Origin of the sequence: Nocardia sp. NPDC101769 (assembly GCF_044766925.1) — a bacterium.
Lineage (GTDB): Bacteria > Actinomycetota > Actinomycetes > Mycobacteriales > Mycobacteriaceae > Nocardia.
The window spans coordinates 1-226,494 of record NZ_JBIWMX010000007.1 but is presented as its reverse complement, the minus strand read 5'-3'; the positions used below and the strand labels follow the sequence as shown (position 1 = coordinate 226,494).

Here is a 226,494-nt window from a genome sequence, read left to right as displayed (position 1 = left end):
TCTTGATGAAGTGGGACTGCCCGATGATGACATTGAGCTCATCGGGATTCTCGATGGGCACCGCTGTCAGTTCCATGGGGCTATCGTCCCTCGTCACGCGGCCGTGGAACAAGATCAGGGAGCTGTCGGGGTGGGAATTCGGGCGAATTCCCACGGTGACAGCTCCCTGATCTTGTCGGGGCTGGGTCAGGGGACCGGGTCGGGTTCGGGGGCTGGGATGGAATTGGCGGCGGGGATCGATTCGGCCGCGGGGGCCTTCTGCTTGCCGAGGATGGAGTGGCGGCGGCTGTAGGTGAAGTAGATGACGATGCCGAGGGCCATCCAGATGACGAAGCGGAGCCAGGTTTCGATGGAGAGGTTCAGCATCAGCCAGAGGCAGGCCAGGGCGGCGAGGATGGGGATGACGGGGACGAGGGGGACTCGGAAGCCGCGCTTCAGGTCGGGGCGGGTGCGGCGGAGGATCGGGACGCCGAGGGAGACCAGGACGAAGGCCACCAGGGTGCCGATATTGACCATTTCCTCGAGGGTGCCGAAGTCGACGAAACCGGCCAGGAGGGCGCACACGACGCCGACGATGACGGTCAGGCGGACGGGGGTGCCGTGCTTGCCGGTGTGGGCGAGGCTGCGGGGGAGCAGGCCGTCGCGGGCCATGGCGAACAGGACGCGGGTCTGGCCGAGGAACATGACCATGACGACCGTGGAGAGGCCCGCGAGCGCGCCGATGGAGATGATGTTCTTCACCCAGGTCGCACCGTGCAGGGCGAAAGCGGTTGCCAGGGTGGCGTTTCCGCTCGCGAGCTCGGTGTAGGGGACCATGCCGGTGAGGATCAGCGAGACGGCGACGTAGAGCACCGTCACGATGGCCAGCGAGCCGAAGATGCCGCGCGGGACATCACGCTGCGGGTTGCGGGTCTCCTCGGCGGTGGTGGCGACCACGTCGAAGCCGACGAAGGCGAAGAACACCAGCGAGGCCGCGGCCAGCAGGCCGTACCAGCCGAAATTCGTTCCGCCGGAACCGGTCAGGAAGGAGAACAGCGACTGGTGCACGCCACCGGCCTGCGCGGAGGGCTGCGCCGGCGGGATGTAGGGGCTGAGGTTGGACGCCTTGAAGTAGGTGGCGCCGACCACCAGCACGAGCGCGATCACGGCCAGTTTGATGGCCACCGCGACGGCCGAGACCCGCGAGGACAGTTTGGTGCCGGTGGCCAGCAGCATGCCGACGACGGCGATGATGACCACCGCGCCCCAGTCGAACGAGATGGATCCGACGTGCGCGACCGGATTCACCAGGCCGCCGAGCACCTCGCCGAGATACTGCGACCACCCCTTGGCGACCACCGAAACGGCAAGGGCGAACTCGAGAATGAGATCCCACCCGATGATCCAGGCGATGATCTCGCCGAAAGTGGCGTACGCGAACGTGTACGCACTGCCCGCCACCGGCACGGTCGAGGCGAATTCGGCGTAGCACAACGCCGTCAGCCCGCAGGCGATGGCCGCGAACACGAAGGCCAGCGAGACCGAGGGTCCCGCCACCGTGCCCGCGGTCCGGGCGGTGAGCGTGAAAATGCCCGCCCCGATGACCACCGCGACACCGAAGATGGTGAGATCCCTCGCCGTCAGATCCTTGCGTAGCTTGGAATCCGGCTCATCGGTATCCCGGATCGACTGCTCGACCGATTTGGTGCGGAACACTCCGCTCGCGAACGCCACTTGTCGTCTCCTCTCTGAAACTACGGTGCGGCGATCAGAGGGCCCGCGGGATGGCGTCCAGACGCCGCTCCGCGAACCTGTTGGCCGCCGCTCCGGTGCCGATTCCCTCGGCCTTGGATTCCGCGATGATGTCGCGGCAGCGGTCGAAGATGCCCCTCACCGCATCTTCGACCTCGGCCGGCGCTGCCTGACGCAGCTCACCGGCCACCTGAATGAGCCCACCGCCATTGGCCACGAAATCCGGGACCCAGGTGATGCCTCGCTCGTTCAGGGCGTATTCCACTGCGGGCGTGGCCAACTGATTGTTGGCGGCACCGCAGACGAGTTTCGCCTCGATGGCCTCGGCGCTGGACGCGGTGAGCGTGCCGCCGAGGGCGCAGGGGGCGTAGACGTCGACCGGAGCGGTGGATACGTTGCTCAACAGTCGAACCGACGGATTGTCCTTCGAAATGCTTTCCAGCGCCGCCTCGTTCACGTCGGTCGCGCAGACCTCCGCGCCGTCGGCGAGCAGCAGCTGGATGAGTTCGCGGCCGACCTTGCCGACGCCCTCGACGCCGACCGTGCGGCCCGCCAGTGTGGGTGCGCCCCACACTGATTCGGCACCGGCCCGCATGGCGTTGAACACGCCCAGCGCGGTGAGCCGGGCGCTGTCACCGGAACCGCCCGCCGCGGTGCTGCGGCCGGTGACATGGCTGGTGTAGCGGCCGATGGCGTCCAGGTCATCGGTGTTGGTGCCCACATCACCCGCGGTGATGTAGCGCCCGCCGAGGGATTCGACGAACCGCGCGTAGGCCGCGAACAGCTCCTCGCTCTTGTCGAGGGCCGGATCGCCGATGATCACGGCCTTGCCGCCGCCCAGGTTCAGACCGGCGGCCGCCGCCTTGTAGGTCATGCCCCACGACAGTCGCAGCACATCGTCCAGCGCCGCCGCCTCCGAGGCGTAGGGGTACATCCGGGTGCCGCCGAGCGCCGGGCCCAGCGTGGTCGAGTGAATCGCGATGATCGCCTTGAGTCCGCTCTTGTCGTCCTCACAGAACACCACCTGCTCGTGGCGTCGAGCGCTCAGCTCGTGCGAGCGGCCGAAAACCCCTGCGTCGGTGTGCATTGCGGTCACAATCGATTCCTTTCGTTGGACGCCGCTTGTGGCGGCTGGGTGGTGGCCGCGTGGTGGGCGGCCGGGTGTCGTGCCCGGATTCCGGGCACAGGTCACCGCGGTACGGCGGCGGGAACGATGCCGCCGTACTGCGTCGGGTTTGGAATTGGGGAGGGTGAGCGCTCCGGTCAGCCGTCGAGGCCGAGCTCGCGGAGGCGGGCGCGGTAGAGCTCGACATTGCCGAGCTTCACATCCTCGTAACCGCGGACCAGGTCGGGCAGGGCCGCCGCTTCGGTGGCGGTGGCGTAGCCGTCGGTGGTGAGCTCGCTCGCGAGGCGGTGGACCATGTCGGTGTAGCGGGACAGCAACTCCCGCTCCACCTTTCGGACGTGGGCGTAGCCGAAGGGGTCGAGCTTGGTGCCGCGCAGGGATTTGCCCTTGGCGAGCAGCTTCAGGGCCACATGGGATTTGGGCGTGAGGCCGATCTTCTTCTTGCGGCCGAGGGCACGGAGCGCCGGGGGATGCAGCTTGTAGGTGAGGTTCTCGCCGCCGGGGACCTGGGCCCGCACCTCGTCGAGGAAGGCCGGGTCGACCAGCAGGCGGGCCACCTCGTACTCGTCCTTGTAGGCGGTGAACTTGTACAGCCCGCGCGCCACGGCCTCGCTGAACTCGGTCCGCTCGGTGACCGCGCGCTCGGCGTTCCAGACAGCCTGGACGGTATCGATGTAGCGGCGGGCGACCTTGGCGTTCTGGTAGTCGACCAGTTCGGCGGCCCGCAGTTCGACCAGTCGCCGGACCTCGCCCTCGAAGCTGGTGCCCGCCAGCAGCTCGGCGGAGGCGATCCGCGGAGTGCGCTGTGCCGCAGCCGAATCGGTGGCCGCCGCGAACGCGACCGGATCCGCGATGGCCACGCGACCCCAGCGGAATGCCGCGATATTCGCCGATACCGCGACCCCGTTGATGGTGATCGCCTCTTCGATCGCCGCGGCGGGCAGCCGCAGGCCGCCGGTCTGGAACGCCGCGCCGACCATCAGGAAGTTGGCGGCGGCGGTGTTCCCGAACAGCTGCTGCGCGGCCGCCAGGGCATCGAAGTCGAACTGCGAATCCGACACCGCCGCAAGCCGATCCAGCAGCGGCGCGGTCTCCGGATAGGTGACCGACTTGTCGTAGACCATGTCACCGGTCGGGGTCTGGCTGGTCGAGGCGACCACGACGGTCGCCGCCGGATTGCCGTACTGCAGGTTCTTGGGATCGGCGGCGGTCAGCAGATCGATGGCCATGATGCAGTCCGCGCTGCCGGGGGTGAGCCGGTTGGACGGCTCCAATTCCGTTGTGGAGAACCGCAGGTGGGACAGCACCGGCCCGGCCTTCTGGCTGAGCCCGATCTGATCCAGGCTCTCGACCGCGTACCCGGCCCGCAGCGCGGCGGTGGCCAGCACCTGGTTCACCGTCACGATGCCGGTGCCGCCGATGCCCGCGATGAGCACGTTCTGCGTGCCCAGCGGAGCCCCGAGTCCCGGATCGGCGACCATGGGCGGCTCGGCCGCCTTCCGCCGCTTCGCAGCTGTCCGCTCGGAACCCTTGCGCCCCTTGGCATCCGGGTTCAACTCCACCGTCACGAACGACGGGCAGTCGCCGTCCAGGCAGCTGTAGTCGGTATTGCAGGAGGTCTGGTCGATGCGCGTCTTGCGCCCGAACTCGGTCTCCACCGGCTGCACCGACAGGCAGTTCGACTTGGTGCCGCAGTCGCCGCAGCCCTCGCACACCGCCTCGTTGATCACCACGCGGGTATTGCGCACCGGCAGCGTGCCGCGCTTGCGCTGGCGGCGGGCGTCGGCGGCGCAGTGCTGGTCGTAGATCAGGACGGTGACGCCCTCGATCTCGCGCAGCATCTTCTGCGCCTCGTCGAGACGATCGCGATGCCAGAGCAGCGTGCCCTTGGCCAGCGCCTTCCTGTTGTGCCGCTTGGGATCGTCGGCGCAGATGACGATCTGCTTGACGCCCTCGACGGTCAGCTTGTGGCTGAGTTTCGCGACCGTCAGCCCGCCCTCCACATCCTGCGCGCCGGTCATGGCGACGACCTCGTTGTAGAGCAGCTTGTAGGTGATGTTCACCCCCGCCGCCACGCACGCCTGGATGGCCAGCTGCCCGGAGTGGAAGAACGTCCCGTCGCCGATGTTCTGGAACAGGTGCGGCACATCGGTGAACGGCGCCTGCCCGATCCACTGGCTGCCCTCACCGCCCATCTGGGTCAGGCCGGTGACCGCGCTGTCGCTGCGCCCGGACAGGGTGACCAGGGTGTGGCAGCCGATGCCGCCACCGCCGATCGAGCCCTCGGGTAGTGCGGTGGAGCGGTTGTGCGGGCAGCCGCTGCAGAAGTACGGGGTGCGCTTGGCGGACAGCACCTCCAGCGAGAGCACGGGCGGCGGAGCCTTCTTCAGCTCGACCCGCTCCTGCAGCACCCGCCGCAGCGGGGCCAGCAGCCGGCCCGCGGTGAGCTCGCCGTCGAACGGCATGAGCGGCAGGCCGTTTCCGTCCAGCTTGCCGAGGATCTGCGGGGCATCGACGGTGCCGTACAGGATTTCGCGGATCTGGGTCTCGATGAACGCGGTCTTGTCCTCGACCACGATCACCTGCTCCAGACCCTGGGCGAACTCGGTGACCCGCTGCGCCCCAACCGGATACGGCATGCCGATGCGCAGCAGGCGAATGCCCGCGCGGTGCATGGCCGCCTCGTCCACACCCAGATCGACCAGTGCCTGACGCACCGCGTCGAAGGTGGTGCCGGTGGCCGCGATGCCGATCCGCGCGTGCGCCGGATCCACCTCGATGACATCGAGATCATTGACCGCCCCGAAGGCGCGCACGGTGGCCCAGCGCGGCCCGTACAGGTCGGCCTCGGCCAGCACGCTGTCCGCCGGCGCCGCCATCGGCCGCTGCCGGTAGGCGAAAGTCTTTCCCTCCCACTGCACTTCGGGTACTGCGATGGGCAGCTCGGCGACCGAGGAATCCACCGTCCACGCACCGTCGGCCACATCCGCCACGATCTTCATGGCCACGATGCAACCCGAGGCCCGCGACAGCGCCACGCCCTGCATGCCCATCGTGATGATCTCGCGGGCATTGCGCGGGAACAGCACCGGCACACCCATGGCCGCCAGCGACCGCTCGCTCACCGCGGGCACGGTCGAGGACTTGGAGGCCGGATCGTCACCCACCAGCAGCAGCACGCCGCCGCGCGGATTCACCCCGTACATGTTGGCGTGCCGGATGGCGTCGGTGGCCCGGTCGACGCCGGGCCCCTTGCCATACCAGACACCGACGACGCCGTCGTGCGTCGCCGTCCCGGCGGGCAGATCCGCCTGGCTACCCCACACCGAGGTGGCCGCGAGCTCCTCGTTGAAGCCCGGTACGAAGGCGATGTCGTGTTCGGACAGCACATTCGGCATGCCCAGCAGCATCTTGTCGACCCCGCCCAGCGGGCTGCCCTGATACCCGGACACGAAGGTCGCGACCCGGTGGCCGGCGCGCATATCGCGGACATGCTGTTCCACCAGCAGGCGGGCGATGGCCTGCACACCGGTGAGAAGGACCGGACCCGCGCCGGACCGGTAGCGGTCGGCGAGGTCGTAGGGCGTAGCCGGTTCGGCCTGTCGTACAGGCGCGCAGGCAACGTCGGTCATGAACAGTCACCACACTCTCCACAGCCCAGATCGTGAGCTGCAAACCAAGGGACCAAAGCGATCGGTGCAGCGAAATCTGCCGTGATGTGTGATCTGTGTCAACAGACGCGCGAAAATTTGATCAGACTGCTCAAAAGTGATCTGGAACACTGTGACGCACGCAGCAGTTTGCTCGAGCATCCACGCGGAAGTCCGCTCGAGCGTCGGCCCCGGCCCGTCTCATGATGCGCCGGGGCCGGTTCGTCATTCGGCGGGCTGGTTCGTCAGATGCTCGACGAGCGGCAGCGACCGGTACTCGACCGGAGTCGCGAGGGCCAGCATGGTTTCGGTGTGCTTCACGCCGGGAATCGCGTGCACGCGCTGGATGATGGACAGCAGATCCGGCTGGGACCGGGCCGCGATCCGCACCAGCAGATCCCCGCGCCCGGTCGTCGCGTGCACCTCGAGCACGTTCGGGAACTCCCGCAATGCCTCGACGATGTCGTTCATCTTGTTCTGGTTCAGCTCGATGCCCAGGAACGCGTGCACCGCGAACCCGATGGCCTGCAGATCCACGTCCGGCGGATACCCCCGCACCGCACCGGACGCCTCGAGCCGCTTCATCCGCGCCTGCACGGTGTTGCGTGCGATCCCCAGCCGCTGTGCCAACTCCAGAATCGGCACCCGTGGATCGGCCGCCAACTCCGCGAGCAGCGCGGAATCGAGGCCGTCGATCTTGATGCTCATGCCGCATTGTCGCACAGCGGCAGGCGGGGGCCGGCAGGCCGGAAACGTCGCTCCGGCCCGCCGGTCATGGCTCAGTTCAGGCCCAGGACCGCGGCATTGCCGTCGTGGTCGCCCGTCGAGGTGGTGGCGTCGGGTGCACCGCGCAGGGAGGTGAGCAGCACGGGGGATACGGGGACGATCAGGTCCACGGTGCGATCGGCCGGGGTGCCCGCGGAGTGCGATCCGCCGACCCGGGTCGGCTCGTTGAACGACAGTTCGCGATGCAGGGACGCGAGATCGAGCAGCTCCAAGCCCGGGCCGGGGCGTTCGGGGGCGGAGTGGTCGATCATGGTGGAGCGGATGATCAGATGATTCGAATCCTGTTGGGGGATGGACAGTTCCAGCAGGCGGGTCTGGCAGGGCCATTCGCACAGGCCGGAGGTGAGTACGTGCCAGAATCCGCCTGCGGCGTCCTCCGGCGGACCGGGACGGTGGCGCGGGGTCACCTCGTTGCGGTGCTCGTGTCCGGCGATCCACAGCACCACATTGCCGAAGCGGTGCAGCAGGGCCTCCAGATCGGCTGCGAGGTAGCGGGTTTCGCCGTCCGGGTCGGGTGTCGTGTTGGTCAGCATGCCCAGCCCGTGGTGGGAGGCGATGATCACGACGCGGTCCCGGTTCCCGGTTCGGACGATCGCGCCGTCCTCGCCGCGATAGGACGAGTGCGCCGCGATCAGCTGACCGACCAGCCAATCCCATTGGCGTGCACCGATACTGCCGGTGACGTGCCCGGCAGGGTGGGTGGAGTCCAGCACGATCATCCGCACGCCGGGGACCGCGTCGTAGCTGTAGTAGGTGGTGCCCTCGGTCAGGTTCTGCTCGGTGAAGCCGTGGCCGCGCGGCTCGGTGGGGCTGTCCAGGTGGGCGCGCACGTATTCGGCCGGGCTGATGACCCGGCGGTCGGCCCGGGCGGCGATGGGTACGGCCGGACCCTGCGACAAGACGGTCGGATCGGGCAGATACCGCCGCATCGGATCGGCGGGCGGCTCGATGCCCAGCGCTGTGGGCGCGCTGTCGCCGGTGACCAGCGCCTGGTACTCCGGGGTGACGGGCGCGCGGCCCTGGACCAGGCAATCGTGATTGCCGAAGCAGGCCAGCCAGGGCACACCCAGGCCGCGGGTGCGGAAGGGGCGGGCGGCGGCCGCCAGCAGGCCCGGGACGTCGGGGAATCCGTGCTCGCGCTTGTAGACGTCTCGGGATTCCGGTTCCGGGTTGTAGAACTCGGCCGAGACGGCGTGCGCGGGGAGCGTTTTGGTCTCGGTCGCACCGAAGTTCGGGTCGAGTACGGTGTCGCCGTCCAGCAGGGCGAACAGGGCCGACAGCTCGTTGGACTGCGCGTTGTCGATATTGTCGCCGGTGGTGACGACGAAATCGATGGTGTCCGTGCCGAGTTCGCGCAACGTGCGAACAGTGGCCTCGAAGGCCTGCAACGCCACCGGTTCCTGCGGGCGGTAGGCCGGGAACATGAACTCCCACCCGGCCCGGCCCGCCAGTCCGTGCAGGAAGGTGAGACGGCCGGGGGAGACCGGGTCGGCGATCTGGAAGTCGGTCAGCTGGACGAATCGCGCCACGGTCGCGCCAGGGTCGAGGGTGGCGCCGGGGGCGAGTTCGGTGCGGGCCGACCGCGGTTCGGCCGGACCGCGGTCCAGCCTCCGATATCGGCCGTCCGTGTCGAGTGCCGCGCCCGGCCGGATCGTGTGATCGGGAAAGGTCACTGGCTCAGCCCACGGATTCCGGTGCGGCCGAACCGGATTGCGTCCGGCCGGAGCCGGAGATCTCCGCCGAGAGCTCTTCCAGCGTGCGCCCCTTGGTCTCCGGGGCCAGGGTGGCCGCGATGGCGAGGCCGATGACGCTCGCGCCCACGAACAGCCACAGCACGTGGTGCAGGCCCCACGACTTGATCAGCGTGGGCAGCCACAGGGTGCCGATGATCGCGCCGATCCGCGACACCGCGGTGCCCAGGCCGTTGGCGGTGGCGCGCACGGCGGTCGGGAAGACCTCGCTCGGATAGACCAGGTTCACGATGCCCGGGCCGGAATTGGCGAACAGCACCGCCGCGCCGAGCAGCACCACCAGGCTGGTCAGTCCCGGGTTCTGCCACAGCGCCAGCACCGTCAGCGCGAGGAACATACCGATGAAGCCGACGATCAGCAGCGGACGACGGCCCACCCGGTCGACCAGGGCGACGCCAGTGAACGCGCCGGCGACGCCGACCAGGGCGATGATCAGCGATCCCGTATAGGTGCCGGTCGTACTGGTGGTGACCTGCTTGAGGATGGTCGGCGTGTACAGCGTGATGCCGTAGTACGACAGCGTGTACATGAACCAGAACCCGCAGCAGAAGAACGTGTAGCGCAGCAGCGGCATGGTCAGCAGCGTGCGCCACGGTGAATCATGCTGCGGTGCAGCGGGTCCGGACAGGGGTGCGGTGGCGTCGCCGAGTCCGGTGAGCACGGCGTTCGCCTCCTCGCCGCGGCCCTGGGCGGCCAGCCAGCGCGGGGATTCCGGGATGCTGCGCCGCATCCACAGCACGATCAGCGCGAACACCGCACCCAGGACCAGCATGACGCGCCACATGGCGTCGCCCAGCGGGAGCAGGGCCAGCGCGAAGGCGTAGGTGGTCGCCGCGCCCACGAACCAGGTGGCGCCGAGGCGGCACATGAGGCTGCCGCGGCGTTGGGCGGGCGCGTATTCCGCGAGCAGCGAGGTGGAGATGGTGTAGTCCGCGCCCAGGGCCAGGCCCAGCAGGAAGCGGCAGGCCAGCAGCTGCCAGGCGTCCTGGGCCAGCGCGGCGACCAGGGCGAAGAAGACGAACCCGATGAGGTTCACCAGGTACATCTTCTTGCGGCCCAGCCGATCGGTGAGGCGGCCGAAGACCAACGCGCCTACGAACATTCCGACGACGGCGGCCGCCGAGAGCGCACCGGCCATGAAGCTGGACAGGTGCCACTGCTTGGTGACGGTCGGCAGCGCGACCGCGATCACCGTGATGTCGAAGCCGTCGAGGAACATTCCGGCGGCCGAGAGCACGGTCACCCTGCGGTGGAAGGTGGTCAACTCGGTGGAGTCGAGGACTGAAAAGGCATCGCCGGACACGATGGTCCTTCCTGGGGAGATCGAAATTCTCAATCGTTTTAGCAAAGGTAGAGGCGTTGAAGCGAGCATCCGCCTCGGACGTTGTCGAGAGTTCAGAGCGCGGTCATCCGAGTTCAGCCTCCGTTCGCTAGTGTTTCTCTCCGTGGTAGCCGGGAGCGAACCGATCACGCAGCGCGATGTGGCGATATCGCTCGGAGTCTCCATTTCGGCGGTCAGCCTGGCACTCGCCGGGCGGCCCGGCGTCAGCGACCAGTTGCGAGAGCGCATTCTCCAACGCGCCACCGAACTCGGCTACCGGCCCAATGCCTCCGCGGTCGCCCTGCGCACCCGGCGCACCCGGGTACTGGGACTGCTCATCCGCAACCTGCGCAACCCGCACTTCCTCGATGTGATCGACGGCTTCGACGAAACCTGTTCCGCCGCGGGCTACGACGTCATGGTCGGCTCCTCGCGCTACGACGCCGGACGGGAGCGCCAGCTGCTCGACGCCTTCCAGCATCGGGCCGTGGACGGGCTGGCCATCGCACCTATCGGCACGAGTCCGCATGCGCGGGAATGGCATTCGGTCACCCGGCGGCCCGTGGTGCTGCTCGACACCGCCGACCGTGAGCGTCCCGGGCTCACCATGAGCGTGCGCTCGGACCAGGAGACCTCGGTCGATCTCGCGGTGCGGCATCTGCTCGGGCTGGGACACCGGCGGCTGGCCATGGTGGTCGCGCCACCGGAGAAGTCCCCGGACCCCGAACGGCTGGAACGCTTCCGGCGGCTCGGCGCCGAACTCGGCTTCACCGCACTCCCGGTGACCACCGAACTCTCCGCCGACGCCGCCCGCGCCGCGGTCACCGCGGCCCTGCGGGCGCACCCGGACGACCGGCCCACCGCGTTCATCACCAACAGCGACTACATCGCCCACACCGCCTACCTGTCCGCCGCCGACTGCGGACTGCGTGTGCCCGAGGATGTTTCGGTCATCGGCCACGACGACCTCCCCACCTCCCACTCCCTGTCCCCGGCCCTCACCACCCTGGCCGTGGACCGCCGCGCCATCGGCTGCCGCGCCGCCACCCTCCTGATCGACGCCCTCCACTCCCGCCCGATCGACCAGCCCAACATCGTCGTCCCGGTCCACCTCGAGGTCCGATCCTCAACCGCCCCGCCACCCCGAACCACCTAGATCGCGCCGCCGGCTCCGGCCATCTACTACGAGGACGACATGCCCGACGGGCAGGAGGCATTCATCGCCGAGACCGGCGGTTCTTCGACGAGCCCATACCCGGCCGTACCGAAGCGCTCGGAGCGCCCGGCGGCGATCTCCGGTTCGGCGAGGCGGGCGTCGACGCGCCGCTCGTGGCGGCATATCAGAAGTAGGGCTGAGCGCAGCCCGGCGAATCCCTTGTGGCAGAACGCGGTACTCGTCGACGGCATGCCGACGATCCGGTACCGGGACCCTGCCGCTAACGCGACTTCCCGGCACCCCGATGATCTAAGGATGAAGCGTGCGCGGCGGGAAGCCATGAAGACCAGGTCACTGGCCATTCTCGCGATGGGCGCCGCCCTCGCGGCGGTGGCCACCGGCTGCGGGACCACCACCTCGACGGCCCCCACCTCCACAGCCCCCGCCTCGGCTCCCGTCACCGCCCAGCAGCCCACCGCCCCGGCGGGCAGCGGCCACGGGCTCTGCCTCGACATCAATTCCGACCTGGCCCGGGCCGCCATCGCACGGCTGTCGCCGCCGCCGGTCGGCGGGTGGAAGGCGGGTCAGGCGGCCGATGATCAGATCTCCGCAGGTTGTGCCGGGGTGCTGTCCTGGATGACGGTGAATTCCGACACCAACCACCCGTACACCCACGTTCTGTTCTTCACCAACGGCACCTACCTGGGGACCGCCACCCCTGACCCGTACATGTACACGATGGTGACCGGCAAGACCCGCACCTCGCTGTCGCTCACCTACCACTGGCTCAACGGCAACGACCCCATGTGCTGCCCCCAGGGCGGACCCAGCGTGGTCACCTTTACCCTCACCGGCACTACTGTGAAGGCCGACGGCCAGCTCCCGCCGCACAATTGAACCTTCCGTCACCCGAGGAGACGTCCGGCGTGCGAGTTGGAATCCTGTCGTTCGCGCTGGTCGTCGCCACCGCGCTGCTGACCGCCGACAGCACGGCCGCGCCGCCGCGTCCGGCCCCGATCGCGGCGGTCGGCGGCCGGCTCACCCCGCCCATGGGCTGGAATTCGTGGAATTCCGGAATTCCGCTGACCGAGCAGAACATCCACGAGGTCATCGACACCATGGTCGGCTCCGGCATGCGCGACGCCGGATACCGCTACGTGAATCTGGATGCCGGATGGGCGGCTTCGAACCGCGACGCCGCCGGGAACCTGCGGGCCGATCCGCGGCGGTTCCCGCACGGCATGGCCGCGCTCGCCGACTACGCGCACGCGCGCGGCATGTATCTGGGCCTCTATTCGAGCCCCTACAACGAGACCTGCGGGCAGACGCCCGGCAATGCCGGGCGCGGGCACGAGACCGCTGATGCGCGGACCTTCGCGGGCTGGGGCGTCGACTTCCTCAAATACGACTGGTGCCGCGCCGACACCGACCTCGCCGAGCAGGTGCCCGCCTTCACCGCCATGCGGGATGCTCTACGCGCCAGCGGGCGCCGGATCGTCTACAGCATCAACCCGAACAGTTCCGGCAACCTGCACGCCGGCGGGGACTACGACTGGTCGACCATCTCGGATATGACCCGCAATACCGCGGATCTGATTCCGCTGTGGCACAACGGGTCGCCCGATCAACACCTGGCCACCCGATCCGGGCGGGGCCTGATCGGCGTCACCGACGAGCTGGGGGCCGCCGAACCGCTGGCCCGCCGAACCCGCCCCGGCTACTGGAACGACCCCGACATGATGGTGGTCGGACTGCCGCTGACCGAATTCATCAGCGCCCACCTGGCGGGCTATCCGGCCGATGTGCTGGCCGGGACGCTGACCACCCGCCAGATTCTGGAACTCGAGACGTCGTTCGATCTGTCGCCCCAGGTGATCGACCGTCTGCGCGATCCGCAGTTCAGCCTCGATCCCGAGGAGCAGCGCGCGCACTTCTCGCTGTGGGCCATGCTCGCGGCGCCGCTGATCGCCGGGAACGATGTGCGCGCGATGTCCGAGCAGACCCGCGCCCTGCTGACCAATGCCGATGTCATTGCCGTGGACCAGGATTCACGGGTGGCGCAGGCGACGCCGCTGCCGGGGGACGGGCGGATTCTGGTCAAGCCGCTCGCCGATGGCGCGGTGGCGGTGGCCGTGTTCAATCCCGGCGATCGGGCGGCGACCATCGAAACAGGGCTGGCCGCAACCGGATTGCGACAGGCGGAGTGTTACTCGGTGCGCAATCTATGGACGCACACCGACGCCACGACCACCGGTGCGCTGAGCGCCGCCGATATTCCGGCGCACGGCGTGGCCATGTTCGAGGTCGGTTCCGGCTGCGCGGCAATTCCGTCCGGAGAGTAGACAGTAGAACTATCGGATAGTTACGCTATCCATTATGGATGCCAGTACCGAACCCGAATCCGCCGCCGAACCCGGCCCCGCCTCGGGAGTCAGCAGGCGACGGCTCCTCACCACCACCGGAGTCGCCGCGACCCTTACCGCGGCGGCGGGAACGGCCGGCGGCATAGCCCTCGTCCAGGGCGGAGCGCCGACTCCCGTGGTAAAGCCTTCCGGCGCACGGCGTTTCGACCGGAAGGTAGTGCTGATCACCGGCGCCACCTCCGGCATCGGCCGCTCGGCCGCCCTGATGTTCGCCGCCGAGGGCGGGCACGTCGGATTCTGTGGCCGCAGAGAACAACTCGGCCGCCAGGTCGAGCAGCAGATTCGGGCGGCGGGCGGGGAAGCCACCTACATCCGGGCCGATGTCCGGGTGGAATCCGATGTGCGCCAGTTCGTGGACGCGGTCGCCGACAAGTACGGCGGGCTCGACGTCTGCTTCAACAATGCGGGCATCACGCTGCAGAAAGCCTTGCACGAGTACAGCTCCGCCGAATGGGACGACGTCGTCGGCACCGACCTGCGTGGCAACTTCCTGGCCTTGAAATACCAGATCCCGCACCTGATCGCCCGTGGCGGCGGGGTCGTGGTCGTCACCTCCTCGTCCAACGCCATCGCCACCACCGAGGGCCGGGCCGCCTACACCGCCGCCAAACGCGGGCTGGTCGGCATGGTCCAAGCGGCGGCCTACGACTACGCGGACAAGAATATTCGCATCAACACCCTCATCCCCGGCACCACCGACACCGAACTGGTCCGGCGCGCGGCAGGCGCGATGAACCTCCCCGACGAGGTATGGAAGACCATGGCCGAGGTCTACGGCAAACAGCACGTCCCCGGCCTGCGTCGGATGGCCACCCCCGACGAGATAGCCGCCTTCGCCCTGGCCCTGGCCTCCGACGACTTCCCGTACATGACCGCCGCTCAGATGGTGATCGACGGCGGCAAAACCGCCTACGCGGGATAACGGTGACTTCGGATCAATGGGTCTGCGTGATGCGGCTGTGGACCTCGGCGGCTACCGCGGTGTCTCCGCGGGGAGTGGGGTGGAAGGGCAAACCGACCAGGTTCACCTTGGGGTCCAGGACGGAGAGGAGCCAGGGGTCGGGGGAGCAGAGGCCGTGGCCGGCGGTGGGGGTCCGGGCGTCGACGAAGTCGATGGAAAGGGCTTGGGCGGCGTCGCGTTCGGCGTCGTCGAGGCGGTTCCAGAATTCGTTGATGGCAGTGGCTCGGGGCTGGACGTAGCGGAAGACGCCCAGGACATCGAGACACCAGGCGGTCGAGTTCGCCGGGGCCAGTTCGGGATAGCCGACCAGCTCGATCTTGGCGTTGGGGGCGTAATACTTCACATAGTCGACGACTTTGCGGATGCGGTCGGCATAGGCCGGTCCGTTGACCGTGTCGAGGTCGGGCCATCGGCCCTGGGACACCGCGTCGGCGTCGCAACCCTGAGAGACGTTGAACGCGCACGTCAATTGGGCGGGGGCATCGGCGGTGGTCGCCGAATCATGCGGCCACTCGTCGTTGGCTCCCAGCTGGATCGCCACCACCTGGGTGCGTGGCCCGAACGCCCCGTTCTTGGCGGCCTTGATCGCCAGCTGCGCCAGGGTGTAGCCATCGCGGCCCGGAACCTGCTGTCCGCTGGATGTCACGGGGCCGCTGTCGATCGACGCGTTGGTGCACGTGGCGTTCTCGAAGTCCGAGGTTCCGGCGACGCCCATGAGCGCGCTCAGCTGGACGGGCCAGGACGTGTCGCGGTGCAGGCATTCGTGTGCCGCGACGTCGTTGTTGCCGTCGCATTTCACCAGGACCCCATCGCACGGCGGGTTCGCGGCGAACGAATCACCCATGACCACAAGCGTTTTGCCCTCGACCGGAGCCGGTTCGTCGGCGGCGGCGGTGCCTATCGAGCCGGCCGCGGCGAGAACGGCGACGGCGGCGGCCAGTCTGAGCGGAAGCACGGCCCCGCCGCTGGTCCTGAAACTGATCAATGCAAATCCTCGATGACGTCGGCACTCTCGCTCAAGAGGCCGGTGGGACAACCATATAGGTCAACTTCGGCCAAGCGACCGACATGGGAACCAGGGGCTCGCGGCAGACGAACACGGTCACGTGGTGATTCTGTCCGGCGATGCCGAGCGGGTTGTCCATCTGCAAAGCCGGTGTGGTGTGGGCGAAATTGGCCAGGAAGGCCCGCAGCTCCGGTCCGTCGTTGTAGCCGACGTACATGACGGTCGTGGCCGAGTCCGGCGGCGGACCCCATTCGGCGAAGCCACGATTGGGGCTGTAGACCGGTGGGATCCATTCGGACCGTCCGTAGTGGTCGAGCGCGCCGGCTTCGTTGTAGGCCTCGGTGACGACGACGGCACCGGCCTGTTCCTCGGCCGGCAGGCCGATCGCCACCTTGTGCACCGCGTCGGCCAGGTCCTCCCAGTTGTCGTTGCCGTAGTGCTGCAGAAAGCCCCAGTAGCCGGTGTCCGGCACGTCGATCCAGCTCTTGGGATAGGGGAGCAGCGCCAAGCCCGCGGTCAGCACCGCCGAGAGGACGGTGAGGCCGGTGAACAACCGCCGCAGCACCAGGGCGCGGGTACCCGCGACGTCCAGGAATCCGGACAGGATCGACGCGCCCGCGCCGAAGATCGCGGGAACGATCCCGGCGACGTAATAGGACCGGCCGTGCCCGACGACGACCAGAACCACCATCAGCAGGGCGGCGATCAGCACGAACCGATACGACCGCAGCTTCGGTTCCCGAGCCAGGCCGTACAGGCCCAGCACGCCCAGCCCGCCGCCGAGGAATCCGGTGACCACCATGATCGCCACGACCGTCCCCAGCTGTCCGCCGTCGCTCCCCGCCGTTTCCTGGGCGATGGCGCTGTTGGTCGCCAGCTGTGGCCAATGGTGGGAGGCCTGCCACAGCAGGGCGGGCGTCATGGCGGCCGCGAAGATCAGCAAACCCACCCACAGTGTGGGACGGCGCAGGATCTCGCGGGGTCCGGCGGCGAGAACGCCGAGGGCCACACAGGCCCCCAGCATCAGCACCAGCCATTTGTCCTGCACGTCGATCGCCGCCACCACACCCGCGAAGATGAGCAAGCGGTCCCGGCGCGTTCGCACCCAGCGGACCAGCAGCCAGATGATCAGCGCCTGGAATGCCACGTCGAACGCGACACTGTCCAGCACGGTGAAGGCGACGACGAACGGTGAGACGGCGTAACCCGCCGCGGCGAGCATCTGATAGCGCGGCCGCGCACCGCATTCGTACGCGACTGCGGCCGCGAGGACGGGCACCATGACGAGCAGCAGCAACCCCGGGATCCGCAGCGCGAGAACCGACCCGGGGGCGATCACGTCGGCCGCCCGCGCGATCAGCGGTATCACCGGTCCGTTGTCGACGTAGTCGACCGCCAGTCGCCGGCCGCACGCGAGGTAGTACAGCTCGTCGCCCGCGAGCTGGAATCGGGCCGCGGAGACGGACCAGACGAGCGTGATCAACCCGGAGACCAGGAGGACGCCCCGCCACGCGAATTCGGGCGGCGCGGAGGTCGATTCGGATTCGAGGGTGTAGGTGAGCGTCATGGGTTCTCCGATGGATGCGCCGCGGGCCGGCGGGGTGAGGCCGTGTCAGTGCGCGACGTGGCTGTAGACGGTGGCGGCCACGGCGGCGTCCCCCCGGGGCGAGGGATGAAAAGGCAGGCCGGCCAGGTTGATCTGCGGATCCAGGAAGCCGTTGAACCACGGATCGGCGGAACACAGTCCGTGCCCGGCGGTCGCCGGCTTCACGTCGACGAAGTCGATCTGGAGCTGCGCGGCCGCGTCGCGTTCGGCGACCTGCAGCCGGTTCCAGTACTCGACCATGGCCCGAGCCCGCGGCTGGACCCAGTGCACGAGCCCGAGGAAGTCGAAGCACCACTCCGCGGCGCCCTCCGGTGCCACCTCGGGATAGCCGACCAGTTCGATCTTGGCGTTGGGCGCGTAGTACTTCACGTACTCGACGACCTTGTGAATGCGGTCGGCGTAGGCCGCGCCGGTGATCGCGTCGAGCGCCGGCCACCGCCCCTCGGCCACCGCGTTCTCGTCGCAGCCCTCGAGCACGTTGAACACGCAGCTGAACACCCGGGTCGCGTCCGCGGTGATCGCGCCGTCCTTCGGCCACGCGTCGTTGAAGCCGAGCTGTATCGCCACCACCTGGGTGCGCGGCCCGAACGACCCGTCCCGCGCGGCTTCGAGCGCCTCCTGCGTCAGGGTGTACCCGTCCCGTCCCGGAACCTTCTCTCCGGTCGACGTCACCGGACCGGTATCGATGGTCGCGCTGGAACACGAGTTGTTCTCGAAGTCTTCCGGGGCGATGCCCATCAGCCCGCTCAGCTGGACCGGCCACGAAGTGGGGCCGTGTAAACAGGCCTGTAAACCGGTGCTGTTCTCGTCCGCGCATTTCACCAGCACCGCATCGCACGGTGGGTTCGCGGTGTATGAGTCACCGAGCACGACGAGCGCGCGGCCCGGTGCGGGGTCGGCGGTGGCGGTGCTCACCGACCCCGCCGCGGCGAGCACGCCGACAGCGGCGCCGAGCCGGAGCAGGAAGGCGGCCCTGCCTGTTGTCCAGGAACTGGTCAATGCAAACAAATCCTCATCGAGCCACGGTCAGCCCGCATAGGGTGTCGACCATGACGCAGGTCACAGCGTCTGACAGATAAAGGAAAATATCGCCTTTTCACTTTCTCGGCAAGCAAGTGATTGGTGGACTGTCGGACTCGCTGGCTGGTTGCTCCGGCTCGCAGGGGTGGGGTGGCACGAAATTTACGCAGCCGACGCCTGATTCGGGTTTCGCGACGCGAATCCGGTGCCCTCCGGTCACGCCGCCGATCCGAAGCTCCCCCGTCAGGCCGACCGCCCGCTGGCCGCTCTGAGCCCCCTGGACGCCATCGGCGTCGGCTTCGCCCAGGCCGGCGCACTGCTGACCGGATTCAGCCGCGCTGGTCTCACCATGGTCGGTGGTCTGTGGCGCGGTCTGGAGAACGAGCACGCCGCCAAATTCGCCTTCTTGCTCGCCACGCCGACGATTCTGGGCGCGGGCCTGGTCGAGCTGCCCGATCTCGCCGAACCGAGGATCGCCGCCATCCGCGGCCCGGTCCTGCTCGGCGCCTTCGTCTCCGGTACCTGCTCGTGGCTGGCGGTGCGCTACTTGGAGCGCTACTTCCGCACCCGCACCCTGCTCCCGTTCGCGGCCTACTGCATCATCGCGGGCACACTGTCGATCATCCGATTCATGTGAGGCGGAACCGAATTCGGCTCGACCTGCGAAGCGGGCCGGGAAAACGCAAAGCGGCCCAGGCGAGAGAATCATCTCTGGCCTGGGCCGATGAGGTCCCCGGCGGCCGGGCAGACGAACCGCGAAATTCCTGCCGCCGGCCAGGAGATCGTTGTTCGGCCGGTTGGTCGAACTCGCCGCGCCGACGGGACGGCGCGCGGTGCCCGCGATACCCTGGCGTCGGATTCCCCCAGTTGGCCGATGGTATCCCCGTAGGGTTAGGACATGACCGCCGTGCATGAGTCACTCATGACGACCGAGGAGTTCGAGGAGCTCGCCCGGGCGGCCGATCGTATTGCGGAGGGTGTGCGACTCGAGTTCATCAATGGACAGCTGGGGGCCAAGGCGATGCCGGATGGGGACCACGCCCGAATCATTCAGTGGCTGATTCGGATCTTCGTGATTACCCGACCGGAATTGTTCCTGACGCCTGAGCAAGGGCTGAGGGTCGAGAGGTACCGCAAGGGCCGTGCCCGGCCGGATGGTGCCCTTGCCGGCGCCGATTCCTTTGTCGGCCAAGGCGAATGGGCTGATCCCGCCCCGGTGTTGATGGTTGTCGAGGTAACTTCCGACGATCAGGACACCGAACGCCGTGATCGGCAGGAGAAACCACGGGCATATGCCGCCACCGGGATACCCGTTTATCTGCTGATCGATCGGGACTCGTGCGAGGTAACTGTCCACAGTGCGCCGAACGACGCTCGCTACCGACACATCCTCACCGTGCCCTTCGGTGCGACAGTCCCATTGCCCACCCCGGTAGGAATCGAGCTGGACACCACCCCGCTCATGGATTGGGTCCGCTGACCCGGAGTCCCTACCCGGGCCGGATATCGGGCCTGGCGGCGGAATAGAGTCCCGACAATCCGATCGTCCCGTGGCGCCTGAGATCACATGCATCGACCGAGTTCGTTTTGCTGGGCAGCCCGAAGGCGGTGGCGGTAGGCGATGAACTCAACAGGTGCACATGGACTTTGGAATGGTTCGCATACGGCAAGCTTTCGGTGATGCCGATTGGCTGCTGACTGTGCGAGAGGCTTACCACCTTCGCAAGGATTTCAGCACGGCAGCCCGCGAGGACCTCGGCGTCACGCAGGCAAGCATCGCGGTTCCAGTGTGGCTGGATGCGTGGACACCGGCGGACCACATGGTTGTGGTCCGCGGAAGAGCGCAGCCACTCCCGCGGACCTAGCTCCATCGTTTTGGGGTGGTGCCACTGGTCAGATGGGTGCGGTCCACAAGCTATCGAGCGGGAGGACCAGGCTGCCTTCCTCGTGCCGGTAGGCGTGCAGGCCGGTGTAGAGGATGATCGAAGTGGTCAGGCGGTCGCCGAGTTTGGTTCGGAGCGCGCGGATGCCGCGGAGGTCTTCGCCGTGGATTCGGGTTCCGGCCTTGAACTCGAAGGCGATCACGCGGCCGTCGTCGGTTTCCACCACGAGGTCGACTTCATCGCCGGTGCCGGTGCGGAAGTGGCCGACCGTGACCGGGGCGTCCCACCAGCTGAGTTGTTTGAGAATCTCTCCGACGCCGAAGGTTTCGGTGAGATGGCCGTATTCGGTGAGGACTGCCGGGTTTGCCGTGGCGATCTTGTCCGGCGTCAATCCGAGGAGCCAGGCCGCGACGCCGGAATCGGCCACGTGCAGCTTCGGCTGGCGGGCGATGCGTGAGCCGAGGGTGGTGCCCCAGGCGGGCAGTCGGTGGACGAGGAAGACGGCCTCGAGCAGGCGGAGGTAGTTCTCGGCGCTGGACTTCTCCATGCCGATGTTCTGCGCTGCTGCGGAGATGTTGAGCACCTGGGCGGTTCGGGCGGCGAGCTGCTCGAGCAGGCGTGGCAGCATCTCTCGTTGGCGAATTCGGCTGAGTTCGATCACATCCCGTTCGAGGACGAGCTCGAGGTAGTTGGCGAACCATCGGTTTCGTGATCGTCCTGGCGGGCGGCGCAGCGCGACCGGCATACCGCCGGAGGTGATTCGGCGTGCGTACTCTTCGCGGCTGGTGTCGGAGGCGAAGCCGCTGAGATCGGGCTGTTCGCCTTCCAGCAGGCTGTGGATCAAACTCTCTGGTGTGCCGTCGATTTCGCCCTGGGACAAGGGCAGGACGTCGAGGATGTCGACTCGGCCGGTCAGCGACTGTCCGGGCTGGGGGAGCGTTGAATAGCGGGTGGAACCTGCGAGTACGTATCGTCCCGGGCGCAGGTCGCGGTTCAGTTCGGCTTTGATCGCATCGAGTAGTTCCGGGACATGCTGGTACTCGTCGATCAGGACCAGATCGTCTCCCGCGACGAATCGCCCCGGGTCGTTGCGGACCGCGGCCCGGGTCGCTGGATCGTCGCAGTCGATGATCTTCCGATTGGTGGCGGCCGCCAGATGTGCCAACAGGGTGCTCTTACCGACGGTGCGAGGTCCATTGAGAACGACGACGGGCTCCTCGGCGACGCGATCCTGAAGCACTCTACAGAGTCGTCGCGGCGCGATCCCTGCGAGCAGGATGTCCATGCCGACATTGTGCACTACAAAGGGTGGTTCCGGGTTATTTTTTTCCGCATTTGCACACTATTTTCTTCCGTGTTTGCATCCCTAAATCTTCCGCATCTACAGGTGGTTCGTCTCCGCACCTGCACCCCAAGGATTCGTAGGTACGACATGATCGGATGGTTGTGACATCGCGCCCGCCACCGCAGCTGGGCCGCAGGACTTTCGTCACAGCTGGATTGGATTGCGGCGCTGGTGGATTCGAGCGGGAAAATGCGGCGAGGCCCCGATCCTTGTGGATCGGGGCCTCGCGTCAGGGTGGCTGACGGGACTCGAACCCGCGACACCCAGGATCACAACCTGGTGCTCTACCAGCTGAACTACAGCCACCATTGCCGGTAACTTCCGGCGCGGTAGAGCTTAACCGGTCCGCGCCGTGAGTACCTAATCGGCTGTTCAGGATGGGTTTGCGGGGGGTTCGGCGGGGGTGGACAATTCGGCGGCCACGGCGGCGATCTCGGCGGTGGAGGGGCCGGGGGCGGGGACGAAGGCGGTGCGGCGGTAGTACTCGAGCTCGCGGATGGATTCCTTGATATCGGCGAGGGCGCGGTGGGCGAGGCCCTTCTCGGGCTGGCCGAAGTAGATGCGGGGGTACCAGCGGCGGGCCAGTTCCTTGATGGAGCTGACGTCGATCATGCGGTAGTGCAGGTGGGCGTCGAGGGCCGGCATGTCGCGGGCGATGAAGCCGCGGTCGGTGGCGATGGAGTTACCGGCCAGTGGGACCGTGCGCGCGGTGGGGACGTACTGCTTGATGTAGTCGAGGATCTGCTGCTCGGCCTCGGCGAGGGAGACGGTGGAGCGGCGGACCTCCTCGGTGAGCCCGGAGCGGGCGTGCATCTCGGTCACCACCGGCGGCATGGCGGCCAGCGCGGCGTCGTCGGCGTGGATCACGATGTCCACGCCCTCGCCGAGGATATTGAGGTCACTGTCGGTCACGAGTGCGGCCACCTCGATCAGCTTGTCGCTGTCGAGCTGTAGGCCGGTCATCTCGCAGTCCATCCACACCACGTACTTGTCCACCCGCCAAACACTAACCCTTCGGCATTGCGCGACCCGGAGGCCCGGCCGCGTCGAGCCCGCTCGGCCGCCCGACCGGGCAGTATCGTTCACACCGGCCCGCGCATCACGAGCGGTCGGCATGTTGGTTGGGCAGTTCCCGAGGGCAGTAGTTCGCAGGGCAGTCGCAGTTGGCAGAGCAGACGGAGGATGCGCGATGACCACCCCGCAGGAGAGGGCAGCGGCGGCACGGAAGGCGGCGGAGGAAGCGGCGCGGATCGCGGCGGAGGCGGCGGCCGCCGCCGAGGCCGCGGAAAAGGAAGCCGCCGATCAGGAGGCGGCGGACAAGGCCGCGGAGACGGCTCCGGGGAGCGACGGCAAAGCGAAAACCGCTGTCGCGGGCGCTGATTCGGCCGCCAAGGACGAGGCCGCCGCGCAGGAGATCGCGGCGGGATATGCCATGGAGGGCCCGGCGCTGGAGCTGGGCGCCGTGATCGTCGGCGACACCGTGCATCCCGATGCGCGGGTGCGGATTCCGATGAAGACCATGAACCGCCACGGCCTGGTCACGGGCGCGACCGGTACCGGTAAGACCAAGACCGTGCAGGGCATCGCCGAACAGCTCTCGGCGGCGGGCGTGCCGGTGGTGCTGGCCGATATCAAGGGCGACCTGTCGGGTCTGGCGCAGCGGGGGCAGGCGAACGACAAACTGCTGGCCCGCGCCCGGGAGACCGGCGATCCGAACTGGAGGCCGCAGGGCTTCCCGTGTGAGTTCGTCTCCCTCGGCACCGGGGGGATCGGGGTGCCGATTCGCGCCACCATCACCTCGTTCGGCCCGATCCTCCTCAGTAAGGCGTTGGGGCTCAACGAAACCCAGGAATCCACCCTCGGGCTGATCTTCCACTGGTCGGACCAGAACGGCTTGGCGCTGCTGGATCTGAAGGATCTGCGCGCGGTCATCCTATACCTCACCAGCCCGGAGGGCAAGGAAGATCTCGAGGGCATCGGCGGCGTCTCCGCGCAGACCGCGGGTGTGATCCTGCGCGCACTGGTGAATCTGGAGGCCGACGGCGGCGACACCTTCTTCGGCGAGCCCGAGCTCGAGCCCGCCGATCTCATGCGCACCGCGGGCGGGCAGGGCGTCATCACCCTGTTCGAGCTGGGCGCGCAGGCCGCGCGGCCGCAGATGTTCTCGACCTTCCTGATGTGGGTGCTGGCCGACCTGTTCCAGACGCTGCCCGAGGTCGGTGATATGGACAAACCCAAGCTGGTGTTCATCTTCGACGAGGCGCACCTGCTGTTCACCGGCGCCTCCAAGGCGTTCCTGAACCAGGTGGAGCAGACGGTGAAGCTGATCCGCTCCAAGGGCGTCGGCGTCTTCTTCTGTACCCAGCTGCCCACCGACATCTCGAATCCGGTGCTCTCCCAGCTGGGTGCGCGCATCCAGCACGCGCTGCGCGCGTTCACGCCGGAAGACCAAGCGGCACTCTCGAAGACGGTACGCACCTATCCCAAGACCGCCACCTACGATCTCGAAAAGGCGCTCACCTCACTCGGTATCGGTGAGGCCGTGGTGACGGTGCTGTCGGAGAAGGGCGCGCCCACCCCGGTCGCCTGGGCGCGCATGCAGCCCCCGCGCTCGCTGATGGACACCATCGGCGACGACGGAATCCGTTCCCGCGCACAGCAGTCCACGCTGTACGGCAAGTACGGGACCACCATCGACGCGGAATCGGCCTACGAGATCCTGACCGCGAAGATTCAGGCGACCGCGCAGCAGCAGGCCGACGAGGCCGCGGCCAAGGGCTCGCGCTCGGCCAGGCCCCCGCAGGAGGATTCGATGGCCGAGAAGATCGTCAACAACCCGGCGTTCAAGAACTTCCTGCGATCGGCGGCCACCGTCGCCGGGCGCGAGATCAGCCGCAGCATCTTCGGCACCCGGAAGCGGTAGCCCGGCTCAGCGCCCGATATCGCGGCTGAGCAGATCGTCGATCGTCTCGCGGCGGATCAGCTCCCGGCACCCGCCGTCGCGGACCGCGACGATCGGCGGGCGGCCGATGCCGTTGTAGGACGAGGCCAGGCTGTGGTGGTACGCCCCGGTGCACGGCATCGCCAGCACCTCGCCGGGCCGCAGGTCGGCGGGCAGGCGGACGTCGCGGGCCAGGATGTCGCCCGCCTCGCAATAGCGTCCGGCGATGGTGGCAGTCATGTGCGGGCCGGTGGGATGCCGGTTGGCGACCACGGCGTCGTAGCGCGCGCCGTAGAGGGCGACCCGCGGGTTGTCGCTCATGCCGCCGTCCACGGTCACGTAGGTGTGGCCGTGCTCGACATGTTTGATCGACAGCACGCGGTACAGCGTGATGCCCGCCCGCGCGACGATGGCGCGGCCGGGTTCGAGGGCGATGCGGGGCCGTGGGAAGCCGAGCCGGGCGCAGGCCGCGTCCAGCGAATCCTCGATGATGTCGGCCAGTTCGGCCAGGTTCATCTCCGCGTCGCCGCTGCGGTAGGCCACCGCGTGCCCGCCGCCGAGGTCCAGGTCGGTCAGGGTGACGCCGAATTCATCGCGGATGCGGGCCATTTCGGCGATCATGCGCCGCACCGCCTCGCCGTAGGGGAAGGTGTTGTAGATCTGCGACCCGATATGGCAGTGCAGTCCGGACAGCGTCAGATTCGGTTGCCGCACAATGCGATCCACCGCCTCCATCACCGCCCGCCCGCCGATGGGGAAACCGAACTTCTGATCGGTGACGCCGGTGCGGACCGCCGGATGCCCGTCGATGTCGATATCGGGGGTGACGCGCAGCAGCACCCGCTGCGGCCGCTCGGCCAGCGCCGAGAGCAGGGTGATCTCGGTGAGCGAGTCGATCACGATGCGCCCGACCCCGCAATTCACGGCCATCTCCAGTTCGGCGAAGGGTTTCCCGTTGCCGTGCAGCACGATCCGCCCCGGATCGGCCCAGCTGGACAGCGCCACCGCCAGTTCCCCGGCCGAGCACACGTCCAGCGACAGCCCCTCGTCGGTGATCCATTCGGCTACCGCGCGGGTGAGCAGCGCCTTGCCCGCATAGATGATCTCGGCGTCGGGGAACCGAGTGCGATAGGCCTGGCAGCGGGTGCGCACCTCACCCTCGTCGAGTACATACGTCGGCGTGCCGTACTGATCGGCGATGTCGGCCAGCGCCACGCCGCCGACGGTGATGCGCCCGTCGGCGTCGTAGTGGGTTTCGCGTGGCCAGACCGCCGGATCGAGGCGGGGAACCATACCCCCGTCACGCAGCGACGGGAAGATCTCGAGCAGCGTCAAGACGTCTCCTGGTGAGAGCTCCCCGCTTTCTCTCATGCGGGGCCGTCACCAGGACTACGCCGATTCCGCGGTCCGGAAATATCCGGCAACGTCCCTTTTACGACAGTCCCGCGGATCTTGACGGTTTGCTGATCAGCTGCCGAGCTTCTTGTAGGCGGCGCCGGCCACCACCGAGGTGATCGAGCGCGGGCCGAACTGCCCGGCCAGGCTCATACCCTTGCTGATCAGGCCCGGGACCACGCGCATCTTGTTACGGGCGAGCGCGTCGATGGTGATCTTGGCCGTGTGGGCGGCGGTGACCCAGATGAACTCCGGGATCTTGTTGCCCATCTCCTCCTGGTCCGGGTTGTCGGTGCGGACCGGGCCGGGAGCCAGCAGGGTGACATTGATGCCGGTGCCCTTGAGCTCACCGCGCAAGGACTCGGAGAAGGTGTTCACGAACGCCTTGCTCGCGGAGTAGGTGGTGTTGTTCGGAATCGGCATATTGCCCGCCGCAGACCCGGTGACGAGGATGCCGCCAGCGCGGCGCTCCAGCATGCCCGGCAGCACGGCCAGCGTGAGATCGTGCACGGCAACGGCATTCAGTTCCATGATGTCGCGCTCGTAGTCCAGGTCCAGCTTGGCCAGCGGGCCGAAGGTGGAGACACCGGCGTTGTTGCACAAGATCGCGATGTCCCGCGCGGCCAGCTCCTTGGCCAGCGGCGCACGCTGATCGCGGTCGGACAGGTCCACCGCGCGCACCTCGGCGGTGATGCCGTACCGCTCGGTCAGCCGCTGTGCCAGCTCGGCCAGCAGGTCGCCACGGCGGGCGACGAGGATCAGCGAGTAGCCCCGCGAGGCAAGTTCTTCGGCGAGGGCGGTGCCGATCCCGGAGGAGGCTCCGGTGACGACGGCACGATTGTCGGCGGTGGGTACAGGCAGGCTCACGGGACCCGAGCCTACCGATGTTCGTGTGGATGGGGCGCTCGGCGTGCGGGTGGAGTGGACGAAAGGAAAACCACCCCACCCGCACGCCCGCGTTCACGCCGTTCAGTGCGTGCCCGGCGGGTCGGGCAGGCGGATCAGGAGGTGCCTGCCGAGATCAGCCGGTGCACTTCGAGATGAGGACGCGGGCCTGCGAGGGATCCGCGCTGCCCAGGCTCACCATCAGCGGGTTCGGGTCCGGGCCGCTGGCCGCGATGGCATTGCGCTCAGCGGTGGCCAGGTTGCTGCCCAGGCCGGTGTACAGGTTGCCGTCGCGGTCCACGAGGGCGGCGCAGCCGTTGTTCCAGCGCAGCTCCACCACACAGTTGGAGTAGCCGCACTGGTCCATCGCGTCGGCGTCGGCGCGGCCCTGGTCGGGCGCGTTGTAGGCGTAGCCGACGGACCACTGGTCGCCCAGGTCGGCGACGGCGAAAGAGCCGTAGTAGTCATAGGCGGCGTGTGCCGTACCCATGCCGGTGCTCATCAGCGCGGCGGCGGAGGCCACCGCACCGGCGGCGGCCTTACGAGACAGATGCATAGAGAATTTCTCCCCCAGGATCGTTGAGGCAAGTGCTCCGCGATCATGGCAGGGTGGTACGACATCTCCGACCATCTGAATCGGTTGGTGTATAGGTCATTTCGATTCGGGCGGGAAATGTCGTCCCGTGACCCGGTCATTTCTGGGGCTTGGGCTCCATGAAGGCAATGCCCCACTTCAGGTGACCGTGCCAGACGCTGGCTATGCGGCCGCCCTGGACGGCGGGTTTGGGGTCACCGATGGGGCCGCCCGCGGCGCGGACGGCGGCGACGGTGGCGTCCAGGTCGGGGGACAGGAAGGCGACGCCGGTCAGGGCGGGCGCGCGGCCGGAGGTCACCGCTTCGATGAACGGTTCGCCGACCCGGTAGAAGGCCATTTCGGGGCCTTCCGGGCCGCGCGGGAAGAAGCGCCGGCGCGGCGGGATGCCCAGGACGGCGGTCAGATCGGTGACGGCGTCGTCCAGATCGGGCACCCAGTAGACGACGTGATCGACGGCGGTCACGCCATTCGGATGTGTGCGCGTGGAATCGGATTCGGGCGCCGCCGATTCCAGATAGGGAATGCCGAGTGAATCGGGGGCGGCATGGGTTTCGTCGAAGCCCCAGGCGGGCTCGCCCAGGGTGCAGGCGATGCGGCCGATCTGAATTCGGCCGCCGCTGATGGTGAAACCCAGTGCCGCCCAGGACTGCTCGTCTCCGGGCAGTCCCAGGCGGGTGAGGTTCGGCATTACAGGGCCGCCGCCAGGCGGGTGCCCTGGTTGATGGCACGCTTGGCGTCGAGTTCGGCGGCCAGGTCGGCGCCGCCGATGAGGTGCACCTTCACGCCCGCGTTCTGCAGCGGCTCGTGCAGGTCGCGCACGGATTCCTGGCCGGCGCACAGGATCACGTTGTCGCATTCGATGATCTGCGGGCGCTGGCGCTTCTCGCCGAAGCTGATGTGCAGGCCGCGGTCGTCGATGCGCTCGTAGTTGACGCCGCCGATCTGCTCGACGCCCTTGGCCTTGACCGCAGCCCGGTGCACCCAGCCGGTGGTCTTGCCCAGTCCCTTGCCGAAGGAGGACGACTTGCGCTGCAGCAGCACGACTTCCCGGGCGGCGGGGGAGGGCTTGGGGGTGGTGACGAAGCCGGGGACGGTGGGATCGTCGGAGACGCCCCACTCTTCCTTCCACTCGTCGAGCTTGAGGCTGGGATGTCCTTCGACGGTGAGGAATTCGCTCACATCGAAGCCGATGCCGCCGGCGCCGATGACCGCCACCTTCTTGCCCACCGGCTTGCCGTCGCGCACCAGCTCGGCGTAGGTGAGCACCTTCGGGTGATCGATGCCCGGGATATTGGGGACGCGCGGCTTCACGCCGGTGGCCAGGATGACCTCGTCGTAGCCGCCTCCGATGAGCTGCTCGGCGGTGGCTCGGGTCTCGAGATGCACACGCACACCGGTGATTTCGAGCTGCCGAGTGTAGTAGCGAAGGGTCTCGTTGAACTCTTCCTTGCCCGGGATCCGGCGGGCGATATCGAACTGCCCGCCGATCTTGTCGTCGGACTCGAACAGATCCACGTGGTGCCCGCGCTGGGCCAGGCTGACCGCGGCCGAGAGTCCGGCCGGGCCCGCGCCCACGACGGCGAACTTCCGGGTCCGGCGGGTCGGCAGCAGCTTCAGCTCGGTCTCGTGCCCGGCGCGCGGATTCAGCAGGCAGGACACGGTTTTGGCCTGGAAGGCATGGTCCAGGCAGGCCTGGTTGCAGGCGATGCAGGTATTGATCTCGTCCGGCCGAGCGTCCTGGGCCTTGCGCGCCCAGTCCGGGTCGGCGAGCAGCGGGCGGGCCAGCGACACCAGGTCGGAGTCGCCGCGGGTGAGGATCTCCTCGGCGGTTTCGGGCATATTGATCCGGTTGGACGCGCACACCGGAATGTTCACGAGGTCCTTGACCTTCGCGGTCCACTCCACGAACGCCGCACGCGGCACCGAGGTGACGATGGTGGGCACCCGGGCCTCGTGCCAGCCGATGTCGGTATTGATGATGGTGGCGCCGGCGGCCTCCACATCCTGTGCGACGGAGGCGATTTCGTCCCAGGTCTGGCCCTTCTCCACGAAGTCGGCCATGGACAGCCGGAAGACGATGATGAAGTCCGGTCCGACCGCCCTGCGCACCCGGCGCACGATCTCGCCCGCGATGCGGCGGCGGTTCTCCGGCGAGCCGCCCCACTTGTCCTTGCGCTTGTTGGTGCGCTCGGCCAGGAACTGGTTGATGAAATAGCCTTCACCACCCATGATTTCGACGCCGTCGTACCCGGCGAACTTGGCCAGGTAGGCGCAGCGCGCGTAGTCGTCGATGGTCTCCTCGACGCCCTTGGACGAGAGCGCGCGGGGCTTGAACGGGTTGATGGGGGCCTTGATGGCGGAGGCGGACACGCTGGTCGGCATGTAGGAGTAGCGGCCCGCGTGCAGGATCTGCAGCGCGATCTTGCCGCCCTCGGCGTGCACCGCCTTGGTGATGGCGCGGTGCCGGTAGGCCTCGGTCTTGTTGGTCAGCTTGGCGCCGAAGGGCAGCAGCCAGCCGGTGCGGTTAGGGGCGTAGCCGCCCGTGATGATCAGTCCGACACCGCCCTTGGCCCGCTCGGCGAAGTAGGCGGCCAGCCGGTTGGTATGCCAGGCCCGATCCTCGAGGCCGGTGTGCATGGAACCCATGACCACGCGATTGCGCAGCGTGGTGAATCCCAGGTCCAGCGGTTCGAACAGGTGCGGGTACGCGCTCATCGCTGAGAGCCTTTCGGTTCGGACGCCTGCGACCGGGCTGAGTCGCGCTTCAGGGCGTCGAGTACTTCCTCGCACCAGTCGACGATTCCTTCCTCGACGCGGATGCCGCCGCGCAGGACGAGGTACTGGTGCAGCTTGGGGCCGGTGAGCTGATCCGGTGCGGGGTAGTCCTTCTTCTCGAAGGTGCGGTACAGGTCGAGCCGATGCACGTGCTGGTCGCGGTGGCGCTGCACCTCGGCGGTGAGCGCGCCGACATCGCTGAGGGAGGCGGCTCGCAGCTTCACGCCGAGTTCGTTGCGCATGGGTTCCAGGTCGGCGGGTTCGGCGATCCAGCGGATCAGTTCGGCCCGGCCGGCGTCGGAGACGGTGTAGACCTTCTTGTCGGGGCGGCCCTCCTGTGGCACGGTCTCCGCGATGACCCAGCCCTGCTGGTCCATGCGCTTGAGCACGCGATAGATCTGCTGGTGGGTAGCGTTCCAGAAGAATCCGATGGACTTGTCGAAACGACGCGCCAGGTCGTATCCCGAGCTGGCGCGTTCGGTCAGCGATACCAGCAGCGCGTGTTCGAGGGCCATGCTGCCAGGGTAACTGAGACGAGACGTACTATGCAATTCAGTGCATAAGGTGCCGGTGTAGTGCCGACGCGAAGACCGACAGCGTCGCCCCCGAGACGCTGAACGTCTCGGGGAAGCTGGTGCAGGACCGGGCCGCCGTCGAAATCCCCGGCGGCATATTGGCTGTCGTGCTCACAGTCCGGCCGCGAATGCCCGCGCCGCCTCGAGATCACCGGCATCCGGCCGGCCCTTGTTGACGCCGCCGATCGCTCGCAGCGGAGCCCAGGTGTCGAACGCGCGAACCGAGAAGGTGTCGACCACGTCGAACCCAGCTCGCCGGACCAGCCGTGACATCGGCCACAATTGTGGCGGAAACCCACTGGTGGCGAACACGAATGCCCTGCCGCGCTCCGCTTTCGGCAGCGACCGCACGAACCCGCGCAGCCGGGGGTGGAACATCTGATTGAAAATCCCCGACCCGAAACCCACCAGGTCGTACTCCGCGAGTGAGCTCACCTCGACCTGCTCGGGCTCCAGGATGGTGGCCTTCAGCACCTCGCCCATGGCCGCGGCCACCCGCCGCGTATTGCCATGCGACACCGAAACGCACACGATCAGGGCCTTCATCACAGCGCTCCTTCGCTACCCGCATCGATCGGACATGCTCGGAGACACCACCCCGGTCTCGACCGTGACATCGAAGTGGTGTGTCGGCCGTCATAGGTCTCGCACTCTCGGACCGGTGTCGTTGTGGCGACGGCCGATTCTGGGGGGATTGTTCCGTCGAGCACTTTGAAACTATGGCATTTCATATATGCCGGGATGTTGATCCGGATCACCGGAAGTCGACGCTTTTTTTCGGTCGAGCGGGCGGGGATGCGTCGTTGTCGGTGGATCCGGGCCGGGGCGATGGTGCGGAGACCGCCGGTCAGGTGCACTGTCGTGTTGCTTCCCGTGCCGGTTGCTCGGCCCGTCGTCGTCGACGCGCGGGACGTCGCTGATCGGGGCGTTGCCGACCGGCTTGCGGGAGTGTGACATGCTGGTAGCGAGCACGGGTTGTTGATGTGATCGCCCGGCTCGCAACAGGGAGAAATAAAAAGGTATGTCGCAAGGCAGTGTGAAGTGGTTTAACGGCGAAAAGGGCTTCGGGTTCATTGCGCAGGACGGCGGCGGTCCCGACGTTTTCGTCCACTACTCCGAGATTGCCGGCTCCGGTTTCAAGACCCTCGACGAGGGCCAGCGGGTCGAGTTCGAGATCGGCCAGGGCCAGAAGGGTCCGCAGGCGCAGAACGTCCGCGCCATCTAGGAGCCGACACAACACCTAACCCGCGCCGACCGGCGCGGGTTTCGTGCTTTTTCGAGGCGTTGCGTTGTTGCTCGCGCGCTTCCGGGGCCGTTCCGGAGACTTGCCGAAGTCAGAAATCTCTGCGGCGCAGGCTTTCCCATCCGGCCCACATCGCGGCGGCCGCCCAGATGCCGGTGACGACGAGGCCGGTCCAGGGGCCGAGGGTCCCCGAGGGGTCGTGGACGAGGGCCTGTCTGCCCGCCCGGTCGAGGAGGAACTGGATGAGGCCGCCGCCGTGGGTGACGTCGCCGAGAGTGAACGACAGCAACAGGACCGCGGGGACGAGAATTCCCATGGCGGCCATGGCGTTTCGGAACACGGTCGCCAGGCCGGCAGCGAACAGGGCGATCAGTGCGAGATAGAGTGCGCAGCCGATGATCGCGCGCCACGCCGCCGGATCATCGGCCCGCACCCGCTGCGCCCCCAGCAGTGGTTGCCCGACGAAGAAACACAGCGCCGCGGTCGGCAGACCGGCCAGGAGTGTGCTCGCGCCGATCACCAGGAGGTTCGCCGAATACACCAGGCCCCGCCGCGGTACCGCCGCGAACCAGATGCGTGCTCCGTTGCTCCTGAACTGTGCTGCCGCGCAGACGGCTCCGACACAGATGGCGGCGAGCTGACCGAAATTGATGCCGTAGAACGAGATCAGCAGCGCATCGAAACCCGGTTTGCCCGCATCGTGCCTGCCGAGACTGACGGTCCCGGTCAGCGAAAATCCCACGGTGGCCGCGAACATCAGTGCGACCAGGCCGCTCAGCACCGGCAGCGATCGGGCCTTGATCCATTCGGAGCGCAGGACTGCTGTGAAAGACATTGTCACATCACCTTTTCCGGTGTCGTCGGGGTCGAAGTGGCGGACGTGAACTCGGCGGCGTCCGCCGTCAGAGCGAGGTACGCCTGCTCCAAAGTCCCCGACTCGTCGGCAAGTTCGAGGACCGGGACACCGGCTCGGACGAGCAGTGGACCGACCGTGCCGACCCGGGCCCCGTCGACATACCAGCGCCCCGAGTCGCCCGCGACCGGATCGAAGCCGGCATCGGTCAGCACGGTGCGCAACGGTTCGGGAGAGTCGGTGCGAATCCGGACCCGCGGCCGGGCATGGCGATCGATGAAGTCGTCGAGGCCGGTGTCGGCGAGGACCCTGCCACGACCCAGCACCACGAGATGGTCTGCGAAGGAAGCGGTTTCGTTCATCAGATGGCTGGAGACGAACACCGTCCGGCCCTCGTCGGCAAGGCTGCGCAGAGTGCTGCGCAGCCAGATGATGCCCTCCGGGTCGAGCCCATTGGACGGCTCGTCGAGCATCAGGACCGGCGGATCGCCCAGCAGCGCGGCGGCGATCCCGAGCCGCTGACGCATGCCCAGCGAGAACGTCTTGATCCGTTTGCCGGCCACCGTCTCGAGACCGACTGCTCCCAGCACGTCGTCCACGCGCCGCCGGGGAATCCCTTCCGCGGCGGCGAGTGCCGACAGGTGCGCGAACGCGGTCCGGCTCGAATGCATGGCGAACGGGTCGAGGAGTGCGCCGATGAGGCGCTGCGGACGGCGCGCGGCGGTGAACGGGCGACCGGCCACTGTCGCACGGCCCGAGGTCGGCCGATCCAGGCCGAGCACGAGCCGCATCGTGGTGGACTTGCCCGCGCCATTGGGACCGAGGAAACCGGTGACCCGGCCCGGCCGCACCGAGCAGGTGACCCGGTCCAGCACCCGCTTCGCGCCGTAGTCCTTGGTCAGCTCGTGAAGGTCGATGGTGGTCATGGACCTCAGCCTGGTTCCGCGTCGGGGCCGTGTCCTCCCGCTGCCGGGTGAATCGTCTCCCCAATTCGGGGGAGCCGTGACACAGGAGGCGGCTGGCACGATGAAGCCATGATCAGTTCGGCGGCGGCACGGTTTTCCGATCCGGTGACGTACTCGCGCGGGCTGCATCTGGCGCTGCCGCTCGCCGTCGCGGCACTGTGGCTGTACATCGACCGCACCCACTGGTACCTGCCCGCGGCGTTCGCGGTACCGGTCGGGCTGATCCCTGCGACACGCTTGGCGGAGGGTCTGCAGGCACAACTGTTTCTGATCCACCGCGAACACGGTGCACCACAACGTTCGATCACGGCCGCCCGTTCGGTGGACCGGTCGGATCGATGGCGGACCGTGTTGTGGCTCGAAGTCCGGCTCGGACTGAGTGCGATCCTGCTGGCAACGTGTGTGCCGGTCGTGCTGCTCACCCGGGACCTGGTGCGCGCGGCGACCGGGAGCCCACCCGCCCACGACGCCATCGTCCGAATCACGCACCCGCACTGGTGGTTCGGGCTGTTGATACCGCTGACCATCGCCCTGCTCGGCATCGTCGTCATTGGCCTGGGTGACCTGGTCACCGCCGCGGCGCGCACGCTGCTGGCGCCGTCCACGGCGCAGCGGCTGCGAGCCCTGGAGGAGAGCGCCGAGCAACTGCTGGAACACAATCGGATCGCGTGCGAACTGCACGATTCGATCGGCCACGCCCTGACCGCCGCGGTCCTGCAGGCCGGAGCCGCACGAGCGACCGGTGACCCCGAGTTCACGGAACGCGCACTGACCGCCATCGAGGACACCGGGCGGGCCGCACTGGAGGATCTGGATCGGGTCCTGCTCGTGCTGCGCGAGCCCCACCGTCCGATTCATGAAAGGCCGACCCTCTCGGACGCCGAGCGTCTGTTCGAGGCAGCCCGGTCCGCAGGTGCGACGGTCGATGCCACCGTAATCGGTCCGCTGCACCGGATTCCGGGTCCGGTCTCACGGGAGGGCTACCGAATCCTGCAGGAGGCCATCACCAATGCCATGCGTCACGCCGGGCGGGTGCCGATCGAGGTTCGGGTCCTGTCCGGGCCGGACCGGCTCGACCTCGATATCGCCAACGAGCTGATCGGCCCGATATCCGCCGGCGCCGGAACCGGGCTCCGCGGCATTCGCGAGCGTGCCGAACTGCTGGGCGGATCGGTGCGGCTCGGCGCCGACGGCGACAGGTGGCAGGTCCGAGTCGAGCTACCGATCCGGATCCGGGGGTGATCGAATGCCGGTGACAGTCCTGCTCGTCGACGACGAACCACTCGCTCGCGCGGGCCTGCGCGCGATCCTCGACGCCCAACCCGACATCGACGTGATCGGCGAGGCCGCCGACGGCGTGGCCGTCGTTTCGCTGTGCAGACAGCTGAACCCCGATGTGATCGCCATGGATGTGCGAATGCCGTTGATGGACGGCATCGAGACCACCCGCGCGATCCTGCGTTCCACCGCGCGGCCACCGAAGATCCTGGTGATCACCACGTACGAGAACGACGATTACGTCTACGCCGCCCTGCGCGCCGGCGCCGACGGGTTTCTCCTCAAACGCGCCCGCCCCGCCGAAATCGCCAACGCGGTACGGACTGTCGCAACCGGCGATTCGCTGCTGTACCCCGCGGCCGTCCGCGCGCTCGCTCACGGGCGCGGGAATCCCCGCGCCCGTGAGCAACTCGTTCGCGCCGGCCTCACCGACCGCGAGGAAACCGTCCTCCTGCTCATGACCCGCGGACTGTCCAACCGGGAAATCGCCGACCAGCTCCACATCGGACCCGAGACCGTCAAGACCCACGTCAGCGGCGTCCTGACCAAACTCGATGCCCGGGACCGCACCCAGGCGGTGATCCTGGCCTACGAATCCGGCTTCGTCGACCGCTGATTCGAATCCCGAGCGGTCGGCGGGTCAGCGAGCGGCCCTGGCCGCGAGCGCCGCGGCGACCAGGATGGCGATGCCCTCGGCGGTGGCGGTGGTGCCGACGGCGTGGGCAGCGGAGAGGGCGGTGGAACCGGCGAGGGTGAGGAACACCGAGCCGAATCCGGCCACGCCGATCACGACGCCGAGCTGGACGCAGGTGACGAGGATGCCGCTGGCGTCGGCGGCGAGGGCGAGGGGAATCTTGCTGGTGGCGCGGGCCATGAGCGGGCTGAAGGCGAGGCCGTAGCCGATGCCCATGAGGCCGAACACGGTCAGTTCGAGCGGGGCGATGTCATGGCCACTGCGCATCTGCAGGCCCATGACGATGGTGGTCAGGGCGGCGATCAGCAGGCCCGTGGGGATCATCGCGCGGTGGAAGCGGGCTGGGATGCGGGTCCAATTCAGGCTCACCAGGCCGAAGGTCACGCCATTGGGGAGGAACAGCAGCCCGGCGTGCAGGGCGCTGTAGCCGAGAGTGGACTGGAGATGGATGGTCAGGACGAAGATCCAGCCGCCGAAGGTGCACATGACCAGGAACAGGGTGGCCGCTGTGAGCACCAGGCCGGGGGCGCGCAGTACGCGGTCGGCGAAGAGCGGTTCCCCGCCGCGGCGGTGCACCCAGCGCTCGACCATCGCGAAGGCGGCGAAGCCGAAAGCGGACGCGCCCACAGTGATTCGGGTCCACAGCGGCCAATCCTGTTCGTGCCCGAGCACCAGTGGCACGACCAGCGCCAGCACCGAGGCGGTCAGGACGGCCAGCCCGGCGAGATCGAGTTTGCGGTCCACGCCGGTGGTGACGGCCGGCAGGATCCGCGGTGCGGCGGCGAGCAGTGCCAGGCCGATCGGCACATTCACCAGAAACACGCCACGCCAGCCGGTTCCGGCGATATCACTGGTCACGATGATGCCGCCGAGGATCTGGCCGACGACCATGCCACCGGAGATGACGGTCGCGTAGGCCGCCAGTGCGCGGGCCCGAGCGGGTCCGGCGAAAACCCGCTGCAGGATGGTCATCACCTGCGGCACCATGGCTGCCGATCCGACGCCCTGCAGGAACCGGAAGACGATGAGCGAGCCGGAATTCCAGGCCAGTCCGCAGGTCAGCGAGGCGAGGGTGAACAGCGCCAGCCCGGTGAGGAACATGGTGCGCTGCCCGAACCGATCACCCAGCCGCGCGCCGGTGACGAGCAGCACCGCGTACGCGATCACGTATCCGGAGACGATGAGCTGCAGCCCGGAACCGGTGGCGTGCAGGGAGGTTCGGATGGCGGGGATGGCGACGTTCACGATCGAGGCGTCCAGCACCGCCATGAACTGGCCGAGCAGGATGACGGTCAGGACTGCGAGGGGACTTCGGACGGCTACCGAGGCGGGAGCCGCCGCGGGTGGAGACTGGGTCAGGCTCTGTGTCATGGGAATCAGCGTGCGCGGCGGCCGAATCGGCTGACAGGAGTCTGTTTATACGGGTACTGGCACCACCTGGATACCCTTAGCGAATACCGTCACCATGGAGTCCTGGTGTCGGCCCCGGGCTTCAGCGGCGTCGAGACGGTCACGGAAGCGGCCGTGCGCAATGGCAATTCGTGGTCGGTGCGCAAGGCCCGGCGCGAGGAGATGTCGACCTTCCTGAAGTCGCGGCGGGCGCGCATCCGCCCGGAGGATGTCGGCCTGCCTGCGGGCGTGCGCCGGCGCACCCCGGGGCTGCGGCGCGAAGAGGTGGCGCAGCCGGCGGGGGTGACATCGTGGTTACGCACTGCTTGAAGCAAAGGTTGCGCGCGGCGTGTCCGTTGCGATTCGGTGGCAGGCCTCGGAGGGGTGCGGTAGTGCATCGGGACAGGTGTTTCGCGTGGCGGCGACCCTCGCAGGCGTAATGGAGTGGTATGTGGTTGTGCGGGGGCTTGTCACCGCCGGTCATCCGTGCCGTCCGATCATCGATGCGGATCCACGGCGTGTGGGTTGTCTGTCCGCTCGGTAAGGATCATCCTGGTTGGATGCATTTGGCGATCATGATTGTCATCGGTATGGCCATCGTGGTGTGCATCGCGATCATGGCCTGGGGTTCCGAATCTCGGCGTCTGCGTCGGGCGCGTGATCGCACTCCGGATTATGCGGACTGGAGTGCGGGACGTGCCGATTCCTCGGGTATGGAGCAATGGGTGCTCTACTCGATGTTGGCCAATCAGAACCACCATCACCATCACCATCACCATCACGACGACCAGCCTGGCGGTTCTGGTGCTGGTTACGGTGGGGTTGGTTACGGTGGGGGCGGCTATGACGGTGGTGGTTATGGCGGGGGCGGGTTCGGTGGTGGCGGTTATGACGGGGGTGGCGTCGGTGGTGGTAGCGGTTGGGTCGATGGCAGCGGTTGGGGTGGTAACGGCAGTAGCGGTTTCCTCGGTGACGGAGGTGGCTCGGCCGACGGTGGTATTTGGGGTGGTGGTACCGGTCCGGGGGGCGGTGGCTTCTGACGTTCACCGCTGGTCGGAATCGTCGTGCTTCCCGAGGCTCCGGAGCTGTATGTGCTAGCTGACGATCGAGCAGCATTGGTCAGGGAGTGATGCGGTGGTGGTTCGGTTCCCCATCCGGGTTCTGCGCCGGGGTGCCCGCCCGGGAGCGGAGCGGTAGGGCCGGTACCGAGCCGGCGCGCCGGGCTGGATCCTGATATCAGGAGCCTGCTTATACCGGTACCGGGGCCACCTGGATACCGATCGCGGTTGCCGCCACCATGGAGGCATGGTGTCAGGAGCAGGATCCCGTGAGGCGGCCGATGTCGTCACCGAGGCAGCGATGCGCAATGGCAATTCGCGGTCGGTGCGCAAGGCCCGGCGCGAGGAGATGTCGACCTTCCTGAAGTCGCGGCGGGCGCGCATCCGCCCGGAGGATGTCGGCCTGCCCGCGGGCGTGCGCCGGCGCACCCCGGGGCTGCGGCGCGAAGAGGTGGCGCAGCTGGCCGGGGTGGGGATCACCTGGTACACCTGGCTCGAGCAGGGGCGCGATATCAATTGCAGTGTGCAGGTGCTGGATGCGATCGCCCGGGCGCTGTGCCTCGACGGCGCCGAGCACGCACACCTTTACCGGCTCGCCGGCGTCCCGACAGTGCCGACGCCGATCGCCGAGGAACCGGTGCCCGAGGAGGTGCAGATCATCCTCGACCACATGCATCCGCTGCCGGCAGCCCTGTTCAGCGCCAAATACGATGTGCTGGCCTGCAATACCGCCTACGTGACGATGTATCCGATGTTCATGAGCGGCTCCCGGAACGTGCTGCGCAAGGTCTTCCTGGCCGACGAGTGCTGCACGCCCTACCCGCCCCACTCGGAGCCGGACCACCTGGCCCGCATGGTCGGCTACCTGCGGGCCGCCTACGCCCGCAACCTCGGCGACCCCGAATGGGTGGAATTCATCGACGACATGGTCTCGGCGAGCCCGCAATTCGCGGAACTCTGGGCGCGCAACGACGTCGCCCTCCCGCTGGGCCGCACCCGCGTCATCCGCAACCTCGCCGTCGGCGAACTCGAGATGTACATGACCAGCATGTCCCTGCCCTCCATCGCCGGCGCATGGATGCAGGTCTGGACGCCGTCCGACCCCGAAGCCTGGGACAAACTCCACGCCCTGCTGTCCATGACGATCGAAGAGCGCCGTCGCCCCTGGTCCGAACACGTCGAGCAGGCCCACGGCCGAACCCTCACGATCGACGACCGCGCCTGGGCGTAGCACGACAGCGCCTGGGCGTGAGCGGTTCTCGCATGTGCGTGACGCGCGGGGTGTGCGGATGTCGCGCGGGACGGGAGTGGGGTCGCCTAGTCTGCGCTGCATGAGCGAGCACTCGGGAGATGTCACCGTGGGTCAGGCGACCGGGCGGGGGACGGTGCTGGCGTGGGGGTTCTGGGACTGGGCGGGCGCGGCGTTCAATGCGGTGATCCTGACCTTCGTGTTCTCGGTGTATCTGACCGACAAGGTGGGCAAGGAGCTGCCGGGCGGGATCTCGTCCAGTGCCTGGCTCGGATGGGCGCTGGGAGCGGCGGGGCTGGTGGTGGCGGTGACCGCGCCGGTGGCCGGGCAGTGGTTCGACGCCACCGCTCGGCGCAAGCTGGCACTGGGAATGCTGACCTCGCTGACTGTGCTGGTGATGGCGGCCATGTTCTTCGTGCACGCCGACTACCACTACCTATGGCTGGGATTGGCCCTGCTGGGCGTCGGTTCGGCGACGTTCGAGCTCTCGCATGTGCCGTACTTCGCCATGCTGCGGCAGGTGTCCACGCGCGCCAATGTCGGGCGGGTGTCCGGGTTCGGCTGGGCCATGGGCTATTTCGGCGGGATCATCCTGCTGCTGATCAGTTACGCCGGCTTCATCGCGGGCAAGAACGACTACCGCGGACTGCTCGGCGTGCCGATCGAGGACGGGCTGAACATCCGCCTGGTGGCGGTGCTGGCGGCGGTCTGGTTCGCCGGATTCGCGGTGCCGCTGTTCCTGTTCGTCCCCGAGGTGCCGCGCACCGCCGCCGATCCCGGTGCGGCGGTGCGGGTCGGGTCCTTCCTGAGTTCGTACCGGGTGCTCTTCCGCGACGTCGGGGAACTGTGGCGCGTCGATCGGCGCACCGTGGCGTTCCTGCTGGCCAGCGCGGTGTTCCGGGACGGCTTGGCCGGGGTGTTCACCTTCGGCGCGATCCTGGCGGTGCGGGTGTACGGCATCGCGGACTCGGACGTGCTGCTGTTCGGTGTCGCCGCGAATGTGGTTGCGGCCCTGGGCGCGCTGGTCGGCGGCCGATTCGACGACCGCACCGGCCCGAAGGCGGTGATCGTCGCCTCGCTGGCGGGCATGATCGTGTGCGGAGCGTTCCTGCTGGTGCTGTCCGGTCCGCTCATGTTCTGGATCTTCGGTTTGGCGCTGACCGTATTCGTCGGCCCCGCACAGGCTTCCGCACGCTCGTTCCTGGCCCGGGTTTCCCCGCCCGGCCGCGAGGGCCAGCTGTTCGGGCTCTATGCCACCACGGGTCGCGCCGTATCCTTCCTGGCCCCAACGCTTTTCGGCTTCTTCGTCTGGGCGTTCGACGCTGAGCGGGCGGGAATCGTTGGCCTGCTACTGGTCCTGATCGTCGGCCTGATGCTCTTGCTGCCCGTGCGCGGAGATGATGTGCGCGGCCGCTGATTTCAGGGACGGCTCAACGCTCTGACGCCCGCCGGGCGCCCATGTCTATGAGGGACGCCACGCGCCCATGCCGAGCGCGATGAGCCGCACCTGCAGGACCGCACGCTCCACGGTCCGCGCGCTCTCCCGGGATTCGGCCATCAGGTAGTCGGCGATCCGGTCGGCGACCGTGGACACGATGAGATCCGCGGCCAGTTCCAGATCGTCGGGCGACCAGGCGTCCAGCGCCCGCACCCGGGACAGATCGACCACCAATTCCCGTTCGATGAGCTGCATTTCGATCGCGATGGCCCCGCGCAACGCGGCCGAGCCGCCGTGGCGTTCGCGAATCAGGAAGCCCCACAGGTCGCGTTTCCCGTCGACCTGGTCGAAGACGAAGCGCACGGTCTGTGCCAGTGTCGCGTTCGGGGTTCGCCGCATTTCCCTTAGCGCCAGGCGCAATTGGCGCACGCCCTCCTCGACCAGTGTGGTGCCGAGTTCGTCGAGCGAGGCGAAGTGCCGGTAGAAGGCGGTGGGCACGATGCCGGCCGAGCGTGCGATCTCACGCAGGGACAGGGCCGCGAAGCCGCGGTCCGCGGCCAGGGCGAGGGTGCCGTCGAGTAGCGCCGCGCGGGTGCGCTCCTTGCGCTCGACTCGGGTAGCTGCCTGCTCGCTCATCTCGATCACCATACATGCGTTCACATTCGTTCCATTCGCAAGATGTCGTGTGGGTCACACGAACTGCCGGTTGAACTGGAGTGGCTTCGCCCGGCACACTATCTCAGTGTACATATGTGCACCGAAATGCATCGGGATCCGGTATGACATCGAGGTCGCACCGGAGGCGCATCGACTGCGAAGAGGCGTCGCTCAGCCCGGCGACGCGACAGGAGGCTCACATGGTCGGACTACTCGACCTGGTGCAGAAGACAATGACCACCCCGCACCCGCTGGATCGCTACCTCGAGCTGGTGCGCCCGACCCTGACCCGGCGCTCGATGCGCGCGAAGATCACCCACGTGCGGCGCAGCGCGGTCGGCTCGGTCACCCTCACCCTCGAGCCCGCCCGGCAGTGGTCCGGGCATGTGGCGGGACAATACGTGCAGATCGGCGTCGTGATCGACGGCGTCCGCCACACCCGCTGCTATTCGCCGGTCAATGCCGAGGGACGCCGCGACCGGCACATCGAACTCACCGTCAAGGCCCACCCGCACGGCCTGGTCTCGAACCACCTGCACGAGAACGCGATTCCCGGCATGGTGGTGGACCTGGAACCCGCCGCCGGGGTGTTCCACCTGCCCGAGCCGCGGCCCGAGCAGATCGTGCTGATCAGCGGCGGCAGCGGCATCACGCCGGTGCTGTCCATGCTGCGCACCCTCGCCAACGAGGGGCACCGCGGCCGCATCCTGTTCCTGCATTACAACCGTTCTCCGGAATGGGTGCCGCATCGCCAGGAACTCGAGGCGATCGCCATGCAGCACAGCAATGTCCGCATCGAATTCCGCTACCCGGAGACGGTTCGTGGCCACGCCAAGTTCGGCCACGACGAGCTGGAATCGCTCGCGCCCTGGTTCCCGACCGCGCAGACCTACCTGTGCGGCCCGCCCGGCCTGATGGCCGCGGTGCGCACTGTCTACGAGGCCGAACAGCTCGGCGATCGGCTGCACAGCGAGGAGTTCACCCTCACCACCGCGGTGGTGGACCCGGCCGACGCCGAGGGCAAGGTGACCTTCTCCGACAGCGGCGTGGTCGCCGAGAACACCGGCGAAAGCCTGCTCGAGCAGGCCGAATCCGCGGGCCTGAACCCGGAGTACGGCTGCCGCATGGGCATCTGCTTCTCCTGCACGGCCGTCAAGCGCAGCGGCTGCACCCGCAATCTGCGCACCGGGGAGCTCGACGGCGACCCGGATCAGCCCATCCAGATCTGCATCAACGCCCCCGTCGGGGACGTCGACCTCGCTCTCTGACTCATTTCTGCCATCTGAACAGGAGGGATCATGGCGATCCTCACCGAAACCACCGAGGGCCCGCTGGTGCTCAGCGTCGACCAGGTCGAGGAGATCGGCCGCGAACTCGACGCGTTGCGCGCCCGCGTCACCGCGGACCTGGGCGACCGGGACCGCGAATACATCTACAAGGTCATCAAGGCCCAGCGCGGCCTGGAGATCGCCGGCCGCGGCCTGCTCTACCTGGGCTTCCTGCCGCCGTTCTGGCTGGCCGGCGTGGCCGCGCTGAGCGCGTCGAAGATTCTCGACAATATGGAGATCGGCCACAACGTCATGCACGGCCAGTGGGACTGGATGCGTGAGCCGACCCTGAATTCCCGTGTCTTCGAATGGGATACGGTCTGCCCGGGCGACCAGTGGCGGCACTCGCACAACTACATGCACCACACCTACACCAACATCCTCGATATGGACCGCGACATCGGTTACGGCATCCTGCGCGTGGACGAGGCGCAGAGCTGGAACGTGCTGCGGCTGGGCAACCCGTTCTACGCCTTCGCGCTGATGGTCGCGTTCGAGTGGGGTGTGATGGGCCACGACCTCGAGGTCGAGAACATCGTCCGGGGAAAGAAGTCCTGGCAGGAGGTCAAGACGCTGGTCAAGGGCCAGTGGCGCAAGGCCAGCAGGCAGGTGCTCAAGGACTACGTGGTCTTCCCGGCGCTGACCGGACCGCTGTTCCTGTCCACGCTGGCGGCAAACTTCACCGCCAATATCGTGCGCAACCTGTGGACGTTCTCGATCATCTTCTGTGGCCACTTCCCGACCGGCGTACAGACGTTCACCCAGGAGGAGTGCGCCGCGGAGACTCAGGGTGAGTGGTACGTGCGCCAGATGCTGGGCTCGGCCAATATCAAGGGCGGCAAGCTCTTCCACATCATGTCCGGCAACCTGTCGCACCAGATCGAGCACCACCTGTTCCCGGATCTGCCGGCCAACCGGTACCCGGAAATCGCCCCCGAGGTGAAGGCGCTGTGCGAAAAGCACGGCCTGCCCTACAACACCGGACGCTTCTCCCGGCAGATCGGCTCGGTGTGGTTGAAGCTGTTCAAGCTGGCGCTGCCGCCGTTCCTGGTCAAGAATTCAGCACAGGCCGGTGTTATCGTGATGCGCCGGGGGCAGGCGAGCGAAGTGGGCGTGTAAATGATTTCTAAATTCGAGAGCAACAAGGATCTGATCCAGGAATTGACGTCGTCGGGAGCACGACACGTCGGCAATATCGCCTCGATCATCACGGGCACCGTCGCCGAGGTGACCCGCGAGATCGGTGACTGGATCACCGACGCCATCGAGATGCGTGAAGCCGCCGCCGCTGCCGCGCAGGACGCGGCCGCGCAGCGCGGCGCGAACCTGACCGACGACCTCGACGACGAAGCCCCGGAACCCGCACCCGCACAGGATGATTCGGCGACGAACCCGGTCCACGGCGAGCGCGTCACGGGCGAGGACGTCATCGACGCCGAAGTCGTCGACCCGCGTTAGCCGGGCCTACCAGGTCGGCAGTCGCCGGCGATGCTGGGCGACCTCCGTGATCAGATCCCGATAGCCGTCGGCGAGCTCGGCGAGCCGGTACCACTGCAGGTGGGCCTCCGTGTCCACCCCGCGGCGGGGCCGGTCCTCGCTGATGCGATGCGCCACCGCGCGTCGCCGCGCGCGCCCGTCGGTCGCTTTCGAAGCCCGCACCGGCTCGGACTCGGCATTGCCCAGAGCCCGTTGTGCGGCAACCCATTTCGCGGCCATCCGGTCGATGACCGCGCCGAGGGTCTCGGTGTGCAACGAGGCCCCGGCGCGGTGCGGAATGTTCACCGCCACCCACTCGTCGATGCGGGCCACCAGCTCGGCCCGGCGCTCGTCGATCCGGTCGACACGGTGGGTGCTGTCGGCGACATCGTCGGGGGTGGCGTCGGCGGCATGCGCCGTGTCCAGGGCGCGATATCGATGCTCATGGCATCGCACCAGTTCGTGGGCTGATTCGAGGACGTCGCGATCGCGACGATCGGAGCTGACCGGTTCCCGGAAGGCGCGCAACAGCGTTGATGGCGATGGGAGCTCCGCCCCGAAACCCGCTCCGGTGTAGTCGATTGCCATGATTCCCACCCTCGGCGTCGCATGTGTGGATGCGCCAGGGCCGAGGGGGTTTCGGGGAGGGGCTCCCCTCGGCTCCGGCGCAGCCCCGCACCCGGAACGCAACAGCCCACCACCAGCGACACGGTGAAGTAACCGGGAAATCCGCGACGATGCGATGAGAAGACTGTCCGATAATGCGGGACATATTCAGGAAAGCGCGATAGTCGGAGGGGCGCAACCATCTGGCGCGTGATCGGCGAAGCTGCCTGAAAATCGTTATACAGCATTACAAGACGGTCACATGGTCGCTGCGGTTGAAGGCCGATCGACGCCTCTGCGGGCGGTGTGTGAGACAGGTTCGAGGGCGGGGCTCGACCGGGGCGAGGCTTCTCGCCGGCGGGTGCGGTTACCGAGGCTTATGAATAGCTATCCGTGCGGCGCGCCGAGGGCGCGGCGCGCCGCAGTCCGTTAGCCTCGATATTCGTGCCCGCCTATGCGTCATCGCCGGAACTGCGATTCGGTTTCATGTTCGCGCTGGAAGACCCCGAGCGAATTGCCGAAGTCGTCCGTAATCTGATTGTTCGCCGGACAGTGTCCGTGTTCCGTCTCGCCCATCTGTCCAGTGGCAACGGACCGCCCGATCGGTTTGTCGTGAACTGGGGTGCGGTGCCACAGGTCTCCGTCACGACCGCCGCGCCGGACCCCGACGAATTACGTTCCAGCGGAACGATGCTGGTCAACGCGTTTCTGGGGGAGGACGGCGAGGTGAGCCTGTATTCGGCGGGCGCGGCGCCGCCGCAGTAGGAACTGGACGGTCCTCTCTCTGTGACGGGTCACACACCCCGTCTTAGCGACCTCTCAGCTACCGGCAAGGTTCGCCTAAGTGTCGCTCGGCAGTGTGGGTCCGGTCGCCGAACGGAAATCCCGGACGGCGGCGTCCACTAGAGAGAGGTTGAAACATGATCCCGGTTATCATCCAGACTGGTTCCGCTGCGCTGAACGGCGTGCTGGACACCGGTAGTGCGGCCCTGGGTGGGCTGCTCAACACCCTGTGGACGGGATCCTTCGGCCGTTAATTCGCATTAGAGCGAAGGGTTTTCGGGCAACCGCCCCGGGTGCGTTCGCATCCGGGGCGATTTTTTTGTCAGACGGCCAGGGCGGGAGCCCGGCGGGCCTGGAGGATCTGCTCGAGCAGGGCCACCAGGACAAGTTTCACCGATTCACGGTCGCGGGCATCGCAATCCATGAGGTGGATGGTGGGGGAGAGGTCCAGCGCCTCGCGGACCTCGTCGAGCGCGAAGCGCGGTCCGGCGTCGAAGCGGTTGACCGCCACCACGAACGGGGTGCCGCGCTGCTCGAAGAAGTCCAGCACCGGGTAGCAGTCCTCGACGCGGCCGGTGTCGACCAGGATGACGCCACCGAGCGCGCCGTCGAGCAGGTCGTCCCAGAGGAATTCGAACCGCTCCTGGCCGGGAGTGCCGAAAAGGTAGAGCACCAGGCTGGAGTCGAGGGTGATGCGGCCGAAGTCGAGAGCCACAGTGGTGGTGGTCTTGCCGGTGGCCAGGCCCGGATCGTCCAGTCCCACCGACACTTCGGTCATGGCAGCTTCGGTGGCGAGCGGCTCGATCTCCGAGATCGCTCCGATGAAAGTGGTCTTGCCGACGCCGAATCCGCCGCTGGTCACGATTTTCACCGAGGAGGCCAGCGGCACGGCGGCGGGGTCAGAGGTTCCGAACAAGGTCCCGGATCCTTTCCAGAGCAGCGGTGGAGAGTTCATCGGTCCGGCCGACCGAGACGTGTCCTTCGGATACCAGATCGCTCACCAGCACCCGCGCCACCCCGATCGGAACCCGCAGGGCCGCACCTATTTCGGCGATCGAGTGCGGGCGCTGGCACAGTCGCACCACCCGCTCCAGCTCGAACCGCAGCGGCGCGGACAGCGCCGCGGGGGTGGCGCGCACCAGGGTTTCGATGCGCAGGCCGTCGACCAATGGCGTGGTCCGCCCCGAGGTCATCATGAACGGTCGCACCACCTGTTCCTCACCGTCGGCCAATCTCGTATCTCGCGTGGGTTTTTCGGACGCGGCGGCGCCGGACCAGCCGCGCGGGCGGCCGGGCGCGATCATGCGCGCGTCCGGCAGCCGATGCGAATCATTCATCGGCTCAAGGACTCCCGCAATTCGGTGATCAGGGCGGGGGTCAGCAGTGCGCCGGCGCGGTCGGCCAGCACGGCCATCTGATAGCCGACCAGGCCCACGTCGGCGCCGTTGTCGGCGATCACGCCGATGCAGCTGCCATTGCTCATGGCCGAGACCAGCAGGAATCCGCGCCCCATCTCGATCATGATCAGTCGCAGTCCGTCGAAATCGTAACTGCGCGAAGCGCTTCGGCCCAGGCTGGTGAGCCCGGACACGATGGCGGCGAGCCGGTCGCCCGCGGTCCGGTCCAGGCCCTGGGACATGGCCATGAGTAGCCCGTCGGAGGACACCGCCACAGCGTCGCGCACCCCGTCGGTGGTGCGCACGAAGTCGGCCAGCAGCCAGTTGAAAGTGTGCGGATCGGTGTCGGTGTAGTGGGTCGTCACCCGGTCTCCTCCTATGCTGTCGATCCGGGCCGGGGCGGTTCGCCGGTCTGCCCGCGCTGATGGCCGGACCGGAATCCGGCAAGCATGCTGCGTATCTCGTCGGGTGAGCGGTCCGCGACCGGCGGTGCGGTCGGCCGCGCGGCCGCCGGTTGGGCGCCGCCCGGTGTGACGCCCGGATTCTCGTGAGTCTTCCTGTTCCGCTTGACGAGACCGTTTCGCGTACGTTGCACCTCCGGGACGGCTCCCGAAACGTCGGTCACCGCGCTCGGTGAGCTCGCCGGAACCGGGCCCGCCGGGGATCCCGCCACCGGCGGCCGAATGGCGAACGAACCCGTGGTCGGCCCGCCGAAGAGACGCTCGGCGGCGGTGGCGTGCGGTGGGGTGTGCGGCGGGGTGGTCAGGGTAGGGGTGGGTAGCGGAACGAGCTTGATCGAGTGCGGGCCCGTGGGTGAGCCGTTGGCGACATCGTTGCGGGCGGGCGTCGCAAGCTGCGGGCGTTCCGTGTCGGCCGAGCCGGCGGTGTGGCCCGAGCTGTGGCGGCCCGGTTTCGGGTCCGGCATGGTGTCGACGACCGTCGGAAGCTGCGCGCCCGCAGCGTGTTTCGAATCCTCGGGCGGGGCGGGAAGTTCCGCGCCGGGGTCGCCGAGCAGATCGCCCGGCAGCAGCAGCCGGGCCACCACGCCACTGGTGGGGGACACCGTGAGCTCGACCTCGATGCCCAGGCGCCGGGCCAGGCGGCCGACCACATAGTGGCCCAGGAAGCGGGTGGGCGCGACGAGGAATTCGGCTTCGCCGCACAGACGGGCATTGGCGGTGGCGAGCTGATCGGGCGGCATGCCGACGCCGTGGTCGACGATGGCGAGCATGTAGCGCGAGCCGAGCCGACGGCCGTAGATCTCCACCTCCAGATCGGGCGGGGAGAAGGACAGCCCGTTCTCGATGAGTTCGGCCAGCATGTGCGCGACCTCGCTGACATGCGCGCCTGCGATGGAGATCTCGTCCACCCGGCGCAGCACCACCCGCCGGTAGTCATCGACCTCGGACAGGCCGGCACGGATGACGTCGGTCAGTGGAATGGGTTTCGACCAGCGGCGCGGGCTGGACTCGCCGACCAGCACCAGCAGGCTCTCGGCGTTGCGCCGCATGCGGGTGGCCAGGTGGTCGAGTTCGAAGAGGTTGGCCAGCGTGCTGGGGTCGAGCTCCTCCCGCTCGAACTCGCTGATCAGCCCGAGCTGGCGGCGCACCAGATTCTGATTGCGCCGCGCCAGGTTGGCCATGGACTCGGTGCTGTTGCGGCGCAGCCGCGCCTGCGCGGAGGCGAGTTCGTAGGCGGTGGTCTGCACCCGGTCCAGTGCCCGGGCCACGGACACGATCTCGGCGCCCGCGCTCTCGTCGGCGCGCACCGGTTCGGGCGGGTCCGGGTTCGCGCCCTCGGAGGTCTGCCAGGCTTCGATGAGCTGCGGCAGTCGTTTACCGGCCACCCGGTCGGCCTCCGCGGACAGCTCGGCCAGCGGCCGCACGATCGCCCGCACGGTGGCGACCACCAGCGCCACCTCGGCGGCGATGGCGAGCAGGGCGGCCAGCACGTAGAGGGACAGGCGCAGGGCGGCGTCGCGGCGCAGTTCGCTTGCCCGGGAGGTGATCTCGCCGCCGATATTGCGCTGGACGGTGCGTTCGCCGTCGATGATGGAGCTCATCTGGCGCCACCAGTCGGCGGGGTTGACCGATTCGGTGATCGGACCGCGCTCGGAGGCGAGGGCGATGGTCTCCGCGTCGCCCGCCCGCGCCGACTCATCGGTTCGCATCGCGGTGTAGAGCTGCGAACGCTGCTCGGGTGTGGCATCGCGTTCGAAGGCCGTCACCGCGGCCTGTTTGGCGGCTCGGATATCGAGGAACTTCACGTACTCGCCCGGTGCGAACGCGCCCGCGGCGAAGACGCCGTTGAGGAAGCCGCGTTCTTGACCGGTGAACTCCTTGACGTCGCCGAGCGCGTAGAGGCTCTGCAGCCCCCGCCACAGCCGGCTGTCGAGAGCGTGATCGAGGCCCGGCCGCGCCTGGTCCAGCGTGCCGATCGCATTGGTATAGAAGGTGAACGAGGCCGACCGGTCGGCGCGCCCGGCGTCCACATCGGCGCGCGTGGCCGTCACTCCCGAGAACTGCTGGAGCGCGGTGCGCACCAGATCGGCCCCCGGCGGCTGCTGGTCCAGGGTGGAGTTGAGTTCCTGCAACGCGCTGTCGGTGGCCAGGCGCTGATTGCCGAGCGCCGTGCGGGACGCGGTGTCGCCGCCGAGCAGTCCATTGGTGAGACCGCGTTCGCGCTGCACCTCATGGACCAGGTCCTGTACCGCCAGTGCGAGATGGACCGCCTGGGCGGTGTCTCCGGTGTCGCGGTAGTCGTTCACCTCGCGAGTGATGACGATCGTCAGCAGCGCCAGCACCAGCGCCACCGACACGATCAGAATGCGGCGCAGGCGAGCCCGGATAGTGCGTGGCCGGATCAATTCCATTGTCGGCGTGAGCTTCACGTTACCCGTTGGCAACAGTTTCGCCGGACGCACTCTCACTCGGTCTCCCGTAAATCAGCTGTCGTGCCGACCCGGGCCGGGCACATGGAGAATAGTCAGCAACGTCGCACACCCGACCTCTTGCCGCAATTCGAAACATGTCGATGTGGTGTGCGGAACTCGCCGTCGCGCGCGCTATTACAAATCTGGTCACAATGTGTGAGAAGCAGATGTGATCTTCGCGTCGCCGGGGAAACATTGGGGTGAACAACGGCTCACCGCTGTTCCGGCGGCTGCCGGAAGGAGGCCGCCGCGCTCGAGAGGAGTGACGGACATGCAGCCCAGTCCCGCTTATCCGGTGCGTGTGCGGGGAGACCTCGACCCGGGGTTGTCCCGCTGGATGTGGATAGTTAAGTGGATACTTGCCATTCCACACGTGATCGTACTGATCGTCCTGAGCATTGCGTATTTGGTGGTCACCATCGTGGCCTTTTTCGCAATCCTTATTACCGGCGCGTATCCGAGGGCGCTCTTCGACTTCAATGTCGGTGTGATGCGGTGGAGTTGGCGCGTGCGTTTCTACGCCTTCTCGCAGCTGGGTACGGACCGCTACCCGCCCTTCAGCCTGCAACCCGATCCGGGCTACCCGGCCGACCTGGAAGTCGACTATCCCGAACAGCTCAGCCGCGGTCTGGTCCTGATCAAATGGTGGCTGCTGGCGATCCCGCAGTATCTGATCGTCGCCGCGTTCATGGGCGGTGGGCGCAACATGATGTCGTTGCTCCCGATCCTGGTGATCATCGCCCTGATCGGGTTGCTCTTCACCGGGGCCTATCTCCCGGGGCTCTACGACTTCGCCATGGGTATCAACCGCTGGTCGCTGCGGGTGCGCGCCTACGCGTCCCTGATGACCGACGCCTACCCGCCGTTCCGGCTCGATCAGGGCGCGAGAGAGCCCGACGCCGCGGCCTCGTAGAGCCGTCGCACCACGTCCTCGATATCGGGTTCCTCGATGGACAGGTCGCGGACCTCGGCGCGCGCCGAGACGGCCGTGAGCAGCTGTGCGGCAGTGGTGATCTCGGCGTCGAAGGCCAGCCGCTGCCGCATGCCCGCGCCCTGACTGTCGAGCAGTTTGGCGCCGGGCAGGTCGGCCAGGTCGGGGGTGGGCTCGGCGAGATCGACGGTGAGCACCCGTTGCGCACCGACGGTCGCGCCGAGCCCGGTCAGCGAGCCGTTGTAGACCAGCCGGCCGTGGTCCACCACCAGCACCCGCTCGCACAGCCGCTCGATATCGCCCATATCGTGGGTGGTGAGCAGCAGGGTGGTGCCGCGCTGGGTGCGCTCGTAGCGCAGGAATTCGCGTAATCGCTGCTTGGAGAGCACATCCAGGCCGATGGTCGGTTCGTCGAGAATGACCAGTTCGGGCGAATGCAGCAGGGCCGCCGCGACTTCCGCGCGCATGCGCTGGCCCAGCGACAGCTGCCGAACCGGGGTATCGAGGGTGCCGCCCATCTCCGGCTGCTCGACGAGCTCGGTGGTGCGGGTGCGCGCCGCCGCCGGGGCGAGCCGGTGGATGGCGGCCAGGATCGAGAACGATTCGCGCAGTGGCAGATCCCACCACAGCTGCGAGCGCTGCCCGAACACCACGCCGATGCGCCCGGCCAGCTCGCGACGCTGCCGCACCGGGTCCAGCCCGCAGGTGCGCAGCCGCCCGGCCGAGGGCACCAGGATGCCGGTGATCATCTTGATGGTGGTGGACTTGCCCGCCCCGTTCGCGCCGATGTAACCGACCGCCGCGCCCGGCTCGACCCGGAAGCTCATGTCGTCCACCGCGGTGAGCACCTCGCGCCGGCGCCGCCAGCGGCCCTCCTTCTTGCTCAGCACGAAAGTCCTTGTCAGCCCCTCGATATCGATGATGGCACCGTTCACCCGCCGCCTCCTTGATAGTGCCTGGTCCCGAGTCTCCACAGGAACAGCGCGGCCGCCCACACCCACGCCGCCGCCACCGGCGCCGCCCACGCCAGCCAGCTCGGCAGCGGGGCGGACCCGGGCAGCCCGAGCAGCGCGATGGCGGGCAGATACGAGGTGAAGGCGACCGGAACCAGAAATCCGAACACGAGCTTCATCGGTGCCGGGAACACCGAGGTGGGTTGCATGGACGCGTACGACCCGCCGTAGGTGAAGGCGTTGGTCAGCTCCGCGCCGTCGATGAGGAAGAACTGCGCCCCGGCCGCGCACACGAAAAGCCCGGCGAAGATCGCGATTCCGGACAGCACCGTGACGGCGAACAGCGCAAGGTGCGCCGGGGTCCACTGGATGTCGTTGCGTGCCAGGCCGAATGACAGCACGGTGACGGCCACCGCGATGCGCGCCACCCGGCGCAGCTGGATATCGCTGGTCATGAGCTGCAGCAGCAGGGGTTGCGGCCGCAGGTAGAAGGCGTCCAGCTTGCCCATCCGGATGTAGGTGGGGAGCGTGTCGGCGTGCCCGACCACCATGTCGGCGATGGCGAAACAGGTGTTGCTCATGCCGAACAGCAGCAGCATGGCGTTCAGGTCCAGACCGCCCAGCCGGGGCACATTGTGGAAGATCACCCACATTTCGGCGAACTCCACCAGCCCGATCAGGAAGGCGCTCACCACATCCGCGGCGAAGGACAGCGGATAGGCGCGTTGCGCGCGCACCCGCGAACCCAGCACGGCGCGGTAGGGCGTCAGCCCAGCGCGGAGAGGTCGAGCGGAGGGACGTGCCTCACCCACCCTGCACCTCCAGTTTTCGGCGCCCGGCCCGCAGCAGCAGCTGCCCGGCGCCCACCAGAACGACCAACCAGAAGCATTGCACGACAACGATTTCCACCGCATCCCAGCCGGCCGCGCGACCGGACAGCACATCGATGGGCCACTGCAGCATGGACGGGAAGGGTGTCGCGTAGGCAATGTCGCGCAACCAGCCCGGAAACAGGTGCACCGGCGCGAACAGCCCGGCCAGGAAGGTGCCCAGGATCATGTGCAGGGCGCGCAGCCCGCGGGTCTCGATGAGCCAGAACCCGGCCAGGCCGACCGCGAACATGGACAGGAACGACAGCGTCATGGCCAGCAGCAGGCTGAGGGCGCCCAGCGCGTACGGTCCCGGCGTGTCCGGGAACGCGAGCCCGAAGGTGAGCACGCCGACGAGAATGCTGGGCATGCCGCGCGGTAGTAGTGAGAACGCCGCCCGGCCCAGATATTCGGCCAGGTGCGCGAATTGGATGTCGATGGGCCGCAGGAAGTCGATGGCGACGTCCCCGGTGCGGATGCGCTCCACGATGTCGGGCAGCATCCAGAAGGCGATGGCTCCCAGCAGTCCCTGCGACAGCCAGATGTAGGCGCCGATGGTCCCGCGGTCGTAGCCGCCGAATCCGCTGTTCACGCGCACGGCCGTCATGAGCACGGCCGCCCGCACGAAGCCGAACACGAGATTGGTGAACAGGCCCGCCAGCATGGCGAGCCGGTAATGCGATTGCCTGCGGAACCCTGCCTTGACCAGCTGCCAGTAGACCCCCACGTCGCCGCGCACAAGAGGTTGACACTACGGGCGCGGTCGTTGTCCTGCAATCGGGTTGCGTGGCCTGCTCGTTCGGGACCGGGTTATGCTGGATGCCGGTTTGTTGCGGTGTGCGTCACGCGCGGAGCATCTGCGTCCGATTCGCCGGAAAAGGGTTTCACGGCTCGGTTCCTGTGATAGAAACATCAGCGTTTCACTTAGTTGCGACGCTAGGACCGCCGATGACCATTGCCGACACGGACGTTTTCGAGGCTCTCGAATCCAATGTGCGTGGTTACTGCCGTTCCTGGCCGACGGTGTTCGACACCGCCAGCGGCGCCTGGCTCACCGACGAGAACGGCAAGGAGTACCTCGACTTCTTCGCCGGCGCGGGCGCGCTCAACTACGGCCACAACAATCCGCTGCTCAAGCAGGCGCTGATCGACTACCTCCTCGGCGACGGCATCACCCACGCCCTGGACATGTCCACCGTCGCCAAGCGCCGGCTGCTCGAGGCCATGCGCGATCTGGTGTTCGTCCCGCGCGGGCTGGACTACAAGGTCCAGTTCCCCGGCCCGACCGGTGCCAATGCCGTCGAGGCCGCACTCAAGCTGGCGCGCAAGGTCACCGGCCGCACCACCGTCCTGAACTTCACCAACGCCTTCCACGGCATGACGCTGGGCGCACTGTCGGTCACCGGCAATGCCGCCAAGCGCGCCGGCGCGGGCGTCCCGCTGGTGCACGCCTCCCCGATGCCCTACGACGGCTACCTCGATGAGCCCGAGGACTTCTCGTGGATGCGCCGCGCCCTCGACGACAGCTCGTCGGGGCTGGACAAGCCCGCCGCGGTCATCGTCGAGACGGTGCAGGGCGAGGGCGGGATCAACGTGGCCCGCGCCGAATGGCTACGGCAGCTGTCCGAATTGTGCTCGGCCCGTGGCATTCTGCTCATTGTCGACGACGTGCAGATGGGCTGCGGCCGCACCGGCCCGTTCTTCTCCTTCGAGGTCGCGGGCATCACCCCCGATATCGTCGCGCTCTCGAAGTCGATCGGCGGCTACGGCCTGCCCATGGCGCTGGTGCTCATGCGCCGGGACCTGGACCAGTGGGCGCCCGGTGAGCACAACGGCACCTTCCGCGGTAACAACGCGGCCTTCGTCACCGCCGAGGTCGCGCTGCGCCACTACTGGTCCGACGACCGCCTGCAGCTCGCCACCCTGGCCAAGGGCGCGCGCGTGCACGAGCACCTGGTCACGCTGACCGAATCCTTCACCGGCATCTCCACCCGCGGCCGCGGCCTGGTGCACGGCCTGGTCTTCGAGGACGCCTCGCAGGCCGAGAAGGTCTGCCAGGTCGCCTTCGAGCACGGCCTGCTGGTCGAAACCTCCGGCGCCAACGACGAAGTCGTGAAGCTGCTCCCACCCCTGACCGTCAGCGATGACGAGATCACCCACGGCCTGGGCATTCTCACCCGCGCCGTGGAGATCGTCCGCGACGGCCACTAGACGTCGGCCACCGCCCACACCGGTGCCGACCCGGTGCCGGGTTCCCAGCTGCGGAGGGAACCCGGCACCACCTATTTCGCCATGTCGTGAAGTGCTGCTGGAACCATGCGAGCAGGGCCGCGTCGTTCCTGGGTGAGTTGCCGGGATACTCGGCTATCGATCCGGTGACCACCACGAACAGACGCAGGTCCTGGTACACCTCGCCCATCCCCGCGCCCGATCAGCCGGTATGGCCCGAATTGGGATCCGACGGTGAGCGGGTGATTCGGACTCCTCATGGTCGTCTTCGGCTCCTCGTCGTGGATTCTTTGTGGCAGCCGGGGCAGGGGCAAGCCCAGAATCACGCGGATTACAACCGGTGACCGGGCGGGGCCGGACCGGCAGGGTCAGCGTGTGGCGGACGAAGGCCCACGGCCGCCACCGTCCCCGTCCCCGTTCGCCCGAGGTGCTGTCGTGTCCGCAATTGCCGTGCAGGCCAGGCCCATTACCGGCCGGCCCCGCCTGCCGAGCGTCTCCGTGCTGGCGCGCTTCGTCGCGCCGGTGCTGCTGGTGGTGGTCTGGCAGATCGCCAGTTCGACCGGTGTGCTGCCCGAGCGGCTGCTCGCCTCCCCGGTGACCGTCGTGCAGACGGCCGTCGACCTGATCAAGGACGGCACGCTCACCAAGGCGGTGTCGGTGTCGCTGCAGCGTGCCGCACTGGGCTTCGTCATCGGCGCGGTGGCCGGCATCGGGCTGGCCCTGCTGGCCGGACTGAGCCGGGCCGGGGAGTACCTGGTCGACCCGCTGATGCAGATGCTGCGGACGCTGCCGTTCTACGGCCTGATCCCGCTGTTCATCCTGTGGTTCGGGATCGGGGAACTGCCCAAGATCGTGCTGGTCGCCTTCGGGGTGGCGATTCCCCTGTACCTCAATACCTTCGCGGGCATCCGCGGCGTGGACGGCAAGCTGGCCGAGCTGGCCCGGGTGCAGCGGCTGAGCCGGGCGGGCCTGATCCGGCACATCGTACTGCCGGGCGCGCTGCCGCAGACGCTGGTCGGCCTGCGTCAGTCGCTGGGCGTGGCCTGGCTGGCGCTCATTGTCGCCGAGCAGGTCAATGCCGATGCGGGTCTGGGCTTCATGATCAACGACGCTCGCGAGTTCCTGCGCACCGACGTCATCGTGGTCGGCCTGCTCGTCTACAGCGTGCTCGGGCTGCTCACCGACGCGCTGGTTCGTTCGATCGAGAGGAGAGCGCTGTCATGGCGACGCGGCTTCCTGGCACCCTGACCGATTCGGTGATCGCGGCGACGCTGGCCGAACTCGAGCAGACGGCGGCGGCCCCGGCCGATTCCGCGGTGGCGCGAATTCGGGGTCTGGTCAAGGACTTCGGCGAACGCCGGGTCCTGCACGGACTGGATCTCGACATCCGCCCCGGCGAGTTCGTGGCCCTGCTCGGGCGCAGCGGCTCCGGCAAATCCACCCTGCTGCGGGCGCTGGCGGGCCTCGACGATGAGACCGGCGGCGAGCTCACCGTATCCGGCGAAGTCGCGGTCGCCTTCCAGGAACCGCGCCTGGTGCCGTGGAAACGCGTGCGCGACAACGTGACTCTCGGCCTGCGCCACGAAAACCGCAGGGCCGCCGCCGCAGCCGCGCTGGCCGAGGTGGGCCTGGCCGAGCGCGGCGCGGCCTGGCCGCTGACCCTCTCCGGCGGTGAGGCGCAGCGGGCCTCGCTGGCCCGCGCCCTGGTCCGCGAGCCGGATCTGCTGCTGCTCGACGAACCCTTCAGCGCCCTGGATGCCCTGACCCGCATCACGATTCACGGCTTGGTGCTGGATCTGTGGGCCCGGCACCGCCCCGGCGTGCTGCTGGTCACCCACGACGTGGACGAGGCGGTGCTGCTCGCCGATCGCGCCCTGGTGCTCCACGGTGGCCGAATCGCCCGCGAGATCCCCATCGAACTGCCGCGCCCGCGCCGGCGCGACCATCCCGAATTCCTGGCCCTGCGTACGGCATTGCTCGCCGAGCTGGGTGTCACCCCGGAAGGAACCACCGAATGAGATCCAAGCGCCTGTTCGCCGCCCTGGTGGCCGTCACGGCCCTGTTCAGTGCGGCGTGCTCGTCCGGCAATGACGACACCAAGGGCGTGAACGCGGACGGATCGGTGGACCTGTCGCAGGTGACCCTGCACATCGGCGATCAGAAAGGTCTTGCGCTGCAAGCCCTGCTGGACGTCTCCGGTGAGGGCAAGGGGCTCCCGTACAAGGTCGAATGGTCCACCTTCACCGCTGGACCGCCGCTGCTCGAGGCCATCAATGCCGGATCCATCGACTTCGGCGGCGTCGGCGACGCCCCGCCGGTGTTCGCGGCGGCGGCCAAGTCGCAGATCAAGATTGTCGGCTCGTACGACTCCGGCGCGGCCGGAAACGGTCTGGTGGTGCCCAAGGATTCGTCGATCAAGGATCCGAAGGACCTGCGCGGCAAGAAGATCGCGGTCACCAAGGGCAGCTCCGCGCACTACCACCTGCTGTCGGTGCTGACCAAGGCCGGGCTCACCTTCTCCGATATCGAGCCGCAGTACCTGCAACCCGCCGACGCGCTCGCCGCGCTGTCCACCGGGCGGGTGGACGCGTGGACGGTCTGGGATCCCTATGTGGCCCAGGCCGAACTGAGCGGCAATCGGGTGCTGGTGGACGGCACCGGCTACGTGAAGCCGGACAGCTTCTTCGTCACCGGCTCGAAGACGTTGCAGAACAAGGCGAATGCGGCCGCGGTGCGGGACCTGCTGGTGCGGATCCAGCGTGCGCACGTGTGGATCACCGGCCATCGCGAGGACTGGGCCAAACAGTCCGCCGCCATCACCGGGGTGCCCTACGACGTCACGCTCCTGGCCGTGAATCGCGCCAACTACCAGGATCATCCGCTCGATGACGCGACGATCGCCGCGGAACAGCAAGTGGCCGACGGTTTCTCCGACGCCAAGCTGATTCCGGGCAAGGTCCGGATCGCCGACTTCATCGACACCCGCTACAACGACCGATTCACCGCTTAGGAGTCCCCGCATGAGCTTGTCGTTCCATTGGTTCCTGCCCACCTCCGGCGACTCCCGCGGGCTGGTCGCCGGCGGGCACGGCACCCCGATGTCGGGTGACCGCCCAGCCTCGCTGCACTACCTGAACCAGATCGCCGCGGCCGCCGAGACCAACGGCTTCGAGGCTGTGCTCACCCCCACCGGTTCCTGGTGCGAGGACGCCTGGCTGACCACCGCCATGCTGGTCGAGACCACCGAGACGCTGAAATTCCTGGTGGCCCTGCGCCCGGGCCTGATGAGCCCCACCCTGGCCGCGCAGATGGCGGGCACCTTCCAGCGGCATTCCGCGGGACGGCTCTTCATCAATGTGGTGACCGGCGGCGAACCGCTGGAGCAGGCGGCCTACGGCGACTTCGCCGACAAGGCGGCCCGGTACGCCCGGACCGGAGAGTTCCTCGACGTGGTGCGGTCGCTGTGGAGCTCGCACGAGCCGGTCACGTTCCGCGGCGAGCACATTCACGTCGAGAACGCCCTGCTCAGCAATCGGCCCGATCCGGTGCCGCCGGTGTTCTTCGGCGGTTCCTCGGCGCCGGCGGGACCCATCGCGGCCCGGTACGCCGACACCTACCTCACCTGGGGTGAACCGGTGCTGGCGATCAGCCGCAAGCTCGACTGGATCCGCGGGCTGGCCGTGGACCACGGCCGCAAGCTCGACTACGGCCTGCGCATCCACGTGATCACCCGCGACAGCGCCGAGGAGGCGTGGACGGTGGCCGACAAGCTGCTGGCCGGGATCGACCCGGCCGATATCGAGCGCGTCCAGAACGCCCTGGCCAAGAGCGAATCCGAGGGGCAGCGCCGGATGTCGGAGCTGCACAACGGCAGCACCGACCGGCTCGAGATCGCCCCGAACCTGTGGGCGGGCGTGGGCTTGGTGCGCGGCGGCGCGGGCACGGCGCTGGTCGGCTCGCACGAGGAGGTGGCCGAACGCCTCATCGAATACTCGAAGGCCGGCATCTCCCACTTCGTGCTCTCCGGTTACCCGCACCTGGAGGAGGCCTACTGGTTCGGTGAGGGCGTCTTGCCGATCCTCGAGCGAAAGGGTCTGTGGCGGCACCCGATCCGCCGCCCGGCTGTGCCCGCCGCGACCCCGTTCGCCAGCGCGTCCAGCAGCTAGACCCGAAGTAGCCGGACCAGGGCCGCCGCACCCCGAGGGTGCGGCGGCCCGGATTGCAGCGGTACCGGGAGGTGCACCAGGAGCTCGGACCCGAGTCCCTGGCGGGCAACCTGCTGCGCATCGTGGACGTCTGGGAATCCGCCGCCGACAGACCCGGGTGACTCATGCCGACCGTGGCTCGGGCGAACAGGCCGGATCGCGGCCTCGATGAACAGGGCTCGGTAGCACCGGAATTCACCCGGTCGTCGTGCGACCGTCGACCGCGTCTGCCACAGTCGACAGGTATGAGCGGTCGGCGGCGTGTTCTGGGACTGTGCGCGGCGGTACTGAGTCTGGGCCTGGTGGCGGGCTGCGGGGGTGCGGACAACGCGACCCCCGCCACCTCGACCGCGGTGCCGCTGGTGTCGACCGGCGATCTGCCGAAGGCGCAACCGGGTGAAGTACACCTGTTCGGGATCAACGACCTGCACGGGAATCTGCAACCGCCGGACGGCGCCAACGGCAAGGTCGGGGCGTACGTCGCCGGGGGAGCGGCGTACCTGGCCGCGCATCTGGCGCGGCTGAAGGCGGCCTATCCGGACAGCGCCATCCTGTCGGCCGGGGACAATATCGGGGCCAGCCCACTCGTTTCCTCGCTGTTCCACGACGAGCCGACCATCGACTTCCTGAACTCGGTGGGTGTCGCGGCCTCGGCGGTCGGCAATCACGAATTCGACCACGGCGTAGCCGAATTGCAGCGCCTCCAGCAGGGCGGATGCGCCGCCGACGGCTGCACGCCGGGCGAGCCGTTCACCGGGGCGAAGTTCCCGTATCTGGCCGCCAATGTCACCGACGGCAACGGCCAGCTCCCGCCTGGGCTGAAGGCGTGGACCATGCTCGAGCTGGGCGGCCACAAGATCGGCGTCATCGGCGTCGTCACCACCGACACCGAGCACATCGTCATGCCCGAGGGCATTCGCGGCTACCGCTTCGGCGACGAGACCGATGCCATCGGCAAGTACGTGCCCGAGATGAAGGCCGCGGGCGCGGAAACCGTGGTGGCGCTGCTGCACGACGGCGGCGCCCAGCAAACCCACGGCGGCCCGGTCGATTTCAACGGCTGCGCCGGCATCTCGCCCGACGTCCAGGCACTGGCCCACCGGACCGATGCCGCGGTGTCGGTGCTGCTCACCGCGCACAGCCATCAGGCCTACAACTGCACGCTGGACGGCAAGGTGGTCACCCAGGCCGCCTCCTTCGGCCGTCTCGTCACCGACGTCACCCTGCGCTTCCACGAAGGCAAGGTCGAGGCGAAGGCCGTCAACCGGGTCGTCACCCGCGAGGTCACGCCCGCGCCCGCCGCCGCCCAGCTGGTGGATTACTTTGCCGGACAGGCGAAACCGCTGGCCGAGCGGGTGATCGGCACGGCCACCGCGCCGGTGCCCGCCGAGCCCGCTCCGGCCGGGGATTCCCCGCTCGGCGACGTCATCGCCGACGCCATGCTCGACGCCATGACCACCGTGCAGGCCGTGGCGGCCTTCATGAATCCGGGCGGGGTGCGCGCGGGGTTGACCGGCGGCGACATCACCTACGAGCAGGCCTACACGGTGCAGCCCTTCGGCAATCAGGTGGTGGCGGTGGCGCTGACCGGACAGCAGATCCTGAATCTGCTGGAGCAGCAATGGGACAACGTGAGCAAGCCCGGCGTACTGTCGGTCGCGGGCATCACCTACACCTACTCCGACGCCGCGCCCAAGGGGCACAAGGTGGTCGACGGCAGCGTCCGGGTGGCCGGGCAGCTGCTGAATCCCGCAGCGGTCTACCGGGTTTCGACCAACAACTTCCTGGCCGCCGGGGGCGACGGCTTCACCGTGTTCCAGCAGAGCCGCGAAACCCTGGTCGGCCCCATCGATCTCGACGCCCTGGAGACCTACCTGCGCGGCCGCGGGGCGGTCACACCGCCCGTGAGCCGCATCGAGAAGCACTAGCGCCGGAACTCCTCGTCGGAACTCCGTGCGGATCTTCCCGGCCGGTGCGGTGTCCAGCGCCGTGGGAGCCATGGCTGCCACGGTCGAAGCCCAAGTCTCTCACCGTCTCAGCGCAGCGAATTCCGGCCAGGGCGGAGTGCTATTGGCCCATCACGTATTTCACGGTCGGCCCGGCGGTCCAGCCGCCGTCCACCGCGAGTTCCGCGCCGGTGACGTAGGAGGACGCGTCCGAGAGCAGGAAGACGATGGCGGAGGCGATCTCATCGGCCTCGCCGACCCGGGCCATCGGGGCATTGGGATAGCCGCCCTCGCCCTGCTGGATGCCGACCGGTGCGGTCATCGGGGTGTAGGTCATGCCCGGGTGCACGGAGTTCACTCGAATCCGGTCGATGCCGTTCTCGATGGCGGCCACCTTGGACATGCCGCGCACCGCCCACTTGGACGCGCCGTAGCTGCCGGTCAGCGCCAGGCCCATGAGCCCGGCGGCGGAGGAGATATTGACGATCGAGCCGCCGCCCGCCTGCTTGAGCGCGGGGATGAAGGTGCGCATACCCAGGAAGACGCCGACCAGATTGATGTCGATGACCTTGCGGAAGTGCTCGACCGATTCATCGGCCAGGAGCTCCCCGGTCGAGATGCCGGCATTGTTCACCAGGCCGTGCACGCTGCCGCCGAAGGCGTCGCAGGCCGCGGCCAGCGCGGTGGCCCAGTCGAGTTCGGAGGTGACATCGAGGTGCTGATAGGCGACCCGCGAGCCCAATTCGGCAGCCAGCGCCTTGCCCTCGTCGTCGAGCACGTCGGCGATCACGACATTCGCCCCGGCCTCGACCGCCTGCCTGGCGGCCGCGGCGCCGATGCCCCGGGCCGCGCCGGTGATGAGAATCGTCTTGCCGCTCAGATCGTGCATGGGAGGCTCCTTCCAGCGGAACCGGCGCGCAGGCGTGGTGACCCGTTCGCCGGCCACACAGTTGGTTTGCTGAATAGTGTCCGATGCGTTCCGAATCGGCTCGGCGGCGCACCCCAATCCATATTGTTGATATGTCAACTACTTTAACCGGGTGGCGGTGCGGGTATTCCCGTAGGGTGCGGGCGTGAACCGCGCGCCCATCGGCACCGTCGACGAACTCATGAGTCTGCTGGCCGGCTGCGCGGACGTCTGGGACATGCCTGACCGCAGTGGCGATCCGGTCGACATCCTCAACCACGACCGGCAGTGCGCGGAGCTCCTGCGCCGGGATTTTCCCGGCGACGAGGAACTCCAGGTGGCCGGGCTGGTGCACGATATCGGGCACGTGCTGGTGCCCGGCGACGACGCGGGACACGGGGTCCACGGCGCGGAGGCGGTCCGGGCCCTGCTCGGCGCGCGGGTCGCGCGGCTGGTCGAACTGCACGTCGTGGCCAAGCGGTATCTGGCGGCCACGGATTCGGTACACGCCGAGGCGCTTTCGCCGTCGAGCCGACGCACCCTGGTCGTGCAGGGCGGACCCATGACGCTCGCGGAGATCACGGCCTTCGAGCGCGATCCCGATTTCGCCGCGGCCCTCGCGCTGCGGCGCGCCGACGACGCGGGCAAGGTGGTCGGCCTGACCGTCCATCCCCTCGAGACCTGGCGGCCGGTGGTCGAGCGGGTGGCCGCCGCCCGCTGACCGCGGGTCGCCGGACCGAGCCGGGCGGCCTGCATAGACTCGCTCCGTGCCGTTGTCCCCACGCGTTCCCGATCTGGCCGCCCTCGATCTGCTCTTGTCGGTGATCGAGCTGGGCAGCCTCGGACGGGCGGCCAAGGCGCACGGCATCAGTCAGCCCTCCGTCAGCTCGCGCATCCGCTATCTCGAGCAGCTGGTGGGCGTGCCGGTGCTGGAGCGGACCACGCTCGGCTCGCGGCCGACGGCGGCGGGCTCGCTCATCGCCGAATGGGCGCGCGACGTGGTGGACGCGGCCGCGCGGCTGGATGCCGGGATCGACAGCCTGCGCGCGCAACGAGATTCGCGGCTGCGGGTGGCGGCCAGCCAGACCGTCGCGGAGTACCTGTTCCCGAAATGGCTGGTGGGCCTGCGCGCGCGGATGCCGGGCACCTCCATCGCCCTGGAATCGGGCAATTCGGCCGAGGTTGCCAAGGCGGTGCTCGAGGGCCGGGCCGGCATCGGGTTCGTGGAGAGCCCGCGCCTGCCGACCGAACTGGAAAGCCATGTGGTCGGCCGTGATCGGCTGGTCGTGGTGGTGGCGCCCGGTCACCCCTGGGCCCGCCGGGCCGAGATCGGCGCGGCCGAGCTGGCGCGCAGCCCGCTCATCTACCGTGAGCCCGGATCGGGCACCCGGAACTCCTTCGAGCGCGCCATGACCGCCGGAATGCCGGGCTGGGAGCCGAATGTCGCGCTGGAACTGTCCTCGACCACGGCCATCAAGACCGCCGTCGCCGACGGCATCGCGCCGGCCGTGCTGAGTTCCCTGGCGGTGGCCACCGAACTGGCCGAGGGCATCCTGATGTCGCCCATGGTGACCGGCCTGGATCTGGAGCGGCAGCTGCGTGCGGTATGGCCGATCGGACAGAAGCCGACCGGTCCGGCGCGTGATTTGTATGCCATTGCGTGCCGCCCACTCTGAGTCGACCGCAGGAGTTTTCGGGGTGTCCACGGGAGTTTCCGCATCATTCCGGGGAGTTTCGTCCGGAGTGTTGACAGAGTGACGCCCATCACCATAGTCTTCCGACGCAGGCCCACCGAATTTCCAAAGTACCGAGCCTGCCTGCACATTTCTCTCGCCAATACAATGGCTTCGCTGAATTCGCAGCTCGAAGACACAAGTGCGCCAACGCCTCCCCGCGGGTGTTATCAAAGGGTTATGGTCACGGCATGGTGCGAACCGCCGCCTCAGCAGCAGACCCGGATGAGCCAGACATTCCGGGCACTGCTTCGCGGCCAAAGCTAGAGGTAGTTCCAGAATCGCCTGACCCCGAAGCGCCACAGCCCCACTCCCTCGGCGCACACGTCCTGAGCGCGGCCGATATCGAGCGACTTCCGTCCTCGGCCCGCCACCGCATCGCAGCCTTCATCCACCTGCAGGTGGCAACCCTGGAGGAGTGGCCCGAGCCGGTCCTGCCCCCCATTCCCGATCTCGACGATCTCTGACGGGATCGCTCCGCCTGCACGGTCGGCGACCATGAATACCGTGTGGCGGTACATCCCGGGTATTCCCCGAACGGGATTTGTCCAAACCTGGCCTCGCCCAGCGAGGTGCTGACCGGGGAATGGTGAGCGCGGTCGGTCCGCTTGTCAAATCCGGGCCGGTCGGTTCCTCGTAATCCCCTGCGCCCCAACCGGGTCCGACCGCGAACCGGCCGGGCTCGTCGATGATGTGCCTGATTTGCGAGGAAGTGGGGCGTGAACACGTGGCTCGGGCCACTCTGTAGCAAACATTAGTGGCCACCCGGCCCGTTATCGCATCCGGCGGTGGCGACGATCAACCGGTAAACCTGCCGAACCGGGGAGCCGATATGCAGTTTCCGATCCGTGTCCTGACCGGGGCCGCCGCCCTGATCGCCCTGTCCACGCTGGGCCCGGCGATCGCCCAGGCGACACCGCCCGACTTCGTCCAGTTCCGTACGCCGTCGGGCAATATCGGCTGCACGGTCTCCGCGACCACTGCGGCCTGCGAGATATCCCAGCACGACTACGCCACCCCGCCCCGCCCGGAGAACTGCCACCTCCAGTACGGCGACCGCCTGGTCCTGGAGAACACCGGCGTCGTCGACTTCCACTGCCACGGCGACCGTCTGGTCGAATCCACCGCGGCGGTCCTCGACTACGGCGCGAACGTCACCGTCGGCGGCCTCACCTGCCTGAGCACCACCGACTACGTCGAATGCGCCGGGGCGGGCCACAGCTTCCGCCTCTCCCGCCAGGCCTACACCATCGACTGACGGGCCCGGAGTCGAATCGGCCTGTCGGGGAATCGGATTCCGTCTGCGACCGGTGGTACCTTCACCTACCCGCCGGATCGCACACCCCGCCGCGACTGCTGCGCGAGATCGCCGACGTGCTGGGCCGGTACCGTGACCGGACGTTGGCGGAGCGGGACGAACGCGACCGTGCCGCAACGGAGTTCGTGCTCCGGATGAGCACGCCGAAGACGGGTTTCGTTGCGGCGGAGGTGGATTCGCTCGGCGCTGCCGAGCCCGGACCGTACCGGATGCTGTGCGCGACGCCTATCGCACCCGCGTCCTGGGTCCGCTGCTCGAAGAGGACGACTCGCACGCGGTCCTGCCGCCCCCGCATCGCCTTCCTCGACCACAACGGCTCCTGGGCCCGCACCGCCAGCCCTGTACCTGCACGTCGATACGGTCCACTACCGGATCGAACGGATCGAACGCATGACCGGGCGCGACCTGTCCCGCCTCGACGATCGCATCCACCTGCGGGCCGCCCTGATGACGGCTGGTGCATGATCGGTCGGTGTCCGAACTCAACAAGCACAATGTTGTCTACTTCGAAAGCCCCACCATGCGAGGGCTCTACGCCGCCCTCGACGAATGGCAGCGGGGCAACAATCATCGGTTCCTGTCGCTCGGCATTCAGCAGGATGGCGGGCTCTTCTGCTGCATTGCCCTGATCAATCCCGCCGAGGTGGTCATCACGAGCGCCGACGGCCACAATCACGCCGCCGTCAATCGATTCGGCCTGCTTTCCGTCACCTCCGACTAGCCGATCGCTTCGATTCGATAGTTCAGTGGTCCAGTAGTTCAGTACCGGTCGTGGCCGGGTGACCGGTCACGACTGGATTCCACGCCGCGCCTGCCACGAACTGACCTGACGCGGACGCCATGCCCCGCGGACCAGAGGGTTGTGCCCGTGCCGCCCGGCGCGCTGCTCCCTTTTGAATTCGCGGAAGTATTCGAAGCGGATCATCAGCAAACCCGTGACGATGAGCACCGTTGTCGCGATCGCGCCCACTATCGCCCAGCCGTGGTAACCGGACCCAGCGGCCGTGAGCGTCATGCCGAGGCATGCGATGCCGAGCAGGCACAGCACCAGAGCTGGGCCTTCGCCCGGATCCTCGATGGCGTCACCGGGATGCGGATGCCAGTGTTCTCCGTTCGGTTTGACCGCCGTCACCCTGACCATGTCCCTACCTCCCTCGAACCGAGAAGACTCCTTACCTGTAGTCCAGAATGCACCCGGTGTTGAGGTTACGTGCGAGTAATGTCCCGAAATTTCGAAGAGGATTCCCGATTCTCAGGGCGGCATTTCGGGAATCAGCCCAGCAATTGGCCCTCCGTCGGGACGTGGATACGCGGGAAAGGCTGTTCGGATTCGAGGAGATACGCCAGTTCGATAAGGGTTCGCTCGTCGCCGTGCGCACCGGACAGTTGCACGCCGACCGGCAGTCCCGTGCCGGTTCGGCCCATGGGCAGCGATATGGCGGGGGTTCCGGCGACATTGTTCAACGGTGTATAGCCCACGTAACCGGTGAGCCGCTCGATCAATTCGGGGAACGGGACTGTCGGCGAGACGAATCCGAGTTCCGGGGTGGTGTGCGAGAGCACCGGCGAAACGACCACTTCGTGCCGCGTGAACATCCGGGCGTAGGCGGCCGGCACCCGGCGTAGTCGCCGCAGCGCACCCGGGGTGCGGTGGAAGGTGCGGCGGTGATGGTCCCGCAGGCCGCGGGTGAGGCCGTCGGCCTTGGCGGCATCGAAGGACCGGTCCAGGATGACGAACGCCGCCATCGCCCGAGTGCCCTGGCTCGGCGAGCAGCCCTGCTCAAAGCCGCAGTCGAGGTGGCGGCCGAGGTCCGCGTGGCCGGGGTGACCCATCGCGCGGTCACCGAGAAGGCCGGGCTGCCGCTGACCACCGTCGGCTATTTCTTCGACTCGGCGGCAACCGGCACCGCAGGAGTAGGCCGTGGCCGGCCCCGCCGTGCGGCACCGGGACCGTGTGAACGCACGACTCGACCTGCCGACCATTCCGCCCGCCGTGCTGATCGGGGTCGCCGAGATCGGGCGGCGTGACGGCTGCGACGTCGAATCATGGTTCGCGGGAACAGGTTTGGATCCGGACGGCCTGGTCGCGGTGGACTCGGCGAAGGTGGCGGGCAGCCGGGGTTCGGGCCGGCGCTCGTGCAGCCGCAGCGCGATCTCCTGGCCGGGCGCGGTCGCCCGTGAGGTCGGCTACAGCGATATCCGGGAATTCCGCCGCGCGTACGTCCGCTGGACCGGGCATTCGCCGAGTTCCGCACGGCGAGAAGCGGAGTGAGCCCGGCGCCGCGCCGGGCACTCGGGCCGGCGCCTGCCGGACATCGCGGGCGGACCCGAACATGCCCGGGGTGAGGGTCTGCCACCCCCCGGCGCTTGCGCAGGACGACCAGATAGCGGTGATACGCGCGGGCGTCGACGCAGGCGCGATGGCGTGCGGTGGGCAGGAAGTCGATGCCGCCGTTGAGCTTCGGATGATCGGTGGCGGTCACTCGGTCGAACGCTGCCCGGGCCACGAATCCAGCCAGCAGCTGTGGCAGCCCGCCCGGGATGGAGGCGTCCGCGGACATCATGACCGCCCGCACCGGGGCGGCCGTCGCCTCGGAGGAACTGTTCGCCCGGCCACGGGATTTCGCGCGTTTCGGGGAACTCATGCGGAACGGCGGCAGCACACCCGACGGCCGCCGGATCGTATCGGGAGAATGGGTCATCGCCGCCACCGCCACTCTGCGGCCCGCCACGGACGCGGGTGACACCGAACCGGGCGGCTACGGATACCAATGGTGGAGTGGGGCTACCCCGGACGGCTTCCAGGCCAATGGTTTCCAAGGGCAGTACATCACTGTCAGCCCGGCGGGCTGCCTGACGGGCGTGCGCCTCGCGCACACCGTTCAGTTCGATGGCGAAGGGGACTTCGCGGGCCAGGGTAACGCGGAATGGCACGCCCTCTACCGGGCGGTTCGTCAACAGCTCGGCGGCTGTCGCTGACCATTTGCGATCGTGGCCGGCCTTGATGATCTTTTCGGGGCCGTGTCGATCTGTCGGGGAGGTCGTTCGACCTTGGTGTGAGAGGGTCCGACAGCGACCCGCAACAAGGAGATGATCCCGTGAAATACATGCTGATCTGGCGTGCGAGCGACGAGGGCAATGCGGCCATGGCCGAGGCCGACTTCGAGAAGGTGCTCGAATCCGTCGGGCGCTTCAACGACGAGCTGATCCGCGCCGGGGTCCTGCTCGCCGCCGAGGGCCTCGACAGCGTGGAAGAGGGTGTGGTGGTGGACTTCTCGTCCGAGCCGCCGCTGGTCACCGACGGACCCTACGGCGAGACCAAGGAGCTGTTCGGCGGCTTCTACATCCTGAACGTGGCCTCCAAAGAGGAGGCCGTCGAATGGGCCAGGCGGGCGCCGTCGTTCGGTCCCGGATTCAAGACCGAGATCCGGCGCGTCACCACCATCGACGAATTCCCGCAGGACAACGAGTGGATCCAGAAGGAACGCGCCTGGCGCGAGGCCACCGGGCAGCTGTGAGCCGCTGAGCCATGGCCGACCCCACCGGTCGTGACGCCGTCGCCGCGGTATGGCGCATCGAATCCGCGCGCATCGTCGGCGCTCTGGCCCGCTACACCGGCGACTTCACCCTGGCCGAAGACCTCGCCCAGGAGGCTTTGGCCGAGGCGCTGGTGACCTGGCCGCGCGACGGCGTGCCACGCAATCCCGCGGGCTGGCTGCTCACCGTCGGTCGGCGGCGCGCCATCGACGCCTACCGCCGCCGCGCCACCCGCGACGACCGGTACCTGGCCCTCGCCCGCGACCTGGGCGAGGGCGGGGTTGCCACCGGCGGGAAACCCACGGAAACGCCAGGGGTGGAACCGCTCTGGGATCCCGATCGGATCGACGACGATGTGCTCGCGCTCATGTTCGTGTCGTGCCATCCGGTGCTGTCCCGCGAGGCACAGGTGGCGCTGACCCTGCGCGTCGTCGGCGGCCTGACCAGCGACGAGATCGCCAAGGCCTTCCTGGTGCCCACCGCGACGGTGCAGGCTCGCATCACCCGCGCCAAGAAAACCCTTGCGGCGGCGCAGGTCCCGTTCGCCATCCCGCCGGCCGACGAACGCGCCGCCCGGCTCGGCTCGGTCCTGAGCGTCGTCTACGTGATCTTCACCGAAGGCTCCTCGGCCACTTCCGGCGCACAGCTGATCCGCCTCGACCTCGCCGCCGAAGCGCAGCGCCTCGCCCGGGTCCTGGCGCGCCTCGTCCCCGAGGAACACGAGGTCCACGGTCTGCTGGCCCTGCTCGAACTGACCGCCGCGCGCTTCCCCGCCCGCACCGACGCCACCGGCCGGCCGATCCTGCTCGAACACCAGAACCGAATGCGCTGGGACCGCGCGGCCATCCGCCGCGGCCGCGCCGCCCTCGACCAGGCGGCCCGCATCGGCCGCGGTCTCGGCGCCTACGGTCTCCAGGCCGCGATAGCCGAATGTCACGCCGTCGCCGACTCCGTCGACGCCACCGACTGGCCCCGCATCGTCCTGCTCTACGAAGCCCTGGCCCGGCTCTCGCCGTCCCCGATCATCGACCTCAACCGTGCCGTCGCGGTCTCCATGGCCGAGGGTCCCGCCCCCGCCCTCACCATTGTCGACGACCTCAGATCGGCTGCGGCCCTCCCGAATTCCCATCTCCTCCCGAGCGTCCGCGGCGAACTGCTCGCCAGACTGGGCCGGACAGCCGAAGCCCGAACCGAATTCGGCCTCGCCATCGTCCTCTGCGGCAACGACCAGGAACGCGGCCTGCTCGAAGCCAAACTCGCCGAGCTGGATTGACCACAACCTCGGTCGGGCTCGGGGAACAGCTTCTTCCGCGCGCTGCTCGCCGGCTGGCTGCTACCCGCGCGGCGACACCCCGGAACACCTCCGCGACCCGGAGAATGCGGCCGGCGGCCTGATCGACCACGCCCTGTGCACAGGGAGCGGGTGAACATCGCCGCCGATCGTCGTGGAGGCCCGGCGAATCGCTGTGCAGTCCTGCGGCTTTCCGTTTGTGATTGAACTCGCCCACGACGGCGTCGAGACTGGGTTCTCGACGTTTGCTGGAGGTGATGCTGGTGGGTTGGCGAAGAGCCGTCGGACTGGTCGGTGTTCTGACAGTGGGCGTCGGAACGATGGTCGCGGGCGGCAATACACCGAAGGCCTCGGCAACCGAGGCTCATAGCGAGGAATTCACCAACCCGGTGCTGGCCGCCGGGGCCGACCCGAGCATGACCTACTACCAGGGCCGATTCCACCTGGTACAGGGGGACTTCTACAACGATGACAACATCGTGATCCGCAGTTCGGACACGCTCGGGGGACTGCAGAACAGCGAGCCGAAGGTGGTGTGGGAACACCCCGACTGCCCCGCCCCCGCCTGCACCAAGATCTGGGCTCCGGAACTCGTGCACGTCGGCGATCGGTGGTGGATCTACTTCGCGGGGCAGGAGGACGACCGCAACGAGACCCATCGGATGTACGCGCTGCGTTCCACCGGAAGCGACCCGACCGGCCCCTACGAATACCTCGGGCCCCTGAATCTGCCCGGGGGCTGGGCCATCGATGGCACCTATCAGCAGTACGCGGGCGTGGGCTACTTCTTCTGGTCCTGCCTGCGCAACCCCGATGACACACGCGTACAAGACATTTGCGTGGTCCGCATGTCGGACCCCATGACGCCGATCGGTGACCGCGTCAGCATCGCGACACCCATCGCCGCCTGGGAGACCGTCCCCAACGACGCGGACCTCCTCATCAACGAGGCCCCGCAACCCCTCATCGCACCCGACGGCCGCCTCTTCGCGACCTTCTCCGCCAACGCCAGTTTCGACGACACCTACCGCCTCGGCCTCCTCGAACTGGCGCGCGGCGGCGACCCCATGGACCCCGATGCCTGGACCAAATCGGGCGGCCCCGTACTCCCCGGCGGTCCCGGCGCCATCGCCCCCGGCCACAACGGATTCCTCACCATCGACGGCCGCCCCTGGATCACCTACCACGCCCGCCTGGAACCTGGCACCGGCTGGCCCGGCCGCAGCATCCGCGTCCAACCGATGTACTTCGGCCAGGACGGCCGCCCGCAATTCGGCATGGCCTTCGGCCCCGACGCCCCCATCGTGATCGACGGCAAAGACCGCAACGCTCCGGGAACCCGGTGATGCCCGAGCCGCGGCGCCGAGGTCAGGTCGCCTCGGCCGATGCCCGGGTGCGGCGCCACTGTGCGGGGCTGCAGCCGTGCTGCTTACGGAACCATCGGGAGAAGTTTCCGGGGGCGGAGAAGCCGAGGAGTTCGGCGGTCTCGGTCAGGGAGCGGCGCGGGTTGGCGACCATGTGGCGGGCCAGTTCGGCGCGGGTCGAATCCAGTAGTGAGCTGAAGGTCTCGCCTTCGGCGGCGAGGCGGCGGTGGACGGTGCGGCGGTCGACGCCCAGGCTGCGGGCCACCTGCTCCACCGAACAGCGGCCGGTGGGGAGGAGCAGTTCGATGAGCTCGCGGACGCGGTCGGCGGTGGTCGCGGGACGGACCGGGTGGACGGGGTCCAGCAGCCGCTGGGTGTAGGCGCGCAGCTGTGGATCCGCCATCGCATTGGGCGCATCGAGATCGCTTGTGTAGGTGAGAATTCCATTGAAGTCCTGCTCGAAGGTCACCTGCGGTCCGAAGACCCGGTGATGGGCGCGCAGATCGGGCGGGGCGGGGTGGGTGAAGCGGACCTCCACCGGCTGCCATGGGGCACCGATGAAACCGGCGAGTAGGCCGTGCAGGACGCCGACCGCGAGTTCGACGGATTGGCGGGTGTCGCCGGGCTGCCCGACATCGAGGGTCAGCCGGATGGTGGCGAGGCCGTTCTGTTCGGTGAGGCGGGTGTGCAGCGCCTCGTTGTACATGTCCTCGTGCCGCGACATCACGGTCAGAGCGCTGCGCACGTCGGGCTCCTCGCGGACCACCAGGCTCAGCGGACCCAGATTGGCGAAGCGGCGGCGCTCGGCCAGGCGCAACCCAAAATCGGCGCAGTTCGTCGCGACGGACGAGTGCTCGAGCAGCTCGGCGATCGCGGCGGCGGGCACCCAGCGGTCCTGCAGGCTCAGACCGGCCGGGTCCAGGCCGGACGTGCGCAACAGCCCCACCGGGTCGATGCCCAGCGATCGGCACAGCTCCACGTATTCGTTCAGCGCCGCGTAGCGGGCCAGTGGTTTCACCAATTCTCCGACGTCCCGAAATGATCCGCATCCTGTCCCGTAATGATAAGCGGGCGGTCCCTGCGCTGCCTACTGTGGGTTTCGTTCCAGCTACCGAAGCCATACCGAAGGAAGGGACAACGACGTGGCCACAAGCAGCGAGGATTGGTCCAAGCCAGCAGCGATGGCCATCCCCGAGAAGGGGTATTTCGAGTACGAACAGGGGCGGTACGGTCCGGTCTACCCCCGTACTCCAGCTAACTATGGGTTTTCCATCGTCGCCAAGGTCAAGCCGGGTCATGAGGCGGCGATCCGGGAGCACGGCAAGGTCATCCAGGCCGCGGTCGAACAGGATCCGAATGTGCTTGCATCGCTGCGACTGCACTATCTGCGGTGGGTGCTGTTCGATATCGGCGACGGCCTGACCTTCCAGTACCAGGGCATCTTCGACACCGACTTCGACAAGTACCTCGAGGACGCGCTCGACCTGTTCCTGTCCACGGGCATCACCACCGCCTTCGTGAATCTCGAAGGCTTTCCCGAGGATTGGCGCACCAATCGGGCCGCCGCCATCGAATTCTTCCGCAAGCACCAGTTCCCGAGCTTCCTCGAATACGGCGAATACCCGTATGTGACCTCCGACGAGGTCAAGAAGGCCCTGCGGCTCAAAGCGGCGTTCTCCGACATGCTCGACGAGATGCAGTAGCGGGGTCGCGATGCTCGAATTCGACGATATCCAGCACATCCTGCTGACCCGGGTGCCGGCACTGACCGGGCGCTACGAGTTCCTGTCCTTCACCGACGCCGCCGGAGCGCGCGCATGGCTCGCCGTCATGGCCGACCGTGTGCCCTCGGTCGCCGACCTACAGGACTCGGTGGACACCGGCAAGCAGTGGGTGTCTGTGGCTTTCACCTGGACCGGACTGCGTGCCCTGGGCGTCCCGGCGGACGCGCTGGCGAGTTTCCCGGAGGAATTCCGCCAGGGCATGGCCGCGCGGGCCGAAGTCCTCGGTGATGCCGGGGCCAACCATCCCGACCATTGGATCGACGGCACCGCCGGTGACGATCTGCACGCGATCGTCATCCTCTTCGCCCGTGACGCCGCCGAACGCGACCGACGGGTGGCCGAACACAATGCACTCCTTGCCGCCTGCCCGGGTGTCACGGTGCTGTCGTCGCTGGATCTGGAGGCCGTACCGCCGTTCGGCTACGCGCACGACCACTTCGGTTATCGGGATCGCTTGTCGCAGCCGGTGATCGAAGGTACGGGGGAGGAGCCCACGCCGGGCAGCGGCGCACCGCTGAAGGCCGGGGAGTTCATCCTCGGTTACGACGACGAGAGTGGGCCGCCGCTGGATCTGCCGCAGCCCGAGGTGCTTTCGCGCAACGGCACCTTCATGGCCTATCGCCGCCTGCAAGAACACGTGGGTCGATTCCGTGACTTCATGGCCGAGCACGGCGACACCGCCGAGGAACAGGAGCTGGCGGCGGCGAAGCTGATGGGCCGCTGGCGCAGTGGCGCGCCGCTGGTCCTCGCCCCGGAGGCCGACGATCCGGAACTGGGTGCGGATATGAGCCGCAACAACGATTTCAACTACAAACAGATGGATCCGCACGGCTACGCGGTGCCGCTCGGGTCGCATATCCGGCGCATGAATCCACGTGATACGGGCGTGAACATGCAGCGCCGCCGCATGATTCGCCGCGGCGCAACCTATGGGCCGCACCTGCCCGAGGGAACCCCCGACGACGGCGCCGACCGCGGCATCGCGGCCTTCGTGCTGTGCGCGAGCCTGGTGCGCCAGTTCGAGTTCGCGCAGAACGTGTGGGTCAACGACAAGTCGTTCCACGAACTGGGCAACGAGCGGGATCCGATCATCGGCAACCAGGACGGCACCCTGGAGTTCAAGATTCCGAAGCGTCCGATTCGCAAGACCATCACCGGAATTCCAGCGCTCACCAGTGTCCGAGGCGGCGCGTACTTCTTCCTGCCAGGGCTGCGCGCCCTGCGCTATCTGACCACTCTCACCGATATCGAGGCAGCAGCATGACATCGTTCACCCCAGCCCGCACCTACAACCAGGCCCACCTGGCCCGCCCCTACACCCCCGGCAAGCGGCGCATCAGCATCTACTGGTCGTGGAGCTATCCCTGGGAGACGCAACGGGATACGGCCGAACTGGACAACCGCTTCTCCACCATGACCGAGGTGCGCCAGGCCACCTGGCCCGCCTACGAGACGCCCGAATACGATGCCGCGCACTTCCTGCAGGGCATCGCGGGCACCCTCGAACTGTTCCACCGCTCCACCCTCGACTTCCAGCGGGTAGCCGGGGAGGTGACGGGGCATCCGGTGGCGGTGTTCCAGCGCATCGACCAGGCCGGATTCAAACAGCCCATCGACGAACGCATCCTCGCCGACACCGACACCCTCATGGTGTTCGGCCTCGATCACCTTCTCGCGCAGGAGGAAGCGGCTCCGGAGGAGATCGCCGCAATCCAGCAGTGGCTGCGGCGCGAGGGCACCTGCCTGCTCCTCGCCCCGCACCACGACGTCGGCTTCACCGATGACCTGAAGCAGCGCCAGATCGAGTTCGAACACCATGGTGATCCGCTGGTGCCGCGCCAGCAGCGGTTCGGCGCCTATACCCGCTCGCTGATGACCGCCCTGAACGTCCCGGTACACAACGTCTACGGCCTGCGGCCCGCCGTCGTCGAAGGCACTCGCTCGATCGCGCCGCTCACCTCCTTCCGTGACCTCGACACTCCGCGATTGCTCGAGGACGTCACCACCTTCAATTTCCACCCGCACCTGCCCCACTACGAATTGACCGAGCCCGAAAGCGATTCGGTGCGCCTGCTCGCGCGTCAGCCCATCGAACTGTCCCGTCCCCACCCGTTCATCGAGGCGGGCAACACCGAATTCAATACGTTGCTGTGGCTGCCCCCGACCGTCGAACGAGCCGGCGACATCGTGATGGCCGACTCCACCAACTTCACCACGCTCTTCGGTGGCACCGACAGCCTTGCCAACTTCTGGCGCAACCTCGCGGCGATGAAATGACCGCGGTTGCGAACGTCGGCCCGATGTCGCAGAGGTGGGACCTGTGATCGGAGACCTGCTGCCACTGGCCATAGGCGTTGCGCTGTCACCCATTCCGGTGGTGGCGGCCATCCTCATGCTGCTCTCCGCCAACGCCGGCCGGGCCAGTGCGGGCTTCGCGCTCGGCTGGGTGACGGGCATCCTGACGGTCACGGGGCTCGTGACAGCCGCGGCCGCATCCGGGCTGATGAGTTCGGCGGGCCGGCCCTCTGCCGCGGCCTCTGCGATCAAGATCGCCATGGGCCTCCTGCTGGTGTTCATCGCCATTCGTCAATGGGGCAGCCGCAAGGACGATTCGATCCCGGGCTGGATGAAAGCCATCGACGAACTCGGAGTCGCCAAGGCTGCCGGCTTCGGCCTGCTGCTGTCGGTACTGAATCCGAAAAACCTGCTTCTGTGCATCACGGCGGGCGTGACAATCGGCGCCTCGGGCCTGAACCCGGCCGGCACTGCTGCGGCAATCGCCGTCTTCGTATTTCTGGGCGCGGCATCGGTGGTCGTCCCCGTGGGTGGCTACGCCGTCGCGGCGAATCAACTGCGAGGCGCACTGGCCCGCTTGAAGAACTGGCTACAGGCGAACAACCACACCGTGATCGCTGTGGTGTTCATGGTGATGGGCACCACCGCCTTGGCCAAGGGCGTGAGTGGATTCTGACCAGGTACTGATCGCACTGTGCCACACAGTGTCTCACCACCGTCTCGGGCCACCGGCGGAAGCTCAACAGCCTGAGACGGTCTCACACCGTCGCACGGTGCACCGCACTCTGCGGTCGGAACTCCGGCCCCGCTGCCACACTCCACCAGCACCGGCCTGCCCTGATCCAGCGCGTTCAGGATCATCGCGTCCACACTGGGGTCGTAGGCCAGGCCGCTGTGCATTCCCGGCAGTGGTCGTGGACGACGACGTCGGTGACGCCTGCCTTGTCGATGACGTCGGCCTCGGCGCGAGCGAGGGCGTTGGGCCGAATTGGGGGAGGAAACTCTCACGGGTGAGCGTCGTGGCAGGCAGGTCCACCCCGGCCGACATCGCCTGAAAAGCGCTGAAGGACAGCTCGATCGGATCGCTCACCACGTCCGCCCTCGGCCGGGATCGTGATCGAGCGACCGCCGTCGAAAGGTCACGTCCCGCAACGAATCCGGTTGTACGGCCGCACCGTTGGCCTGGATACCGGCGTGTTTAGTGGCGTCGGCAGTGCGAGGACTATCAGGAGGCCGTCATCCCGGTAGCGGGCCGACCTGGCGTAACGAGGCGTGCGCTCGGGCCGCGCTGGAAGTCGGCCTGAACCGGCCCACCACCTTCGCCCGGCGCGTGCCCTGTTCGATGCTGGTGCGGGTCGGCACGAACGACAGTGTCGCGCCACCGAGCGCGGCCCTGCGAAAGCCGGTCCGCGGGCCCGGATTCGCGAGTACCCCGTCGACCATTTCGACATCTATCAGGGCCCTTGGCAGCGGCAGGCGGTGACCGACCAGCTCGAGTTCCTCACGGCCGTATTGCGGTGACCTCCAGATCCGCGATCGGCACGTCGGCAGAGCATCGGCCGGTCAGAACTGCGGCCCGCTCCCGCACTGCACCGGCACCGTACGCCCCGGATCCAGCGCGTTCAGAATCATCGCGTCCACGCTGGGGTCATATGCCATGCCGCTGTGCCCGACCGGGTCGTCCGGGCACTGGTCCTGTACGACGAGATCGGTGACACCATCCTCGGCGATGGCCGCGGTGGCGGGCGGGGACACCATGGAGTCGTGCGCCGACACGATGGTGGTGTAGCGGATGCCGGTCTGGGCGATCGGGCCGTCGTGCAGTCGGGTCATCGCGGCCGAACCGGGGGAGACGTCCTCACAGATCCCGCATACGCCCGCGACCAGCCCGCGCAGCCCGAGTTGTGCTGCGTTGCCGATAAGTCCGCTGGTGATTCCGTTCGTGGGTGGTGCCAGGGTGACAACCGCGCCGATCCGGTCAGCCGCTGCCGGGTCGGTCTTAGCGAGGTAGAGCGAGACGAACGCGCCACCGGAATGCCCGACCAGGTCGACCTCGGCGGCGCCGGTCTCGGCCCGCACGCGGTCGATGAAGGCGGATACCTGCGGCACGGACATCGATACCCCGTCGATGCCGCCGTCGAAGGCGTTGGTTCCGCCGTAATTCAGGGAGTACACGCAGTACCCGGCATTTGCCAGCTTCGGTCCTAGATGCGCGAACCCCTGGTACTGATTGGCCGGGAAGCCGTGCACGAGCACCACCGGCCGCGGATGGGCCGCCGACGGTGTGCACGGCACATTCACGCCGGGCGGCGACTGCGCGGGGTCCTGCCCGGACACCACGAACCAGGCTTCCCGGGCAATCATCTCCTCGAAAGTCGCCTCCGGTAGCGGACTGGCGGCTGCGGCCATGCCGGGCGCGATGATGTTCGGTACCAAGGCAATTGCGGTGGTGGCCAGAATTGAGCCAACGCATTCGCGTATGCCCATGTCGAGCTCCCAGGAACGAACGAACTTTTCTCTTAGTCTAGTCCTATAAATTTCTCCGAGGTGAGGGAGCGCTCCAGGAAAACGCGGTGGTCACGGCGGTTCGACCGAACCCCCGGGAGGAATCTCCAACCCGATGCCGCGATACGGGACGTTCTGTTGGACACCTCCCGGATTGATCGCACCGGTGCCGGGAAAGGCAGTCAGCAGCACCGCTCACCATCCCCTGGACTGCGCGATACATGTCAGCAACACCCGCACATCGCACGCAACGGACCCGCTACACCTCCGTCGGCGGAAAGCAGGCCATCGGCCGCGCCATCGAGATCCCGGCCTCACCGTCACAAATCCCGCCCGACCCCTCGACACCGCCGCCTTCGACGACAACACCTGCCACGACTTGTGCTGGGCGCGTGAATGTTTCACCAAATTCGCCGACCTCTGGAGCGCAATCCGCAGCGAATACTGGCAACTCCTATTCCACTCCGACACCCAACTCACCCGGCCCCCGGCTCGATCGGTTCGCCGACAGCCAGTCCTGAAGTCCCCCAACAACTCGCGGCCGGCATCACACGCCCGCCGCCGCTGCTGCCAGGCCCAACTCGGATCGGTCAGCCGGGCTGGGGGACTGCGCTGTGGATGCGGTCGATGAAGGTGGCGAAACCAACGTTGACCCGGTGAGGAACCGCTTCGTCGAGTCGTTGGGGATAGCCGACCGTGTAGGCACTCACGCGTTGCCTCCTGACCAGAGAGTTTCCTGTGCTGTACCTCACCAGTTCGCGGCAGGTATCGAACTCGCCATGCCTAGCGCGGCTACGCTGCCCGCAGCCGAGCACCTTCAGGCTGAACTCGCGAAGACCACGGCTGACACCGTCCTGCATTTCGGCCCCCGCCGCAATGATCGAGGTGTTCACCGCGTTCGCTGCCGATCCGGACCCGCTGGCGAGCTGGTCGCTCGCCTTCCAAGCCGGAGTCCGCCAAGCACCCGGCCTGGCGGAGCGGTTGGCGAACTCGCCCTGGCTGTCGACCGGTCAGTAGTCGTTCTTGTAGGCGAAGTAGGAACCGCGAAAGGTTCTGGCCGGCTTCGGCTTCTGCTTTGCGAACTTGAACCGCGAGGCGAGCTCCTCGGGGACTTCCATTCCGTCGGACAGTTTGAACCCGACTGCCGGCTTCTCCGGGGTCGTCGACGGTGTACATCACGTTGATCGGCAGATCAGTCGACTCGAGCAAAACCGCGCCGTAGCAACCAGATTCACTCCGTGATGTAATGCCCGTCTTGGCAAGCTCTTGGCAAGACGGCGGAGAGGCGAAACCGGCATCTTTTTGCGCAAGATGGCCCGGCCTCCGGGTGATGCTGGACTGCCGGCTTCACGAAGTTGGCCGTATGGCTCAGAGGTACGCTGAATTTGCGACAGGTTTGTTGGCGGATTTCTGGGCGCGATCCGCGCACTCGCACCGGTGGCGGGCAGTGCCCGGCCGCGTACTTGCCAGCATGAGCATGGCTGGGAAATTCGCGCGCCGACGATAGCGCCGACTCTCGACTGTCTGGCCTGGCTAAATCAACTAGTGTGGGCTACCCGCTCGCGGGCGGGGGTTGGAACGTAAACAAGTACACCGTTTGCCAGTCGGGTGGTCACGGGACGGCGCAATGCGCAATGGATGACAAGTCAGTGGGTGGCCTGGACGCCACTTGGGGGCCAGCGGAGACGTTCGGACGCTATCGGCTGCTGTCGCTGCTGGGTCAGGGCGGCATGGGCCAGGTGTGGCGGGCGCATGATTCGCTGACCAACCGGGTGGTGGCGCTCAAGGTGCTGCCCGAGCGCTTCGCCGATGACGAGCGGCTGCGCGAGCGGTTCCGCCGGGAGTGCCGGGCGGTGGCGCAGTTGACCGAGCCGCATGTGATCCCCATCCACGACTTCGGCGACATCGACGGTCGGCTCTATCTGAATATGCGGTTGATCGAGGGCACCGATCTGCGCAAGGTGATTACGCGAGAGGGGGCCTTGTCGCCGCAGCGGGCAGTAGCGATCATCACGCAGGTGGCCGGCGCGCTGCAGGCGGCCCACGACGCCGGGCTGGTCCACCGCGATGTCAAACCGACCAACATCCTGCTAGGGGCCGATGAGTTCGCCTACCTGATCGACTTCGGGATCGCCCACGCTGCCGACGACCGTACGCTGACCGCGATCGGCGAGACCGTCGGCACCGTCGCCTACATGGCGCCGGAGGAGATCAGCGCGGAGGTCAAGGCCGATGCCCGGGTGGACGTGTACGCGTTGACGTGCGTGCTGTATGAGTGCCTGACCGCCCGGCCGCCGTTTGCGAGCGCGTTGGGGATGGAGGGTGTGATCGCCCATCACCTGCACACCCCACCCCCGCGTCCCAGCACTACTACACCCGGTGTACCTACTGCGTTCGATGCGGTCATCGCCAAGGGAATGGCCAAAAACCCCGACGATCGTTACCAGACCGTGCGCGAGCTGGCCGCAGCGGCTCGCGCCGCGGTCGGCGATTCCGCGGTCAGCACCACCGGGGGCGTGGCTGTGCGCCATAGGCGGCGAATCAGATTGTCGCCCAAGACCGCCGGGCTGGTCGCGGCCGCGGTCGCGGTTACGGTGGTGGCCGCCGTAGCTGTCGTCATCAGTGTCCAACGAGAATCGGGCGGCGGTGGCAACTCGCCCACACCTATCGCCCCGGCCTACTCGTCACAGACTCCACTGCCGTTCACCGGAGTCAGCCTGCCCACCGGTGTGGCGGTCGACGCGGCGGGCAACGTATACGTCACCGACATGGGTAACGATCGGGTGGTGAAATTGGCGGCGGACGCGTCGACGCCGAGCCCGTTGCCGTTCACCGGCCTGAAGAATCCCCAGGGTGTGGCGGTCGACACGGCGGGCAACATATACGTCACCGACACGAGTAACAATCGAGTGGTGAGGTTGGCGGCGGGCGCGTCGGCGCCGACCACGTTGCCGTTCACCGGCCTCAAAGATCCCCGGGGTGTGGCGGTCGACATGGCAGGAGACGTGTACGTCGCCGACCGGGCTAATGATCGGGTGGTGAGGTTGGCGGCGGGCGCGTCGGCGCCGACGACGCTGCCGTTCACGGGGATCCAAGATCCCCAGGGTGTGGCGGTCGACACGGCGGGCAACGTATACGTCACCGAGTTGGGTACCGAGCGGGTGGTGAGGTTGGCGGCGGGCGCGTCGGCGCCGACCACGTTGCCGTTCACCGGGCTCAAAGATCCCCGGGGTGTGGCGGTCGACAGGGCGGGAGACGTGTACGTCGTCGACTGGGGTAACGAATCGGTGGTGAGGTTGGCGGCGGGCGCGTCTACGCCGACCAGGTTGCCGTTCACCGGGCTCAAAGATCCCCAGGGCATGGCGGTCGACACGGCGGACAACGTATACGTCACCGACTTGGGCCCCAATGCGGTGTTGAAACTCCCGGTCGGCTGAGCCCCTATTCCGCGTACTTGGATTTCAGACCATGGGGTTGGATCGTGCTGATCCAGCGTAGTGATAACGGGCTTGGGGCCCTTCCTGGCGGTGCGTTCGACTTCGGCGAGTCGGTGGCTGAGTGTGCCGTACGTGAGACCGCTGAGGAGGCCGGGATCGAGATTGTCAGTCTCGTGCGGATCTACTCGGATCCGCGACAAGCAGTGGCTTTCGCTGATGGTGAAGTGCGACAGCAGTTTTCGACCGGCATGCGTGGCGAACCGGTTGGAGGACTTCGCAACTGATATTCGAAGGGCCAACCGAGCCAGGTCGACCATCGACACCGACAAGCGCGACGTCGGCTACTTCGTGGAGTACCTCGAGGCCCAGGACCCACCTATCCCCGCCACCGAGGCTGCGCTCACCCGCAACAACATCGGATCCTTCATCGAACACACGTTGAACCGCATTATCCCTGGCTGTTTGAGCGCTATTGGGTATGGGTATGAGTGAACCTGGCGATGTTCGCGCAGGTCAACCCATGGATGCGCCCCCGGCAGGAATCGAACCTGCGACCTAGGGATTAGAAGGCCCTTGCTCTATCCAACTGAGCTACGGAGGCAGTGCGGGCATCGGCGGTGATGCGGGCTCCAAACACCTTGACCGAAATCGATCTCGGTGTCCAGCGCGTTAAGTATAGCGAGCGTCCAGATCAGCAAAGCTGGGTCGCGTAGCAACTGTTCGGCGCGTCGGGGCGGTTGTGCAGACCGGAGGACCGGAAACCCCAGGGGAGTCTGGACGGGCACTCCGAACTACGCTGGGCCCATGTCGTCAGTGCAGGGCCCGCCCGCAGGATCGGATGTTTCGGCGAATCGGTCGGGTTCGGGGGTGACGTTCGCGGCGATCACGGCACTGGGTGGAGCGGCGACCGCGCTGGTGGCGGCGCTGGTCGTGGCGTTGTCCGCGGCGCAGGCGTTGACCCTGCTGGGTATTCCGGATCCGGGACCGCTGACCACCTACGGGCTGCCGGCGGTGCGAGCGGTTGCGGATCTCTCGGCGGCGCTGACCGTCGGGTCGCTGCTGTTCGCCGCGTTCTTCGTGCCGCCGCAGGGCAGCGGGCTGCTCGACGTGGGCGGGTATCGGGCGTTGCGGCGCGCCGGGAACGCGGCGGTGGCGTGGGCGGTCGCGGCGGCGTGGCTGGTGCCGTTGACCCTGTCGGACACCACCGGGCAACCGCTGCAGGATTCGCTGCGCCCGGAGGAGGTGTGGCGCGCCGCGGACAAGGTCGATGTGGCCGGGTCGTGGCGATTCACCGTGTTCATGGTGGTCGTGGTGGCCATCGGCTGCCGGGTGGCGCTGCGCTGGGGCTGGACGCCGGTGCTGCTGTGGCTGTCGGTGCTGTCGCTGCTGCCGGTCGCCCTGACCGGGCACTCCTCGTCGGGTGGTGCGCACGATCTGGCCACCAACAGCCTGATCCTGCACCTGGTTTCGGCCTGCTTCTGGGTGGGCGGCCTGTTCGCGGTGCTGGCGTACGCGCTGCGGGACGGCAAATACACCGCGCTCGCCGTGCGCCGGTTCTCGAAAGTGGCGACCCTCTCGTTCGTGGTCATCGCGATCAGCGGTGTGATCAACGCCTATGTCCGGGTGCCGCTGTCGGATCTGTTCAGTACCACCTACGGCAAGCTCGTGCTGGCCAAGGCGGCCGCGTTGATCCTGCTCGGTGTCGTGGGGTTCCTGCAGCGGCAGCGCGCCATCCCGGATCTGGAGCAGGATCCGCAGGATCGCGGCGCGCTCATTCGCTTTGCGGGCGTCGAGGCGCTGATCTTCGCGGCCACCGTAGGCCTGGCCGCGGGCCTGGGCCGCACACCGCCGCCGGACCTGCGCACCGTGCCCACGCCGACCGAGGTGGAGATCGGCTACAACCTGGCTGGTCCGCCGAATATCGAGCGACTGCTGTTCGACTGGCGTTTCGACCTCGTCTTCGGGACCCTCGCGCTCGTGCTGGCCGTGGTGTACGTGCTGGGTGTGCTGCGGCTGCGCAAGCGCGGCGACTCCTGGCCGGTCGGGCGGACCATTGCCTGGCTCGCGGGTTGCGCCACCCTGCTGATCGCCACCAGCTCCGGTGTCGGCCGCTATGCCCCGGCCATGTTCAGCGTGCACATGGCTCAGCACATGATGCTGTCCATGCTGGCCCCGATCCTGTTCGCGCTGGGCGGCCCGGTGCTGCTGGCGCTGCGGGCGATTCAACCGGCCGGTCGGGACGCACCGCCCGGGCCGCGAGAATGGATCCTGGCGGCCGTGCACAATCCGGTGTCGCGCTTCATGACGCAGCCCGTGGTGGCCTCGGTGTTCTTCGTAGCCGGTTTCTACGCGCTGTACCTGGGCGGCATCTTCGACAAGTTCGCAGGTACACACGGTGCGCACCTGGTGATGAACGTGCACTTTCTGCTCAGCGGATACCTCTTCTACTGGGTTGTGATCGGCATCGATCCGAAGCCGCGCCCGGTGGAGCCGCTCACCAAGCTGGGTATGGTGTTCGGTTCGCTGCCCTTCCACGCCTTCTTCGGTATCGCGCTGATGAGCATGGATACCGTGATGGGCGGCTGGTTCTATCGCGGCCTGGGCCTGTCCTGGAACCATGATCTGCTCGCCGATCAGCACACCGGCGGTAGCCTCGCCTGGGCCAGTGGCGAAGTGCCGCTGGTGGTGGTGATGCTCGCGCTGCTCATCCAATGGTCACGCAGCGACAAACGCCTGGCGAACCGGCTCGATCGCAAGGCCGAACGTGACGACGACGCGGACCTGACCGCGTACAACGCCATGTTCGCCGAGCTCGCCCGGCGGGACGGAGAGGTGCGCAAGTGAACGACGTCGCCATGGCGACCCGAAAAGTCAAGCGGCTCTACCGATCCGATGTACGGCAGGCCCGCCGTCTATTGCGCGGTCACACCCGTAAGACCCCCGTCTTCCACACCGATATCCTGGGCCCGCGCGGCCCGGTTCCGGTGACCCTCAAGCTGGAACATCTCCAGCACGGCGGCACCTTCAAGGTGCGCGGCTGTCTCAACGCGCTGTTGCAGGCGCGCGGTGACAAGACCCATGTGGTGCTGGCCTCGGCCGGCAATGCTGGGATCGCGGCGGCGCTGGCCAGCGCGTTGCGCGGAATGTCGTGCACCGTGGTGGTTCCCGAGTCGGCCTCGCACACCAAGGTGGCGGCCATGTGGTCGCACGGCGCCGAAGTGCTGTGGCACGGAACGACTTACGCCGAGGCCCACCGGTACGCCCGCCAGCTCGCCGCCGAGCGCGGCGCCATGCAGCTGCACGCCTACGATCTGCCCGAGATCGTGGCGGGGGCGGGTGTGGTCGGGCTCGAGATCGAGGAGCAGGTACGGGGCAGGCCGTCCGTGCTGGTCGCGGTCGGTGGCGGCGGTCTGGTCGCCGGTGTCGCGGCGGCGCTCGGGCTGCGCGGCCGGGTGATCGGGGTCGAGCCGCAGGGCGCGCCGACCCTGCACTCGGCGCTGGCGGCCGGGCACCCGGTGGAGGTCGAGGTCTCCAGCGTGGCCTCGGATTCCCTGGGCGCGAACCGGATCGGCGATATCGCCATGGAGGTGGCGCAGCGCTACGCGGTGCGTTCCATCCTGGTCAGCGACGACGCCATCGTGATGGCGCGCGAGTATCTGTGGCGCGAGTTCCGCATCGTGGTGGAGCCGGCCGGTGCGACGGCGGTGGCGGCGATCCAGAGCGGTGCGTACGTGCCGGCGCCGGGGGAGCGGCCGGTAATCGTGTTGTGCGGGGCCAATACCGATCTGGGGACGCTGTAGCGCGCCGCGAACCTATCCACACCCCGCGAGTTGTCCACACTCGCCGATTCGGTCCTGTCGCCGTCCTCCCCTGCGCGGGAACCTTGAGGTCGACGGCAGGCACAGGCTCGAATCGACAAGGGGGAGTGCAATGTACGAGGCGAACACCGCGGTGATCGGCCGGATCGTCACACATCCGGTGCGGCGCGCGCTGCAGAATGGCGAACAGCTCCTGAGTTTCCGGCTGGCCAGTACCGCCCGCCGCTACGATCAGGGCGCGGGAGACTGGGTGGACGGTGGCACCCTGTACCTCACCGTAAACTGTTGGCGACGGGGGATCATCGAAGGAGTCGAGGCGTCACTGCAGCGAGGTGATCCGATCATCGCGTACGGGCAGCTGCGCTCGAACGAGTACACCACCCGAGATGGCGCGGAGCGCACCGACCTCGAGATGCGGGCCCTGGCGTTGGGTCCCGACCTCGGGCGTTGCACCGCCCCGGTGGTGCGCAAAACCTTCGGTCGAACCGACCGGACCGAACCCGTGGAACGGCCGTCCGTGGATGCGGACACTGCCGGAGAACCCGCTACTACACACAGTTAGGCTTGCCGATATGGCTGAGTTCATTTACCAGATGGTGAAGGTGCGAAAGGCGCATGGCGACAAGGTCGTGCTCGACAATGTGACCTTGAACTTCCTTCCCGGCGCCAAGATCGGTGTCGTCGGCCCGAACGGCGCGGGTAAGTCCAGTGTGCTGAAGATCATGGCGGGACTGGACCAGCCGAACAATGGTGATGCCTGGCTCGCGCCGGGCGCGACGGTCGGCATCCTGCAGCAGGAGCCGCCGCTGAACGAAGAGAAGACCGTCCGCGGCAATGTCGAGGAGGGCCTCGGCGAGATCAAGGTGAAGCTGGACCGCTTCAACGAGATCGCCGAGCTCATGGCAACCGACTACTCCGATGAGCTGATGGAGGAGATGGGCAAGCTCCAGGAGGAGCTCGACCACGCCGACGCGTGGGATGTCGACTCCCAGCTCGAGCAGGCCATGGACGCGCTGCGCTGCCCGCCGCCGGACGAGCCGGTCACCAACCTCTCCGGTGGAGAGCGCCGTCGCGTCGCGCTGTGCAAGCTGCTGCTGAGCAAGCCCGACCTGCTGCTGCTCGACGAGCCAACCAACCACCTCGACGCCGAGTCGGTGCTGTGGCTCGAGCAGTTCCTCGCCACCTACCCGGGCGCGGTGTTGGCCGTTACCCACGACCGCTACTTCCTCGACAATGTGGCGCAGTGGATCCTCGAGCTGGACCGCGGCCGTACCTTCCCCTACGAGGGCAACTACTCCACCTACCTGGAGAAGAAAGCCGAGCGCCTCGAGGTGCAGGGTAAGAAGGACCAGAAGCTGCAGAAGCGCCTGAAGGAGGAGCTGGCCTGGGTCCGCTCCGGCGCCAAGGCGCGGCAGGCCAAGAACAAGGCGCGTCTGGGTCGCTACGAGGAAATGGCCGCCGAGGCCGAGAAGATGCGCAAGTTGGACTTCGAGGAGATCCAGATCCCGGCCGGTCCGCGCCTGGGCAATGTGGTCGTCGAGGTCGAGCACCTGGACAAGGGATTCGGCGACCGGCAGCTGATCAAGGATCTGTCGTTCACCCTTCCGCGCAACGGCATTGTCGGCGTCATCGGCCCCAACGGTGTCGGTAAGTCGACGCTGTTCAAGACCATCGTCGGTCTGGAGCAGCCGGACAGCGGCGCGGTGCGGGTCGGCGAGACGGTCAAGCTGAGCTACGTCGACCAGGGCCGCTCCGGCATCGACCCGAACAAGACGGTGTGGCAGGTGGTTTCCGACGGGCTGGACTTCATCCAGGTCGGTAATCAGGAAATGCCTTCCCGCGCTTATGTTTCGGCGTTCGGATTCAAGGGCCCGGATCAGCAGAAGCCGGCCGGTGTGCTCTCCGGTGGTGAGCGCAACCGCCTGAACCTGGCGCTGACCCTCAAGCAGGGCGGCAACCTGATCCTGCTCGACGAGCCCACCAACGACCTCGATGTCGAGACCCTGAGCTCGCTCGAGAACGCGCTGGAGAACTTCGCGGGCTGCTCGGTGGTCATCTCCCACGACCGCTGGTTCCTCGACCGCACCTGTACCCACATCCTGGCGTGGGAGGGCACCGAGGACAACCCGGCCTCGTGGTTCTGGTTCGAGGGCAACTTCGAGGCCTACGAGGCCAACAAGATCGAGCGCCTGGGTCCGGAAGCGGCGCGCCCGCACCGCGTCACCCACCGCAAGCTGACCCGCGGATAACGGGCCACCCCAACCGAATTCACCGCCGCCCTCACCCGCCGACCCGGGTGGGGTAGACGGAACGCGTCGGTCCGCTACCGAGCGCTGGATTCCGTACGGTCCATCGAAGAATGGTCGATTGATCACCATTTCGTCGGGCCGAAGACGTTTGCTCGACGGTTCGCGGCCCGCTGGATGGCGGGCCGTGACCGGCCAGATGAACGGTTATCGAATAGCGAACTCAGTGGTTTCGCATTCGTACTTGTGCGTGAAAACTGTTTTGGTGCAAGGTTTGTCGTATGCGACCTGGCGATATCGGACGAAGTCGGCGACGACCGAACTGTCCGGTTCATACGTATGATGAGACGCGGCGCGGCATTGAGAGGAATTCAGCCCGGCAGTTCTTGCGCCCAGCTACTCTCGCATCGGCGTCACTTTGTTACGGAACCGAATCCGAGGAGTTGGCGAAATGACGGTCTCGTCCGAGTTGTCCAGCGCGGCCTGGGCTGCGAGTTTGCCCGCGTCTCTGCGGGGCAATCTCGTATCCCTCGAGGAGGCGTATTTCCGCCATGTCGACGCCGGCGATGCTGACTGCGCGATCCCCGCGACATCCACCCACATCTTCCGCTGCCATGTGGATCTCGGCATCCAGCGCACCCCCGGCACCGCGAATGTCCGTGTGTACCATGCGGATGACGAGGCCGGACTCGGCGTCGCCATCCAGCTCGTGACCGATGACATGCCGCTGCTGGTCGAATCCGTGACCTCCTCGCTGAGCCGGATCGGTGTCAGTGTCAGTGAGGTCGTACACCCCATCTTCGAGGTGACCCGAGACGCCGCGGGCCGCCTCGAGACGGCAGCGCCGCACGAGGTCGACGGCAATGGCACCACCGGCCTGCCCGAGTCCTGGATGCACGTGCAGCTGCACCCCGCCACCAGCCGCGCCCAGCTCGAGCAGATCGAGACCGCGCTGCCCGACGTACTCACCGATGTGCGCCGGGTCATCGAGGACACCGAGGCCATGCGCGAGGCGCAGGAGCGGGTCGCCGCTGAGCTCGACACCGCAGCCACCGCAGGCAGATCCGCCTTTCCCGCAACGGATCTCACCGACTGCGCCAACCTGTTGCGCTGGCTCGCAGACGGCCACTTCACCGTGCTGGGCTACGCCCGCTACGAGCGCAGCACCGTGGACGGTCAGGCCAAGTCCATCATCGTGCCGGAGACCAGCCTCGGCGTGCTGCGCCCCAATGTGGGCACCGACTTCCGGGTCCCCGACAACAGCGGCGACCAGCCGCTGCTCATGTTGACCCAGGGCCTCGTCCCGGCCACCGTGCACCGCGCGGTCTACCCGTACTTCGTCGGCGTGGCCGAGATCGACGAATCCGGTGCCGTCACGGGCGAGCACCTGTTCATCGGCGTCTTCACCGTCACCGCCCTGCACGAGAACGTGCTCGATATCCCCGTCATCGACCGCCGGGTGCGCTCCATCATCGAGTCCAGCGGCTTCGACCTGGACTCCTTCTCCGGCCAGGAGATGCTCGAGGTGATCCAGGCCTTCCCGCGCACCGAGCTGTTCTCCTCCGACGGCGACGCGCTGCGCCGCACCGCCAGCGCGGTGCTGAATGTCGGCATGCGCCGCCAGGTTCGACTGTTCATGCGCATGGACGGCTATGGCCGCTTCGTGGCCTGCATGGTGTACCTGCCGCGTGACCGCTACACCACCCGCGTCCGCCTGGAGATGCAGGACATCCTGGTGCGCGAACTGGGTGGTGTATCCATCGACTATTCGGCGCGCGTGTCCGAAAGTGACCTCGCCAGTGTGTATTTCACGGTCCGGCTGCCCGATCAGGGCATCGTGGCCGACACCGGCGAGCCCAACCGGCTGCGCATCCAGCACCTGCTCGCCGAGGCCAGCCGCACCTGGGACGACCACCTGCGCGACGAGGTGGCCAACTCCACCTTGCTCGATCCGGCGGTGGCGCAGCGCTACGCCGAGTCGCTGCCGGAGAGCTACAAGGAGGACTTCGAGCCCACCCGTGCCGTGGCCGACATCCTGCGGCTGCAGCGGCTGCCCGACGGGGGCATCGACCAGCACCTGTACCGCTGGTCCGACTCCGCCCCGGGCTCTTGGCGTTTCACGCTCTACATCGGTGGTGGCGGTGGCATCTCGCTGAGCCAGGTGCTGCCGCTGCTGCAGAGCCTCGGCGTGGAGGTGATCGACGAGCGCCCGCACCACGTCGAGCGCGATCAGGGCCCGGAGCAGTGGATCTACGACTTCGGCCTGCTTGCCCGTCCCGAGCTGCTGCGCAGCGCCCTGGACCGGAACATGGACGCCGAACTGGTGGAGTCCGTGAGCCGGCTCGACGTGCTCGACGCCCAGGTGCGCGGTTTACGCGAACGCTTCACCGAGGCCTTCGCGGCGCTCTGGTACGGCCGCGCCGAGGCCGACAGCCTCAATGAGCTGGTGCTGCGCGCCGGCCTGCACTGGCGCAGCGTCGCGATCCTGCGCGCCTACTCGAAGTACCTGCAGCAGGCCGGATTCCAGTACAGCCAGGCCGCCATCACCCGCGTGCTGCTGGCCTATCCGGAAGCGGCGAGCATGTTCGTGGAGCTGTTCACCGCGCTCTTCGATCCGGACTCGGCCAACCCCGACCATGCCACCGAGCTCGAGGCCGCGGTCCGCCTCCGCATCGACGAGGTGGTGAGCATGGACGCCGACCGCATTCTGCGCGCCATCCTCGGCCTGATCAAGGCCACCCTGCGCACCAATTACTACGTCACCGACGCCGAGGGCACCGCGCGGGACTACCTGTCGTTCAAGGTGGAACCGCAGGAGATCACCGAATTGCCCAAGCCCAGGCCACAATTCGAGATCTTCGTCTACTCCCCGCGGGTGGAGGGCGTGCACCTGCGCTTCGGTCCGGTGGCGCGCGGCGGCCTGCGCTGGTCGGACCGCCTCGAGGACTTCCGCACCGAGGTCCTGGGCCTGGTCAAGGCGCAGGCGGTGAAGAACGCGGTGATCGTGCCGGTCGGCGCCAAGGGCGGTTTCGTGGTCAAGCAGCCCCCGGGTGCCACCGCCGATCCGGTCGCCGATCGGCAGGCCCTGCAGACCGAGGGCATCGCCTGCTACCGCACCTTCATCTCCGGCCTGCTCGACGTCACCGACAATGTCGATCGCGCCACCGGCGCGGTGCTGCCTCCCGAGCGCGTGCTGCGCCGCGACGCCGACGACACCTACCTCGTGGTCGCCGCCGACAAGGGCACCGCCTCCTTCTCCGATATCGCCAATGATGTGGCCCAGCACTACGGTTTCTGGCTCGGCGACGCCTTCGCTTCCGGCGGTTCGGTGGGCTACGACCACAAGGCCATGGGCATCACCGCCAAGGGCGCGTGGGAGAGCGTGAAGCGGCACTTCGCCGAGATGGACATCGACACCCAGTCGCAGGACTTCACGGTGGTCGGCATCGGTGACATGTCCGGTGACGTGTTCGGCAATGGCATGCTGCTCTCGCGCCACATCCGGCTGGTCGCGGCCTTCGACCATCGCCACATCTTCCTGGACCCGAATCCCGATGCCGCGATCTCTTTCGCCGAGCGTGAGCGCATGTTCGCGCTGCCGCGCTCGTCGTGGGCCGACTACGACCGGTCCCTGATCAGCGAGGGCGGTGGGGTCTACGACCGCACGGTGAAGGCCATCCCGGTCACCGACCAGGTCCGCAAGGTGCTCGGCCTGGCCGCCGACGTTGTCTCGCTGTCCCCGCCGGAGATGATCCGCGCCATCCTGCAGTCCCCCGTGCAGCTGCTGTGGAACGGCGGCATCGGCACCTATATCAAGGCCAGTACCGAGACCAATGCCGAGGTGGGCGACAAGTCCAATGACGCGGTCCGGGTGAACGCGAACGCCTTGCGGGTCAAGGTGATCGGCGAGGGCGGCAACCTGGGTGTGACCGCTCTGGGCCGCATCGAGTTCTGCCGCCACGACGGCAAGATGAACACAGACGCGCTGGACAACTCCGCCGGTGTGGACTGCTCCGACCACGAGGTCAATATCAAGGTCCTGCTCGACGGCGTGGTTTCCTCCGGCGAACTGCCCGAGGCCGAGCGCAATCCGCTGCTGGCCTCCATGACCGACGAGGTCTCCGCACTTGTGCTGCAGGACAACGTCTCCCAGAACATCCTTATGGGTATGTCCCGGGCCGAGGCCCCGTACATGCTCAATGTGCACCAGCGCGTCATCGAGGATCTCGAGGAACGTCGTGGCCTGGACCGCGAGCTCGAGGCGCTGCCCAGCGACGCGCAGATGAAGCAGCGCGCCGAGGAGGGCACCGGCCTGACCTCGCCGGAGCTGTCGAATCTCATGGCGCACGTGAAGCTTTCATTCAAGGCCGACCTGCTGGCCAGCGATCTGCCCGATATCGCGTACTTCTCCGCACGGTTGCCGCAGTACTTCCCGACCCCGCTGCGCACCCGCTTCGGTGTGGCCATCAAGCGGCATCGCCTGCGCCGGGAGATCACCGCCACCGTGCTGGTGAACGAGGTGGTCGACCTGGGCGGCATCACCTATGCCTTCCGGCTGGGCGAGGAGATCGGGGCCTCGGCCTCCGACGCGGTCCGCGCCTTCACCGCGGCGACCCAGATCTTCGATCTGCACTCGGTGTGGAGTCGTATTCGCGCCGCGGAGATCTCCACGGGGACGAAGGACACGCTGGAGCTGGAGACCAAGCGCACCCTGGACCGGGCCTCGCGCTGGTTGCTCAACAACCGCCCGCAGCCGGTCGCGGTGGGCGCGGAGATCCATCGCTACGCGCAGGGTGTGCGTGCTCTCTCGCCCAAGGTGCCGGGCTGGCTGCGCGGTCACCACATCGACAGCCTCAATGCGCAGTCCCAGGCGATCGTCGAGCAGGGGGCGCCCTCGGAGCTGGCCACCGAGGTGTTCGGCCTGCTGAACCAGTTCCCGCTGCTGGATGTGCTGGATATCGCCGACATCACCGATCGCAGCGGTGAGGAGGTGGGTGCGCTGTACTACGCGCTCAACGATCACCTCAAGATCGATTGGCTGTTGCAGGCGGTCAGCCACCTGGAACGCGGTGATCGCTGGCACGCGCTGGCCCGGCTCGCGCTGCGCGACGACATGTACGGCTCGCTGCGCTCGCTCACCCTCGACGTGCTCTCCGGTGGTGACCCGGAGGAGACGGCCGAGGAGAAGATTGCATACTGGGAGTCCAAGAACCAGTCCCGGCTGGGCCGTGCACGCTCTGCCCTGTCGGAACTGTTCGAGTCCGGAACCCACGATCTGGCCACGCTGTCGGTTGCGGCGCGGCAGGTGCGAAGCATGGTGAGTGGGGTGGGTGCGCAATCGGAGGTACCGCGTTGACGAGTGTCGGTTCGCTGAACGGCCATGCGAAGACGGCAGCACCGAGTCCGGGGGAGTCCCCGGACTCGGCCGAGCCGAAGCGTTTCCACACCACGGTGGAGGTGCGCTGGTCGGATATGGACGCCTTCCAGCACATCAACCATGCCCGCATGGTCACCCTGCTGGAGGAGGCCCGCATCCCGTGGCTGTTCCTGGATGAGCGACCGACGGTTGCGTTGCGGTCCGGCTGTGTGCTGGCCGATCTGCGGGTGCAGTACAAGGGGCAGCTCCGTCACGAGGATTCGCCGCTGGACGTGTCCATGTGGATCGACCGGCTGCGCGCGGTGGACTTCACCGTCGGCTACGAGGTGCGCGCCGCCGGCGCCGCTCCGGACTCCCCGCCCGCGGTGATCGCCTCCACCCAGCTGGCCGCTTTCGACATCGACACCCAGCGCCTACGCCGCCTCACCGCCGAGGAACGTGACTACCTCGCGCAGTGGCTGGCCGACTGACCGAGAACGACCGTTGTCGGGACAGCTGACCCTGCACGTTCCGGATCCCGCGGAACGCGAGAACCTGGCCACCTTCATCACGCATGCAGTCCGCCTCGACCCGGCGGCCGTCATCCGGCTGCGCCGGCGTGGGGACCGCTACGTCTCCGCCTGGGCGACCACCGGATTCGAGGCGCTGGCGGTGCGCACCGTGGTGGCCGACCTCGGGATGGATGATGTGACCGTCGGCGCGGATGCCGTCCTCGCCGGGCTGCACGGGCCGGACGCGGGCGCTGCGTTCGGGCTCGGCTATGCCATGGATTCCGCCTGGCGCACCGCGCTGCCGCCCGAGGCCGGGTTCGTCCATGTGGAGGACGTGCCCGCCCGCATGCTCGTCGAATTGGCGGAGCGCGGAGCCGAATTGGCGCAGGAGCACGGCAGCCAGCACGGCCCGCCGGCCGCCCTGCTGGATCAGACGGTGCTCACCGTGTCCGGCGGCGGCGAGCAGGTCGAGGTGCCCATGCGGGTGGTGTTCGCCCTCGCCGCCATGGATTTCATTCCGCACGGCGGCGAGAAGACCGACTCCCGCCGCATCTCGGTGGACGAGATCGTGCGGGTGCGTGCGGCTCGTACCTGGCTGCGCCTGGACGCCCGCTACGGTTCGGTGGCCCGCCGTCGCGGCCCCGCCCTGCCGCTGCTCCCGCGCTGAGGCTCTGCCGCCTTCCGATACTGAGTCCCGCCCGAACCGGCCCCCAATGCACGGGGCACCGAATATCCTGGCTCGTAGGGTTTTTCGAGCCGGGCTACGTTCGAGTCGGGCCGAACGCAACCACGGGAGGGGCCATAATCATGACGATCCTGAGGTGCATTCTCGCGGGTGTGGCGCTGGGTATCGCCCTGCTGGCCCCGGCCTTCGCGCCCGCCGTGGGCGGCTGACGCGACAACCGGTCGGCCGGCCATTGGAATCGCGATGGCCGACATAGCCGCAACGATTGGTCGCCCCGCCCCGTGCGGATTACCTTGGCGGCATGAGCGATGCCGCGATCGTGACCGAGTGGACCGACCTGAAGGTCGGCGATGCCGTGATGAGTGCCTACGTGGCCCGTCCGGCGGAACCGGGTGAGTATCCGGGAGTCGTTGTGGGACACGAGATCTACGGCCAGCACGCCACGGCGCGGGCAGCCGCCGACCGCCTGGCGTCCCTGGGCGTCATCGCCGTCCTGCCGGACCTGTTCCACCGCGCCGCGCCGCGCGCCGAGCTGGAATTGCACGCCGACCGGGAACGCGGCCTCGAACTGCTGCGCACCCTGACCCGTCCGGGAGTGGTCGACGACATCTCGGCCTGTCTCGACGAATTGCGCCGTCGCGGCGCGGTGTCGCTGAATATGGTCGGTTTCAGCGCGGGCGGGCATGTTGCCTACTACGCCGCCACCCAGCTCCCACTGGCCGCCACCGCCGCGTTCTACCCGGGCTGGCTCACCAATACCGATATCCCGCTGTCCACACCCGAACCTACTGTCGAAGCCACCCCCGGCATCACGGGCCGGGTCGTGTTGTTCTTCGGCGGTCAGGATCCGCTGATCGATGCCGAGGCTCGCGACGACCTCGAAGAGGCGCTGAGCGCGGGCAGTATCCAGCACGAGATCGTGATCTACGACGACGCCCCGCACGGCTTCCTCTTCCCCGGCCGCGATTGGTACCGGCCCGAGGTCGCCGAGGATTCCTGGGCCCGGCTCGCGGACCTGCTGCGCGGCTAGCGAATTCGGTACGCCGGGATTCAGTCCTCAGCAGACGCTGAGGATTCGCTCTTCAGTGCACGCCGAGCATCCGCAGCCCCGCCGTTACCACCGCCGCGGAGAGGATCACCACGAGCAGCGGCGCGCGCTTCCACGCCAGCCCCGCCGCGACCAGCGCGCCCGCGGGCAGCGCCCACCCGAATTGGCCGCTGCCCGTGGGTACCAGCGTGGTGACCGCCAGCGCGGTGAGCAGCACGACCGACGCGATCTCCAGCAGCCGGATGGTGCGCGGCGAAATCTTGACCCGGCTCCGCAACAGCGGCCCGGCGAGTCGGAATGCGAAGGTGCCCATGGCCAATGCCATGGCACCCACCAGGAGAGTCTTGGTCATCGGCGCGCGCCCCTGGAGTCCAGCCGTCGAAAGATCGCCCGCATCACACGGTCCCAGCCGCAGCGGTGGTGCACTCGGTACTCGCCGCCTGATCCGCGTTCGCGGTGGTGGCTTCGCCCGCGCCCGCGCGGCGCACGACCAGCAAGACCGCGGTCAGCGCGAGCAGTACCGGCAGTCCCGCGCCCAGGAACGGCGTGGTCGCCGCGGCGACCACCGCGCCGACCAGAGCGGCTGTGCGGGTGAGGGGTTCGCGCAGGGCGGGCAGCACCAGTGAGAACAGCACGGCCGGTAAGACGGCGTCCAAACCGAACGCATTGGGGTCCGGCACCACCGCACCGAGTATCGCGCCGATCGTCGCGCCGAGCGGCCACGCGGCGAGTACCGAGAGCCCGCACACCCAGTAGGCGGCACGCCGTCGATCCCGATCCGGCTGGGCCAGGGCCATGGCCACCGATTCGTCGTTCATCACGTGGGTACCCAGCAGCCGCCGCCAGCCGGTGCCGACCACATCGGGCACGGACAGTCCATAGGGCAGGTGCCGGGCGTTGACGAGCAGTCCCGCCAGTACGGCGGCGACCAGCCCGCCGCCGGCGGTGAGAATGCCGATGAAGACGAATTCCGAGCCGCCGGCCACGACGGCGACGCTCATGAGCACCGGCAGCCAGCCGGGCAGTCCGGAGGTCACCGCGGTAGCGCCGTAGGATACGCCGATCATGGCGACTGCCAGGCAGATCGCCGCGATACCTGTGAGCACACCCCGATCGAGTGTTCGCCATGTCGAACGCATGTTTTCTATAATGAACACAACCGGCCAGGTTCGTCAAAGGGACGTGCCGACATCCCGGTACTGTGAACGCCACCATGACCCAGCAGTCCGACCGCTCCGAGCCTGTGTCTGCCCAGCAGGTGCCGGCGGCCCCGCAGCAGGCGCCCGCGTCTCCGCAGGAGGCGATCGCCGCCGCTCTGCGCCGGGAGCGGGCTCGTTCCGGACTCTCGCTGACCGAGGTCGCCCGTCGCGCCGGGATCGCCAAATCCACACTGTCCCAACTGGAATCGGGCTCCGGCAACCCCAGCATCGAAACGCTGTGGGCGCTCTGCCTCGCGCTCGACATCCAGTTCTCGCGGCTGCTGGATCCCCCGACCCCGCAGGTTCAGGTGATCCGTGCGGGTGAGGGTCCGGTCCTCGCCTCGGCGCGGTCCGAGTACCGGACCACCCTGCTCGCGGCCTCCCCGCCCGCGGCCCGTCGTGATGTCTATCGCGTCACCGCCGAACCCGGCCATCCTCGTGACTCGGCACCGCACTCCCGCGGCGTCGTCGAGCACATCGTGCTGTGCGCCGGACGCGCCAAGGTCGGGCTCGCCGAAGATCCGGTGGAACTCGGGCCCGGCGACTACATCTGCTACCCCGGTGATCTGCCGCACGTCTTCGAGGCTCTCGAGCCGGGCACTTGGGCACTGCTGGTCAGCGAATACAGCTGATCCGCGAATCCGGCTGCGGCGCGGCCGATCTCACTGCCCGGCCACCCACCAGGCGGACAGCAGGTGCACCGCCGCCAGCCCGACGCAGGAGACCGCCATCGGCCAATTGCGCCGTCCCGCACCGATGACCGCGTCGCCGATCTGAGCCAGTCCGGCGACCACCAGGATCGGCGCCAGCCCGCTGCGGGCTCCGACCGCGAGCAGGATAAGCATCACGATGCTCAACGGCACCGCCCGTGCCCCGTACCCGTACGCGAAAACCATTGTGCCCGCATTGATCTGGCTCCCGTTCGGTACCGCCAGTGCGGGCCGCGCCATACCCACCACGCTGGAGATTCCCGAGACCAGGGCGACCGCCGCGTTCGCGAGGGCGAATCCGGTGTAAGCATCCATTTCCTTCACTCCTTAAATCATTCAGTGTCTGAACGTTTTGAGGGAAGTATCATCTGACCCGTGAACGATGTCAAGAAGCCGACCGGACTCCCGAAGACCGTCTCGTTCCGGTTGGGCACGGTGGGTTCGGTGGTCGCCGATCGCTTCGCCGCACGCATCGAAACCCTCGAGCTGAAGCCGAAACACGCGGGGCTGATGACCACGCTGAGCCACGGTGAGGCCGCGTCACAGCAGGAATTGGCGGGCAGGCTCGGCGTCGCGCCGAGCCTGGTGGTGGCGCTGGCAGATCATCTGGAACGACTCGGCGCGATCGAGCGCGTGCGCGATCCCGGGGATCGGCGCCGGCAGGTGCTGACGCTCACCGGGCACGGTTACACGCTGCTGGCGGAATGCGAAAGGGCCGCGCGGGAACTCGACGAAGAGCTCACCGCCGGGCTGACGGCCAAGGAGCGCACGGCCTTCCTGCGCGCGCTCGGCGTGCTGGCCGCCGAAGCCGGTCTGCCCACAGGGGAGTGACGCGTCAGGCCGCGCCCTCGCCGAGGTACTGCAACCACGTCGGATCCAGTTCCGAGCTGGCCGACAGCAACCGCCAGTGCGGGCCCTTGGGCGCGACCATCGGATGGTGCAGCGTCCAGCCCAGTTCGCTCAGGAGCTTGTCGGCCTTGCGGTGATTGCAGGGGGCGCAGGACGCGACGCAGTTCTCCCACGAGTGGGCGCCGCCGCGGCTGCGTGGAATGACGTGATCGATGGTTTCGGCCTTGCCGCCGCAGTAGGCGCAGCGGTAGCGGTCACGATGCATGAGGGCGGCTCGGGTCATGGGTACCCGTGCCCGGTAGGGGACGCGCACGTAGTTGCGTAGTCGGATGACCGAGGGGAGCGCCACCGAGGTGCCGGCGGAATGCACGACCGGACCCTCCGGATTGTCGTGCACGGTGTCGGCCTTGTCGCAGATCAGCAGCACGATGGCGCGACGCGCGGACAGGGCCGTGAGCGGCTCGTACGTGGCGTTCAGCAGCAGCACACGGCGTTTGGCCCAGGCGGGAACGGGTGCTGCGGTGGGCGGATGATGCGCATGCTCGCGGTGGTCGCCCGGATGGGCGGGCTCGGGATGGGCGCCCAGGTGATGCTCGGAATGAGAATGTTCGGACAGCAAGTGCAGCGGAGTAGCCCCCGACCCACGATTGTGGACGTCGGCGGGCTGGAGTTGTCGATGGGTCCGCGCCTCGTGTCGGGCGCCGTGCCGCTGCTTCATGGGCCATACCCCGGTTTCGTATTCGTCCGATTGTGTGGTATCTCGGCAGACTGCCACCCAGTTGACCATGACTCGCCGCACATTGCACGGTGATTTCGCACATTGTCGGGCACATTCGGATGAACGGGACGTGACAATCGTGCACGCGGGCCGGCCGGGTGTCGAGAAACACTTGTTCCGAGCAGCGAACAGTGTGCTGAGGGGCGTCGATCGGCCGCATCGAGGGTGCACCCGGGCCGGATGTCGCGGGACTGGGCACAATGGGAGCGTGACTTCCGGCGAGCAGACTGCAACCTCCTTCTATGAAGCCGTGGGCGGCGAGAAGACGTTCCATCGGATCGTCGCGGCGTTCTACCGCGAGGTGGCGCAGGACGAGGTGTTGCGGCCGCTGTATCCGGAGCAGGACCTGGGCCCGGCCGAGCGCCGCCTGCGGATGTTCCTGGAGCAGTACTGGGGCGGGCCGCGGACCTACTCCGATGAGCGCGGGCATCCGCGCCTGCGGATGCGGCATGTGCCGTTCAAGGTCGGTCCGATCGAGCGGGACGCGTGGCTGCGGGCCATGCGCATCGCGGTGGCGGAGATCGAGCCGGAGGTGCTCGACGATGCGCACCGGCGGCAGCTGCTCGATTACTTCGAGATGGCCGCAAATTCGCTCATAAACTCGCCTTTCTGAGTTCGATCCGCAGAAATCCCAGCGCCTCACAGTGTTTCCGGGCGCCCGCAGCTGTCCGCTGCTAATTTGCTGAAACTGGACAAGTCCGGTCGACGCGCCCGCGAAAGTCACTGTGCTTTGGCACCATTACGGCTGTGACAGATATTTCCGCCGCAGCCGGGGACGGAGCCGGGCCGTCCCCGTGGTGGCGATCGGCCGTGTTCTACCAGGTGTACCCGCGTTCCTTCGCCGATTCCGGCGGTGACGGTGTCGGCGATCTGGGTGGACTACGTGACCGCCTGGGCTATCTCGAGCTACTCGGGGTGGATGCGCTGTGGATCTGCCCGGTGATGCGCTCGCCCATGGCCGACGGCGGCTACGACGTGTCCGACCCACGCGATATCGACCCGCTGTTCGGCGGCCTCGACGCGCTGGACGCGATCATCGCCGAGGCGCACGACCGGGACATGCGGGTGACCATGGACCTGGTGCCCAACCACACCAGCGATCAGCATCCCTGGTTTCGGGCGGCGCTGGTGGCGGCGCCGGGGAGTCCGGAGCGGGCACGATACTTCTTCCGCGACGGCCGCGGGCGGGACGGTGCTGTGCCGCCGAACAATTGGCCGAGCATCTTCGGTGGTCCGGCCTGGACCCGGGTGATCGAACCGGACGGTAGACCGGGGCAGTGGTACCTCCACATCTTCGCCGCCGAACAACCCGACCTGAACTGGGAAAACCCTGAGGTCGCAGCCGATTTCGAACAGACCCTGCGGTTCTGGCTGGACCGTGGCGTGGACGGCTTCCGGATAGACGTGGCGCACGGCATGGCCAAACCCCCGGGCCTGCCCGACATGGAGCGCGTCGATACGCGGATGCTCCATCTCGAAGACGACGATCCGCGCTTCAACAACCCCGGCGCGCACGATATCCACCGGCGGATCCGGAAGGTGATGGACGAGTATCCACACGCGGTCGCCATCGGCGAGGTGTGGGTCGACGACAACACCCGCTTCGGCGAATACCTCCGGCCCGACGAACTGCACCTGGCCTTCAATTTCCGGCTCGCCCAGACGCCCTTCCGGCCGGATCGGATCCGCGCGGCCGTGGACAATTCGCTGCGCGCGGTGGCCGGGGTCGGCGCGACGCCCACCTGGACGCTGTCCAACCACGACATCGAGCGCGAGGTCACCCGCTACGGTGGCGGGCCCGTCGGGCAGGCGCGGGCACGGGCCATGATCCTGCTGGAACTGGCACTGCCGGGCAGCGTATTCGTCTACAACGGAGCCGAATTGGGGCTGGCCAATGTGGACGATCTCCCCGAGTCGGCGCTGCAGGACCCCACCTGGGAGCGCTCCGGGCACACCGAGCGCGGCCGGGACGGCTGCCGGGTGCCGCTGCCGTGGGAGGGGGAGTCGCCGCCGTTCGGGTTCACGTCGGGGGTGCCGTGGCTGCCCATGCCGCCGGAGTGGGCGGCGCTGACCGTGGAGGCGCAGCTGGAGCGAATGGATTCCATGCTGTCGCTGTACCGGATGGCGATCGAATTGCGGGCCGTCCGGCCGGAATTCAGCGGGTTCGAGCTGGAGTGGTACGCGAGTCCGCCCGGCTGCCTCGCGTTCCGGCGCAACGGCGGTCTGCTGTGCGTGCTCAATGCCACCGATGCGCCGATCATGCTCCCCGCGGGTGAGGTGCTGCTGGCGAGCGCGGCGATCAATGGGCGGCGGGAACTTCCGGCGAACTCGACGGCCTGGCTGGTCTGGAAGGGTTTGTCACGACACGGCCGCACTAGCCCTTACCGGTCGTAGTAGTCACACGGGCATCGACTACCGTTGGGCCGTGAGCATTCTCCAGACAGTGCTGATCTACGTCGGCATCCCGGTCGCGATCTATCTGGTGATCGCCGGATTGTCGTTCCTCGGCAAGCCGCTGCCCGGCAAGAAGCCGGAACACTACGAACTCGGTGCGAAGTGGACCCAGCCCCCGGTGCTGTGGAGCGCGACCGACGAGGTGACCGGATCCGGCCACCACGACACTGCTGATTCGCATGGAGACCATGCGGCTATCGAATCCGCCGACGCGGAGCTGATCGGAGGCCGGGCAAGTGGCAAGTTCTAATTGGCCCGCGGTGGACCAGGCCGACCTACCCCACGGTTACGCGATCACCACGAGTGGACGCGTCTCCGGTGTGCACGAGGCCGGCGACGTCTTCAAGGAAGCGCCGTTCAGCGACCGCGAGCGGCTGCTCATGGACAATGCGCTCACCGACGCCACCCGCGCCACCAAGGTGCGCTTCAACATCTACATCGGTGACCTGGGCTCGGACTCGGCCGCCGGCGTGGACGCCCTGTTCCCGTCCACCCCCGAGGCCGCCCGTTCGGTGCTCATCGCGGTGGACCCGAACACCAGCTCCGTCGAGGTGCGCTCCGGCCGCGACGTCGCCGAGCGCGCCAACGACCGCGTCTGCCAGCTCGGCGCCACCGCCGCCACCAGCTCCTTCCGTCAGGGTGAGCTGATCGACGGCCTGGTCTCGGCCGTGCGGGTGATGGCTGCCGCGATCGGGCGGGTCTAGCCGACTCTCGGCACTTCTGCGAAGGGGTTTCGCCCCTGAAACTCCGAGGGACGTTTGGGGGCTCAGCCCCCAAACCCCGAGGGATCAAGGTCGCGCACCGACCCCCGCACACTCCGACAGACATTTCGCCCTGAGCAGATCGGGGCGCGGCGGCGTGGTGGGGGAATTTACGCTCGGGAGATGGCCGAGCATCCGCGTTTGAAAGCAATTCCCGGTGGTCTCGACGAAGCCGGGGTGGTGCGACCCGCGGTGCGTCCGGCGCCGGTGCGCGAGCCGCTGTGGCGGGAGGCGCTCGGCGGTCAGCTGCGCTCGCTCCGGCTGGAGCGGGGGGAGAAACTGACGGAAACGGCTGGGCGGGCAGGTATTTCGCCGCAGTATCTGTCCGAGGTCGAACGGGGGCGCAAGGAGCCGTCCAGCGAGATGATCGCGGCCTTGGCGGGGGCTCTGGGCACCAGCCTGGGTTCGCTCACACGGCAGGTGGCCGAAGACCTGCTTCGCGCCCGTCCCGCCCCGGCCCGGCACCCGGCCATCTCGCCGCTGGCGATCTCCCCCGTCCTGCTGGCCGCTTGATCCACGAGCATGCGTTGGCGCACCTGCCTTTTCGGCGTAGTGCGTGCACCAGCGCATGCTCGTCGGCATTCAGGCGCGAGGGCCGAGGAGGTGGTCGGCCAGGCCGTAGTCGAGCGCTGTTCGCGCGGTGAAGACCCGGTCCCGATCGGTGTCGCGGCGCAGGGTTTCCGCGGACTGGCCGGTGTGGGTGGCGAGGATGGCTTCGATCTGGGCGCGCATGCGGACGATTTCGTCGGCCTGCAGGATGAGGTCGGGGATGGTGCCCTGACCTCGGATCGCGGGCTGGTGCAGGACGATTCGGGAGTGCGGGAGGACATTGCGGCGTCCCTTCGCACCGCCGGCCAGCAGCACCGCGCCTACCGCGATCGCCTGGCCGACGCAGGTGGTCACCACGGGGGACTGAATGTGCTGCATGGTGTCGTAGACCGCGAGCATGGCCGGCAGGTCGCCGCCCTCGCAGTTGATGTAGAGGTTGATGTCCTGGCCCGGGCTTTCCGCGTCCAGGTGGAGGAGCTGGGCGATCAGGGCATTCGCGACACCGGAGTCGATGGGCGTGCCGAGATAGACGATGCGTTCGGTGAGCAGATGCGAGTAGACGTCCATGATCCGCTCGCCGCGCGGGTCGCGGGCGATCACATTGGGAATCGTGTAGGTGCCGCTCATGCCGAGATCCCCAGCTTCTGGCGCTGCGGGACGACCTGGTGGAAAGAGTCCACGATGCCGTCGATGAAGCCGTACTCGCGGGCCTGCGTCGCGGTGAACCAGCGGTCGTGCAGGGAGTCCTCGAAGACCTGGTCGTAGGGCTGGCCGGTGTCGGCGGCGATCAGGCCGAGCACGGTCTGCACGGTGTAGCGCAGGTCGTCGGCCTGCACCTCCACCTCGACCGCGCTGCCGCCGATGCCCGCCGAACCCTGGTGCATGAGGATGCGGGCGTGCGGCAGGGCGTAGCGGCGCCCGGGCGTCCCCGCCGACAGCAGGAATTGTCCCGCGCTGCAGGCCAATCCGAGGGCCAGTGTGGACACCGTGCCCGGCACCAGCCGCATGACGTCGCGGATGGCGAGCATGGCGGGCACGGACCCGCCGGGCGAGTGGATCCACAGCGAGATGTCGGCCTCGGGATCCTCGGCCGCCAGCGTGAGCAGCTGGGTCATGAGCAGTGTGCCGTTGTCGTCGTCGAGCGGCCCGTCCAGCACCAGCACCCGGCGGGCGAAGAGCTGTTCCCTGGTGTGCCAGTTGAACATCGGAGTCTTGTTCTCTGCCATGCCTTCACGGTGCCGCAGTGGACCACCGGAAGTCCTGCCGCGCTGCTGTGGGCGGATCCGCCCACAGCAGCGTCTGCCGGGCTAGTGCCGGTGGCAGGTGTCTGCGACGCGGTCGAACTTGGCGCGCACGGGTTCGCTGCCGGGGGCGTGGTCGTGGCGGATCTGCTCGATGCGGTCCTCGACGTCGGGGTACTGGGACACGATGCGGAAGAAGGACTCGGGTCGCGCCTCGGGTGGCAGCTGGTACATCACCGCGAGCCCGGAGGTGAGTTCCGGATGGCCGTCGATGAGCCGGGCCAGCACCGGATCCTGATCGTTGAGGGTGGTGTCGATCTGGGCCCAGCTGCAGGTGGAACGGGTGAGCGAGTCATCATCGTCGGCGGCCGCGACCCCGGTGCCGGAAAGCACTGCGGCGGAGCAGATTCCGGTGACGGCGAGAGCGGCGGCGGCGTGACGGGTCCAGGATTTCATGGTGGATGGCCTCATTCGGTCGGGATTGCTTGCGGGACCGATCATGTGGGACTCCGGGCCCCGCGGACCCCGTCCGGCGGTAGTTCTTCAGCGACTCTTCAGTCGGCGGCCCCGTACGGCCGACAGCCCCTCCCGAACGGATTCGGGAGGGGCTGCGATGGTCGAAATATGATGCCGTGCAGTGTTTCTAGCTGCGATCGAAGGCGCGGGCGCGCAGCGAGCGCTCGATGCCCGCCTTGCCCTCCACCACCAGGCGGCGCAGCGCCGGCGGGTGGTCACCGGCGAGGAACTTGTCGGCCACCGCGACGGCGTCCTCGGTGACGGCCCAGTGCGGGTACAGCCCCACCACGACCGTCTGGGCGACCTCACTGGAGCGGCGCTCCCACACCGACGCGATCTCGGCGAAGTAGCGCTCCACGTACGGGCCCAGCAGCGCGGCCTGGCCCGCCGGGGCGAAACCGGCGACGATGGCGCGCGCGGTGATGTTCGGCACCGTGTCGTCGCCCATGACGGTGTCCCACGCCGATTCCTTGACCGCTGCCTGCGGGCGGGCGGTAGCCGCGGCCGCGGCCTGACGGCGGCCCGCGGCGGTGTCGTCGCGTGCGAGTTCCGCGTCGATGAGCGGGGTTTCGATGCCGTCGGCGTCGATGGCCCCGGCGGCCGCGAGCGCCTGGGTGATGCGCCAGCGCAGGTCGGTGTCGACGGTCAGGCCCGGCAGGCCGGCGCCCTCCGGGTCATCGGCGTGCAGCTGGCGCAGCACCTGGATGTGCTGCGGTGCGAGCAGCGCAGCGGTCAGCGCGTTGACGAACGCCAGCTGGTGGTCCGATCCCGAACCGGCGGCGCGGGCCAGTTCCAGCAGGCGGTCGGCGTAGGCGGGCCAGCCCTCGGCGCGTGCCCACTCGGGGTCGGCGTAGGCGCCGAGCGCGGTTCCGGCCTGCATGAGAAGCCGCTGGACGACACCGATCTCGGTTTCCGCGCCGACGCCGCGTTGCACCAGCGCCACGAAGTCGCGGGCTTTCATCTCGGCCTGCCGGGTCATCTCCCAGGCGGCCGACCAGGCCAGTGTGCGGGGCAGCGGCTCCGCGATATCGGCGATGCGCGCCACCACCGTGTCGAGGGAGCCGGCGTCCAGGCGGACCGAGCAGTAGGTGAGGTCGTCGTCGTTGACCAGCACCAGCTTGCCGCGGCCGACGCCGACCAGCTCGGGCACCTCGGTGCGCTCGGCCGGATCGAGGTCGAGCTCGACGCGCTTGGTGCGTACCAGCTTTCCGTCCTGGTCGTTGTAGAAGCCGATGGCCAGGCGGTGCACGCGGCGCTCACCGGCGCCGGGCTCCGCGCCCTCCTGGACGACCGCGAAGGAGGCGAAGTTGCCGTCCGCGTCCACGGTGAAGTCCGGGCGCAGGATGTTCAGACCGGTGGTCTTGAGCCACTGCGCGCCCCAGTCGGACAGGTCGCGGCCGGACGCCTTCTCCAGCGCGCCCACCAGATCGTCGAACGTGGCGTTGCCGTAGGCGTGTTCGGTGAAGTAGTCGCGCAGACCGGCCAGGAACGGCTCCTCACCGACATAGGCCACCAGCTGCTTGAGCACGGAGGCGCCCTTGGCATAGGTGATGCCGTCGAAGTTCACCTCGACCGCGGCCAGGTCCGGGATGTCGGCGGCGATCGGGTGGGTCGAGGGCAGCTGGTCCTGCCGGTACGCCCAGGACTTCTCGACATTGGCGAAAGTGGTCCAGGCGTTGGTGTATTCGGTCGCGCCGACCTGGCACAGCACCGAGGCGAAGGTGGCGAACGACTCGTTCAGCCACAGGTCGTCCCACCACTTCATGGTGACCAGGTCGCCGAACCACATGTGCGCCATCTCGTGCAGCACGGTCTCGCAGCGGCGCTCGTAGGAGGCGCGAGTCACCTTGGAGCGGAAGACGTAGTCCTCGAGGAACGTGACCGCGCCCGCGTTCTCCATGGCGCCCGCGTTGAATTCGGGCACGAACAGCTGGTCGTACTTGCCGAAGGCATAGGGCACCCCGAAATTGGTGTGGTAGAAGCCGAAGCCCTGCTTGGTTTCGGTGAAAAGCCGGTCGGCGTCCATGAATTCGGCCAGCGAGGCGCGGCAGTAGATGCCGAGCGGGATCTCGCCGTGCGAATCGCGGTAGGAGTCGGTCCACTTGGCGTACGGACCGGCGATGAGCGCGACCAGGTAGGTGCTCATGCGCGGGGTGGTGGCGAAGGTGTGACGGACCACGGTGCCGATGGTGTGGGTATCGGTGACCGCGCTGTTGGAGATGACCTCCCAGTCCTCGGGCGCGGTGACGATCACGTCGTAGGTGGCCTTGAGGTCGGGCTGGTCGAAGCAGGCGAACATGCGCTTGCAGTCGGCGGTTTCGAACTGCGAGTACAGGTAGACCTTGTTGTCGGTGGGGTCGACGAAGCGGTGCAGGCCCTCACCGGTGTGCGAGTACTCGCAGTCGGCCTCGACGACGAGCTCGTTGCTGGCGGCCAGGTTCGGCAGCGTGATGCCCTGCTCCTCGTCGTAGCCGCTGACATCCAGGGCCACGCCGTTGAGCACGGCCGAGCGCACGCCCGTGCCCACGATATCGATGAAGGTCTGCGCGCCCGGGGTCGCGGTGAAGGTCACCGTCGACTTCGAGTGGAACGTCTCACTGCGTGGCTCTTCGGCACCGGTGGGCTGGCCGGTCAGGTCGAGTTCGACCTTGTAGTTCTCCACCTGGACCGTCGCGGCGCGTTCGATCGCCTGCTCGCGGGTGAGATTCGGTGCGGACAAGGGGGCTCCTTACAGCGTGTCGAATAACCCTGGTCGACAAGGTTATCCGGCACCACCCTTCTCGGGTGTCGTCGGCTCACACCACCTGCGCGGTGAGAACGTCGGTTCCCGCTTCTTCCGGGCTGGTTAACCGTCACCCGAACGGGTGCTGGTCAGCGCCCTCCCGTCGGCGGGCATTGGTAAGCCGGCCTCCTGCTTGGGGGTCCGGCACCCAGGTCAGTAGCCTGTCGCTGTCGGTCCTGTCGGCGAAACGATCAGTTATCGGACATGAAGTTCGGGGCGCTCGACCGCGGGTCGAGGGGCAGGTCGCGACGTCGGTAAGCTCTGCGGCGGCAGCAATCGCCCAGCACGAGGAGGACCGTTGAAGCACATCCACGCCGGTAAGGTGCGCGACCTGTACGAGGACGGCGATTCGCTGATCCTGGTCGCATCCGACCGGGTGTCGGTGTACGACGTGGTTCTGCCGACCCCGATCCCGGACAAGGGCGCGCTGCTCACCCAGCTGTCCAACTGGTGGTTCGGGTTTTTCTCCGATGTGCCCAACCACATTCTGTCCACCACCGACGTGCCCGCCGAGTTCGCGGGCCGCGGAGTGCGGGTCAAGCCGCTGAAGATGCTGAAGGTGGAGTGCATCGCGCGCGGCTACCTGACCGGCGGCGGCCTGGCCGAATACCAGCGCTCCGGCACCGTGTCCGGTATCGCGCTGCCGCCCGGCCTGCGTGATGGCGACAAGCTGCCCGAACCCATCTTCACCCCCACCACCAAGGCAGACGCCGGGCACGACGAGCCCATCACCTTCGCGGATGTGGTGAACCAGGAGGGCAAGGAGGTCGCCGAGCAGCTGCGCGACCTGACACTCGAGATCTACGCCCGCGGCGCCGAGCACGCCGCCGCGCGGGGGGTCATCATCGCCGACACGAAGATCGAGCTCGGCTGGGACGGCGACGTTCTCACCGTCGGCGACGAGGTGCTGACCTCGGACTCCTCCCGCTTCTGGCCGGCCGACGACTACGAGCCCGGCCGCCCGCAGAAGTCGTTCGACAAGCAGTTCGTGCGCGACTGGTCCACCTCCACCGGGTGGAACAGGGAGTACCCGGGCCCGGAGATCCCGGCCGAGGTGATCGAGGTGACCCGCCAGAAGTACGTCGCGGCGTACGAGCTCATCACGGGCAATACCTGGAACGGGGTCTAGACCGGAATCGGTTCGGCGGCAAGGAAGTCCGCCACGAGACCGTCGGCGCTGCGCTCCAGTGCGGTGTACTGGGCCTCGCGTTCCGCGCCGATGGTGGCCGCGTCGATGAGCAGGCTGCCGTCGGCGGTGAGGCGCTGGCGGCGCTCCTCGGCATCTGGGAGCAGACCGACTGCTGAGTACGAGAATCCGCAGTAGTAGGCGATTCCCATATTGAGCTGGCCTTCCAGACTCTGCTGCATGAACTCCACGGTCGGGTCACCGGCGGCGACCCCGGCCAGGCCGAGCCACAGCATGCGCTTGCCCGCGAGGCGAGGCTTGCTGCGGCCGTAGGCGAACCCGTAGTTCCACACCCGGTCGGGCAGAGCGCGGGTTCGCAGGCGATGATGGACCGCCTCTTCGACTGGAGCCTGGTCTGCACACTGCGCAACTGGTTCGAGCAGGCCGGACCGGAGGCCCCGACCTGGTTCCGTGGTCTATCCGACCCGATCGTCGGCCCCGCACTGCACGCCATGCACACCGATCCCGGCGCGCCCTGGACCGTCGCGTCGCTGGCCACCGAGGCCGGAGTGTCCCGCTCCCTGTTCGCCAAGCGCTTCACCGCGGTCCTGGGCCGGCCGCCGCTGAACTACCTCACCGAATCCCGCATGGACGAGGCCGAGGAACTGCTCACCGACACTGATCTCACCATCGCCCAAATCGCCAAAGCAGTTGGCTACGCGGACCCGTTCGGCTTCTCCGCCGCCTTCAAACGCCACCGCGGCCAGAGTCCCACCGCCTTCCGTGCCTCCGCTGCCTGACCTGCCACCGGTCGGTCACTGGCGGCGCAGGCGGGCGGCGCGGATGGTGAGGTAGTCGCGTTCGGGGAGGCTGGTGGTGTGGCGGGCGGCGGCGGTGTAGGCGGCGATGGCTTCGTCGGGGTCGCCGGCCATTTCGTGGAGGTGGCCGCGGACAGCGTCGAGGCGGTGGTTGCCCGCGAGCGAGTCGGAGAGGGTGTCGGTGAGGTCCAGGCCCGCCTGGGGGCCGTGGACCATGGCGGTGGCGACCGCGCGGTTGAGAGTCACCATCGGGTTGGCGGACTGGCGCTCGAGGGCGTTGTACAGCAACAGGATTCGGGGCCAGTCCGTGTCCTCGGGACGCAGCGCCTGGGCGTGCAGGGCGGCGATGGCGGCCTGGATCTGGTACGGGCCGATGAGGCCGCTGCGCACCGACGCGGTCGCCAGCCGCACGCCCTCGATGATCATCTCGCGATCCCAGAGGTCGCGATCCTGTTCGGCGAGCGGGATGAGCTCGCCGCGACTTCCGGTGCGCGCCGCCCGCCGGGCATCGGTCAGCAGCAGCAATGCCAGCAACCCGGTGACCTCCGGATCATCCGGCAGGACGCGGAACAGGGCCCGCGCCAACCGAATCGCCTCGCTCGACAGATCGCCCCGCCGCAGCCGCTCACCACCGCTAGTGTGCCCCTCGGTGTAGATCAGATAGAGCACCCGCAGCACACTGTCGAGCCGCTCATGCCATTCCCCCCGTTGCCCGTTCGACTCCGCGGGCATGGCGAACGGCCGCTCCTCGGCCGCCAGGCGCTTCTTGGCCCGCGTAATCCGCTGCGCCATGGTCTTTTCCGGTAGCAGGAAGGCTCGCGCGATCTCCTCCGTGGTCAGCCCGCCCACCGCCCGGAGCGTCAGCGCGATCGCACTCGCGGGCGACAAGGCCGGATGGCAGCACAGGAAGAACAGTGTCAGCGTGTCGTCACGATCTTCGGCGAGGGCGGCGTCAACTCGGTCGGGGGCGGCGGCACCGAGTCGTTCGGGATCGCGAATGGCATTGGCGGCCTCGCGGTTTCGGCGGGCCGACTCGGCGCGGATGGTGTCGATGAGACGCCGCGAGCCGACCTGGATGAGCCAGCCGCGCGGGTTGTCGGGCAGGCCGTCGGCAGGCCACTGGGTGGCGGCGGCGAGCAGGGCCTCCTGGAGGGCGTCCTCGGCAGCGTCGAAGTCGCCGTAGCGGCGGACGAGGGTGCCGAGGACCTGCGGCGCGAGTTCGCGCAGCAGGTCCTCGATCTCGATGTCCGGCATCAGAGATCGGCGGCGGGGGCGCTCATGATCGGGCGGATCTCGATGTACTCGCCGATCGGCTTGCCGCCGGGGCCGGGCGCGGCCGACGCCTTGGCCGCGATCTCGAGCGCGCGGTCCGGGCTCTCGACATCGATGATCCAGTATCCGGCCAGGAACTCCTTGGTCTCGGGGAAGGGCCCGTCGGTGACCACCGGCGCGGAACGGCCGTCGGACGTGACTGTGCGCGCCTGGCCCGGGTCGGCGAGGCCCTGGGCGTCGACGAGTTCGCCGGACTTGGCCAGTTCCTCGCCGAGGGCGCGCTGGAAATCGATGTGGGCCTGGATCTCCTCGGGCGCCCACTCGTTGATCGGGGTGTCGCAGTAGGCGGCGGCGGAGTAGGTCTTGATCAGGATGTACTTCACGGTCGGCTCCTTTCTTCTGTGCGCCCCCGCGGGCGCTCTCGTCCACAGGTCGGAGCCCAGTACGCCCGGGCGACGTACTCCGCACTCCGGATTACGTGATGGTTGTCACAGCTCCTCGGGGTTCACGGCCTCGCCGCTCAGGACCAGCGTCTTGATCTTGTCCGTGACGTCCCAGACGTTCACGTTCATCCCGGCCAGCACCCGGTTCCTCGCGTCCAGCCAGTACGCCACGAACTCGCGCTTGCCGAGGTCTCCGCGCACCACCACGCGCGCCTGCTGCCTGGGCGACACGTACCCGGTGTACTCCATCCCGAGGTCGTACTGGTCGGTAAAGAAGTAGGGCAGCCGGTCGTACACGGCGGGCTTGCCCAGCATGGTCAGCGCCGCCACGGCGGGCTGGTTGAGCGCATTCGCCCAGTGCTCCACCCGGATTCGCTGCCCCAGTACCGGATGCTGCTGATCGGCGATATCACCGACCGCGACGATATCCGGGTCGCTGGTGGCCAGGCTCTCGTCGACCAGGACACCGCCGCCGACCGCCAGCCCGGCATCGGCGGCCAGCTCGATATTGGGCCGCGCGCCCACCGCGACCAGCACCGCGTCCGCCTCGATGTGGGTGCCGTCGTCGAGCCGCACGCCGGTGGCCCGGCCGTCGGCGGTGGTGATCTCGCCGACCCTCACCCCGAGTCGCAGATCCACCCCGTGCTCGCGGTGCAGATCGGCGAACACCGCGCCCATCTCGGCCCCGAGCGCGGCCAGCAGCGGCACCGATTCCGCCTCCAGCACAGTCACTTCCACGCCCGCGGCACGCGCGGCGGCGGTCACCTCGAGCCCGATCCACCCCCCGCCGACGACGGCCAGGCGCCGCGCGGAGCCGAACATCGTGAGCAGGGCGTCGGACTCCTCGATGGTGCGCAGCACGTACACGCCCTCGGCGTCCGCGCCGGGCAGGCGCAGCAGCCGCGGCCGCGAACCGGTGGCCAGCGCCAGCTTGTCGTAGGGCAGTGTCGTACCGTCCGGCAGCGCAATGGTTTTGGTGCCGCGATCCAGTGCGGTGACGGTGGTGCCGGGCATCATCTCGACATGATGGTCGCGATACCACTGCGCCGGATCCACGGTGAAGTCGCTGAGCGCCTTCTTGCCCAGCAGATGCTCCTTGGACAGCGGCGGACGCTCGTACGGCAGATGATCCTCCGCGTAGACAAGCGTCACCGAACCATCGAAATCATTGGCCCGCAAGGCTTCCGCGAGTTTTGCGGCGGCCAGTCCACCGCCCGCGATGACGAACCTGGATGTGGTCATGCCGAAACCTCCGTGCTAGTACGGTCGGGACCGCCGTCGATGAGGCCGATATTCCGACCCTAGCCCGGGCGGTGTCGGGTGGAGCGGAAATATCGGCAACAATCCGGGTTGTTGCGCATTGAGTACGGCCCTGCCCTCGGCCGTCGATCGACTGCGAAAGGATTTCCCCGTGAGCGACACCAAGAAGGACCGGGTCGACTTCTGGTTCGACCCGCTGTGCCCGTGGTGCTGGATCACCTCCCGCTGGATCCTCGAGGTCGAGCAGGTCCGCGATATCGAGACGCACTTCCACGTGATGAGCCTGTCCGTGCTGAACGAAGGCCGCGAGGGTCTGCCCCCGCAGTATGAGGAGCTGCTCGCGACCGGTTGGGGCCCGGTGCGGGTCGCCATCGCGGCGGCCCAGGAGCACGGCGACAAGGTGCTGGCCCCGCTCTACACCGCCATGGGCACCCGCCTGCACAACCGCCGCGCCGAGTACGAGCGCGAGGACGGCTCCCGCGCGGACCTGCTCGCCCAGATCATCGCCGAGTCGCTGGCCGAGGTGGGCCTGCCCGCCGAGCTGGCCGAGGCCGCCGAGGGCACCGACTTCGACGAGGCGCTGCGCGCCTCGCACCACGCCGGTATGGACAAGGTCGGCCCGGATGTCGGCACGCCGACCATCCACATCAATGACGTGGCCTTCTTCGGGCCGGTGCTCTCCCGCATCCCGCGCGGGGAAGAGGCGGGCAAGCTGTGGGACGGCGCGGTCGCGCTGGCCGCCTACCCGCACTTCTTCGAGCTCAAGCGGACCCGCACCGAGGATCCCGTCTTCGACTGAGCTCCCCAGCCTCCCCGGGCCTTCAGCGCACGGCTGAGAGTCGTTCACCGGCGGGCACGCGTGCCCGCCGAGTAGCAACCCGATTCCGGCCGTACCCGGGGGGGGTACCCTCGCCTCACGAAATAAGTTGTCCCGTCAGATATTTCGAGACTTCGCTCGATCTCGCTGTCGCGAGACGTCATTGCGGCTGGTACTCGTGATATGTGGTGGTATCGCCATATCCGGGCGGCGGTCCGCCGAATCCGCCCGGGTACGGCGGCTGGTACCCGCCATAGGGCGGGGCCGCGACCGGACGCTGCGGCGCGTCGGGCCGCCAGAACAGCTTGCCGTGACGGCTGCGGTCGCGCAGCGCCCACATGCGCCAGGTCAGTACCGGATGACTGGACATGGCGTTCACGATCCAGACGAAGAAGCCCTTCTCCTGGGCCGCCCGGTCGGCCATCTCGTCGAAACCGACCAGATTGTTCAGGTATTTGCCGCCCGCCAGCGTCTGCATGGCCGGGGGCGCGCCCTGCGGCCGGTTGCAGAAGCCGTGATTGTCGGCGGTGTACTCCTGGGAGCGGATCAGCGAGCTGCCCAGGATCGGCAGGAACGGCGCCAGGAACATGCCCAGCTGCCGCCAGTACGAGACGTGCCCGGCCGCGATGTGCCCGACCTCGTGGCCGATGATGAAGGCCAGCGCCTCGGGATTGCGTGCCGCGCCGCCGATTTCGAACAGATCGCTGTACACCACCACGTAGCGGCGGAAGCCGTGCCCGGAGGCGAACGCATTGATCTGGCCGTTGCCCAGCAGTACATAGGCGTCGGGCACCTTGGCCATGCCGAACCGGGCCGCGGCCTCCTGCACCATGCGATAGCCCTCGGGGAACTGGGTCGGCGACATCTTCACGCCGTTCACCCGCTGAGTCGCGTAGTTCAGACCACGGCCCAGATAGACCAGCAGCGGCGCGAATACCAGGGCCAGCACCAGCTGACCGGCATAGCCGGATACCAGCAGCAGCAGCGCGAACAGATACGCCAGCACGGTGGCCACGATCACGATCACCAGCAGCGGGATCTCCCAGCTGTGCCGCGCCGGCATCCCGAACGGGGACAGGCCGCGGGTCTGCTGCACCACCGGCGGCGGGGGCGGCGAATACGGTTGCTGCGGAGCCCATCCCGGCGGGCCCAGCCTGGGATCCCATCCGGCCATGCCGGTCACGGGGTTCCAAGCCGGATTGCTTCCGGCGGGCGGCGGTCCCGATGGGCCGCCAGCGGTTTGTCCCCCGTAGGCGTTCGGCGTATACGAACTGTCGTCGGACGTCATGCCTGGATAGTACGTTTCGCGGCCGTAGAGGCGCGGTCGTCGCCCTGGGGCCGCTCACGGTGAGAGCCCCATGCGGACCGGGGGCGGGCGTCCTGACAGAATCGCAGCCATGCGCGTATACCTGGGTGCCGACCATGCCGGCTTCGAACTGAAGAACCACGTCAAGGCTCACCTCGAGGGCCAGGGCCACGATGTCGTCGACTGCGGCGCGCTGGAATACGACGCCCTCGACGACTACCCGGCCTTCTGCATCGAGGCCGCCCGCCGCGTGGTCGCCGAGCCGGGCTCGCTGGGCTTCGTCTTCGGCGGCTCCGGCAATGGCGAGCAGATCGCCGCCAACAAGGTGCCCGGCGCCCGCTGCGCCCTGGGCTGGAGCGTGGAGACCGCGCAGCTCGCCCGCCAGCACAACAACGCCCAGCTGCTCGGCATCGGCGGCCGCATGCACACCACCGAGGAAGCCCTCGCCATCGTGGACGCCTTCATGACCACCCCGTGGTCCAACGAGGAGCGTCACCAGCGTCGCATCGACATTCTCGCCGAGTACGAGAAGACCGGCGTTCCCCCGGCCCTCCCGAACTGACCTGTGCCCGAAGGGCATACGCCGCACCGCCTGGCGAAGCTGCACGACAAGCGCTTCGCCGGCGGTCAGGTCCGAGTCTCCAGCCGGCCCATCGACGATGGAGCCCCAGGGCTTCGAGAGGCGAGAGTGCTCGTGCTCTATCGGATTGTGCGCTAATTGCGGCAACGGTCGGTCGATGGATCGCCCACCGGGCGACCGCTGCATCGGTTGTATCGCTGTCGGCGGAGGCAGCTCGGACCGGCGTAAGAATCCGACAGGGCCACCGTCGCGGTGGGTCAACGGGTGACCGGTCGCAGCGATGAGATCACCGACGATCAAGGCGCCGTTCGTCAGCGCCTGCCAAGAGTCGATGCCCAAGGGCGCTGGTTTGTTGATTTATCGAGGCTGACAGGTGGTGCACCAGAACAGGTTTCGGCCCTCCATCACTGCATGGAGGACCGTCGCCCCGCACAGGCGGCAGGGTTCGCCGACGCGGCGGTACACATAGGTGCGCGGCCGGTCGGCGGCATAGGACGGTGCACCATGGTCGTGTTCGGACCGAACCACATGCATCTTGCCGCGTCGCACCCCGACCCGCATCAACTCGACCAGGTCGGCCCAAAGCTCGCCCCACTCTGTGGCCGACACGTCACGGCCGGGGCGATGCGGGGAAATGCCATGCCGGAACAGCAGCTCAGCGCGATAGACATTGCCGACTCCCGCAATGACGCCTTGGTCCATCAGCAATGCGCCGATAGGACGCTGAGACCGGTGAATGCGCTGCCATGCACGGTCGGGGTCGGCATCACGGCGCAAGGGGTCCGGACCGAGGCGCGCCGTGAGGGCTTCCACCTCAGGTTCGTGCAGGATTTCGCACGCGGTGGGACCGCGCAGATCGGTGCCGAAGAAGTCGCCGGATCGGCCCGCGCCGATTATGCGCATACGTACCTGGCCGACCGGATCACCAAGGGGCGCAGGCGATTCGGTGAACTTGCCGTACAGACCAAGATGGACATGCACCACCAGCCCTGATTCGTAGTGGTGCAAGAGGTGCTTGCCCCACGCGTCAGCCCGCTTCAGAGTCTGCCCATCAACCAACGCTGCGCCTTCAGCGAAACGCCCTTGGGGGCTCGAGACCCGCACCGCTCCGCCCGCGAACCGCTTGTGATGCAGCTTCGCCAACCGGTGCAATGTATGCCCTTCAGGCATGAACTTCCTTCACCTCACGTCTAGAAATTGCGATCAGACAGCCGCCAGCTATCGAACGCTACCCGGTCGGACTCTGGTCGGTCAGTCCAGTGCGAGATTTGGTTCAGGTACTCGCGTGCGGAGTCCAGAAAAGCGCCGCGGGTGTATTCGGCGGCGAAGAACTGCGTGATCTGACGTTCCTTGTCCAGGGCGGTCGGGCCGGAAGACAGCAGGGTGAACAGGGGAGCTTCGACGGACTGCGCCGCAGTCACCAACTCGGCTCTCTGCGGGAAGGTATTCGACCAGATGGCCAGGCAACGCACAGCCATGGGCGAGTCTGCGATGAACCGGATTGTCGAGGCCACCGCGGAACTCATCAGCCGTCATGGCCTGTCCGCAACCACCCTCGATGATGTCGTTGCTGTGTCGGGAACCAGCAAAGGGCAAGTGTTCCACTACTTTCCCGGTGGGAAGGACGAATTGCTGCTTGCTGTAGCGCAATACGAAGCCGACCGTGTTCGTGCGGTCATGAACGAGTGGATGCCCGAGTTGTCGTCCTGGTTGGCGTGGAGTCAATGGCGCGATCAGTTGGTCGATGAGTACGACATGCACGGAAACGACTGCCCCATGGTCACTTTGGTCGTCGACCTACATCGAGCCGGGCCCGGGGCTCGCCCATTGATCGCGGAGACTGCCGGACGACTTCAAAGCCGTATACAGAGCGGGATCCATCAGATGCAGGCCAACGGATTCATCGGTGCACACGTCGACGCCGATGCCATCGCCCACTCACTGGTAGCCGGTATCCACGGCGCGACCCTGCTGCAACTGGCAACAGGAGCCGACTCCCACATCGGCCATGTCATCGACACGGCCATCGAACAGCTCGAGAGCACCGCGCCCCAGCGCACAGCAGTGCAGCCGAACATGATCGCGGTCGAAGTCATTCGTGTCTCTGCGTAGCGCGGAGGTGGGCGGATCGCAGATGGCTGCTCGACGACGAAGGCCGGATTCCATTCGTGAGGACGGGAGCCTTTGTTTTCGGCGACCCCTGTGACCGGCTGACAGTTTCACCAATGGCAGCCGCGGACATCACCTTCCACGGAACTGATCCCATGACCGAAGATCTCGCGGGCGAGCTTGATCGTGACCAGCAACAAGCCGTTCGGCCGGCGGGTGAGGTGTTCGGCGACGACATCGTCGCCGCGGCCATGATCGACCGGCTGGTCCACCATGGCGAGGTTAACTCCCGCGAGGGCGATAGCTACCGGCTCGAGGACCTGGATCCCGGCCCCGTTCCCGCGGCCGAGACCGACAACCGACCGGGGCTTCTACCCGGCTCCTCGTCCGGCCATGGCCAGCAGCACGTCTTGCGGTTCTTGCGACAACGGTGTTCCAGCCGGATCGAACATGCCCTTGCTCCGCAGCTCATCGATGATCCCTTCGCACGATGCGACAAGGAATTTCGCAAGCTCGACGCTGGGCAGCCACTGCTGGGAAGTGCTGTCTGCAAGGTCCTTCGCATGCAGGGCAAGATCCATCGCGCGCATGATCAGCAGGGTCCATCCGCTGCGTGGGCCAGCGCGGTGGCTGACCAAAGCGTCCAGATCGGCTGCTGTAGACGTCTTCCGGAGCTCTCGTTCGTAGCGCCAGAAGACCTCGACGGGGTCCTCCTCGAGGTAATCCAAACCGCGGGTGTGCTCAACGTTCTCGGCACCGGAAAGCAGCAAGGCGTAGCGGTGCGCACCCCCGTTCACATGTCCAATAAGATCGCGCACCGTCCACCCTGCGCAGGCACTGGGCTCGTCGAGGCGGTCTGTATCGACTCGTCCGAGCATCCCCACCCACAGCCCCTCGGCATCATCCAGACGATCGAACAACTCACGGTCCCCCGTAATACTCATATCCTCAGACTAGATGATCGATTCCAAGGGGCGACTGGCCTGTGCGGGCCGGTCACCCCTTGTGATCAGTGGTCGTAGGCAGTGAGCGAGCGGTGCACGGGTGCGCCGATCATGTCGTTGTGCCAGATCGCGGCGGTCAGGGCGAGCAGGCGCTGCAGGACCCGCACGACGACACCGGCTTTCGTGCGGCCGCCGTGGCGTTCCAGATCGAGTTGTGCTTTGAGGGTTTGGTTGATCGACTCGATGACCTGCCGCAACGGTTTGAACAGCCCAGCACCCGGCCGGGCGGGCTCACCTTTACGGGCCGGACGCAGCAACCGGATCCCATGGTCGGCGAGTTCGGCTTCGAACCCGGCACCGAAGTAGTTCTTGTCACCGATCAGCGTTTGTCCCGGCCGGGTGGCAACCAGACCTGGTTCGGCGTCGAGGATGCCCAGCAGGGTGTGGCGTTCATCTGCTTTCGCGCCGGTCAACGCGAACCCGATCGGCAGCCCACCGAGCGTGGCGACCAGATGCAACCGCAATCCCCAGAAGAACCGGGAATGCGAGGCGCAGTACCCGTATTCGGCCCATCCGGCCAGGTCCGAGCGTTTCACCGTCTCCCGGGACCGGCCGCATTCGACCGGAGTCGAATCGACCACCCACACGTCATCGGTCCACAATGTCGTGTCCGCGGCCAGGTGCCGCATCACCACCGCGATCATCGGCGCCGCCGCTCGCAGCCGCTTGTTGTAGCCGGGCTGCTGGGGCAGGTACCGGAACAGATGCCGCAGGTGGGCGCCGGCGTGGCGCAGCCAGCGGGCTTCGGAGGTGAAGCCCAGCAGCGCCTGCATCACCGCCAGGGTCACCAGTTCGGCGTCGGTCAACCGCGGCACGATACCGACACGCGGTCGCCGCGGCCGGAATTCCGGCCGGGACTTCAGCAGGTCATCTGTTCTGACATAGAGTGCGGTGGCGAGGGTGTCTACTTCATTGCTCACAACCTTGATCTACGACACCCTCGCCCCAGCCCCGCCACCGCCCCAGCCGAACACGCAGCGCGGCAACCTCTTTCACTCGACCACACCCCTTGGAATCAATCATCTAGGGCCACCCCGAGTTCGAAAGACCATGGCCCCCAACGTCCGAACCTGTAACGCGTGCCGTGCCACGGCAACGCCTACGCCTGGGGGTGTGCGGGCTGTCGCGTTTCCGGGCTCGTGTAGATGACCGAACGGCCTGTGTTCTGGGACGGGACCTGTGTTGCGTCCTGGCCGCGTCGCCGCGCGGCTGGGTCACTGTCGGCTTGATAGCGCCGTAGCCCTTCGTCGGGGATCCCGACGTACTCGGCGATGCTTCGCGGAGCGGAAGTCCCTTTCTGTCACGGTGTTTCACCGCACTGGCCCGGAAAGGGGCTGAGCCGCGACGAATGGGACGACCTGTGATTGGACCCGGTCGACCTCATGAAGGTCGGTGTCCGACGCGGCCTGATGCATGTGGTGCGCCCCGGAACATGATGGGCAGCGGTCAGGCGCGGATCGCTGGTGCGAGGATCTGTTCGCACCATTCGCGGAAGGTTGTCGGGCTCGCGGTGGCGTCCGTGCGGGGGACGGCGTCGTCCAGGCCGTTGTTCTTGGCGTGCATCATGTCGACGTAGGCGGTCGCGATCGGGTCGCCGATGCCGCGCGCGGTCAGTGTGGCGCGGAAGTCGTCGAGAGATTGCTGCTGGTAGCGGATTCGGCGGCCGAGTACCTCGGACATGGTGTGCGCCATGTCGTCCGGTGTCAGGTCCTGCGGGCCCAGCACCGGGACCTCGCCTGTTCCCGTCCAGGAGCGGTCGAGCAGCAGGCGGGCGGCCACCGCGGCGATATCGCGGGTGGCGGCCATCCGCGTCGGGCGGTCGGCGGCCTCGGTGCCGGTGAACACACCGTCGTCTCGGATCGAAACCGCCTGCCACAGTAGGTTGTCCATGAACGACGGGTTCGCCAGTGCGCGGTAGGCCACGCCCGTGCTCGCGATGAGATCGTCCATCGCCAGCGATGCCGTCACGTGTCCGGCGCGACCTGCGACGGGAGTACCCCGCCCGAGCGACGAGACGCCGACGACGTGCCCGACCTTGTTGGCGGTGAACGCCTTCGCGGCGGCGTGCGTGAATCCGGCATATACATCGTCCAGGCTCGCCGCGTACAGGTCGGGCGGGACCAGCCAGAAGACCGCGTCCGCGCCGGCGAAGGCCCGGTCCACGACATCGGCATCGCCGTGCGATCCGGTGACGATGTCGACGCGGGCGCGGATTGCCTCCGGGAGTTTCCCGGGATCGCGCACGATGACGCGCAATTCTTCACTGCGAGTGGATGTTTCGAGGAGGAGGTCCAGCAGCTGGCTGCCGATCTGGCCGGTGGGGGAGGTGAGGACGATCATGCTTCGAGTCTGGTGGCGGTTCGTCGCGGCGTCCAAGACCCTTTCCTCAGATTGATACCGTGAGGGTATGGATCTGGATCTGCGCAAGCTCCGCTACTTCGCGACGGTGGCCGAGCACCGGCACTTCGGCCGGGCGGCGGAAAGCCTCTACATCGCCCAGCCCGTGCTGAGCCGTCAGATCAAAGCCTTCGAGCAGGAATTGGATTGCGCCCTGCTCGTGCGGACCACCCGCACCGTGGAGCTGACCGCCGCCGGAAAACAGCTCTACGACGAGGCGCAGGGGATTCTCGCCGCCGTCGACGCGGCGGTGCGGCGCGTACGCGATGCCGACAGCGGCGTGCGACGCCTGGTGGTCGCCTTCTCGACCGGACTGTACGTCTCGGAGGCGATCCGGGAATTCGCGACACGCCACCCGGAGGTCGAAACCGATGTCGTGCCCGCACGCTGGTGGGAGCCGGACGCGCCATTACGGGACGGCCGAGCCCAGATCGGTTACCTCCGAAGACCTTTCAACGAATCCGGACTGCGCGCCATCCCCGTCGGCCACGACCCCAGGGTCGCCTGCATGCCCGCCGTCCATCCGCTGGCATCGCGTCGGGAACTCACCCTGGCCGACCTCGACGGCGAGCGAATGCTGGACGCACCGAAACGCCGCACCGCCTCACTGGAAGAAAAGTTCGAGCTGATCGCCTCCGGCCACGGCCTGGCCCTGATCCCGCTCAGCGTCGTCCGCGCCTACGTCCGACCCGACCTCGTCCACCGCCCCGTCACCGACGCCCCCGGCGCCGAAACCTGCCTGGTCGTCGCCTCGGACCACCCCGACAAGCTCCTCCGTGAATTCCTCGACATCGCCACCGCGACCCTGCGGCCCTGAGCCAGCGGCGAATCTGGACACTCATGCTGAACAAGCGTCTCCGACGCCGCGCTATGACCTGTGCCGCCGACGTGGTGCTGCGGACCTGTATTCGGTGCTCGACGCGCGAAACCTGTTCTGGTGCCTGAGCTGTCGGCCTGCCTGACTTCGTGCGGTGTAGCGGCGGCATGTCGGGGCGGTTCCAGGCTCATGCCGGAGTCCGTATTGAAATATGAGTATTTCAGCCCGATGGCTATCTGTGTACAGTGCTGTTCGTAGAGTTTTCCAGCGGGTTATCGGAGTTCCAGCATGAGCGCGTACATCACGGCCACCGGCCGATTCCTTCCGGGAGATCCGGTGCCCAACAACGAGATCGAGGATTATCTCGGGTCCGTGGGCCGCGCGTCGTCCGCACTGCGGGACCGGACCCTGGATAACTGCGGTATCAAGACGCGCTACTACGCGATCGACAAGAAGCAGCAGACGGTCGTCTCGAACGCGGAAATGGCGGCCGAGGCCGTGCGCACCGCGGTCGAACGCGCCGGACTGGGCGGCGACGACATCGAGCTGCTCACGGCCGCGACCACGGTCGGGGATGTGATCGCTCCCGGGTTCGCCAGTATGGTGCACGGTGAGCTGGGCTACGGTCCGCTGGAAATCGCTACCGCGCAGGGCATCTGCAGCTCCGGGATGATGGCGTTGAAGAACGCCTACCTCCAGGTGGCTATCGGCGAGAAGCGTACAGCGGTCACCGTCGCCAGCGAACTCGCCTCGCGCGGCCTGAAGAGCTCCCGGTACGAGGAGCTCGATTCCGACCGCGGGGTGATCCCCATGGAGGCGGCCTTCCTGCGCTACATGCTCTCCGATGGCGCCGGCGCGGCGGTCATCCAGGACGCGCCCGCGGCCTCGGGGATCAGCCTGCGCATCGACTGGATCACGCTGACCTCGTACGCCAATACCGAGAAGACGTGCATGTTCATCGGCACCGGCGACAGCACTGTCGTCAAGAGCTGGATGGACTATCCGGCCACCGCGGACGCCGCCGCCGACGGCGCGCTGCATTTGCGGCAGCGGCTCACCATGCTGCCGCACCTGGTGCGGGTCGGCGTGGACGAGTACGAACGCCTCTGCGGCATGGGCAAATTCGATCCCGAGCAGGTGACGTGGTTCCCCGCGCACTACTCGAGCGAACGGATGAAGACCATCCTGCTGGACGAGCTCGAGCGCCGCGGCATCTGGGCAGGCCGCCCCGAGATGTGGTTCAGCAACCTGACCCGGGTCGGGAACATCGGCAGCGCGTCCATTTTCGTCATCCTCGACGAGATGATGACCGAGGGCATGATCAAGCCGGGCGACACCCTGCTGTGCATGGTGCCCGAATCCGGCCGGTTCGCGGTCTCGTTCATGCATCTGACCGCGGTGCCGGCACCGGAGGCCGGATAGCTGCGGCTACGGGGTCCGGCCGAGGACAGCGCGGGCCCGGAGCCTGAGCAGCTGCCCGACACCGACGGCGAGCAGGGCCGCGGTGGCGATGATGTAGATGTCGCCCGGGATGTGCTGCCACCACGACCACGCGAGTTCCTGATGTTTGCCATTGGGGACGATGCCCGGGCCGATCAGGAAGAACAGCGTGAAGGCGCTGGTCATCGCGAACGGCGCGACACGTGGATTCGTGGTGGTCCAGGCCGCGGCGGTGATCAGGGCAGGCGCCGCCCAGACCCAGTGATGGGTCCAGGACACCGGCGAGATCAGCAGCAGGACCGCGGCATTCACGAGCAGTGCGGTTACCGAGAGGATGGTCACCGGGCTCGCCGGACCGGACGAGTCCGCCGTGCGGCGTTCGAGTCCGACCAGATGGTGCATCAGGGCGGCGCCCGCGCAGACCGCCACCACGGCCAGGCCCAGCCAGACCGCGGTGGCGGCGGGATTCGACAGGCCGAGGCGGAAGACCATGCCCTTGAGGGACTGGTTGCCGACGTAGTCGGGGGAGCCGATGCGGTTGGTGTCGGCGATCGCGTGCAGCCAGTAGTCGCGCGATTCCCTCGGGAACAGCACGAATCCGGCGCCGATCACGCCCGCCGCAGTGGCAGTGGCCGTGCCCGCGGCCTTCCAGTCGCGGCGGATGAGGAAGTACAGGACGAAGGCGGCGGGTGTCAGTTTGGTGACCGCGGCGACACCGATCAGGACACCCCGCGGCCAGCGGGGCTTCTCGGTCAGGCAGTCGAGGGCCACGGCGGCCATGAGAACGAGGTTGATCTGCCCGAACCACAGCGTGGTGCGGACGGGTTCGACGGCCAGCATGAGCACGACCGCGGTCACGCTCAGCGTGAGTTTGGTGCGCGGGTCCAGATCCGGGCGGACGCGGGAGAGCACCAGCCAGATCGTGATGCCCAGACAGGCCAGCGAACTGGCGGTCACCATGAGTTCGGCCAGCCAGAGCGGCATGATGGCGAGCGGGATCATCAGCACCGCCGCGGACGGCGGGTAGGTGAAGGGCAGGTCGGTGTGGCCCGCCACCGGCAGGGTCGGGCCGTACAGGGTGCCGTGCTCCAGCCAGCCCCGGGTGTCGACCCGGTACACCTGCAGGTCGAGGAAGCCGTGCATGGCGGAGAAGATCGCCGTGATCGCCACTGACACCAGGATTCCGATCACGATCGGAATGCGGGGCAGGCCCGGGCGGCCCTCCGACTTCAGATAGCGCAGCAAGTTACGTTGCCCCGCCCGCGTAGTGATCATCAGGGAGACAGTAACCCTTTCGGCTGGTGCGTAAGATGTCCGGATTTCATTGGGGGAACGGTTAATCGGTGGCAAATCCGTCGGCCGGGGACCGGCCGCCCCAGTCCGCCAACCGGCTGCCCGGCCGCGCGAACCAGGTCGCGTAGAAGACGAAGGATACGGTGGCCAGCGCGCCCAGCACGACGAGCCCGGCCGGTATCGGATACTCCGCCATGGTTGCGGCCAGGAACCGATAGGACAGCAGCAAACCGGCGAGGGCCGCCGTGCCGAGCGACACGATCCGGGCGCGGTACACGTCCCAGCCGCGCTCCGGATCGCGCAACGCCGACTCCACCGTCAGGCACAGCACCGCGCCCGCCACCAGATCGCTGCCGTAGTGGTAGCCGAAGCCCAGCGTCGCGAGCAGCGTGCACACCAGCCAGAAGGCGCCGGCCCAGCGCAGCCAGCGCGGCGCGGTGCGGGAGTGGATGAACAGGGCCGTGGCCCAGGCGGTGTGCATGGAGGGCATGCAGTTGCGGGCGGTCTCGGAGTCGAAGAGCATCGGCTGCGGATCGTGGGTCAGCGTGGGCCAGACCTGCGGCCAGTCGCCGATCTCCAGGCCGTGGCCGAGCGGGCCGTAGGCGAAGACCGGGCCGACGACGGGGAACAGCACATAGCCGAGCGGGCCGATCACGCCCAGTACCAGGAAGGTTCGCACCAGGTGGTGCCGCGGCCACGCGCTCGTCGAGACATGGCGCAGCTGCCAGACCGCGACCACCACGGCCGCCACCGGCAATTGGATGTAGACCACGTGCAGCACGTGCGAGGGCACCGGGCCCAGGGCCTCGAGCGCGCGCCCGACCAGCCAGGCCGGTTCGCCCAGCGCCCGGTCGGCCAGCTGGACGTACTGGTCGAGCACACGGGGTCCGGCGACGATGCTGACCATCAGCCAGGTGTCGGCGAGTTTGGAGGCCATGACCAACAGCACGCCGAAGGCGATGGCCTGCAGGGCAGTTCGACGACGCTCGCCCTCCCAGCGGAGCACGACCACGGTCAGGGCGGTCAGGGCCAGCGTCGGACCGGTGCCGATCGATATGTGCCAGCCACAGACCGCTTGCAGGCCCAAGGTCAGCAGGTCCAGCACCGCGGCGGCTACCAGGCTGACGACTCGGACCCGGGTGGGCACCCCGATGCACGCCAGCCCTAGTCCGGCCCACGACACCGCCGCCGACTGGGGGTTCGCGAAGTAGTCGTCGATCAGGCTGCGGAGCGGGCCCATCACCCCGTGTGCCGACGCCCATACCTGCGCGACGGTCAGCAACACCACCGCCACGCCCAGCCCGGCGGCCGGGATGAGCCGAGAACGAGTCCCGGTGCCGGACAGCACCGAGCTGGAAACGTTCATCTTGTGGTCGACCAGCACTGTAAATCGATAACACAGCGCAAACGGAGGCACAACATCCGGTTACCGGAATCCCATTTTCGGGCGGATCCGGCGGATGCGATGCGATAGTGTCGCCCGCCGATCGCGCGGCGCGTGATCGGGAGTTCGCCGCCGGGCCAGACGATGCCGCGGGTTGATCAGCAGGGGCTGTCCGTTCACCCGGGACGGAGGCCGGACGCGGCAGAACCGCGGATTGATCACCGGTGAACGCATTCCGGCGGGCATCGAGGCGCTGACCACTCCCGGCGCGGTGGCCGTAACGCGCTGCGCCGCATGGACATTGCCCGCGGTGAGCGGTGACATCCGGGTGGTACGAATCGAAAGATGGTCGGGGTGACAGGATTTGAACCTGCGACCCTCCGCTCCCAAAGCGGATGCGCTACCAAGCTGCGCTACACCCCGTTGCGCGTCGGACTCGACGCTCCCGCTGAACGGGAAAGAGCGGGTGACGGGAATCGAACCCGCACCATCAGCTTGGAAGGCTGAGGTTCTACCATTGAACTACACCCGCAGTGACCGCATCCATGGATGCCGTCTGCGTTGAGCACTGTACCGAACCTCACTGCTGGAATGCCAATCAGGTGCCGTTGCCGCACGTCGCGGCCGGTGAAACGGGTCGTTCGGCGAGTCGCCGAAAACATGCCGAAATAGGGTGTAACACCGGGGCCTCACCAGCGATGACACATCCGATCGCCATTCGCGAGGCAGCGGGAACCTGTTCTGAATCAGGGGTTTTCGATGTCGGGTGGCTTGCTAGGATCCTTTTTGTCCGGACGGGGGTATCTGGAAAGGGGGCGGTGAGCATGCACCACTGGTGTGGCCGACCGCGTGGTAGTGAGTTCGATCCGAAGGGCGTGACCGGCGTGGTGCCCGGTCCTGGCATCTCGTGCGTCGGGTGAGCGCGTATGTCCATCCGTCTCGACACCCGAACCTCCGCCATTGTGGCGGTGACCATCCGCGAATGGGTGCGGGCAGTGCACCCCGGCGCGAGCAGCGCCGCGCTGGGCCAGTCGCCCGCGGTTCCCTCCGATGAACTCGAGCGCATCTTCGGCCGGATCATCAACGATCTGCTGGAATTGGCCGGGACCGAACCGTTTCCGGTGCAGGCCGCCCGCCGCATCGGCCGCAGTCTGGCCGAATCGCCGTTCGACCGCACCCGCATGCTCGCTCCCGCCAGCCGTGCGCTGCTGGGGCTCTCGCCGGGCGTGCGCGGTTCTCTGATCGCCACCCGCTGGTCGTTCATCGCCAGCCAGGCCATCGATGCCTACGCCGAGGCGCTGCAGCAGCGCGCCCTCGCCCAGCAGGAACGCAGTCTCTCGGAGGCGGTGTCGGTGCGGGTGCAGGAGATCGCGGCACTGCAGACCCGGCTGCGGCACGAGGCCACGCACGACGCTCTCACCGATCTGGCCAATCGCTCACTGCTGCAGGAACGGGTGCGGGTGATGTCCACCGATCCGGCGCGTGGGGTGGGTCTGCTGCTCATCGACCTGGACGACTTCAAGGTGATCAACGACACCTACGGCCACACGGTCGGCGACGAGGTGCTGGTCACCATCGCTCAGCGTCTGCGCTCGACCTGCCCGCCCGACACGGTGATCTCACGCTACGGCGGCGACGAATTCGTGGTCGCATTGCCTGCCCGCCGCAATACCCTGGGCGAGCTGGCCATGCGGGTGCTGGCCACGCTGTGTGAGCCGGTGCCCACGGCGGCCGGTCCGGTCCCGGCCTCGGCGAGTGTGGGCACGGCGTTCTGTCCGCCCGGACGGGAGTGTGACTTCTCGGATCTGCTGCGCAGCGCCGACCGGGCCATGTATTCGGCGAAAACGGCGGGCAAACGTCAGTTCGCGGTGTCGGAGCTAGACGAAGAGGAGGTTGATCCAGGTCGCCACAACGTGCGTTTTGCGGCGGTAGCTGGATAGCCCGGGGCTTCGGGCCGCTCACAGTATTTAGCAACGGTTCGGCGAATTCTGCCGCGTAGGCTGGTCGCGTGTCTACGGTCGTCGTTCTGCTCATTGTCATGGTGGTTGTCCTGCTGGCTGTGGTGGCGGTCAACCGCGCGCAGCGCTCGCGTTCCAACACCCAGCTCGAGGATGCAAAGGCCGATGCGCGCCGGGTGATCGAGCGCCTCGGCGGGCAGGTCTACAACCTTGTCGGCACGGACGACGCGTCGAAGCAGGCCCTCGCCGATGCGGGGGAGCGGTTCAATGCCGCGGGCTCTCAGATCGAGCAGGCCACCACGCCCGCGCAGGCTCGGCTCGCGAAAGAGACAGCGCTCGAAGGGCTTTACTACGCGGGGGCCGCGCGGTCGGCCATGGGCATGGACCCCGGTCCGGCCGTTCCGGAACTCGACGGCCAGCGTAGTGCCGGCCGGGTCACCGAGGACCGCGCGATCGAATACGACGGGCGGCGCATCGCGGCCTCGCCCACGCCGTCGGCCTCGACTCCGAACTATTACCCGGGTGGTCGCGTCGCCGGCCGTCCCGTTCCGGCCGGTTGGTACTCCGAGCCGTGGTGGAAGACCGCCCTGGTCGCCGGTGCCTGGGGCGTCGGCTCGGCGGTCCTGTTCAATGCCCTCTTCAGCGGCATGTCCGGGGTCGGGTACGACTCGGCCGCCTTCGAAAGCGGTTACGGCGACGGCTATCAGGCCGGGCTGGACGCCGCCGACGGCGGATATGCCGACGGCGGCTACGACCAGAGCGCCGGCGACCCCGGCTACGATCAGGGCGGCTATGACCAGGGTGGCTACGACCCCGGGGTCGACCTGGGCGGCCAGGACTTCGGCGACTACGGCAATTTCGGCGGCTTCGACGGATTCGACAGCGACTTCTGATGCCTCAGGGCCGGAATCAGTGCCGGGTTTCGGCGCGGGTCGCGTCCAGGAAGACGCGGATCGCGCTGGTCAGCTGTTCGGGCTGATCCTCGGGGGAGAAGGTGCGCGAATCGTGGATCCATTCGATGCGGGCGTCGGGGAATTCGGCGGCCAGGCGCTCGGCGTAGCGGTCCGGGAAGAAGCGGTCGCCGGCCGACCAGGCCAGTAGCACCGGCTTCTTGAAATCGGCGAAAGTCTTTGCGGCGGCGAGAGTGTACTGGCTGTCGAGACCGCCGATGGCGCGGCGGACGTCCTCGCGGATGGCCTTGGTACCGACCGGCAGGGCGTACGAGTCGCTGACCGCGTGGTCGATCGGGCCACGGGTCAGCCAGCCGTAGGCGATGGGCAGGCGGCGAACGGCCCGGATGCGCAGACTCAGGGCCAGCGAGGTGAGCGCTCCCGGGGTGCGTGCGGCCAGGCCGATGTAATCGAAGAATGGCGGCGGGAAGTTCTCGTAGGCGTCGCAGGAGGTCAGCACCAAGCGAGCGACGAGGTCCGGGCGGGCGGCCACGACCAGCTGGCTCACCGCGCCGCCGGAGTCGTTGCCCACCAGGGTGACCGGCCCGAGGTCGAGCTCCTCGATGGCCTGGATGACCAGCTGGGCCAGGCCGGGGGCGCTCAGGTCGGCGCCGGGCATGGCGGTGGTGTGGGACCCGAAGGGCAGATCGATTGCCACGCAGCGGAATTCGCTGGCGAGCGCCGGAACGACCCGGCGCCACAGGTTGGCATTGACCAGCAGCCCGTGCACGAAGACGACGGGATCGCCGCTGCCGCTGTCGAAGACGTTCAGCGTGCCGTGCGGCAGTGCGAGCTCGCGGCGGGTGCCGAGGGCGGGATCGCGCCAGGCGGCGCGGGATTCGGGGGAGATGGTGTGCGTCATCTGGATGACTCCTCTAGGAGCAGTGACGGTGAAGAGGATTTCAAACTAACAAACAGGCTGCCTGTTTTCAATGGTTTCGCGTTACGATCCAGGCACCGAGCCAGAAAGGTGTCGATGATCAGGCAAGCCGAACGATCCGAGTCGACCCGCGCGAATCTGATGGCCGCCGCGCGCGAACTCTTCGCCGAACGCGGCTACGCGGCGGTCAGCACCCCCGAGATCGTGGAGCGCGCCGGCAGCTCCCGCGGCGCGCTGTATCACCAGTTCAAGGACAAGAAGGACCTGTTCCGCGCCGTCTACGAGCAGGTGCAGCAGGAGATCCTCCAGCAGGTCGCCGAGACCATGGCCGAGGCGCCGCCGACGGACACCTTGGCCGTTCTCGAAGCCGGACTGCACAACTTCCTGCTCTCCTGCGTCGACCCCGAACGCGTCCGCATCACTCTCATCGACGCACCGTCTGTGCTCGGCTGGCAGGAGTGGCGCGCGGTCGACGAGAAGTACGGCCTGGGTCTGGTCGTCGCGGGCCTCGAATCCGGCGTCCAGGCCGGCATCCTGCGCGCCGACCTCGACATCCGCCCCCTGGCCCTGATGATCCTCTCCGCCCTCGGCGAGGCCGCCATGTTCATCGCCAACGCCGACGACCCCGAAACCGCCCGCGCCCAAACCGAACCCGCGGTCCTGGCCTTGATCAACGGTCTGCGGGTTTAGGCACCGAATCGCGCTACGTGCCCCGGAATCCGATCCGGCGGCCCCGGAATCGTCAGATGACGGACCTGGCGTTCGCCGCGCCACGCCGAGCCGAAATGGTCGCCCTGTTCGGTGACGAACCACGCCGGCGCACCGAATTCCCCAGGGTCGCCGAATATCTCGACACCGCCTCCCGCCTACCCGGCACCGCTTCGGGAGCGGAGGGTCGCGGGTTCGAATCCTGTTGCCCCGACCAACTTTCGAGCGCTTCGCCCCGGGTCGGGGCTCTGTCGTCCTCCGGCACAATCGGACTCGACTATCGCTGATCGATTCTGCCCGCGTATGGCCGAGACCTGTTGCACGTGGATTGCGCGCGACCCCTGAGCTCGGTAGCCAATCGATCGTGACGGCGCAGCCCAGGGTCTTGAATCGTGAACCTGTCGGACGCCACCCGGTATCGAAAATTCGTTCGACTCCAGGTGGTCTCGTGATCATGCCGGAACTGCCTCGCTCGGAATGGGAGGCCCCTCCGATGTACATGAAACTGCACGAGAACGTCGAATCGTTCTACAACGTCCCGTAGGCCGATCCGTCACTTCAAGGGAGGCAGACCCAACAACCCCGCCGCAGTGGCAGCATTGGAGGCCGGCAGGGCTGGAATTGGGCCGCGCTGTTCCGAATCTTCGCCGTCGTGGGGCGGGGCCGACGCTACGCACGTCGAACCGCCGTGGGACCTGGATCCGACCGAAGGAGCGTCAGGAAGATGAGAACCATGCAGTCTGTTGTCGCCGACACGGTAGGCGACCCGTCCGAGGTTCTGCACCTGCGGACCCGTCCCATTCCGGAGCCCGGTCCCGGCGAGGTCCGGATCCGGGTGGCAGCGGCACCCGTTCACGCCAGCGACCTGCATATCGTCCGCGGCAGATACGGATTCTCCCCGGAGTTCCCCACCGTACCCGGAATCGAATCCGTTGGTGTGATCGACGAACTCGGTAGCGGCACAGACGGTCCGACCGTCGGGCAACGCGTCATCACGGTGGGAGTCAGGGGAACGTGGCAGGAGTATGTCGTTGCCGATGCCGAGCGGGTCTTGCCTGTTCCCGTCGGCATGAGCAATTCGACGGCCGCCCAGATTCTCAGCAATCCGCTCACCGCCGTGATCTTGACCGGTGATGAACTCGATGTTCGACCGGGTGAATGGCTCTTGCAGACGGCGGCCGGTTCAACCGTGGGCCGGTCGGTCATCCAGCTCGGCGTGCACGTCGGCTTCAAGACCCTCAACGTGGTCCGCCGTCGATCCGCTGTCGAGGACATCCTCGCGTTGGGCGGCACCGCGGTGATCTGTACGGAGGATGAGGACCTGCGCGAACGGGTGGCCGACATAGCAGGCCACGACGGCGTGTCCAAGGCGATCGACTGTGTCAGCGGTCAGGTGGGTGCGGACGTGTCGCGTGCGCTGGCACCGCACGGTGAGCTGGTCGTCTTCGGTGCGCTGTCCACGCACCGCCAGACCGATCCCGACAAACTCACCATCCCCGTCTTCGCGCGCTCGCTGATCTACGAAACCAAGACCGTTCGGGGGTTCTGGCTGTTCCGCTGGTTCGCCGAGACCCCGAAGGATCGGATGGCCGCAGCGATCGACCGGACACTTCAGCTCGCCGAGAGCGGCGCGTTGCGGGTGCCGGAGGGCCGGCCGATTCTCGTCGAAAAGTTCAGCGAAGCTGTCTATTCGGCCGAAGCTCCCGCGCACGGCGGCAAACCGCTGCTGGTGTTCGAACCGTAGAAGCAGAGATGTCACTTCCTCCCGGATATGGGCCGCAACATGATGCTCGAACCCGGGTGGCCCAGCGACGCCTCGACGCTCGCGGGCGTTCTTCCCGCGGGCGGAATCGTCGAAAGTTGTTGTCCGCGAACCCTGTTTCCGCCTTCCGCGACGAACGGCCCGGTCGCGTTCCTCGCAGGTCCGAGCGGAACGATCAGACGGCCTCTCGGTTCACACTTCGCCAGTCTGCGTGTTCTTTCCACTCGCGCCGCCGCTGCGAGCTTCGATGGCCTCGACGGACTTCTTGAACGACTTTCCCAAGACGCGGGTGCCGAAGAGTCCGAGCACTACCGCGAGTAGCCGTCCCCTGAGGTTCTTGCCGTCGCGGACCACGACGGCGTCCACATCGGTCATACCCGTGGGCAGCTGCGTGAGAGTGTAGATGTGGCCCGAGGCGCCACCCCACAGGTTGGAGTCGGTGGTCGTCATCACCACGTGATGGGGGTCGCTCCAGTCGTAGTGCAGGCGTTCCCAGATGCCGCCCGAGCCCTCCGTGACATCAGCGTCGTGGGGGCCTTCGTGATGCACCTCGAGGTAATTGTCTGCACTGTTGCCGAAGAGTTCCTCCCGGCCCGGCCCGAAGTCGGTGAGGCCGGCCAGGAATTGCTCAGGCGTCGCGGTGGTCGTCTGATGGAGATGGATCGTGGTCATAGCGCCTTCCTTGACACTTGAATGATCCGCTCCGGTCCTGAAGACCGGGGTCGGTGACCCATATCCAGAACACCACTCGTTCGAGCGTCACGGAAGAGGTCCGCTCGACCTGATCTTGCGAGTCCACCGTCACTGGGCGAGGGCAACCCCACCGGCCGAATCGCCGACCGCGACAAGTTTGCTGGATCAGGCAAGAGAAGCTCTCGGGGACGGCTCCGGGAGCTTCGCCTCGATGCTGGAGTCAGCGGCATGTTCGACAACTCCGTCGGCGACACCATCCCCCGGAGACAAGTGCTTTGAGATTGCTGGTAGGTAGCCTGTGCCGCATGTCCGATGAGCTGTGGGTTGTCGTACCGGACGAGCTGCGTGAACTGACGGCCTCGCGAGAACGCCTACACGATCTGGTCGAGGCCGTATACACGGTGGTCTCGGACCTGGATGTGGATCTGGTGCTGCGGCAGCTGGTGACCGCGGCGGTCCGGCTGGTCGGTGCCCAATATGGCGCACTGGGTTTGCTCGAACCCAATAACGAGAGCGGTGAACGGCAGCTGGCGCAATTCGTCCCGGTCGGTGTGGACGAGGAGACGATTCGCCGGATCGGGCACTGGCCGCACGGCCGGGGCGTGCTCGGCGCGGTGCTGTCCGGTGAGCATCCGGTCCGGCTGGCCGACCTCACCAAGAGCCCTGCTTTCGAGGGCTGGCCCGCCGGGCATCCGCCCATGCGCAGCTTCCTCGGGGTGGCTGTGCGCTATCGCGGCACGGTTCTCGGCGACCTGTACCTGGCGAACAAACGCGGGGGAGCGTTCAGCGACGAGGACGAGCGGATCATCGAGGCGCTGGCCGTCATCGCGGCGGTGAAGATCGTCAATGTGCGCATGTACGACCAGGTGGAGCGCGACACCGAACGCCGCCGGCAGGACTCGGCGAAGATCGCCGTCATGGAGGACCGTGATCGCATCGCCCGCGAACTGCACGAATCCGTGATCCAGCGCATCGACGCCTCGGGCCGGGCCCTGCAGGGCGCGCTCCGGATGAACCCAGCGCCCGAGATCGGGGAGCGGCTCGCACGTGTGGCGGCCGACCTGGACGACACCATCCGGGACATTCGCGCCACCATCTTCTCGCTGCCTCCGGCCACCGGCGGGCAGGGCGGATTGCGCAGCGAAATCACCGAATTGGTGTCCACCGCTGCCCGCCACCTCGGCTACGCGCCGAGCCTGCGGCAGGACGGTCCCCTCGATACCGTGGTGCCGCCGGAGACCGGGCGGCAGGCGCTGGCCGTGCTGCGCGAGTCACTGTCCAATGTGGCGCGCCACGCCGATGCCACCCGCATCGACGTGAACGTCACCGCCGCCCGGGGCGAACTGCGAATCTCGGTGTCGGACAACGGTGTCGGCGTGGGTGACGCGCCCCGGCGGGGCGGGCTGCGCAAAGTCGCCGAACGTGCCACGGATCTCGCCGGCATGCTCGAACTCGGGCCGGGACCCGACGGGCACGGCACCACACTGGTCTGGCGGGTGCCGATTCCGCAGGTCTGAGCCGGCGTCCGGTTCCGGCCCGGCGCGTCAGTTACTCGGCTGCGCAGGCTGTTCCGCGGGCGGCGCAGCTGCAGGCTGCGGCGCGGGATCCGGGGTCGTGGTCTTGTCCGCCCACCTGGTGGTGCCATCGGGGGCCTGCATGGTGGACAGCAGATCGATGCCCGAGGCGATGAGGGTCGGGCCACCCAAGGCGATGGTGCCGATGATGCCGCCCGCGGTGGCGCCGGTGGTCAGGCCCGGGACGCAGCCCGCCACCAGGGTGACGATGCAGCCGACGGTCGCGCCGATGGCGGTGCCGACGAAGGTGCCGATGGTGGTGGCCAGGCTGAACTGGGTGGTGAAGTAGCTCAGCGCGTGGTCGTTCTCCGCCTGCGAGGCAACCGGTTTCACGACCAGCGGCTGCGACAGTGACACCCCGGCCGGCTTGTCCGGGGTGAGGGCCAGCACGGTGCCGTCCTTCTGCACCTCGGGCTTCACCGGAATATCGACGGGTCCCAGATGGAATTCCAGCGGCAGTGTGAGCAGCACCTTGCCATCGGCGTCCTTCACGTTCACCACGTCGGCGGGCCTGGCCGACGGGTCCGAATCGGGGGCCGCCGGAGTGGAATCCTTGGCCGCCTGCGACAGCTCGAAGGTGCCGCCCTTGAGGGTGGTGACGACGGTCTTGTCCACCAGCTTGGCCGAGTACACCAGGGGGGCGGCGGGCTCGGCGTTCGCCGGGCCGGTTGCCACCGATAGTGCGGTGGCCTGGGTCATGAGTGCGCCGATCACCAGGGTGGCAGTCGCGCAGGCGTTGCGGCACTCCATGCGGTATCCAATCCGTCATCAGGTGTGGGCCGATCCGAACCCAGGAGCTTAATGGAATTCGATGCTGCCGAATAGGTTTCGGGCGCAAGACAGCGGACGGTAATAATTCGTCCGCTATCGGGAAATTATCCCTGACGTCCGGATTGCCGCAGTGTCGCCCACAGTAGCGCCCGAGGTGCGCGCCCGCGTGCCGATTCGGCAAACTCCTTGCCATGAGCCTCAGATTCAGCGCCGGAGTCCTGCTGTACCGCCGCACCACCGGCCTCGAAGTGCTGATCGGGCACATGGGCGGACCGCTGTGGGCGAAGAAGGACGGCGCCGCCTGGTCCATCCCCAAGGGCGAGTACGAGCCCACCGAGGAGCAGCCCCGGGACGCCGCCCGCCGCGAATTCGGCGAGGAACTCGGCCTGCCCGTGCCCGACGGCGAATGGATTCCGCTCGGCGACGTGCAGTACGGCAGCGGAAGCAGCAAGAAGCAGGTCACGGTGTGGGCCGTCGAGGGTGACCTGGATCCCGAACAGGTGGTGCCGGGCACGTTCGAAATGGAATGGCCGCCACGCTCCGGGCGAATCGCTGAATTTCCCGAAATCGACCGGGTCGGCTGGTTCGATCTCGACACCGCCCACGAGAAACTCGGCAAGGGCCAGCGCCCCTACCTCGATCGCCTGCGCGAGCACCTCAACGGCGTGTAGCCCGGCATACCGCGTTCGCGGTATGCCGAATGTCCACGTCCGGACGACGACGGCCACCCGGTCCCGGCGGCAGGGTGGTTGTAACCGCGAACCAGCGGATCGCCACCGTTCGGAGAGGACGTCGATGACCCATACCCAGCTCGCCGGGAGCCAGCCCGTGGTCCGGACCTGCCCGTTCAGCCCGTCGGGGGAGTACCGGGAATTGCGCGAGCAGGATCCGGTCGCGCATGTCACCCTGCCGGACGGCATCGACGGCTGGTTGATCACGCGATACGCCGACGTGCGGGCCGTGCTGTCGGACCCGCGTTTCAGTTCACGGCGCCGCGGTGTCACCGGCAATCACCTTGGCTCGCAAGAGATTCCGCCGCCCGCGCCGGGCTGGTTCATCTTCATGGACGCACCGGAGCACACTCGCCTGCGCAAGATGCTCACCGGCCAGTTCACCGTGCGGCGCATGCGCGAGCTGGCTCCGGCGGTGGAGCGGATCGTCGCCGATCACCTGGACGCCATGGCGGCGGCCGCCGGTCCGGTCGACCTCGTGCAGGACTTCGCGCTGCCGATTCCCTCACTGGTCATCTGCGAGCTGCTCGGGGTGCCGTACGCCGATCGTGAGGAGTTCCAGCACAATTCGGCCACGCTGCTGCGGCTGGGCGCGCCCGCCGAGGAGGTGGCGCAGGCCCAGCTGGAACTGAACCAGCTGATCCACCGCCTCGCCGTCCAGAAGCGGACCGAGCCCGCCGACGACATTCTCAGCGCCCTGGTCCGGGACGGGGACCTCACCGATGAGGAGCTGGCGGGAGTCGGTGTGCTGCTGCTGGTCGCCGGACACGAGACGACGGCCAACATGATCGCCCTGAGCACCCTGTGCCTGCTGCGCGATCCCGCCCAGCTGGCCCTGCTGCGCGCCGAGCCCGAGCATGCGGACGCCGTGGTGGAGGAGCTGCTGCGCTTCCTGAGTGTCATCCAATTCGGTATCCGCCGAACGGCTTTGGAGGATGTCGAGGTGGGCGGGCAGCTGATCCCGGCGGGCAGCACGGTGGTCGCGCACCTGCCCGCGGCCAACCGCGACCCGGAGCTGTTCCCCGACGATCCGGAAAGCCTGGACCTGCTGCGCCCGCACCGGCCGCACGTGGCGTTCGGCTTCGGCATCCATCAGTGCATCGGGCAGCAGCTGGCCCGGCTGGAGCTGCGCATCGCGCTCACCGCCCTGTTCGAGCGCTTCCCGGAGCTGCGGCTCGCGGTGCCGCTCGACGCGGTTCCGATGCGCGACGAGATGGTCGTCTACGGCGTCCACGAGCTACCGGTGACCTGGTAGGGGAGGGGATATTCCATGAAGATCGACATCGACGAGAACAGGTGCTGTGGCGGCGGTCAGTGCGTGGTGGCCGCACCGGAGGTGTTCGACCAGCGCGACGAGGACGGCATCGTCGTCCTGCTCGATCCCAGCCCGGCCGAGGAGCTGCTGCCGCGGGTACTCGATGCCGCCGCGCGCTGCCCGGCCCTGGCCATCCGGGTGGAGCAGTAGTGCCCGGCCTCGATCACCTTGTGGTGGTGGGCGCTTCGGCCGCCGGTCTGAGCGCGGCCGAGGCCCTGCGGCGCGAGGGCTTCACGGGCACGCTCACCCTGATCGGCGAGGAAACCCACGCGCCCTACGATCGGCCGCCGCTGTCGAAGCAGCTGCTCACCGGTGACCGGCAGCCGCCGGACATCGCGCTGCGCGACGACGCGGCGATCGAGGGGCTCGGTCTCGAACTGCGATCGGGTTGCCGGGCAACAGGTCTGGACACCGATGCCCGCACCGTCGCCCTCGCCGACGGCGACCGGGTGCGCTACGACGGCCTGATCATCGCGACCGGCCTGCGACCCCGCCACCTGCCCTTCGGTCACGACCTGGCCGGGATGCACGTGCTGCGGACCCTCGACGACGCCCTCGCCCTGCGCGCGGAGCTGGCGGCCGGACCACGGGTGGTGGTGCTCGGCGCCGGCTTCCTCGGCAGTGAGATCGCCGCGTCCGCACGGGAACTCGGGGCGGACGTCACTCTCGTGGATGCCGAGCCCGCCCCGCTGATCCGCCAGTTCGGTGCCGAGGTCGCGGACCTGGTGGCCGCGTCACACCGCGACCACGGCGTGCGAATGCGTATGGGCCGCAAGGTCTCCGATATCGAGGGCGCGGATGGCCGGGTCACCGCCGTGGTGCTCGACGACGGGACGCGGCTGGCAGCCGATGTCGTGGTGGTCGCCATCGGCTCGGTGCCGGCCGTCGACTGGCTGGCCGGATCCGGTGTTCCGGTCGGCGACGGGGTGCTCTGCGACGAATACTGCCGGGCCGCGCCGGGCGTGTACGCCGCCGGTGATGTCGCCAACTGGCCGCATCCGGGCCTCGGCGCGCGGGTCCGGTTCGAGCAGCGCACCAACGCCGGCGAGCAGGCCATGGCCGCTGCCCGCAATCTGCTCGCCGAGTCGGGACAGGAAACACCCTATGCGCCAACCCCTTTCGGCTGGACCGACCACTACGACAGCAAGATCCAGATCCACGGCTGGTGTCCGATCGGCGCCCGGACCGAGATCGTCGCGGGAGACCCCCGCGAGCGCAAATTCGTCGCGCTCTACCGCATCGGCGACCGCGTCGTCGGGGCGTTGGGCTGGAACAGTGCCCGCACCCTGCGGGAATACCGCGGCCGCGTCATCGCGCCGGGTAATGCCGATGCGCACGGCGGGTAGGTACCTTGACGACGTGCGGATGATCGCCCGGCTGCGGTGCTGGCTGCGAGTCCGGCCGTGGGCGGCCGACCTCGCGGTCGCGATCGGATGCTTCCTGGTCGCCACGCCGGTGGCCGCGAGCATGGCCTATCTACGGCACAGCCCGATGGACCGGGCGGTCAGCGGGCTCGCGCTCACCTGCGTCCCACTGCTGGTCCGCAGCCGGTGGCCGATCCCGGTGGTGGCCGCCACCGTGCTGGTGGAAGTCGCTCGCTACCTGTTGATTCCGTACTCCACACCGCCGCCCGCGGCCACCGCCGTCGCGCTCTTCACGGTGGCGAACCGGATGGATCGGCGCACCGCCTGGCTGGCCGGCGTGTGTGCCGCGGTGCCGCTGGTCGCCGCCATCCTCATTTCGCAGCAGAGTCCGGGGGATCTGCCCCAGGCGCTGTCCCAGATCGCCTGGACCCTGCTCGGCGTCGCCGCCGGTGATGCGATGCGCAGCCATCGGGAGCTGCTGGCCGCGGCCCTCGAACGGGCCGAAACCGCCGAACGCGACCGGGAAGCGGAGGCCGCCCGCCGCGTCGCCGAGGAACGCCTGCGGATCGCCCGGGAGCTGCACGACGTGGTCGCCCACCACATCACGCTGGTGAACGCGCAGGCCAGTGTCGCGCACCATCTGATGCGCACCGATCCGGACCACGCCTACGCGGCGCTGGAACGCATTCGCGACACCAGCCGGACCGCGCTCGACGATCTCCGCGCGACCGTCGGAGTGCTGCGCGCCGAAGACGATTCGGGGCATTCGCGCGCCCCCTCACCCGGCCTCCGGGAACTGACCGAGCTGGTGGAGTCCTTCCGGCACGCAGGGCTCGACGTCACCGTCGAGCATTCCGGGGAGCCGTTCGAGCTGTCCTCGCTGACCGACCTCACCGCCTACCGAATCATTCAGGAGGCGTTGACCAATACCCGCAAGCACGCCGGGGTGAGGACCGCGCGGGTGCGGCTGGACTATCGACCCGACCGGGTGCGGATCACCGTCGAGGACGACGGCCGCCTGCGCGCGGACACCGGCACCGGCTACGGGATGATCGGCATGCGGGAACGCGTGAAGGCCGTGGGCGGCACGCTCAACGCGGGCCCGGGCCCGGACGGTGGTTTCCGTGTGGACGCCGAACTGCCGCATCGCAACGGCCGGAAGGGCGGGTCATGACCATTCGGGTACTGCTGGCCGACGACCAGGCTCTCCTGCGCGACACCTTCCGCATGCTCATCGACTCCACTGAGGACATGCGGGTGGTCGGCGAGGCCGCCACCGGCCGCGAAGCGGTCGAACTCGCCCGCACCCACCGGGCCGACGTCGTGCTGATGGACATTCGCATGCCGGAGCTCGACGGCCTTGCCGCGACCCGGCTGATCAGTGCGGACGAGGACCTCGCCGGCGTGAAGGTGCTGGTGCTCACCACCTTCGAGCACGAGGAGCACGTCGTCGAGGCCCTGCACGCCGGGGCGAGCGGATTCCTCGGCAAGGGCATGAACGCCGACGAACTGCTCGCCGCGATCCGCACGGTCGTCGCCGGCGACGCACTGCTGTCGCCCACCGCGACCAAGGCGCTGATCGGCCGCTTCCTGGCCCAGCCGGACCCGGTGCGCTGGGAGCCGCCGCCCGCACTGGCGGCGCTCACCCCGCGCGAACGCGAGGTGGTCACGCTGGTCGCGCTGGGCCTGTCCAACGACGAGATCGCCGAACGTCTCTTCATCACCGCCCTCACCGCCAAGACCCACGTCAATCGCGCCATGACCAAACTCGATGCGCGCGACCGGGCCCAGCTCGTCGTCATCGCCTACCGCACCGGCCTGGTCCGCCCCGACACCCCGAGCTGAACCGGACAGCCTTCCGGGCGCTACAGCCGAGGATCGATCGGCTCGGTCTCCAGGGCCAGGATCGCGAAGACCGCCTCGTGGACGCGCCACAGCGGCTCCCGGGCCACGAAGCGGTCCAGGGCCTCCAGGCCCAGGGCGTACTCGCGCAGCGCCATGGAACGCTTGCCGCCGAGGCCACGGGAGCGCAGGCGGTGCAGCTGGTCGGGGCGCAGGTACTCCGGGCCGTAGATGATCCGGAGGTATTCCGGGCCACGGCATTTCACGCCCGGCTGCACCGGCCGGCCGCTGCGGGTGCCGGTGCCGGACACCAGCGAGCCGAGCGGCTTCACCACCATGCCCTCGCCGCCGGCCGCGGTGAGGTCGGTCCACCAGGCCAGCGCGGCGGCCTCGGCCTCGGGGGAGGCGAGGTCGACCAGGCGGCGGCCGGTCGGGGTGAAGAACGCCGGATCGGCGGCGACCAGGCGGTCGATGCGCTCCAGGTGCCAGTTGTGGTCGTGCCCGGCGTAATTCGCGCCAGCGGCAGCCAGCAGCTGAAACGGGGCCAGGCGCACGCCGTCGAGGCCGTCGGTGGGCCAGCAGTAGCGGCCGTAGGCGGCGGTGAAGGCGTCGGCGTCGGCCCGGCGCGCACCCGTGCGCGCGGCGAGATCGCCTGCGTCCAAACCCCGTTCGACCGCGGCCGCCAGCACCTCGGCGGCCCGGCCGAGCGAGGCCCGGGCCGCCGCGCCGACCGCGGCGTACTGGTTGCGCAGCAGCCCCATCGCCTTGGCCGACCACGGCAGCAGCTCGGTGTCCAGCAGCAGCCAGTCGGTGCCCAGTTCCTCGAACAGCCCGGCGGTTTCTGCCGCCGCCCGCACCCGGGCCAGCAGCGCTTCGGCGCGCGCCGGATCGTCGAAGAACGGGCGGCCGGTGCGGGTGTACACCGCGCCGGTGCTGCCGTCCTCGACACCGAAGCGGTCGCGCGCCGCCGTGGCCGACCGCGAAACCACCACGACCGCACGCGAACCCATGTGCTTCTCCTCGCACACCACGGTGTCCACGCCCTCGGAGCGGTAGTACTCGAAGGCCTGGGCCGGGTGCTCGAGATAGCCGTCCAGGGTGGAGGTGGCGCACGGCGACATGGTCGGCGGCAGGTACACCAGCCAGCGCGGGTCCACGGCGAAACGGCTCATCACCTCGAGCGCGGCGCTCGCGGCGTCCTCCTGCACGGAGACCCGGCCGAGATGGCGGGTCTCCACCACCCGCCGGCCCAGCACATCGTCCAGGTCCAGTACGCCCGGATCCCGCTGCACCACCGCCTCGCCGGTGGCGAAGGTGGCGGCCTCCAGCGGGCGCACCGGCTCGAACCAGACCTGTTCGGCCGGGACCGACACCGGCTCCCGTTCCGGATAGCGCAGCGCGGTCAGGCGACCGCCGAATACCACGCCGGTGTCCAGGCACAGCGTGTTGTTCACCCACACCAGTTCGGTCATCGGCGTGTGGCCGTAGAGCACCAGCGCCTTGCCGCGGTAGTCGTTGGCCCACGGGTAGCGCACCGGCAGCCCGTATTCGTCGGTCTCGCCGGTGGATTCGCCGTACATGGCGAACTCGCGCACCCGGCCAGAGGTGCGGCCCTGGTACTGCTCCTTCAGACCGGCGTGCGCGACCACCAGTCTGCCGCCGTCGAGCACGTAGTGGCTGACCAGGCCGCGCATGAATTCCTGTGCGGTCTTACGGAATTCGGTATCCTCCGCCTCCAGCTGGGTGAGCGACTCGGCCAGGCCGTGCGCCATTTTGACGCGACGGCCGTCGAGCGCGCGCACCAGCTTGAACTCGTGGTTTCCGGTGACGCACAGGGCGTTTCCGGATCCGACCATGCCCATCGCCAGCCGTAGCACGCCGGGCGTATCCGGCCCGCGATCCACCAGATCGCCGACGAACACCGCGGTTCGACCCCCGGCGTGCCGCGCGTCGACGGCACGCCCCTGCGCGTCCCGGGCGATGACATAGCCGAGTTCGCCCAGTAGCGTCTCCAGCTCGCGCCGGCAGCCGTGCACGTCACCGATCACATCGAAAGGCCCGGTGAGATCGGTCTTGTCATTCCACAGGCGCTCGTCCGCGATGGTGGCGGCCTCGATCTCCTCGACGCCCTTCAGCACGTGCACCTTGCGGAAGCCCTCGCGCTCCAGGAACTTCAGCGAGCGCCGCAGATCGCGCTGGTGGCGCCCCACCACATGCGGTCCCAGATCCGCGCGATCCACCCGCAGCGCATTGCGCTGCACGCACACCGCTTCCGGCACGTCCAGCACGATCGCCACCGGCAGGACGTCGTGCGCCCGTGCCAGCTCCACCAGCGCCTGCCGTGCCTTGGGCTGCACATTGGTGGCATCGATGACGGTGCGCAGCCCGCGCCGCAGGCGCACGCCCGCCACGTGGTGCAGCAGTTCGAACGCCTCGGCCGTCACCGACTGATCGGCCTCGTCATCGCTCACCAGCCCTCGGTAGGCATCCGACGACAACACCGCCGTCGACCGGAAGTGCTTGTGCGCGAACGTGGATTTCCCGGAGCCGCTGCTGCCGATCAACACGACCAGCGACAGCACCGGAACGGACAGCTCTGCCATTACGCGGCTCCTCTCTCATCGCCGTCGCCGTTCTTCACATCCCGTTTGGTGAACACAGCCATCTGTGTCGACGCCCCCACTTCCGCATCCTCGGGCCCGATCGGCTCGAATCGCACGGCGTACCCGTACGAGTCACCGACCCGGTGTGCCCAGTCCGCGAATTCTGCCCGGCTCCACTCGAATCGGTGATCGGAATGCCGGAAAGCATCCGCCGCGAGCCCCTCGTAGCGCACGTTGTATTCGCTGTTCGGCGTGGTCACGACAATCGCGCCCGGAGCCGCCGCTCCGAACACCGCCTGCTCCAACGCCTTCAGTCGTGGCGCGTCCACATGCTCGATCACCTCCATGAGCACGGCCGCGTCATAGCCCTGCAGCGAGGCATCGGTATACGTGAGCGCCCCCTGCCGCACAGTCACCCGTCGCGACTGCCACTCGGGCAGCCGCCGCAGCCGCCGCGCCGCGATCTTCAACTCCCGCATCGACACATCGATACCCACGATCTCGCTGAAGGACCGGTCCGCGACCAGCTCTCGCAACAAAGAGCCCTGCCCGCATCCGAGATCCAGCACCCGGCGCGCCCCGACCTCCAGCAGCGCGTGATGCACTGCCGCCCGCCGCAAGACGGCCAGCGAGGGCCCGTGCTCATCCGTGCGACGGGAATCTGTTGCGCCCGGCGCGATGTCGGAGATCGACGGGACCAGCTCCGTGGCCGCCGAATCTGCGGAGGGGACACGCGCCCCGTTGGACAGGCCTGCGTCGACCCGAGACCCCTGAGCGTCCGCCGGGGACTGATCGGAACCCACTTCGGCAGCACTTCTTCCGGCCTGCTCGGGTTCGTTCGGATCGCGGTCGCCCGCAGGGCTCGAGGTAGTGGATTCGGCTGTGCCGGCGACGGGTTCGGCCCCGATGCGCAGTGCGCTGGCCGTCGGATCGGAGTCGGTGGCGTCCTCGTCGAAATCCTCTTCGATCGCGCCGAGCCCCTCTGGCTCCTCGTCGTCCAGCTCCGCCAGGCGCGCCAGGGCCGTACGGATAAGGGTGTGGCGCCTTGTCAGGTAGCGACGGGTGATCCACTCGCGTTCCGGGTGATCGGTGAGCCAGCCCTCGCCGAAGCGGAGCAGCTTGTCGATCTCGGCGGTGTCGAGCCAGTAGTGCTTGCTGCCGTCGAGGACGGGCAACAGCACGTACAGGTGGGACAGGGCCTCGGCCAGCCGCAGGGTTCCGGTGAGTTCGAGGCGCAGGTAGTGGGAGTCGCCCCAGTCCGGGAAGGCGGGATCCAGGGGGAGGGGAGTGGCCGTCACGGCCCAGCCCAGGGGTGCGAAGACCCGCTCGGCGTATTCCGCCCCGCCCTTGCACGGCACCGCCGGAAGTTCGATACGCAACGGCAGCGCGGTCTCGGCCAGTTCCGGCCGCTGCGCGCAGCGGCCGTGCAGGGCGCTGCCGAATACCGTCGAAATTGCCACCGAAAGCAGGGAAGACGCAGCATACGGCCGATCGTTTACATACTGACTCAGGCTGAATTCAGGTGTGCCCCTCGACTTTCCGCGTACCAATCGCACCGGATCGATTTCCAGCATCAGCGCGACCGTGCACCGCTCGTCCCCGGCCTCCGGGTAGAGCACGTGCGCGACGCCGTAGGACTGCTCGAAAGTCTGTATGCGCGAAGGATTCTTGTGCAGCAGGTACCCCAGGTCGGTGGCAGGCCACTCGGCTCCCGCGGGTCGCGTACAAGAAATCGTCACCAGCATCCTGAGATGCTCCCGTATGCCGAAGATGGCCGCAAACATATTCCGGTCCGAAGAAGGTGCCGTGTTGTCCAGGAATTGTTACGGGCCGGTCGCGATCTCTCCCTAAACGGTTACCGCACAGGGCAGTTGCGATCACACTCGAAAAGGTTGGTCCGGGGGAAGATCTCGCCGGTATTCCGGCCGTGTGACGCGAAACTTCGCCCAGTACACGGCAATAGGTCATCCGCCACCGGGCCCGAACTGCTAGGACCGGGGTGGCTGGATGCGCCGATCTGATCCGTTAGTCCGGCGCGGTTACGCCGGACGGTCGTCGATGGTCTCGGTCGCGGTGCTGGTGAGCGCCTGCGCGATCGCGGGTGCGCCGCGGCCGATGACACCGGAACTGGGAAGTCTCGATCTCGGTGGCTACAGTGGCCGTCCCCTGTCCGCACCCCGGGACGCCGGGGAAGCCTATGGCCGCCTGCAGGAATCGGTGCGGATGGCCGACGCCGTCGTCGCACCGCGCACGTTCGACCCGGCGCTGTCCCGGACGTCGGCCATCCCGGTGCCGACACCGGCGGACGCGGTCGGCATCCTCGCGGACGCCACCCGCGAGACCCTGGCCGCGCACGGGATGCTGGCGGGATTCAGCATCGGCGGCACCGACGATGCGAGCGGAATTCCCCGGATCGGTACGTCGCGATCGGTGCGCATCACGGTCCTGCGCATGCGGGACAATATGACGGCCATCGACGCGGCCGAGCAGATCGATTCGCGCGACTTCGCCGTCAACCGCGACAATGTCGTCGTCCCGTTCACCGAATACTTTGCGACCCACGGGCATTGGCGCACCTACGAGCCGACGCTCGCCGCCACCCTCGCGCACGGCCCGTACGTGGTGACCCTGTACGTCACCAATCCGACCACCGATCGGGCCGCGTTGCAGGCCCTGGCCGAAAAGGCCTTCGACGCCGAACTGCCGCGACTGGACGCCTTCGTGCCCACACCGGTCGAGGCGTTGGCGGCACTACCGCTCGACCCGGACGGCATGCTGAGCCGCCTGCTGCCCGCGGCACCCGGGCAATGGCCCTACCCCGAGTTGTTCCAGGACGAGCACGGGCTCATCGCGGGTTGGGGCGGATACCGGCGCGCGACCGGGATCGCGTACGGGCCCGTCGCCGCCGATCCGTGGATCAATCGGCCCGGCGACGCCGTACGCATCCCCGTCGAGGGCATCGCCGTCACGGATCACGCTCGGCTGCTTCGCTTTCCCGATGCCGTCGCCGCCCGGCACGCGCTGACACGGCTGTCCGAACCGACCGCGAACGGGGCCGCCGTGCGCGCGCCGGACGGCGTACCCGACGCGGTCTGTCTGCGGGACCCCGACCCCGATCCCCGAGTGCCCGACCGGCAATACTCCTGCCTCGTGCTGGACGGGCGCTACCTGGCACTGGTCTCCGGCGCGACCGAGGAGAAGGTGCACCGGATGGCGGTGGCGCAGTACGCGTTGCTGGTCTCGGGCCGGTAGCGTCGGCACCGCCGAGACCCGCGCGGCCGTGCCCTCCCCGGCGAATACCGACCCCGCCGTGTAGGTTCGGCGCGGCGTCGCAATCTCTGCGGCAATCCGGACCGGACGGACAGGAGCGGGAATGCGCTTGGTGGGCAAGGTCGGTGTGATCGGTGCGGTCGCGGCCGCCACGGTGCTGGCCGCGGGTTGCGGCAGCAGCAGTGACAACAAGGCGGCGTCGACCACCACGGCCACCGCCGCGACCAGCGCGGCCGCCACCACGACGACCCAGAGCAAGGGCCGCGAGTGCACCGCCGACGACATCAAGGTCGACGGCGGCTTCGGCCAAGCTCCCAAGATCACCATCCCGGACGACTGCGACCCGCCCAAGCAGCTCATCGTCAAGGACCTGGTCGCGGGCAGCGGCCCTGCCGCCAAGGCAGGCGACGAGCTGACCATGAATTACACGCTGGTCACCTGGTCGGACAAGAAGGTCCTCGACAGTTCCTTCACCCGCGGCGAGCCCTTCGATCTGCCGCTCGGCGCGGGCAAGGTCATCAAGGGCTGGGACCAGGGCCTGGTCGGCGTCCAGCAGGGCGCGCGCCGGCTGCTCATCGTCCCGCCCAACCTGGGCTACGGCGCGGGCGGCCGCGGCATGAAACCGTACGAGACGCTGGTCTTCGTCACCGACGCCGTCAAAGTCGGTAGCTGAGAGAACCCGCGGGTACCAGGACGACCGGTCGACCGACCGGCGTCGCGATGCCCCGTGCAGTGACCGGTTACACGGCCCGTGGGGCCGTCAACTAACCTGGTCGGGATGCGTTCGGGGGGAACCTAGACGTCAACCATGAACTACGAACAAGGAGCATGTCCGTGAAGAGCACCGTCGAGCAGCTGAGCCCGACTCGGGTCCGCATCAATGTCGAGGTGCCCTTCGAGGAGCTGAAGCCGGACTTCGACCGCGCGTACAAGGCTCTCGCGCAGCAGGTCCGGATCCCGGGCTTCCGTCCGGGCAAGGCGCCGGCCAAGCTTCTCGAGGCCCGTATCGGCCGCGGCGCCGTTCTGGAGCAGGTCGTCAACGATGTGCTGCCCAAGCGCTACAGCGAGGCCGTCATCGCCACCGAGGCCAAGGTCATCGGCCAGCCGGAAATCGAGATCACCAAGATCGAGGACGGCGAGGAGCTGGCCTTCACCGCCGAGGTCGACATCCGCCCGGAGATCACCCTGCCGGAGTTCTCCTCCATCGCCGTCTCGGTCGACCCGATCGAGATCACCGACGAGGACATCGACGAGCAGCTGCAGTCGCTGCGTCAGCGCTTCGGCACACTGAAGTCGGTCGAGCGTGCCATCGAGAACGGCGACTTCGTCTCCATCGACCTGTCCGCCACCGTCGACGGCGAGACCGTCGAGGAGGCCTCCACCACCGGCCTGTCCCACGAGGTCGGCTCCGGCCAGCTCATCGAGGGCCTGGACGAGGCCCTGATCGGCCTGAAGGAGGGCGAGTCCAAGGACTTCACCTCCAAGCTGGTCGCCGGCGAGCACGCCGACAAGGAAGCGGTCATCACCGTGACCGTGCAGTCGGTCAAGGAGCGCGAGCTGCCCGAGGCCGACGACGAGTTCGCCCAGCTGGCAAGCGAATTCGACACCATCGACGAGCTGAAGGAAGACCTGAAGACCCGCGTCGAGCGCGTCAAGAAGGTCCAGCAGGCCGGCGAGATCCGCGACAAGGTGCTCGAGCACCTGCTCGAGACCATCGAGATCCCGCTGCCGGAGGGTGTCGTCAAGGCCGAGGTCGACGCCGTCGAGCACGACGCCGTCCACGGCTTCGACCACGACGAGGCCAAGCTGGCCGAGGCCCTCGAGGCCCAGGGCTCCTCCCTCGAGGAGTTCAAGAAGGACACCAAGGAAGCCGCCGAGAAGTCGGTCAAGACCCAGCTGCTGCTGGACGCGGTCGCCGAGGCCGAGAACACCCAGGTCGGCCAGGACGAGCTGTACGAGCGGATCATTTTCCAGGCGCAGCGCTACGGCATGTCGCCCGATCAGTTCATCCAGCAGATCCAGCAGGCCGGTCAGCTGGGCGCGGTCTTCGCGGACGTGCGCCGCGGTAAGGCCCTCGCCGGCGTCGTGGTTCAGGCCGCCGTCACCGACACCGCCGGCAACGTCGTGGACACCGCCGAGATGTTCGGCAACCCGGCCGCGGAGGCCGAGGAGGTTTCCGCCGAGGAGCTCGCCACCGTCGCCGACGCGACCGAGGCCGCCGAGGCCGAGGCCGAGTAATAGATGCCGACGCCCCGGTGTCCGGGGTCTCGGGTGACACCCCGAGAACCCCAGACGCGGGAACGTGAGGTGTTGACGTAAGTTTGCGCTGTGAGCGAAGCAGGGCGGTACCGGGAGTTCGGTGCCGCCCTGCTTCGTTAGGGTTTGTGTCAGCGAATCAGTAGGGGCTTGTTAACCGAGCCGTTGAGAGAGGGCAGGTATCCGTGACAATTCATCAGGCAGGGGTGCGCATGACATCCGCGACTGCTGGTCTGAACCTCAGTGATTCGGTGTACGAGCGCCTGCTGCGCGAGCGCATCATCTTCCTGGGCACTCAGGTCGACGACGACATCGCCAACAAGCTGTGCGCGCAGATCCTGCTGCTGTCGGCCGAGGACCCGACGAAGGACATCTCGCTGTACATCAACTCCCCGGGCGGTTCGGTGACGGCGGGCATGGCCATCTACGACACCATGCAGTTCGCCGAATGCGACGTCGCGACGTATGGCATGGGCCTGGCCGCCTCCATGGGCCAGTTCCTGCTCGCCGCCGGCGCCAAGGGCAAGCGGTACGCGCTGCCGCACGCGCGGATCATGATGCACCAGCCCTCCGCCGGTCTGGGCGGTTCCGCCGCGGACATCGCCATCCAGGCCGAGCAGTTCGCCTACACCAAGCGGGAACTCAACGAACTGCAGTCGCTGCACACCGGCAAGTCCGTCGAGCAGGTGACCGCCGACGCCGACCGCGACCGCTGGTTCACGGCCGCCGAGGCGCTCGACTACGGGTTCATCGACCACGTGATCACCCACGCGAGCCAGGCGAACGGCAGCAGCAGCAAATAGTTCCGCAGCCCATCACACAGACTTTGGAGTGACGCGTATGTCCAACATGATCGATCCGCGGGCCGCGGGCATCACCTTCGCCGCCGCCGGCAGCCTGCCTCAGTCGCGCTACATCCTGCCGCAGTTCACCGAGCAGACCAGCTTCGGCCAGAAGGTCTCGGACCCGTACAACAAGCTCTTCGAGGAGCGGATCATCTTCCTGGGCAACCAGGTTGACGATGTGTCGGCCAACGACATCATGGCTCAGCTGCTGGTGCTCGAGTCGATGGACCCGGACCGCGACATCACCATGTACATCAACTCGCCCGGTGGTTCCTTCACCGCGCTGATGGCCATCTACGACACCATGCAGTACGTGCGCGCCGACGTCGCCACCGTCTGCCTGGGCCAGGCCGCCTCGGCCGCGGCCGTGCTGCTCGCCGCCGGCGCCCCCGGCAAGCGTGCCGCGCTGCCCAACGCCCGTGTCCTGATCCACCAGCCGTCGACCTCGGGCGGCATCCAGGGCCAGGTCTCCGACCTCGAGATCCAGGCCGCCGAGATCGAGCGCATGCGTCGCCTCATGGAGACCACGCTGGCGCGCCACACCGGCAAGGACGCGGACACCATCCGCAAGGACACCGACCGGGACAAGATCCTGACCGCAGACGAGGCGCAGGAATACGGGATCGTCGACCAGGTCTTCGCGTACCGCAAGCTCAGCGCCCAGAAGTGAGCTGGGCGGGTGGCGGGGTTCTGTGTGTCCCAGGCGTCCCCGCCACCCCGGCAGGGGTGAGTCCACGCACATGTCCGGCGAGAAACGTGCCCAAGTTGTCGACCTCGGTCAGCCGAAGCGGGTACGGTCACTCTAGGGACCTTTGCTCGTGGTTGTCGGCTCTGCCTCTGCATCCAACACAGCTTTTGGATACACACAAGCTTTTGGATACACACAGCCGAATTGCCGGATCCGCAAACTCAGGGGTCACGGCTTACGCTCGAAGAAGGCAGCTCGCCGGCAGCCGGGGACAGACGGTTGCACGCGGACAAGGAAGTAGGGACCCAGGAGATGGCGCGCATCGGTGATGGCGGCGATCTGTTGAAGTGCTCTTTCTGCGGAAAGAGCCAGAAGCAGGTCAAGAAGCTCATTGCGGGACCGGGGGTGTACATCTGCGACGAGTGCATCGACCTCTGCAATGAGATCATCGAGGAAGAGCTCGCCGAATCCAGCGAGGTCAAGCTCGACGAATTGCCCAAACCCGCGGAAATCCGGGATTTCCTGGAGCAGTACGTGATCGGGCAGGACGCCGCGAAACGAACCCTCGCAGTGGCGGTTTACAACCACTACAAGCGGATTCAGGCCGGCGACAAGGGTCGCGACTCCCGGGGTGAACCGGTCGAGTTGGCCAAGTCCAACATCCTCATGCTCGGCCCGACAGGCTGTGGCAAGACCTATCTGGCGCAGACGCTGGCCAAGATGCTGAACGTGCCGTTCGCCATCGCGGACGCCACCGCGCTCACCGAGGCCGGCTATGTCGGCGAGGACGTCGAGAACATCCTGCTGAAGCTGATCCAGGCCGCCGACTACGACGTGAAGCGCGCCGAGACCGGCATCATCTACATCGACGAGGTCGACAAGATCGCCCGCAAGTCGGAGAACCCGTCCATCACCCGTGACGTGTCCGGTGAGGGCGTGCAGCAGGCGCTGCTGAAGATCCTGGAGGGCACGCAGGCGTCGGTGCCGCCGCAGGGCGGCCGCAAGCACCCGCACCAGGAGTTCATCCAGATCGACACCACCAATGTGCTGTTCATCGTGGCGGGCGCGTTCGCCGGTCTGGAGAAGATCGTCCAGGATCGAGTCGGCAAGCGCGGCATCGGTTTCGGCGCGGAGGTCCGGTCCAAGGCCGAGATCGACACCGCTGATCACTTCGCCGACGTGATGCCCGAGGATCTGATCAAGTTCGGTCTGATCCCCGAGTTCATCGGCCGCCTCCCCGTCGTCGCCTCGGTCACCAACCTGGACAAGGACTCGCTGGTCCGTATCCTGGGTGAGCCGAAGAACGCCCTGGTGAAGCAGTACGTGCGCCTGTTCGAAATGGACGGCGTGGATCTGGAGTTCACCCAGGACGCCCTGGAAGCCGTTGCGGATCAGGCGATCCTGCGCGGCACCGGCGCCCGCGGCCTGCGCGCCATCATGGAGGAGGTGCTCCTCCCGGTCATGTACGACATCCCCAGCCGCGACGATGTCGCCAAGGTGGTCGTCAATGCCGACACGGTGAACGACAACGTCCTCCCAACGATCGTCCCGCGCAAGCGCCAGACCCCGGAGCGCCGCGAGAAGTCGGCGTAAGGCCCTTCCACAAGCAAAGAATCCGGCTCCGCGAGAATCCCTCTCGCGGAGCCGGTTTCGTTCTCTCGCCACGCGGCCGCCTGCATGCCTGCGGAGTTCCGCCGATGGTGGACCTGACCGCGGAGGAGTGCGGTGCTGGACCAGTCGGCCTGCTCGAGAGTGCTGGTCGGTATGTACTCGGGGAGCTGGTTGAGCTTGCTCGCTATGGGTGGCCGGGTATGTCGTGGTTCGGCCAGTAGTTCGCGAAGATCTCGTAGGTGCGCCGACCCAGGAGGAAGGCGTCGACTCGCTCGAAGATCGAGACCGTGAATTCGCCGGATGCTTCGTCGCCGTAGGGTGCGGTCCAGCCGCCGTGCGCGAAACCTTCCTCCGGCCCACCCGGTGCTCGACAGACACCGTCGAGGGTGACGAACTCGGTGGCCGACAGTTCCGTGCGTGTTCTGCTGTGGGCTGTCCGTTTCCGGAAAGCCAGGGAGTCGGTGACGGTCGGTGGAGCCGATCGCGCCCGTTGCGAGAATCGCCGTTGATCCTCCGTGGTTCGCCGTTGAACCTTTACTCCGTTACTCCAGAAATCGGTGTGGTCGGGTCACCTGTTACGACGGGGCGACGTCCTGGATTTCATCGGCATCGGGGCAGAAGAATTTCGCGGCGGGTGAGGTCAGCGGCGAGGGAATTTGAAGGTGAAGGGGGCGGGCTCGGGGACCGGGAAGCGTTCGCGCGGGGCGACCAGCAGAATGGCCAGGCCGAGGGCAGGCATGGCCAGTGCCGCCAGCAGTTCGAGGGTGAAGTTGAGTCCGCTCAGCGTCGCCGGGCGGTGGAAGGCGTGGTAGGTGAAATGCGGCACGCCGAAAACCAGCCAGCCCAGTCCGCTGACGCGCGCGATGACGCTGTCGCGGTAGTAGAGCGCGGCGCCGGAGATGGCGCCCAGGGCCAGGAAGAAGGCCCCCACGTCACCGGCCAGGTGATGGTTGTACGGGCCGTCGGCGCGCACCCAGTGCAGGCCGAATCCGGGGAAGCTGGTGTAGAACGATTCGGGTGCCACGACGGCCCACAGGCCGGTGATCACGCCCGTGGCGGTGAGCACGCCGAGCATGATGAGCAGGGCGATCCAGCGCCGCCGGTTGATCTCCAGCCGCATGCTGACCCGCACACCGTCACCGGTGCCGCGCAACGAGATCCGCACAGGCCCTCCCGCCCTCGCCGAATCACTGTGCTGACACCGTAATTCGGGGAGCGGGAGGGGACAACCCCCGTGGGTCAGATCTGCTCCATCTTCATGTCGTCCGGGCCCCAGTAGGCCTTCATGCTGATGATCTTGCCCTCGTCGTTCAGTTCCATCACGTCGATGGGCGAGAGGGTCATGCGGTGCCCGTTGGACACGGTGACGAGGGTGAAGGACGCCGCCACCTTGTTGCCCGCCACCTTGACGGTGTGCAGTTCGGTCTCGCGGTCGAGGTTCTCCAGGGCCTTGTACATCTCGCCGATGGCCTCGTGGCCGCGGCGCTCCGGCGTCCCGATCGGATCCTCGATCACCGCGTCCTCGGCGTACAGGTCCACGATCGCCGACGTGGGCCCGGTGGCCACCAGCTTCACGTACTGCTCGACCACATCGCGGGGCTGCGCTGCCATGGATGACTCCCATCAAGAATTGAAACGTGTTCTATTGCGGAGAGTAACAGCCGGAACGCGCAAAAGAACCCCGCTGCCTCACCCTGTGGAACGGGCCGATCACATCGCGAGGCGGTCCTCACCGGTGTATACGTTCATGGTTTCGCCGCGCAGGAAGCCGACCAGGGTGAGGCCGGCGTCGGCGGCGAGATCCACGGCCAGTGAGCTGGGGGCGGACACCGCGCCCATGACCGGAATGCCCGCCATGATGGCCTTCTGCACCAGCTCGAAGGAGGCCCGGCCGCTGACCATGAGAACGAGATCGTGTGCGGGGAGCCGATTCTCGCGGATCGCCCAGCCGATCAGCTTGTCCACGGCATTGTGGCGGCCGATGTCCTCGCGCACGGCCAGCGCCTCGCCCTCGGGGGTGAACAGGCCCGCCGCGTGCAGCCCGCCGGTGGCGTCGAAAACCTGCTGGCGGGAACGCAGTTCGTCGGGCAGCTTGGCGAGGGTGTGCACGTCGACGCGGAGCGAATCCGCGGGTATGGCGTGCCGGATCCGGGTGCGGACCTCGTCGAGGGCGGTCTTGCCGCACAGTCCGCACGAACTGTTGGTCAGAAAGGGCCTGGGCTGCGCCGGGACCGGGGTCCGGAGCTGGATGTCCAGCACGTTGTAGGTGTTCTGCCCGTTCTCGTCGGTGCCGGCGCAGTAGCGGGCACTGACGATGTCCGCGGCCGTGTCGATGATGCCCTCGGCATAGAGGAAGCCGTGCACGAGGTCGATATCCGCGCCGGGGGTGCGCATGGTGATCGTCAGCGACTGCCCGCCCATGCGGATTTCGAGCGGTTCCTCCACGGCCAGGGTGTCGGGCCGGGTGACGGTGCCGCTGGGGGAGATGCGCAGTGTGCGGCGGCGCGCGGTGACCCTGCTCATGCGATCGTGTGGGTGTGGCGTTCCAGGCGGATGGTGACCGCCTTGGAGACGGGCGTATTGGAACGCCGGGCGACATGGTCCAGCGGGATCAGGGGGTTGGTCTCGGGGTAGTAGGCGGCGGCATTGCCACGCGGGGTCGGGTAGGCGACCAGGCGGAAGCCGGTCACGCTGCGTTCGGTGCCGTCGTCGAACTCGGAAATGACGTCCACCAGATCGTCCTCGGCGAAACCGAGGGCGGCGATGTCCTCCGGATGGACCAGCACCACGCGCCGCCCGTTGTGGATGCCGCGGTAGCGGTCGTCCAGGCCGTAGATGGTGGTGTTGTACTGGTCGTGGCTGCGCAGGGTCTGCAGGATGAGCCGGCCCTCGGGGACCGGCAGCCAGTGCAGGTCGTTGACGGCGAAATTGGCCTTGCCGGTGGCGGTCCGGAATTCGCGGGCGTCGCGCGGCGGGTGCGGGAGCTGGAAGCCGTTGCGGCCGCGCACCTTCCGGTTGTAGTCGGCGCAGCCGGGTACCACCCGGGCGATGGCGTCGCGGATCCTGTCGTAGTCGCGCCGGAACTCGCCCCACGGCACGGAGTGGCCCGGACCGAACACGGCCTCGGCCAGCTCGCACACGATTGCGACCTCGCTGCGCAGCTGGTCGCTCACCGGGTCCAGCCGACCGGTGGACAGGTGCACCATGGACATCGAGTCCTCGACCGAAACCTGCTGGCGCACGCCGTCCTGCAGGTCCGCGTCGGTGCGGCCCAGGGTGGGCAGGATCAGGGCGGTGCGCCCGTGCACCACATGGCTGCGGTTGAGTTTGGTCGACACCTGCACGGTCAGTGCGCAATTGCGCAGTGCGGCCTCGGTGACCTCGGTGTCGGGGGTGGCGGAGACGAAGTTGCCGCCCATGCCGAAGAACACCGTGCCCCGGCCGTCGCGCATGGCCCGGATGGCATTGACGGTGTCCCAGCCGTGTTCGCGCGGGCTGGTGATGCCGAATTCACGGTCCAGGGCATCGAGGAAGGCGTCGGGCATCTTCTCCCAGATGCCCATGGTGCGGTCGCCCTGCACATTGGAGTGGCCGCGCACCGGGCACACGCCCGCGCCGGGCTTGCCGATCATGCCGCGCAGCAGCAGCAGGTTGGTGGCCTCCTCGATGGTGGCGACGCCGTGTACCTGCTGGGTGAGGCCCATGGCCCAGCAGACGATGGTGGCCTTGGATTCGGCCAGCAGCTTCGCGGTGCGGTCCAGGTCCGCGCGGCTGAGGCCGGTGGCCTGCTCGACAATGCCGAGATCGACCGCGCGCATGTGCTTTTCGTATTCGGCGAAGCTCGCGGTGTGCGTATCGACGAAGGCGCGGTCCACGACCGTGCCGGGCGCTCGGTCCTCGGCCTCGAACAGCAGCTTTGCCAGGCCCTGGAACAGGGCCATGTCGCCGCCGAGGCGGATCTGCAGGAAATCGTCGGCAATGGTGATGCCGCCGGTGAAGCCCTTGACGGTCTGCGGGTCCTTGAAGCCGATGAGACCGGTCTCCGGTAGCGGGTTGACCGCGATCACGGTGGCCCCGTGCGCCTTCGCCTCGCCGAGCGCGGACAGCATGCGCGGATGGTTGGTGCCGGGGTTCTGCCCGGCCACGATGATGAGGTCGGCCTTCGAGAAGTCGTCGATGGTCACCGAGCCCTTGCCGATGCCGATCGAGCCGGTGAGCGCGGTGCCCGAGGATTCGTGGCACATATTGGAGCAGTCGGGCAGGTTGTTGGTGCCGAAGCTGCGGACCAGCAACTGGTAGAGGAACGCCGTCTCGTTGGCGGTGCGGCCGGAGGTGTAGAAGACGGCCTCGTCGGGCGAGTCCAGGCCGCGCAGGGTGTCGGCGATGAGCCGGTAGGCCTCGTCCCAGCCGATCGGGGAGTAGTGGGTGTCGCCCTCGCGCAGCACCATCGGGTGAGTGAGGCGGCCCTGCTGGCCGAGCCAGTAGCCGGACTTGCCTGCCAGGTCCTCGAGGGAGTGCGCGGCGAAGAACGCCGGCGTGACGGTGCGCAGGGTCGCCTCCTCGGCGACGGCCTTGGCGCCGTTCTCACAGAACTCCGCGGGTCGGCGCCGACCGGTCGGTTCCGGCCAGGCGCACCCCGGACAGTCGAACCCGTGCCGCTGATTCACCCGGGCCAGCGTGCGCGCGGTGCGCACCACACCCATCTCCTCGACGGCGCGCTCCAGTGCGACGGTGACCGCTTTGACGCCCGCGGCCTCGGTCTTCGGCGCGGTGACGGTCAGCGCGGACTCGTCGATATCGCTCTTCGGCGCGGCACGATGCATGGTCCCGATTGTCCTCTCCGGCGCGATGGGGCGTCCCAGTCGGTACCCGCATCGTAGGGCGCGAAACACGCGAGCCAGCGGACTGGTCGGTCTCGGGTGTGAACGCGGGTGATCACTACCGCGATAGACAGGGCAGCGGGGGCGTGGATGGCCTTACCATCGAACAAGCGAGGTCACGCCGAATGAAGACAGGTGCGCATTCTGCTCGGCATGCCGGTGGGGACCGGCATGCGAAACTGGCCCGCGCGGTGAGACTTTCACCCCGGACCCTACACCTTGTTCTGCTGTTCGTGGCGGCCATCGCGCTCGCGCTTCCGACCGGCATCGGCTGGGCGAATCCGGGTGCCACCCAACCCGTTCCGCTCACCACCGTCTCCGTCCCGGCGCCGCAGCAGCGCGCACCGGTGAAAGTTCCTCCCACCACGGTGAATCCGCCGCCGGTCACCACCCAGCAGCCGGGCAACGACTGCACCTACACCGATTGCCCCGGCACCCACGACGGCCCGCCCGGCCACGGCAGCGGCAAGACGAATCCCGGCGGCCAGTGCGGCGACTCGTGCGACAGCGGCGGCGACACCGGCTGCGGCTGGACCACCTGCACCCAGCGGCAGTACTGCCCGGACGGTTCGGTGAAACCTGCGAGCGGGGTGTGTCCGTCGGCGCAGCCGCGGTATTGCCCGGATGGCTCGGTGAAACCCGCGAGCGGAGTCTGTCCGTCCGCTCAGCCGCAGTATTGCCCGGATGGCTCGGTGAAGCCCTCCAGCGGGGTGTGCCCGTCGGCGCAGCCGCAGTATTGCCCCGATGGTTCGGTCGAGCCGTCGAGCGGGGTGTGTCCGTCTGCGCAGCCGCAGTATTGTCCGGACGGTTCGGTCAAGGCCGCGAACGGAACTTGCGTCTCTGCCGTCGTACCTCCTGGCACCACGCCGGGCGGGAATCAGCCGCAGCCGCAACCCTATCCGGTGCCGACCACGCCGGTGCTGACGCCAGCCGCGCCGCCGCCGACCACCACCCAGGCGGTTCCGCCGAGTTCGGAAGCCACGCCGCCCGCCTCGACCACTCCTGTTCCCGCACAGACGCCAGGGCTTTCCCTCGAGCCGCCCGCGGTGGCGCCGGGGGCGCCGGTGCAGGCCAGCGGCACCGGCTGTGATCCCGGTGCGGAGGTGAAGCTGTCGATCGGCGGGTCCACCGCCGCCGACACCACGGCCCGGGCCGATGGCGGCTTCGCGGCCACGCTCGCCACCGGCGCCACCGATATCGGCCAGCACGAGGTGACCGCCGAGTGCGGGCGAAAGCTGGTCGCGCCCTTGGACATCGTGCTCGTCAGCCAGGTCGGCGGCGGCGCGGCGACGATGACGGTGCTGCTCTTCTTCCTGCTCGTCGGCGGCTGGTTCTACGGCCACCGCTTGATCTCCCATCTCCCGGCACGGAGGCCCCGATGACCAGTCGCACGCCCGCGCCGCACCAGGTGCAGCCGCCCAGCTTGCCGGAATTCCGGTGCGCGAGTGACCGATGCGTCCGGTGGGAACGCGATACCGGCTGGGACGATGGCTGGCCGGCCGCCGAGCTACCCGCCGGACCTGTTGGCGCCGAGGGGGAATCGCGGCCGGTCACTCGTGTCCGCGGCCACCGGGCGATCGGCGGGACCGTGGTCGGCGCCCTGCTCATGGTCGCCCTCGTGGTCGTGGCGGTCGTCTTCGTGGCCGGACCCGCCCGCGCCGCCGCCGGAGTGAGCGCGACCGCGACCCTCGACGGCCGGGCCATTGCCGGTGCCAATGCCGGGAATCCGGTGCGCCTGGATCCGAGGCGGGTGGCGCAGGTCGTCGTCGAGGTGACCAATGGGACCGCGAGTCCGGTGTCGGTGCGGCGGGTCGACCTCGCCGGCCACGTGCTCGGCCTGAACTTCTATTCGTATTCCACGACAGTCGAATTGACGGTCGCGGCGGGCAGGACCGAGAAGCTCACCTACCGGTTGGATCCGGCCGGGCTGGACGGGCAGGCGACCGGGCTCATCGGCTCCGACCTCACGCTCATCGGCGCGGACGGCAGGCCGCTCACCGCCGTGCACACTGTCGTCGATGTGCGCGGTTCGCTCGCGTCGGTGTACGGGCTGTTCGGCATCATCATCGCGGTCCTGACCGCCCTGGCCATTGTCGACGCGGCCCTGACCGTTGCGCGCCACCGCCTCTCGGCCAATCGCTGGCAGCGCGGCCTGCGCCTGCTCGCGCCCGGCCTCGGCATCGGCCTGATGATAGGGTTCACCGGCTCGGTGGCGCGCTGGTGGGTACCCGGCACCGCCCTGTGGCTCGCCCTGGCGGGTGCCACCGCCGCCCTGTTCTTCGTGGCCGGTTACCTCTCGCCCACCCCGCGGCAGTCCGACGATCTCGGCCTCGACCCCGAAGATCTCGCCGCCGCGAAGGAACTCGACGCCAATGCTGCCGCGGCGCGTCCCAATCCGCCCTATGGCGGCACCTTCCGCGACCTCGGTGCGGTGGGAATCCCGGGCGGCACCTACCCGAACCTCGATGGCCGTGCTCAACCAGACTCCGGCGCAACGGAGTTCGTGCCGTATCACCCGTCCGACGGGCCTGGTCACGAAGAGGCCGCGCCGCAGGTCGGTCCCGCTGGGATCCGGGGCGCGATGCGGGTCTTCCCGGGCGGACCCGCGTCCGGCCCGATTCCCGGCGGTTACCCGAGTGGAGAGACGACCCGCATCGCGCATCCGGGTATCGGGGACGGCCGGTATCCGGGCGGTGGGCCGCTGGCGTCGGCCATGCTGCCCGAGATCGCTGAAAGCAGCACTGCGGCAACGGATCCGCCGGACTCGGGGAGTCTGTCCGAGACGCAGGCCGGAACCAGCCCACGTATGACGGGGTCGGGTGGGCCGCCGGCGGTCAGTACACCGGGCGGCGAAGGATTCCGGTATTCGGCGGCGGGCGTCGCTGATTCGACGGTGGGATATCCCGGCGGGGTGCAGCGGCCGCGGTCCGGGGCCGGGCTCGGGGATCCGACGATCGGGCGGGATCCCGCCGGTGGAAAGAACGACCCCGGACCGGGAGACCGGGCGGCGGATCCGGGGGACGAGCCGACACTGCGCAGCGGGCCCGGCGGACCGGGCTTCCGGCCGGAGGGCGCGGGCCGATGAGCGTGGCGAATACCGGCAATACCGAGCTGGCCCGGGTGCGGGCGGCGCTGGCGGGGTACGAGGTCGGCGGGCAGATCGGGCGTGGCGGCTGCGGGGTGGTGCTGGCCGGCGTGCATCGCGGCTTGCAGCGGCGGGTCGCGATCAAGCAGATTCCGCCGCAGTTCGCCGACGATATGCAGGTGCGGCGGCGGTTCGTCGCCGAGGCGCGGATGATGGCGGGGCTCGACCACCCGCACGTGGCGCCGGTCTACGACTACATCGAGCACGACGACCTGTGCCTGCTGGTGCTGGAGTACCTGCCCGGCGGAACCGTCGAGAATCGTTTCATCACAACGGGATTCGAGGCGACTGCGGCGGTGGCGGTCGCGCTGTCGTGCGCGGCCGGGCTCGACGCCGCGCATCGCAGCGGCATCCTGCACCGGGATGTGAAGCCGTCCAACCTCATGTTCGCGGCCAATGGCGCACTCAAGCTCACCGATTTCGGCATCGCCAAGATCGTCGGCGGCGCGGACACGCTGGTGACGCGGGCGGGCGAGATCATCGGCACGCCCTCCTACATCGCGCCGGAACAGGTGCGCGGCCAAGGACTTTCACCCGCTACCGACGTCTACTCCCTGGCCACCATGCTCTACCAGCTGCTCTCCGGCGTACTGCCCTTTCCGCCCGGCCCCGACGCCCTGTCCCTGCTCTTCGCCCACGCCTACGGCGACCCGATCCCCCTGACCGAGGTGGCCCCGTTCGTCCCCGAGCCCATAGCCGAGGCGGTCATGCGCGGCCTGGCCTCCGACCCCGCCGACCGCTACGACACCGCCGAAACCTTCGGTGTCGCCATCGCCGAGCCCGCCGCCCACTTCTGGGGCGCGAATTGGCTCACCCCCGTGGGCATCCCGGTCATCGGCGCGGACACCATCGTGGCCGCCGCCACCGGCAGCGCCCGCGGCCCGCGTACCCCCGGCCCCTTCACTCCACAGGCCCCACCGCCGAGACCCGGCTCCCACGATCCCTACACCCCGCCACCCGGTGCAATGGCCCCACCACCCGGTGCGGTGACCCGCGACCACGGCTCCGGGCCGATCACGCCTCCGCCGCAACCGATTCGCCCACACCACCCGCCGGACACACCCACCGCCGACTCGATGTCCCGGGAAGAGCTTCGCCGCGTCCCCGGCGGGTCCGCCACATCGCACGGATCGCCCTCGAGCCCGAGCGCGGGGCCGGGTAGCGCGGCGCCGCCACCCGCCGACCCCCGCTCGGAACCGACACGGCGAGCCGACCGAGGCGTGCCGGCACCCGCCTCGCACGGCGGGCCCGCTGCGCCCCAGCGACAGGGTGCAGGCGGAATGCCCGCCGGACACGGGTTCAGCAGTGGCCCAGCCGGATTCGGGCATGGAAGCGGTCCGCGACCGGGCGGAGGTTTCGAGCCGGGTGGAGGTCCAGGACCACGTGGAGGTTCTGGGGTGGTTGGAGGCTTCGAGCCGGGGCAGGATCCCGGACAGGGTGGGGGTCTCGGGCCCGGGGCTTCCGCGCCGATGGAGCGGATACGGCCGCGTGAGCCGATTCAGCGTGGTGTGGTGCGGTTGGCGGAGGTGGATCGGGCGGAGCTGGTGCCGGTGCAGCGGGTGGTCACGCTGCCGTCGCCTCGGGTGCCGTTGCTGGTGGCGGCGTTGTTGGTGGCGGCGACCGGGGTGGCCGCGGTGCTCGGGGTGGGTGCGCCGGGGCGGAATGTGCCGCCCGCGGGGATGATTCGGATCGACGGGGTGGATCCCGTCTCGGGGACCGTGGATCTCGATCTGTCCAAGCCGGTGCCGATCACTGTCAGCGGGGCGGACGCCGATGAGGCGAAGCTGTCGGTGGATGTGCTGGGTGTGCGGGCGGGGGGACAGGGTGCGGCGTTGCCGGGTGGGTCGGGGGAGTTGTCCGCGCCGGTGAACCAGTACGTGCTCGCGGGCCGGCTGACCGGCGAATTGTCGCTGTCCCGTGCGGGTTCCGAGATTGCCACCTATCGGTTCGGGGTGCGGACGCGGCAGCGGGCCACGACCACCGCGACGGCCATCGGAATCCTGCTGCTCCTGCTGTTCGCCGCCGCATACGCCGAGTCGAACGCCCGCACGCTACGGCGCGGCAGCGCCCGCTTCGCCGCGACCGCAGGGCTGGCCGTCAGCACGGGACTGCTCGGGATCGCGGCGGTCGGGGCGGCGTGGGTGCTGCTCGGACGCGAACCCACTCTGCCTGCCGTGATCGTGTGCGCCGCAGGCGGTGTCGCGGTCGGATCGGCCCTGGCCGTCGGCTGCCGTCGGGTCGGTAAGCGGTACCGCTATCTGCGGGTCCAGCTGCTCCGGGAGCGCGCCTGACCTCGAGGCACGCCGCGACGGTAATGGTGAACCGGGATTCCGGCGATATACGCACGAGCGCAGCGAGATCGACGACTGCGCCGGAAAGGGGCGGGAACATGGCGGGGCGGCCGGTCATCGAAATCCGGGAGTGGGGACGGCCCGCGCGGCGGCGCCTGCTCGACGGGCCCATCGTCTTCGGGCGCGATGGCAGCCACGAGGTGCTGGCCGACGGCGGGGTCTCGCGGCAGCACCTGCGGTTGGTGCCCACCCCGACGGCGCTGTCCGTGGTCGACCTGGGCAGCCGCAACGGCACCACCGTCAACGGCGTGGCCCTGACCGGGCGGCGGGAACTCGTCACCGGTGACGTGGTGCGCCTGGGCCGCAGCGAGATCCTGGTGCTGCACACCCCGACCGGCGAACCGGACGAGCACGACCCCTCTGAGACCGTGCTCGGGCCGTCGGGCGCGATACCCCGCCCGCCCGGCGGCGAGCCGACACCCGCGCGCTGGGTGGCCCTCGCCAACCGGATCCTCGGCCTCGACCCGTCCGGCGAGCGAAACCTGTTCCCCGCCTTCACCGAACTGCCGAGCCGGATACCGTTGCCGGTCTGGCAGGCGGCGCGCTTCCTGAGCATCACCGCCTACCTGGCGCTCATCGTCGCGCTGTTCGTGCGGCCCGCGGGCGGGCTGTTCGTCTTCTTCAAGATCGTCGTCCCGCTGTTGCCCGGACTGTTCCTCATCGCACCGGGCCTGTGGCGCAACACCTGTCCGCTGGCCGCCACCAATCAGCTGCCGCGGCTGTTCCGCTTCACCCGCGCGCTCACGCCGCCGGCGTGGCTGCAGCAGCGCGGCTATCTGATCGCGGTCGCCCTGTTCTTCGGCATCGCCGGATCGCGCCTCGCGGGCCTGGACCGCAGCGGCATGGCCACGGGCCTCGTGCTGTCCGCGGTGCTGCTGGCCGCATTCACCGGAGGTGTCGTGTTCAAGGGCAAGAGCGGCTGGTGCAGTAGCATCTGCCCGCTGTTCCCGCTGCAGCGCGCCTACGGGCAGACACCGTTCGTCACCATCGCCAACAATCACTGCCGCCCATGCGTCGGCTGCGCCAAGAACTGCTTCGACTTCAAGCCACGCGCCGCCTACCAGGCCGATATGGCCGATTCGGACCGCGGCTGGAGCGCGCCGCGCAAACTGTTCGCCGCCGCGCTGCCCGGATTCGTGCTCGGGTTCATGGTGCTGGCCGGATACCCGGGAGTGCCTGTGCCGCAACGGTATCTGACGCTGGGCCTGATCCTGCTGGTCGCGGTGGGCGTCTACTTCGCCGTCGAGGCCCTGACCGGCGTGAGCCCGGCCATGCTGTCGGCGGTCTACGCGAGCGTGGCGCTCAATGGCTTCTACTGGTTCGCGGGGCCGGTGCTGATCGGCGCGTTCACCACCGTCACCGGTATCGGGGGCGTGGCCTGGCTGCGCTGGCCGATCAGCCTCGCCGTGCTGGCGGCTACCCTGCTGTTCCTGGCCCGCACCCGGGTCAGCGAACTCCAGTACGCGCTGAGCACCGGCGCGCGCACCGCGCCTGTGCTGCTGCCCTTTCCGCGACCGCGCGCCGTTCCCGGCAACGCCGCCGCCCCAGCGGCTTCGGTGGACTTCGACGGCCGGACCGTGGCCGCCGAACTCGGCGTGAGCCTGCTCGACCTCGCCGAACAGGCCAACCTGCCATTGGAGTCGGGCTGTCGCATGGGCGTCTGCGGCGCCGACCCGGTCGCGATCCTCGAGGGTGCCGAGCAGCTGTGCGATCCGACCGGAGACGAGCGAAACACGCTGCGGCGGTTGGGTTTCGCCGACAACACCCGCATGGCGTGCTGCGCCCGCGTGAACGGCGGCGGCGTCCGGGTCTCGCTCACCCCGGAACCCGGGCACGGCAGCGGCGACCGCCCCGTCCACTTCGATCGCACCCTGATGAGCCTGGTCGTCATCGGCACCGGCATCGCGGGCGTCACCGCCGCCGACTTCCTGCGTCGCGGCCACCCCGACTGCGAAATCCACCTGGTCGGCCGGGAATCCCACGACTTCTACAACCGGATGGGAATCTCCCGCCTCATACCCGGCCGGTCCGCCATGCAGGGCCTGCACCTGCTGCCCGAAGCGTGGTACGAGGAACACCGCATCACGCCGTGGCTCAATACCCTTGCCACACACCTGGATCCGCGGTCGCAGCGCGTCCACCTCGGCACCGGCGACGTGCTGCCCTACGACCGGCTCATCCTCGCAACGGGTGCGTCCGCCGCGCTGCCCGAGATCGCCGGACTGCGCCGGCCCGGCAGCTTCGTGCTCCGCGAGGCGGGGGACGCCATGAACATCCGCGCCTACGCCCAGCAGCGGTCCTGCGTCCGCGCCGTGGTCGCGGGCGGCGGTCTGCTCGGTCTCGAGGCCGCATATGCCCTGCACCAGTTGGGATTACGCGTCACGGTGCTGGAACGCGGGCCGCGGCTGCTCGGCAAGCAGCTCGATCCGCGGGCATCGGCCATCGTGCTGGACCACTTCACCCGGGCCGGGATCGAGGTCCGGCACCGAGCCGAGACCGCCGCGCTGACCGGCGATTCCCGGGCGGTCGCACCCGGTGGGCAGCGCGGGCCCGGCCCGGACTCCGATCCGGTCCGGGCCGTGGTCCTGAAGGACGGGACGGTCCTGCCGTGCGAGGTATTCCTCACCGCCACCGGCATCCGCCCCAATACCGACCTGGCCGCCCGCGCCGGAATCCCGGTCCGGCGGGGCATTCTCGTGGACGACCGCATGTGTACCGCCGCGCCGCACGTGTACGCGGCCGGAGACGTGGCCGAACATCGCGACCGCGTGCTCGGCCTGTGGCCCATCGCCGCCGAACAGGCGCAGGCCGCAGCCGTGAATGCGCTCGGCGGCGATCAGGTGCTGACCGCGGAGACGCCCGCCACCATCCTCAAGGGAGTCGGCCTGGAGCTGTTCAGCATCGGGCAGGTCGAGCCGGGACAGCGCGACGAGGTGATCGTGGTGGACGAATCGCCCCGGCGGTCCTATCGGCGGCTGGTCATTTCCGGCGACCGCGCGGTCGGGGCGATCGTGCTCGGCCATCACCCCGCCGATGTGGCCGCCGCCCAGCAGGCCGTCCGCGCCCGGAAGGCGATACCCGGGGCGGCCCGGCACACCCTGCAGCGAGGGGACTGGTCTCCCTTGCAGTAGCGGGGTGCCGGCTGCGCGGTAGCCACCTCGTCGGCACTGCGACCTACGGGGCTGCCTGGGCCGTGCGATAGGTGAGAATCCGCTCGCCGATGCGCAGACTCCACCCCGCCTTCAACTCCGTCGGCCGCTGCCCCACCCGAACCCAGTCCGCCGCGCCGGGAGCCGCCACGAAGGTCCCGCCCGGCGTTCCCGCGTCCCGCACGTACACCAGGCCGTTCTCGATGAACACCCGCGCGTGCACCCGCGACACATGCCGATCCCGCGCGATCACGATGGGCGAGGCCACCGCCCGCCGCACCGCCTCGTCGATCATCGGGTCCCGCCCGATCACATACGGCCGATCCAGCGGATACACCGCGCCCTCGGTACTGGTGAGCGCCCCACCCGCCGCGGCCATGGCGGAGGTGGTGGGCGGCTGCGGACCGGCGGCGGCGCGGGTTTCCGGCTCGCCGATGTCCTCGGCGTCCGCGGTGTACGCCGCCGTCGGCGGTTGATCCTCGGGGGTGGGGCGATCTTCTCGCCGGGCCGGACGGCCGGAATCGGGTCCGGAGTCGGCCTGCGCCTCGATCCGCACCCGCTTGTCGAGCGCCTCCGCAGGCTGATCCGAACCGGAGTCACCCGCGAGCCGTGAGCCCGGAGCCGGAGTCGTGGCGGCATTGCGGGGATTCACGGGTTCGACCGCGGGCTCCGGCGGCTTGGGGGAAACCTGCTGTCCGGCAGCGGATTCCGGGGCCGGGAAGGGTCCCGAGAAACGCATATGGGAGGGCGTCGGGGTAGGGGCCCGGCGGGTGAGGTCGGCGACCGGCGGGGACTCCGGCGCGGCTTTCGGCGGGGTCTCGGTGGCGCGCGGGGCCGTCAGTCCCGAGACCGGGGCGTGCAGGACGAAACCGCCGCCTACCACGACTCCGGCACGCAGATCGGTGTGCGGAAGTTCGCTGCCCATGCCGTCGGCGACCACTGTGAGCCGCCGCACCGGATCGCGCACGATCTCGTCGGCCCAGGTCATGGCGCGTTCGCCGGACAGCACGCGGGCGCCTTCCGGGCCGTCGACCGCGGCCGTCACCGCGCCGCGCAGCAGGATCAGGATCCCGTCCGCCGTCGGTGCGACCACACCGAAGGCCGGTGGCTGCGCGGAACTGCTGGTGAACACGGTCGCCGCCAGCCGCTGCGCAATCGCCACACCGGGATCCGCGGCGCTCGCCGCGGTCTCTGCCGCACCGATGATCCGTTCCGTGGACGGACTTTCACCGTGCAGGAGAATGATCACATTCCCGAACCTGGCGACCAGTCCTGCCCCAGATACCAACCCGACCGTCGTCGGAATTCGGCCCATCCGCGCCTCCCTCTCCCGGCGCTCACAACATCGCAGCCAAGCATAGGACCGTTCCGCGGCCAGGGCATACGACCCATCCGCCGCGACGCGCGGCGACACCCGTCCACCGGTTTGCGGGAATGCCGCCCATGGCCGGGATCCGGGCGCGAGGATCGAGGCATCGTGCCGGTGCATCAGGCTCCGGCGTCACCGATGAGGACCGAACCATGAGGGGCACGATCATCAGGACCACCGCCGCCGCGATCGGCTGCGCCACGCTCGCGACCGTCGCCGGACTGGCCGCGCCCGCCGGCGCGACCGCGACCCGGGTCGGCATCGACCCGGGCATCAGCTTCGGCTCGGCCACCAACTACGGCACCGGTTGCAGCTACGACATCGACGGCATCGTCGACGACCCGGTCACCCCGGTCGTCTTCTACGACAACGGGGTTCCCTTCGCCTACGCCACCCCCTCCGGCTCGCTGGCCCAGACCCGATGGACGCCCGTCACCGCCGGACCGCACCGCCTGCAGGTCTGGCAGCACCGCCCCGACGGCCAGGACGTCTTCCCGTACGTCGACATCCAGGTCGGCACCGGCCTGCCGACCGGCTCCGGCTGCGGCGTCGCCAACTAGGCACCGCGCCGCACGGAACACTTCTCTCGGCGGCGGGCCGCCCGGTCTCTCGGCGGCGGGCCGCAAGATCTTTCGGCGGCGGTCCGCCCGGCCCTACTCGAAAGCGGCCTGCGCGGCCGGTTCCGCGGCCTTGCGATCCTCGGCGACCAGGCCGATCCGGGTGCGCCGGTCGAGCAGGTCGGAGACGTCCAGCGCACCCTCGGCCGCCACCGCGAAGGCGAATTCGGCTGCCGTGACGTCCATGCCGGGCGCCACCTCCGCCGCCAGGGCCGGATCCTGTTCCGTGATCGCGAGCACCTCGGCGGCCTCGCTGCCGTAGCGCTCGACCAGGCGCGGCGGGGCCTGGATGGCATCGCGGGCCGCGCCGGACACCGCGCCCACCAGGGGCAGGCTGCGGGTGCGGCACGGGGCGGCGGCCAGGTGCGCGTGTGCCACCGCGGCATCCACCGCGTCCTCGGCCATCTTCCGGTAGGTGGTGAGCTTGCCGCCCACCACGGTGATGACGCCGGTGGGGGAGGTGAGCACGGCGTGCTCGCGCGAGATGTCGGCGGTGCTGTCGTCGCCGGTGCGCAACAGCGGTCGCAGGCCCGCGAAGCTGCCGCGAATATCGCTGCGGCGCAGCGGCTCCCGCAGCACCGTATTGACGGTGTCGAGCAGGAAGTCGATCTCGCCGTCGGTCGCGTGCGGGACGTCCGGCACGGGGCCGGGTGCCTCCTCGTCGGTGAGCCCCAGATAGACCCGGTTGTGCGCGGCCGGGAACGCGAAGATGAAACGACTGGTGCTGCCCGGAATCGGCACGGTCAGCGAGGCGGTGAGACCGCCGAACGCGGCGGCGTCGAACACCAGGTGCGTGCCGCGCGAGGGCCGCAGTTCGATGCTCGGATCCACCTGATCGGCCCACACCCCGGTGGCGTTCACGACAGAACGCGCTGTCACCTCCAGGGTTTCGCCGGTCAGCGTGTCGGTCAGCGTGGCCCGGTCGCCGGCGACATGCGTGGCCTCGACCCGGGTGAGGACCGTCGCGCCCTCCCGGGCGGCCGTGCGGGCGATGGCCACCACCAGTCGCGCATCGTCCACCAGTTGCCCGTCCCAGGCCAGCAGTCCGCCGCGCAGCCCGGCCCGGCGCACAGTCGGGGCCAGCCGCAGCGCCTCGGCCGCCGCCACCCGCCGCGACCGCGGCAGCACCGACGCCGATGTCCCCGCCGCCCGGCGCAGCACGTCCCCGGCCAGGAAGCCGGTCCGCACCAGGATCTTCTGTGCCGCACCGATATTCGGCAGCAGTGGCACCACCTGCGGTAGCGCCCGGGTCAGGTGCGGCGCGGTGCGGGTGAGCAGGATGTCGCGCTCCACCGCGCTCTCGTGCGCGATCCCGACCCCGCCGCTGGCCAGATACCGCAGCCCGCCGTGCACCAGCTTGGAACTCCAGCGGCTGGTGCCGAACGCGAAATCGTGCTTCTCCACCAGCACCGTCCGCAACCCGCGTGCGGCGGCATCGAGCGCCACACCCACACCGGTGACGCCGCCACCGATGACCAGCACGTCGATGGTCGCGTCGTCACCGAGTGCCGAGAGCTCTCGCCGCCGCCGTGTCGCGTTGAGCGACGAGTCGGGCCGAGCCGTATTCGAAGTCATGGGAAGGCCTTTCGATCAGTGCCGCTGTCGGTCGTCGAGAATGCGGAGCTACTCGGTCCCCTGTGAGGTGCCGGTGGGGGTCAGGTAGCCGTGTAGGGCGTAAGCGAGTTCGGTGTCGAGGTGGTCGCCATCCAGAACCGGCGCGAAGGCGGTCGCCGACTGGACCGCGGACTGGGCCATCAGCAGCAGCATGGCGGCCAGCTGCCCGGGATCCCCGGCGCGAATCGAGTTGTCGGCCTGGCCTTCTCGGATGGTGTCGGCGAACAGGTCGATGAGGGCGCGCTGATTGCGGCCCAGCCGCTCGAACACGTAGGTCAGCATGATGTCGGTATCGGCGCGAAAGATCTTGGTGAACAGGGGATTCCGACGCATCACCGAGCCGCCGCCGACGATGGCCCCGACCAGCCGCTCGCGCGTGCTGCCCGTGCTGGGCGCGGTGTCGGCGATGATCTCGCGCAGTTCCCGCACCAGCAGGTCCGCCACCAGGGACCCGGTGTCGGGCCAGCGCCGGTACACGGTCGGCCGGCTGACGCCCGCGCGGCGGGCCACCTCGGTCAGGGTGGTGCGCCGGACGCCGAATTCGGCCACGCAGGCGCGTGCCGCGTCGAGGATGGCCCGATCGACGGCGGAGGATGGTTCGGTCGAACTCATGGTTGCCACCACCGGAGAGTAGTTCTCGTTACTGCTTGACATTCTATGTCAGACTGTAACGCATGGTCGACACACAAGCAGCTGCCGCGTCCACGGAAAACCCGGGCGAGCCGCAGGTTCGCGCGAGTATGGTGTGGGACGCCTGGGGCTCCCCGTCCGGACACAAACCGCTGTCCGAGCAGATTCGGGGACTGCTCGCACAGGTATTCGGGGTGTCCGGCGAGCCGGTGACCCGTCGCGATGAGGGCGACGTGCCGCTGCGCGCCTCGGCGCTCACGCCGGAACAGCACACCGGGCTCGTCGCGGTGGTCGGAGCCGAGCACCTGTCGATCGACCATCGCGACCGCCTGCTGCACGCCGGCGGCAAATCCACTCCCGACCTGCTGCGCCGCCGCGCCGACGGCGAGCAGGACGCGCCCGACGCCGTCATCTTCCCCGCCGATCACGACCAGGTCCTCGCGCTACTGAAGTACTGCTCCGCCAAGGGAATCGCGGTCGTGCCCTTCGGCGGCGGCACCAGCGTGGTCGGCGGCCTGGATCCCGCGCGCGGCCGCTTCCCGGCCGTCGTCGCCCTCGACCTGCGCCGCCTCGACACCCTCACCGACGTCGATCCGATCAGCGGCACCGCCACCCTGGGCGCGGGCCTGTCCGGCCCGCAGGCCGAGGAACTGCTTGCCCGCCATGGTCTTTCGCTCAGCCACTTCCCGCAGAGCTTCGAATACGCCACCATCGGCGGCTTCGCGGCCACCCGCTCCTCGGGCCAGGCCTCGGCCGGCTACGGCCGCTTCGACGACATGATCCAGCGGCTCCGGATCGCCACGCCCGCAGGCGATCTCGACCTCGGTCGGGCCCCCGCCTCGGCCGCCGGACCCGACCTGCGCGAACTGTTCTCCGGCTCGGAGGGCACCCTCGGCATCATCACCGGCGTCACCCTGCGCGTGCACCCGGTCCCGGAAACCACCGGCTACCAGGCCTGGTCGTTCCCCGACTTCGCCACCGGCGCCAACGCGCTGCGGACCGTCATCCAGGCCGGGGCCGCCCCCACCGTCATGCGCCTGTCCGACGAGGCCGAGACCGGTCTGAACCTGGCCCGTGCCGGGGACATCGGCGGCGCGCCCGTCGGTGGCTGCCTAGCGGTCACCACCTTCGAGGGCACGGCCGCACACGTGGTCGCCCGCAGCGCCGAGGCCGCCGCCCTGCTGGCCGCCGCCGGCGGCACCGCGCTCGGCGAAGCCCCCGCCCGGGAATGGGAACACGGCCGCTTCGCCGCTCCCTACCTGCGCGACGCCCTGCTGGACGTGGGCGTGCTCTGCGAGACCCTCGAAACCGCCACCAGCTGGGCCGATCTCGCCAACCTCAAGGCGAAGGTGACCGCGGCGCTGACCGATTCGCTCACCGCCCAGGGCACCCCCGCGCTGGTCATGTGCCACATCTCGCACACCTATCCGACCGGTGCGTCGCTGTACTTCACGGTCGTCGGCAAGCAGGCCGCGGACCCGATCGCGCAGTGGGCCGTCGCCAAGCGGGCCGCGGGCGACGCCATCGTGGCCGCCGGCGGCACCATCACCCACCACCACGCGGTGGGCGCCGACCATCGGCCGTGGATGACCGATGAGATCGGCGATCTGGGGGTGCAGGTGCTGCGCGCGGTGAAGGATGCCGTCGACCCCGCCGGAATCCTCAACCCTGGGAAGCTGATTCCGTGACGACGATCCACTCCATCGCCCTGGTGACCAATCCGCTGTCCGGTCACGGCAAGGGTGCGCTGGTCGCCGTCGAGGCGGCCAACCGCTTCGCCGCCCACGGCGTCCAGGTCACCGAGATCCGCGGCGAGTCGGCCGCCGAGAGCGAACGGCTGGTACGTAAGGCGCTGGCCGACCCGGATGCCCGCCCCGACGCGGTGGTGGCGGCGGGCGGCGACGGACTGGTCGGCGTGGTGCTGCAGGCCCTGGTCGGCACCGGCGTCCCCCTCGGCCTGATCCCCGGCGGCACCGGCAACGACCTCGCTCGCGAACTCGGCGTCCCCGACGACACCGATGCCGCGGTGGCCACGGTCGTGGGCGGCCGGACCCGCACCATCGATCTGGGCACCGTGGAAACCGAGGAGTCGGGCCGCGCCCTCTGGTTCGCCACCGTCACCGGTACCGGCCTCGACGCCCGAGTCACCCTGCGCGCCAACGCTCTCCGCTGGCCCAACGGCCCGATGCGCTACACCGTCGCCGCCCTGCTCGAACTCGTGGGCAAGCTGGCCGTGCCCTATCGCATCGAACTGACCGGCTCACCCGACCATCCGGACGGCACCGTCCTGGAACTGGACGCGGTCATGGTCGCCGTCGGCAATACCCGCACCTACGGTGGCGGCATGCTCATCTGCCCCGACGCGCTCATCGACGACGGTCTGCTGGACCTGACCGTGGTCGGGGCCATGTCCCGGCTGGAGATGCTGCGCCTGCTCCCGACCCTGTCCTCCGGCAAGCGCATCGACCATCCGGCCGCGGTCCAGTACCAGGCCAGGGAGATCCACCTGACCGCTCCCGGCGCGCCCGCCACCGCCGACGGCGACCCGGCGGGACTGCTCCCCGCGCACTTCCGCGCCGCCCGGGGCGCCCTGGACGTGCTGGTCCCCTGACCTTCGGCGGGACCGCCCGAACAGGTCGGTCGATCCGGCAAAAGCGGTGCGCCCCATGTCTTTCGGCATGGGGCGCACGTGTCAGTCGGGGTCGGGGGAAGGTGGGCCGAAATTCTCACCAGACCTGAAAGATGCCCAAACCCTTCGGGCTCAGCACCACATCCACCGAGCCGTCAGGATGCGCCGCGGCCTCACCGACGATCGCGGGTATGTCCGCGAACACGGCGTTGCCGTTCTGGGCGAAAGTCGAATCGGGTTGCAGCCCCACGATCACGGCATTGCGCGGCGCATACCGGTCGATCAGCGCCGGAACCGGGCTATCGGCCAAGGCCTGCGTCTCACCGTGATCGAGCTCCACCCCCGCCGCGCCGATCTGCGGAATCACGAACGGGGTTGCGGCGGAAGCGGTTCCGGCCCCGGCCGATCCGGCCAGACCGAGCCCCGCGCAGGCGGCTGCGGCAAGAGCAAAGGTTCGAACACGCATGATGACTCGCTTTCCAGCGGCGGGAGAGATGTCCTGCGGAGCTGTATCGATACTGCGGTGAACTGTGGCGGCTGGACCCAGCCGGATAGCCAGAACACATCACCGCAGGTAACCGTGGCAAGGCCAGAGTGATTTATGACACTTCAGCTTGCAAAAGTGATACAGATCACATCTCTTTGCTGGATAAATGCGACAGCTGGTCGGAGCAGCGACTAGGACGGGCGAGCGATGAGCAAGTGTCCGGGGATCGGCTTCCGCGGCAGGAACTGCTGATCAACCGTCAGCCCGGCCCGCTCCAGCGCATTCTTCACCTCGGCGACCGGGCGGAGGGTGAATCCATATGGGGTGAAAGGCATTTTCGACATGGCGTCCGGGTCGCCGATGCCGATCACCAAGCGGCCCTTGGGGGTGAGGACACGTGCCAGTTCGGTGCAGGCGCGATCCAGATCCGGGACGAAATAGATGGTGTTGCAAGTGATCACGGCATCCAGGGCGGCGTCCGGGAACGGGAGCTCGGTGAGGGAGCCCTCGGCCAGCCGCAGGCGGTCGGACGAGACGTCGGCCGCGAACTCCGATCGGGCCCGCGCCAGCATGTCGGGGGAGAGCTCGACACCGGTCACCGTGCCGGACCCGATCCGGTCCAGTAGCAGGGTGAGCCCGATGCCCCCGCCGAATCCGATATCCGCCGCCGCGTCACCGGCGGCCACCTCGGTCGCCGCCACCGCGGCCTCGATCATCGGCCGATTACCTCGATTGAGGAACCGCGCCACACCCTTGCCCAGCAGTCCGTGCGGATTTCCCAGCTGCCCGGCGACCGTCGACATCACCCGCGAGACAATCGGATTCATGCTCGACAGGTTACCCGCCGGCCGCTCCGCCGGGACCTCGCACTGTGCTTGTCACGACGCGAAAACAATGCGGCGGACGCAACGTCGATGCAACGAAATCTGGTCTACCCTGGCCCATTTGGGCCGGAACCTGAGAATTGCCTTTGGATCCGGGAACAAGGCCCGAAACGGCGGTAGGCTGACCGTCGAGGGCGAGGCTTCCGGTGTCCCTCATCCGTCGGAAGCCTCGCCCTTCGGCTGTCCATCGCAGCCTCCTCCGGCGGCAAATCGGGCCTAGGAAAAACCCGGTCGTTCGGCGATAATCCCAGCCCTTAGAATCGACCGGTGACCAGCGCAGCCTCTGAGAACCCGCGTAATCGTGCCGATGCCCTCCCCAAGAGCTGGAACCCCAGCGATGTCGAGGCCGACCTGTACGAGCGCTGGGTAGCCGCCGGTTACTTCACCGCCGACCCGGGCAGTGCCAAGCCCGCCTACTCGATCGTGCTGCCCCCGCCGAACGTCACCGGCACCCTGCACATGGGCCACGCCCTCGACCACACCCTCATGGACCTGCTCACCCGCCGCAAGCGTATGCAGGGCTTCGAGGTGCTGTGGCTGCCCGGCATGGACCACGCGGGCATCGCCACGCAGACCGTGGTGGAGAAGCAGCTCGCCGTCGACGGCAAGACCAAGGAGGACTTCGGCCGCGAACTGTTCGTCGACAAGGTCTGGGACTGGAAGCGCGAGTCCGGCGGCCAGATCCAGGGCCAGATGCGCCGCCTCGGCGACGGCGTCGACTGGAGCCGCGACCGCTTCACCATGGACGACGGCCTGTCCCGCGCCGTGCAGACCATCTTCAAGCGCCTCTACGACGCGGGCCTCATCTACCGCGCCGAGCGCCTGGTGAACTGGTCGCCGGTGCTGCAGACCGGCATCTCCGACCTCGAGGTCGACCACAAGGAGGTCGAGGGCGAACTCGTCTCCCTGCGCTACGGCTCGCTGAACGACGACGAGCCGCACGTGATCGTGGCCACCACCCGTGTGGAGACGATGCTGGGTGACACGGCCGTCGCGGTGCATCCGGACGACGAGCGGTACCAGGCCCTCATCGGCACCACCGTCTACCACCCGATCACCGGCCGCCAGATCCCCATCGTCGCCGACGACTACGTGGACCCCGAATTCGGTTCCGGCGCGGTCAAGATCACCCCGGCGCACGACCCCAACGACTTCGAGCTCGGCCTGCGCCACAACCTGCCCATGCCCACCATCATGGACAAGACCGGCAAGATCGCCGACAGCGGAACCGAATTCGACGGCATGGACCGCTTCGAGGCCCGGCTCAAGATCCGCGAGCGGCTCGAGGCCGAGGGCCGTGTGGTCGGGCGCAAATACCCCTACATCCACCAGGTCGGCCACTCCGAGCGCTCCGGCGAACCCATCGAACCCCGCCTGTCCATGCAGTGGTGGGTGAAGGTCGAGGGCATCGCCAAGGCCGCCGGTGACGCGGTCCGTAACGGCGACGTCAAGATCCACCCCGCCGGCCAGGAACCGCGCTGGTTCGAGTGGGTCGACAACATGCACGACTGGAACATCTCGCGCCAGCTGTGGTGGGGTCACCGCATTCCGATCTGGTACGGCCCAGAGGGTGAGATCGTCTGCGTCGGACCGGACGAGCAGGCCCCCGAGGGCTACGTCCAGGACCCGGACGTGCTCGACACCTGGTTCTCCTCGGGCCTGTGGCCCTTCTCCACCATGGGCTGGCCGGACGCGACGCCCGAGCTGAGCAAGTTCTATCCGACCAGCGTGCTGGTCACCGGCTACGACATCCTCTTCTTCTGGGTCGCCCGGATGATGATGTTCGGCATGTTCGTCTCCGACGACCCGGTGCTCACCGTCGGCAAGGACCCGAACCAGAAGCAGGTCCCGTTCCAGGATGTGTTCCTGCACGGCCTGATTCGCGACGAGTTCGGCAAGAAGATGTCCAAGTCGCGCGGCAACGGCATCGACCCGCTGGACTGGATCAACGAATACGGCGCCGACGCCACCCGATTCACCCTGGCCCGCGGCGCCCAGCCCGGCGGCGACCTCTCGGTCGGCACCCCGCACGTGACGGCCTCGCGCAGCTTCATCACCAAGCTGTTCAACGCCACCAAGTTCGCGCTCATGAACGGCGCGCAGCCGGGCGAGCTGCCCGCGCGCGAGACCCTCACCGACACCGACCGCTGGATCCTGGACCGCCTCGACGAGGTCGTCACCGAAGTCGATGCGGCCCTGGACCGTTACGAGTTCAGCAAGGCCCTCGAGGGTCTGTACCACTTCGCGTGGGACGAATTCTGCAGCTGGTACCTGGAATTGGCGAAGGTGCAGTTCGCCGAGTCCGACGAGCGCGCCGCGAGCACTCGCCTCGTGCTCGGCACCGTCCTGGACGCCGTGCTGCGCCTGCTGCATCCGGCCGTCCCGTTCGTCACCGAGACGCTGTGGCAGGCCCTCACCGACGGCGCCGAGGGCGAGTCCATCGTCATCTCCGCGTGGCCGGCCATCTCCGGCGCCACCTCCGACGCGGTTGCGGCCCGCCGGGTTTCGGACACCCAGAAGCTGATCACCGAGATCCGCCGCTTCCGCTCCGACCAGGGCCTGGCCGACAGCCAGAAGGTGGCCGCCAAGCTCAACGGCATCGACACCGCCGACCTGCTCGCCCAGGAAGCGGGAATCGCCAACCTGGCCAAGCTCACCCCGGCCGGTGACGACTTCGCCGCCACCGCCTCGCTCGAGGTGCGCCTGAGCACCGCCACGGTGACCGTCGAGATCGACACCTCCGGCACGGTCGACCTCGACGCCGAGCGCCGCCGCCTGGAGAAGGACCTCGCCGCCGCGCAGAAGGAACTGGCCGGCACCACCGGCAAGCTCGGCAACGCGGCCTTCCTGGCCAAGGCACCCGAGGACGTGGTCGCGAAGATCAAGGCGCGCAAGGAGATCGCCGAGGGCGACGTCGAGCGGATCACCGCCCGCCTCGCCGAGATCGCCAAGCTGGCGGCCCAGTGAACGACGAACCGGAACGTCAGTACGCCGGAGGCGCCCCGCTGAGTAGCGGTACCTCGCCGGTGGACCTGGCCGAGATGGCGCTGGTCGAGGCCGAACTCGACCAGCGCTGGCCGGAAACCAAGATCGAGCCGTCGCTCACCCGCATCGCGACGCTGATGGACCTGCTGGGCTCGCCCCAGCAGTCCTATCCGGCCATCCACGTCGCGGGCACCAACGGCAAGACCTCGGTCACCCGCATGATCGACTCGCTGCTCACCGCGTTGCACCGGCGCACCGGGCGCATCACCAGCCCGCACCTGCAGCTGGCCACCGAGCGCATCGCCATCGACAACGCGCCCATCACGCCCGGACGCTATGTCGAGATCTACCGCGAACTGCTGCCGTACGTGGAGATGATCGACGCGCAGTCGGAAGCCGTAGGCGGCCCGGCCATGTCGAAGTTCGAGGTGCTCACCGGGATGGCCTACGCCGCCTTCGCTGAGGCGCCGGTGGACGTGGCCGTGGTGGAAACCGGGATGGGCGGCCGCTGGGATGCCACCAATGTGATCGACGGCCAGGTCGCCGTCATCACCCCGATAGGGTTGGACCACATCGACTATCTGGGCCCCGACCTCACCTCCATCGCGGGGGAGAAGGCCGGGATCATCAAGAAGGCCCCCGCCGACGAACTCGTCCCGCGCGACACCGTCGCCGTCATCGCCCAGCAGGAACCCGAGGCCATGGAGGTGCTGCTGCGCCGCGCGGTCGAGGTCGACGCGGCCGTCGCCCGCGAAGGCGCCGAGTTCCAGGTGCTGTCGCGCCGCGTCGCCATCGGCGGCCAGATGCTGGAGCTGCAAGGGCTCGGCGGCGTCTACGACGAGATCTTCCTGCCCATGCACGGCGAGCACCAGGCCCGCAACGCGGTGCTGGCGCTGGCCGCGGTCGAGGCGTTCTTCGGCGCGGGCACGTCCCGGCAGCTCGACATCGACGCCGTGCGAGCCGGATTCGCGGCCGCCGTCAGCCCCGGCCGGATGGAGCGCATGCGCAGCGCGCCCACCATCTTCATCGACGCCGCCCACAACCCGCACGGCGCCAAGGCCCTGGCGGCCACGCTGACCAGCGAATTCGACTTCCGCAAACTGGTCGGCGTGATCGCGGTGCTGGGCGACAAGGACGCCGGCGGCATCCTCGACGCCCTGGAACCGGTCTTCGACGAGATCGTCGTCACCGAGAACGGCTCCCCGCGCGCCCTGCCCGTCGACGACCTGGCCAACCTCGCGGTCCAGCGCTTCGGCGACGAACGCGTGGCCGTCGCCCACGACCTGGCCGACGCCATCGAGACCGCCATCGCCCTCGCCGAGGGCGGGGAGGACGGCGAACTGGTCTCCGGTGCGGGGATAGTCATCACCGGCTCGGTCGTCACCGCCGGGGCGGCCCGCAGCCTGTTCGGAAAGGATCCCGCATGACCTCCGACGCCACGCCCGACGTCCCGCCGCCCGCCACCGACCCGTGGAAGGGCCTGCGCGGCGTCATGGCCGGCACCCTGGTCCTCGAGGCCATCACCGTGCTGCTCGCGCTGCCGGTGATCGGCGCGGTCGGCGGCGGCCTGCACTGGTGGTCCATCCTCTACGTGGTCGGCCTGGCCGTGGTCATGTTCCTGGGCGCGGGTCTGCAGCGCCGCCCCTGGGCCATCCCCTTCAACCTGGCCCTGCAGGCGGCCCTGCTGCTCGGCGGCTTCATCCACCTGTCGATCCTGGTGATCGGAGTGGTCTTCGTCGCAGTCTGGGTCTTCATCCTGTTCCTGCGCTCCGATGTGCAGAAGCGCATGAACGCGGGCCAGTTGCCCAGCCAGCGCATGTCCGGCGCGTGAGTTTTCGTTACCCCAGGTGGCAACTGGTTCGTTGCGCCTGGGGTAACTCGTCGGGTACGTCCAAGATTGCTTCGCATCCCGACCGCCGGCACGCGAATGGGGGCCTGCGACGGCTCCCGGCCGTGCGCTGGAGTTTCGGGGAGGCGGTACTGTTGCCGCGTGACTGAGCAGACGTTGGTACTCATCAAGCCCGATGGCGTGGCCCGCGGCCTCGTCGGGGAGATCATCACCCGTATCGAGCGCAAGGGTCTGAAGATCGCGGCGCTGAAGCTCGTGAACGTCTCGCCCGAGCTGGCCGCCGTGCACTACGCCGAGCATGCCGAGCGCCCGTTCTTCGGCCCGCTCATCGAATTCATCACATCCGGCCCGGTGGTCGCGGCCGTGCTCGAGGGCCCGCGCGCCATCACCGCGTTCCGTCAGATCGCGGGCGGCACCGATCCGGTCGAGAAGGCCGTCCCCGGCAGTATCCGCGGCGACTACGCCCTCGAGACCCAGTACAACCTCGTGCACGGCTCCGACTCGCCCGAGTCCGCCAAGCGCGAGATCTCGCTCTGGTTCCCGGAATTCACGCTCTGAACCCGTGCGGGGCACCGCTGCCCGCACACACTCGATAGGTCCGGGGGAGACCCCGAAGGCAGAGGCAGCCGCCCGCCCCTGCGCCCCGGAAGGCAGGCGCGGGCGGGCGGCCCTCGACCGCACATCGGTCGGATGCGGCGCGGTCCGCGTGAGACTCGCGAGGCCCGCTCCGGGCCGCGCGGGCACGACGCCCCGACGTGGTGTGGGATACTGGCTCTGGAAGTGACCGACGCCGGCCGTTTGCGGCCGGGGGCGATCACCTTCGATTGACACCGCGGAGCGACGGACGATCATCGCTGCCGCCGACGGCTTCCAAGACTCGGCCGTCGGGCAGGCACGCTGGATGAACGCTCGTGACACGGCGTTGAGCCAACCAACCAGGCGCCACGTGACCTGTTAGCCCGAACGACGAGATACCGGTGATAACGGGGCACGCGGCGCGAAGACTTACGATCTCGCGCCCCCGGGCGTGAGGCCAACAAGACAGCGCCCCCGCGTCGGCCGCGTCACTCCTCGGAGGAACGCGCCCGGGGGCCCCGAGGAGATTTCGTGGCCGATCAAGAGCCGCTGGAAGCATCGCAGAGCAACGGTGAAGGGGAGGGCGCTCAGATCACCCCGGCTGCCGGACAATTGCCGGAACGGATCCGAGTGCACGCACTGGCGAAGCTGCTGGGCACCACCAGCAAACGTATTCTGGCCCACCTGACCGAGATGGGCGCGCAGGCGCGTAGCCCGCAATCGAGTCTGGACCGCACCGTCGCCGAAACCGTCCGCGACGCCTTCGGCCCGCGCGACGTCGAGGTTGTCGAACCCGCCCCGGCCGGGCCCGAGCCGATCGCCGAGACCACCGTCGATGAAGCCATCGCCGTCGGTGACGACCGGGCGGCCGACGAGCTGGCCGCCGAGGAGGTGGAGGCTGCCGAGGACACCGCGCCCGTCGCGCCCACGGTCAAGCAGACCACGTTGTTCGCGAGCCCGTTCCAGAGCGAGCCGCAGCTCGAGGAGCCGGTCCAGTACCAGCCGGCCGCCGTGGTGGCCGCGCCGCTGTTCCAGGCGCCGGATGCCGCGGCCGCCGAGGACGCCCGCCGCCAGCGCCGCGCCGAGCGTGCCGATCGCAAGGCCCGCGCCGAGGAGCAGGCCGCCGAGGAGCAGGAGCTCGAGGCCAAGGCCGTCACCGAGGAAACCGCGTCCGAGGAAGCCGAGGACGAGGGCGAGTGGGACGGCGACCAGGACCGCGACCAGCGCGGTGAAGGCACCTCGCGGCGTCGCCGCCGGGGTCGCCGGGGTCGCGGCCGCGGCCGCGGAGAACAGCACGGCGACAACGACACCGATGAGGCCGAGGGCGACGAGCAGCCCGAGGGCGAGGCCGACGAGTCGGCCGAATCCGCCGACACCGACGTCGCCGAGGACGAAGACGAGGGCGCGGCCGTGCCCGAGGGCTCGAGCAGCCGTCGTCGCCGTCGCCGTCGCCGCCGCAAGGGCGGAGACGACAACGAGCCCGAAGCCGCCGACGACGATCCCCCGAACACCGTCGTGCACGAGCGCGAGCCGCGCAGCAAGCGGCGCGCCACGCAGGTGGACGAGGTGCAGGGCATCAGCGGTTCGACCCGCCTGGAGGCCAAGCGCCAGCGCCGCCGCGACGGTCGCGAGGCCGGCCGCCGGCGTCCGCCCATCCTGACCGAGTCGGAGTTCCTGGCCCGCCGTGAAGCGGTGGACCGGGTGATGGTGGTGCGCGAGAAGCACTTCTCCGAGCACCCCGCCTCCACCACCCAGGTCGCGGTGCTCGAGGACAACATCCTGGTCGAGCACTTCGTGACCTCCACCGGGTCGGCGTCGATGGTCGGCAATGTGTACCTGGGCAAGGTGCAGAATGTATTGCCGTCGATGGAGGCGGCGTTCGTCGACATCGGCCGCGGCCGCAACGGCGTGCTGTACGCGGGTGAGGTGAACTGGGAGGCCGCCGGTCTGGGCGGCAAGGAGCGCAAGATCGAGCAGGCGCTGCGGCCCGGTGACACCGTGCTGGTGCAGGTCTCGAAGGATCCGGTGGGCCACAAGGGCGCTCGCCTGACCACGCAGATCAGCCTGGCCGGTCGCTTCCTGGTGTACGTGCCGGGCGGCACCTCCACCGGTATCTCCCGCAAGCTGCCCGACACCGAGCGCAAGCGGCTCAAGGAGATCCTGCGCGACATCGTGCCGCAGGACGCGGGCGTCATCATCCGTACCGCGTCGGAGGGTGTCGCCGAGGCCGAGCTGGCCCGCGATGTGGAGCGGCTGCAGGCGACCTGGCGCACCATCGAGGAGCAGTCCAAGAACGGCTCGGGCGCGCCCAAGACCCTGTACGAAGAGCCGGACCTGCTGGTCAAGGTGGTCCGCGACCTGTTCAACGAGGACTTCTCCAAGCTGGTCATCGAGGGCGAGCGCGCCTGGACCACGGTGGAGAACTACGTCCGCACGGTCGCCCCGGACATGCTGGCCAGGGTCGAGCGCCACGAGAACAACGGCGTGGACGTGTTCGGATCCCTGCGCATCGACGAACAGCTGGCCAAGGCCCTCGACCGCAAGGTGTGGCTGCCCTCCGGCGGCACCCTGGTGATCGACCGGACGGAGGCCATGACCGTCATCGACGTCAACACCGGCAAGTTCACCGGGTCGGGCGGGTCGAATCTCGAAGAGACCGTGACCCGCAACAACCTGGAGGCGGCCGAGGAGATCGTGCGCCAGATGCGGCTGCGCGATATCGGCGGCATGATCGTCGTCGACTTCATCGACATGGTCCTGGAGTCGAACCGGGATCTGGTGCTGCGCCGCCTCACCGAGGCGCTGGGCCGGGACCGCACCCGCCACCAGGTCTCCGAGGTCACCTCGCTGGGCCTCGTCCAGATGACCCGCAAGAAGCTGGGCACCGGCCTGGTCGAGGCGTTCTCCACCACCTGCGAGACCTGCCACGGCCGCGGCATCCTGGTGCACAACTACCCCGTCGAGTCGGCGGCTCCGGCCGGGGACAGCGGCGAGGGTGTGGGCCGTCGCGAGGGTTCGCGCCGCCGCCGCAAGGACCGCAACGCGGCCGCCGCCGAGGCCCCGGCCGTCGAGCCGGTGGTCGAGGAGAAGGCCGAGAAGCATGAGGTGAAGGCCGAGCAGGCCGCGGCCAAGCGCGCCCACCCGGTCGCCATGGCCATGGCCGCGCACGTCGCCGAGGAGGCCACGCACGCGGCGGACGAGGACGCCATCGCGGTCGCCGATGCCGCGAATGCGGTGCTGGCCGAGGGTGAATCGGTGAGCGTGGCCGATGTCGCGGCCGCCGAGTCCGTCATCGTGCGCGAAGCCGAGAACGCCGCCGCCGAGGCCGCCCTGGCCGAACGCGCGGTGGCCGAGGCCGAGACCGCTACCGAGGAGGCGGCGGTCGAGAGCGCGCCGGCCACCAACGGTACTGCGGCCGCCGTGGAGGCCCAGCCCGGTCGTCGTCCCACCCGTCGCCGGGTGGCGCGCACGGCCTCGGCCCCGGCCGCCGACAGCCAGGGCGCGGTGTTCGTGCTCTCCAGCGCGGATCAGTCCGACAAGCCGGGCTTCAACCTGGACGACTTGGCTCCGGCCGCGGTGCCGCCGCGGTCCCGCCCGCGTCGCCGGGCCGCGGGCCGTCCCGCCGGTGCGCCGGAGGGCGAGAACTAGCCGGCTCTCGTCAGCCGGCCCGTGGCCCCGCCGAATTCCGGCGGGGCCACGGCCTTTTCGGTCGGTGACGAACACCATGCGGTGGCGGGCGGCGGTCCGGTTTGGAGGGGGTCGGCCGTGTCCTGTAGTCTTGGTCAGTCGCTGCCCCCTGCGACGGCACTCTGCTGTGAGTAGTGCTGTGAGTGGGCCCGGTTCGGTTCAGTAGAACCAAAGGCCCGAGGCGGCGGTGAAAACCACCAGACCAGTCTGCGGCGGTTTCCGGTGCGAACCGGGCGACCGGCCGTGTGAGCAGAGTGCCGAGCACTTCGCGCACTCGAAGAGAAAGAAGGGCAGCCGACCGATGGCAACGTACGCGATCGTCAAGACCGGCGGAAAGCAGTACAAGGTCGCGGTCGGTGACCTGGTGAAGGTCGAGAAGATCGAGGGTGAGCCGGGCACTGCGGTGTCGCTGTCGCCGGTGCTGGTCGTTGACGGCGCCGAGCTGACCACCGATGCTGACAAGCTGGCGAAGGTTTCCGTGTCCGCCGAGGTCGTCGAACAGACCAAGGGCCCGAAGATCCGCATCCACAAGTTCAAGAACAAGACCGGCTACCACAAGCGTCAGGGCCACCGTCAGAAGCTGACGGTCCTGAAGGTCACCGGCATCAAGTAGTCCGACTTGGGGTTCGCACCCCGGCACGAGGAGTTCTGAAATGGCACATAAGAAGGGTGCATCCAGCTCGCGCAACGGTCGCGATTCGAATGCCCAGCGGCTCGGTGTGAAGCGCTTCGGCGGTCAGACCGTCAAGGCCGGCGAGATCCTGGTTCGCCAGCGCGGCACGCACTTCCACCCCGGCGTCAACGTCGGCCGCGGCGGCGACGACACGCTGTTCGCCCTCGAGGCGGGCGCGGTGCAGTTCGGCACCAAGCGTGGTCGCAAGACCGTCAACATCGTGGTTCCGGAGCCGGTGAACGCCTGACCGGCGCACCGGAGCCATTCCACACACTTCGAAGCGGGTCAGGGTGAGGAACCCTGACCCGCTTTGTGTTTTGAGACAATACGATGCAGCTCACTGATCTGTGATCGTCCGCTCTGTGGTTCGCGGCCCGTCTCGTTCTGGACTGACAGAACGGGGGGAGCGAAGCGGAGGAGCGGAGGAGGGAAGAACGAGACCTTCAGGGCCGCGAACCCGCCGGAGCGAAGCGGAGGCAGAGGATACAGCATGTCCAAATTCATCGACCGTGTCGTTTTGCACGTGCGCGCAGGCAAGGGTGGGCACGGGTGTGCCTCGGTGCGGCGTGAGAAATTCATGCCCCTGGGCGGCCCGGACGGCGGTAATGGCGGCAATGGCGGGGATGTGATCCTCGAGGTCGACCCCAATGTGCACACGTTGCTGGACTTCCACTTCCACCCGCATGCCAAGGGCGGCAACGGCAAACCCGGTGAGGGTGGCAACCGCAATGGAAAGCAGGGCGAGGGGCTGCTGCTGAAGGTGCCGGACGGCACCGTGGTCATGAGCACCGACGGTGAGGTGCTGGCCGACCTGATCGGGGTGGGTTCGACGTACGTGGCGGCCCAGGGCGGCCGCGGCGGGCTGGGCAATGCCGCGCTGGTGTCCAAGTCGCGCAAGGCGCCTGGTTTCGCGCTGCTCGGCGGGGACGGCCAGGAGCGCGATCTGGTGCTCGAGCTGAAGTCGGTGGCGGATGTGGGCCTGGTGGGCTTCCCGTCGGCCGGTAAGTCGTCGCTGGTGTCCGTGCTGTCGGCGGCCAAGCCGAAGATCGCGGACTACCCCTTCACCACGCTGGTGCCGAATCTCGGTGTGGTGCAGTCGGGTGACACCACCTTCACCGTGGCCGATGTGCCCGGTCTGATCCCGGGTGCGAGCGAGGGACGCGGCCTGGGCCTGGACTTCCTGCGCCATCTGGAGCGCTGCGCGGTGCTGGCCCATGTGGTGGACTGCGCGACGCTGGAGTCGGGCCGTGACCCGGTGTCGGATGTGGACGCGCTGGAGGCCGAGCTGGCCGCGTACCAGCCCGCGCTGGTGGGCGACGCCGGTCTGGGTGATCTGGCGGATCGCCCGCGCGTGGTCATCCTGAACAAGGCCGATATCCCGGATGCCGACGAGCTGGCCGAGTTCGTGCTGCCGGAGTTCGAGAAGCGCGGCTGGCCGGTCTTCAAGATCTCGGCGGTGAGCCGGGAAGGCTTGCGGCCGTTGACCTTCGCGCTCGCGGAGATGGTCGTCGAGTACCGGGCGGCGCACCCGAAGGCCGAGCCGAAGCGGCAGATCATCCGCCCGATTGCCAAGGGCGACAGCGGTTTCCGGGTCATCGAGGATCCCGAGGTCGAGGGCGGCTTCATCGTCATCGGCGAGCGGCCCGAGCGGTGGGTGCACCAGACCCAGTTCGACAATGACGAGGCCGTGGGCTACCTGGCCGACCGGTTGGCCCGCCTCGGCGTCGAGGACGAGTTGGTCAAGCTCGGCGCGGAGCCGGGTGCGTCGGTCACCATCGCGGATTACTGCTTCGATTGGGAGCCTTCGATTTCCGCCGGTGTGGAGACGCTGATGACCCGCCGCGGTGTGGACCCGCGTCTGGATCAGACCGAACGCATCGGTGCCGCCGAGCGCAAGCACGCCTCGCGCGTGCGCCGCGGCCTGGTGACCGAGGACGACGAGTAATACAGTGCCGCAGGGTCGTTCGCAATGGAGCGGGCGGCCGGTGCGGTTGAGCAACGGATTCGGGTGGCGCTGCGGCGCCGCGGGCGAATTGAGGTGTGGTGCAAGTGGGTTCGAGCGGCACTCAGGTGACGGAACAGGGCGCTGGACTCGAGGAGCTCGGTGCTGGATCCGGAGAGCTCAGTGCGGCGCGGCAGGCGATCGCGTCGGCGCGCAGTGTGGTCGTGAAGATCGGCTCGTCGGCGCTGACCTCCCTGGAGGGCGGCCTGGACACCGGCCGGCTGGACCGACTGGCCGATGCGGTCGAGGCCCGCATGCGCGCGGGATCGGATCTGGTGGTGGTGTCCTCGGGCGCCATCGGCGCGGGCATGGCCCCGCTCGGATTGTCCAAGCGCCCAAGGGATCTCGCCACCAAGCAGGCCGCCGCGAGTGTCGGGCAGCTGGCGCTGGCGCACGCCTGGGGCACCTCCTTCGCTCGCTACGATCGCGTGGTCGGCCAGGTGCTGTTGAGCGCGGGCGACTTCGGTCGTCGTGAGCCGCACCGCAATGCCCAGCGCACCCTCGACCGCCTGCGCTCACTGCACGCCATCGCGGTGGTGAACGAGAACGACACTGTCGCAACGGAAGAGATCCGGTTCGGTGACAATGACCGGCTGGCGGCGCTGGTGGCCCACCTGGTCGGCGCGGATGCCCTGATCCTGCTGTCGGATGTCGACGGCCTCTACGACGGCGATCCCCGCAAGGGTGCCGCGAACTTCATTCCCGAGGTGCGCAGCAGCGCCGACCTGGACGGCGTCATCGCCGGATCCGGTGGTGCGCTGGGCACCGGCGGCATGGCCTCGAAGCTGTCGGCGGCCCGTCTGGCCGCTGATGCCGGCGTGCCGGTACTGCTGGCCGCGGCTTCGGATGCGGCGGCGGCTCTTTCGGGCGCGACCGTGGGCACCGCCTTCGCCGCGCGTCCGGTGCGGCTCTCCGCTCGCAAGTTCTGGGTCCGGCACGCCGCCGACGCCCGGGGCGCGGTGCATCTGGACGCGGGCGCGGTCGCGGCCGTGTCGGAGCGCCGCCACTCGCTGCTGGCCGCGGGTATCACCGAGGTGGCGGGTCACTTCTATGCCGGTGATGTCATCGACCTGATCGCGCCCGACGGCCGGGTCGTCGCCCGCGGCGTGGCCGCCTACGACAGTGATGAGCTGGAGACCATGAAGGGTCGTTCCACCACCGCCCTCCCCGACAGCATGCAGCGCCCCGTGGTGCATGCCGACGATCTGGTGAAGGTCTAGTCACTGCCCCGGTCGAGGTCTGGCCGACGATCTGGTGAAGGTCTGGTTTCGGCCGCGGCACGCAATGGCGAAGTGCCGGTTACGGGCGAATTGCATTGGGGGAGAGGCGAAATAACGCCACGAACCGGTCGGTTGGTCACCCGGGCGAGAGGCAGGGGGAGGGCGGGGGAAGGGCAGTGGGCGGGACGGCCCGGAGGTTCATGCTTGAGGAGCACCCGGTGCCGCATCGAGATGTGCCCTTCGCCGATAGCGGTTGCCTGGATCCGGCGCGGTCCGCCCTTGCCGCGCCGGGCTCGCGGTCCGGTGATCGCCCGCGGCTCCGGGTGCGCCGCACCGCCCGTGGAGGTAGGTATGTACGTACCGCAACCTGATAGGACACAGCTGTGGCTGGCGAGCGGCCGTGACACGAGTTTAGAGGAGAGGTTCGCCGAACGCCCACTGCTGCCCGATTGGCATGAACTGCTGGCCGCCTTCTGCGGCCACATCGGTGATCAGCCCGAGGACCACGCGGTCACCCGCTGGGCCCGGGCGCTGGCCGAACTGCACCTGCAGCGGCGGGAACAGTCCGGCAATGCGGGCGGGATCGACGAGCTACGCGCTCAACTGGTCTCGTTCATCGACGAGTGGGTGACGAGCCGGGCGCTGCCGAGGGGTGCAGCGCGGGCCGAATCCCTCGGGGCCGTGGTGGATGCCATGGCGGCCGCCCATGTGCGCGCCGTGCATCTGCTCCGAACGGCCGAGAACGTATCGGACGAACAAGTACACGCCGCCTGGTTTCTGCTGGCGCAGATGGCGGACGGCTGGACCGATCGGGCCGCAGGGGTTGTCGGCCCGAGAATCCGCCGCTCCGCCTGATGCGCCGGCGCGGTAACCGCATCCGGGTGGCGGGAGGCCCGCGCCGGGCGTGTGACCTTGCGCCGCACACGCCCCGCGGGCGCCCCACCGATCGCGGGCGGGCAGACCCGATCACCACGCTGGATGGGCCTCGATCACGCAGTCGGGGGCGGCGGTCGCGGTCACCCCGGTGAGCACGAATCCGCTGCGGGAGAGCAGGTTTCCGAATTCGATCTGGGTGCGTTCCCGGCCGCCCCGGGTCTGGATCAGCATCTCCAGGTCGATGATCTTGCCCGGGTGGGGGCGGTGGTGTTGCGGCATGACCATTTCGATGATGAGCAGGCGCGCCTCGGATCCCATCCCGTCGCGGACGGTGCGCAGGATGCGTTCGGCATCCTCGTCCGACCAGTCGTGCAGGACGTGTTTGAGCAGGTAGGCGTCGGCGCCCTTGGGAACAGAGTCGAAGAAGCTGCCCGGCTCGAAGGTCAGCCGGCCGGTCAGGCCCGGCCAACGGAGCTCTTCCTCGAGGCCCTCCCGCACACGGGGCAGGTCGAAGACGGTGCCGCGCATGGAGGGATGGCGTTGCAGGATGTCGACGAGCAGGCTGCCGCGCCCGCCGCCGATATCAACGATCGAGCCGAACCGGCCGAAGTCGAAGGCGGCCTGCAACGGCCCGTGGGACAGACTGCTGACGCTGGCCATGGCTCGGTCGAAGATCTCCCCGGCCTCGGGGTGCTTTTCGGCGAACTCGAAGAACTCCATGCCTTCCAGCTCGGGCCAGAGTGAGCCGCCGGACCGGACCGAGTCGCTGAGGTGCGTCCAGTGCTTGCGATGCAGATCGGACCCGAAGAACAGGAGCAGATCCCGCAGCGAGACCGGCGCATCCGAACGCAGCCCCTGCGAGATGCCGGTCGGCTCGTACGCGCCGTCGCGGCGCTGGGCGAACACGCCCGCACTGATCAGCAGGCGCATGAGCCGCCGCAGCGCGTCCTCGTTCGCGCCGACCGCCGCTGCGAGGTCGGCCGGCTGCCTGGGGCCCTGGGCGAGCGCGTCGGCGATGCCCAGCTCGGCCGCCGCGCAGGTGGCCTGACTGAGATATCCGGCCGTGGTCAGTTCCAGGAGTGCGATGTGCCCGGGAACCATCCGACGATGCAGGGCGTACAGGCCGTCGCGGACCCAGGTGATGGCGCGCAGGAACGGCAATGGTGGAGCCTGGAGTGATGCGGACGCCATGATGAACTCCCCGGGATCGTTCGGCGACTGCGGGATTTGTGTGAGCCTACGCGCTGCGGTCCTGGTGGGCAGTGGTTTCCGCGACGGCCGGGCAGTCAGCCCGGCGCGGCGCGGGTCAGGCGGCGGTGAAGGCGGCGGCGTTCTCGCGGGCCCACTGTGTGAAAGTGCGGCCCGGGACGCCCAGCAGGGTGTCGGTGGTGTCGGCCGGGGTCTGGGGCTGCTCGGTGGTCAGTGCCCAGATGGTCAGCAGGGCGTCCACGATGTACGGCGGCATGGTTTGCGACAGCTGTGCTCGCGCCTGCTCGGGGGTGATGGTGACGATCGGGATTTCCCGGCCGATGGCCTCCGACAGCGCAGCGATCTGCGCGCGGAAGCTGATCGCCTCGGGGCCGGTGAGACTGACTGTGCGGCCGCGCAATTCGGTGCCGGTGAGGGCGGCGACGGCGATATCGGCGATATCCAGCGGGTGGATCATGGCCAGGGCGGCGTCCGGGTAGGCGTGCTCGATGGGCTGCCCCGACGAGACGGCCGGGATCCAGCCGAAGGCATTGCTGTCGAATCCGCCGGGTCGCAGGGTGGTGATGGCGAGAGTCGAAGCGGCGAGCGCCTTTTCGACCGCCAGGTGGCTGGCGCCGATGGGGTTGGAGGCGGCGTCGGGAGAGTCGACCGCGGAGGATGACAGCAGTACGACGTGCTCGACTTCGGCCTGCTCGGCGGCCCGCACGAAGGTGTCCGCGGTGCCGGGGTCGGCGTAGAGGAAGACCTGGCGCACGTTTTCCAGTGCGGCGGTGAGGCTTTCGGGATCGTCGCCGCGCAGCGCGACGGCCTCGATCCCGGCGGGCAGGTCGAGGGCCGACGGGTCCTTGCTGGCCGCGCGGACGGGCAGGCCCCGGGCGTGCAGGGTGGTGAGGACGGCGCGGCCGATCTGGCCGCGGGCGCCGGTGACGAGGATGGTCATGGCGTACTCCGATCGAGTGGAAATCCATGCAGATGAACAAATGCATGCTGTCATGCACACATTTGTGAGTCAACACATATGTTCCCGAATGCATGCAGATACGATGTGCCCATGACCCAGGACGACCGCACCCCTGACGAGCTGCTCGATGCCATCGGACCGGCATTCGGCAAGCTCCGCCGCGGCGTCCTCCAGGAGGTCGAAGACCCCATCAGCACCAAGGATTCGACCCGGGCCCTGCTGCTGGGCATGGTGCTCGGCTGCCCTCAGGGCCCCGGCCGGGACCCCCGCGACCCCGGGCCGGAGATGACGGTCGGCGGTATCGCAGCGGGTATGTGCGTCGATCCCTCGGTGGCCAGCCGCATGGTCACCGACAGCATCAAGGCGGGTTATTTGCGGCGCGTCCCCTCTCAGCTGGACGGCCGCCGCGCGGTCCTCGAGCTGAGCGAGCAGGGCCTCGAGTTCATGCGCACCTTCCGCCGCCGGCAGCGTGCCGCGTACGAGTACATCACCGCCGAATGGCCCGAACAGGACCGCCTCGACTTCGCCCGCTTGATGCTCCGCTACGTCGACGCCATCGACGATCTCAAGAACCGCCGCCCACCCGCCGACGCCTGAGCTCGCGGGTGATCAGGACGGGGTGGCCAGGGCGAAGGGGAGGACCGCGGCGGCGCCCGCGGCGCGGAGCGTGCGGGCCGCCATGGTGAACGTCCATCCGGTGTCGGTCAGGGTGTCGACCAGCAGGATGGGGCCATCGATGGCGCTGAGATCCGGTGTATCCCAGGCATTGTGGAGGGCGGCCACCCGGTGGGCCGAGTTGGCGGCCGAGACCGGAGGGAGGTCGGGGCGCAGATGGAGGACACCGAGGTCCTGTAGGCGGCCGACCTCGGCGAGGCGGGCGGCCAGTGAGCGGGTCAGGATCGGGTGGGCGCCGGAGTCCAGGGCCATGACGGCGGTGGGGCGCTGGGCCCAATTCCATTCGCGCAGCACGGTGGTGCAGGCGCGGAAGACGTCATCGGGGACCGGGGCGTCGGGGCCGTCGAGAAGCGGGCGCAGGCGCTGACCCCAGCCGAGGTTGCTGAGGCGGCCCAGGACGCGGCCGGTCTCGGGGCCGTCGGTGATCTTGCCGGACAGTGGGATTCCGAGCTTGGCCAGGCCGGTGGGCCACTGCTTGCGGGGCGCGAGATCGATGCCGGGGCGGTCCAGGCGGGTGCGGATCTCGGCCAGGTCGGCGGCGTCGACGGCGATGTCCAGGCGAGTGCCGGTGCAGTTGTCGCAGCGGCCACAGCGGGCGTCCGAGGTGAGGCCGGGATCGTCGAGTTGCCTGCGCAGGAACGTCATCCGGCACTCGGCGGTGGACTCGTAGTCGATCATCGCCTGCTGCTCGGCCTCGCGCGCCACACTGAGTCGCTCGTAGCGTTCGGTGTCGTAGACCCAGGGCTCACCGGTGCCCAGCCAGCCGCCGCGCACCCGGCGCACCGCACCGTCCACGTCCAGCACCTTGAGCACCATCTCCAGGCGGGAGCGGTTGAGCTCCACCAGCGGTTCCAGGGCGGCGGTGGACAGCGGCCGGTCGGTGTCCAGGGCGGCGAGCACGGACCGCACGATGTGCTCGCGCGGGAAGGCAACCGACGCGAAGTAACTCCAGATCTGCCGGTCCTCGTGGCCGGGCAGCAGCACCACCTCGGCCCGCTCGGTGCCGCGGCCCGCACGGCCCACCTGCTGGTAGTAGGAGATGGGAGAGGAGGGCGCGCCGAGATGCACGACGAAGCCGAGATCCGGCTTGTCGAAACCCATTCCGAGCGCGGAGGTGGCGATGAGCGCCTTCACCTCGTTGCTCAGCAGCGCGGCCTCGAGGGCTTCCCGTTCGGTGGGGTCGGTTTGCCCGGTGTAGGCGGCGACGTGGTGTCCGTGCGAGTTGAGAACGTCGGCGAGATCGTGGGCCGCGGCCACCGTGAGCGTGTAGACGATGCCGGAGCCCGGCAGTTCGTGCAGCCGCCGGCTGAGCCAGGCCGTGCGCTGCACCGCATCGGGGATGCGCACCACCGACAGATGCAGCGACTCCCGGTCGAGGGTGCCGCGCAAAACCAATGTGTCCGTGCCGATCTGGGTCGCCACATCGGTCACCACCCGATCGTTGGCGGTGGCCGTGGTCGCCAGTACCGGCACCTCGGACCCGAGGTCGGCGATGAGCGTGCGGATCCGCCGATAGTCCGGCCGGAAGTCGTGACCCCAGTCGGACACGCAGTGTGCCTCGTCGATCACCACCAGCCCCGCGTCCGCGGCCAGCTTGGGCAGCACCGAATCGCGGAAGTCCGGATTGTTCAAGCGCTCCGGACTCACCAGCAGCACATCGACATCCCCGGCCGCCACCCGCGCGTGGATCTCGTCCCACTCGGTGACATTCCCCGAATTGATGGTCGCCGCAACGACTCCCGCGCGTTCGGCCGCCGCGACCTGGTTGCGCATCAGGGCCAGCAGCGGCGACACGATCACCGTCGGCCCCCGCCCCTGCGCCCGCAGCAGCTTCGCCGAGATGAAGTACACCGCGGACTTGCCCCATCCGGTGCGCTGCACCACGAGTGCCCGCCGCCGCCGCACTACGAGCGCCTCGATTGCGATCCACTGATCCTCGCGCAGCCGCGCTTGCGGCCCGGCCAGCTCCCGCAGCAGCGCCTCGGCGTCCTCCCGCAGGCCGCCCGCGCGAACCGGATCCGATGCCGCCGAGCGGGGGTCGGCGGCATCGGGCGACGGCCGGGATGTGCCGGTCGCCGTCGAGGCCGAAGGGTCGGTGGCGGGCCAGGCGGCAGGGTCGGTCGAGGTCACGCGCTCCATCGTGCCCCACCGCGCCGACACCGCCTGCCCGCCGCCCGGATTTTCGGCCGACTTCGCACCCTCGCGTGCCGCCCGCGCGGGCGACCTGCGCTGTCGCGGGGGCGGGCCGCCGATCAGCGCCCGGCGGCCAGGTGGGCGTCGACCAGCGTGCCGACCAGGCGTTCGAGGGGAAGCCAAGGGAAGCTGGGCCGGTCCTGACGCAGCGTGATGAGGCCGTGCATGCCGGCCCAGAGGCATTGCGCCGTGGCTTCGGGATCCGGTGCGCCCGCGGTGGCCGCGGTCTGGATCAGGAGATGAATGGTGGGGAGCCCGGGGAGCTGGCCGGCGGTGGGTTCCCAGCCGGGGGTTCCGGCGGTGCCGAACAGCACGCGGTAGTGGCCTGGATTGGCGACGCCGTAGTCGACGAACGCGTGGCACAGCGCCGAAAGACGCCCCGCGCCATCGGTTTCCGGGATGGGGGCGAGGGCGGTGAGCAGGGCGTCGCGGAGCTCGGCGAAGCGCACCGTGTAGACGGCGGTGAGGAGTTCGCGTTTGTCGGCGAAGTGCAGGTACACGCTCTGCGGGGCGACGCCGGCCACGCGGGCGACGGCGCGCAGGGACAGCGCCTCCTGGCCGTCGAGATCTTCGAGGAGACGGCTGGCGGCGTCGACGAGTTCGTCGCGCAGGCGCGCGCCTTCGCCCCGGCGATTGCGGTGGCGGGCGGTGGCGGATCGGTCGGGCACATTGACAGGATAACAAGACGGGCGTCTACTTACATCGTAAGTAGACGCCCGTCTTGTTAGGAAACATCATGCTCACGGTGACCCGCGTCGTCCATGCCAGCGCCCTCCTCGATTTCGGGGGAGCCCGAATCCTCACCGACCCGTGGCTGTCGGAGACCCGGTTCTATCGGCAGGGCGAGCCGCGCGCCTTCGCTACCGCGACCGACCTGCCGGAGTTGTCCGGAATAGTGATCAGCCACGGCCATTACGACCACTGTGACCTCGGCGCGCTGATCTCCTATCCCGATAAATCGGTGCCATTCGCGGTGGTGCCGGGTCTGGCGACGAGGGTCCGCGCGGCCGGATTCAGGAATGTGGTCGAGCTGGCGCCCTGGCAGCGCACTCACCTCGGCCCGGTCGAGGTGATGGCCGCTCCGGCCAGTCACGGCGTCCCCGAGGTGACCTTCGTGCTGCGCGCCGACGGCCACACCGTCTTCTTCGGAGCGGACACCCTGCGCATCGCCGAACTCGACGAGATCGCCCGGCGTTTCCCGGAGTTGGATCTGGCCCTGCTCCCGGTGAACGGCCTGCGCATTCGCCCGGCGCTCAACAGGCAGGTGGTCATGGACGCGGTCGAGGCTGCCGATCTGGCCCGGGTCCTGCGTCCGCGTGTGGCCGTTCCGATCCACTACGCCTTCTCCAGCGGACCTCTCGGCGACCGCCTCATGACCAAGGGTGATCGGAACGGGGCCGAGCACTTCCGTGCCGCCGCAGCGGATCTCGCCCCGGAGACAACCGTGCAATTACTCCGAACCGGACAAACATCCGCCCTGTAGAACACCGGTGGAGACCGCGTTGGTTGCGGTGGGGTCAAGATCGCGCGGAATCCCGTGCGGGGACGGACAATAGGGTTCCGGGCACGAAGGGCGTCCGGGGTGCGCAGGGAGACGCAGATGCCGGAGAAGTTTCCGTCGCCCGCGGGGTGGACTCCGCCGGGTGCAGAGTTTCGCAGTAGTGGAGGTGTTTCGCGGACGGTGACCGGCGCGCTGGTGGGGTTGATCCTGACCCCCGTCGGCATCGTCCTGGCCGCCCGCGGCGCGGCCGGGACCAGGCAGTGGACGATCCTCGGGGACTTCGCCGACCGCGTCGGCTCCACCGTCGAGATCCTCATTGCCGCGGTGGTGTTCCTGCTGGTGGCGGCCCTGGCCGCCTATTCGCCGGCGGGCACCATCATCGCCGGGCTGGTGTGGGGGGTGCTGCCCGGGATCATCCATTTCATCTTCCCGGACGACACCTTCCGCCTGATCGGCGATCTGCCGGTGTCCGACGACATGCACATCGCGCTGTTCCAGTGGCTGCAAACAGGATTCCCGCTCATCGTGGGCATCCTGTTGGTGGGTGCGGGTGCGGCCGCGACCTTCCGCCGCCGCTGACCCCGATCAACCCTTCACGCACAGCACCTGCCGCAGCGTGGCGACAATGTCGACCAGGTCGGACTGCGCCGCGATGACCTGGTCGATGTCCTTGTAGGCCGCGGGGATCTCGTCGATCACCCCGGCGTCCTTGCGGGACTCCACGCCCTCGGTCTGTGCGACCAGGTCGGCCACGGTGAACTGGCGCTTGGCCGCATTGCGGCTCATCCGCCGGCCCGCGCCGTGCGCCGCCGACTGGAACGAGGCCGGATTCCCCTTGCCTCGCACCACATATGAGCGCGTGCCCATCGACCCCGGAATCAGCGCCAGGTCGCCCGCGCCCGCGCGCACCGCGCCCTTGCGGGTGACCAGCATGGGCATCCCGTCGATGACCTCCTCCGCCACATAGTTGTGGTGGCAGGAGATGGGATCGTCGAATCGCACGTCCAGACCCTCGAATTCGTCGCGCACGGCCTTGCAGACCAGGGCGAGCATGACGGCCCGGTTGCGCGCCGCGTACTCCTGCGCCCAGGTCAGGTCATGCCGATAGGCGTCCATTTCCGGTGTCCCGGACAGGAATACCGCCAGGTCGCGATCCGGCAGATCCGCGTTGTGCGGCAGTTTGCGGGCCACGGTCATGTGCCGCTCGGCGAGTTCCTTGCCGATATTGCGGCTTCCGGAGTGCAGCAGGATCCAGACTCGCTGCTCGGTGTCGATGCACAGCTCCTGGAAGTGGTTGCCGCCGCCCAGCGTTCCCATCTGCTTGTGTGCCTTGGACTCGCGTGCGTGCACGGCCGGATCCAGCGAATCGAACGTCTTCCAGAAGCGCTCCCACCCCGCGCGCAGGGTGGTGCCCGCCGCCCGCTGACCGAAAACCTCTGCGTTCAACCGGTTCACGTTCACCGGGTCGTGGTGTGCCGCGAACCCCACCGGCAGCACCGCCTCGATTCGTGACCGCAGCGAGTGCAGGTTGTCGGGCAGATCGGCCGCGGTCAGCGAGGTGAGCACGGCCTCCATTCCGCAACCGATGTCCACCCCGACCGCCGCGGGCGCGACCGCGTCCTTCATGGCGATGACCGAGCCGACCGTCGCGCCCTTGCCCAGGTGCACGTCCGGCATCACCCGTACCCCGTATACCCACTTCAGTTGCGCGATATTGCGCAGCTGCTGCAGCGCGGCCGGTTCGACCTCGTGCTCGTGGGCCCACATGAGCGTCTGCGCCCGAGTACCGCGCAGCTCGACGGGAAACATGGGACTGTCCTTCCTCTCGACTGACGTCCACGGTAGGTCCACTCCCGTCTCGGTGCACCGCATTTATCCGGCGGTCAGGGTTCGACGAAGTCGGCGGCCAGGCTGCACAGTTTCCAGGAGCCGTCGCGGCGGACCATGGTTCCGGTGTAGTCGACGTCCTTGAAATAGCTGCGGTATTTCTCGGGGACATTTGTGAAGGTTTCGTGGAATGCGAAGGTGGCGGAGTTCGGGTCGGTTTGGGTGACTCCGGTGACGGTATTCGTGTAGCCGGCGTTCTTCACCTCCGCACCGAGTGATTTGTCGAATTGCGGGGTGTATTGGAAAACGATTTCGTCGATGGCGTCGGGGGATTCGGGGCAGACCAGGGAACGGAAGCCCTCCCAGTCGCGGGCGTTGGAGGTGGCGGCGACGGCCGTGGCGGCATTCACCAATTCCGGGTCGAGGGTGGTCGGATCGCCGGGAGTGACCGGTTTGTCCGGCGCATTGAACACCACCGGGGCCGGCAGCGGTTGGTATCCACTTGCGGTGAGATGGGTGTCCATGGCGCGCCGCCAGCTGCCGTCGTCGATCATCATGCGGATGACCGCGGTGATGCGGTTCTGCAATTCGAGATCGCCCTTGTGCACGCCGACCCCATAGCGCTCGCGGGTGAAGCGGTGCCCGACCACACGCAGCACGCCCGGGTGTTCGTGGGCGTATCCGGCGAGGATGACGTCGTCGGTGGTGACGGCGTCGACGGTGCCCGCGATCAGGTCGGCGACGCACTGCGCGTAGGTGTCGCGGGTGGTGAGCTTCACGTTCTGGGCGAAGCCGCGCCGGATCTTGTCCGCGGAGGTGGAGCCCTCGGCGGTGCAGACGGTGCGTCCGTCCAGGTCCTCGGGCTGGTCGATGGCGCGTTCGCCCTGCCGCACCAGCAGGTCCTGCCCGGCCAGCAGGTAGGGCCCGGCGAAGGAGACCAGCTGCTGGCGGGCGGCGGTGATGGAGTAGGAGCCGACGATGAAATCGACTGCGCCCGAGTTCAACGGGTCCTCGCGCTCGTCGGAGCGAGCCTCGCGCCAGGTGATGTGATCGGGGGTGACGCCGAGCTTGCCGGCGATGTAGACGGCGGTGTCGACATCGAAGCCGTAGAGTTTGCCGTCGGGTCCCTTGATCGCCAGCCCGGGTTGATCGGATTTGATGCCGATGGTCAGCGTCCGCGGTGGCGGCGCATCGTCGGGTTTCGGGGTGGTACCGCAGGCTGTCAGTGCCAGTCCAGCCGTAACCGCGACGGCGCGGATCGCACGCTTCATCGAATCCGATCTCCTGTCGTCAACTCGTGCGGATGAAAGTCGAAGAACAGCCCCGGGCCGAGGTGCGGGAGAGCAACCGGTCGGCACATGGTGCATCAAAGCATCCGAGTTGAGAAAACGTGCGGACATCGCCGAACTGGACGCGCGATTCGCCCGCGCTTCAGTTAATTCCGCAATATTTCAGCGATTATTGCTCCAGATTTGCGAACGGCCCGCAGCACGCTGCCGCGGGCCGTTCGCGAACTCGGGACGACCAGGAGGCCCGGCGATATCGTGCGGCTGCAGGGTGGAGGAGAGACGGCCGGGAAGGACTCCATCTTGATGTACTCGGCGAATTTCGCGTACTCGGGTCGGAGATCGTCTGCAGCGGACCGGCATTGGCCTCGAATCCCCGGGCAGGCCGGTCTCCGCTTGTTCCGTCCGGTCAGCGCGGGGTGCGCAATCCGTCGGTCATCACCGCGAAGGTGCGCTCGCGCAGTCCCGGGGTCGCGCCCGCGTCGTGTGCGGCGAGGAAGATGCCCTTGATGATGGTGAGCAGGTCGCCGACGCTGATGTCGGGCCGCACCGCGCCCGCCTGCTGGGCGCGGGAGAGCAGTGCCGCCAGCGCTGCTTCGAGGTCGCGCGAGACCGTGCGCGGGTATTCACCGCCGGTGGCGCGCAACGCGTCCGCGAGGTCGCGCTTGACGCCGCCCTGCAGGACCAGCTTCTCCAGGAATTCGAAGAACGCCGTCCCCGGATCGTCGGCGGTGGTCAGGTCGCGGGCGTGTGCGGTGATCTTCTCGACCTGATCCAGGATGGCGGCCTCGAAAAGTGCCTCCTTGGTGGGGAAGTGGCGGTATACCGTGCCCGCCCCGACGCCGGCCCGCCGGGCGATCTCGTCCAGCGGCACCGAAAGGCCTTCGGCGGCAAAGGCTTCCTGGGCGGCGGCCAGCACCCGTTCGCGATTGCGGCGCGCGTCGGCGCGCAGGGGTCGATCCGTCACTCCGACAGCCTACCCACCCGTTGACAATCGGGGCGCACGCCCCGAATACTAAGCGGGTCCAACGTTCCGCTTTTGGAGGCAGTCGTGACCACTTCCGTAGAAACCCCTCGTGACCTTGTCGAACAGCTGTTTCAGAGCCTGCCGTCGCGCGATGCCGACCGGTTCGTCTCGCTCTTCGATCCGGATGCCGTGTTCGAGATCCCGTTCCTGATTCCCGGTGAGCCCACCCGCATAGAGGGCCGGGATGCGATTCGTGAGTACCTGGCCTCCCGCTGGTCGGGCATGCCGGGTCTGGAGCTGCACGGCATCCGTCCGGTCGTTCACGAGACCGGCGATCCGGAGCTGTTCATCACCGAGGTCGATATCGACATCACTCGACCCGGACAGCCGCGGGCCTGGGTTCGCAGCTCCGTCAATGTGATTCGGGTGCGGAACGGCCTGGTCACGCTCTTCCGCGACTATATGGACACCGGTCGGATCCTGACCATGCGGCAGGCGCTGCAGGGGTAAGGGTGTGACCTCTATTACCCACTCGATCGTCGACGAATGGTTAGTGCATTAACTATTATTGCCCTAACCAAGACGATCGAGGAGGGCTGAGCGGTGGAGTTGGAGGTCGAAGACCCGCTGCGGCTGGACCGGCAGGTGTGCTTCGCGCTGGCGGTGGCCAATCGGGCGGTGCTGGCGGTCTACCGGCCGCTGCTCGAGCCCATGGGTCTGACGCATCCGCAGTATCTGGTGATGCTGGCGCTGTGGGGTGAGGCGCCGATGTCGGTCAAGGACATCGGCGAGGCCATCCAGCTCGACTCGCCGACGCTCTCGCCGCTGCTGAAACGGCTGGAGACGGCCGGGCTCATCACTCGCCGGCGCGACAGCCACGACGAGCGCAATCTGGTCGTGGATCTGACCGACGCCGGGCGGGAATTGCGCACGGAGGCGGAGAAGATTCCGCCGGCGGTGGTGGCTCGGTTGGGGGTGAGCCTGGCGGATCTCGAGGAGCTGCGCGAGGTGCTGAACCGGGTCAACGCCGCAGCGCGGCGGTCGGTCTTGGCGGATGGCGAGCAGGCCGGATCGACGAAGGGAAACCGGAAATGAAGCGCCCCAACCCTGTTCAGTGGCTCGGCTACTCGTGCGGGCGCGTGCTGCCCGAGGATCTGCACGATTGGGTGCGCAATGACCTCACCGGACCCTGGGCGGTGCCGCGGCACATCGTGCGGCAGCTGGTGCCGCTGGTCCCGGTGTTCGCGCTGGCCTTCCTGCTGCCGGGAGAGCTGTGGCTGAAACTGGCGGTGATCCTGCTGGGCCTGCTGCTGGCGCTGTTCTACATCGTGGCCTACATGCCGATGAACCGGGCACACCGGTTGGTGAAGCACGGCTTCCCCGAGGACCTGGAGAATCCGGTCCGGGCTGCCCGCCGGGCCGCCGAACGGGCGGCGTACGAGGCCCAGTACCCGCACTGAGCCTCGAAAACCGGTACTACTGCCCGCTTTCGGTGCAGGTGCTGGCAACGACGTGGGCGGCGCGGGGTTGCGCGCTGCCCATGTCGGGGAACGGGGGAGCGCTCTGGCCGAGCCCGTTCACCGCGTTCTGTTCGGCCTCGTCGAGGCTTGCGCCCTGGGCCCAGCCCCAGGTGCCGTCCGCGCCCTGGGCGACCGCGCCGCAGCCGCCGGTGAAGTGGAGCACGATCTCACAGTCGTAGTTGGCGCAGTCGCGGATCGCGGCGGCGTCGGCGGTGACCTTGTTGGTGCCGATGTCGGCGACCGCGGCGTTCTTCAGCCGGGACAGCGCGAGGGTGCCGAAGGATTGGGGTGCGGCCCCGGCGGATCCCGCCAGGGCCGCGGTGAGGGTGATGGCCGCGGTGAGAGCGGCTGCCCCCGTGGCGAATCGGGCATGATTCGTCGCCGAGGGGATGAGGCGTGCGACCGGCAAGAGAATTCCTGACGTTTCAGATACGTGAACGCAGGTGATGCTAACCGGTCGGCCCGTGAACCCACGGGGAATTTCAGACGACGGGTGTGCGGGCCAGCGCCCGGCGCAGCGCGGTGAACGCGGTCGCATTGGCGCGCTGGGTTTCTCGCAGATGGAAGGCCATCGACATGAACCCGTGCACGGTGCCGTTCCAGCGGTGGATCTCGGTCTCGACGCCCGCCTCGCGCAGCCGCTGCCCGTAGGCCTCGCCCTCGTCGCGCAGCGGATCGAATTCGGCGGTGGCGATGTGGGCGGGCGGGAGCCCGGTCAGGTCCGCGATGGTGGGATTGGCGTACGGGTCGGACTTCTCGGTGTCCGAGCCCAGGTACTGCTCCCAGTACCACCGAATGTGTGCCGCGGTGGTGAAGTAGCCCTCGGCGTTCTCGGTGTGGGACGGGCGGTCGCAGTTCGGGTCCAGCAGTGGGTACATGAGCAGCTGGAAGGCGATGTCGGGACCGCCGTTGTCGCGCGCGGTGAGGGCGGCGACGGTGGCGAGATTGCCGCCCGCGCTGTCCCCGGCCACCGCGATGCGATCGGGATCCCCGCCCAGCGATTCGGCGTGGTCGGCGACCCAGCGCAGGACGGCGTAGGCGTCGTCGGCCGCGGCCGGGAAGCGGGCCTCCGGGGCGCGGCGGTAGTCGACCGAGACCACGATGACCCCGGCCGCATTGGCCATGGTGCGGCAGAATCGATCGTGGGAGTCCAGGCCGCACAGCACGAATCCGCCACCGTGGTAGAAGACCACCACGGCCGGAACGGGTTCGGCGTCCAGCGGCCGATACAGGCGCACCGGCACCTCCGGCGCGTTTTCCGGTCCCGGCACCAGCCATTCCTCCACTCCCGCAACGGGAATCGGTTCGACGGCGGCGGCGGGGCGGGCGGCCAGGAAGGCCCGTGCTTCGGCGGCGTCGAGCACCTCGGTGCCCAGCGCCGGGAACGCCGCGGTGCCGGCGTCGACGAAGGTCTGCCATTCGGGGGACAGGGTCATTGCGGGCCTTCCTGGATCGCGCTGTCTTACTGCATGTTCCGCGGGATGAACTTGCCCGCGGCGAGACCGCCGTCGACGGTCACCTCGGCGCCGGTGACGTAGGCGGAGGCGTCGGAGGCGAGGAAGGCGACCAGTTCGGCGACCTCCTCGGGCAGGCCGGTGCGCTCCAGCGGCAGGGTCGGGAAGCTGCCGGGGCCGGTGGTCAGGTAGGGCACCATCGGGGTGGCGATGGGGCCGGGATGCACGGAGTTGACCCGGATCTGGGCCGGGCCCAGCTCCAGGGCGGCGATCTTGGACAGGCCGCGCAGGCCCCACTTGGAGGAGCCGTAGGCGCTGTGGTTCATCAGGCCCTCGAGCCCGGCCTGCGAGGAGATGTTCACGATGGAGCCGCCGCCGGCCGCGGTCATGGCGGGCAGCACGGCCTTGATGCCGTGGAAGGCGCCGACCAGGTTGACCTTCAGGATCCGTTCCAGCTCTTCGGCGGTGGTCTCGGTGAGCGGTTTCATGATGTAGATGGCCGCATTGTTCACCAGCACGTCCAGCTTGCCGAAGGTGTCCACGGCGACCTTGACCGCGGCGTCCCAGCTTTCGGCGTCGGTGACGTCGTGGCGCACGAAACGTGCGGCGTCGCCGAGGGATTCGGCGAGTTCCTTGCCCTCGGTCTCGAGCACGTCGGTGATGACCACCTTGGCGCCGCGTTCCACGAACAGTCGCGCCTCGGCCGCACCCTGGCCGCGGGCGGCGCCGGTGATAAGTGCGACTTTGCCTGTCAGATCAGCCATTTCGACTTCTTTCTGTGTCATCTACTTGTCGGTCGTCTATTGGTTACGGAAGTGGGGGATGACCTTCTCGCCCCACTGGCGGATGGTTTCCAGGCACGCGTCCTGGGGCACGGTGCCCATCTGGATCAGGCACAGGATCTCGTCGGCCCCGGCCTGCTGTAGTCGTTCGACGTAGGCGATGGCGTCGTCGGCGGTGCCGTAGGCGTGCTCGGTATTGAAGATGGCGGTGGATCCAGTCTTCACCGGAATCTTGGCCTCGTGCAGGTAGGCGACGTGTTCGTCGGCGACCTGCTTCATCTTGGCGATCTCGTCGACGGCCGGGTCCACGGCCTCGTCGGGGACCGGGCCCGCGCCGTAGTAGTACTTGATGGACTGGGCGAAGAAGCGCTGGCCGCGTGCGCCGATCTGCTGCGCCTTCTCCCGATCGTCGAGGACGATGGTCGGGCACAACGCCGCGAAATGATCGTTGACCACGGTGGAGACGAAGCGTTCGCCGGTGCGGGCCGCGATGGCCTCGTCGTAGATGCCGCGCAGTTCGGCGATCTCCGCGATGCCCGCGAAACCCAGGACCAGCGCGCCGATTCCGTACTCGGCGGCCAGCTTCAGGGTGTCCTTCTTGGTGCAGGCCATGAACAGCGGGGGATGCGGGCGCTGCACCGGGCGCGGCAGCAGGTGGTGAGGGTCGATGTCCAAAAGCTCGCCGTGGTACTCGAACTCGCCCTCGGGGTCCTGCCAGGCCGCCGCGATCATGCGCAGCGATTCCTCGACCTCCTGATAGGTGCGGTCGGGATCGACTCCGCACATGGAGGTTTCGACTGCGGTCGCACCGCGGCCGGCCCCCAGGTTCAGGCGGCCGCCGGAGAGCACGTCGAGCATGGCCGCGCGCTCGGCGGCGCGCACCGGATGATTGAATCCGAACGGCATGCACACCACGCCGTGCCCGATGCGCACCCGCGAGGTCTTGGCGGCCACCCAGGTCAGGAAGATCTCCGGCGCGCTCATGTGTGCGTACCACTTGAGCCCGTGATGCTCGACCGCCCACACCGCGTCGAAGCCGACCTGATCCGCGAGCACGGCCTGCTCGACGCAATCGCGCAGGACCTGGGCCTCGTGCGCGGCGGTGGGGTCGGTCATCTGCGCTTCGAAGATCATCGAGAACTTCATCGGGGGCTCCTTGCCGCGACGCTTCGTCACCCATCCGGGCGCTTATGCCTAACCGGAATACAACTGCACCCATAGCTTCAGGTCATGGGTCTGTCTCAGTGGCCGGGACCACATCGTGCCGGGGTTCCGCATCGGGACTTAGCGTCGGTTGACGAGCAGCGGAAGGGATGGAATCGGTGGGACAGCTGGACGGCAAGGTGGCGCTGGTGACGGGTGGCGCCCGGGGCATGGGAGCGGAACACGTGCGCCGCTTCGTCGCCGAGGGCGCCAAGGTCGTGTTCGGTGATGTGCTGGACGACGAGGGCAAGGCGCTGGCCGCGGAACTCGGCGCCGCCGTCCACTACGTGCACCACGACATCACCAGTGAAAGCGACTGGCAGGCAGCGGTTTCCGCGGCGACCACCACGTTCGGCAAGCTGGATGTGCTCATCAACAATGCCGGCATCCTGCGGTTCAAGCGCATCGTGGAGATGAGCCTGGACGAGTTCAACACCATCATGAACATCAACGTCACCGGCGCTTTCCTCGGCATCAAGACGGCCGCGCCCGCGCTCACCGCCGCCGGGGGCGGGTCCATCGTGAACGTCTCCTCGGTCGAGGGCTTCGTCGGTGCGGCCGGTCTCTCCGCTTACAGCGCGAGCAAATTCGCGCTGCGCGGGCTCACCAAGTCCGCCGCCCGGGAACTGGGGCACTCGGGTATCCGGGTGAACTCGATTCATCCCGGTGGCATCGCCACCCCCATGACCGCGTCCGTCGCGGGCGCGTCCGGGGTGGACGGCAACACCTTCTTCTCCGAATTGCCCATTCCGCGCTGGGGTCAGCCGGTCGAGGTCTCCGAGGTGGCGCTGTTTCTGGCCTCGGACGCCTCGAGCTATTGCACCGGAGGCGAATTCGTCGTCGACGGCGGCATGCTGACCAGCTGCGGCTACTAAGGAACGAGATTCATGGAATTCGAATTCGACGTCGTTGTGGTGGGTTCCGGCGCGGCGGGCATGACCGCCGCGCTGACCGCCGCCTACCGGGGCCTGTCGGTGACCCTCATCGAGAAGAGTCGCCTGTTCGGCGGGTCCACCGCGCGCTCCGGCGGCGGCATCTGGGTGCCCAACAACCCGGTGCTGCAGGCCGCGGGCGTGCCGGACAGCCCCGAGCTGGCCCGCACCTACCTGAAAGCGGTTGTCGGCGACCGGGTTCCGGAGGCCAAGCAGCGCGCGTTCCTGGAGCAGGGCCCGGAGATGTTCCGCTACATCGGCGCTCGCTCCAAGCACTGGGACTTCGCCTACGACCGCGGCTACTCCGACTACCACCCGGAGTTCCCGGGCGGTCTGGCGCAGGGCCGCAGCATCGAGCCCAAGCCGATCGACGGCCGCCTGCTCGGCGGGGATTTGCACAAGATCAACCAGCCGACCATGTCCGCACCCAAGGGCATCGCCATCACGGTCAAGGACTTCCACGACCTGAACATGATCGCGCGCACCTGGACCGGCAAGAAGACCGCCATGAAGGTCGGCGCGCAGACCGCGCTCAACCTGATCAAGGGCGCCAAGCCGCTCAGCCTGGGTAAGGCCCTGGCAGCCCGGCTGTGGCTGTCGCTGCGCGACGCGGGCGTGCCGGTGTGGCTGAACACCCCGCTCACCGACCTGATCGTCGAGGGCGACGCCGTGGTCGGCATTCGCGCCGAGCACGAGGGCCGTCCGGTCACCATCAAGGCGCGCCGCGGCGTGGTGCTGGCGGCGGGCGGCTTCGAGCACAACCTGGAGATGCGCAAGCAGTACATCGACGGGCCGCAGAACACCGGCTGGACCGTCGGCGCGACCGAGAATGTCGGCGAGGGCATCGTGGCGGGCCAGAAGGCCGGCGCCGCAGTGGATCTCATGGACGACGCCTGGTGGGGTCCGTCCGTGCGCAACCCCGACGGCCCGCCGTTCTTCATGCTGGCCGAGCGCTCGCAGCCGGGCGCGATCGTGGTCAATGCCAAGGGCGAGCGCTTCGTCAACGAGTCCGCGCCGTACGTGAACGTCGTGCACACCATGTACGAGGAGGAGAAGAAGGTGCCGGGCAGTATTCCGGCGCACTTCATCTTCGACCAGAACTTCCGCGACCGGTACCTGTTCCTGGGCAACTTCCCCAAGCGGCCGCTGCCCCAGAAGTACTTCGACGCGGGAATCATCAAGCAGGCCGACACCCTGGCCGAGCTGGCGGACAAGCTGGGCATCCCGGCGAACAAGCTGGCGGCCACCGTCGAGCGCTTCAACGTTTTCGCCCGCAAGGGCCGTGACGAGGACTTCCTGCGCGGCGACTCGGCCTACGACCGCTACTACGGCGACCCGACCGTCAAGCCCAACCCGACCCTGGCCCCGCTCGAGCGCGGCCCGTTCTACGCGGTCGAGATGGTGCCGGGCGACCTGGGCACCAAGGGCGGCCTGGTCACCGACGAGCACGCCCGGGTGCTGAACGACCAGGGCGAGGTCATCCACGGCCTGTACGCGGCGGGCAACAACTCCGCCGCCGTCATGGGCAACGACTACGCCGGCGCGGGCGCCACCATCGGACCCGCCATGGTGTTCGGCTACATCGCGGCCAACCACCTGGCCGAAGCGGAGTCCGAAGCGGCACAGGAGAACTGACATGGGACGAGTTGATTCGAAGGTCGTCGTCGTCACCGGCGGTGCGCGCGGCATGGGGGCGGCCTTCGCCCGCAAGCTCGCGGCCGAGGGCGCGAAGGTGGTGATCACCGACGTGCTCACCGAGGCCGGGCAGGCCGTCGCGGCCGAAATCGGTGACGCCGCACGGTTCTTCCCGCTCGACGTGACCGACGAGGCGGCCTGGAACGATGTGGTCGCGCAGACCGAGGCCGCGTTCGGCCCGGTCTCGGGCCTGGTCAACAATGCGGGCATCGTGCACGTCGACCCGATCGAGAAGCTCTCGGAGGCCGACTACCGCAAGGTGATCGACGTCAACCAGGTCGGGGTGTTCCTGGGTATGAAGGCCGTGATCGGCTCCATGCGCCGGGCCGAGGTGGGTTCCATCGTGAACATCTCCTCGACCGGTGGCCTGATCGGCTACTCCAACATCCTGGGTTACGTGGCCTCCAAGTGGGCCGTGCGCGGCATGACCAAAACGGCCGCACAGGAATTCGCCGCCGACAATGTCCGCGTCAACTCCGTGCACCCGGGCATCGTGGCGACCGAGATGGTCGCGGGCTCCGAGCGGTCGGCGAACATCGCGGCCAATCAGCCCATCGCCCGCCCGGCCACCCCCGAGGAACTCGCCAACATGGTGCTGTTCCTCATCTCCGACGACTCCTCCTACAGCACCGGCGCCGAATTCATCGCCGACGGCGGCTTCACCACCCAGTAACAACTCCGCTGCGAGACAAGGAAACACCCATGAAGGACTTCCACGGCAAAGTCGCCGTAATCACCGGTGCGGGAGCGGGCATCGGCCGGGCGCTGGCCCTGGAGCTGGCCCGGAACGGGGCGCAGCTGGCCCTGTCCGGCCGCAATCTCGACAATGTCGCGGAGACCGTGGCGCTGTGCGAGAAGGAGGGCGCCAAGGCCCGCGCCTACAAGCTGGATGTGACCGATCGGGCGGCCGTATACGCGCACGCCGATGAGGTGGTCGCGGATTTCGGCAAGGTCAATGTCGTCATCAACAATGCGGGCGTCTCACTGACCGCCAATATCGAGGAAGTCTCCTGGGAAGACCTGGAGTGGATCTTCGGCATCAACTACTGGGGCACTCTGCACGGCGTCAAGGCGTTCCTGCCGCACGTGATCGCCTCCGGTGACGGGCACATCGCCAATGTCTCCAGCATGTTCGGCCTGGTGGCCTGCCCCAGCCAGGGCGGCTACAGCTCCTCCAAGTACGCCATGCACGCCATCAGCGACGCCCTGCGCCAGGAGATGATCATCGCCGGCTACAACGTGGGCGTCTCCAGCATCCACCCCGGCATGATCAAGACCGAGATCGCCTGGAAGGCTCGCGCCGCCGCCACTCGCGACCGCGACGACCTGGCCGCCAACTTCGACCGGCTGGCCCAGACCAGCCCCGAGGACTGCGCCAGGACCATCGTCAACGGCATCCGGAAGAACAAGCCGCTCATCCTGATCGGCAAGGATGCCAAGGCCATGAACATCATGCGCCGCCTGCTCGGCTCGGGCTACATGAAGCCCCTCACCGCCCAGATGCGCAAGGAAATCTGACCCACTCCCGGAGCTCCCGTGCGCCGGCGCTTTCCGCCCCGGCGCACGGACCGAGGGATGGTGAGTGGTGCCCTTGTCCGCTGCAGCCCTGCACCGTATGGTGCAGGGCCAGCTGCCGTTGCGTGAATTGACCGCTCTGACCTGGAATTTCGTGGGTCTCGGTGACCGGGACCGGGCTGATTTGTGACCCCGCTAACACGCCACGATCGAGGGGTGGCCCAGTGGCGGGTCGTACCCGGAAGGACGGAGGCGGCCGATGCGCATCGGCATGCTCATGCCATATCTCGAGGGTCTGGTGACCTCGGGCGGATTTCTGCGGGAGTTCGCGGCGGCGGCGGAGGAATGCGGGCTGGAGTCGATCTGGACCGTGGAACACGTTGTGGTGGCACAGGATTACGAGCCGCTGTATCCGTATTCGCCCGATGGGCGGATGCCGGGCGGGGATCTCGGGGTGCCGATGACGGACCCGTTGGAGACGCTGGCGTTCGTGGCGGCGGCGTCGAGCACCCTGAAGCTGGGCACCGCCATGGTGGTGGCGCCGCTGCACAGCCCGGTGGTGCTGGCGAAGCGGGCGGCCACCATCGATCGGCAGTCGGGCGGGCGGTTGCTGCTCGGGCTCGGAATCGGCTGGCAGAAAGAGGAATACGCGGCGATCGGGGTGCCGTTCGAGGATCGCGGTGGACGTCTGGACGACTGCATCGGGGCCATGCGGGCGCTGTGGACGGAGTCCCCGGCCGCCTATCAGGGCAAGCATGTGTCGTTCGAGAAGCAGTTCTGCCTGCCGCAGCCCGAACGGTCGATCCCGATCGTGCTGGGCGGCAACAGCGCTCCGGCGGTGCGGCGCGCGGCCCGGGTCGGGGACGGCTGGTTCCCGTACACCATCTCGTCGGAGGATTTCGCGCGCGGCGCGGATCGGATTCGGGAATTGTCGCGGGAGGCAGGACGTGCCGAGGACGCGGTCGAGATGACCATCTGGCCGGGCTCCTTCGATTTCACGCGCGAGTTCGACCCCGGCTACGTGCGCCCCTACGTCGCGGCGGGTGCGAGCCGCGTCGTGCTGACCCCGCCCATGTTCGGCCCGGAGTCCCTGCTCAACGGCGTGGAAAACCTTGCGGCCTATACGGATCGGTATCGCAACGAGGTGGAGGCGAAGCTGTGAACCCCGCGACGGCTGTCCGCGTTGTCGACCGCATCGTCCTGCCCGCAGACCGCGCCGAGGACTGGCTGACCCGCTGGCGCAGCGACTATCTGCCCGGGGCCACCGCCCGCGGACTGCGATCGCCCCAGGTGCTGCGCGAGCACACCGGCGCGGATTCGATTGCCGTGCAGATCATCTGGGAACTACAGGGCATCTACGACTTCTACGGCATGCGGGGTGCGGCCGGCGCAGATCCCGCCGTCTCGGCCTTCTGGTCGGACACCGACGCCGTCGCGCTGACGCGGGAGCGGCACGTCCTGGCGGTACAGGAGGAACTATCATGAGCCGCTGGGTGATTCTCACCGCCCCGCCCGCCGGAGACGACGCGGACGGGCAGCTCGCCGCGCAGGCCACGGTGGCGACCGCGACACCCGGGGTCACACACTGTTCGGCCGGTGTCGATCTGCCCGGCAGTACGGGCGGACTCGGCGCGGTCTGGGACCTGGCCGCCGACTCGGCGCCCGCGACGGTCCTGCCCGGCCTGCCCGCCGCCGCCGATGTGGTGCCGCTGGCCCCGGTGAATGCCCGCCTGGTGCGGCTGGATTCGTCGCGTCGCATCAAGCGCACCCTGCTGCTCACGGTGCGGCCCGGCACGGCTCCGGATACGGTGGCGCGCTTCGAATCCGATCTGATGGCCATGCCCGCGCACATCTCGGCCATCCGGTCCTGGTCGCTGAGCCGGGTGCCGGGCCACGGTCGCTGGACCCATGTGTGGGAGCAGGAGTTCGCCGACCCGGACGGGCTCAATGGTGACTACCTGCTGCATCCGTATCACTGGACGCACGTGGATCGCTGGTTCGACGGCGAGATCCCGGATTCCATCGTGGAACCGGCGATCGCGCACCTGTACCGCTGGGCCGACGGCCCGGTGCTGGGGAATTGAGCGAGCGGTGCTGCCGAACTGATCAGCCGGGGTCGCGCAGCTGCTGTTTGAGCACCTTGCCGCCGGCATTGCGCGGGAGGTCGTCGGCGAAGACGATCTCCCGCGGCACCTTGTAGCCGGCCAGGCGTGAGCGCGACCACTCGATGAGGGCGGCCGGATCGGTCGCGGCCCCGTCGGCGGGCACCACGACGGCGCGGCCGACCTCGCCGAGCCGGTCGTCGGGGATGCCGATCACCGCGACATCGCGAATATCCGGATGCTGCAACAGGACTCGCTCGATCTCGGCCGGATACGCGTTGAAGCCGCCGACGATGAACATGTCCTTGAGGCGGTCGGTGATGCGCAGGTAGCCGTCGTGGTCGAGGGTGCCCACATCGCCGGTGTGCAGGTAGCCGTCCGCGTCGACCGCGGCGGCGGTGGCCTCGGGGTCGTCGAGGTAGCCGAGCATGACATTCGGGCCCTTGACGGTGATCTCGCCGGGTTCGCCCGGTGCCACCGGTGTGCCGTCGCGGTCGAGGATGCGGATCTCACTGCCGGACAGGCTCTTTCCGGCCGTGCCCGCCACCAGTTCGGTCGGAGCGTCAGGCGGGCAGATGGAGACGACGCCGATGGATTCGGTGAGGCCGTAGGCGGTGAAGACGTAGGGGACGCGCAGATCCTCGCGAATGCGCCGCACCAGTTCGGTGGGGATGGTCGCGCCGCCGGTCCCGGCCAGGCGCAGCGAGCCCAGCACGTAGTGGTCGCGATCGGCGGCCAGCAGGTCGGTGAAAAGCGTTGGCGGCCCGGCCAGCACGGTGATCCGCTCGCTCTCGATGAGCTGCAGCGCCCGGGCGGTGTCGAAGCGCTCCATCGGGACCATGGTGGCGGTGCGCAGCAGGCAGGCGAGGATGCCGGCCTTGTACCCGAAGGTGTGCGAGAACGGGTTCACCAGCAGATACCGGTCGCGCGGGCGCAGTGTCACCGCGTCGGCCCATTGCGCGAACACCTCGAGGGTCTGCCGGTGCGTGGCGAGCACACCCTTGGGCGCGCCGGTGGTGCCGGAGGTGAAAAGGATGTCGGACACCGACTCCGGATCCACCTGGGCGGTGCGCTCGACCGCGGACTGCGGCTCGATCACGGTGCCGGGGGCCAGGAATCCCGCCCAGGAGCTGATGTCCCAGTTCGCCGCGCTCTCGCCGCGGGCGTCGTCGAGCAGGATGACATGTTCCAGATCCGGTAGCGGACGGGCGGATTCGGCCAGCATGGCCGGATAGTCCGCGCCCAGGAACTCCTGGACCGTGCACACCGCCCTGGCGTGGCTGCGGGCCAGTACATCCGCGGTCTCCGCGCCGCGCAGCCGGGTGCTGATCGGCACCAGAGTCGCGCCCGCGCCGAGCATTCCGAGAGCGGTCACGATCCAGCGCACGCTGTTGGGGGCCCACATGCCAACCCGGTCACCGGGTTCGAGCCCCGACGCCATCGCCGCCCGGGTCACCGCGGCGACGTCCTCGGCGAGTTCGGCGAATGTCAGCCGCCCCGCCGGCCCGGCAATGGCCACCGCCTCCGGATAGCGCCGCGCCCGGTCCGCCACCAGCGCCGGAATGGTCGTCACGGGCCCGGCCGCGGAGCTGCCGCCCGAGTGCCGCCGATCCATCCGCCCATCCTGCCCCAACCCGCAGTCCGCGTAGCGCATTTTCGAAGTGCCATCCCGCTGACCGGGCGTGCCACCCGTACCGCCTCTCCGCGCCTCCAGCACACGGCTCGGGAGCCGTCGCCGATTTCGCACGCGTGCCGGCGGTCGGAGGCGCCACCGATTTTGGGGGTCCCCGGGGAGTTGCCCCGGTCGGCGCGAGATCGGTTGTCGCGTTGGGCAACGGGGGCGGCTGTGAGTGTCGGTCCTTTCATTCCGCTGATCGGGATGGGAGTTGGGTGTGGGCGCGCTCACCCGGCACGCTCGTTGAAGTGGTCCCGTAGGGGGACGGGATGGATATTGCCCGGCAGGCCGCTCGAGCAGCGGCGGAGCGCTGGAGTGCGAATGAATCCAGGACCTCGAAGGAGTGACATGACGGCCGGAACGGAGCTTGCGCAGCGTCTGGACCTTGCGGCGGGCGCGACCGTTGTCGAACTCGACGGCGCGTGCGGACTGTCGCGAGAGAAGATCGGCGGCAAGGCGTGGAGCATCGACCACATGCGGGCCCTCGGCCTGCCGGTGCCGCCCGCGTTCGTCATCACCACCGACGGCTGGGCCGACTACACGCGGCGCGGCGCCATCGCCGATGAGATCTGGACACAGGTGCTCGACGGCATCGCCATGATCGAGCGCGGCACCGGCCGTCACTTCGGGTCGGCGGAGCGCCCGCTGCTGGTGTCGGTGCGTTCGGGTGCGGCCATCTCCATGCCCGGCATGATGGACACCGTCCTGAACCTCGGCATGACCGACGCGGTGCAGCAGGCGCTGGCCGTGGAGACCAGCAATCCGACCTACGCGCAGGACACCCGGCAGCGCTTCGTGCACCAGTACCGCGAGACCGTGCTCGGTGACGCGAACGGCGAGGTTCCGGCCGATCCGTGGGACCAGCTGCGTGGTGCGATCGAGGCCGTATTCCGGTCCTGGGATTCCGCGCGCGCCAAGACCTATCGCGCCAACCGCGGCGTACCCGATACTCTGGGCACCGCGGTCACCGTGCAGGCCATGGTGTTCGGCAACCTCGACGAATTGTCCGGCACCGGTGTGCTTTTCAGCCGCAACCCCAATACCGGCGACGGTCCTGTGTACGGCGAGTGGCTGGTCGGCGGGCAGGGCGAGGACGTGGTGTCCGGCCGCCTGACCCCGCGCCCGCTCGACGAGCTGGCCGCCACCCAGCCCGCGGTGCACGAGCGTCTGATCGCCGCCGCCCAGCTGCTCGAACGCGACGGCCGCGATCTGCAGGACGTGGAGTTCACCGTCGAAGCCGGCACGCTCTGGCTGCTGCAGTCGCGCCCGGCCAAGCGCTCGGCGCGGGCCGCGGTGCGCACCGCGGTCGCCATGGTCGAGGAGGGGCTGATCAGCGCCGACGAGGCCCTGCACCGGATCACCGCCGACCAGGTGCGCGAGGTGCTGCGCCCCGCCTCCGGCGACACCGGCGGTCAGGAGCCTCTCGCCCGCGGCGAATCCGCCTGTCCCGGACTGGCTTCCGGCGTCGTCGTGACCGATCCCGACGAGGCCGAGGCGCGCGCCGAGGCCGGCGAGGATGTCATCCTGGTGCGCCCCACCACCAGCCCCGACGATCTGCACGGCATGATCGCCGCGCGGGCGATCGTCACCGAACTGGGCGGCACCACTTCGCATGCCGCGCTGGTCAGCCGGGAACTCGGTCGCCCGTGCGTGGTCGGCTGCGGGCCCGGCGTGGTCGCCGCGCTGACCGGCAAGTCCGTCACCGTCGACGGCGGGGCCGGCCTGGTGCTGCCCGGCGAGGTCGTCGCCAAGCCGGTCGAGCAGGCCGTCCTCGACGATGTGCGTCAGCTCGCCCAGTGGGCGGGCGTGGCCGGCGAGCAGCTCGCCGACCGCCTCGAAAACCGGTCTGTCGCATCGGAAGACGCCGAGGCCGTAACCGAGAACGCCGAGCAGGAAGAGGTTTCCGTGAACGCTCCCGTCACCGAGCTGGCCGTGCTGCGGCTGGTCGGCATCAAGGGCCGGGTGAACGCCGACAATCTGGCCGCCAGCCTGTTCGCCGACGCCGCCGAGATCGCCTCCTGCTGCGAGGGTTTGGTGACCGCGGGCTACTGCGCCACCACCCCGGCCGGTTTCCGCATCGCCCCCGAGGGCCGCCCGCGCCTGGAGCAGCTGCTGGCCGAGGAACGCGAGACCGTCGACGCAGCCGCCATGACCGCCGCCTACGACGAGTTCTGCGCCTTCAACGGGGACCTCAAGGTCATCATCACCGACTGGCAGATGAGGGACCCGGCCACGGTCAACGATCACGCCGACGCCGAGTACGACGCCTCGGTGCTGGGCCGGCTCGACGCGACTCACCAGCGCCTGCGCCCGCTCATCGGCCGCCTGGGCGGGCTCGCCCCGCGTCTGTCCCGCTACCTGGACCGCCTCGACCGCGCCGTCGAGCGCATCGCCGAGGGCGACCACACCTACGTGGCCCGGCCCATCATGGACAGCTACCACACCGTCTGGTTCGAGCTGCACGAAGACCTGATCGGCCTGTGCGGCCTGACCCGCGCGGAAGAGGCGGCGGCCGGCCGTGCCCACTGAGCCCGTCATGACCACTGATTCCATGCCCGCCCGCTGGATCGACTTCGCCCAGATCGACAATGTGCGCGACCTGGGCGGGCTCCCCGTAACCGGCGGCGGCACCACGCGTTTCGGCGTCGTCCTGCGCTCCTCCACCCTGCAGCAGGCCACCTGCGACGACCTGTCCCACCTGGTCGAGAAGCTGGGCCTGCGCACGGTCATCGACCTGCGGCTGCCGGACGAGGTGGAGCGCGAGGGCTACGGGCTGATCGCCGACTCCGGCCTGCGCATCGCCAACCTGCCGATCCGCAAGTCGCCGCAATCCTCCCTGGCCGCACGGGATCTGGTCCCCGACAAGACCCGAGTCGACCTCACCGAGCTGTACGGTCAGCTGCTCGGCGGCAGTGGTGAGCACATCGTCGAGGCGGTTCGCCTCATCATCGATCCGGATCGCCACTCGGTGCTGTTCCATTGCGCCGCAGGCAAAGACCGCACCGGCGTGCTCGCCGCGGTGCTGCTGGACGCGGTCGGGGTCCCCGCCGAGGCGATCGCCCACGACTACGCCCTCACCAACGAGCGCATTCAGAAGGTCCGCGACCGTCTCGACGCGCTCCCGTCCTACGAGGGGCTGCCGCAGACCAATACGGGCATCCTGGCCGTCTCCCCGGAGGTCATGCTCGGGTTCCTGAAGAACCTGCATGCCGAGCACGGCGGGGCCGCCAACTGGCTACTCGCCAACGGACTTTCGGAGTCCGAGCTCCAGCGGCTCCGCGAGGTTCTGGTCGTCGCCTAGGCATCTGGTCCCGGTCGCTACCTCAGGTCCCGGCCGCTGACGTCTCCGGCAGCAGCGAGCGGACCCCCGCCGGGAGGCCGCCGCTCGCGGCAGCCTCCCGGATGAAACTCTCCAGCGTCGCCCGGAATGCCCCGGCGGCGTGCGTGGGTGTGACGTCCTTGCGATGGGCGAGCGCGACCGTGCGGTGCAGCCCGTGGGACTCGCGCCCGCCGTCGCCCGACAGCGGAATCCCGCGCAGCCCGGGCCGTCCGGCCAGCACCGTGCTAGGGACGACCGCGATCCCGAGCCCCACCTCCACGAACCGCAGCACGGCATCCATCTCGCCACCCTCGACCGCGAAGCGGGGTTCGAACCCCGCCTCCCGGCAGGCCCCGATCGTCGCCTCCCGCAGGTCGTAGCCCGGCCGGAACATCACCAGCGGCCGATCCCGCAGATCCGTGATGCGCAGGTGCGCACGCCGGGGCAGCGAACTGTCGTCGACCCTGGCGGTGACCACCAGATCCTCGCGCAGGATCGGCGTGGTGGCCAGCGGAGTGTCCTCGCCCAGCGGCAGGATCACCAGCGCCGAATCGAGTGCGCCCCTGGTCAATTGCCGCACCAGATCCCGCGACCCGCCCTCCTCCACCAGCAGCCTGATCCCCGGATACGCGTCGTGATACCGCCGCAGCGCATCGGCCAGCAGCCCCGAACACAGCGACGGCGTCGCCCCGAGCCGAACCCGCCCGCGCCGCAGCCCCGCCAGCTCCTGCACCTCCAGCCGCGCAGTATCCACATCGGCCAGAATCCGGGTAGCCAACGGCAACAACGCCTCACCCGCCGGAGTCAGCGCGATATTGCCCCGCGCGCGGCTGAACAGCGAAGCCCCGAGCTCCGCTTCCAGCGTTCGAATCTGCTTGGACAGCGAGGGCTGGGCGACGCCCAGCGCATCAGCGGCCCTGGTGAAGTGCCTGGCCTGCGCCACAGCCAGGAAGTACGACAACTGCTGCAACTGCACAGTCGATAGCCTAGGACTATGAACCGCGGCATTCCGATTCCCGAGGGGATGATCACATCCAGGGTGCGGCGTCCCCCGCGCGGCAACCTTCACACCCGAATTCACCACTCGCAGTTGTGAACCGCGCCGACGCGCGCAAGTGACTCCCGACGAGTGAGGATGCTGATGTCGTGTCCTGCTCAGTCGGTGATGTGGTCGAAGTCGATGAGCAGGTGTCGTGGGCCGCGGAAGATTTGGCTTCGCCGATAGGGTGGCGGATCGACGACCAGGCGGGGTGTGGCGACGCGGCGTAGGAAGGTTTCCAGCGCCAGGTTGACTTCCAGTCGTGCGAGCGGACCGCCCAGGCAGGTGTGGATGCCGCTGCCCCAGCCGAAATGCTCGTTGTCGGGGCGGTGGACATCGAAGCGGTTCGGGTTGGCAAAGCGGTTCGGGTCGCGGTTGGCGGCGGCGTAGACCAAGTACACCGCGGCCCCCTGTGGGATGACGGTGCCGGCGATGTCGATATCGGCGGTTGTGCTGCGACTGGGGAAGAACTGCACCGCCGCCTGCAGGCGTTGGACCTCTTCGATCGCGCGTGGGACCAGCTCCGGCCGGCTGCGTAGGTGGTCATAGGACCCGGGGTTGCGCAACAGCGTCATCACACAGTTGGAGATGGTGTTGACCGTCGAGTCATGACCGGCGACAAGCAGCAGCAGAGCATTCGACAACACTTGCTCGGCAGGCATCGGACCATCGGGGCCGCCGTCATGAATCAGTTTGGACAACAAGCCCTGCCCGGGCTCTCGCTGGAGCTGCTCGATCAAGCCGGCCAGATAGCGCATGAGTGCGTCACGGCTGGCACGGGACTTCTCGGCGCGGGCCTTGCCCTGCTCGGTGGCCGCCTCCGGGCCCAGATCCATGCCGGTCAACATGTCGTGGATCCAGGCATGGAACATGGGCTCGTCTGCGAGCGGGACCCCGAGGATCTTGCAGATCACCATCACCGGTACCGGGTAGGCGTAATCGTCGACCACATCCAGCCTGGTCCTGCCGTCGGCCTCGATGCCGTCGAGCAGTTGGTTGCACAGTCGCACGATGTCGGGCTCCATGCCGGGAATGACATCGGGTGAATGCGGTGAGTTGAAGTGGCGCATCACCTGCCGGCGCGCCCGATCGTGCCCGGGGGGATCGGAGACGATGATGCTCGGCCGGCGGCCGTAGGCCTGCATGTCCTCGGCGCCGGGCTCAGGGTCGGCGCCCGACGTCAGGGCGGCTCCCAGGGGGCTGCGGCTGATATCGGAGCTGACCCGGGGGTCATGCGCCAGCGTCAGCAGTTCCTGGTAGCCGGTCACCACGTACAGGTTGTCCGCCACTCGCGCCACGGGGGTCTGGCGCAGTTGATCGAAGAACGGGTACGGGTCGGCGCGGTGTTCGTACTTCATCGCTTCCGCCCAGGCCATCGCTGCAGTCATGCTGGCTCCCTTGGTCAGTGGAACTCGGCGCCCCGTGAGGTGGGGTCGTGACCGGTCAGCACCACATCGGGAATCTCGGTCGGCACTCGCGGGTCAGGGAAGCGGGCCGGCATCGGTGCCGGGTCGGGGGCTCGGTCATAGCCCGGCGGCGGTGGTGGGAACGGTGCCGAGCGCTCGATCATCGCCGCGTAGTACGGCAGCCACTTGCCATGATCGAACGTCACCGCCCCGACGATGCGGCCGCGGCGGCCGTAAGCTGCGGCGAAGCGATAATCCTCGGGAGACCCCTGGGTGAACACGATCTCATCGCCGAACGAGCACACCCCCACACCCTTGATGTTCACCCCGAATTGACCCGACCAGAACGACGGCAGCGGCAAATGCGGTCGCCGCTCGGTCTCCAGGCTGATCATGTTGTTCGCGGCGACCTGCGCCCCGCACACGGCGTTGTCCCAGTGCTCCATCGAGATGAACTGATACCCGTACAGCACGTGTGGCTGACGCGCGACGTCCCCGGCCACGAAAATGTTGTCGGTCACCACCCCGTTGATGTCGAACGCGCGACAGCCCGCATCGCAACCGACTCCCCAGAAACCGGCGGCCAGCCCGGCACCTGCCAGCCACTCGACGTTGCGGATCGACCCCAGCGACGCCACCACCACATCGACATCGAGTGTGGTCCCATCCGACAGTCGGGCCCGGCGCACATGCCCGCCGGCATCGCCGTCGAGGGATTCCACCGACACGCCGGTGCGCAGGTCGACTCCGGCGCCGCGCTGCATCCGGGCGGCGATGTCGCCGATCACCCCGCCCAGCGGTCCCACCAGCGGCCCGCCTCCGCGCTCGGCGACAGTCACCGGCAACCCCAGCTCGCAGCACACCGAAGCCATCTCGGAGCCGACAAACCCCGAACCGACGACGAGAACCCGTTTCGGGCCCGCCCGCAGTGCCGCCTGTAACTGAGTCGCGTCTTCGCAAGTGCGCAGCGTGAACACCCCCTGCAGGGCGCCCTCGGCCGGGTTGAACCACGGCCGTGCCCGAGCGCCGGTGGCGATGAGCAGCCGGTCGTAGGGCACCGCGTCTCCGGTGGCCAGCAGAACCTGTTTGTTCACCCGGTCCAATCCGGTCGCGGCCACACCCAGCCGCCACTCCGCGTCGATGGCTCGCATGCGGGGAAGCTTGGTGTGATCGGCGCGAACCCAGCCCTTGAGGACCTGCTTGGACAACGGCGGACGGTCGTACGGTTCGTGCGACTCGTCACCGACCAGGGTCAAAGGCCCGCGGAAGCCCTTGTCCCGCAGAGCCTCCGCGGCGCGTAGCCCGGCCAGCGACGCCCCCACGATCACGATCCGGCCCTCGGCCCGAAACGTCCTGACCAGGTCCGCGGCCAGCGACGCGGTGCTCATGCCACAGGCTCCGGCCCGTCGGGGGTAACAGGCTCCGGCCCGTCAGGGGTATAGGTCTCCACGACGATCGCCTGGACCGGGCACGCCGCCGCCGCCCGCAAGACGCGTTGGCGCTGCGCGTCATCTGGGTTGGGGTCATACGCCAGCGCCTCCTCACCCAGCAGTTCGAGCACATCCGGCGCCAGCGGAACACACTGTGCATACCCCTGACACCGATTCAGATCAACCACAATGCGCATTCCCTCAGCTCCTCATCCGAACCGTGTCCCGATGTGGTCACCTGCGAAACCGCTGCGGGCCGGAAACGCGCGTACGCCCGCAAGGGTCGACGTGAACTTCCAGAAAGGCGATCACGCCCCGAAGCACCCGCACTGGGCGGGCACCTCACAAAGGAATTCGTAGCACCCGATACGAAGGATTCGTAGGACCCGATGTCGACGGTCCGATCATTCACCGCCCGCAATCACCGCGACAACTGGATCGGCGGGCTGGGCGATGATGACCTGCACACCATCGCCATCCTGTTCGCCAGGGATGACGAGCAACGGGAGCAATCGGTCAGTGAGCATGCCGTTCGGGTGCGGCGTCGCCGTGTGACATCCTTCACGACCGAATTCACTACTCGCAGTAGTAATTCCGGGCGCAGCTCGGTGCATAGACCACGGTTATGGAGACCAGATCATTGCGGACTTGGACCGGGTGCGCGGGCCGGACGTAGTTTCCGCTGGTGGCTGTCGTAATATCTGAGCTCTACCGGACGACGGTGGGCAAGAAGGCTGTGATGGCGGTGACCGGGGGCATTCTGGTGCTCTTCCTCATCGCCCACATGGCCGGGAATCTCAAAGTGTTCCTGGGGGCGTCCGATTTCAACCACTACGCCGAGTGGCTGCGCACGGTTGGCGAGCCCGCGGTACCCCGGCGGGGGCTGTTGTCGGTCGCGGAGGTCGTGCTCGGTGTAAGCGTGATCCTGCACATGTGGTCGGCGATCTCGCTCGCCCGGACCGCGCGCCGCGCCAGGCCGGTCGGGTACGCGGCGAGAAAGAAGTCGCATGCGCACGGTTATGCCGTTCACACCATGCGGTGGGGTGGGGTGATCATCGCGCTGTATCTGGTCTGGCATCTGCTCGATCTGACCTTCGGCGCGGTGAATCCCGTGGGCCACACCGCGACTCCCTATGAGAAGGTCGTCGCCGATTTCGCGCCGTCCCACTGGTACGTCACGCTCTTCTACGTCGTCGCCGTGGTCATGGTGGGTCTGCACCTGCGGCACGGAATCCGCAGTGCCGCCCGGACCCTGGGTCTGGCCGGGGCTCGCGGCTACGACCTGCTCGCGGCCGCCGTCTCGACCCTGCTGGTCGCCGGTTTCCTGGCCATCCCGATCGCCGTCTCCTTCGGATGGGTGAAATAGCCATGAATGACAGTCTTTTCCGCGTCGGCGAGCCGATCGCCGACACCAGGGCGCCGGGCGGGCCGATCGCCGAGCGCTGGACCACCCGCAAGTTCGAGGCCAAGCTGGTCAATCCGGCGAACAAGCGCAAGAAGACGATCATCGTCATCGGTACCGGCCTGGCCGGCGGCTCGGCGGGCGCCACGCTGGGGGAGCAGGGCTATCGCGTGATCCAGTTCTGTTTCCAGGACTCGCCGCGCCGGGCCCACTCGATCGCGGCGCAGGGCGGGATCAATGCCGCCAAGAACTACCGCAATGACGGCGACAGCGTGCACCGGCTGTTCTACGACACGGTCAAGGGCGGCGACTACCGGTCCCGTGAGTCGAATGTGCACCGGCTGGCGGAGATCTCGACGCAGATCATCGATCAGTGTGTGGCGCAGGGTGTTCCGTTCGCTCGGGAGTACGGCGGCCTGCTCGACAATCGGTCCTTCGGCGGCGCCCAGGTCTCGCGCACCTTCTACGCCCGCGGGCAGACGGGGCAGCAGCTGCTGCTCGGCGCGTATCAGGCGCTGCTGCGGCAGGTCGACGCGGGCACCGTGGAACTGCATGCGCGGCACGAGATGCTCGATCTGATCATGGTGGAGGGAGTGGCGCGGGGCGTGGTCGTGCGCGACCTGGTCACCGGGGCGATCCGGTCCTACACGGCCGACGCGGTGGTGCTGGCCTCCGGCGGGTACGGCAACGTCTACTTCCTGTCGACCAATGCCATGGGCTCGAATGTCACGGCCTCGTGGCGGGCGCACAAGCACGGCGCGTACTTCGCCAATCCCTGCTTCACACAGATCCATCCGACCTGTATCCCGGTGTCGGGTGAGCATCAGTCGAAGCTGACGCTCATGTCGGAGTCGCTGCGCAACGACGGCCGGGTGTGGGTGCCCAAAAACGTTGGGGACCATCGCAAGCCCGCCGATGTGCCGGAGGACGAGCGCGACTACTACCTGGAACGCATCTATCCGGCGTTCGGCAATCTGGTGCCGCGCGACATCGCCTCCCGCGCGGCCAAGAACGTCTGCGACGAAGGGCGCGGGGTCGGGCCGGGCGGGCTCGGCGTCTATCTCGATTTCGGCGACGCCATCGGGCGGCTCGGCGTCGATGCGGTGAAAGCCAAGTACGGCAACCTTTTCACGATGTACGAGCGGATCACGGGCGAGAACCCGTACGAGATGCCCATGCGCATCTACCCCGCCGTGCACTACACCATGGGTGGGTTGTGGGTGGACTACGACCTGCAATCCACCATTCCGGGACTGTTCGTGATCGGGGAGGCCAATTTCTCCGACCACGGCGCCAACCGGCTCGGGGCCTCGGCGCTCATGCAGGGCCTGGCCGACGGGTATTTCGTCCTGCCCGCCACCCTCGGCGACTATCTCGCCCGCGGTCCGGTCGGGGAGGTGCCGGCCGCCGCGATCGCGGCCGCCGAGGCCCGGGTCACCACGATGATCGACAGACTCCTGTCGACCCGGGGCGACCGCACCGTCGACTCCTTCCACCGCGAGCTCGGCCACCTCATGTGGGAGTACTGCGGCATGGAACGGACCGAGGCGGGACTGCGCAAGGCGCTGGCCCTGATTCCCGCACTGCGCGCGGAGTTCTGGGAGCGCGTCAATGTGCCGGGCTCCGGGGATGACCTGAACCAGTCGCTGGAGCGCGCGGGCCGGGTGGCCGACTTCCTGGAGCTGGCCGAGCTCATGGTCATCGATGCCCTGCACCGCACCGAATCGGCGGGCGGCCACTTCCGCGCCGAGTCGCAGACGGAGGACGGTGAGGCCCGCCGCGACGACGCGAACTTCTCCTATGTCGCCGCGTGGGAATGGCACGGCGGCGAGCCGCCGACGCTGCACCGGGAAGCGCTGAGCTACGAGTACGTCCAGCCCAGCACGCGGTCCTACAAGTAAGAGGGGAATCGACAGTGGAACTCACCCTGCGTATCTGGCGGCAGCGGAACTCCCGGGACAGGGGCCGGATGGTCGACTACGGCGTGGAGGTCTCGCCCGACGCGTCGTTCCTGGAGATGCTCGACGTCCTCAACGAACGGCTCACCGGCGCCGGTGAGGAGCCCATCGCCTTCGACCACGACTGCCGCGAGGGCATCTGCGGCGCGTGCTCGCTCGTCATCGACGGCACTCCGCACGGCCCGGAGCAGGCCACCACCACCTGCCAGCTCCATATGCGGAAGTTCTCCGACGGCGACACGATCACCGTGGAACCGTGGCGGGCCAAGGCTTTTCCCGTCATCAAGGACCTGATGGTCGACCGCTCGGCCTTCGACCGGATCATCCGGGCGGGCGGCTACATCACCGCGCCGACCGGCGCCGCACCCGAGGCCCACTCGATCCCGGTGCCGAAACCCGACGCGGACCTGGCCTTCCAGGCCGCCGAATGCATCGGCTGCGGCGCGTGCGTGGCCGCCTGCCCCAATGGTTCGGCCATGCTCTTCACCGCCGCCAAGGTCACCCACCTCGGCCTCCTGCCGCAGGGACAGCCGGAGCGCTACTCCCGTGTCGTCGACATACTCGAAGCCCACGACGATGCGGGCTTCGGCGGCTGCACCAACACCGGCGAATGCACCCTCGCCTGCCCGAAGGAAATCCCGCAGGACGTGATCGGCCGCCTGAACAAGGACTTCCTCCGCGCCGCGAGAAAGGCGCGCTGACCCGAGGCGGCCACGCGGGAGAGAGGTCCGAGCGACGCGGGAGAGGGATCCGATCAGTGCGTTTCGATCATGATCTTGCCTGCTGCACCGGGTACGACGAGCGGGAGCAGGCGTTCGGCCTCGTCGCGGACGGCGGCCTCAGTGGCACGGGTGAGGGGATGCCAGGGCGTGATCCGAATCGTGGAGCCGTCCAGATCCCAACGGCCGTGGACGAATCCGTCGACCAGGTACATGGGCACGCCGCCCGAGGCGATCTTGGCGATCCGGGCGCGGTCGGCGTCGCTGATGATGCGGCTGCGGTCGCGGTGGCCCAGGCAGGCATTGTCGAAGGCGGGGAGGAAGCGGATCGGCGCGGGCAGGCCGGGGTCGGCGATCGGGGCGTCTGGAAGGTCGAAGAGTTCGCGGCCCGAGTCATCGTGTAGGACACGGAGTTCCGGGCGCAGGCGAGCGATCACCGCCGCCAGCCGGGTGACGCCCGCGAACTCCTGGATGTCGGCGGCGGTTGCCGGGCCATAGGCGGCCAGATAGCGGCGGATGAGGGTTTCCGGGCGCGGACCGTCGGCCAGGGGCGCGCCGATCGCCTCCTCGGCCGGCGACACCGAGACCGAACGGCCGCGCCACGCTCCCCACACACCCGCGGCGGGATCGTGCACCAGCGGGTGGATGATGCCGAGCGCGTGGACCAGGGCGCGCGGTTCACGGCCCGGGAAGCGTTCGGACAGCCGCTTGCCGAGGTCGCGGCGGGAAATGGTGGTGCCGGTCAGCAGTTCCGTTCCGGCCGAGGCCAATTCGGCGATATCGAGACCCTCGACCGCATCCCGGAGGTAGACCGAGCGGAGTGTGGGTTCGACCGCCGGGCGGACCGTCGGGTACAGCCAGCGGTAGTCCTGGGCGTCCGTCAGGTGGACGGTCCGGCGAATCGTGGTGGCGCGCACCACGGTTCGATCACGCAGCAGAGCGATCAGATCCTCATGGCGGAAATCGGTGAGGCGCGTCCACAGCCCCACATACGGCCAGTTCGGTTCCTGCGCCTGCACCGCGACCAGATGCCGGACCAGCTCGGCGGCGGGCATGGCGACGCGTTCGTTCAACTTCTGACGCAGCAGCAGTGTGCGGTTTAGGGTTCGCAGCGAGAGTTCCGGCACGGGTCCATCGTCGAACGGAACTAGGACAGCTCAGGTCCTATATGGAGGACGCGCATGGACACGGTGACGGCGGGGGAGTTCCGGCAAATCTACGACCCCAGCGAGCCGGATCAGCGCTGGTACATCAACGATCACACCCTGATCCAGGACACCGGCGGGCGCTGGCATCTGTTCGGCATCACCCATCCCGAGCCCGCCGACCCCTTCGACGAGACCGAATTCGCGCACGCCACCGCCGGCCACCCGCACGGCCCGTGGACCAAGCATCCCGCCGCCCTGACGGTGGACCGCGAGCGCGGCGAGACCCACCTGTGGTCCCCCTTCGTGGTGCGTGACGGCGACACCTACTTCATGTTCTACGACGGCGGCGGGGCCGACCGCACCGCAACGGGTATGGGCCTGGCCACCTCCACCGACCTGTTCCACTGGACCCGGCATCCGTCCGGCCCGGTCTTCCGCGACGGCTACGACGCCCGCGACCCCATGGTGCTGCGCGTGCCCGGGCAGTGGGTCATGTACTACTGCGCCACCAGCACCCCCGCCGGCGGCAACCACGTCGTCGCCTACCGCACCAGCCCGGACCTGCTGCACTGGAATGAGCGCCACATCGCCTACACCGACCCGGCGACAGGAACCGGTGCCGGCAATACCGAATCGCCGTTCGTGGTCCGTCACGCCGGCGCCTGGTATCTGCTGATCGGTCCGCGCCCCGGCTATGTCGGCACCGAGATCTTCCGCGGCGACAACCCTTTTCACTTCGAGATATCCGGCCGCGTGGGGCACGTACCGGCCCACGCGGCCGAGGTGATCACCCACGAGGACGCCCTCTGGATCACCCACGCGGGCTGGGAGCAGGGCGGAGTCGCGCTGGCTCGCTTGCACTTCCCGCGCTCAGACAGCCCGGCCCGCGTCGGCCCCGAAAATCCGATTTCGGGCGTGGCGTGCGGTTTGAACTGGAATTCTGAACGGAGTCGAGAGTCCACCCAGCGCGGGGAGGCAGGCAGTATGGCCCGAATCGGCGTGATCAGTCTTTCCGACGGCCGCGATTATGTGCACGGCGGCATCGTCGGATTCATCCGGACCGCGGAGGACAGGCTCGTCTCCGAGCTGACCGCGGCCGGGCACACCGTGATTCGCGGTGTGCAACCCATCGGCGGCAACGATCAGGCGGTGGCGGTGGCCCGGCAGGTGGAGACGGCCGGGGTGGACCTGACCGTGCTGCACTATGCGGTGTGGGCGTTCCCGCACTTCACCATGCTCGCCGCGGGCGCGCTGCGCGGTCCGCTGCTGCTGCTGTCCAATATCGATCCGGTGCAGCCGGGCATGGTGGGCATGCTGGCGGCGGGCGGCGCGCTGGACCAGATCGGCCGCGCGCACGCCCGGCTGTGGGGCGATCCCGCCGATCCGGACCTGATCGCGGCCATCGGGGAACGCGCCCGCGCCGCGGCGGCGGTGGCGAGCCTGCGCGGCAGCACCTTCGGGCGCATCGGCGGGCGGCCCATGGGCATGAACACCGCGGTCGCCAATACCGATCAGTGGCAGCGAATGTTCGGCATCGATGTCGAGGAGATCGACCAGTGGGAGATCGTGCGCCGGGCCGAGCTCGCCGACGCCGGTGAGGCCCGCGCGGCGCGAGAATGGCTGGAGCGCAACGCCGCCGGGGTCCACTACGATGGCGGCAAGCTGACGCCGGAGCTGCTGGAGCGGCAGCTGCGCTCGTACCTGGCGATGCGGGATCTGATCGCGGAATGGCGGCTGGACTTCTCCGGCATCAAGGGACAGCCGGAGCTCACCCAGTACTTCGCCACCATGGATATCACCGAGGCGTTCCTCAACGACCCCTACGACTGGAACGGGCCCAAACAGCCGCACGTGTGCGCCACCGAGGCGGATATGGACGGGGCGCTCACCATGCAGCTGCTCAAGCAGATCGCGGGCACGCCGGTGCTCTTCGCCGATGTCCGGCACTATCACGCCGACCGCGACATCTGGGACCTCTGCAATTCCGGCCAGCACGCCACCTGGTATGCGGCGCGCAGCGACGATCCGGCCGAGAATCTGGCCCGGGTGCACCTGTATCCGGAGGTGTTCTTCTTCCCGGCCGGCGGCGCGTCGGTGCATCACCTGGCCGCGCCCGGGCAGATGACGCTGGCCCGGCTCACCCGTCGCGACGGCGCCTACCGCATGCAGCTGATGCTCGGCGAGTTCGAGACCTACGACCCGGCCACCAACGAATCGCTCATGAAACAGTCCACCTGGGAGTGGCCGCACGCCTTCGCCCGCCTGGACGCCGACGCCGGGGACTTCCTGTCCCGCTTCGGCGCCAATCACATTCACGCCGTGCCGGGCGACCAGCGCGCCACCGTGCGCGCGGCCTGCGAACTGCTCGACGTCACGCTCGACGAATTCAGCCGGGCGAGCTGACATGCTCCTCGGCATCGATATCGGCACCTCCGGATCCAAGGGCGTCCTGGTCGACCACGCAGGCACGGTCGCGATGAGAGCCGAACGACCACACCGGGTTTCGACGCCGCGCCCGGGCTGGGTGGAGCACGACGCGGAGACGGTGTGGTGGGCCGACTTCGCGGCCATCGCCAGGGAACTGGTGGCGGCCGCCGACGGCGAACCCCTCGACGGGCTCGCGGTGAGCGGCATCGGGCCCTGCCTGCTGCCCGCCGACGCCGCGGGCCGCCCCTTGCGGCCGGCCATCCTCTACGGGGTCGACACTCGCGCCGGCGACGAAATCGAGGAACTGAACGCGGAATTGGGCGCGGAGACCGTGCTGGAGCGCTGTGGCTCGCCCCTCACCAGTCAGGCGGTCGGGCCGAAGCTGCGCTGGCTCATCCGTCACGAGCCGCAGGTGTGGCAGGCCACCCGGATGCTGTTGATGGCGAGCTCGTTCCTGGTCCATCGCCTCACCGGCCGCTACGTCCTGGACCATCAATCCGCCAGCCAGTGCGTGCCCATGTACGACCTGATGGCCCGCGACTGGGCCGCGGACTGGGCCGAATCCGTCGCACCCGGCCTGCGACTACCCGAATTGGCCTGGCCCACCGAGATAATCGGCCGGGTCACCGCCGAGGCGGCCGCGGCCACCGGCCTGCCCGCCGGGCTACCGGTCACCACCGGCACCATCGATGCCTGGGCCGAGGCCGCCGGTGTCGGCGTCCGCGCCCCCGGCGACTGCATGATCATGTACGGCACCACCATGTTCCTCACCCAGGTGCTGACCGACCCCCGCCCCCAGCCCGGCCTGTGGACCACCTGCGGAACCTGGCCCGGCACGTACACGTCCGCCGCCGGCATGGCCACCTCCGGCGCGATCACCGACTGGCTGCGCACTCTCACCGGCAGCGACTTCACCGAACTCCTCGACGAGGCCGCTCACGTTCCGCCCGGCAGCCGCGGCCTGCTGGTGCTGCCCTACTTCGCGGGCGAGCGCACGCCCCTGTTCGATCCGGACGCCCGCGGCGTGATCGCCGGTCTCACCGTCACCCACCAGCGCGCCGACCTCTATCGCGCGGTCCTCGAGGGCATCGGCTACGGCGTGCGCCACAACCTCGAGGCCATGTCCGCCGCGGGCGCTCCCGCCACCCGGCTGGTGGCCGTGGGCGGCGGCACCAAGGGCGGGCTGTGGACCCGCATAGTCTCCGACATCACCGGCCTGCCTCAGCAGCTTCCGGCCGACACGGTCGGCGCGGCCCTGGGCGACGCCCTGCTCGCCGCCGAATCCCTTGGCCTGGACACCGCCGCCTGGAACCCGATCATCACCACGATCGAACCCGACCCGCCGGTCACCGTCCACTATGCCCCGTACTACCGCCACTACCGATCCCTCTACGACGCGACCAGGGCCACCGCCCACTTCCTCGCCCGGGAGCAGCACCGCGCTGCCCCGTGACATCCGCTAGACGATTGATTCCAAGGGGTGTGGTGCGCGGCTGGGGCACGCACCACACCCGAGGATTGCTGCCGTGATGGTCGTGAAGGGATCTTCTCGAC

209 protein-coding genes, 4 tRNA genes and 2 pseudogenes (1 of these 215 only partly in view) are annotated in these 226,494 nt (G+C 68.4%); 120 read left to right on the top strand and 95 right to left on the bottom strand.

What is annotated here, in order from left to right; all coding sequences use genetic code 11:
* From ACIRRA_RS14820 to ACIRRA_RS14790, 7 genes are all read right to left on the bottom strand, one after another.
* Positions 1-76: the start of an adenosine-specific kinase gene (locus tag ACIRRA_RS14820; RefSeq protein ID WP_402767527.1), read on the bottom strand. 407 nt of this gene lie to the left of the window's left edge; 76 of the gene's 483 nt are visible here — the first part of the coding sequence; it begins with the start codon at positions 74-76; its stop codon lies off the left edge, out of view.
* Between the two features lie 110 nt (positions 77-186).
* Positions 187-1,713: an amino acid permease gene (locus tag ACIRRA_RS14815; protein WP_402767525.1), complete on the bottom strand. Its 1,527-nt coding sequence runs from the start codon at positions 1,711-1,713 to the stop codon at positions 187-189.
* 34 nt (positions 1,714-1,747) lie between these two features.
* The gene (locus tag ACIRRA_RS14810) at positions 1,748-2,818 is read right to left on the bottom strand and encodes a Glu/Leu/Phe/Val dehydrogenase (protein WP_402767642.1); all 1,071 of its coding nucleotides are present in this window, start codon (positions 2,816-2,818) and stop codon (positions 1,748-1,750) included.
* Between the two features lie 176 nt (positions 2,819-2,994).
* A complete protein-coding gene (locus ACIRRA_RS14805; RefSeq protein WP_402767523.1) occupies positions 2,995-6,489 on the bottom strand; it encodes an indolepyruvate ferredoxin oxidoreductase family protein in 3,495 nt (1,164 codons plus the stop codon).
* A 243-nt stretch (positions 6,490-6,732) separates the two neighbouring features.
* Positions 6,733-7,215 (bottom strand): Lrp/AsnC family transcriptional regulator, encoded by a 483-nt coding sequence (locus ACIRRA_RS14800; protein ID WP_402767521.1) that lies wholly within the window; start codon positions 7,213-7,215, stop codon positions 6,733-6,735.
* A gap of 71 nt (positions 7,216-7,286) precedes the next feature.
* On the bottom strand, positions 7,287-8,966 hold the full coding sequence (locus ACIRRA_RS14795; RefSeq protein WP_402767519.1) for a hypothetical protein: 1,680 nt from the start codon (positions 8,964-8,966) through the stop codon (positions 7,287-7,289).
* A gap of 4 nt (positions 8,967-8,970) precedes the next feature.
* Positions 8,971-10,347, bottom strand: a complete 1,377-nt coding sequence (locus ACIRRA_RS14790; RefSeq protein ID WP_402767517.1) for an MFS transporter — start codon at positions 10,345-10,347, stop codon at positions 8,971-8,973.
* Positions 10,348-10,489: 142 nt separating this feature from the next.
* On the opposite strand from ACIRRA_RS14790, the gene ACIRRA_RS14785 reads away from it, so the two are divergent.
* Positions 10,490-11,521 carry a LacI family DNA-binding transcriptional regulator gene (locus ACIRRA_RS14785; RefSeq protein ID WP_402767515.1) on the top strand — a complete coding sequence of 344 codons (1,032 nt, stop codon included), beginning with the start codon at positions 10,490-10,492 and terminating at the stop codon, positions 11,519-11,521.
* A 26-nt stretch (positions 11,522-11,547) separates the two neighbouring features.
* On the opposite strand, the gene ACIRRA_RS14780 is transcribed toward ACIRRA_RS14785, so the two are convergent.
* Entirely contained in the window at positions 11,548-11,772 is a 225-nt protein-coding gene (locus ACIRRA_RS14780) for a hypothetical protein (RefSeq protein ID WP_402767513.1), read from the bottom strand.
* A gap of 64 nt (positions 11,773-11,836) precedes the next feature.
* On the opposite strand from ACIRRA_RS14780, the gene ACIRRA_RS14775 reads away from it, so the two are divergent.
* The 3 genes from ACIRRA_RS14775 to ACIRRA_RS14765 are packed head-to-tail and all read left to right on the top strand — an operon-like array spanning position 11,837 to position 14,866.
* A complete protein-coding gene (locus ACIRRA_RS14775) occupies positions 11,837-12,418 on the top strand; it encodes an LppP/LprE family lipoprotein (RefSeq protein ID WP_402767511.1) in 582 nt (193 codons plus the stop codon).
* A 29-nt stretch (positions 12,419-12,447) separates the two neighbouring features.
* On the top strand, positions 12,448-13,863 hold the full coding sequence (locus ACIRRA_RS14770) for a glycoside hydrolase family 27 protein (protein WP_402767510.1): 1,416 nt from the start codon (positions 12,448-12,450) through the stop codon (positions 13,861-13,863).
* A 34-nt stretch (positions 13,864-13,897) separates the two neighbouring features.
* On the top strand, positions 13,898-14,866 hold the full coding sequence (locus ACIRRA_RS14765) for an SDR family NAD(P)-dependent oxidoreductase (RefSeq protein ID WP_402767508.1): 969 nt from the start codon (positions 13,898-13,900) through the stop codon (positions 14,864-14,866).
* Between the two features lie 13 nt (positions 14,867-14,879).
* Here the strand turns inward: ACIRRA_RS14765 and ACIRRA_RS14760 are convergent, their stop codons facing one another.
* Genes ACIRRA_RS14760 through ACIRRA_RS14750 form a run of 3 tightly spaced genes read right to left on the bottom strand, consistent with a single transcriptional unit; the run spans position 14,880 to position 18,516 of the window.
* Positions 14,880-15,890, bottom strand: coding sequence for an SGNH/GDSL hydrolase family protein (locus ACIRRA_RS14760; RefSeq protein ID WP_402767506.1), 1,011 nt, complete (start codon positions 15,888-15,890; stop codon positions 14,880-14,882).
* Between the two features lie 31 nt (positions 15,891-15,921).
* Positions 15,922-17,478 carry an ArnT family glycosyltransferase gene (locus ACIRRA_RS14755; RefSeq protein WP_402767504.1) on the bottom strand — a complete coding sequence of 519 codons (1,557 nt, stop codon included), beginning with the start codon at positions 17,476-17,478 and terminating at the stop codon, positions 15,922-15,924.
* Between the two features lie 45 nt (positions 17,479-17,523).
* The gene (locus ACIRRA_RS14750; protein WP_402767502.1) at positions 17,524-18,516 is read right to left on the bottom strand and encodes an SGNH/GDSL hydrolase family protein; all 993 of its coding nucleotides are present in this window, start codon (positions 18,514-18,516) and stop codon (positions 17,524-17,526) included.
* Positions 18,517-18,742: 226 nt separating this feature from the next.
* Here ACIRRA_RS14750 and ACIRRA_RS14745 point away from each other — a divergent pair, with 226 nt between their 5' ends.
* Together ACIRRA_RS14745 and ACIRRA_RS14740 are read left to right on the top strand one after the other, a co-directional pair.
* Complete coding sequence (locus tag ACIRRA_RS14745; RefSeq protein ID WP_402767501.1) at positions 18,743-19,174, top strand: undecaprenyl-diphosphate phosphatase; 432 nt, start codon at positions 18,743-18,745, stop codon at positions 19,172-19,174.
* A 285-nt stretch (positions 19,175-19,459) separates the two neighbouring features.
* Positions 19,460-20,017, top strand: coding sequence for a Uma2 family endonuclease (locus tag ACIRRA_RS14740; protein ID WP_402767499.1), 558 nt, complete (start codon positions 19,460-19,462; stop codon positions 20,015-20,017).
* Positions 20,018-20,430: 413 nt separating this feature from the next.
* Here the strand turns inward: ACIRRA_RS14740 and ACIRRA_RS14735 are convergent, their stop codons facing one another.
* The 3 genes from ACIRRA_RS14735 to orn form a co-directional block, all read right to left on the bottom strand.
* Positions 20,431-21,705, bottom strand: a complete 1,275-nt coding sequence (locus ACIRRA_RS14735; RefSeq protein ID WP_402767498.1) for an ATP-binding protein — start codon at positions 21,703-21,705, stop codon at positions 20,431-20,433.
* A gap of 293 nt (positions 21,706-21,998) precedes the next feature.
* Positions 21,999-22,071: transfer RNA gene (locus tag ACIRRA_RS14730), tRNA-His, on the bottom strand.
* A 66-nt stretch (positions 22,072-22,137) separates the two neighbouring features.
* Complete coding sequence (orn, locus tag ACIRRA_RS14725; RefSeq protein WP_402767496.1) at positions 22,138-22,761, bottom strand: oligoribonuclease; 624 nt, start codon at positions 22,759-22,761, stop codon at positions 22,138-22,140.
* Between the two features lie 193 nt (positions 22,762-22,954).
* Here orn and ACIRRA_RS14720 point away from each other — a divergent pair, with 193 nt between their 5' ends.
* Entirely contained in the window at positions 22,955-24,688 is a 1,734-nt protein-coding gene (locus ACIRRA_RS14720; RefSeq protein ID WP_402767494.1) for a helicase HerA-like domain-containing protein, read from the top strand.
* Between the two features lie 6 nt (positions 24,689-24,694).
* On the opposite strand, the gene lysA is transcribed toward ACIRRA_RS14720, so the two are convergent.
* The 7 genes from lysA to ACIRRA_RS14685 form a co-directional block, all read right to left on the bottom strand.
* Complete coding sequence (lysA, locus tag ACIRRA_RS14715) at positions 24,695-26,041, bottom strand: diaminopimelate decarboxylase (RefSeq protein WP_402767492.1); 1,347 nt, start codon at positions 26,039-26,041, stop codon at positions 24,695-24,697.
* Positions 26,042-26,173: 132 nt separating this feature from the next.
* A complete protein-coding gene (gene cmrA / locus ACIRRA_RS14710) occupies positions 26,174-26,968 on the bottom strand; it encodes a mycolate reductase (protein ID WP_354834405.1) in 795 nt (264 codons plus the stop codon).
* 154 nt (positions 26,969-27,122) lie between these two features.
* Positions 27,123-27,542: a DUF4189 domain-containing protein gene (locus ACIRRA_RS14705; protein ID WP_402767490.1), complete on the bottom strand. Its 420-nt coding sequence runs from the start codon at positions 27,540-27,542 to the stop codon at positions 27,123-27,125.
* A 136-nt stretch (positions 27,543-27,678) separates the two neighbouring features.
* Positions 27,679-28,269 (bottom strand): VOC family protein, encoded by a 591-nt coding sequence (locus tag ACIRRA_RS14700; protein ID WP_402767489.1) that lies wholly within the window; start codon positions 28,267-28,269, stop codon positions 27,679-27,681.
* On the bottom strand, positions 28,269-30,296 hold the full coding sequence (locus ACIRRA_RS14695; RefSeq protein WP_402767487.1) for an FAD-dependent oxidoreductase: 2,028 nt from the start codon (positions 30,294-30,296) through the stop codon (positions 28,269-28,271). Before ACIRRA_RS14695 ends, ACIRRA_RS14700 begins: the two co-directional genes overlap by 1 nt.
* Entirely contained in the window at positions 30,293-30,871 is a 579-nt protein-coding gene (locus ACIRRA_RS14690) for a PadR family transcriptional regulator (RefSeq protein ID WP_402767485.1), read from the bottom strand. The genes ACIRRA_RS14695 and ACIRRA_RS14690 overlap by 4 nt, the downstream gene beginning before the upstream one ends.
* A gap of 171 nt (positions 30,872-31,042) precedes the next feature.
* Complete coding sequence (locus ACIRRA_RS14685; RefSeq protein WP_402767484.1) at positions 31,043-31,477, bottom strand: flavodoxin family protein; 435 nt, start codon at positions 31,475-31,477, stop codon at positions 31,043-31,045.
* 475 nt (positions 31,478-31,952) lie between these two features.
* Here ACIRRA_RS14685 and ACIRRA_RS14680 point away from each other — a divergent pair, with 475 nt between their 5' ends.
* On the top strand, positions 31,953-32,156 hold the full coding sequence (locus tag ACIRRA_RS14680) for a cold-shock protein (RefSeq protein ID WP_402767483.1): 204 nt from the start codon (positions 31,953-31,955) through the stop codon (positions 32,154-32,156).
* A 109-nt stretch (positions 32,157-32,265) separates the two neighbouring features.
* On the opposite strand, the gene ACIRRA_RS14675 is transcribed toward ACIRRA_RS14680, so the two are convergent.
* Together ACIRRA_RS14675 and ACIRRA_RS14670 are read right to left on the bottom strand one after the other, a co-directional pair.
* Positions 32,266-33,009, bottom strand: coding sequence for a hypothetical protein (locus ACIRRA_RS14675; protein ID WP_402767481.1), 744 nt, complete (start codon positions 33,007-33,009; stop codon positions 32,266-32,268).
* A gap of 2 nt (positions 33,010-33,011) precedes the next feature.
* The gene (locus tag ACIRRA_RS14670; RefSeq protein WP_402767479.1) at positions 33,012-33,953 is read right to left on the bottom strand and encodes an ABC transporter ATP-binding protein; all 942 of its coding nucleotides are present in this window, start codon (positions 33,951-33,953) and stop codon (positions 33,012-33,014) included.
* 108 nt (positions 33,954-34,061) lie between these two features.
* Between ACIRRA_RS14670 and ACIRRA_RS14665 the strand changes: the two genes are divergently transcribed.
* Positions 34,062-35,234, top strand: coding sequence for a sensor histidine kinase (locus ACIRRA_RS14665; RefSeq protein WP_402767477.1), 1,173 nt, complete (start codon positions 34,062-34,064; stop codon positions 35,232-35,234).
* A gap of 4 nt (positions 35,235-35,238) precedes the next feature.
* A complete protein-coding gene (locus ACIRRA_RS14660; RefSeq protein ID WP_402767475.1) occupies positions 35,239-35,886 on the top strand; it encodes a response regulator in 648 nt (215 codons plus the stop codon).
* A 24-nt stretch (positions 35,887-35,910) separates the two neighbouring features.
* Here the strand turns inward: ACIRRA_RS14660 and ACIRRA_RS14655 are convergent, their stop codons facing one another.
* The gene (locus ACIRRA_RS14655; protein ID WP_402767474.1) at positions 35,911-37,335 is read right to left on the bottom strand and encodes an MFS transporter; all 1,425 of its coding nucleotides are present in this window, start codon (positions 37,333-37,335) and stop codon (positions 35,911-35,913) included.
* A 201-nt stretch (positions 37,336-37,536) separates the two neighbouring features.
* Here ACIRRA_RS14655 and ACIRRA_RS14650 point away from each other — a divergent pair.
* The 4 genes and pseudogenes from ACIRRA_RS14650 to ACIRRA_RS14635 form a co-directional block, all read left to right on the top strand.
* Positions 37,537-37,662 (top strand): annotated as a pseudogene (locus ACIRRA_RS14650) (transcriptional regulator); the annotation flags it as partial.
* 251 nt (positions 37,663-37,913) lie between these two features.
* The gene (locus ACIRRA_RS14645; protein ID WP_402767472.1) at positions 37,914-38,393 is read left to right on the top strand and encodes a hypothetical protein; all 480 of its coding nucleotides are present in this window, start codon (positions 37,914-37,916) and stop codon (positions 38,391-38,393) included.
* 265 nt (positions 38,394-38,658) lie between these two features.
* Positions 38,659-39,642, top strand: coding sequence for a helix-turn-helix transcriptional regulator (locus tag ACIRRA_RS14640; protein ID WP_402767470.1), 984 nt, complete (start codon positions 38,659-38,661; stop codon positions 39,640-39,642).
* Positions 39,643-39,742: 100 nt separating this feature from the next.
* Positions 39,743-41,077 (top strand): MFS transporter, encoded by a 1,335-nt coding sequence (locus tag ACIRRA_RS14635; RefSeq protein ID WP_402767468.1) that lies wholly within the window; start codon positions 39,743-39,745, stop codon positions 41,075-41,077.
* A 45-nt stretch (positions 41,078-41,122) separates the two neighbouring features.
* On the opposite strand, the gene ACIRRA_RS14630 is transcribed toward ACIRRA_RS14635, so the two are convergent.
* On the bottom strand, positions 41,123-41,734 hold the full coding sequence (locus tag ACIRRA_RS14630; protein WP_402767467.1) for a TetR family transcriptional regulator: 612 nt from the start codon (positions 41,732-41,734) through the stop codon (positions 41,123-41,125).
* Between the two features lie 221 nt (positions 41,735-41,955).
* On the opposite strand from ACIRRA_RS14630, the gene ACIRRA_RS14625 reads away from it, so the two are divergent.
* The 3 genes from ACIRRA_RS14625 to ACIRRA_RS14615 are packed head-to-tail and all read left to right on the top strand — an operon-like array spanning position 41,956 to position 44,541.
* Entirely contained in the window at positions 41,956-43,023 is a 1,068-nt protein-coding gene (locus ACIRRA_RS14625; RefSeq protein ID WP_402767465.1) for a ferredoxin reductase, read from the top strand.
* Between the two features lie 30 nt (positions 43,024-43,053).
* On the top strand, positions 43,054-44,202 hold the full coding sequence (locus ACIRRA_RS14620) for a fatty acid desaturase family protein (RefSeq protein WP_402767463.1): 1,149 nt from the start codon (positions 43,054-43,056) through the stop codon (positions 44,200-44,202).
* Positions 44,203-44,541, top strand: coding sequence for a hypothetical protein (locus ACIRRA_RS14615; RefSeq protein ID WP_402767461.1), 339 nt, complete (start codon positions 44,203-44,205; stop codon positions 44,539-44,541). It begins immediately after the preceding gene.
* 6 nt (positions 44,542-44,547) lie between these two features.
* Here ACIRRA_RS14615 and ACIRRA_RS14610 read toward each other — a convergent pair whose 3' ends face one another.
* Positions 44,548-45,147 (bottom strand): DUF4254 domain-containing protein, encoded by a 600-nt coding sequence (locus ACIRRA_RS14610; protein ID WP_402767459.1) that lies wholly within the window; start codon positions 45,145-45,147, stop codon positions 44,548-44,550.
* Between the two features lie 411 nt (positions 45,148-45,558).
* Between ACIRRA_RS14610 and ACIRRA_RS14605 the strand changes: the two genes are divergently transcribed.
* Positions 45,559-45,930 carry a hypothetical protein gene (locus tag ACIRRA_RS14605; protein WP_402767457.1) on the top strand — a complete coding sequence of 124 codons (372 nt, stop codon included), beginning with the start codon at positions 45,559-45,561 and terminating at the stop codon, positions 45,928-45,930.
* Between the two features lie 340 nt (positions 45,931-46,270).
* On the opposite strand, the gene ACIRRA_RS14600 is transcribed toward ACIRRA_RS14605, so the two are convergent.
* From ACIRRA_RS14600 to ACIRRA_RS14585, 4 genes are read right to left on the bottom strand one after another with little or no spacing between them, the layout of a single operon-like run.
* Positions 46,271-46,831, bottom strand: a complete 561-nt coding sequence (locus tag ACIRRA_RS14600) for an ATP/GTP-binding protein (protein ID WP_357009750.1) — start codon at positions 46,829-46,831, stop codon at positions 46,271-46,273.
* A 16-nt stretch (positions 46,832-46,847) separates the two neighbouring features.
* Positions 46,848-47,285: a DUF742 domain-containing protein gene (locus ACIRRA_RS14595; RefSeq protein ID WP_402767455.1), complete on the bottom strand. Its 438-nt coding sequence runs from the start codon at positions 47,283-47,285 to the stop codon at positions 46,848-46,850.
* Positions 47,282-47,710: a roadblock/LC7 domain-containing protein gene (locus ACIRRA_RS14590; RefSeq protein ID WP_354834451.1), complete on the bottom strand. Its 429-nt coding sequence runs from the start codon at positions 47,708-47,710 to the stop codon at positions 47,282-47,284. The genes ACIRRA_RS14595 and ACIRRA_RS14590 overlap by 4 nt, the downstream gene beginning before the upstream one ends.
* An 11-nt stretch (positions 47,711-47,721) precedes the next feature.
* Positions 47,722-50,217, bottom strand: a complete 2,496-nt coding sequence (locus ACIRRA_RS14585; RefSeq protein ID WP_402767453.1) for a nitrate- and nitrite sensing domain-containing protein — start codon at positions 50,215-50,217, stop codon at positions 47,722-47,724.
* A gap of 331 nt (positions 50,218-50,548) precedes the next feature.
* Here ACIRRA_RS14585 and ACIRRA_RS14580 point away from each other — a divergent pair, with 331 nt between their 5' ends.
* Entirely contained in the window at positions 50,549-51,190 is a 642-nt protein-coding gene (locus tag ACIRRA_RS14580) for a DUF4389 domain-containing protein (protein WP_402767451.1), read from the top strand.
* On the opposite strand, the gene ACIRRA_RS14575 is transcribed toward ACIRRA_RS14580, so the two are convergent.
* From ACIRRA_RS14575 to ACIRRA_RS14565, 3 genes are all read right to left on the bottom strand, one after another.
* Complete coding sequence (locus ACIRRA_RS14575; protein WP_402767641.1) at positions 51,154-52,035, bottom strand: ATP-binding cassette domain-containing protein; 882 nt, start codon at positions 52,033-52,035, stop codon at positions 51,154-51,156. The two genes, ACIRRA_RS14580 and ACIRRA_RS14575, sit on opposite strands and share 37 nt — an antisense overlap.
* A 104-nt stretch (positions 52,036-52,139) precedes the next feature.
* A complete protein-coding gene (locus ACIRRA_RS14570) occupies positions 52,140-52,973 on the bottom strand; it encodes an ABC transporter permease (protein WP_402767449.1) in 834 nt (277 codons plus the stop codon).
* Complete coding sequence (locus tag ACIRRA_RS14565) at positions 52,966-53,769, bottom strand: ABC transporter permease (protein ID WP_402767447.1); 804 nt, start codon at positions 53,767-53,769, stop codon at positions 52,966-52,968. Before ACIRRA_RS14565 ends, ACIRRA_RS14570 begins: the two co-directional genes overlap by 8 nt.
* 209 nt (positions 53,770-53,978) lie before the next feature.
* Between ACIRRA_RS14565 and ectB the strand changes: the two genes are divergently transcribed.
* From ectB to ACIRRA_RS14535, 6 genes are all read left to right on the top strand, one after another.
* The gene (ectB, locus tag ACIRRA_RS14560) at positions 53,979-55,241 is read left to right on the top strand and encodes a diaminobutyrate--2-oxoglutarate transaminase (protein ID WP_402767446.1); all 1,263 of its coding nucleotides are present in this window, start codon (positions 53,979-53,981) and stop codon (positions 55,239-55,241) included.
* A gap of 453 nt (positions 55,242-55,694) precedes the next feature.
* Positions 55,695-56,507 (top strand): ABC transporter permease, encoded by an 813-nt coding sequence (locus tag ACIRRA_RS14555; RefSeq protein ID WP_402767444.1) that lies wholly within the window; start codon positions 55,695-55,697, stop codon positions 56,505-56,507.
* The gene (locus ACIRRA_RS14550) at positions 56,480-57,277 is read left to right on the top strand and encodes an ABC transporter ATP-binding protein (RefSeq protein ID WP_402767442.1); all 798 of its coding nucleotides are present in this window, start codon (positions 56,480-56,482) and stop codon (positions 57,275-57,277) included. Before ACIRRA_RS14555 ends, ACIRRA_RS14550 begins: the two co-directional genes overlap by 28 nt.
* On the top strand, positions 57,274-58,269 hold the full coding sequence (locus tag ACIRRA_RS14545; protein WP_402767440.1) for an ABC transporter substrate-binding protein: 996 nt from the start codon (positions 57,274-57,276) through the stop codon (positions 58,267-58,269). The genes ACIRRA_RS14550 and ACIRRA_RS14545 overlap by 4 nt, the downstream gene beginning before the upstream one ends.
* Positions 58,270-58,279: 10 nt before the next feature.
* Positions 58,280-59,425 carry an LLM class flavin-dependent oxidoreductase gene (locus ACIRRA_RS14540; protein WP_402767439.1) on the top strand — a complete coding sequence of 382 codons (1,146 nt, stop codon included), beginning with the start codon at positions 58,280-58,282 and terminating at the stop codon, positions 59,423-59,425.
* Between the two features lie 284 nt (positions 59,426-59,709).
* A complete protein-coding gene (locus tag ACIRRA_RS14535) occupies positions 59,710-61,392 on the top strand; it encodes a bifunctional metallophosphatase/5'-nucleotidase (RefSeq protein ID WP_402767437.1) in 1,683 nt (560 codons plus the stop codon).
* Between the two features lie 139 nt (positions 61,393-61,531).
* On the opposite strand, the gene ACIRRA_RS14530 is transcribed toward ACIRRA_RS14535, so the two are convergent.
* The gene (locus tag ACIRRA_RS14530) at positions 61,532-62,299 is read right to left on the bottom strand and encodes a glucose 1-dehydrogenase (protein WP_402767435.1); all 768 of its coding nucleotides are present in this window, start codon (positions 62,297-62,299) and stop codon (positions 61,532-61,534) included.
* 184 nt (positions 62,300-62,483) lie between these two features.
* Between ACIRRA_RS14530 and ACIRRA_RS14525 the strand changes: the two genes are divergently transcribed.
* Positions 62,484-63,038 (top strand): HD domain-containing protein, encoded by a 555-nt coding sequence (locus ACIRRA_RS14525; protein ID WP_402767433.1) that lies wholly within the window; start codon positions 62,484-62,486, stop codon positions 63,036-63,038.
* A gap of 46 nt (positions 63,039-63,084) precedes the next feature.
* On the top strand, positions 63,085-63,993 hold the full coding sequence (locus ACIRRA_RS14520; protein ID WP_402767430.1) for a LysR family transcriptional regulator: 909 nt from the start codon (positions 63,085-63,087) through the stop codon (positions 63,991-63,993).
* A 320-nt stretch (positions 63,994-64,313) separates the two neighbouring features.
* Here ACIRRA_RS14520 and ACIRRA_RS14515 read toward each other — a convergent pair whose 3' ends face one another.
* Positions 64,314-64,571 carry a hypothetical protein gene (locus tag ACIRRA_RS14515; RefSeq protein ID WP_402767428.1) on the bottom strand — a complete coding sequence of 86 codons (258 nt, stop codon included), beginning with the start codon at positions 64,569-64,571 and terminating at the stop codon, positions 64,314-64,316.
* A gap of 311 nt (positions 64,572-64,882) precedes the next feature.
* On the opposite strand from ACIRRA_RS14515, the gene ACIRRA_RS14510 reads away from it, so the two are divergent.
* The 3 genes from ACIRRA_RS14510 to ACIRRA_RS14500 all read left to right on the top strand — a co-directional run bounded on the left by ACIRRA_RS14510 (position 64,883) and on the right by ACIRRA_RS14500 (position 66,089).
* Complete coding sequence (locus ACIRRA_RS14510; RefSeq protein WP_402767426.1) at positions 64,883-65,308, top strand: DUF6636 domain-containing protein; 426 nt, start codon at positions 64,883-64,885, stop codon at positions 65,306-65,308.
* A 219-nt stretch (positions 65,309-65,527) separates the two neighbouring features.
* Complete coding sequence (locus ACIRRA_RS14505) at positions 65,528-65,833, top strand: helix-turn-helix domain-containing protein (protein WP_402767424.1); 306 nt, start codon at positions 65,528-65,530, stop codon at positions 65,831-65,833.
* Positions 65,834-65,840: 7 nt separating this feature from the next.
* On the top strand, positions 65,841-66,089 hold the full coding sequence (locus ACIRRA_RS14500) for a hypothetical protein (RefSeq protein WP_357012194.1): 249 nt from the start codon (positions 65,841-65,843) through the stop codon (positions 66,087-66,089).
* Positions 66,090-66,155: 66 nt separating this feature from the next.
* Here the strand turns inward: ACIRRA_RS14500 and ACIRRA_RS14495 are convergent, their stop codons facing one another.
* On the bottom strand, positions 66,156-66,509 hold the full coding sequence (locus tag ACIRRA_RS14495) for a hypothetical protein (RefSeq protein WP_402767422.1): 354 nt from the start codon (positions 66,507-66,509) through the stop codon (positions 66,156-66,158).
* 131 nt (positions 66,510-66,640) lie between these two features.
* Positions 66,641-67,114, bottom strand: coding sequence for an amidase family protein (locus tag ACIRRA_RS14490; RefSeq protein ID WP_402767420.1), 474 nt, complete (start codon positions 67,112-67,114; stop codon positions 66,641-66,643).
* A gap of 175 nt (positions 67,115-67,289) precedes the next feature.
* Here ACIRRA_RS14490 and ACIRRA_RS14485 point away from each other — a divergent pair, with 175 nt between their 5' ends.
* The 5 genes from ACIRRA_RS14485 to ACIRRA_RS14465 all read left to right on the top strand — a co-directional run bounded on the left by ACIRRA_RS14485 (position 67,290) and on the right by ACIRRA_RS14465 (position 71,542).
* A complete protein-coding gene (locus ACIRRA_RS14485) occupies positions 67,290-67,640 on the top strand; it encodes a hypothetical protein (RefSeq protein WP_402767418.1) in 351 nt (116 codons plus the stop codon).
* Positions 67,641-67,909: 269 nt separating this feature from the next.
* Complete coding sequence (locus tag ACIRRA_RS14480; RefSeq protein WP_402767416.1) at positions 67,910-68,347, top strand: serine hydrolase; 438 nt, start codon at positions 67,910-67,912, stop codon at positions 68,345-68,347.
* A gap of 119 nt (positions 68,348-68,466) precedes the next feature.
* Positions 68,467-68,886, top strand: a complete 420-nt coding sequence (locus ACIRRA_RS14475) for a YciI family protein (protein WP_402767415.1) — start codon at positions 68,467-68,469, stop codon at positions 68,884-68,886.
* Between the two features lie 11 nt (positions 68,887-68,897).
* The gene (locus ACIRRA_RS14470; protein WP_402767413.1) at positions 68,898-70,178 is read left to right on the top strand and encodes an RNA polymerase sigma factor; all 1,281 of its coding nucleotides are present in this window, start codon (positions 68,898-68,900) and stop codon (positions 70,176-70,178) included.
* A gap of 281 nt (positions 70,179-70,459) precedes the next feature.
* On the top strand, positions 70,460-71,542 hold the full coding sequence (locus tag ACIRRA_RS14465) for a family 43 glycosylhydrolase (protein ID WP_402767411.1): 1,083 nt from the start codon (positions 70,460-70,462) through the stop codon (positions 71,540-71,542).
* Positions 71,543-71,564: 22 nt separating this feature from the next.
* On the opposite strand, the gene ACIRRA_RS14460 is transcribed toward ACIRRA_RS14465, so the two are convergent.
* Entirely contained in the window at positions 71,565-72,578 is a 1,014-nt protein-coding gene (locus tag ACIRRA_RS14460; protein WP_402767410.1) for an AraC family transcriptional regulator, read from the bottom strand.
* Between the two features lie 163 nt (positions 72,579-72,741).
* Between ACIRRA_RS14460 and ACIRRA_RS14455 the strand changes: the two genes are divergently transcribed.
* The 4 genes from ACIRRA_RS14455 to ACIRRA_RS14440 are packed head-to-tail and all read left to right on the top strand — an operon-like array spanning position 72,742 to position 76,315.
* Positions 72,742-73,263, top strand: coding sequence for a hypothetical protein (locus tag ACIRRA_RS14455; RefSeq protein WP_402767639.1), 522 nt, complete (start codon positions 72,742-72,744; stop codon positions 73,261-73,263).
* A 10-nt stretch (positions 73,264-73,273) separates the two neighbouring features.
* Positions 73,274-74,608 (top strand): Dyp-type peroxidase, encoded by a 1,335-nt coding sequence (locus ACIRRA_RS14450; protein WP_402767408.1) that lies wholly within the window; start codon positions 73,274-73,276, stop codon positions 74,606-74,608.
* Positions 74,605-75,621: a hypothetical protein gene (locus tag ACIRRA_RS14445; protein ID WP_402767406.1), complete on the top strand. Its 1,017-nt coding sequence runs from the start codon at positions 74,605-74,607 to the stop codon at positions 75,619-75,621. The genes ACIRRA_RS14450 and ACIRRA_RS14445 overlap by 4 nt, the downstream gene beginning before the upstream one ends.
* Positions 75,622-75,664: 43 nt before the next feature.
* Positions 75,665-76,315 (top strand): GAP family protein, encoded by a 651-nt coding sequence (locus ACIRRA_RS14440; protein ID WP_402767404.1) that lies wholly within the window; start codon positions 75,665-75,667, stop codon positions 76,313-76,315.
* Between the two features lie 887 nt (positions 76,316-77,202).
* Here the strand turns inward: ACIRRA_RS14440 and ACIRRA_RS14435 are convergent.
* The gene (locus ACIRRA_RS14435; protein WP_402767402.1) at positions 77,203-78,126 is read right to left on the bottom strand and encodes an esterase/lipase family protein; all 924 of its coding nucleotides are present in this window, start codon (positions 78,124-78,126) and stop codon (positions 77,203-77,205) included.
* Between the two features lie 608 nt (positions 78,127-78,734).
* Complete coding sequence (locus ACIRRA_RS14430; RefSeq protein ID WP_402767400.1) at positions 78,735-79,037, bottom strand: hypothetical protein; 303 nt, start codon at positions 79,035-79,037, stop codon at positions 78,735-78,737.
* On the opposite strand from ACIRRA_RS14430, the gene ACIRRA_RS14425 reads away from it, so the two are divergent.
* The 3 genes from ACIRRA_RS14425 (at position 79,030) to ACIRRA_RS14415 (ending at position 81,865) form a co-directional block, all read left to right on the top strand.
* Positions 79,030-79,161: a hypothetical protein gene (locus tag ACIRRA_RS14425; protein WP_402767398.1), complete on the top strand. Its 132-nt coding sequence runs from the start codon at positions 79,030-79,032 to the stop codon at positions 79,159-79,161. The two genes, ACIRRA_RS14430 and ACIRRA_RS14425, sit on opposite strands and share 8 nt — an antisense overlap.
* A gap of 617 nt (positions 79,162-79,778) precedes the next feature.
* The gene (locus ACIRRA_RS14420) at positions 79,779-81,581 is read left to right on the top strand and encodes a serine/threonine-protein kinase PknD (protein ID WP_402767396.1); all 1,803 of its coding nucleotides are present in this window, start codon (positions 79,779-79,781) and stop codon (positions 81,579-81,581) included.
* A gap of 44 nt (positions 81,582-81,625) precedes the next feature.
* The gene (locus tag ACIRRA_RS14415; protein WP_402767394.1) at positions 81,626-81,865 is read left to right on the top strand and encodes an NUDIX domain-containing protein; all 240 of its coding nucleotides are present in this window, start codon (positions 81,626-81,628) and stop codon (positions 81,863-81,865) included.
* 243 nt (positions 81,866-82,108) lie between these two features.
* On the opposite strand, the gene ACIRRA_RS14410 is transcribed toward ACIRRA_RS14415, so the two are convergent.
* Positions 82,109-82,182: transfer RNA gene (locus ACIRRA_RS14410), tRNA-Arg, on the bottom strand.
* A gap of 203 nt (positions 82,183-82,385) precedes the next feature.
* Here ACIRRA_RS14410 and ACIRRA_RS14405 point away from each other — a divergent pair.
* The 8 genes from ACIRRA_RS14405 to ACIRRA_RS14370 all read left to right on the top strand — a co-directional run bounded on the left by ACIRRA_RS14405 (position 82,386) and on the right by ACIRRA_RS14370 (position 95,228).
* The gene (locus ACIRRA_RS14405; protein WP_402767393.1) at positions 82,386-84,425 is read left to right on the top strand and encodes a cytochrome c oxidase assembly protein; all 2,040 of its coding nucleotides are present in this window, start codon (positions 82,386-82,388) and stop codon (positions 84,423-84,425) included.
* 11 nt (positions 84,426-84,436) lie between these two features.
* Positions 84,437-85,381, top strand: coding sequence for a threonine/serine dehydratase (locus ACIRRA_RS14400; RefSeq protein ID WP_402767637.1), 945 nt, complete (start codon positions 84,437-84,439; stop codon positions 85,379-85,381).
* Positions 85,382-85,511: 130 nt separating this feature from the next.
* Positions 85,512-85,961, top strand: a complete 450-nt coding sequence (locus ACIRRA_RS14395; RefSeq protein ID WP_357006002.1) for a single-stranded DNA-binding protein — start codon at positions 85,512-85,514, stop codon at positions 85,959-85,961.
* Positions 85,962-85,971: 10 nt separating this feature from the next.
* Positions 85,972-87,648: an energy-dependent translational throttle protein EttA gene (ettA, locus tag ACIRRA_RS14390; RefSeq protein WP_402767391.1), complete on the top strand. Its 1,677-nt coding sequence runs from the start codon at positions 85,972-85,974 to the stop codon at positions 87,646-87,648.
* A gap of 448 nt (positions 87,649-88,096) precedes the next feature.
* Positions 88,097-93,001, top strand: coding sequence for an NAD-glutamate dehydrogenase (locus ACIRRA_RS14385; RefSeq protein ID WP_402767389.1), 4,905 nt, complete (start codon positions 88,097-88,099; stop codon positions 92,999-93,001).
* Positions 93,002-93,096: 95 nt separating this feature from the next.
* Positions 93,097-93,492: an acyl-CoA thioesterase gene (locus tag ACIRRA_RS14380; protein ID WP_379382851.1), complete on the top strand. Its 396-nt coding sequence runs from the start codon at positions 93,097-93,099 to the stop codon at positions 93,490-93,492.
* 13 nt (positions 93,493-93,505) lie between these two features.
* Positions 93,506-94,180, top strand: a complete 675-nt coding sequence (locus tag ACIRRA_RS14375) for a hypothetical protein (RefSeq protein ID WP_402767388.1) — start codon at positions 93,506-93,508, stop codon at positions 94,178-94,180.
* Between the two features lie 319 nt (positions 94,181-94,499).
* Positions 94,500-95,228: a dienelactone hydrolase family protein gene (locus tag ACIRRA_RS14370; protein ID WP_402767386.1), complete on the top strand. Its 729-nt coding sequence runs from the start codon at positions 94,500-94,502 to the stop codon at positions 95,226-95,228.
* Positions 95,229-95,280: 52 nt separating this feature from the next.
* Here ACIRRA_RS14370 and ACIRRA_RS14365 read toward each other — a convergent pair whose 3' ends face one another.
* The gene (locus ACIRRA_RS14365) at positions 95,281-95,598 is read right to left on the bottom strand and encodes an AzlD domain-containing protein (protein ID WP_402767384.1); all 318 of its coding nucleotides are present in this window, start codon (positions 95,596-95,598) and stop codon (positions 95,281-95,283) included.
* 43 nt (positions 95,599-95,641) lie between these two features.
* On the bottom strand, positions 95,642-96,385 hold the full coding sequence (locus tag ACIRRA_RS14360; protein WP_402767383.1) for an AzlC family ABC transporter permease: 744 nt from the start codon (positions 96,383-96,385) through the stop codon (positions 95,642-95,644).
* A 74-nt stretch (positions 96,386-96,459) separates the two neighbouring features.
* Between ACIRRA_RS14360 and ACIRRA_RS14355 the strand changes: the two genes are divergently transcribed.
* A complete protein-coding gene (locus ACIRRA_RS14355) occupies positions 96,460-97,077 on the top strand; it encodes a helix-turn-helix domain-containing protein (protein ID WP_402767382.1) in 618 nt (205 codons plus the stop codon).
* Between the two features lie 30 nt (positions 97,078-97,107).
* Here ACIRRA_RS14355 and ACIRRA_RS14350 read toward each other — a convergent pair whose 3' ends face one another.
* Positions 97,108-97,470, bottom strand: a complete 363-nt coding sequence (locus ACIRRA_RS14350) for a hypothetical protein (RefSeq protein ID WP_402767380.1) — start codon at positions 97,468-97,470, stop codon at positions 97,108-97,110.
* A gap of 60 nt (positions 97,471-97,530) precedes the next feature.
* On the opposite strand from ACIRRA_RS14350, the gene ACIRRA_RS14345 reads away from it, so the two are divergent.
* On the top strand, positions 97,531-97,986 hold the full coding sequence (locus ACIRRA_RS14345) for a MarR family winged helix-turn-helix transcriptional regulator (RefSeq protein WP_402767378.1): 456 nt from the start codon (positions 97,531-97,533) through the stop codon (positions 97,984-97,986).
* Between the two features lie 4 nt (positions 97,987-97,990).
* On the opposite strand, the gene ACIRRA_RS14340 is transcribed toward ACIRRA_RS14345, so the two are convergent.
* Positions 97,991-98,722 (bottom strand): HNH endonuclease, encoded by a 732-nt coding sequence (locus ACIRRA_RS14340; protein ID WP_402767376.1) that lies wholly within the window; start codon positions 98,720-98,722, stop codon positions 97,991-97,993.
* 268 nt (positions 98,723-98,990) lie between these two features.
* Between ACIRRA_RS14340 and ACIRRA_RS14335 the strand changes: the two genes are divergently transcribed.
* The 5 genes from ACIRRA_RS14335 to ACIRRA_RS14315 all read left to right on the top strand — a co-directional run bounded on the left by ACIRRA_RS14335 (position 98,991) and on the right by ACIRRA_RS14315 (position 102,510).
* On the top strand, positions 98,991-99,395 hold the full coding sequence (locus ACIRRA_RS14335) for a globin (protein WP_402767375.1): 405 nt from the start codon (positions 98,991-98,993) through the stop codon (positions 99,393-99,395).
* Between the two features lie 134 nt (positions 99,396-99,529).
* Positions 99,530-101,176, top strand: coding sequence for a glycoside hydrolase family 13 protein (locus ACIRRA_RS14330; protein WP_402767373.1), 1,647 nt, complete (start codon positions 99,530-99,532; stop codon positions 101,174-101,176).
* Between the two features lie 31 nt (positions 101,177-101,207).
* On the top strand, positions 101,208-101,486 hold the full coding sequence (locus tag ACIRRA_RS14325) for a hypothetical protein (RefSeq protein WP_357006036.1): 279 nt from the start codon (positions 101,208-101,210) through the stop codon (positions 101,484-101,486).
* A complete protein-coding gene (locus ACIRRA_RS14320) occupies positions 101,473-101,940 on the top strand; it encodes a DUF5130 domain-containing protein (RefSeq protein ID WP_357006038.1) in 468 nt (155 codons plus the stop codon). Before ACIRRA_RS14325 ends, ACIRRA_RS14320 begins: the two co-directional genes overlap by 14 nt.
* Before the next feature lie 180 nt (positions 101,941-102,120).
* Entirely contained in the window at positions 102,121-102,510 is a 390-nt protein-coding gene (locus tag ACIRRA_RS14315; protein ID WP_402767371.1) for a helix-turn-helix domain-containing protein, read from the top strand.
* 69 nt (positions 102,511-102,579) lie between these two features.
* Here ACIRRA_RS14315 and ACIRRA_RS14310 read toward each other — a convergent pair whose 3' ends face one another.
* The 4 genes from ACIRRA_RS14310 to pepN form a co-directional block, all read right to left on the bottom strand.
* Complete coding sequence (locus ACIRRA_RS14310; RefSeq protein WP_402767369.1) at positions 102,580-103,173, bottom strand: ClpP family protease; 594 nt, start codon at positions 103,171-103,173, stop codon at positions 102,580-102,582.
* Positions 103,170-103,772, bottom strand: coding sequence for a ClpP family protease (locus ACIRRA_RS14305; protein ID WP_402767367.1), 603 nt, complete (start codon positions 103,770-103,772; stop codon positions 103,170-103,172). Before ACIRRA_RS14305 ends, ACIRRA_RS14310 begins: the two co-directional genes overlap by 4 nt.
* A gap of 81 nt (positions 103,773-103,853) precedes the next feature.
* Positions 103,854-104,243 carry a hemophore-related protein gene (locus ACIRRA_RS14300; RefSeq protein ID WP_402767365.1) on the bottom strand — a complete coding sequence of 130 codons (390 nt, stop codon included), beginning with the start codon at positions 104,241-104,243 and terminating at the stop codon, positions 103,854-103,856.
* 187 nt (positions 104,244-104,430) lie between these two features.
* Complete coding sequence (pepN, locus tag ACIRRA_RS14295) at positions 104,431-107,022, bottom strand: aminopeptidase N (RefSeq protein WP_402767363.1); 2,592 nt, start codon at positions 107,020-107,022, stop codon at positions 104,431-104,433.
* A 361-nt stretch (positions 107,023-107,383) separates the two neighbouring features.
* Here pepN and ACIRRA_RS14290 point away from each other — a divergent pair, with 361 nt between their 5' ends.
* The gene (locus ACIRRA_RS14290; protein ID WP_402767361.1) at positions 107,384-108,214 is read left to right on the top strand and encodes a phosphoribosylaminoimidazolesuccinocarboxamide synthase; all 831 of its coding nucleotides are present in this window, start codon (positions 107,384-107,386) and stop codon (positions 108,212-108,214) included.
* Here ACIRRA_RS14290 and ACIRRA_RS14285 read toward each other — a convergent pair.
* Positions 108,211-108,564 (bottom strand): hypothetical protein, encoded by a 354-nt coding sequence (locus tag ACIRRA_RS14285; protein ID WP_402767359.1) that lies wholly within the window; start codon positions 108,562-108,564, stop codon positions 108,211-108,213. The genes ACIRRA_RS14290 and ACIRRA_RS14285 overlap by 4 nt on opposite strands.
* A 30-nt stretch (positions 108,565-108,594) precedes the next feature.
* On the opposite strand from ACIRRA_RS14285, the gene ACIRRA_RS14280 reads away from it, so the two are divergent.
* Positions 108,595-109,011, top strand: a complete 417-nt coding sequence (locus ACIRRA_RS14280) for a helix-turn-helix transcriptional regulator (RefSeq protein ID WP_402767357.1) — start codon at positions 108,595-108,597, stop codon at positions 109,009-109,011.
* Between the two features lie 15 nt (positions 109,012-109,026).
* On the opposite strand, the gene ACIRRA_RS14275 is transcribed toward ACIRRA_RS14280, so the two are convergent.
* The 3 genes from ACIRRA_RS14275 to ACIRRA_RS14265 form a co-directional block, all read right to left on the bottom strand.
* Entirely contained in the window at positions 109,027-110,283 is a 1,257-nt protein-coding gene (locus ACIRRA_RS14275) for an RNA polymerase sigma factor (RefSeq protein WP_402767355.1), read from the bottom strand.
* The gene (locus tag ACIRRA_RS14270) at positions 110,283-110,684 is read right to left on the bottom strand and encodes a YciI family protein (protein WP_402767354.1); all 402 of its coding nucleotides are present in this window, start codon (positions 110,682-110,684) and stop codon (positions 110,283-110,285) included. Before ACIRRA_RS14270 ends, ACIRRA_RS14275 begins: the two co-directional genes overlap by 1 nt.
* Positions 110,685-110,789: 105 nt before the next feature.
* On the bottom strand, positions 110,790-111,986 hold the full coding sequence (locus tag ACIRRA_RS14265; protein WP_402767352.1) for an NAD(P)/FAD-dependent oxidoreductase: 1,197 nt from the start codon (positions 111,984-111,986) through the stop codon (positions 110,790-110,792).
* Between the two features lie 169 nt (positions 111,987-112,155).
* Between ACIRRA_RS14265 and ACIRRA_RS14260 the strand changes: the two genes are divergently transcribed.
* Complete coding sequence (locus tag ACIRRA_RS14260; RefSeq protein ID WP_402767351.1) at positions 112,156-112,803, top strand: DsbA family protein; 648 nt, start codon at positions 112,156-112,158, stop codon at positions 112,801-112,803.
* A 178-nt stretch (positions 112,804-112,981) separates the two neighbouring features.
* On the opposite strand, the gene ACIRRA_RS14255 is transcribed toward ACIRRA_RS14260, so the two are convergent.
* Positions 112,982-113,995, bottom strand: coding sequence for a M48 family metallopeptidase (locus tag ACIRRA_RS14255; protein WP_402767635.1), 1,014 nt, complete (start codon positions 113,993-113,995; stop codon positions 112,982-112,984).
* A 223-nt stretch (positions 113,996-114,218) separates the two neighbouring features.
* On the opposite strand from ACIRRA_RS14255, the gene ACIRRA_RS14250 reads away from it, so the two are divergent.
* Positions 114,219-114,689 (top strand): ribose-5-phosphate isomerase, encoded by a 471-nt coding sequence (locus ACIRRA_RS14250; protein ID WP_357006069.1) that lies wholly within the window; start codon positions 114,219-114,221, stop codon positions 114,687-114,689.
* 375 nt (positions 114,690-115,064) lie between these two features.
* Here ACIRRA_RS14250 and ACIRRA_RS14245 read toward each other — a convergent pair whose 3' ends face one another.
* The gene (locus ACIRRA_RS14245; RefSeq protein WP_402767349.1) at positions 115,065-115,877 is read right to left on the bottom strand and encodes an Fpg/Nei family DNA glycosylase; all 813 of its coding nucleotides are present in this window, start codon (positions 115,875-115,877) and stop codon (positions 115,065-115,067) included.
* 20 nt (positions 115,878-115,897) lie between these two features.
* The gene (locus ACIRRA_RS14240; RefSeq protein ID WP_402767347.1) at positions 115,898-116,128 is read right to left on the bottom strand and encodes a hypothetical protein; all 231 of its coding nucleotides are present in this window, start codon (positions 116,126-116,128) and stop codon (positions 115,898-115,900) included.
* Between the two features lie 34 nt (positions 116,129-116,162).
* Here ACIRRA_RS14240 and ACIRRA_RS14235 point away from each other — a divergent pair, with 34 nt between their 5' ends.
* Together ACIRRA_RS14235 and ACIRRA_RS14230 are read left to right on the top strand one after the other, a co-directional pair.
* Entirely contained in the window at positions 116,163-116,819 is a 657-nt protein-coding gene (locus ACIRRA_RS14235) for a TetR/AcrR family transcriptional regulator (RefSeq protein WP_402767345.1), read from the top strand.
* Positions 116,820-116,978: 159 nt separating this feature from the next.
* A pseudogene (locus ACIRRA_RS14230) lies at positions 116,979-117,178 on the top strand (ATP-binding protein); the annotation flags it as partial.
* 9 nt (positions 117,179-117,187) lie between these two features.
* Here ACIRRA_RS14230 and ACIRRA_RS14225 read toward each other — a convergent pair.
* The 3 genes from ACIRRA_RS14225 to ACIRRA_RS14215 form a co-directional block, all read right to left on the bottom strand.
* Entirely contained in the window at positions 117,188-117,760 is a 573-nt protein-coding gene (locus ACIRRA_RS14225; protein WP_402767343.1) for a TIGR03086 family metal-binding protein, read from the bottom strand.
* A gap of 65 nt (positions 117,761-117,825) precedes the next feature.
* Positions 117,826-118,740 (bottom strand): IS982 family transposase, encoded by a 915-nt coding sequence (locus ACIRRA_RS14220; RefSeq protein ID WP_402767341.1) that lies wholly within the window; start codon positions 118,738-118,740, stop codon positions 117,826-117,828.
* A 526-nt stretch (positions 118,741-119,266) separates the two neighbouring features.
* Positions 119,267-120,160, bottom strand: coding sequence for an NAD(P)H-binding protein (locus ACIRRA_RS14215; RefSeq protein WP_402767339.1), 894 nt, complete (start codon positions 120,158-120,160; stop codon positions 119,267-119,269).
* Positions 120,161-120,227: 67 nt separating this feature from the next.
* On the opposite strand from ACIRRA_RS14215, the gene ACIRRA_RS14210 reads away from it, so the two are divergent.
* Positions 120,228-121,034, top strand: a complete 807-nt coding sequence (locus ACIRRA_RS14210; RefSeq protein ID WP_402767338.1) for a LysR family transcriptional regulator — start codon at positions 120,228-120,230, stop codon at positions 121,032-121,034.
* A 288-nt stretch (positions 121,035-121,322) separates the two neighbouring features.
* Positions 121,323-122,456 (top strand): 3-oxoacyl-[acyl-carrier-protein] synthase III C-terminal domain-containing protein, encoded by a 1,134-nt coding sequence (locus tag ACIRRA_RS14205; protein ID WP_402767336.1) that lies wholly within the window; start codon positions 121,323-121,325, stop codon positions 122,454-122,456.
* 6 nt (positions 122,457-122,462) lie between these two features.
* On the opposite strand, the gene ACIRRA_RS14200 is transcribed toward ACIRRA_RS14205, so the two are convergent.
* Together ACIRRA_RS14200 and ACIRRA_RS14195 are read right to left on the bottom strand one after the other, a co-directional pair.
* Entirely contained in the window at positions 122,463-123,749 is a 1,287-nt protein-coding gene (locus ACIRRA_RS14200; protein ID WP_402767334.1) for a glycosyltransferase family 87 protein, read from the bottom strand.
* A gap of 61 nt (positions 123,750-123,810) precedes the next feature.
* A complete protein-coding gene (locus ACIRRA_RS14195) occupies positions 123,811-125,133 on the bottom strand; it encodes a phosphatase PAP2 family protein (RefSeq protein WP_402767633.1) in 1,323 nt (440 codons plus the stop codon).
* Positions 125,134-125,365: 232 nt separating this feature from the next.
* Between ACIRRA_RS14195 and ACIRRA_RS14190 the strand changes: the two genes are divergently transcribed.
* Entirely contained in the window at positions 125,366-125,509 is a 144-nt protein-coding gene (locus ACIRRA_RS14190; RefSeq protein ID WP_402767332.1) for a hypothetical protein, read from the top strand.
* Here the strand turns inward: ACIRRA_RS14190 and ACIRRA_RS14185 are convergent.
* Both ACIRRA_RS14185 and ACIRRA_RS14180 read right to left on the bottom strand, forming a co-directional pair.
* Positions 125,498-125,574: transfer RNA gene (locus tag ACIRRA_RS14185), tRNA-Pro, on the bottom strand. The genes ACIRRA_RS14190 and ACIRRA_RS14185 overlap by 12 nt on opposite strands.
* A gap of 38 nt (positions 125,575-125,612) precedes the next feature.
* Positions 125,613-125,683, bottom strand: a tRNA-Gly gene (locus tag ACIRRA_RS14180).
* A gap of 394 nt (positions 125,684-126,077) precedes the next feature.
* On the opposite strand from ACIRRA_RS14180, the gene ACIRRA_RS14175 reads away from it, so the two are divergent.
* A complete protein-coding gene (locus ACIRRA_RS14175; RefSeq protein WP_402767331.1) occupies positions 126,078-127,091 on the top strand; it encodes a diguanylate cyclase domain-containing protein in 1,014 nt (337 codons plus the stop codon).
* Between the two features lie 68 nt (positions 127,092-127,159).
* Positions 127,160-128,002: a DUF1542 domain-containing protein gene (locus tag ACIRRA_RS14170; protein WP_402767329.1), complete on the top strand. Its 843-nt coding sequence runs from the start codon at positions 127,160-127,162 to the stop codon at positions 128,000-128,002.
* 16 nt (positions 128,003-128,018) lie between these two features.
* On the opposite strand, the gene ACIRRA_RS14165 is transcribed toward ACIRRA_RS14170, so the two are convergent.
* A complete protein-coding gene (locus tag ACIRRA_RS14165; protein ID WP_402767327.1) occupies positions 128,019-128,921 on the bottom strand; it encodes an alpha/beta fold hydrolase in 903 nt (300 codons plus the stop codon).
* Between the two features lie 114 nt (positions 128,922-129,035).
* Between ACIRRA_RS14165 and ACIRRA_RS14160 the strand changes: the two genes are divergently transcribed.
* Together ACIRRA_RS14160 and ACIRRA_RS14155 are read left to right on the top strand one after the other, a co-directional pair.
* Entirely contained in the window at positions 129,036-129,629 is a 594-nt protein-coding gene (locus ACIRRA_RS14160; RefSeq protein ID WP_402767325.1) for a TetR/AcrR family transcriptional regulator, read from the top strand.
* Positions 129,630-130,371: 742 nt separating this feature from the next.
* Complete coding sequence (locus ACIRRA_RS14155; protein WP_402767323.1) at positions 130,372-131,391, top strand: zinc-dependent alcohol dehydrogenase family protein; 1,020 nt, start codon at positions 130,372-130,374, stop codon at positions 131,389-131,391.
* A gap of 210 nt (positions 131,392-131,601) precedes the next feature.
* Here ACIRRA_RS14155 and ACIRRA_RS14150 read toward each other — a convergent pair whose 3' ends face one another.
* Entirely contained in the window at positions 131,602-132,081 is a 480-nt protein-coding gene (locus ACIRRA_RS14150) for a hypothetical protein (protein WP_402767321.1), read from the bottom strand.
* 326 nt (positions 132,082-132,407) lie between these two features.
* Between ACIRRA_RS14150 and ACIRRA_RS14145 the strand changes: the two genes are divergently transcribed.
* Positions 132,408-133,619: a GAF domain-containing protein gene (locus ACIRRA_RS14145; protein WP_402767319.1), complete on the top strand. Its 1,212-nt coding sequence runs from the start codon at positions 132,408-132,410 to the stop codon at positions 133,617-133,619.
* A 27-nt stretch (positions 133,620-133,646) separates the two neighbouring features.
* On the opposite strand, the gene ACIRRA_RS14140 is transcribed toward ACIRRA_RS14145, so the two are convergent.
* Complete coding sequence (locus tag ACIRRA_RS14140) at positions 133,647-134,426, bottom strand: hypothetical protein (RefSeq protein WP_402767317.1); 780 nt, start codon at positions 134,424-134,426, stop codon at positions 133,647-133,649.
* Between the two features lie 212 nt (positions 134,427-134,638).
* Between ACIRRA_RS14140 and ACIRRA_RS14135 the strand changes: the two genes are divergently transcribed.
* The 6 genes from ACIRRA_RS14135 to ACIRRA_RS14110 all read left to right on the top strand — a co-directional run bounded on the left by ACIRRA_RS14135 (position 134,639) and on the right by ACIRRA_RS14110 (position 139,702).
* Positions 134,639-135,118, top strand: a complete 480-nt coding sequence (locus ACIRRA_RS14135) for an NUDIX domain-containing protein (protein ID WP_402767315.1) — start codon at positions 134,639-134,641, stop codon at positions 135,116-135,118.
* A 124-nt stretch (positions 135,119-135,242) separates the two neighbouring features.
* The gene (locus ACIRRA_RS14130) at positions 135,243-136,433 is read left to right on the top strand and encodes a cytochrome P450 (RefSeq protein WP_402767313.1); all 1,191 of its coding nucleotides are present in this window, start codon (positions 135,243-135,245) and stop codon (positions 136,431-136,433) included.
* Between the two features lie 15 nt (positions 136,434-136,448).
* On the top strand, positions 136,449-136,643 hold the full coding sequence (locus ACIRRA_RS14125) for a ferredoxin (protein WP_357006108.1): 195 nt from the start codon (positions 136,449-136,451) through the stop codon (positions 136,641-136,643).
* Entirely contained in the window at positions 136,643-137,839 is a 1,197-nt protein-coding gene (locus tag ACIRRA_RS14120; RefSeq protein WP_402767311.1) for an NAD(P)/FAD-dependent oxidoreductase, read from the top strand. Before ACIRRA_RS14125 ends, ACIRRA_RS14120 begins: the two co-directional genes overlap by 1 nt.
* Before the next feature lie 19 nt (positions 137,840-137,858).
* On the top strand, positions 137,859-139,031 hold the full coding sequence (locus ACIRRA_RS14115) for a sensor histidine kinase (protein ID WP_402767631.1): 1,173 nt from the start codon (positions 137,859-137,861) through the stop codon (positions 139,029-139,031).
* Entirely contained in the window at positions 139,028-139,702 is a 675-nt protein-coding gene (locus ACIRRA_RS14110; RefSeq protein WP_402767309.1) for a response regulator, read from the top strand. The genes ACIRRA_RS14115 and ACIRRA_RS14110 overlap by 4 nt, the downstream gene beginning before the upstream one ends.
* A 20-nt stretch (positions 139,703-139,722) precedes the next feature.
* Here the strand turns inward: ACIRRA_RS14110 and ACIRRA_RS14105 are convergent, their stop codons facing one another.
* Both ACIRRA_RS14105 and ACIRRA_RS14100 read right to left on the bottom strand, forming a co-directional pair.
* Positions 139,723-142,302: a polynucleotide kinase-phosphatase gene (locus tag ACIRRA_RS14105; protein WP_402767307.1), complete on the bottom strand. Its 2,580-nt coding sequence runs from the start codon at positions 142,300-142,302 to the stop codon at positions 139,723-139,725.
* Entirely contained in the window at positions 142,302-144,047 is a 1,746-nt protein-coding gene (locus tag ACIRRA_RS14100) for a 3' terminal RNA ribose 2'-O-methyltransferase Hen1 (protein WP_402767305.1), read from the bottom strand. Before ACIRRA_RS14100 ends, ACIRRA_RS14105 begins: the two co-directional genes overlap by 1 nt.
* Positions 144,048-144,360: 313 nt before the next feature.
* Here ACIRRA_RS14100 and ACIRRA_RS14095 point away from each other — a divergent pair, with 313 nt between their 5' ends.
* From ACIRRA_RS14095 to clpX, 6 genes are all read left to right on the top strand, one after another.
* Positions 144,361-145,554, top strand: coding sequence for a hypothetical protein (locus ACIRRA_RS14095; RefSeq protein WP_402767303.1), 1,194 nt, complete (start codon positions 144,361-144,363; stop codon positions 145,552-145,554).
* A 121-nt stretch (positions 145,555-145,675) separates the two neighbouring features.
* On the top strand, positions 145,676-146,245 hold the full coding sequence (locus tag ACIRRA_RS14090) for an FKBP-type peptidyl-prolyl cis-trans isomerase (RefSeq protein ID WP_402767301.1): 570 nt from the start codon (positions 145,676-145,678) through the stop codon (positions 146,243-146,245).
* A 161-nt stretch (positions 146,246-146,406) separates the two neighbouring features.
* A complete protein-coding gene (gene tig / locus ACIRRA_RS14085) occupies positions 146,407-147,810 on the top strand; it encodes a trigger factor (protein WP_402767299.1) in 1,404 nt (467 codons plus the stop codon).
* A gap of 230 nt (positions 147,811-148,040) precedes the next feature.
* Positions 148,041-148,631 (top strand): ATP-dependent Clp protease proteolytic subunit, encoded by a 591-nt coding sequence (locus tag ACIRRA_RS14080; RefSeq protein ID WP_402767297.1) that lies wholly within the window; start codon positions 148,041-148,043, stop codon positions 148,629-148,631.
* Between the two features lie 37 nt (positions 148,632-148,668).
* Positions 148,669-149,343, top strand: a complete 675-nt coding sequence (locus ACIRRA_RS14075; RefSeq protein WP_402767295.1) for an ATP-dependent Clp protease proteolytic subunit — start codon at positions 148,669-148,671, stop codon at positions 149,341-149,343.
* Positions 149,344-149,673: 330 nt separating this feature from the next.
* Entirely contained in the window at positions 149,674-150,954 is a 1,281-nt protein-coding gene (clpX, locus tag ACIRRA_RS14070; RefSeq protein ID WP_357006134.1) for an ATP-dependent Clp protease ATP-binding subunit ClpX, read from the top strand.
* A gap of 658 nt (positions 150,955-151,612) precedes the next feature.
* Here the strand turns inward: clpX and ACIRRA_RS14065 are convergent.
* From ACIRRA_RS14065 to ACIRRA_RS14050, 4 genes are all read right to left on the bottom strand, one after another.
* Complete coding sequence (locus ACIRRA_RS14065; protein ID WP_402767293.1) at positions 151,613-152,137, bottom strand: hypothetical protein; 525 nt, start codon at positions 152,135-152,137, stop codon at positions 151,613-151,615.
* Positions 152,138-152,211: 74 nt separating this feature from the next.
* Positions 152,212-152,583, bottom strand: coding sequence for a nuclear transport factor 2 family protein (locus ACIRRA_RS14060; RefSeq protein ID WP_379382552.1), 372 nt, complete (start codon positions 152,581-152,583; stop codon positions 152,212-152,214).
* A gap of 99 nt (positions 152,584-152,682) precedes the next feature.
* The gene (gene fdhD / locus ACIRRA_RS14055; protein WP_402767291.1) at positions 152,683-153,495 is read right to left on the bottom strand and encodes a formate dehydrogenase accessory sulfurtransferase FdhD; all 813 of its coding nucleotides are present in this window, start codon (positions 153,493-153,495) and stop codon (positions 152,683-152,685) included.
* Positions 153,492-155,795 (bottom strand): FdhF/YdeP family oxidoreductase, encoded by a 2,304-nt coding sequence (locus tag ACIRRA_RS14050; protein WP_402767289.1) that lies wholly within the window; start codon positions 155,793-155,795, stop codon positions 153,492-153,494. Before ACIRRA_RS14050 ends, fdhD begins: the two co-directional genes overlap by 4 nt.
* A 290-nt stretch (positions 155,796-156,085) precedes the next feature.
* Here ACIRRA_RS14050 and ACIRRA_RS14045 point away from each other — a divergent pair, with 290 nt between their 5' ends.
* The 4 genes from ACIRRA_RS14045 (at position 156,086) to ACIRRA_RS14030 (ending at position 164,479) form a co-directional block, all read left to right on the top strand.
* Entirely contained in the window at positions 156,086-157,234 is a 1,149-nt protein-coding gene (locus ACIRRA_RS14045; protein WP_402767287.1) for a hypothetical protein, read from the top strand.
* Positions 157,231-158,937, top strand: coding sequence for a hypothetical protein (locus tag ACIRRA_RS14040; RefSeq protein ID WP_402767285.1), 1,707 nt, complete (start codon positions 157,231-157,233; stop codon positions 158,935-158,937). The genes ACIRRA_RS14045 and ACIRRA_RS14040 overlap by 4 nt, the downstream gene beginning before the upstream one ends.
* Positions 158,934-161,288: a protein kinase gene (locus tag ACIRRA_RS14035; protein WP_402767283.1), complete on the top strand. Its 2,355-nt coding sequence runs from the start codon at positions 158,934-158,936 to the stop codon at positions 161,286-161,288. Before ACIRRA_RS14040 ends, ACIRRA_RS14035 begins: the two co-directional genes overlap by 4 nt.
* 98 nt (positions 161,289-161,386) lie before the next feature.
* On the top strand, positions 161,387-164,479 hold the full coding sequence (locus tag ACIRRA_RS14030; RefSeq protein ID WP_402767281.1) for an FAD-dependent oxidoreductase: 3,093 nt from the start codon (positions 161,387-161,389) through the stop codon (positions 164,477-164,479).
* 43 nt (positions 164,480-164,522) lie between these two features.
* Here the strand turns inward: ACIRRA_RS14030 and ACIRRA_RS14025 are convergent, their stop codons facing one another.
* Complete coding sequence (locus ACIRRA_RS14025) at positions 164,523-165,746, bottom strand: FHA domain-containing protein (protein ID WP_402767280.1); 1,224 nt, start codon at positions 165,744-165,746, stop codon at positions 164,523-164,525.
* Positions 165,747-166,018: 272 nt separating this feature from the next.
* Here ACIRRA_RS14025 and ACIRRA_RS14020 point away from each other — a divergent pair, with 272 nt between their 5' ends.
* Positions 166,019-166,426, top strand: coding sequence for a hypothetical protein (locus tag ACIRRA_RS14020; protein ID WP_402767278.1), 408 nt, complete (start codon positions 166,019-166,021; stop codon positions 166,424-166,426).
* Positions 166,427-166,519: 93 nt separating this feature from the next.
* Here ACIRRA_RS14020 and ACIRRA_RS14015 read toward each other — a convergent pair whose 3' ends face one another.
* Positions 166,520-168,058: a glycerol-3-phosphate dehydrogenase/oxidase gene (locus ACIRRA_RS14015; RefSeq protein WP_402767276.1), complete on the bottom strand. Its 1,539-nt coding sequence runs from the start codon at positions 168,056-168,058 to the stop codon at positions 166,520-166,522.
* A 48-nt stretch (positions 168,059-168,106) separates the two neighbouring features.
* Entirely contained in the window at positions 168,107-168,709 is a 603-nt protein-coding gene (locus ACIRRA_RS14010; protein ID WP_402767274.1) for a TetR/AcrR family transcriptional regulator, read from the bottom strand.
* Positions 168,710-168,837: 128 nt separating this feature from the next.
* Here ACIRRA_RS14010 and ACIRRA_RS14005 point away from each other — a divergent pair, with 128 nt between their 5' ends.
* Complete coding sequence (locus tag ACIRRA_RS14005) at positions 168,838-170,415, top strand: FAD-binding oxidoreductase (protein WP_402767629.1); 1,578 nt, start codon at positions 168,838-168,840, stop codon at positions 170,413-170,415.
* Positions 170,412-171,338 carry a diacylglycerol/lipid kinase family protein gene (locus ACIRRA_RS14000; protein WP_402767273.1) on the top strand — a complete coding sequence of 309 codons (927 nt, stop codon included), beginning with the start codon at positions 170,412-170,414 and terminating at the stop codon, positions 171,336-171,338. Before ACIRRA_RS14005 ends, ACIRRA_RS14000 begins: the two co-directional genes overlap by 4 nt.
* Before the next feature lie 115 nt (positions 171,339-171,453).
* Here the strand turns inward: ACIRRA_RS14000 and ACIRRA_RS13995 are convergent, their stop codons facing one another.
* Both ACIRRA_RS13995 and ACIRRA_RS13990 read right to left on the bottom strand, forming a co-directional pair.
* Positions 171,454-171,822 carry a hypothetical protein gene (locus ACIRRA_RS13995; protein WP_402767271.1) on the bottom strand — a complete coding sequence of 123 codons (369 nt, stop codon included), beginning with the start codon at positions 171,820-171,822 and terminating at the stop codon, positions 171,454-171,456.
* A 212-nt stretch (positions 171,823-172,034) separates the two neighbouring features.
* Complete coding sequence (locus ACIRRA_RS13990) at positions 172,035-172,670, bottom strand: class I SAM-dependent methyltransferase (protein ID WP_402767269.1); 636 nt, start codon at positions 172,668-172,670, stop codon at positions 172,035-172,037.
* A gap of 324 nt (positions 172,671-172,994) precedes the next feature.
* Between ACIRRA_RS13990 and ACIRRA_RS13985 the strand changes: the two genes are divergently transcribed.
* From ACIRRA_RS13985 to ACIRRA_RS13940, 10 genes are all read left to right on the top strand, one after another.
* Positions 172,995-175,694: a valine--tRNA ligase gene (locus ACIRRA_RS13985; protein WP_402767267.1), complete on the top strand. Its 2,700-nt coding sequence runs from the start codon at positions 172,995-172,997 to the stop codon at positions 175,692-175,694.
* Between the two features lie 74 nt (positions 175,695-175,768).
* Positions 175,769-177,139: a bifunctional folylpolyglutamate synthase/dihydrofolate synthase gene (locus ACIRRA_RS13980; RefSeq protein ID WP_402767627.1), complete on the top strand. Its 1,371-nt coding sequence runs from the start codon at positions 175,769-175,771 to the stop codon at positions 177,137-177,139.
* Positions 177,136-177,543: a DUF4233 domain-containing protein gene (locus tag ACIRRA_RS13975; RefSeq protein WP_357006177.1), complete on the top strand. Its 408-nt coding sequence runs from the start codon at positions 177,136-177,138 to the stop codon at positions 177,541-177,543. The genes ACIRRA_RS13980 and ACIRRA_RS13975 overlap by 4 nt, the downstream gene beginning before the upstream one ends.
* Positions 177,544-177,702: 159 nt before the next feature.
* A complete protein-coding gene (gene ndk / locus ACIRRA_RS13970; RefSeq protein WP_402767266.1) occupies positions 177,703-178,119 on the top strand; it encodes a nucleoside-diphosphate kinase in 417 nt (138 codons plus the stop codon).
* 549 nt (positions 178,120-178,668) lie between these two features.
* Positions 178,669-181,785, top strand: a complete 3,117-nt coding sequence (locus tag ACIRRA_RS13965; protein WP_402767264.1) for a translation initiation factor IF-2 N-terminal domain-containing protein — start codon at positions 178,669-178,671, stop codon at positions 181,783-181,785.
* Between the two features lie 340 nt (positions 181,786-182,125).
* The gene (rplU, locus tag ACIRRA_RS13960) at positions 182,126-182,437 is read left to right on the top strand and encodes a 50S ribosomal protein L21 (RefSeq protein ID WP_030512746.1); all 312 of its coding nucleotides are present in this window, start codon (positions 182,126-182,128) and stop codon (positions 182,435-182,437) included.
* Positions 182,438-182,477: 40 nt separating this feature from the next.
* Entirely contained in the window at positions 182,478-182,744 is a 267-nt protein-coding gene (rpmA, locus tag ACIRRA_RS13955) for a 50S ribosomal protein L27 (RefSeq protein ID WP_040806195.1), read from the top strand.
* 243 nt (positions 182,745-182,987) lie between these two features.
* Entirely contained in the window at positions 182,988-184,442 is a 1,455-nt protein-coding gene (gene obgE / locus ACIRRA_RS13950) for a GTPase ObgE (protein WP_402767261.1), read from the top strand.
* Positions 184,443-184,639: 197 nt separating this feature from the next.
* Positions 184,640-185,719 carry a glutamate 5-kinase gene (gene proB, locus ACIRRA_RS13945; RefSeq protein ID WP_357006331.1) on the top strand — a complete coding sequence of 360 codons (1,080 nt, stop codon included), beginning with the start codon at positions 184,640-184,642 and terminating at the stop codon, positions 185,717-185,719.
* A 351-nt stretch (positions 185,720-186,070) separates the two neighbouring features.
* Positions 186,071-186,574 (top strand): DUF4254 domain-containing protein, encoded by a 504-nt coding sequence (locus ACIRRA_RS13940; RefSeq protein ID WP_402767259.1) that lies wholly within the window; start codon positions 186,071-186,073, stop codon positions 186,572-186,574.
* A gap of 111 nt (positions 186,575-186,685) precedes the next feature.
* Here the strand turns inward: ACIRRA_RS13940 and ACIRRA_RS13935 are convergent, their stop codons facing one another.
* Positions 186,686-187,786 carry a methyltransferase gene (locus ACIRRA_RS13935; protein WP_402767257.1) on the bottom strand — a complete coding sequence of 367 codons (1,101 nt, stop codon included), beginning with the start codon at positions 187,784-187,786 and terminating at the stop codon, positions 186,686-186,688.
* A gap of 115 nt (positions 187,787-187,901) precedes the next feature.
* Positions 187,902-188,744: an NAD(P)H-binding protein gene (locus ACIRRA_RS13930; RefSeq protein WP_402767255.1), complete on the bottom strand. Its 843-nt coding sequence runs from the start codon at positions 188,742-188,744 to the stop codon at positions 187,902-187,904.
* A 111-nt stretch (positions 188,745-188,855) separates the two neighbouring features.
* Here ACIRRA_RS13930 and ACIRRA_RS13925 point away from each other — a divergent pair, with 111 nt between their 5' ends.
* Positions 188,856-189,362 (top strand): MarR family winged helix-turn-helix transcriptional regulator, encoded by a 507-nt coding sequence (locus tag ACIRRA_RS13925; RefSeq protein WP_402767253.1) that lies wholly within the window; start codon positions 188,856-188,858, stop codon positions 189,360-189,362.
* A 12-nt stretch (positions 189,363-189,374) separates the two neighbouring features.
* On the opposite strand, the gene ACIRRA_RS13920 is transcribed toward ACIRRA_RS13925, so the two are convergent.
* Both ACIRRA_RS13920 and ACIRRA_RS13915 read right to left on the bottom strand, forming a co-directional pair.
* Positions 189,375-191,579 carry a RecQ family ATP-dependent DNA helicase gene (locus tag ACIRRA_RS13920; RefSeq protein WP_402767251.1) on the bottom strand — a complete coding sequence of 735 codons (2,205 nt, stop codon included), beginning with the start codon at positions 191,577-191,579 and terminating at the stop codon, positions 189,375-189,377.
* Positions 191,580-191,692: 113 nt separating this feature from the next.
* Positions 191,693-192,301 (bottom strand): TetR/AcrR family transcriptional regulator, encoded by a 609-nt coding sequence (locus ACIRRA_RS13915; RefSeq protein WP_402767249.1) that lies wholly within the window; start codon positions 192,299-192,301, stop codon positions 191,693-191,695.
* A gap of 68 nt (positions 192,302-192,369) precedes the next feature.
* Here ACIRRA_RS13915 and ACIRRA_RS13910 point away from each other — a divergent pair, with 68 nt between their 5' ends.
* Both ACIRRA_RS13910 and ACIRRA_RS13905 read left to right on the top strand, forming a co-directional pair.
* Positions 192,370-193,116, top strand: a complete 747-nt coding sequence (locus ACIRRA_RS13910; protein WP_402767247.1) for an MBL fold metallo-hydrolase — start codon at positions 192,370-192,372, stop codon at positions 193,114-193,116.
* 198 nt (positions 193,117-193,314) lie between these two features.
* Positions 193,315-193,713, top strand: a complete 399-nt coding sequence (locus ACIRRA_RS13905) for a hypothetical protein (RefSeq protein WP_354834858.1) — start codon at positions 193,315-193,317, stop codon at positions 193,711-193,713.
* A 6-nt stretch (positions 193,714-193,719) separates the two neighbouring features.
* On the opposite strand, the gene ACIRRA_RS13900 is transcribed toward ACIRRA_RS13905, so the two are convergent.
* The 3 genes from ACIRRA_RS13900 to ACIRRA_RS13890 form a co-directional block, all read right to left on the bottom strand.
* Complete coding sequence (locus ACIRRA_RS13900) at positions 193,720-194,943, bottom strand: RtcB family protein (protein WP_402767245.1); 1,224 nt, start codon at positions 194,941-194,943, stop codon at positions 193,720-193,722.
* Positions 194,944-195,017: 74 nt separating this feature from the next.
* A complete protein-coding gene (locus ACIRRA_RS13895; protein ID WP_402767243.1) occupies positions 195,018-196,232 on the bottom strand; it encodes a transporter substrate-binding domain-containing protein in 1,215 nt (404 codons plus the stop codon).
* A 424-nt stretch (positions 196,233-196,656) separates the two neighbouring features.
* Positions 196,657-197,214, bottom strand: a complete 558-nt coding sequence (locus ACIRRA_RS13890; RefSeq protein WP_402767241.1) for a TetR/AcrR family transcriptional regulator — start codon at positions 197,212-197,214, stop codon at positions 196,657-196,659.
* A gap of 84 nt (positions 197,215-197,298) precedes the next feature.
* Here ACIRRA_RS13890 and ACIRRA_RS13885 point away from each other — a divergent pair, with 84 nt between their 5' ends.
* The 3 genes from ACIRRA_RS13885 to ACIRRA_RS13875 all read left to right on the top strand — a co-directional run bounded on the left by ACIRRA_RS13885 (position 197,299) and on the right by ACIRRA_RS13875 (position 198,674).
* On the top strand, positions 197,299-197,724 hold the full coding sequence (locus tag ACIRRA_RS13885; RefSeq protein ID WP_402767239.1) for a nuclear transport factor 2 family protein: 426 nt from the start codon (positions 197,299-197,301) through the stop codon (positions 197,722-197,724).
* A gap of 99 nt (positions 197,725-197,823) precedes the next feature.
* Positions 197,824-198,309, top strand: coding sequence for a MarR family winged helix-turn-helix transcriptional regulator (locus ACIRRA_RS13880; protein ID WP_402767625.1), 486 nt, complete (start codon positions 197,824-197,826; stop codon positions 198,307-198,309).
* Positions 198,306-198,674: a DUF5313 family protein gene (locus ACIRRA_RS13875; RefSeq protein WP_402767237.1), complete on the top strand. Its 369-nt coding sequence runs from the start codon at positions 198,306-198,308 to the stop codon at positions 198,672-198,674. The genes ACIRRA_RS13880 and ACIRRA_RS13875 overlap by 4 nt, the downstream gene beginning before the upstream one ends.
* 16 nt (positions 198,675-198,690) lie before the next feature.
* Here ACIRRA_RS13875 and ACIRRA_RS13870 read toward each other — a convergent pair whose 3' ends face one another.
* The 4 genes from ACIRRA_RS13870 to ACIRRA_RS13855 all read right to left on the bottom strand — a co-directional run bounded on the left by ACIRRA_RS13870 (position 198,691) and on the right by ACIRRA_RS13855 (position 202,116).
* Entirely contained in the window at positions 198,691-199,143 is a 453-nt protein-coding gene (locus ACIRRA_RS13870) for a DUF4189 domain-containing protein (protein ID WP_402767235.1), read from the bottom strand.
* Between the two features lie 73 nt (positions 199,144-199,216).
* Positions 199,217-200,170 (bottom strand): alpha/beta hydrolase, encoded by a 954-nt coding sequence (locus ACIRRA_RS13865; protein ID WP_402767233.1) that lies wholly within the window; start codon positions 200,168-200,170, stop codon positions 199,217-199,219.
* Between the two features lie 26 nt (positions 200,171-200,196).
* Entirely contained in the window at positions 200,197-200,952 is a 756-nt protein-coding gene (locus ACIRRA_RS13860) for an SDR family NAD(P)-dependent oxidoreductase (protein WP_402767231.1), read from the bottom strand.
* A 36-nt stretch (positions 200,953-200,988) separates the two neighbouring features.
* The gene (locus tag ACIRRA_RS13855; protein ID WP_402767229.1) at positions 200,989-202,116 is read right to left on the bottom strand and encodes an LLM class flavin-dependent oxidoreductase; all 1,128 of its coding nucleotides are present in this window, start codon (positions 202,114-202,116) and stop codon (positions 200,989-200,991) included.
* Positions 202,117-202,283: 167 nt separating this feature from the next.
* On the opposite strand from ACIRRA_RS13855, the gene ACIRRA_RS13850 reads away from it, so the two are divergent.
* The 7 genes from ACIRRA_RS13850 to ACIRRA_RS13820 all read left to right on the top strand — a co-directional run bounded on the left by ACIRRA_RS13850 (position 202,284) and on the right by ACIRRA_RS13820 (position 208,399).
* Positions 202,284-203,048, top strand: a complete 765-nt coding sequence (locus tag ACIRRA_RS13850) for a glucose 1-dehydrogenase (protein ID WP_364617210.1) — start codon at positions 202,284-202,286, stop codon at positions 203,046-203,048.
* Positions 203,049-203,060: 12 nt separating this feature from the next.
* Complete coding sequence (kstD, locus tag ACIRRA_RS13845; protein ID WP_402767226.1) at positions 203,061-204,740, top strand: 3-oxosteroid 1-dehydrogenase; 1,680 nt, start codon at positions 203,061-203,063, stop codon at positions 204,738-204,740.
* 1 nt (position 204,741) lies between these two features.
* Positions 204,742-205,473 (top strand): glucose 1-dehydrogenase, encoded by a 732-nt coding sequence (locus ACIRRA_RS13840; RefSeq protein ID WP_402767224.1) that lies wholly within the window; start codon positions 204,742-204,744, stop codon positions 205,471-205,473.
* Between the two features lie 29 nt (positions 205,474-205,502).
* Complete coding sequence (locus ACIRRA_RS13835) at positions 205,503-206,318, top strand: SDR family NAD(P)-dependent oxidoreductase (RefSeq protein WP_402767222.1); 816 nt, start codon at positions 205,503-205,505, stop codon at positions 206,316-206,318.
* Between the two features lie 256 nt (positions 206,319-206,574).
* Complete coding sequence (locus ACIRRA_RS13830; RefSeq protein ID WP_402767220.1) at positions 206,575-207,477, top strand: LLM class F420-dependent oxidoreductase; 903 nt, start codon at positions 206,575-206,577, stop codon at positions 207,475-207,477.
* Positions 207,474-207,800: a hypothetical protein gene (locus tag ACIRRA_RS13825; protein ID WP_402767218.1), complete on the top strand. Its 327-nt coding sequence runs from the start codon at positions 207,474-207,476 to the stop codon at positions 207,798-207,800. Before ACIRRA_RS13830 ends, ACIRRA_RS13825 begins: the two co-directional genes overlap by 4 nt.
* Complete coding sequence (locus ACIRRA_RS13820) at positions 207,797-208,399, top strand: Dabb family protein (protein ID WP_402767216.1); 603 nt, start codon at positions 207,797-207,799, stop codon at positions 208,397-208,399. The genes ACIRRA_RS13825 and ACIRRA_RS13820 overlap by 4 nt, the downstream gene beginning before the upstream one ends.
* Positions 208,400-208,421: 22 nt before the next feature.
* Here the strand turns inward: ACIRRA_RS13820 and ACIRRA_RS13815 are convergent, their stop codons facing one another.
* The gene (locus tag ACIRRA_RS13815) at positions 208,422-210,032 is read right to left on the bottom strand and encodes a FadD3 family acyl-CoA ligase (protein WP_402767214.1); all 1,611 of its coding nucleotides are present in this window, start codon (positions 210,030-210,032) and stop codon (positions 208,422-208,424) included.
* A 408-nt stretch (positions 210,033-210,440) separates the two neighbouring features.
* On the opposite strand from ACIRRA_RS13815, the gene ACIRRA_RS13810 reads away from it, so the two are divergent.
* Complete coding sequence (locus ACIRRA_RS13810) at positions 210,441-212,621, top strand: pyruvate, phosphate dikinase (protein WP_402767212.1); 2,181 nt, start codon at positions 210,441-210,443, stop codon at positions 212,619-212,621.
* Positions 212,622-212,628: 7 nt separating this feature from the next.
* Positions 212,629-213,393, top strand: a complete 765-nt coding sequence (locus ACIRRA_RS13805) for a tyrosine-protein phosphatase (protein ID WP_402767210.1) — start codon at positions 212,629-212,631, stop codon at positions 213,391-213,393.
* Between the two features lie 22 nt (positions 213,394-213,415).
* On the opposite strand, the gene ACIRRA_RS13800 is transcribed toward ACIRRA_RS13805, so the two are convergent.
* From ACIRRA_RS13800 to ACIRRA_RS13780, 5 genes are all read right to left on the bottom strand, one after another.
* Complete coding sequence (locus ACIRRA_RS13800; RefSeq protein ID WP_402767208.1) at positions 213,416-214,387, bottom strand: LysR family transcriptional regulator; 972 nt, start codon at positions 214,385-214,387, stop codon at positions 213,416-213,418.
* A gap of 179 nt (positions 214,388-214,566) precedes the next feature.
* Positions 214,567-215,838, bottom strand: coding sequence for a cytochrome P450 (locus ACIRRA_RS13795; RefSeq protein WP_402767206.1), 1,272 nt, complete (start codon positions 215,836-215,838; stop codon positions 214,567-214,569).
* A 14-nt stretch (positions 215,839-215,852) separates the two neighbouring features.
* The gene (locus ACIRRA_RS13790; protein ID WP_402767204.1) at positions 215,853-217,244 is read right to left on the bottom strand and encodes an NAD(P)/FAD-dependent oxidoreductase; all 1,392 of its coding nucleotides are present in this window, start codon (positions 217,242-217,244) and stop codon (positions 215,853-215,855) included.
* Positions 217,241-217,483, bottom strand: a complete 243-nt coding sequence (locus ACIRRA_RS13785) for a ferredoxin (RefSeq protein ID WP_402767202.1) — start codon at positions 217,481-217,483, stop codon at positions 217,241-217,243. The genes ACIRRA_RS13790 and ACIRRA_RS13785 overlap by 4 nt, the downstream gene beginning before the upstream one ends.
* 207 nt (positions 217,484-217,690) lie before the next feature.
* Positions 217,691-217,813, bottom strand: a complete 123-nt coding sequence (locus ACIRRA_RS13780) for a hypothetical protein (protein WP_402767200.1) — start codon at positions 217,811-217,813, stop codon at positions 217,691-217,693.
* Positions 217,814-217,971: 158 nt separating this feature from the next.
* On the opposite strand from ACIRRA_RS13780, the gene ACIRRA_RS13775 reads away from it, so the two are divergent.
* Genes ACIRRA_RS13775 through ACIRRA_RS13765 form a run of 3 tightly spaced genes read left to right on the top strand, consistent with a single transcriptional unit; the run spans position 217,972 to position 221,347 of the window.
* Positions 217,972-218,652, top strand: coding sequence for a succinate dehydrogenase cytochrome b subunit (locus tag ACIRRA_RS13775; protein WP_402767198.1), 681 nt, complete (start codon positions 217,972-217,974; stop codon positions 218,650-218,652).
* A 2-nt stretch (positions 218,653-218,654) separates the two neighbouring features.
* On the top strand, positions 218,655-220,589 hold the full coding sequence (locus ACIRRA_RS13770) for a fumarate reductase/succinate dehydrogenase flavoprotein subunit (RefSeq protein WP_402767197.1): 1,935 nt from the start codon (positions 218,655-218,657) through the stop codon (positions 220,587-220,589).
* A gap of 14 nt (positions 220,590-220,603) precedes the next feature.
* Positions 220,604-221,347: a succinate dehydrogenase/fumarate reductase iron-sulfur subunit gene (locus tag ACIRRA_RS13765; protein ID WP_402767195.1), complete on the top strand. Its 744-nt coding sequence runs from the start codon at positions 220,604-220,606 to the stop codon at positions 221,345-221,347.
* A 53-nt stretch (positions 221,348-221,400) separates the two neighbouring features.
* Here ACIRRA_RS13765 and ACIRRA_RS13760 read toward each other — a convergent pair whose 3' ends face one another.
* Positions 221,401-222,492, bottom strand: coding sequence for a winged helix DNA-binding domain-containing protein (locus tag ACIRRA_RS13760; protein WP_402767193.1), 1,092 nt, complete (start codon positions 222,490-222,492; stop codon positions 221,401-221,403).
* A 54-nt stretch (positions 222,493-222,546) separates the two neighbouring features.
* Here ACIRRA_RS13760 and ACIRRA_RS13755 point away from each other — a divergent pair, with 54 nt between their 5' ends.
* Positions 222,547-224,916 carry a hypothetical protein gene (locus tag ACIRRA_RS13755; RefSeq protein ID WP_402767191.1) on the top strand — a complete coding sequence of 790 codons (2,370 nt, stop codon included), beginning with the start codon at positions 222,547-222,549 and terminating at the stop codon, positions 224,914-224,916.
* A gap of 1 nt (position 224,917) precedes the next feature.
* Entirely contained in the window at positions 224,918-226,393 is a 1,476-nt protein-coding gene (locus ACIRRA_RS13750) for an FGGY-family carbohydrate kinase (RefSeq protein WP_402767189.1), read from the top strand.
* The last annotated feature ends 101 nt before the right edge of the window (positions 226,394-226,494 follow it).

Coding starts and splice junctions, on each gene's coding strand:
- ACIRRA_RS14810 (WP_402767642.1), bottom strand. CDS start 2,818: ATGCACACCGACGCAGGGGTTTTCGGCCGCTCGCACGAGCTGAGCGCT.
- ACIRRA_RS14805 (WP_402767523.1), bottom strand. CDS start 6,489: ATGACCGACGTTGCCTGCGCGCCTGTACGACAGGCCGAACCGGCTACG.
- ACIRRA_RS14800 (WP_402767521.1), bottom strand. CDS start 7,215: ATGAGCATCAAGATCGACGGCCTCGATTCCGCGCTGCTCGCGGAGTTG.
- ACIRRA_RS14780 (WP_402767513.1), bottom strand. CDS start 11,772: ATGCCGTCGACGAGTACCGCGTTCTGCCACAAGGGATTCGCCGGGCTG.
- ACIRRA_RS14775 (WP_402767511.1), top strand. CDS start 11,837: ATGAAGCGTGCGCGGCGGGAAGCCATGAAGACCAGGTCACTGGCCATT.
- ACIRRA_RS14765 (WP_402767508.1), top strand. CDS start 13,898: ATGGATGCCAGTACCGAACCCGAATCCGCCGCCGAACCCGGCCCCGCC.
- ACIRRA_RS14755 (WP_402767504.1), bottom strand. CDS start 17,478: ATGACGCTCACCTACACCCTCGAATCCGAATCGACCTCCGCGCCGCCC.
- ACIRRA_RS14740 (WP_402767499.1), top strand. CDS start 19,460: ATGACGACCGAGGAGTTCGAGGAGCTCGCCCGGGCGGCCGATCGTATT.
- ACIRRA_RS14735 (WP_402767498.1), bottom strand. CDS start 21,705: ATGGACATCCTGCTCGCAGGGATCGCGCCGCGACGACTCTGTAGAGTG.
- ACIRRA_RS14720 (WP_402767494.1), top strand. CDS start 22,955: ATGACCACCCCGCAGGAGAGGGCAGCGGCGGCACGGAAGGCGGCGGAG.
- ACIRRA_RS14705 (WP_402767490.1), bottom strand. CDS start 27,542: ATGCATCTGTCTCGTAAGGCCGCCGCCGGTGCGGTGGCCTCCGCCGCC.
- ACIRRA_RS14700 (WP_402767489.1), bottom strand. CDS start 28,269: ATGCCGAACCTCACCCGCCTGGGACTGCCCGGAGACGAGCAGTCCTGG.
- ACIRRA_RS14695 (WP_402767487.1), bottom strand. CDS start 30,296: ATGAGCGCGTACCCGCACCTGTTCGAACCGCTGGACCTGGGATTCACC.
- ACIRRA_RS14690 (WP_402767485.1), bottom strand. CDS start 30,871: ATGGCCCTCGAACACGCGCTGCTGGTATCGCTGACCGAACGCGCCAGC.
- ACIRRA_RS14685 (WP_402767484.1), bottom strand. CDS start 31,477: ATGAAGGCCCTGATCGTGTGCGTTTCGGTGTCGCATGGCAATACGCGG.
- ACIRRA_RS14680 (WP_402767483.1), top strand. CDS start 31,953: ATGTCGCAAGGCAGTGTGAAGTGGTTTAACGGCGAAAAGGGCTTCGGG.
- ACIRRA_RS14675 (WP_402767481.1), bottom strand. CDS start 33,009: ATGTCTTTCACAGCAGTCCTGCGCTCCGAATGGATCAAGGCCCGATCG.
- ACIRRA_RS14670 (WP_402767479.1), bottom strand. CDS start 33,953: ATGACCACCATCGACCTTCACGAGCTGACCAAGGACTACGGCGCGAAG.
- ACIRRA_RS14665 (WP_402767477.1), top strand. CDS start 34,062: ATGATCAGTTCGGCGGCGGCACGGTTTTCCGATCCGGTGACGTACTCG.
- ACIRRA_RS14660 (WP_402767475.1), top strand. CDS start 35,239: ATGCCGGTGACAGTCCTGCTCGTCGACGACGAACCACTCGCTCGCGCG.
- ACIRRA_RS14655 (WP_402767474.1), bottom strand. CDS start 37,335: ATGACACAGAGCCTGACCCAGTCTCCACCCGCGGCGGCTCCCGCCTCG.
- ACIRRA_RS14645 (WP_402767472.1), top strand. CDS start 37,914: ATGCATTTGGCGATCATGATTGTCATCGGTATGGCCATCGTGGTGTGC.
- ACIRRA_RS14640 (WP_402767470.1), top strand. CDS start 38,659: ATGGTGTCAGGAGCAGGATCCCGTGAGGCGGCCGATGTCGTCACCGAG.
- ACIRRA_RS14635 (WP_402767468.1), top strand. CDS start 39,743: ATGAGCGAGCACTCGGGAGATGTCACCGTGGGTCAGGCGACCGGGCGG.
- ACIRRA_RS14630 (WP_402767467.1), bottom strand. CDS start 41,734: ATGAGCGAGCAGGCAGCTACCCGAGTCGAGCGCAAGGAGCGCACCCGC.
- ACIRRA_RS14625 (WP_402767465.1), top strand. CDS start 41,956: ATGGTCGGACTACTCGACCTGGTGCAGAAGACAATGACCACCCCGCAC.
- ACIRRA_RS14620 (WP_402767463.1), top strand. CDS start 43,054: ATGGCGATCCTCACCGAAACCACCGAGGGCCCGCTGGTGCTCAGCGTC.
- ACIRRA_RS14615 (WP_402767461.1), top strand. CDS start 44,203: ATGATTTCTAAATTCGAGAGCAACAAGGATCTGATCCAGGAATTGACG.
- ACIRRA_RS14610 (WP_402767459.1), bottom strand. CDS start 45,147: ATGGCAATCGACTACACCGGAGCGGGTTTCGGGGCGGAGCTCCCATCG.
- ACIRRA_RS14595 (WP_402767455.1), bottom strand. CDS start 47,285: ATGAATGATTCGCATCGGCTGCCGGACGCGCGCATGATCGCGCCCGGC.
- ACIRRA_RS14585 (WP_402767453.1), bottom strand. CDS start 50,217: ATGGAATTGATCCGGCCACGCACTATCCGGGCTCGCCTGCGCCGCATT.
- ACIRRA_RS14580 (WP_402767451.1), top strand. CDS start 50,549: ATGCAGCCCAGTCCCGCTTATCCGGTGCGTGTGCGGGGAGACCTCGAC.
- ACIRRA_RS14575 (WP_402767641.1), bottom strand. CDS start 52,035: ATGAGCTTCCGGGTCGAGCCGGGCGCGGCGGTCGGTTACATCGGCGCG.
- ectB (WP_402767446.1), top strand. CDS start 53,979: ATGACCATTGCCGACACGGACGTTTTCGAGGCTCTCGAATCCAATGTG.
- ACIRRA_RS14550 (WP_402767442.1), top strand. CDS start 56,480: ATGGCGACGCGGCTTCCTGGCACCCTGACCGATTCGGTGATCGCGGCG.
- ACIRRA_RS14545 (WP_402767440.1), top strand. CDS start 57,274: ATGAGATCCAAGCGCCTGTTCGCCGCCCTGGTGGCCGTCACGGCCCTG.
- ACIRRA_RS14540 (WP_402767439.1), top strand. CDS start 58,280: ATGAGCTTGTCGTTCCATTGGTTCCTGCCCACCTCCGGCGACTCCCGC.
- ACIRRA_RS14535 (WP_402767437.1), top strand. CDS start 59,710: ATGAGCGGTCGGCGGCGTGTTCTGGGACTGTGCGCGGCGGTACTGAGT.
- ACIRRA_RS14530 (WP_402767435.1), bottom strand. CDS start 62,299: ATGCACGATCTGAGCGGCAAGACGATTCTCATCACCGGCGCGGCCCGG.
- ACIRRA_RS14515 (WP_402767428.1), bottom strand. CDS start 64,571: ATGTACCGCCACACGGTATTCATGGTCGCCGACCGTGCAGGCGGAGCG.
- ACIRRA_RS14510 (WP_402767426.1), top strand. CDS start 64,883: ATGCAGTTTCCGATCCGTGTCCTGACCGGGGCCGCCGCCCTGATCGCC.
- ACIRRA_RS14495 (WP_402767422.1), bottom strand. CDS start 66,509: ATGGTCAGGGTGACGGCGGTCAAACCGAACGGAGAACACTGGCATCCG.
- ACIRRA_RS14490 (WP_402767420.1), bottom strand. CDS start 67,114: ATGGCGGCGTTCGTCATCCTGGACCGGTCCTTCGATGCCGCCAAGGCC.
- ACIRRA_RS14480 (WP_402767416.1), top strand. CDS start 67,910: ATGGAGGCGTCCGCGGACATCATGACCGCCCGCACCGGGGCGGCCGTC.
- ACIRRA_RS14470 (WP_402767413.1), top strand. CDS start 68,898: ATGGCCGACCCCACCGGTCGTGACGCCGTCGCCGCGGTATGGCGCATC.
- ACIRRA_RS14455 (WP_402767639.1), top strand. CDS start 72,742: ATGGCCATCCCCGAGAAGGGGTATTTCGAGTACGAACAGGGGCGGTAC.
- ACIRRA_RS14450 (WP_402767408.1), top strand. CDS start 73,274: ATGCTCGAATTCGACGATATCCAGCACATCCTGCTGACCCGGGTGCCG.
- ACIRRA_RS14445 (WP_402767406.1), top strand. CDS start 74,605: ATGACATCGTTCACCCCAGCCCGCACCTACAACCAGGCCCACCTGGCC.
- ACIRRA_RS14435 (WP_402767402.1), bottom strand. CDS start 78,126: ATGGGCATACGCGAATGCGTTGGCTCAATTCTGGCCACCACCGCAATT.
- ACIRRA_RS14420 (WP_402767396.1), top strand. CDS start 79,779: ATGGATGACAAGTCAGTGGGTGGCCTGGACGCCACTTGGGGGCCAGCG.
- ACIRRA_RS14405 (WP_402767393.1), top strand. CDS start 82,386: ATGTCGTCAGTGCAGGGCCCGCCCGCAGGATCGGATGTTTCGGCGAAT.
- ACIRRA_RS14400 (WP_402767637.1), top strand. CDS start 84,437: ATGGCGACCCGAAAAGTCAAGCGGCTCTACCGATCCGATGTACGGCAG.
- ACIRRA_RS14395 (WP_357006002.1), top strand. CDS start 85,512: ATGTACGAGGCGAACACCGCGGTGATCGGCCGGATCGTCACACATCCG.
- ettA (WP_402767391.1), top strand. CDS start 85,972: ATGGCTGAGTTCATTTACCAGATGGTGAAGGTGCGAAAGGCGCATGGC.
- ACIRRA_RS14385 (WP_402767389.1), top strand. CDS start 88,097: ATGACGGTCTCGTCCGAGTTGTCCAGCGCGGCCTGGGCTGCGAGTTTG.
- ACIRRA_RS14370 (WP_402767386.1), top strand. CDS start 94,500: ATGAGCGATGCCGCGATCGTGACCGAGTGGACCGACCTGAAGGTCGGC.
- ACIRRA_RS14365 (WP_402767384.1), bottom strand. CDS start 95,598: ATGACCAAGACTCTCCTGGTGGGTGCCATGGCATTGGCCATGGGCACC.
- ACIRRA_RS14360 (WP_402767383.1), bottom strand. CDS start 96,385: ATGCGTTCGACATGGCGAACACTCGATCGGGGTGTGCTCACAGGTATC.
- ACIRRA_RS14355 (WP_402767382.1), top strand. CDS start 96,460: ATGACCCAGCAGTCCGACCGCTCCGAGCCTGTGTCTGCCCAGCAGGTG.
- ACIRRA_RS14350 (WP_402767380.1), bottom strand. CDS start 97,470: ATGGATGCTTACACCGGATTCGCCCTCGCGAACGCGGCGGTCGCCCTG.
- ACIRRA_RS14340 (WP_402767376.1), bottom strand. CDS start 98,722: ATGAAGCAGCGGCACGGCGCCCGACACGAGGCGCGGACCCATCGACAA.
- ACIRRA_RS14315 (WP_402767371.1), top strand. CDS start 102,121: ATGGCCGAGCATCCGCGTTTGAAAGCAATTCCCGGTGGTCTCGACGAA.
- ACIRRA_RS14310 (WP_402767369.1), bottom strand. CDS start 103,173: ATGAGCGGCACCTACACGATTCCCAATGTGATCGCCCGCGACCCGCGC.
- ACIRRA_RS14305 (WP_402767367.1), bottom strand. CDS start 103,772: ATGGCAGAGAACAAGACTCCGATGTTCAACTGGCACACCAGGGAACAG.
- ACIRRA_RS14300 (WP_402767365.1), bottom strand. CDS start 104,243: ATGAAATCCTGGACCCGTCACGCCGCCGCCGCTCTCGCCGTCACCGGA.
- ACIRRA_RS14280 (WP_402767357.1), top strand. CDS start 108,595: ATGATGGACCGCCTCTTCGACTGGAGCCTGGTCTGCACACTGCGCAAC.
- ACIRRA_RS14275 (WP_402767355.1), bottom strand. CDS start 110,283: ATGCCGGACATCGAGATCGAGGACCTGCTGCGCGAACTCGCGCCGCAG.
- ACIRRA_RS14265 (WP_402767352.1), bottom strand. CDS start 111,986: ATGACCACATCCAGGTTCGTCATCGCGGGCGGTGGACTGGCCGCCGCA.
- ACIRRA_RS14255 (WP_402767635.1), bottom strand. CDS start 113,995: ATGGCCGGATGGGATCCCAGGCTGGGCCCGCCGGGATGGGCTCCGCAG.
- ACIRRA_RS14250 (WP_357006069.1), top strand. CDS start 114,219: ATGCGCGTATACCTGGGTGCCGACCATGCCGGCTTCGAACTGAAGAAC.
- ACIRRA_RS14245 (WP_402767349.1), bottom strand. CDS start 115,877: ATGCCTGAAGGGCATACATTGCACCGGTTGGCGAAGCTGCATCACAAG.
- ACIRRA_RS14235 (WP_402767345.1), top strand. CDS start 116,163: ATGGCCAGGCAACGCACAGCCATGGGCGAGTCTGCGATGAACCGGATT.
- ACIRRA_RS14225 (WP_402767343.1), bottom strand. CDS start 117,760: ATGAGTATTACGGGGGACCGTGAGTTGTTCGATCGTCTGGATGATGCC.
- ACIRRA_RS14215 (WP_402767339.1), bottom strand. CDS start 120,160: ATGATCGTCCTCACCTCCCCCACCGGCCAGATCGGCAGCCAGCTGCTG.
- ACIRRA_RS14210 (WP_402767338.1), top strand. CDS start 120,228: ATGGATCTGGATCTGCGCAAGCTCCGCTACTTCGCGACGGTGGCCGAG.
- ACIRRA_RS14205 (WP_402767336.1), top strand. CDS start 121,323: ATGAGCGCGTACATCACGGCCACCGGCCGATTCCTTCCGGGAGATCCG.
- ACIRRA_RS14200 (WP_402767334.1), bottom strand. CDS start 123,749: ATGATCACTACGCGGGCGGGGCAACGTAACTTGCTGCGCTATCTGAAG.
- ACIRRA_RS14195 (WP_402767633.1), bottom strand. CDS start 125,133: ATGAACGTTTCCAGCTCGGTGCTGTCCGGCACCGGGACTCGTTCTCGG.
- ACIRRA_RS14175 (WP_402767331.1), top strand. CDS start 126,078: ATGTCCATCCGTCTCGACACCCGAACCTCCGCCATTGTGGCGGTGACC.
- ACIRRA_RS14165 (WP_402767327.1), bottom strand. CDS start 128,921: ATGACGCACACCATCTCCCCCGAATCCCGCGCCGCCTGGCGCGATCCC.
- ACIRRA_RS14160 (WP_402767325.1), top strand. CDS start 129,036: ATGATCAGGCAAGCCGAACGATCCGAGTCGACCCGCGCGAATCTGATG.
- ACIRRA_RS14155 (WP_402767323.1), top strand. CDS start 130,372: ATGAGAACCATGCAGTCTGTTGTCGCCGACACGGTAGGCGACCCGTCC.
- ACIRRA_RS14150 (WP_402767321.1), bottom strand. CDS start 132,081: ATGACCACGATCCATCTCCATCAGACGACCACCGCGACGCCTGAGCAA.
- ACIRRA_RS14145 (WP_402767319.1), top strand. CDS start 132,408: ATGTCCGATGAGCTGTGGGTTGTCGTACCGGACGAGCTGCGTGAACTG.
- ACIRRA_RS14140 (WP_402767317.1), bottom strand. CDS start 134,426: ATGGAGTGCCGCAACGCCTGCGCGACTGCCACCCTGGTGATCGGCGCA.
- ACIRRA_RS14135 (WP_402767315.1), top strand. CDS start 134,639: ATGAGCCTCAGATTCAGCGCCGGAGTCCTGCTGTACCGCCGCACCACC.
- ACIRRA_RS14130 (WP_402767313.1), top strand. CDS start 135,243: ATGACCCATACCCAGCTCGCCGGGAGCCAGCCCGTGGTCCGGACCTGC.
- ACIRRA_RS14125 (WP_357006108.1), top strand. CDS start 136,449: ATGAAGATCGACATCGACGAGAACAGGTGCTGTGGCGGCGGTCAGTGC.
- ACIRRA_RS14115 (WP_402767631.1), top strand. CDS start 137,859: ATGATCGCCCGGCTGCGGTGCTGGCTGCGAGTCCGGCCGTGGGCGGCC.
- ACIRRA_RS14110 (WP_402767309.1), top strand. CDS start 139,028: ATGACCATTCGGGTACTGCTGGCCGACGACCAGGCTCTCCTGCGCGAC.
- ACIRRA_RS14105 (WP_402767307.1), bottom strand. CDS start 142,302: ATGGCAGAGCTGTCCGTTCCGGTGCTGTCGCTGGTCGTGTTGATCGGC.
- ACIRRA_RS14100 (WP_402767305.1), bottom strand. CDS start 144,047: ATGCTGGTGACGATTTCTTGTACGCGACCCGCGGGAGCCGAGTGGCCT.
- ACIRRA_RS14095 (WP_402767303.1), top strand. CDS start 144,361: ATGGTCTCGGTCGCGGTGCTGGTGAGCGCCTGCGCGATCGCGGGTGCG.
- ACIRRA_RS14090 (WP_402767301.1), top strand. CDS start 145,676: ATGCGCTTGGTGGGCAAGGTCGGTGTGATCGGTGCGGTCGCGGCCGCC.
- ACIRRA_RS14080 (WP_402767297.1), top strand. CDS start 148,041: ATGACATCCGCGACTGCTGGTCTGAACCTCAGTGATTCGGTGTACGAG.
- ACIRRA_RS14075 (WP_402767295.1), top strand. CDS start 148,669: ATGTCCAACATGATCGATCCGCGGGCCGCGGGCATCACCTTCGCCGCC.
- clpX (WP_357006134.1), top strand. CDS start 149,674: ATGGCGCGCATCGGTGATGGCGGCGATCTGTTGAAGTGCTCTTTCTGC.
- ACIRRA_RS14060 (WP_379382552.1), bottom strand. CDS start 152,583: ATGGCAGCGCAGCCCCGCGATGTGGTCGAGCAGTACGTGAAGCTGGTG.
- fdhD (WP_402767291.1), bottom strand. CDS start 153,495: ATGAGCAGGGTCACCGCGCGCCGCCGCACACTGCGCATCTCCCCCAGC.
- ACIRRA_RS14050 (WP_402767289.1), bottom strand. CDS start 155,795: ATGCATCGTGCCGCGCCGAAGAGCGATATCGACGAGTCCGCGCTGACC.
- ACIRRA_RS14040 (WP_402767285.1), top strand. CDS start 157,231: ATGACCAGTCGCACGCCCGCGCCGCACCAGGTGCAGCCGCCCAGCTTG.
- ACIRRA_RS14035 (WP_402767283.1), top strand. CDS start 158,934: ATGAGCGTGGCGAATACCGGCAATACCGAGCTGGCCCGGGTGCGGGCG.
- ACIRRA_RS14030 (WP_402767281.1), top strand. CDS start 161,387: ATGGCGGGGCGGCCGGTCATCGAAATCCGGGAGTGGGGACGGCCCGCG.
- ACIRRA_RS14020 (WP_402767278.1), top strand. CDS start 166,019: ATGAGGGGCACGATCATCAGGACCACCGCCGCCGCGATCGGCTGCGCC.
- ACIRRA_RS14015 (WP_402767276.1), bottom strand. CDS start 168,058: ATGACTTCGAATACGGCTCGGCCCGACTCGTCGCTCAACGCGACACGG.
- ACIRRA_RS14010 (WP_402767274.1), bottom strand. CDS start 168,709: ATGAGTTCGACCGAACCATCCTCCGCCGTCGATCGGGCCATCCTCGAC.
- ACIRRA_RS14005 (WP_402767629.1), top strand. CDS start 168,838: ATGGTGTGGGACGCCTGGGGCTCCCCGTCCGGACACAAACCGCTGTCC.
- ACIRRA_RS13995 (WP_402767271.1), bottom strand. CDS start 171,822: ATGCGTGTTCGAACCTTTGCTCTTGCCGCAGCCGCCTGCGCGGGGCTC.
- ACIRRA_RS13990 (WP_402767269.1), bottom strand. CDS start 172,670: ATGAATCCGATTGTCTCGCGGGTGATGTCGACGGTCGCCGGGCAGCTG.
- ACIRRA_RS13980 (WP_402767627.1), top strand. CDS start 175,769: ATGGCGCTGGTCGAGGCCGAACTCGACCAGCGCTGGCCGGAAACCAAG.
- ACIRRA_RS13975 (WP_357006177.1), top strand. CDS start 177,136: ATGACCTCCGACGCCACGCCCGACGTCCCGCCGCCCGCCACCGACCCG.
- rplU (WP_030512746.1), top strand. CDS start 182,126: ATGGCAACGTACGCGATCGTCAAGACCGGCGGAAAGCAGTACAAGGTC.
- rpmA (WP_040806195.1), top strand. CDS start 182,478: ATGGCACATAAGAAGGGTGCATCCAGCTCGCGCAACGGTCGCGATTCG.
- obgE (WP_402767261.1), top strand. CDS start 182,988: ATGTCCAAATTCATCGACCGTGTCGTTTTGCACGTGCGCGCAGGCAAG.
- ACIRRA_RS13940 (WP_402767259.1), top strand. CDS start 186,071: ATGTACGTACCGCAACCTGATAGGACACAGCTGTGGCTGGCGAGCGGC.
- ACIRRA_RS13935 (WP_402767257.1), bottom strand. CDS start 187,786: ATGGCGTCCGCATCACTCCAGGCTCCACCATTGCCGTTCCTGCGCGCC.
- ACIRRA_RS13930 (WP_402767255.1), bottom strand. CDS start 188,744: ATGACCATCCTCGTCACCGGCGCCCGCGGCCAGATCGGCCGCGCCGTC.
- ACIRRA_RS13925 (WP_402767253.1), top strand. CDS start 188,856: ATGACCCAGGACGACCGCACCCCTGACGAGCTGCTCGATGCCATCGGA.
- ACIRRA_RS13920 (WP_402767251.1), bottom strand. CDS start 191,579: ATGGAGCGCGTGACCTCGACCGACCCTGCCGCCTGGCCCGCCACCGAC.
- ACIRRA_RS13910 (WP_402767247.1), top strand. CDS start 192,370: ATGCTCACGGTGACCCGCGTCGTCCATGCCAGCGCCCTCCTCGATTTC.
- ACIRRA_RS13900 (WP_402767245.1), bottom strand. CDS start 194,943: ATGTTTCCCGTCGAGCTGCGCGGTACTCGGGCGCAGACGCTCATGTGG.
- ACIRRA_RS13895 (WP_402767243.1), bottom strand. CDS start 196,232: ATGAAGCGTGCGATCCGCGCCGTCGCGGTTACGGCTGGACTGGCACTG.
- ACIRRA_RS13875 (WP_402767237.1), top strand. CDS start 198,306: ATGAAGCGCCCCAACCCTGTTCAGTGGCTCGGCTACTCGTGCGGGCGC.
- ACIRRA_RS13865 (WP_402767233.1), bottom strand. CDS start 200,170: ATGACCCTGTCCCCCGAATGGCAGACCTTCGTCGACGCCGGCACCGCG.
- ACIRRA_RS13860 (WP_402767231.1), bottom strand. CDS start 200,952: ATGGCTGATCTGACAGGCAAAGTCGCACTTATCACCGGCGCCGCCCGC.
- ACIRRA_RS13855 (WP_402767229.1), bottom strand. CDS start 202,116: ATGAAGTTCTCGATGATCTTCGAAGCGCAGATGACCGACCCCACCGCC.
- ACIRRA_RS13850 (WP_364617210.1), top strand. CDS start 202,284: ATGGAATCGGTGGGACAGCTGGACGGCAAGGTGGCGCTGGTGACGGGT.
- kstD (WP_402767226.1), top strand. CDS start 203,061: ATGGAATTCGAATTCGACGTCGTTGTGGTGGGTTCCGGCGCGGCGGGC.
- ACIRRA_RS13840 (WP_402767224.1), top strand. CDS start 204,742: ATGGGACGAGTTGATTCGAAGGTCGTCGTCGTCACCGGCGGTGCGCGC.
- ACIRRA_RS13835 (WP_402767222.1), top strand. CDS start 205,503: ATGAAGGACTTCCACGGCAAAGTCGCCGTAATCACCGGTGCGGGAGCG.
- ACIRRA_RS13830 (WP_402767220.1), top strand. CDS start 206,575: ATGCGCATCGGCATGCTCATGCCATATCTCGAGGGTCTGGTGACCTCG.
- ACIRRA_RS13820 (WP_402767216.1), top strand. CDS start 207,797: ATGAGCCGCTGGGTGATTCTCACCGCCCCGCCCGCCGGAGACGACGCG.
- ACIRRA_RS13815 (WP_402767214.1), bottom strand. CDS start 210,032: ATGGATCGGCGGCACTCGGGCGGCAGCTCCGCGGCCGGGCCCGTGACG.
- ACIRRA_RS13810 (WP_402767212.1), top strand. CDS start 210,441: ATGACGGCCGGAACGGAGCTTGCGCAGCGTCTGGACCTTGCGGCGGGC.
- ACIRRA_RS13805 (WP_402767210.1), top strand. CDS start 212,629: ATGACCACTGATTCCATGCCCGCCCGCTGGATCGACTTCGCCCAGATC.
- ACIRRA_RS13795 (WP_402767206.1), bottom strand. CDS start 215,838: ATGACTGCAGCGATGGCCTGGGCGGAAGCGATGAAGTACGAACACCGC.
- ACIRRA_RS13790 (WP_402767204.1), bottom strand. CDS start 217,244: ATGAGCACCGCGTCGCTGGCCGCGGACCTGGTCAGGACGTTTCGGGCC.
- ACIRRA_RS13785 (WP_402767202.1), bottom strand. CDS start 217,483: ATGCGCATTGTGGTTGATCTGAATCGGTGTCAGGGGTATGCACAGTGT.
- ACIRRA_RS13780 (WP_402767200.1), bottom strand. CDS start 217,813: ATGCTCACTGACCGATTGCTCCCGTTGCTCGTCATCCCTGGCGAACAG.
- ACIRRA_RS13770 (WP_402767197.1), top strand. CDS start 218,655: ATGAATGACAGTCTTTTCCGCGTCGGCGAGCCGATCGCCGACACCAGG.
- ACIRRA_RS13755 (WP_402767191.1), top strand. CDS start 222,547: ATGGACACGGTGACGGCGGGGGAGTTCCGGCAAATCTACGACCCCAGC.
- ACIRRA_RS13750 (WP_402767189.1), top strand. CDS start 224,918: ATGCTCCTCGGCATCGATATCGGCACCTCCGGATCCAAGGGCGTCCTG.